Raw genomic sequence first — 228,750 nt, 5'->3', positions numbered from 1 at the left:
GAAGAGCTGGCCATCTTCGTGGACGAGGCCGATTACGTGGTCGGCAATGCCCGCATCATGGAGACCCTGCGCGATATCTACGATGCCACCGAACAACCCCTGATCCTGGTCGGGATGGAAGAGATTGCCCGCCGCATCAGCCAGCGCAAGCAACTGTTTAACCGCATCTCCCAGTGGATCGAATTCAAACCGGCCGATCTCGATGATGTGTCCCTGATTGCCAGTGAAATGCTGGAGGTGGACGTGGAGATCGACGATGCACTGCTGGATCTGATCCGCAAGCGTTCCAACGGCGTGGTGCGCACCATCGTCTCGGCCCTCGACAAGATTGAAAAAATGGCGATGGCCTCTGATGCCCGGATTATCCGGCTGGAGGACGTTGACGCCAGCGAGCTGCTCCATGACGTGCGTCGCAGCCGCTAGCCGTCAGGCTACAGCCAATAAAAACAAAGCACGGGAGGGATTCCAGTGGTTGATACAAAAGCAACGCTAATGACGTTGCAAGCCTGGGAATGGATGTGCCAGCAAGAGACTTTTCTGATCAAGGACGTGATCGCCGTGACGGGAATGTCGGAGGCACATATCTACAAGGTCGTGCGTGACTGGTTGGCCGCTGGCCACCTCATTAAACACCCGGACGGCGTGGTATCCCGCCCGGCCTCTTTCAAAGTGGTTAGCGCTCAATACATGCCACCGATTGGCAAAAGCAGTGGCCAGAAGCGGCCCAAATGCAGGAACAAGCGCAAAACCAATCAACAGAAAATGTGGAACACCATGAAGATCAGCCGCTTCTTCACCCTGACAGACCTGATGCTGACGGCAGAGACGGGTCAGAAACAAGCCTGGTTTTACACCGATAGGTTGGTAAAAGCCGGTTACGTCAAGGTGCTGTTCAAAGTTGACAGTTTGCTGCCTGTACCCGCCAGACACGGCCTGACAGGACGCTATCAGCTGGTCAGGGATACAGGCCGTTATGCCCCGCTGTGTCGTGACCATGGTTGCTGGGATCAAAACCAGCAGCAGTTATACCCGTTCCAACGGGAGGAGGAGACACATGGAAACGTGGCTTGAGGTGTTGCAGGCCGAAGTGGCAGCCAGTTCGCTGGCCCAGGTGGCCGAGAAGCTCGGGCTCTCTCGCACCACCATCAGCCAGGTCTGCAACGAAAAGTATCCCGGCGATATGGCAAGGGTACAGACCCTGGTGGAGGGGGCCCTGATGGGCAACAAGGTGAGGTGCCCCATCCTGGGGGATATTCCGGCTCACCAGTGCCTTGCCCATCAACGTCGTGGCCCCAGTGAGGTGGGTAGCAGCCCGATGGATATCAAGCTCTGGAAGGCATGCCGCAGCGGTTGCCCCCATAGCCAGCTGACCGAGGCGCAGCAGCTTCGCCGCCCGATGCGGTTATCAGTAGAGCAGGGCAAAGGGTCGCAGAAAACGGCTCGCTATGACGCCGAGGCCACCCTCTCCAGATTGCGCCGACAGGCCAAAAGCGATGGCGACAATGCCAGCAGCAGCCTGCGCATCCTAAGTGAGCTGCTGGCCGAAGAGCTGAAAATCATGGCCATCAAATACAACCGGCTGCTCGACAAGCAAGAAGGCAAATAAGGGTTGGCAGGGCTCTTTCGCGGTGGGCCCGGTGACGAGATCACAAGGAGAATGGGATGAAAAAGTATCTGCACAGCAATTTGCAAAAGACCGCCGAGCAACTCAGCCACTGGCTGACGGCCAAGGGATATGACGTTCGCACCAGTCGGGTTTGCCATACCCCGCTGCTGGCGGTTACCGGGCCACTGCCCAAAGAGATGCAGGCGCGCGCCGTGTTGAGCCGTGAATGTCTGGCGGGCGTGGTGCGTGAAGTTGCCCTGGTGCGCTTTGGCGGGTGCCTGCTGCACTGGCGCCAAAAATCCTGAAACCGGCAAGGGGGATGAGATGAGCAAGATCCAGCTTGAGATAGAAGACGAGGCGCTGGCGCGGGTGGTACTGCGCCAGTTACCCAAGTTTCTCGAATTCTGCAGCGCGACCCACCAAGAGGAGCTGGCGAGCGCGACAACAGAGCAGTACAGCGCCGTGATGTGCCCTCCGGTGCCTGGCAGCAACAAGATCCATTAAGGAGAAGCCCATGCAAGAAGCACAAACCAGCAGTACCACCCCGATGCGCCAGAACGCTCAGGGGCACTGGGTACCGGAAAACCTGATCGCTCCGGCAGACAAGCTGCGCGATGAAGTGGTGATGGGCATCATTGCGGCAGCCCGCGAGCAGCGTTCGCAGCTGGCCGCCTTCAAGATTGGCGCCATGCAGCAGATCAACGACTTTGTTGACCTGTCATCCGAGCAGTACGGCGTGGCGTGGGGCGGCACCAAGGGCAACGTGACCCTGCTCAGTTTCGACGGCCGTTACAAGCTGATCCGGGCGGTGGGGGAGCACCGCAAATTTGATGAACGGATCCAGGCCGCCAAAGCGCTGATTGACCAGTGTATCGAACGCTGGAGCGATGGCGCCAGCAGCGAGATCCGCGCTCTGGTAGACCATGCCTTTCGGGTATCCAAGAGCGGTCATATCGACGTGAATCAGGTGCTCTCCCTGCGCCAGCTCAATATCGATGACCCGGATTGGCTGCAGGCCATGCAAGCCGCTGTCGATGCCATCCAGGTGACCGGCACCAGCCAATATCTGCGGCTCTACGAGCGTGACGCTCACGGGCGTTACATCCAGATGAGCCTGGATCTGGCCAAGGTATAGGGAGGAGGCGTGATGGAAATCAACGTGGAAAAAGCGGAAGAGCAATTGCTGCTCTGTGAGCAGATCACCGAAACCGAGGGCACCTGCTACCCCGATGATACCTATGAGGATGGTATCAAGGCCGCCTTGCTCTGGGCGCTGGGGCTGGGGCCTGCGCCCCTCAATGCCGAGGAGTATCAAGGGGTGACGCCACTGCAGTTCGAGTAATAGCCCGATGCGAAACAGGGCGGCACTGCCGCCCTGTCTATCCGGTGTGGTGGCCTGGTACTGATGAGCAACCAAACGATCTGGGCCCAGGTCTTCACCGTCTTGATACAAGGAGCACGGCGATGACCAAAACAGAGATGGATATTCGGCTTACCAAGATATTCAGCAGCGCAGCCATTGCACTGGTGGCTGCTGAAAAAAGGGCTGTGTGCAAACAGCTCAAGCAGTTTGATAAAGAGGCACGCGCCCGTGGTTTTCACGCGTTGGCCGGAGAAGCCTGCCAGATGCGCTGGCAACTGGTGGCAGAGCTGCAGCAGGCCAAATCGGTCAGAGATTGTGGCGGGGTACACGGAACCGGGGATCGCCATGGCCATCTATAGCCCCCTGCTGGCCCCCCATATTTTGGCTCGCCGCCTGCAAAGCGGTCGGGCCTGTATCACCGAACTGGGGTTGGAGCAGCGTTGCCCCCGTTGTGGCGAGTTCTGGCCATGGGATACCGAGTTTTTCGGTTTGGCGAGTGATGCCACACGGCTCTCCAGCTGGTGTCGGGGGTGCCTCAATGAGCACTACCAACAGCTGAGGGTGGCCGGGCAGCATCATGACAGCAAGGCAGAACGGGGAGGGGATAGGTGATGGACAAGCGCAGCAGATTGATCCGGCTGGTACAGGTGGGGCGCCGTTCGTTGGCGCTCGATGACGAGTGTTACCGCGACCTGCTGGCCAGCCACACCGGTAAGCGCAGCGCCGCCCTGTTGAGCGAACAGGAGCTGGAGCTGGTGCTGACTGCCTTCAAGGCGGCGGGCTTTATTCCCAAGCCTGCTCGCCATGCAGCCAACAGACGGCTGAGCCCTGCGGCCGGTAGCCACGTCAGGGTCAATGAAATTGCCAAGATCAGGGCCATCTGGTGCGAGATGGCCCGCCTTGGTATCGTCAGGGATGGTTCGGAAACCGCATTAAACCATTGGGTGCAACGGATGACTGCCCGTTTAAACGGCGGGGTAGGGGTGGCCGAGGTGGGCTGGCTGGATGCGCCTCTGGCCGTCAAAATGCTGGAGGCGCTGAAAAAGTGGTCACAGCGTTAACTGTGCGAGTGGTTACTTATTTGATCTGGGAACTTGCAAAGTGGGTAAAACAACTCTGGGTAATCTCATCCGTTCACATTGGGAACAGAGATATTCTCTCCAGTAAGGCCAGACATGATAGCTAGCGTTTTGCAAAGAAAACGCATCTATGCAGTCTTGCGATAGTGCAGTCTTGACTTGATATTCGGCAACAAAGTCAGCTTCGATGATTGCCTTGATTTGAGGCTCACTTTCTTCGTCATGTTCACCCTCTGCAACAGGTTGAATCCAGCGAGTGCCCATACGGATAAAGACTCGCAGCAGGTCTTGCCCTCCATCCAGCGTCAATAACTGGCTTTGTTCAACAATATGCATTTGCTGCACCTGCAATAAATCCATATCGCCGAAGTACTTTGGATCAAAATCATCAAGGCAAGCTGCATGTGAGGAATGCAAGTAGACGTCGTTGATAACAAGAGCATCAATGGCCTCTTGCAGTACCTTGTTGGCCTTAGCCATAACTAACCTCATGCTGGAAGCTACGTTTGGTCTTGATGACCGCTTGCTGACGTCCGGCGTTTGCCATATCGATAGCAACTATCTGCCATGGATCTTGCGCTTGATACACGACCCCTGCATCTCGTCTCAGTCGTTGTAGAACCAAGGGCATCTCATCAGCAAGTCTCAATAACTTGTCCATTGCTTCAGACTGGATGACATCATCCGCTTCATACTTGGAAAATGCGACAGGACCGCCACCAAATACACGAGCAGCGGTTTCTTGGGTCATTCCCCAGCTTTGCCGCAAGGCCCGTACTTGGGCTCCAGTGAGGAGACCCATCACCATTTTTCTAAACGCCAGTGTGTCCCGTTTGTTGTGCCGTAAGTCGGCAGCAGTTGCCTGCTCACTACCGCAAGCGTCACACACAGAGTAGTGGCTTGGGCGCATGGCAGTGTGACCCATGTATTCGACTTCGATATCTTCAATCTGATGATGCAGATGGCCCGATTCGCAAATCGGGCATACGGTTGCAGCCATCTTGAACCTCCTAGCGTGTAGGTACGTGGGCCGATACCAACAGTAGTATCTTGCCTGTTTTACCTATCGCGAACTTGATGTAGTACTCCACGCGCAAATCCCTGTACGCGTACTCATTCCACTCATCTCGGCCTAATTGGTATGCGTCACAAGCAGCCCAAGGGCCAGTTGGGCGTTGTACACACCATTGAGAATTGAGGTACCGCCCATGCTGCAGTGTGTCACGCAGCAACTGTTGAATATCAGCCTCGTCAAACGCCAATCCTTGCAAGTCACTCTTGCAATCTCTTGTCCATGGGATAGTGCTCCCGCTTGACAACACTGCCAGCACATCGGCTGGGTTATAAAGGGGACCTGCTAGACGACGCTCGGCATCAGATGCGCCCTCTGCGGGTGGTTGCCCTGTGTAGGCACTGACATTATTTACCATTATGGTAATTTTTTTCCACTTATTCTTTGATGAAAGGGTGTGCAGCTCACAAAACATACCCGTGCGAGGCTAGATGACAATACTATCATAATGGCTGGGGTGCAGTGGGTTCTACCCCGGATGTTTGAACTACATTCACCAGCATCTTGTCTAGTCACTCCACCGCGCCAGCAAGCGGGCTAGAAAACCGAGCAGCCCTGAATGGTGTTGGCTCGGTTCCAGTTCCGTTGCCAGCAGCTTGATACCTGCAATCAAGAGACCCAACCATAGGAATGCCATTCCAACGAACTCAGACCAATGTAGTTTGCGCGCAACAGCTTGGAAGGCCATGGTACGGATATCCAAACCGGTTGTGAGCTGAGGGATTTCTTGAATCTTGCTGATGATCCATGCCGGTAGTAGCCAGTAGAAAAGCCCATATCCGATGAGGCCCAGCATTAGAGCACCCCACCAGGAACTCATCAGCATAGTGCTGGCGGTGTCGGTGATAAGTGACTGGTTTCTCCGTCGATAGTACCGTCGGCTCATAGTTCAAAGACCTTTCCATGAATCTTGTTGGAGAGAGAGTAAAGGGACTCAGTATGCGCTAAAAAATGTGCGTATAAAATGGTCTGTGTTCTAATCGGCGCACCGCTTTTTCTATTGTGCCGGAGGAGTCATGGAACAGAATCAGGATCTCTTTGCCGATGATCACGCCTCACTGGGGCAGCTGGTCGATCGCCTCGACCAGATCCCGGCTTCCGAACTGACGGCCAAATGGCCCAAAGCCCTGAGCGAGCTGGTGGATGTGCTGGCCTGCGAACTGGCAAGAGGGGGGATGGGGCCCGAGCAGGCCAAGGCACAGGCCCGAAAGCTGGCGCTGGTACAGGCCCACTATATGGGGGGGCGTGCCTACTACATCCCCACCGGGGATCATCTCAAGGCCGCGCTGCGGGATAGGGCTATCTGGGATGAGTTCAACGGCCGCAATATCGACCAGCTTGCCCGCAAGCATGGACTGTCGGTACCCCAGACCTATGCGGTGGTGGCTGAGCAGCGGGAATTAGTAAGAACGCGTATTCAAGGTCGTTTAAATTTTGAATGAAAAAAGGGCGTCCAATGACGCCCTTTTTTATAAGTTGGTCCCGATCCTTTGCGGGACGAAGCCTCAGCCAAAGGGGGGACCGTTTTTTTCAGAATCCACAAGTTGCTAGCACTTGTTGATGTAAATTCGATAAGATTGCCGAAGTATAACAAAATTCAGGAACAAGGCAACAATGCGCTTAGACACAAGAATCGACAGGTCCGGTTTGGAACCTCAGCAGCTTTTCTTCATAGAGTGTTGGTCTAGTCTTTGTTGTTTGCAGAGTATTGACAGTGATCGTGTAACCTACAACAACGTGCTCAATGCTACAGAAGAATTGTTGGAGTTGTATGCCCATGGAGATAAGTTTCGTGCGGTAGAAAAACGATATCATATTATTCAAGAGCTTTTAGAAATCTTGCGAACAGATCCTTGTTTAGACAAGGATGTTTTTAAAAAAATAACAAAACAGATTCTATCTATTTGTGGCGATGATGATAAAAAACTAAATGTTCCAAATACAAGCCCAATAGAAAAGAGAAAGGCATTGATATGTAGCCTTTTGAATCAGTTATCTAGCTCGGTAAGAGCACATTATCGTGATATCTCTGTTGGAATACTAAGAGAAAATTTGCTATCAGGACCTGTTGATTCAGATGAGGTGTTTGGTAGAATATATAGTGTTACTAATTCTCTGATTAGTGTGTTGATAACTCTTGGAATGCCTACGACAGAATGTTTTTCTCTAGTTAAAAATTATTTGTTCAATAGGGTGAATTCATTTGATGAGTCGTTTGATTCCTTGGTTTCCAAAATAACACTCAAACCTTTCCTTGTTAAAATAAAATTAACTCTCGCTAATGAGCGGTTATATCTGTTGGTTGATGAGGCCGGCGGTGATATAAATTTTAAAAATTGTGTTTTCTCAACAATAAAGAATGGCATAAATAACTCAATTGAGGTTGAGATTGAAGTTGAAGCTATCTCATTCAGTGCAGCAAAGAAAAAAGCCGATGCAGATTTACATAAAGCGCTAGACGTTATTGCTTACATGATGGGAAGGGCTGATATCCAAATACACAAACAGTTTGTAGCAACAAACGTCATAGAAAACCGAAGTAAGACGTTACGTGATGTTGAAAAACCATTGATAAATGCACTAGATAGATTGAGCCGAAATGAATTCGAATTATATATGGAAACAATGTCACGCTTGCACGAGCAAGCAACCGAAAAAACAATAAGAAAGGTTAGTGCTGCGTTTCGATTTTTTAAGAATGGTTTATCTGAAGACACTGCAGAAAGCAGGTTTACCGCGTACTGGTCTGCTTTGGAGTCACTAACCTTAGATGTAACTGAACAACAGTTAAGCCATGATGCTCATGTAATCTTGGCTGTACTTCCATGCATTCGCCTTGACTATCCAGTCAAACAGCTATTTGCATTGCGAAGTGTCGCTAAAAAGTTGAAGTGGGAGAGTTTTTTAATTAATGACACATCCATTGATATTAGAAAATCGAATCTTGGAGACCTATACTTAGCATTAAAAAACGATGATGTTGTTAACGATGTTATGCAGCGTTTAAATAGCTATCCATATGCTAAATTCAGATTTGGAGCATTTTTGAAACTCTGTAAAACACCATATCCGCTCGCAGTGAAAATTCAAGAACATGAGAGAAAAGTCGAGCTACAGCTGCATAGACTCTATAGAACAAGAAACGCCATTGTTCACAATGCAGCAACGCCTGATCGATTGGATATGTTAATCGTAAACTTAGAGCATTATCTTCGTAGTACGCTAAATGCTATGGTTTATATGATGGATAGTGCACCTAGCATATCTTCTCCTGAAGAAGCATTTAATCGTTATCACTATCTTTCTGAATGTATTTTGGCCGAAATGGATCCATCTGTTTCAGAAAGGGATGCGAGCAAAGAGGGTAAGAGGAAATCTATTTTAAATGGGACTGTTAAATTAAGCGATTCACACTTGTTCGAGTGGTTAAGCTTACATTCGTGATATAAAAAGTAACTTACCATAAACCCCAGCCATAGAGGCTCCTCGGTACGCTGCTGATAACGCAGTTCACCGAGGGGCCTTTATGTTATCACTCGCACTTAAATGGCTGCTTCGTCCCGATGTGGAAGGGGGCGAAGTCAACCATCCCGCCGACCGTGGTGGTCATACCAAGTACGGCATCGCCGATGCTGCCGATGGCAAGAAGGACGGCATGGCCGACCTCGATCGGGATGGGGTACCCGATATCGCTATCGGTGATCTGACTCCGGCCCATACCGAGCCCTTTTACCGCCAGAACTACTGGGCTCCCGCCCGCTGTGACCTGATTGCGAGCTTAAGCCCGGCCCTTTCTATCGCCGTGTTTGATGCTGCGGTGCATCACGGGCCGAAACGCGCCATCCAACAGCTGCAGCAGGTCTTGGGGGTGATGGCAGATGGTCGCCTTGGCCCAGTGTCGATTGGTAGGCTCAAGCAGCAACTGGGCGCCAAGGGCGAGGGCCAGTTGTTGCTGGCTCTGATGATGCAGCGGGCCTGCTTCATGCACGGCATTGTGCGCAAAGACCCGAGCCAGTGGGCCAATGCCGATGGCTGGATCAACCGACTGCTGCGTCTGCAAAGCTACCTCCTTTCCGACGTGGTTGGTGAGGTGGTGGCATGAGCGTGCTGACCATCAAGCAACAGAAGGCGGCGGCCGCGATCCAGGCTGCGGGCTGCTTTGGCATCCCTGAGCTCAAGAACCCCCGTTATCTCGCTTGCTTCAAGGATGGGCGCAAAGCCCATCTCAAGGCAGCTCTGGCCAATCAGATCGCTGACCCGAAGGCGATCCCGCTCTATAGCCGCCACCAGACCCGTCAATCCCTCTTTGAGAAGGGGTGGCGCTCGGTGACCGAACTGGATCGCCTGCGGGCCCGTGCCCGTCATTGCCAACCTCCGTTATTTCAACCCAAAAAGAAGGAAGCCCATCATGCCTGATTCCCTGTTACCTCAAGCGAAGTCTGCCTTCAAAAGCCGCACCGTGATCGGTGGTGTGATTGCCGTGGGGGCCGGTATCGCTGGCCTGTTTGGTGTACCGGTCGATGCGGGTACCCAAGCCAGCTTGGCATCCACCCTGGTGGATCTGGCCAGTGCGGTGGGTGGCCTGCTCGCCATCTGGGGCCGCATCAAGGCGACCCATACCGTCCGTTAAAACACTGTTTGAGCCTGTCCCAGTAGGCGTGATTGGCGCAACCAGTTTGGTCTCGGACAGCGCGCAGAAACCGCAGCGTACATGCAGTACGTGAGGCTTTCGAGCACTGCCCAGGGCCAAAATGGCAAGTGAAATAGCCTAATGGGATGGGCTCCGGGAGAGGTCATGTGACAGACCATATAGACCGCGCCCAGCAGGCCGATGCCGATCGGACTGGGCGCATTATCGAAGCCCACCAGAACAGGGCAAGGCCACACGGCGATGGTATCTGCTGCGATTGTGACGAAGCCATCCCGATCTCCCGCCTTGTAGCCGAGCCTTGTGCCGAGCGCTGTATCGAGTGCCAGACCCTGTATGAGCGCAAGGAGGCGACCCGTGTGGGAATTCATCGTTAAGAACTGGGGGCCTCTTTATGCATTGGCCAGCTTGGTGGGTTTGGTGGTCATCATCTTGCTCTCCAAAACCTACGCCAAGCGCGAAGACCTCACGGCCCTGGTGCAGAGAGTCCAGCGGGTGGAGCAGGTACTGGCTGATCTGCCGAGCGAGCGTGAGCTGCACAAGCTGCAGTTGGAGATCAGCGAATTGCGGGGGGAGTTGCGGGAGGTGAAGCCGGAGCTGCGCCAAGCCCGTCGTCTTGCCGATTTGCTATTGGAAAATGAGCTCGCCGCCGTACAGAAGGAGAAGCCATGAGTATTCAAGCGATATTGGACGCCCAGCAGAGGCTGGTGATCCTGCGCTCCCTGCTGGATATCGGTGGTGCCGCCAACGAGTCAATCCTCAATGACTGCCTTGACCAGCTGGGTACCGGCCGGGTGACGCGGGATCGGGTGAAGACCCTGTTGGCCTGGCTGGAAGAGCAGGGGCTGGTGCGCATCGAGCGGCTGGCCACGGTGCAGGTGGCTCACCTGACCGGTCGGGGGCAGGACGCAGCAGAGGGCCGTGCAACGGTGCCCGGCGTCAAGAAACCCAGGGCGGAGGATTAAGCATGGCCGATAAACCGACCCGAGGTCGCGCCAGCAAGGTGTGGCTGCTGCCTGAGTCCATCCGCAACGTGCTCAACGAGATGCTGCGGGATAAGGGCAACAGTCAGGCCGCCATCCTGGATGAGATCAACGGCCTGATCGAGGAAGCTGGGCTGCCAGATGATCTCAAGCTTTCCCGCTCCGGGTTGAGCCGTCATGCCAGCCAGGTTGAACAGGTCGGCCAGCACCTGCGGGATTTGCGAGAAACCACGGCCGCCTTGACCTCCCAGCTTGGCGACAAGCCGATGGGGGAGACCACCAAACTCATTCTGGAGCTGGGCCGTTCCCAGTTGTTCAAGGCGATGCTGGCTCAGGTGCAGAACCCGGAGGAGGCGGTGGATATCGACATGCTGAAAAACGCCATGCTGGCAGCCCAGCGGCTCGAATCGACCGCGATGCAGAGTCATAAGCGGGAGAAGGAGATCCGCCAGGCATTTGCCGAAGAGATCGCCGCCAAGACCGAAGCCATCGTGACCCAGGCGGGCTTGAGCGGTGAGGCTGCTGCCGCCATTCGCCGTGAAATATTGGGGATTGCCTGATGACCACGATCGCCCAGCAGTTGGCCCAGACCCTGGGTACCGAATACAACCCCGACGAGGTGTTGCTGCCGTACCAGCGGATCTGGATTGCCGACGAGAGCCCGCTCAAGATCGCCGAGAAGAGCCGCCGTACCGGTATCACCTGGGCGGAGGCGGCTGATGCGGCCCTGACGGCCTCCAAGACCAAAACGGCCGGGGGTTGCCACCACTTTTATGTGGGCAGCAACAAGGAGATGGCCCGCGAGTTTATCGATGCGGTGGCGATGTGGGCCAAGGCGTACAACAAGGCGGCCGGTGAGATCCAGGAGGAGGTGTTCACCGACGACGAGGATAAAGCGATCCTCACCTTCGTGGTCTATTTCGCCTCTGGCTTCAAGGTGCAGGCGCTCTCCAGCAACCCCTCCAACCTGCGGGGGATGCAGGGCAATGTGACCATCGACGAGGCCGCATTCCACGACCGACTGGCCGAGGTGTTGAAGGCCGCCATGGCGCTGACCATGTGGGGCGCCAAGGTGCGCTTGATCAGTACCCATAACGGCGTCGATAACCTGTTTAACCAGCTGATAAACGACAGCCGAGCGGGCCGCAAAGCGTATTCCATCCATACCATCAGCCTGGACGATGCCTGCCGCCAGGGGCTCTATCGTCGGATCTGCCAGGTCAAGGGCGGCCTTTGGACACAGGAAGCCGAGGATGCCTGGAAGGCGGGGCTGCTCAAGGCCACTGCCACCGAAGAGGATGCCCTTGAGGAGTATTTCTGTGTACCCAAGCAGAGCAGTGGCGTCTATATCAAGCGCACCCTGATCGAGCGGGCGATGCAACCGGATATCCCCATTCTGCGCTTTACCGCCCCCAAAGACTTTGAGCTCTCGAGCGAGGAGACCCGCAAGGCGGTGGTGGATATCTGGTGCGAGGAGAACCTCAAGCCCTGTCTGGAAGCGCTCGATCGCAGTTGTCGCCATGTGCTGGGGGAAGATTTCGCCCGCAAAGGGGACTTGTCGGTGTTCGTACCGCTCTCCCTCGCCACTAATTTGCGAAAACAGGTGCCTTTTGTGGTGGAGCTGGTCAATGCCCCCTATGAGAGTCAGCGCCAGATCCTGTTCTACCTGCTGCAGGGGTTGCACCGTTTCACGGCGGCGGCCTTCGATGCCACCGGTAACGGCGGCTATCTGGCAGAGGCGGCCCGCTTGCGCTGGGGGGCCGGAATGATCGAGTGCGTGATGCTGAACGACCCCTGGTATCGGGAGTGGATGCCCAAGCTCAAGGCGGAGTTTGAGGATGGCAACCTGACCATCCCGCGCCATGCAGATGTGCAGGATGACTTGGGGAAAATCCAGGTCATCAACGGCATCCCCAAGATCGACAAGGGCAAGAACACCGGCCAAGGGGGCCAACAGCGCCACGGTGACTTTGCGGTGGCCTTGGCCATGGCGGTGCGGGCCAGCTGGATGGAGGGAGGCGCTATCGAGTTCACCCCACTGCCCAACAAGCGCGATGAAGCAAGGGGCGATAACCATCATTCGTTCGAGAGAGGGGCCTGGTAATGGGCAGGATCATCGATATCAACGGCAATCCCCTGCGGCTTGAAAAGGAGCCGCAGACCGAGAACTCGGCGGCGCTTGCCCAGTTGCGCCGTCACTACAGTGAACACCCCACGGTAGGGCTTACCCCGAGCAGGGCGGCGGCCGCATTGAAGGAGGCAGAACAGGGCAACCTGATCGCCCAGTGCGAGCTGGCCGAAGACATGGAAGAGAAAGATGCCCACCTGCAGAGTGAACTAGGCAAACGTCGCCGCGCTCTGCTGGGGGTGAGCTGGACAATCGAGCCGCCCCGCAACGCCACCCCGGCGGAGAAGCGCGACAGCGAGATGATCCGCGAGCTGATTGAGGACTTTACCTGGTTTGATGATGCCATCTTTGACGCCACCGACGGGATCCTCAAAGGGTTTTGTGCCCAGGAGTTCTGCGGCTGGGAGCTGGTGGAGGGATTACAGCTCCCCAGGGGCATCATCTGGCGCGATCCCGCCTGGTTTCAGACCCACCCTGATGATCGCAATCAGCTGCGGCTGCGGGATAACAGCCACGAAGGGGTTGCCCTCAACCCGTTTGGCTGGCTGCTGCACAAGGCCAAGTCAAAATCGGGTTATCTGGCCCGCACCGGCCTTGTCCGTACCCTGATCTGGCCGTTTCTGTTCAAGAACTACAGCGTGCGGGATCTCGCCGAGTTTCTGGAGATCTACGGCCTGCCGGTGCGGCTTGGCAAATACCCGGAAGGGGCGACCGAAAAAGAGAAGGCCACCCTGCTGCAGGCGGTGCTCTCCATCGGTCATAACGCCGGGGGCATTATCCCGCGCGGGATGGAGATTGAGTTCCAGAACGCCGCCAGCGGTCAGGCCGATCCCTTTGTGGTGATGATGGAGTGGTGCGAGCGCTCCATGAGCAAGGCCATTCTGGGGGGCACCTTGACCTCACAGGCCGATGGCAAGAGCTCGACCAATGCCCTGGGCAATGTCCATAACGAGGTGCGCCAGGAGGTACGGGATGCTGATCTCCGCCAGCTGGCCGCCACCCTGACCCGCGATCTGGTCTATCCCCTCTATGCCCTGAACGGCAAGAGCTATCAGGGCCCCCGCCGCAGCCCCCGGCTGGAGTTTGATGTGACCGAGCCGGAGGATATCTGCCGTTATGCCGACAGCCTGCCCAAGCTGGCCGCCTGCGGCATGCGCATCCCGCTCGACTGGGCTCACAAGAAGATGCAGATCCCGCAGGCTGAACCCGATGAGCCGCAACTGGTCGCCGCTACGTCGGTCAGCAAGCCGCCAGCTGATAAAGGGGAGGGGTGATGGCGGTGGCTGTTTTTAGCGACCGCTCTTCTTTAGCCCCCTCTCCCCTTGCGGGAGAGGGGTGGGGTGAGGGGGAGGTTGCAGGGGGAAAATAAAAATACCCAAGCGGCCAGATACTGACGGCTTGGGTATCGCGCCCACCCCTATCCCTGTTGGTATACAGCCATTTCGGCTACTGGGTGACCTGTTCGCCTAGCTCTGTATGAGCCGCCTGCATACCCCTTGTCGATTTGAATCGCGCCGTGAGAGCAAAGGGCTGTTCACAGGGCTTAACTCGCAAGAGTGCTCAAATCTGTGGCGGTATTGCCGCCTTTCAGAGCGTTAAGGTGCTCTGACACCTGTTTGGGTGTCCGGTGAGGCTACCACTGTGCCGGGTACTCCTCAATCCCTTCCACCTGGAAGCCGTGTTGCAGCAGGGCTTGGCGGATCAGAAAGGGGACAGTGTGAGCATCGCTAGGCCATGTGGACGCTATTTCAGCGCTGGCCTTATCAAGGTGGCCCACCAGTTGTTTGCAAGTTAGTGGGGGAGAAATGGATGAGAACCAAATCGAATCATCCTGATGGCTATCGAGTAACAGCCCATCGTTAAATTGAATGCGCGCTTGAAAAACTATTCGAAAGGTATCCTGCCCTTGGTGATGCACAATCAGGCGCTCTTCCGGGTTGATCTTGTGCTGTTTTCCGCTGCGGGCATCGCGCCGCAGGTTGTAGAAGATGTGCTGGAAAATCACCTTGCCCTCAACCCGATAAAATTTCTTCGTCTTGGTTTCATCATCGATAGACCAATAGAGGCGAAAGGATTGGCGGCGCAGCGTATGGCCATAGCGGGTCAGCAATTCGGTCAGTTGCCCCTCATTGGCCAGTTTCGTCCCTTTTGCCCACGCGCTGACAATAGATTGCTGGGTTCGGCAAAGTGCGGCGATCTCTTTTTGCGTAAGACCATCGTTGAGAGCAAGCCGGATAAGGGCCCGAGTCTGTTTAAAAGGGCGCTTGGCGCCGGTGGATTGCTCGTTCTGTGTCATAGGGATCCAGATAAGGGGGGACGAGCCCCCCGGTGCCTCTTGCTTACTTTTTGCCGCCGCTTTTCGGGGTCTGCGGATTCAATTGCCAGCCACGGTTCCCCTGATTACGGTCATAGGTAGGGTTGGTACCGTTCGAGCCTTTGTTGGGGTTGCTGATATCGGCATTGTGGTTTGATTGCTTGGTCATAACATTCTCCCTTGTGTGTGTGATGACGAGAGAAATGTTAGCTAATTCATAATCTTATACCATTGATGATTTAATGATAAAAGTTGATAAACCGTGATATTTGACCTGGCTGCCCAATTTTCACTGGGCGCAGGATACGAACACTGGCACAACAAGCAGCAGGGGGAATCAGATGGCAAATAACGAGAGTGTGCTCAATATGGTGGGGTTGGTGGAGGCGAGCGACTATCTGGCCAGCTTGCTGGCACGGCTCGCTGCACTGGAGCAGGGGAACGGTGTGGCTGCGGTCAGCGCTTTGCCAGAATTGCTGGCTGCCCAGCCCGATCCCCGCTCTCTTTACTTCGGCACCCCGCAGGAATACGGTGCTGCCCACCAGTTCGGCCGTGAGGAGACCCACCTGCCCGAGCGCCCCTATCTGGGGTTGTCAGAAGGGGATAAACAGAGCGTGTTGGAGACGCTGGAGGGGTATCTCATAACTGATTGAAAAGGATTGAGGTTTGGTAATACTCAATGCCATCATATCCAGACTTCGATTGAGGCTGGTGTACGATGAACGAGCAAATGATTACCGATAAAATTTCTATTCCACTTGGAGAGGGAAGAGGTGAAAAATTCTTCTCATCCATTGAGCAATACAATGAATTCATTAGAAATGAGCATGCATTCTGGAAATGGATTGGGGGACGGTTAGAGCATCCATTGAATTATTTGCAGGACTTTGTTAAAACAAAATGCATCAACGACTTGTTAATAAACATTGATGCTAATAACGCTAGCAATCATATTAGGATTCTTAGTGAGAGGCAGAAACGATGGCTTCCTATATATTCCTTTACTCCCGAAGGGCAGTTTATTAAACATCTTCATGATAGTTATGGGCAAGTGATAGGCATGTTTGCACTATTGCATATTACAGATTTGACTTATAATGAGCTATCTGTAGTTGCTCGGCAAAATAATCATTACGCAGACTTGATGAAGATTTACTCTACGCAAAATGCTATCGCCATTAATATGGTTCTTTTATTTAAGAACAAACAGCAAGGAACTACGGTCTATGTGGATTCCATTGAGGCGATGCATAAAGAATTTACATATACACTTTCCTGTGTTGAGGAAAAGCTCAGTCAGTCTGTAGATGAATACAATAATAAAATAAATTCAATAATTGATAAGCATGAGTCACTTTATAAAAAAACAAAAGAAAAGTTTAAGCGATGGAGCGAACGTTGCCTAGCTGGTATTAAGAAAACGCGGGTTTTTGCAGAAAATACATTCATCGAATCTAAAGAAGATATTAAGCAGGCTGCTACAGCTTACCATGAGCAAGTTGATCTCGATGCTTCGGTATGTTATTGGCTAACTAGAAAATCTACAAATCAACGAAATTCTTTTATATGGTTGATTTTTGGTGTAGGAGGTTCAATCGCATTAACTTTCATTTTATTGGTTGAATACTATGCAAAGGGTGGCATCGTTGGCATTTCGAAAAAAATTGCTGAGAGTGGTGATGAAGTCGGGGGCACGGCTCTTACGGTCACATCTATGGCGATAGATAGTGGAATGGAACATCTAGTATTCAACACGACAGGAGCTGCTCTTGTGGTAACCCTGATGGCAGTTATCATCAGAGTTGCACTACGCCAGTTTAACACTTATTCACATCTCAGCCTTGAGGCGGAAGAACGGGTCACTATGGTAAAAACTTACTTAGCCTTGTTGAATGAAGGCAAGCTCAAGTCCGATCAGGATCGCCATCTGGCATTGGAAGCTTTGTTCCGAACTTCTCAGACCGGGATGATTGCCGAAACCTCCTTTAACAGTCCCGTTGATATCATAGTGAAATCATTGGCCGACAAGGCCAAGGTATAGACATTTTTGGGTTCAGCCCCATCCAAGTGGGCGGGGCATACAGCTTGGCTGCTTGTAGGAGCGATTTAAACACCCTTAAACAGCAAGAGCGAGTCACATAGCTGGAATACGTTACTCATGGAGATGAAAGTCATCTATGTTCGGAAGTCCGTATTCTCTAGGGTTTTTGAATCCTCTTATTAAGGAGAAGTCGCAGCATGAACATGCAACTCGGGTGGTATAACAGATAATTTCGCTCTCATCTTCAAGGTCAAAGTCACAGTCTTTATAATGAACTAAAGTAAAAGCACCGCATACGGGGCAATCCGTAACATCACCAAAATCATCATTCGCATTGGTTCTAGCGAATGCCGCATATCTTTCCATTATGGTATGGTTATCACATTTGAAAATATAATCATCCTTAATGTTATTCATGTCTAAGGGGTTGTTATAAGCTGCGCGGCAGAACTCTTTTAGCATTGCTATCTTACCAACATCAATAGATTCAGAGTTAGACATTTCAAAGAGTTCCTCTAGAGGTTTCAATGAGCATGCTAACTGTGAATACTTCCATTTTGATTCATTTTGTGTGAATACTTTTTTATTTAGTATTTTCTTCAAAAGAGGCAATACGAACTTACAAATTAAAATATCAAAGGAATCGTAGTTGAGAATAAAAAGACCTCTGTGCCATATCCTATTTCTAAGACTGTTAAGCTCTCTTAGCGTATCGAAGTCTACTGGAGACAGCGCAAGCTCTTTTATTTCATCGATCTCGCCGCCTAACTTTATTACGCGGTTAATTGTTTCTCCGAACTCTATCGACAGGAGTTGGGTATCTTCTTTTGGTGTAACTTTCTGGCCTTTTAAGATCTTGAAAAGTAGAGTAGCTTGGTCATCTTGTATGCGATCACTTAGTAATGGATGTTCATTTCTCAAAAAACTTTTCAATACAAGTTCAAAGAAATGCTGAAAATGGATAATGGTTTCAGTATAAAGAATTTGATAGGTGTTTTTTGCTGAAATTTTAGAGTAGTCAACAATGGGGGTATTTATTAATGGTGCAAATTCATACTGAAGCTCTTTATATGTTGACGCGTAAGCTTTTAATGCGATCTTCAATGAGATATATGCTAGTTCAAGGTCTGAGTGATCGGTGTCGCACTTATAACCATTTTGAACAATTTTCTTAATCTGATTCATATAAATAGTCGTTATTAGTAATCTGAAGTGTTCTAACCTACCATAAACCCCATCCCCCTTCATGCCGCCGCACTATGGCGGCATGAACATATCCAAGACCCCATACTCAGCGCCTTTCGTGGCCATCCTCCAAGCCAACCCCGTCAGCGGGGAGCGGCTGGCGGTGCTCGATGCGCAGCTCACCCCCCAAGGCGATGGCTGGTACCAACTGCTACCGGTCGGCCCGTTCAAGGCCCGTGATGGTCGCCCGTTCGATGTGGCGAGTGGCCACTGGCAACTGGACGGGCAGATCGCTGCTGCCCTGATTGCCCGAGCCAAAGCCCTTGGGCAAGACATCCTGATCGATTACGACCACCAGACCCTCAAGACTGACCAGAACGGCCAGCCAGCCCCTGCGGCCGGTTGGTACAACAGTGACGAGATTGCATGGCGCGAAGGGCAGGGGCTCTTTATCAAGCCGCGCTGGACGGAGCGGGCTGCCGCCCTGGTGGCTGCCAAAGAGTACCGATTCCTGTCTGCCGTCTTTCCCTATGACGCCCAGGGCCGCCCGCTGGAACTGCGGATGACCGCCATTACCAATGATCCCGGTGTGGTAGGCATGCAGGCGCTTGCCGCTTTGAGTGCATTACCCGCTTCAAGCCATATGTCTACCCAACCCGGCCAGCTGGCCGCCCCATCCCATGTTGCACAACAGGAGAAATCCATGAACGAACACCTGATCGCGCTGCTCGGCAAACTCGGCATCCAGCCGGGTGCCGATGGCCAGTTTACCGCCGAGCAGGGGACTGCCGCTCTGGCTGCTCTGGATACCCTGCAGGCCAGCGCTGCGAGCGCGCCGGAGCTGGAGGCGGCACTCTCTGCCACCAAAGCGCAGCTGGCGGTAGATAGCGCATCGCTGGCTGCGCTCAAGGCGACCGTCGCCACAGGGCAGGGTGGCCAGATTGACCTGGCCAAGTATGTACCGGTGGAGACCTATAACGCCCTGGTGACGGAAGTCGCCACCTTGAGCGCCAAGGTTGAGACCACGGATGCCGCGACCTTGATCAAGGAAGCCCGTACCCAGGGCAAGGTGGTGGCCGCAGAAGAAGAGTATCTGACCGCCTATGCCGCTCAGAAGGGGGTGGCTGCTCTCAAGGCGTTGCTGGAGCCCCGTCCGGCGATTGCGGCACTGGCCGCCAGCCAGACCACCCAGGTGACCCTGCCCGATCGAGCGGAGAATGCAGTGCTCTCGGCGGACGACAAGTATGCCGCCGATCAACTCGGCATTTCCTATGAAGAGTTTGCCAAGGCAAAAGGCCGGTAGGTTCGCTTAGCCGCGCAGCGGCGTAATCGGACGAACGCGACCGTCAGACCAACCTGTTTAACCAGAGAAGGAACACCCGTATGGCCATTGTTACTCCCGCGCTGTTGCAGGCCCTCTTCACCGGCTTCAAGAAGAACTTTGAAGACGCCAAGAGTGAAGCGCCTGCCCAGTACACCAAGATCGCCACCGTGATCAAATCGACCACCAAGTCCAACACCTATGGCTGGTTGGGCAAGTTCCCCAGTCTGCGCAAGTGGGTCGGTGATCGGGTGATCGAGTCGATGAAGGCGCACGGTTACCAGATCGTCAACGAAGACTTCGAGGCCACCGTGGCGGTCGATCGCAACGATATCGAAGATGACGAGCTGGGTATCTATGCCCCCCTGTTTCAAGAGATGGGTCTGGCGGCAGGGATCCACCCCGACGAGCTCTGCTTTGGTCTGCTGGGCGCTGGCTTCACCACGCCTTGCTATGACGGTCAGTATTTCTTCGACACCGATCACCCTGTCTATCCCAAGGCAGATGGCACCGGTACCCCTGTTTTGAGCGCCAACGTGGTGGTGGATGCCGGTTATCAGGGGGAGCCCTGGTTCCTGCTCGATACCAGCCGTGCCCTCAAGCCTGTCATCTTCCAGGATCGCAAGTCGCCGCAGCTGATTGCCATGACCAAGGTCGATGACGAGGCGGTATTCACCCGCAAGGAGTTCCGTTACGGGGTCGATTGCCGTGATGCCGCAGGCTTTGGTTTCTGGCAACTGGCCTTTGCCAACAAGCGGGCGCTGACCCCCGACAACCTGTGGGATTCCTTCTCCAAAATGCGGGAGTTTCAAGCCGATGGTGGCCGCAAGCTCGGGGTGAAGGCCACTCTGCTGGTAGTACCGCCCTCCCTTGAGAAGCTGGCGACTCAGATGCTGGAGCGAGAGCTGGCAAACAGCAGCAGCAACGAGCTGAAAGGCAAGTTGGAGCTGGTGGTGGCTGACTACCTCTAACCCTGCGTTGTGGCTGTTTAACCCTCGGTTTAAACAGCCTCTCTATCAGATTCGACGAGGAAAACATGAGATGGAGCAAGAGATGGAACTGGCTATTCGAGTGGGGATTACGTCAACAGTTCGTCAGGTCTATTTTCGCGCGGGCCTGCCGATTGCACCGGGCAAGTCTGAGATGGTTGTGTCGCCTGAGCAGTGCGCGACCCTGGAGAACGACCCGCGTCTGGTGGTCGTCAGGTTGGCTGAAGACGCCAGCCTTCAAGCAGGTGATGCACCATCGGCGCCTGGGGATCTGGACGCAACACTGGGCGTCCTGACCGGTTCGGGCCATCTGGCCGGTGTTGCCACCCAGAATAGTGATGCCACCCAGGCGGGCAAGGTCACGCCGCTGGCCGAGATGAAGGTCGATGAGCTGCGCGAGCTGGCGCTGCAGATGGGTATCCCGGAGGTGGCCAAGCTCAAGAAGGCCGAACTGGTGACAGCGATCGCCGCGACCGAAGTGCAATACCCGGTCAAGGATGAGCAGCCATCTGGCCAGAACGGAGAGCAGTGATATGTATGCCAGCGTCAATGACATGGTGATCCGCTTTGGCGAGGCCGAGTTGCTGCGCCTGGCCATGACGCCGACCGGTGAGCTGGACGAGGTGGCCTTGCGCCTCGCCCTGCAGGATGCAGGCGCCTTGATCGATGGCCATCTGGCGGGTCGCTATCCCTTGCCGCTGGCCCATATCCCGAGTGCCCTGGTACCTATCTGCGCCGATATTGCCCGTCACCGTCTCTATGGTGAACAGGCACCGGAGCAGATAGCCAAGCGCAACGAGGCAGCACTGGCCTTTCTGAAATCGGTTGGCAAGGGGGAGCTGGCGCTGGGGTTGGCATCCGATGGAGCCACCCTGGAGAGCCAGAACCTGGCCCAACTGCAGTCAGATGGGCGCGTCTTTGGTCGGAGTCAGGGGCGCGACAAGGGGGGCTTTCTATGAGCCAACCCGCCAACCCGTCTGGTGCTGAACTCGACTACCTGCAGGCGGGCGAACGGCTGCGTGAGCTGCTCGCCCCCCTCAAACCTGCGGGGCTCAAGGAGGTGTTTGTGGCCACCGATGTGGCGGCCATCGCCAATCTGGGCCAGCACACTCCGGCGGTGCATGTGGTCTATCAGGGCGAACGTGAGAGCGAAGGTACCCAGTCAGGCCGGGCCAGCAGCTTTGATCAGCTCTGGTTGTTGGTGCTGGTGCATCGTGCCAGCCCCAGGGAGGTCAGTGCCGGAGTGTGGCTTGCCCGCATCCTGCAGGCCGTCAGTGGGCGAGCATGTGGTGACAGCACCTTTCGCCGGGTTACCCCTCCGGTCAAACCCAGTTACAGCGGCGGTGCGGCTTATTTGCCGCTTGCCTTTACTACCCGAGTGAAATTCAAAGGAGAGCGATGATGAGCGAAACACTGCACCTTGAAGGGGATCTCTTTATCGAGACCTTTACCAACGGGGTCTCGGCCGGGGTGATTGGCCCCATCGATGTGGATAGCCTGGAAGTGAAACCCGACAGCCAGAAGATCTCCATTCCCAGCAAGCGCAAGGGCCAGTATGGTCAGGCGCGGGAGAACTACCACATTCCCAAGCCTGCCATGGTCACCATCAAGACCACCGAGATCCCGCCCGTGCTGCTGGCCGCTGCCTTTATGGGTCTGGAGAGCCCCATCAATCAGGGGGCCGGGACGCTGACTGATCTGCAGGTCGTGCTGCCCGCCTGGCCGAAGTGGGCTCCGCTCGGCAAGAGCAATATTGCCGCAACCGGCTTGGCTATCAAGGAAGGAGCCACGGCGCTGGTGGTGGGTACCGATATCGAGGTCAACTATGCGCTCGGGCTGGTGCGGGCGGTGAAAGGTAGCTCGGTAGCCGATGGCGGCAGCTTGACGGTCAGCGGTACCTATAATGCTGTGACCGGTACCCGCATCGCGGGCAACATCCAGCCGGAGATCAAGGCACGGCTGCTGCTCGATGGCCGCAGTATCGTCAGCGGTGAGGCTATCAAACTGACGGTACCCCGTGCCAGCTTGTCGCCCAAGAAGGCAGTGGACTTTATGAGCGACAAGCCCATCGAGATCGAGCTGGAGGGGGAGCTGCTGGCCGTGGATGGCGAGACCGCCCCCTTCTATGTAGATCGGCCAGTGACGGTGTAATGATCGGTGAGGCGGGGAATGAAAAACGGCGGGGAGACCCGCCGTTTTCTGCTTCAGTGAATATTCGGTGTCAGAGTTTTACTTAAATCAAGGCTTTCATTTATTTTTTGGCACCTAATTTTCCAAGAACCAAGGCGACAACGATAGCCTTACCTGCTTCCAGAGCATACTTACCAGCTGTGGCAGAGATGTCATTAATTTTATTAGTGCAGCTAGGACAGAGTTCATGATCATAAACGGATGTGCCTTTGGCATAGTCGTGGCACCCAGGGATACGACAAAGATAAATTGTTTCTTTGCAAGAAGGGCACTCACATCTATCTCGCCGCACTGTGTTTGCTTCAAGCACAACAGCGGAGACGTTTTTCTCGCAGAATGGACATTTCCCTTTTTGTTTGGCGTTCATCTTTCTTCCTTATGACTGAACTGTTTTAACATCGCCTAGGTAAGCCCGTAGGTTCGATTAGCGAAGCGTAACCGAACGTTTGAGGTCTTCCTGTGAGATATCTCAGTAATTCACCATAAATCCGCGCATTTCCCTACCCCCTTACCATGGGGCATATCCGAATTTTTCGGGAATGCCCCATGCCCACCTCAACCCCCCCCTCAAACTTGCCCTAGAGCCTGCGGCCAAAATCACTGGCCGGGAAGACCTGGCCGCCTTGGCGGGTGAGGTTTCGCGAATGTCCGATTACGCCTGCCGGCTAATCAAACCTACGAGCTACTGGCCGTGGATGGCGAGACCGCCCCTTCTATGTGGATCGGCCAGTGACGGTGTGATGATAGGGGGCAGGGGAATGAAAACGGCGGGGAGACCCGCCGTAAATTCATACTCACTATTTCATAGGCGTTGTTTCCCAAATCAATGCAGCTTGAATGGAACTAACTGAGGGGTCGGTGATCTGATCCCCACCATCCCCTTCAAGTCTGCATCATGGGCACGTCGCTTCACCCCATCACTAACTGGCCTCAATACAACAAGTCTTTGATTAACCGTGGTTCACTCACTTTCTGGGTTGATGCCGAGTCCATGAGCAACTGGTTTCACCACGACCATCATGGGCGGCGGGGCCGCAGCCAGCTTTACACTGACCAGACCATTGCAACCTTCCTGATGCTCAAGGGGATTTTCAACCTCACTCTGCGAGCAACACAGGGACTACTCGACTCCCTGTTCGAGTTGATGAACGTACCGCTGTGTGCGCCGGACTATAGCTGTGTCAGCAAGCGAGCACGCACGGTGACAGTGGCTTATCGACAGCCACCAAAGGGAGGCATTACCGACCTGGTTATCGATTCAACCGGGCTGAAGGTGTTTGGCGAAGGCGAGTGGAAGGTCAGAAAACACGGCGCCGAGAAGCGGCGAGTGTGGCGCAAGTTGCATCTGGCGGTAGACCCGGTGGCCCACGATATCGTGGCGGCGGAAGTGTCGTTGGAAAATGTCCATGACGCCGAGGTGTTGCCGACCTTGCTCAACCCTCTGCGGCGCAAGCTGGGACGTGTTTATGCGGATGGCGCCTACGACAGCAAAGCCAGCCATCAGCTTATCTCGCGCAAAGGGGCGACAGCCAGTATCCCGCCTCGCAAGAATGCAGGGCTCTGGAAAAAGGGGCACCCAAGAAATGAGGCCGTGCTGGTGATGCGCAAAGAAGGGTTGGCGCACTGGAAGAAGATATCGGGGTATCACCGTCGCTCACTGGCCGAGACGGCGATGTATCGGTTCAAGCAGTTGCTGGCGGGAAAAATCAGTCTGCGTAACTACAACGGCCAAGTGGGAGAAGTCATGGCGTATGTCAGCGCCATAAATAAACTGAATACCCTTGGCCTACCTGTCAGAAAGCCCCGAGTGTAGCGGTCACCTGGGGCTGGCGAAGTCATGACTTGCTGGCTGATTTGGGAAACAATGCCCTGGAATGCCCTTTATGAGGAGGTGAAGGATGATACCGAACTGGTGATTGCCCACCATGACCCGATCATCAGTGTGCGCGACAACGGCGCGGGCAAGCTGCTGGATGCGGCAGGGGTAGAACGGGGCACCGTCAACTACACCACCGGCAAGATCACCATCAAGCCGGATGGCCAGGGCGGCATTCCGAAAACCCGTTATGAGTGGCGCACCATCGGCACCTATGGCGATGGCCACGGCAACACCATTGCCCGCCAGCGCTGGACGTTGGTGGAGATCTACTACGTGCAGGCGGCTTACCTGTTCCCGGTGGATGACAGCGGTTGGGTCGAGGTGGAGTACCGCAGCAACAATGCAAGCCAAGCGGGCCAGGACACAGTGACAGCCACCCCGCTGGTGCTGGATATCACCCCGCGCAACGGCGAGGCGATCCTGGCCAACTCGGTGCGCTTTGCTCTGGGTGGGTCTGTCTATGTGGACAGGCAAGGGATCCTCTATCGCAACATCGACCCTGCCACCGGGGCCGGTGAGCAGGCCGGGACGCTGGATTACGCCACCGGCAAGGCCACCGTCACGGTCTGGAACCCTGGTGCGGCGCCCGTACCTGCCCTGAGTTCGCTGGTCACCTGCCTGGTGGCCCAGACGGTGGACGAGGTGACATTCAGGACGCCGGGGGCTCCCATTGCGCCATCCAGCCTCTACCTGAGTGGCAACACCGCAGACGGGCGCCGGTTTGAGGTGACCGCCAACGGCGATGGCACCATCACCAGCCAGGATGTAACCGGCAAGGTGGACTATCAGACTGGGGTGGTCTCGGTGCGCTTTGGCCGCCTGGTGACGGCAGCGGGCAACGAGAGTAAACCCTGGTTTGACCCGGATTGGGTGGTCGATGGCAAGATCTGGCGCCCCTTGTCGGTGGTGGCTGACACCATCCGGTTTAATGCGGTGGTCTATAGCTATCTGCCGCTCGATGCGGATCTGATCAAGCTGGATCCGGTGCGCCTGCCATCCGATGGCCGGGTGCCCTTCATTCGCAAGGGGTACATCGTGGTGGTGCATTCCACCAAGCGCAGCGCCTTCCCTATGGGGGTGCAGGCCGGGCAGCAGCTCAACACCGGGCGCGAACGGCTGGCCTATTGCCGGGTGGAGGACAAGAACGGCAAGGAGCTGGCGCCGCAGCTCTACAGCGTCAACATGAACAGCGGGATGGTGACCTTGGCCAGCCCACTGAACCTGACTGGCTATGTGGAGCCGCTGGCCGTGGTTCATCGGGTTGAGGATATGAGCCTGGCCACCGATGTGGAGATATCTGGCCGCATCACCCTGGCACGCCCCCTCAGTCACAACTATGAGGCGGCGGATACCCTGGTCTCCAGCGCCCTCATTATCGGTGACCTGTGGGCTCGCTATGGGGCGCTGTTCGACCAACGCACCTGGACAAATAACTGGTCTGATTTTTTGATTGGCGACCCCTGCACGGCGGAATACAACGACACGGATTTCCCGATCGTGGTGACCAACCGGGCTACCCTGCAAGACCATCTCTGTCCATTATTGCCTCCGTGATATATCTGTCGTCCCTGTATCCGGCCCCTGAGCCCCGGGCCTAACGGCGACAGCTATAGTATGAAAAAGAGCTGACTGACACTGTTTAACCAATGCCAGTGAGGGAAACCGGATGAGCACAAGTGAGCAATCTGATCCTGTGGGGCAGGTAAAATCGCGCTATGACCCGGCATTGCCTACCGGTTATGACTGGCGCAGACACCGCCGTTTTATCCTCAGTGGCGGTGGTTACAAGGCAGAATGCAGCCGTCACAACTGGTTTTTGGAGTTGCTCAACCCAGTGCCCTATGTGGTGGTGCGCGACATAGCCATCGGCGGCATCGGCATTCTTGGGGCCATACGGTTGAAAGAGGGGGATGAGCTGGTGATTGCCATTCCCTCTGGCGAGAAGCTGCGCGGTCTGGTCGTGAGATCCCAGCCAGACCCGCTCTTTCCCAAACTCTATCGCACCGGTATTCGTCTGCATCGATATCCGACGGCCGAGCTGTTTGCCCGCTGGCAAAGTTACATTCAGCCGCAAGATAAAGCTGATTTCGACCATGAGTGTCAAGTCTTGAAACAGGTACGTGGCGCGTGAGCCAAATGCCATTTCAGTGGCTGTTTTCCCCACCTTCAGCATGATTTGTCGATGGATTCCGCAGATCAGCAGGCTTGGCTGTTCCGAGTGGTTTATCTTGCTGCATGTGTTTTCATCTTTATGTTTTTATTGAATTTTATCTGTGCCTCTGAAGTCACGGAGGATACGGATCATTTTCCCTTTTCGTGATCCCCCCCGAAGTAGTTCCCCCTGATATCCCTTAGTATCTGGCCAGCATGACTCCCTTTAGGGGGAGGATAACAAGAACAAAAAGGAATGATGGATGAGATCCGTGAGCAACCAGTGTCTGTTGATGCAGATCCAGCCGACCATCTTGCGCTTTGCCAAGATGCTGGCGAGTGTGCTGCAGCTTGAGGTCGAAATTGTGGATGCCGATATGGTTCGGGTAGCTGGCACCGGGCCCTATGGCAAGTTCTTCGGACGTCAGCTGGAGGGGGATTCCCGCCTGCTGCGCTATGTGATTGATAATCAGCGGGAGAAGATCGTTACCCACACCAGCGATGATCCCGTGTGTGACGGTTGTACCTGCAAGGAGAGCTGCCGTGAGCGCGCCTTCCTCGGGGTGCCCATCATGGTGGACGAGCGCTGCATCGGGGTGATCAGTCTGGTGGCCTTCAGCGACGAGCAGCAGGCGCGCCTCAACAACAATCTTCAGGATGTGTGCGACTATGTGCGCCACATCTCCACCATCTTTGTGGCCAAGTTGCTCGATTCGCGCGGGTTGTCGGACGGGGTCAACAAGGTGTTCCTCAATCTGATGACCAACATGGATCAGGGCTGCCTGCTGCTCGATGACAAGAGTCAACTGCTCTACGCCAACGAGGCGGCGCTCCATCATCTGGGTTGCCAGCAGGAACAGCTGCAGGGGCGCGAAGTGGGGATCCGCCCGCTCACTTTCTCCCAACAGGGGCTGAGTGGTCATCTTCAGCACATCATCACCTTTGAGGGGCGTCAGGAGCTGATCATCGGTCAATTGCACCATGTGCAGGGCCAGCAGCTCTTTCTGATGGCGTTTCACCAGTCCCACACCGGTCAGGTGCAGGAGCCGGATCCGGATGTGCGGATCGATCAGCTCATCGGCGAGAGCAAGCCGATGCGCACCCTCAAGCGGCTACTGCACCGCATCGCCCAGAGTCCCTCCAGCGTGCTGATTTGTGGCGAGAGCGGCACCGGTAAAGAGGTGGTGGCCCGTGCCGTCCATCGCCTGAGTCCGCGGCAGGATAAGCCGTTCATCGCCATCAACTGTGCCGCCATTCCCGAACAACTGCTGGAGAGCGAGCTGTTCGGCTATGTGAAGGGCTCCTTTACCGGAGCTTCCAGCGGTGGCAAGCAGGGCCTTATTCAGGCGGCCCATCAGGGCACCCTGTTCCTTGACGAGATTGGTGACATGCCGCTCACCATGCAGGCCAAGCTGCTGCGGGTGCTGGAGCTGCGGGAGGTGACCCCCATCGGGGCCAGCCGACCGGTGCCGGTGGATATTCGCATCATCGCCGCCACTCACCAGCATCTCGATCAATACATCGCCGAGGGGAAGTTTCGTGAAGATCTCTACTATCGCATCAACGTCATCCCCCTCAACCTGCCGCCGCTGCGGGAGCGGGAAGGGGACGTGGAGCTGCTGACCCACTACTTCCTCAACCTGCACACCAGCCGCATTGGCATCGTCTATCCCGGTCTGGCACCCGAGGTGATGGCGCTGCTCAAGGGGTATCGCTGGCCGGGCAACGTGCGCGAGCTCAGCAACCTTATCGAATATCTGGTCAACGTCAGCCAGGCGGGCGAGGTGATTGACGCCAGCCTGCTGCCCCCCAACATCATCCGCAATCAGGAGCCCCATCGCGTCACCGCCCAGTCGATCCCGGTGACCAACCTGGATGCGGCGCTCAATGTGCCTGCCACAGCTCCGCTTGCCGCCATGCCGGAGAAACTGCCTGAACCCGTACCGGGTGAGAGCGGCCTTGAGAGCATGGAGAAACAGATGATTGAAGAGACCCTGCAGCGGCTCGGCAACAAGAAACTGGCCGCACAGGCGCTGGGGATTGGGATTGCTACCCTCTATCGCAAGATAAAGAAGTACGAGATTGCCGTGCAGAGCTGAGGTGCTGGCGGCATCGATCTGGCCCGTGTCGTTTATCGGATGGCACGGGTTTTTTTATGGGAACAAGGCTCTGCGCCATTGACAAACTGTGCTGAACGGATTGGCGGGGCAGGGGAGTAGCTGGACAGAATGCAAAAAGCCCGCTCGATGAGCGGGCTTTTTTAATCTGGTGCGTCCTAGTGGATTCGAACCACCGACCCCCACCATGTCAAGGTGATGCTCTAACCAGCTGAGCTAAGGACGCAGGGGGCGCAATGCGACTTTTATTTCTTTATGCAGAAGTGGTGGGTTTAATTGGATTCGAACCAACGACCCCTACCATGTCAAGGTAGTGCTCTAACCAACTGAGCTATAAACCCACATCTGGAATATCTGCAAAGTATTGAAACTGAATGGTGCGTCCTAGTGGATTCGAACCACCGACCCCCACCATGTCAAGGTGATGCTCTAACCAGCTGAGCTAAGGACGCATAATCAGTGTTCTGTAATGGTGCGTCCTAGTGGATTCGAACCACCGACCCCCACCATGTCAAGGTGGTGCTCTAACCAGCTGAGCTAAGGACGCATCACAGAAAGTGGTGGGTTTAATTGGATTCGAACCAACGACCCCTACCATGTCAAGGTAGTGCTCTAACCAACTGAGCTATAAACCCACTTTCTTTTACTTCACTACGCCAGCGCTGCTGACGTGGTCGGCATACTACCCATGCCCCCTAAGGCTGTCAACAGGCCATATGCACAAAGGAGACTGTTTGCCCAGTTCTTGCGCAGCCTGTTGATTTTGCAGGCGAGTTGTCGCTTGCCAAGCCCTGTTACTGGGCTCGCGACAGGGTAGTGCAGGCTTCCGGAGTGGCAAAACGGCCGTAGATGTAGCGCAATCTCGCCCCCAGCATCAGGGCCGCGCTGGTGAGGCCGACGATAAAACCGATCCAGAAACCCTGCGGCCCCATCCGCGGCACCAGCCAGTCGGTGAGCCCCAGGATCATGCCTGTGGGCAGCCCCAGTCCCCAGTAGGCGACGATGGTGACGTAGAATATCGCCTGGGTATCCTTGTAACCGCGCAGTGCGGCGGCCGCGACCACTTGCACCGAGTCGGAGATTTGATAGATGGCGGCGAAGAACAGCAAGATGGCCGCCAAGACGATCACCTGCTGATCATCGGTATAGATGGAGGCAATCTGCTCGCGCAGCAGTACCGTCATGGCGGCAGTGGCAGCGGCGATGGCCATCCCCAGCATCAAGCCGGTGCGAGCCGCCACCCGGGCGTGATGGGGCTGCCCTTCACCGATGCTGTGGCCAACCCGGATGGTGACACCCACCCCGATGGAGAGGGGCAGCATAAAGACCAGACTGGAGAAGTTCAGTGCAATCTGGTGACTCGCCACCGTCTCGGCACCGAAGGGGGCCAGCATCAGGGCCACCACGGTAAACAGGGTCACCTCGCAGAAGATCGCCATGGCGATGGGGAAGCCCAAGCGGAACAAGCGCCAGATCCGGCTACCGTTGGGGCGAGCCAGCTGGGAGAAGAGCCGGATCTCGGTGAAGTGACGGGAGAGCTTCACATAGAGGATCATCGCCAGCAGCATGGCCCACAGCACGATGGCAGTAGCCACGCCACAACCCACCCCGCCCAGTTTCGGCATGCCGAAGTGGCCGTGAATGAAGATGTAGTTGGCGGGAATATTGACCGCCAGCCCGACAAAGCCGATCACCATGGTGGGCATAGTGTGGGAGAGCCCCTCACTGAAGTTGCGCAGCACTTGGAACATCACGAAGGCGGGCAGGCCCCACAGGATAGCGTGCAGATAACCAGTGGTCTTGGCCGCCATCACCGGCTCCACATCCATGAACTGCAACGCCAGCGGGCTGTAATAAAGCGCAATCATCGCCAGCGGGGTGACGATCAGTGCCAGCCAGAAACCCTGATGAACGGCCGGGCGAATTGCCTCCCGTTTACGGGCGCCATTGAGTTGGGAGACGATGGGGGTGAGCGCCATGATGATCCCCTGCACCAGCAGGATCACCGGTAGCCAGAAGCTGGACGCCACCGACACGGCAGCCAGATCGACCGCACTCACCTGACCCGCCATCACGGTATCGACGAAGTTCATGGCGACCTGGGCCACCTGGGCGACCAGAATGGGGCTGGCTAGACGGACGAGCTGCTTCGCCTCGGACCAATAACGTTGCACTGACACCTCCGAGTGGATCAGATAAGAGTAAAAAAGAGCGGAAATCGGGAAGAGCCTTTGCACTTTCGGACGAAAGTGCAAAGGGTGGGGGAGGCATTCTAGCCTGAAATTCAGCCAGGACGAAATAGTTGCCGCCCCGGCAGCGGGATCAGGCGTCTTCGTGATCGCTGATCAGCAGGTTGGCTGCCGCATAGGCGGCCTGTTCACGCAGTTCGGCGGGCACCCGCTCATCGGCGGCGACCGCGTTGAGGGCGCGGATAGTGGCGGCGATGGCCTTCGGCACATAGCCCTGCTCGCCGGAGCCAATCTGGTTATAGGCGATACGGATCGCTTCACAACATTGATATACCTGCATTTCTTTTTCCTTGTTTACCCGGATGTGAACGGCGTCACTATAGCGATCGGACGCAAGCTTGTCAGCCTGTACCCTTGTCTCACCCTCTGCCCGAGGTTAACCTGCCCTTTTTGCCGTAGCAGGAGACGAGAGATGTTCACTGGCATAGTGCAGGGGACCGCCGAACTGGTGGCCATCGAGGAGCAACCCAACTTCCGTACCCATGTTATCCGCATGCCAAGCTTGGCGTGGGGGGAAGAGCTGGCCCTCGGCGCCTCGGTCGCTCACAACGGTTGCTGCTTGACCGTCACCCGGGTTGAGGGGGATCTGGTCAGCTTCGATCTGATGCAGGAGACTCTGCGTCTCACCAACCTCGGCCTGCTAAAGGTGGGGGACAAGGTCAATGTGGAGCGGGCTGCCCGCTTTGGTGACGAGATCGGCGGTCATGCCATGTCTGGCCATATCATCGGCATGGCAGAGGTTACCTCGGTGATCGACACCCCCAACAACCGTCAGGTGTGGTATCGCCTCGCCCCCGAGCTGATGAAATATGTGCTGACCAAGGGGTATATCGGTATCGACGGCATCAGCCTGACCATCGGCGAGGTGCGCGAGAGTGAGTTTTGCGTTCACCTGATCCCCGAGACGCTGGCTCGCACCAACCTCGGCTGGGTGCGCGCTGGCTGGCTGACCAACATCGAGATCGATCCCCAGACCCAGGCCATCGTCGATACCGTTGAGCGGGTGCTGGCGGCACGCGGGGGTCACTGAAAGGAAACGGCTCGGTGTTAATCGCCTCATAAGCAAGGGCCTGCAGTGTGCAGGCCCTTGTTATTTATATGGTGAAAATATCCACTCAACTTTTTATGACTCGCAGTCACAACATCTGCTCAGCTCTTTGCGACTTGAAGGCACAGCAGCTGCTCGGCTTTTTGTGACTCGTAATCAAAACAGTTGCTCGTCATCCGCATCCACAAACAGCTGCAAACAGTCGCGGGCTTCGTCGCGGTGAAGCCGCAGGTGGATCGGATTGCAACAGGCCATGCAATCTTCGTAAAACTCCTGATCACCCTGGCTGGCATCCAGCTCGACCCGGGTATGGTGGCCACAGTGAGGGCAGACGATGCGCTTGCTGGTGTACTCGATCATGATAACCTCCTCGGGCCCTGGGGCCGCCTATCTATCCTGATTCTAGTTGGGCTGCTGGGGGTTAACCGCGAGCAAACGCACGTTTATGACAGAGATCAAGCCTGAGGGATGGCAAGGTGCAACCGGTTGGAGTGGTCGTGTGCGAGAGGAACAATCTGGTTGAGAATGACAGGTGAAAAGAGGGAAATTGCCAACGGTTGTTTGGCAATCACAGGGGGCTGGAGCCCCCTGCGGATATGAGAACGCGAGCGCAACAAGGCGCCGATAGGCGCTACTTGACCCAGCTGGCCAACATGTCGGCATTGAGCTCGGCCAGCGAGCCGAGCTGGTAGTTGGCGATGGCCAAGCGTGGGTCACCCACTAAAGCGGGATCCGGCACGATCAACGCGGTCATGGAGGCCGCCTTGGCCGCCAGCAGACCGGTAAAGCTGTCTTCGATGGCCAGACAGTGTACCGGTTCCACTCCCAGCTTTTCGGCGGCGTGGATGTAGACATCCGGGTGCGGTTTGCCGAAACGCTCTACTTCAGCGGAGTGAACCGCCATAAAGCGATCGCGAATGCCAAGTTTGCCGAGCACCGCTTCTACCATCGCAAAGGGTGATGAGGTAGCCAGACCCACTTTCAGCCCGCGGGCCTCGATAAGGTCGAGCGCTTCCAGCACACCTGCTTTGGCCTGACCTTCGGAGAGGATCAGGGCGTTGACCCGATCCAGAATGCGCTGTACTACCTCTTCCTGAGTTGGGCCGCTCCACGGGCGCAGGCGATACCAGTGGGCAACCAGCTGATCGATGCGCACGCCTATGGTCGATTCACAATCCTCGACGGTGTGGGGGTGACCCAGTTCGGAGAAAACGGCGATCTGGGCCCGTTGCCAAAAGGGTTCCGAGTCGATCAGAACACCATCCATATCGAAGATCACGGCAGCTAACATCTTGTACTCCTGACAAATTTGAAGAGGGGATTATAAGCCTGACGGGGAAATGCAAAAGGGGCATTGCCATGCCCCTTGCGCCCGATCACATCGGCAAACGTTTGTTTTGCTGTGGCAAAAAAGCCCTTAGAACAGTACTTCGACCTTGGCGGCCACGGCTTTGGCTTTTTCCACCGCATCCTGGCAATCCGCTGCGCGGGCCAGCGCCACGCCAAGACGGCGGCGACCGGCGATCTCCGGCTTGCCAAACAGCCGCAGCTGGGCGCCCGGCACCAGCGCCAATGCCTCACCAATCCCCTGATAGCGGATATTCTGGCTGTGCCCTTCGTGCAGTACCACGGCGGAGGCGCTCGGCCCGTACTGGGTGATGGTGCCGACCGGCAGCCCCAGAATGGCGCGCACATGCAGGGCGAACTCGGAGAGATCCTGAGAGATCAGGGTCACCATGCCGGTATCGTGGGGACGCGGCGAGACTTCGCTGAACCACACTTCATCGCCTTTTATAAAGAGCTCGACTCCGAACAGGCCGTAACCACCGAGGGCCTCGACCACCTTGGCCGCTACCTCTTTGGATCGGGCCAGCGCCAGCTCGCTCATCACCTGTGGCTGCCAGGATTCGCGGTAGTCGCCATCTTCCTGCCGGTGGCCGATAGGGTCGCAGAAGTGAATGCCATCAACGGCGCGTACTGTGAGCAGGGTGATCTCGTACTCGAAGGGAACGAAGCCCTCGACGATCACCTTGCCACGACCGGCGCGGCCACCCTCCTGGGCGTAGGTCCAGCTCTCATCCAGCTTGGCGAGATCGCGCAGTACGCTCTGTCCCTTGCCGGATGAGCTCATCACCGGCTTCACCACGCAGGGCAGGCCGATGGTCTCGACGGCGGCGACAAACTCCTCCTTGCTCTGGGCAAAGCGGTAGGGGGAGGTGGGCAGGCCCAGGGTCTCGGCGGCGAGGCGGCGGATCCCTTCCCGGTTCATGGTGAGCTGGGTAGCGCGGGCGTTGGGCACTACCTTGACCCCTTCTTGCTCAAGGGCTGCAAGGGTATCGGTGGCAATCGCTTCAATCTCGGGGATGATGAGGTCGGGTTTAACCTCGGCAACCAGGGCACGCAGGGCGTTGCCATCGAGCATGTCCAGCACGTGGGCAGCGTGGGCCACCTGCATGGCGGGGGCATTGGGGTAGCGGTCGGCGGCGATCACTTCGATCCCGAACCGTTGCAACTCGATGGCGACCTCCTTGCCAAGTTCGCCGGAGCCCAGCAGCAGGGCACGGGTGGCGCCGGGGCGGGTTGCGGTTCCAAACATACGATCTCTCCTGATGTCGATGGTCATTGTTGATGATCGCTATTACACAAATAGCGGACAAAAAAAGAGGCACGCATGGCGTACCTCAGGAAACGGGTTTGTGAGCGCGCTGCTCCAGATGGGTCAGCAAGGTAATGGCGCCAATGATGATGGCGGCGCCAAGCCACAGACGGCCGGGGGGCGCCCAGCCAAATACCAGCCAGCCTGCCAGCACGTTCATCGGCAGCTTGGCAAAATCGAAAGGCTGCACGAAGGAGGCCTCCGCCACGCTGTAGGCGCGAGCGATGGACATCTGGGCCAGTGCCGTCAACACGCCGGAGGCGGCTACCAGCAGCCATTGGCTCTCGCTTGGCCACTGCCACTCCGGCAGGGCCAGCATGACGTTGAACGGGGTACTGAAGATAAACAGATACACCACTATGGTGTGGGATGATTCGTTGGCTGCCTGATAGCGCACCATCAGGGAGTAGCCGGCCCAGAACAGCGCCGCCGCCACCGGCAGTAGGGAGGCCCAGTTGAATTCGTCAGTCCAGGGGGCGAGGATCAGCATGGCGCCGGCAAAGCCCGCCAGGGTGGCCAGAATGCGGGTGCGGCTCACCTGTTCCTTGAGCAGCAGGGCGGAGCCTAGGGTGGCAAACAGCGGCGAGGTCATCAGCAGGGCGATCCCCTGCCAGATGGGGACGGGGTACGCCAGTGCCCAGAGCCAGAGCTGGATGCCGACTACCGCCAGCAATACCCGCAACAGGTGCAGCCGGAACTGATTGGTCATCAAGGATTGGCGCAGGCCGTGACGCACCAGCCAGGGCAATAGGCAGATCAGGGCGATCAGGTATTGATGGAAGGCGACCTGGGTAGAGGTAAGGCCGAGTTTGAAGCTGACATACTGGCTCAGGCTGTTGACGGCGGCGAAGCAGAGTCCTGCCACCATCATCCAGACTGCACCGGCCAAAGGAGAATGCCTGCGCGAGGGTATCATGGGATCCGGGTCGCTGGAAAAAAGTGCGGCGGATCATAACGGCAATCGTTTGTTCTGCCAAGGGTTGAAGCGCGGCCGCAGGGTTGGCTGGCGAGGAAGTGGCCTTGCATCAAAAAATTTGAACAAGTTGAGCATCTATTTTCGCTATCAGCAAATAAGCACAATGTTTAGAGTGACCTCCATCGACAGCAACGCTGTTCAACCGACAACCAAATGGAGTTTCACCATGGCCAATATCCTCGTACTCAAATCCAGCATCCTGGGTCAATATTCCCAATCCAACGCCCTGATCGACGGCTTCCTGGCTGACCATCAGGATGATGTCGTCACCGTGCGTGATCTGGCAGCCCTCAACCTACCGGTGCTGGATGGCGAGCTGGCCTCCGGCCTGCGCGGTGGTGACAACCTCAATGAACGTCAACTGGCGGTGATCGCCCAGTCCGACGAGCTGATCGCCGAACTCAAAGCGAGCGACTTGGTGGTGATTGCGGCCCCCATGTACAACTTCAACATCCCGACCCAGCTGAAAAACTGGATCGATCTGGTGGCTCGTGCTGGCGTCACCTTCCGCTATACCGAGACCGGTCCGGTCGGTATGGTTGAAAATACCCGTGCGTTGGTGATCAGCCCCCGTGGCGGCATGCACGTTGGCAGTGCCACCGATCTGGTCACTCCCTACATGCGTACCGTGCTCGGTTTCATCGGTATCAAAGAGGTGGATTTCATCTACGCAGAGGGGATGGGTATGGGCCCGGATGCCCAGAGCAAGGGGATGGAAGCGGCCAAAGCGCAGCTTGAGGCTCTGGCTATCTAAGGGCTCTCTCTATAAGGGCTCTCTATCCCGTCAGGGATTATCTCTTCAAGGGGTTGCCCCGCCAGATACAAGAACGCAGCCATCAGGCTGCGTTTGTTTTTGGGCTAGATATGATTGCGACAGACGTTGCTGCTACAGAGAGTATCGCGGCAAGCGGTCGGTATAGACGCTCTGGCGGAGTCACTACTCCATCATAAAGCGGCGACAACCACGCACCAGCAGCAATGCCACCGTGACCAGCAGGCCAAGCAAGAGGGTGGTTAGCCACTGTTCGGTACTTTGCGGCATGTGGGGTGTGAAGAGGCTGATCATCAACAGGGTACAGAGCGTGATCAACAGGCTCTGTCGGGTCATCAATATCATGGGGTCATCCTTGGTTTGCTCACCTGAAACGATTTTAATGCCCTCTTGTGACAGGGTGATGTATCCGTGCATCACCCTGTTGGGGCTCTTCAGACCATATCAGGTTTTTACCGCAGAGCCAGCGCCATCACTGGCGCTGTGATCCCGATCCCGCTAGCTCTCTTTATCTGAACTGTTTCTGCGCTGGCTGGTAGTGAAAATCGCCACCGGCGAGCCGCGCTTCCAGTGCCGCCTGATCGATATCCTGCGCTTTGCAGAGATCATCCAGATCGTCATAGCGATCACGCAGCTGCATATTGACGACGCTCAGCAGCATGTTGATGTCCATGGTGGCGAACTTTTTCAAATCCATGATTATTTCTCCCGATCCAGTGATTGCAGTTGCTCGATGGCGGCGCTGACGCTGTGCAGATGCTGGCGGATCGCCTCGCGGGATTCGCTAGGCAAATAGTCTGTCAGGGTATGTTGCCAGCTGCCCGCTTCACTCTTGAGCTGCAGGAAGAGGGCGAGCCCGGCATTGGTGAGGGAGACCAGGCTGATGCGTTTATCCTGCTCGCTGCTCTCGGTAAAGATGATCCCTTTTTCAACCAGACGGCGGATCTCGCGGGAGATGCGCACCTTGTCCATGCCGCTCGCCTCGACCAGCTCTTTCTGGCTGATGGGGTAGTTGGGGCCGAGCACCATCATCAGGCGCCATTGCGGCACGGTCAGCTGGTAACGCTGTTCATAAAACTGTTCGAAGGTATCCCGTAGCATCTCGGCGGCATGTACCAACTGATAGGGCGGGTAGTGAGCGAGTAACGCTATGATTTTTGACATATTACACCCTGCTGTGACGGCTGCATCAGATGCAGTTTCTTTTGATACTTTGACATTGATGATACGAAACTCAAGCTGATTTGTCTGACCCGGTTGCGATGAAATGTGCGGTGGCGCACGCCCTCAAGGAAAAACCGGGTCTGACCGACGGGATTTTAAGCCAACGCTGTTCAGCCTTTACGCAACCAGATGAGGGCGTTCTGCTTGAGCCAGGCCTCACGAGTGTGGATAGCGTAGAGCGCGGCCTCGTCGCGGCTGCCCGCTTGCCAGCTTTGTGGCTCCTGTTTGGGCAGCTTGCGCTGACCCAGCAGGCAGGCCGGAATGTGCGGGTTGGCCTCGATGGCGACCAGCAGATGGGGCTTGGCTGCCTCGGCACCCTCGGTGGCAAAGACCATCAGCGCCTTGTTATAGAGCAACCAGCTGGAGGCTTCATCGAAGCGCACCAGCAGGGCGGCCAACGCCTGCCAATCCCCTTGCAGTGCATAGAGGGTGGAGAGGTTGTAGCGGCAACCCAGCTCATCGGCCACGCAGATTGTCAGCAGCGCCAGATACTCCGCTTTGGCCTCGCCCAGTTTGCCAAGGCGCAGCAGGCAGTCGGCGCGGCCGGCTCTGGCGGCCAGCAGAGGACGCAGCTCGGGGGCACTCCAGCCGTGGCCGGCGATTTGCTGCCAGAAGGCTTCATCAAAGAGCGGAGTGGCATCGGCGATGATCTTCTCGAACCAGCCGAGGCGGGCCTGATGATCGCGGCAGCTGTCGGCCAGCTCGAACCAGGTCTGCCACTGTTGGGCCTGCTCGCCATTGAGGGCCACATCAGCGCTGGGGGCGGCCTGATACTGGTCGAGGTTGAGCAACTGGTTGAGGGCGGTTTTCATATTCTGGCGCTGTCGTTTGCAGAACTCGACAAAGGGGAGTTCGCTGGCGGCGGCGCTATAGAGCATCTGGGCCATCTGCTTGTCGCGAAACAGGCTCAGCTCGGCGGCCAGACTGAAGCGGTACTGGGTGGTCGGGTCGTTCAAATCCTTCGGCTTGGGCCAGGTGGCAAAACCCATGCTGAAGCCATAACACCATTGACCGAGGGGGTGGCTCTGTTCGAACACCTGCTCGGGGTTATCGCTGGGCAGGCGGCACTGGCTGGGCAGGGCCAGCTGAGCGTCGTCGGCTTGGGATTCCAGCTCGGCGATCAGGTGGTTGAGGGCTTCTGCGCTTTTTTCATCCAACTCGGCATCCTGTTCCAGCAGACCAGCCAGCGGGCGTTGCCAGTCAGGGCTTTCCGGCCCCACCAGACGAGCACAGAGAAAACCGTGCAGGGCCGGGTAGGTCATGTCCTGATCGCTGTGGCTCTGGATCCATTGATTAAGATGGCGGGTACGAGTGGATGGGTTCATCGACAGTTCCTCTGGATTTGAACAGCCGCGAAGTCTACCTAAAAGTGGGGTTATTTGCAGCAAATGGCCGCCTGTTTGGCGATTTAATCACCATTGGCGGATAAGATAGGGGCGAAAGGGCGGCTCGTGGTGGCTTGGGGACTAGGCCGGATCACCGCTCTTGAGGTAACATGCGCGCCCATAGGGGCCATGTTCAGTTGGCCCATCCGGGTAATGAAAAAAGAGAGCACCATGATACAGATTGGCAAGATGAACACCCTCACCGTTGTTGAACTCGAAGATCGTGGCGCCTGGCTTGCGGCCGATGAGTACGGTGAACTGCTGCTGCCCAAGCGTCAACTGCCGGAAGGGGTGAAAGAGGGGGATAGCGTGCAGGTCTTCCTCTATCTGGATGCCGATTGCGAGCCGGTGATCACCACCGACAAGCCATTTGCCATGGTGGACGAATTTGCCGGTCTGAAAGTGGTCAATGCCAACAAGATTGGTGCTTTCCTCGACTGGGGCATGAAAAAGGATCTGTTTGTGCCCAGCCGCGAGCAGAACAAGCCGATGCAGGTGGGCCACGTTTATCTGGTACGTCTGCAACTGGATAACGAAGGGCGCATGGTCGGCACCAGCCGCATCGAGCGTTTCCTGACCCCGGCCGGCAGCAACTTCAAGGTCGGTGACGAAGTGACCGCGCTGCCGGGGGAGCACTCGCCCCTTGGCATCAAGGTGATCGTCAACGGTCAGTATCCCGGCATGCTGTTCAAGAACGAGGTGTTTGGCCGGGTGATGACCGGTCGGCCGCAAACCGCCTGGGTCAAGCAGGTGCGCGAAGATGGCAAGCTCGATCTGACCCTGCAAAAGCCGGGTCTTTCGCGGGTTGATGATGCCGGTGAGCGCATTCTGAGCCGGATGAAAAAGCAGGGCGGCAGTCTGGCGGTGGGTGACAAGAGCGAACCCGAGCTCATCTACAAGCTGTTCAGCATGAGCAAGGGCACTTTCAAGAAGGCAATCGGCGGCCTCTACAAGCAGGGCAAGATTGTCATCGAAGATAACGCCATCACTCTGGTGGCCACAGAGACCGACTCGGCAGTGGATAGCGAATAAGATGCCGAGTCCCTGTGTTGGCCTCTGCAAGGCGAAAGATGGGCTTTGCCTTGGTTGTGGCCGTACCTTGACCGAGATCGGCCACTGGTCGGCGATGGATAGCAAGGCCCAGCTGGCGGTGATGGCCGAGCTGGATGGCTCGAAAAGTACCCACCACTGCCCGGGTTGTGGCGAACCGGCCTATTGTGCCGTCTCTGCCGGTCAGACCATCGCCCAGTGCTGGTGCAGCCAGTTGCCGGTATTGCCGATGCAGGAGGCCAGCGCTTGCTGGTGCCGCCGCTGTCTGGCCAAGGCCATCGCGGCGCAGGATTAGCAGAGAACAGCAATAAGAGTGCACAGAAACAAGAAAGGCGCCGATGGCGCCTTTTTTATGCCTGCTGCTGGCGATGCCAGCGCACATGCACTTGATCTTCGGTCAGCAGACGGGGCAGCAGAAAGGTGGCGAAGATCACCTCAAACTCATCCTGATGATCCAGCAAACCGACCCACACTTCGACCCAGCGCTCCATATCGACCGGCTCACCAAGCTCGGTCGACCAGTCGGCATTGGGCAGAGTCGCCTCCACGGCGCCACGCTGCTCAAACTCCAGGGTGATGTCGACTATTTGTTCGGGGGCCAGCATATCGGCGGCCTGCTCAAGAAACTGATCATAGGCCCATTCGACCAGCTGATCCGGGGTACGCTGTTCCATGAAATCACTCCAGATACATCGAGGTTCGCTACTGTAACAATTATTGGCTGTGGCGGCCAGACCAGTGCGCCGGGCGTGGCAGGCCTGTCCAAGTTGCCGTTGGGGGAGTATGGTTAAGGCGCGGATCATCTGGCAGGGAGTAAGGGGATGAAGCAGCGGGGACGGCGGCAACAGATCAAGCGACGGCGCGAGGCCTGGTGGTGGCACTATCTGCCGCTTCACCGCGAGATGGTGGGCGGCCATCTGGGCCCACCGGAGAAACCCGATGAGCCCTGAGGATCAGTCGGCCTGATGCACCCGATTAAGGGTGATCTGACCCAGTTGCCCCATCTGGCGGCGGATCCAGGCAGAGCGCTTCTGCACATAGGGTGAAGGGGGCTTGACCCGATAGCGCCACGGATTGGGCAAGGCGGCGGCCAGCAGGGATGACTCGTAGCGGGTCAAGCGGCTGGCCGGTTTGCCAAAGTAGGTGCGGGCGGCGGCTTCGGCGCCATAGATGCCGGGGCCGAACTCCACGATATTGAGATAGACCTCGAGAATGCGGGCCTTGTCCCAACCCAGCTCCATCAGCAGGGTAAACCAGGCCTCCAGCCCCTTGCGCAGGAAGCTGCGATCACTCCACATAAAGAGGTTCTTGGCGGTCTGCTGGCTGAGGGTGCTGGCGCCGCGTACCCGTTCGCTGTGCTGGTTGTGCTTGAGTGCGGCGTTGATCGCATCCATGTCAAAGCCGTTGTGATCGGCAAAGCGCTGATCCTCGGCAGCGATCACCGCCAGTTGCAGCTCCTTGGAGATGGATTCCAGATCTACCCATTGATGGCGTACCTGGGTGATCTTGGCGGGCGGAAAGAGGGCCCGCTCGATACGCCAGCTCCACATCGGCGGATCGATAAAACGCAACAAGGCGACCGAGCCGACCGAGCAGAGCAGCCCGGCCAGCGCGATCTTGCCTGCCCACCTCAACACCCGGCGCCCAAGGGATGCAGATGGGCGCACGGGGGCCACGGCGTCAGGGCCAGACTCCCACTGATAGTGGCTGGGATCATCGGGATCCGGAATTATTGGGGCAGCCATTCGATGTGGCAGAACTTCTCGTCAACACGGCGGGAGAGCAGCATGCGGGCAAACAGGTGCTCATACTCTTGTTCTTCATTGCCAAGGCCAACCCAGATCTCGGCATAGTCGGTGTCGCTCACGGCAAAACCCACGTCCGCTTCCCAGTCATCGGCCGGGTCGGTTTCGGCCAGCAGGCCGCGGTCGTTGAACTCCTGATTGAAACGGGCGATCTCCTGCTCCGGCAGGTTGTCAGAGGCCAGCTCCATAAAGAGTTCAAGGGCGGTATCGAGCAGTTCCTCGACGCTGTGCATTTCGTCATTCATAGACATAAGCGGTCTGTTCCAGAAAAGAGAAAAAGGTGCCGGCGCAGATCACAACCTGCGGGGCGGCGCTATTCTAGCGGTCGGCAGACCCCTTGGCGAGATGAGGCGAGCCGCTGTGACCTGTTTTTGTGCCAATAAAAAACCGGATCCAGTGACAGGATCCGGTCTTCATTGGGGGAAGGGGTCACGCATAGGGCGTCAGCTCATCCCTTCTTGTCATCGGCGAAGGTGATGTTGAGCTCCAGTACCGACAGCTCATCACTCTTCTGATCCAGTTGGACGGTTATCTTCTCCGGATCAATGTTGACGTATTTGCGGATCACATCGAGGATATCCTGCTTGAGCTGGGGCAGGTAATCCGGCCCCCCTCTGGATGAACGCTCGTGAGCAACAATGATCTGCAACCGCTCTTTGGCCAGTTGTGCGGTGTTCTGTTTCTTGTTGGAACGAAAATAATCCAATAATGACATGTTTAACTCCCGAACAGTCGGCTAAAGAAGCCCTTCTTCTCTTCTTCCAGAAAACGAAATTCCTTGGCATCGCCCAGCAGGCGGGACACTGCATCTTCGTAGGCCTGACCGGCATCGGACTCCTTGTCCAGAATGACCGGTTCGCCGGAGTTGGAGGCGCGCAGCACCGCCTGGGACTCCGGGATCACCCCGAGCAGCGGGATGGCCAGGATCTCCTGCACATCCTGCACGCTCAGCATGTCGCCGCGGTTGACGCGGGTCGGGCAGTAGCGGGTCAGCAGCAGGTGCTCCTTGATGGGGTCTTCGCCACGCTCGGCGCGACGGGACTTGGAGGCCAGGATGCCAAGGATGCGGTCGGAGTCACGCACGGAAGAGACTTCCGGGTTGGTGGTGACGATCGCTTCATCGGCAAAATAGAGTGCCATCAGTGCGCCCGCCTCGATCCCCGCCGGGGAGTCGCAGACGATGTAATCGAACTTCATCTCCGCCAGTTGATCCAGGATCTTCTCGACCCCCTCACGGGTGAGGGCATCTTTGTCCCGGGTCTGGGAGGCGGGCAGGATAAACAGATTTTCCGAGCGTTTGTCCTTGATCAGCGCCTGATTGAGGTTTGCTTCCCCATTGATGACGTTGACGAAGTCATACACCACGCGCCGCTCGCAGCCCATGATGAGATCCAGGTTTCTCAGACCGATGTCAAAGTCAATGACCACTGTCTTGTGACCACGCTGGGCTAAGCCGGTGCTCAGGGCCGCACTGGTTGTGGTCTTGCCAACGCCACCTTTACCCGATGTAACGACTATGATTCGCGCCATTCTCGCTTCCTTGTAACTCTATTTGATACGGTCTATTCGGAGTTGTTCGTTGTCCAGCCGGACGTGTACCGGTTGCTGGATCAGGCCTGCCGGCAATGCATCGCTCAGCTGGAATGTGCCCGCGATGGAGAGCAGCTCGGCCTGTAATTGCTGGCAATAGATCCGGGCCTGGGTATTGCCCCGGGCACCGGCAATGGCTCTGCCACGCAGGGTGCCATAAATATGAATGCTGTCGTCGGCGAGCACTTCGGCTCCCGGACTGACGGACCCCAGCACCACCAGCGAGGTGCCGGCGGCGTAAATCTGCTGGCCGGAACGAACCGGTCCCACATGTACCTTGCTCGGGATCAAGGGGGCGGGTTCGGGCTCGGGAACCACCTCAGGGGCGGCTGGCGCGGGGGCAGGCTCGGGTTCCGGTTCACTCTTGCGACTCTTGCCCGAGGCCATCACGGCCAGTCCCACCGCCTTGGCGGCTGTCTTCATCTCTTCACTGCGCGCCCCCGTGATGCCGACCAGCACAAACTCTTCGGACTCCACCAGCTCCTTGAGCTGTTCGAAATCGGGAATATGTTCCAGACGGGAAACATTGATCACCAGCGGCGCACAATTAAAAAAGTAGGGTGCCTGGGCCACTTTTTCGGCCAACAACTGACGTATCCGCTCAGGCTCGCCATCGCTGATATGCAACACAGAAATAGTGAAGGTGGTCCCTTTCAATTCGTTATCGCGCTCAACCATGAATCTTCCCCGAGGCAGAGATGCTAATCCGTTATTGTTATTCAATTCCTGATGTTATAGTTTGCCCCCATCAGAGGCAATAAACTCGTCGGATTATATCAATTTCCATGTTGTGTGCAGTCTATAAAAGTCGCAAAAAAGCCGAGACCTACCTTTTTGTTGAAAAAAGAGAGGATTTCTCCCGCGTTCCCGAGCCACTGCTGAGCGCATTCGGGCGTCCCGAGCTGGTGCTGATGACCAAGCTGGATCCGGCCAAGCCCTTGGGGCTGGCTGATGTCGGCAAGGTGATGGCCGCGCTGACCAACCAGGGGTTCTACCTGCAGGTGCCACCGCCTCCCGAAAATTTGCTGGAGCAGCACAAGGCCAGCCTGAAAAAACCATCCTGAATATCCAGCCCCGTTGTGCGTTCTGCCAAGCGGGGCTAATTCTTTGTGACTCTGCATGACGCATTCCGGCTCCGGAGAGGTAGCTTGCGATAATCCCGTGACAGGATCTGGCCAAATTAAACCCTCCCTTTGGTGATATTCACTTTTCGCTGTTTAAATAGAAAGTCAATCTGCTCCCAACACCATATCCTCAACCTTTGCTGGCGCTCACAAAAATAGCGAGTGGCGCGTACTCATATCCTCCATTTCAACGGCTATTGGCTCATTCATCGATTATTTTCAGCCTCTTCCTTGGGCGCTTTTTTGGCCTCCACTGCGTGATGATTTGTCCATCAAAGGGCGCGTAAAGAGGGCGATGATAACTGTGCTAAAACCAGTTTGCGCGATGCGCTGTGGCCAAAATGATGAGCTAACCCCCTGTTTGTGTACTTGATTGTTTGCCCTGAGCACGAAAGTGCCACATAGGAGGCAATCAATGTGGCGGCGTGATAATCCGCAGGGTGAGCGGTAACCGCGTCTTGCCAAACAAGGGTATGACCAAAGGGGGGATATTGAGCTGAGGGGGCATCTCGATATCGATTAGTTGTGGAATCATGACCGGGGCAAGATAGCAGGTACAGGTTTCATGTAGGGGCGTAATGTCCCTCTCAATGCATTGAGAAGAGTTAATCAAGGTATGTAATTAGAGAGGTATGCAGACAATGCAATCCGCATTGCGGTGGCGTAGCAGGGTATATCAGCGACGCCCTACAGTGAAATGGTCGGTATGCCGGTATAAGTGCCTGGCATCCCATTCGGGCAATAAAAAAGGCGGGATATCCCGCCTTTGTTCAGATGAGGGTCGTAACCCTTATTTATTCGCAGGCAACCTGCATCACCTTGATGGCCAGACCGCCACGGGAGGTTTCACGGTACTTGGAGTCCATGTCCTTGCCGGTGATGTACATGGTCTCGATCACCTTGTCCAAGGAGACGCGCGGCTTGGAGGTACGACGCAGGGCCATACGGGAGGCGTTGACCGCTTTCATGGCTGCGATGGCGTTACGCTCGATGCAAGGCACCTGTACCTGACCGGCAACCGGATCACAGGTCAGACCCAGGTTGTGCTCCATGCCGATTTCGGCAGCTTCGCAAACGTGCTCCGGGCTACCGCCCATCAGCTCGGTCAGACCGGCAGCGGCCATGGAGCAGGAGACACCCACTTCACCCTGGCAGCCCACTTCGGCGCCGGAGATGGAGGCGTTCATCTTGTAGAGGATGCCGACGGCACCGGCAGCCAGGTAGAAACGGGTGTACTCGTCGCGGCCAACCGGCTGGATGAACTTGTCGTAGTAAGCCAGTACGGCCGGGATGATACCGGCAGCGCCGTTGGTCGGGGCGGTGACCACTCGGCCACCGGCAGCATTTTCTTCACTCACGGCCAGAGCGAACATGTTGACCCAGTCAACGATGTTCATCGGGTCGCTCGAGAGGTTCTCGTTGGTGTTGAGCTGACGGTAGAGCGGTGCGGCACGACGGGGTACGCGCAGCGGGCCGGAGAGAACGCCTTCGGTACGGCAGCCGCGCTCGATACCTTCGCGCATGGTGTTCCAGATCTTGCCGAACTTCTTGTAGATCTCTTCTGGAGTGTTGAAGCACTTCTCGTTTTCCATCATCAGGGCAGAGATGGAGAGACCGGTCTGGCTGCAATGGGCAACCAGCTCGGCGGCGCTCTTGAACGGATAGCGTACGGACATGTCGCCGCTGTCAGCCTTGCCGAAGTTCTCTTCGTCAACGATAAAGCCACCACCGATGGAGTAGTAGGTCTTGCTGTAAACCACTTCATCTTCGATCAGAGCAGTCAGCTTCATGCCGTTTTCGTGCAGCGGCAGGGCTTCGTCGTGGAATACCATGGCGTCACGCGGGAAGCTGACGGTGTGGCAGTGCAGGCCGATCGGCAGGCGCTCGGTCTGCTCAACACGGGAGATAAACTCGGGGATGGCATCGATATCGACATTTTCCGGCAGGTTGCCAGCCAGGCCCATGATGATGGCAGTGTCGGTATGGTGGCCTTTGCCAGTCCAAGAGAGGGAGCCGTAAACATCGACATTGATCCGGGTTACATCGCGGATCTTGCCGCCCGCGCGCAGCTCGTCAACAAACTGTTTGGCCGCTTTCATCGGGCCAACAGTGTGGGAAGAAGAGGGGCCTACACCGATTTTGAAGATATCAAAAACGCTGATCATGTCACTATTACCTCAGGGTAGAAGGGGGCGGCATGCCCACTCACAGAAATTTGGGAGATCCATGGAACGCGCTTGTCAGCGCAGGTCACAGAACCAGATAACCGTAGTGTAACGGCTCCAGACCTAAAAAAAGTTGAAATAGATCTATTTTTGTTGAATCTGAGGCGCGAGTATAAAATTTATTTTTGTGCTTATCCATTTTGTTAAGCGTTTGCCCATAAAAATACCCGGCGATGCCGGGCATTTCGGAACCAAATGGAGTCATTTGCCGTTTTTTAACATTCGGTAATGTTAACGGCGAGGCCACCACGGGCCGTCTCCTTGTATTTGGTCTTCATGTCGTTGCCGGTCTCCCACATGGTCTTGATCACCTTGTCGAGCGACACCTTGTGCTCGCCGGTGCCGCGCAGGGCGAGGCGGGCGGCATTGATCGCTTTCACTGCGCCCATAGCGTTGCGCTCAATGCAGGGCACCTGTACCAGCCCGCCAATGGGATCGCAGGTGAGGCCGAGATTGTGCTCCATGCCTATTTCGGCGGCGTTCTCCACCATGGCCGGACTGCCCCCCAGGAGTTCGGTCAGCGCGCCGGCCGCCATGGAGCAGGCCACGCCCACTTCACCCTGACAGCCCACTTCTGCTCCCGAGAGGGAGGCATTCTTCTTATATAAGATGCCGATCGCTGCCGCAGTGAGGAAGTAGCGGATCAGCGTCTCGTCATCCACCTTGTGAACGAAGCGATCGTAGTAGTGCAGCACGGCGGGGATGATGCCCGCAGCGCCATTGGTGGGGGCGGTGACCACCCGGCCACCGGCGGCGTTCTCTTCGTTGACCGCCAGCGCAAAGAGATCGACCCACTCCATCACCATCAGCGGATCCTTGTTGAAGTTGGTCTCGCAACTGAGCTGGCGGAACAGCCCCGGGGCGCGGCGCCGAACCTTGAGGCCGCCCGGCAGCACCCCTTCGCTCTTGCAGCCACGATCCACGCAGCCTTGCATCGCCTGCCAGATCTTGCGCAGCCCCGCTTTTATCTGCTCATCGCTGCGAAATACCCGCTCATTGGCGAGGATCAGCCCCGAGATGGAGAGGCCGCTCTCCTGACAGTGGGCCAGCAGCTGGGCGCCGCTGTCGAACGGGTAGGGGACTGGGTGTTCGGCATCGGACTTGGCGGCCTCTTCTTTGGCGGTGGCAAAATGGCTCTCTTCAATGATGAAGCCGCCCCCGATGGAGTAGTAGGTCTGGCTGAAGCGCAGGTTTTCCTCTTTATCAAAGGCCCGCAGAGTCATGCCGTTGGTGTGGGCCGGCAGGGTCTTGCGGCGGTTGAAGATGATGGCACCGGTGCGGGGAAAATGGCTTGGTTGCTCGCCTGCCAGCGGCAGGCTCTGTTCCTTTTCCACTCGAGCCAGAATGGCAGGAATCGCATCGATATCGACCGACTCCGGTTCAAAGCCCGATAACCCCAGAATGATTGCCTTGCCGGTACCGTGCCCTTTGCCGGTCTGGCCCAGCGAGCCGTAACACTCCACTTCGACCCGCGTGACCTGTGGTAGATGGCCTTGCAGCTTGAGCTGCTGGACGAAGGCGTAAGAGGCACGCATGGGGCCGACGGTATGGGAAGAGGAGGGGCCAATTCCGATGGAAAACAGGTCAAACACGCTGATCATAACATCAATCCGGTGATGGTTTATGTCTGTTTATTCTAGGATTTTTGCCGTGGATGGAAAGCGGGGATGTGCGGTGCTGTGACATGGACACAGATAATAGGGCTGGGGGGAACCAAGAAGGTTGAAGGGGCTGATCCCCTTCAACCGGCCTGATCAGTCGAGAAATTCGCACAGATAGGCAGTGGGAGTTTTCACTTCCAGTTTGAAGGAAGAGTGACCGGCCACCAGGAAGGATTCACCCTGGCTGTAGGTGTGCCACTCATCTTCATCAGCCAGCTGGATGGTGAGGGCGCCCTTGATCACTGTCATCCGTTCGGGGGCGGCGGTGTTGAACAGGTAGTCACCGGCGTTCATCACCCCGACGGTTGATTTCTCGCCTTTTTGTTCGAAACCGATGGATTTTACATTTCCGTCGAAATACTCGTTAACTTTCAGCATCTTTACATCCCTGTGTGTACGTTTGTGCAGCCAAACTAGCACAATCTTTTGCCAGTTGTCATGGGGGATGAGGTAAAAATCGCCGAGACCGCTTTGAATCTTCACTTTTTCGCAAACTTATTAATAGCCAAGGTTAATGATTTGCTGATTTAAAACAGCAATTAAATGTGAGATAACACGCGCAAACAGGGGAATGGGCAGCCGCTCATTCCCCTGTTTGGTTAATTGCACTGGGAAAAGTGTGAATTTTGCTACATAAAGGAACATATTGTGTTAACTAAAGGACTCATTAAAAACATCGGCTTCCAGGTTGTGGTCGCCATGGTACTGGGCGCAGTGGTCGGCGCGTTCATGGGTGAACAAGCCACCGTGTTTGCACCGCTCGGTACCCTGTTTATCCAGCTGATCAAGATGCTGGTGATCCCGCTGGTGGCGGTTGCCATCCTCTCCGGCGCCGCCAATCTGGGCGCCAGCCCGGCGGCGGGCAAGATCGGTGCGGCTACGCTGGCTTTCTTCCTTGTGACCTCCGCGTTGGCCGTGTTGCTGGCACTGGTAATGGGGCAGATCTTCAAACCGGGTGTCGGGGTCGATTTCGCTTCCGTTGCCTCTATGTTTGGCGGTGACTATGCCGATAAAGGGGCGTTGCCGGATGCAGTCGCCACCTTGCTTGGCATGATCCCCACCAACGTCTTCAACTCCCTCAACGAAGCAAACATCCTGCAGATCCTGGTGTTCTGCATGTTCCTCGGCATTGCGCTGGCCAAACAGCCGCACGAGCGGGCCAAGCCACTGGTCGATGGGCTCAATACCCTGGTGGATGCCTTCGTCTGGATGATCAACAAGGTGATGATCATCGCGCCGCTCGGGGTGTTCGGTCTGATGGCGGAAGCCATCGGTACCTATGGCTTCGATGTGCTGACCCTGGTGCTCAAGCTGTTCGTGGTCTATGTGGCTGCCATCCTTATCTTCGGCTTTGTGGTCTATCCGCTGCTGGTGATGATGTTCTCCAATACGCCGGTAATGAAGTACCTCTCTGCCATGAAGAAGCCGCAGATCGTGGCCTTCTCCACCGCCTCTTCCATGGCGACCCTGCCGGTCAATATGGAGACCTGCGAGCATGATCTGAAAGTGACCAACGCGACCGCTTCCTTCGTGTTGCCGCTGGGGGCCACCATCAACATGAGCGGCAACGCCATCTATTACGGCCTGGTCGCCATCTTCTTCGCGCAGGTTTACAACATCGATTTGAGCGTTGGTGCCTGGGCGGCCATCATTGTGACCTCCACTCTGGGGGCGATCGGCCAGGCCGGTGTGCCGGGCCCAAGCTTCCTGGTGGTTGCCGTGCTGCTGGCGGCCGGGATCCCCATCGAAGGGTTGCCGCTGCTGTTCGCGCTGGATCGACTGTTCGATATGATCCGCACCTCCCTCAATATCACCGGCGATGCGGCCTGTGCTGTCATTGTTGACCGCTTCAGCCCGGAATATGACCCACAGCGTTGGAACAAGGCATAACTGCTTTGAACTGGGCTGAGATATAACAGCCTTAAGCTGACACTGCGTAACGCGAGCCCCTGCCATGATGGCGGGGGCTTTTTTATATCTGCCGGACAAGTATCAGAGCAAAGGTGTGCAAGAGATTGCTGACGGATTTAGCTGTGTTGAATGGAGAGTACAGGAGGGGAAAACATCAGTTGTGGGCATGGGCCGTATGGCGTCAACCGGCCTGTTGTAGATGCCGGGGGAGGGGATTGTCAAACGGCGGGTAACAAAAAGGGGAGCCTTGCTCCCCTCGGATATGATCTGCTGCTGGTTCTACTCCATCAGGCCATATGGTTAAACCATCCTGGTTACACCCTTGTGGCGAAAGAAACAGCGTCAACGTGATGAAATCATATCTATGTTGACCATCTCGGCATTATTACTGAAAAGCGCCAGTTGGTGGCGATTAAACAGACATGGCAAAGAGGGTCGGTCCGGATTGATGCCTCTCTATCCGGCTCAGAATTGTGACAGTGAGGGCAGAGAGACAGCAACCAGGGTGAAAAACACCGTGAAAACGGCAGTAACGACAAACTCTTTCATTTTTCTCTCCCTAAGTTGTTGGTTGATGTAGTCAAGATACCATAACAAGGGGGTAAAACAAGGTGCAAGTTGATAAAATGACTGCTTTGTATGTGTGGTTGGTTGAGATGGCTATTTTTGTCATATTGAGCTGATTTTATCACCTGCTATGGCATGTTAGGCATTCAAGATTCTGTTTTTATGGTTATTTCATTTAAATTCAATTGGTTGGTGAGCTGTTGGCTGATCTGGCAAAGGGCTTTGTATGGAGCTCAAGTGGCGTTTTGTAAGTTTTCACCCTCGTAATAGTGTCATTGAGGCCATAAAAAGTGCGCAAGGCAATGATTTGACGATTCCTGACGTAGATAGCCCATCCAAAAGAAGTCTATGGAGAGAGTCTGGTTGCCAACCCTTGTCACACCATCACTTTATCAGTCCGGAGTCTCCGCATTTTTACAGCAATATACTGGGTTCATAGGGAGGAGAGCGGTGCATCGGGGGGATACAGAGTAGCAGCTGGCTGTTTTATCACCGCCAATTTTCCCGCCGGCCTCGGAATAGACATGGCCGCAGCAAGAGTGAGGTGCGTAATCGGCCAGAGGCGCACTCTCTGGCTGAGCTCAGCTGGGCTAGGTGCGAGTAGCGATTTGCGTAGCCGGTGCATCTGCGTGAGTCATGTGATTGCAATACGAGAGCTGCGCCGGAGCATGGTTGGGGAAGATATCTGAGTCCCTTCTACAAGATTGAGATATAAAAAGCGGCGTATGACGAGGAGGCTGAACAAGCTCGTTTCAGGGTCGACAGAGCACAGGTCAACGCAATCCGGTTCGCAGTGATAAAACATCCACGGCAATATCGGAACGGTATCTTTGGCTGATATCGGTTGGTGCGAGGAGGTGGACGTTAACGATCAGTCAGATGGCGCAAGGGGTGGGAATCAGGCAACCCATAAGGTGAGGGTCACACAGCGTGCCGATGCCCCCGTTTTTGCAAGATATAAAAAACCCTCCGATGGAGGGTTTTTGTCATCAACAGCCGGTTAAAAGCCGTTTGGCTTAGAACAGGGTGGTGGAGAGGTTGTACAGCTCCTGATCGAACGGACGCTTCATGTTCTCGATGCAGTCGATGATGTCGTGGTGTACCAGCTCGTTGCGCTGGATACCGACGCAGCGACCACCATGACCAGCCAGCAGCTGCTCAACGGCATAAGCACCCATACGGCTGGACATGATGCGGTCACGGGCAGTCGGGGCACCGCCACGCTGGATATGGCCCAGGATGGTGGCGCGGGTTTCACGACCGGTCAGGGCTTCGATGTCCTTGGCCAGCGCGTTCACGTCGGTCACATGTTCACAGATGGTGATGATGGCGTGCTTCTTGCCTTTGGCTTCGCCTTCCTTGATCTGCTTGAGCAGCTTCTCTTTGTCGAAGGCTACTTCCGGCACGATCACATACTCGGCACCACCGGCAACGGCGGCGGACATGGCCAGATCGCCACAGTGGCGGCCCATGATCTCGACCACGGAGATGCGGTGGTGGGAGCTGCAGGTGTCGCGCAGACGGTCGATGGCGTCAACCACCACGTTCAGGGCGGTATCAAAACCGATGGTGAAGTCGGTACCGGCGATGTCGTTGTCGATGGTGCCCGGCAGGCCGATGCAGGGGAAACCCTCTTCGGTCAGCTTCTTGGCACCCATGTAGGAGCCGTCACCACCGATGACGACCAGCGCATCGATACCGTGCTTTTTCAGGTTTTCGATTGCTTCGGCGCGCACTGCGGGGTCTTTGAAGGCAGGGAAACGGGCGGAGCCGAGGAAAGTACCACCACGGTTCACCACGTCGGAAACGCTGTGACGCTCCAGCTTGACGATGCGATCCTGGTGCAGACCGAGGTAGCCATCATAAATACCGTAAACTTCCAGGCCATGATGCAAACCGGCGCGAACCACGGCGCGAATGGCTGCGTTCATACCCGGTGCGTCGCCACCACTGGTCAAAACACCAATACGTTTGATTTGTTTGGTCATGAGTGCCTCTGGATCTGAGTTGTCAAATACGAATGTTTAAATAGACAAGCCACTTTTACTATATCGGCTTTCATATGGGATGCGGGGGCCACCATAGGAAAAGCGATACAAGAGAGGGGACGAGCCCCTCTCTTTGCCGTAATCAGCGATTACTTGGCAGCGCCAGCGATGATCTGGGAGAAGTCGTCCACTTTCAGGGACGCACCACCGACCAGGCCACCGTCGATGTCCGGCTGACCGAACAGGTCGGCTGCAGTGGCGCCAGTGACGGAACCGCCGTACAGGATCTGTACTTTGGCAGCAACGGCGGCATCAAAACCGGCCAGGTACTGACGGATGTGAGCGTGAACGGACTGAGCGATCTCCGGAGTGGCAGTCTTGCCAGTACCGATGGCCCATACCGGCTCGTAAGCGATAACGGCGTTGTTGAAGGAGGCGATGCCGCAACGGTCGATAACGGCTTTCAGCTGGGTCTCAACCACGTTCTTGGTCACGCCGGCTTCGAACTGCTCCAGAGTTTCACCGATGCACAGAACCGGGATCAGGCCGCCTTTCTGGATCGCTTCGTACTTGGCAGCAACCACGTCGTCAGTCTCTGCGTGCAGGGTACGACGCTCGCTGTGGCCGACCAGAGAGTAGGTGCAACCAAAGGCTTTCAGCATGGAGGGGGCGTTTTCGCCGGTGAAGGCGCCAGACTCGTGAACGTCAGCGTTCTGGGCACCGTAGGCAATCTTGCTGCCAGCGGTCAGTTGCTCAACCAGACCCAAAAAGATAACCGGCGGGCAGACGGCGACTTGTACAGAAGGATGAGCGGCAGCAGCCGGGGTCAGTCCTTTGATCAGAGCTTCTACAGAAGCTTTGGTGCCGTTCAGTTTCCAGTTACCCATTACCAGGTGCTGTCTCATCTTCTTAATCTCCTAGGCATTTGATTGCGCGACATTATATGAATTGAACCGAGCCCAAGATAGCTGACCCGGCGGCAAATGACGTAATTTTTTTTCGCTTTCCTGATCCAAATCAGGAATGAAACGCTTGATCGCTCATTCGTTAACCTGCCCCCGCAAGCGAGCCCACCATACCCCAATCCATTCGTGGATGGCAGCTTCGGAATACATCAAATAACGCCCTTTGGGTAAATAACTGTAGAGCGGCTGGGGTACCTGGCTCTGCTTGGCGGTGTAATCGGTGGGGGCCGGCACGGCCTTGAGTCCCTGACCCTGATAGAGGGCCATGGCACGTGGCAAATGAGTGGCCGAACTGACCAGCGCCACCTCTTTTCCCTTGAGGTGGCGGCTGATACTGACAGCTTCATCATGAGTGTCTTTGTTGTTTTCAAACAACGTCATCCGCGAGCGGGGAATGCCAAGGCTCTCGGCCATCCGGGCATTGACCTCGGCATTGGAGAGGGGATCCCCCGACACATAGCCGGAGAACACCAGCTCTGCGTCGGGATAGGCCTCGGCAAGGCGAACCCCTTCGAGAGTCCGTGCCAGCGAGATATTATTCTGCCAACTGCGCATCGGCACCGCCGGGTCGCTGACATGGCCATTGCCGAGCACCACGATGGCCTCGATGTTGGGATGCTGGCTCACCTCGAACGGCGGGTAGGTCTGCTCCAGCCCGCGGGCCAGTTCATAGCTCATCGGCCGCATCCCCATCAGGGCCACAATGAGCAGCGAGAGAGTGGCCAGCAGCTTGCCGGTTTTCTGAAAACGGGTGAACCAGAGCAGCAGCAGGGCGACCAGCAGCAGGGAGAGGGAGAAGGGGAGCGGCATCAACAGCTGACCCAGCCACTTTTTGAGCACAAACACGACAGACACTTCCTTGAGTTTTCAGCAAATTCGGGATGTGACAGAATACCTCTCTTTTTTGGGATGGCCACAACCCTGTGGCGCTAATGTTGAGTTTCTCCTTGAAGCACGATCAGAGTTTTGACGGGCGCGCCGACAAGTTCGCCCGCAACATTTACGACTCCACCAAGGGGCGCATCCGCACCACCATTGTCTGGAGCGACATCGAAGCCTGCCTGGCCCGCCTTGGCAACCGTCCGCTGCGCATCCTCGATGCGGGGGGCGGTTTTGGCTATTTCGCCCAGAAGCTGGCGGCCATGGGCCATCAGGTGGAGCTATGCGATCTGTCAGCAGAAATGCTGGAACTGGCCCGCAGCCAGATCGCCGAGAAGGGGCTGGAAGACAAAATCCGTCTCATCCATTGCCCCATTCAGGATCTGAAGCAACACGTGACCGGCACCTTTGATCTGGTGCTCTGCCATGCGGTGCTGGAGTGGCTCGCCGAGCCGCGCCAGACCTTGCTGGGTCTGTTCCCTTTCGTCAATGCCGGGGGCATACTGTCGCTGCTTTTCTACAACCGTCATGGTTTGCTGTTCCAGAGCCTGGTGGTGGGCAATTTTGACTATGTGCGCCTTGGTCTTCGCAAGAAGCGCCAGACTGCGCTTACGCCCACCAATCCCCAATTGCCGGAGCAGGTCTATGACTGGATTGGTCGCGGGGGGCTGCGCATCATCGGCAAGACCGGAGTGCGGGTGATCCACGACTATATGCGTCACAAGCAGGATCAGGTGGAGAAGTTCGACGATCTGCTGGCCATGGAGCAGCAATATTGCCGTCAGGAGCCTTTTGTCGCCCTCGGTCGCTATATCCATGTGATGGCCCAGAAGCCGGCCAGCTGATTGCTCGCAGTTCACGTCGATGTGAACCATGTTTTCGATGCTACCGGATGTAGCCGCGCGCACGATTTTGCGCCCAATACAACAACGAGATGACAACATCATGATGAGTACATCCCGTACCCTGCCAGAGCGTTCTTTGCCGGAGCTAGTAGGGTGGGTCAGGCAGGAGGGGTTGGCGTTGAGCCTGCCGACCGACCGGCTGGCCTTTCTGATTGCAATCAAGACCCTGTCCGAAGATGAGTCGGACCTGTCGGAAGCGGCGCTGCACGACGCCTTTGGCTATGTCAGCAGCGCCTTCGGCCAGATGGACGAGACCCTTACCGGTCGCGCCAACAACGCCATCAACGATCTTATTCGCCAGCAGCTGCTGTCGCGCTTCAACACTGACATGGTGGCGGGGGAGAGTCTCTACCGCCTGTCGCGCCTGGGTGTGAGCATCGTCGACTTCTTTATGGATCAGCGTCAGGTTGACTCCATCAAGCTCTCCATTCTGCTCGAACACCTGGCTGCCGAGCTCGACACCGCCCGCAAGGCGGCGCTTGAAACCAACACCCGCGAGCAGTGGGATGCCGAGGTGCTGCCGCGCCTCACCTTCTCGCTGGAAGAGACGCTGGGGCGCATCGATCTCACCCAGCGCGCCATGGATGAGCAGCAGAATCAGGTCAAGAGCGAGATTGCGGCCCTGTTGACCCAGAACTGGGTCGATGCCATTCACAGCTGCGAAAAGCTGTTGCACGAGACCGGCCAGACCCTGCGCGAGCTGCAGGATACCCTGGATGCTGCCGGCCACCGCCTGCAGGCGGGGCTGCTCAACATTCAGGAAGCGGCGCAGGGGCGTGACGATCTGTTCCACGTCGAGGAGCTAACTCACGCCTTGCAAGGTCGTCTTGACGTCATCACCAGCTGGGGTCAGCAGTGCATCGAGCTCTGGTCCCGCTACGACAGACATGTCCACAAATTTATCCGCAACGCCATCGATATGGACAAGAACCGCGCCTTCAGCCAACGGCTGCGCGAGTCTATCCGAAACTTCGAGCAGCACAACTGGCAGCTGCGGGTGGCCGAAGAGCCCCGTCTGCTGGAGCTGCGCGACGAAACCATCGCCATCCACGACGAGGAGGTGACCGGTGAGGTGCCCCTCGAGATGGAGTACGTCGAGATGGTGGATATCAACCAGGAGCTGGCCGAACGTATCGAGCGCTATCTGGCCCGCTACCCCGAGCAGGGCCAGCAGCTGGACTTGGCCGATGTGCTGCGGGAATACCTGCTGGATTACCCGGCTCATGCCCACTTCGATGTGGCGCGTCTTCTGATCGACCAGGCCGTGCGCCTGGGCCATGCCAGCGGTGAGCGCGAACTGCATCGCCAACCCGCATGGAAACCCATTAACCAAGCTGGATCCAAGGTTCAGGCCTATGTCATTGATCAATACTGAGTTTCCCTTGCCGCTGCGGCTCGCAGAGGCGATTGCCAACCCCTTGTTTCCGCGCATCGACACCGCCTTGCGCTCCGGTCGCCACATCAGTGCCGACGAGTTCGAGCAGCATTCGGCGCTGGTCGAATATCACAGCGAGCTGGAGATCTTCTACGGCCGCTATCAGGTGGAGCTGATCAAGGCGCCGGAAGGCTTCTTCTACCTGCGTCCGCGCCCGAGCTCCGACATCGGCACCACTGTGCTCTCCGAGCTCGATATGCTGGTGGGCAAGGTGCTCTGCTACCTCTACCTGAGCCCGGATCGTCTGGCTTCGGAAGGGGTATTCGCCATGGCCGAGCTGCAGGAAGAGGTGTTGAGCCTCGCCGACGAGAAGCAGCTGCTGCGGATGGTCAACAGCCGCTCCGGCGGTACCGATCTCGACAAGAAGAAGTTGCTCGAAAAGATCCGCACCTCCATGCGCCGTCTGCGCCGCCTTGGCATGATCACCGCTCTTGGCAACGGGGATAAATTCCGGGTCAACGAATCGGTGTTCCGTTTCGCCGCTGACGTGCGCTCCGATGAAGATCCGCGCGCCGTTCAGCTGCGGATGATCCAGGAGGGTGAAGCCATCTTCCACGACGACGAAATGCCGAGCAGCGACTCGCTCTTTGATGACATCGAGGCGGATCTCGATGAAGAACAACTGGATCTGGAGGTATAACCGGTGCGAGGCAAGTTCAAATCCCTGACCATGGTCAACTGGAACGGCTTCTTTGCCCGGACCTTCGATCTCGACCAGCTGGTTACCACCCTTTCCGGCGGCAACGGCGCGGGCAAGTCCACCACCATGGCGGCCTTTATCGCGGCGCTCATCCCCGACCAGTCACTGCTGCATTTCCGCAACACCACGGAAGCGGGATCGAGCAGCGCCTCCCGTGACAAGGGGCTCTACGGCAAACTGCAGCGCGGCCACTGCTATTCCCTGCTGGAAGTGATGAACAGCCGCGAACAGCGGATCTGGGTCGGCGTGCACCTCGAGCAGGTGGCCAACCGTGACAACAAGGTCAACATTACCCCGTTTGCGCTGGTGGATGTGCCGGAGAATCTGGCACCGACCGATCTGCTGCTGGAGAAGCTCGATGGCGGCAAGGGTCGGGTACGCGCCTTTACCGATCTGAAAGGGGCAGCCGCCGAGCTGGGGGCGCTGAAAGTCGCCAAATTCAATACGGTGACCGACTATCACAACTTCATGTTCGAGTTCGGCATCACCCCGAAGAAGCTGCGTGATCAAAAAGATCGCGGCAAGTTCTATCGCCTGATCGAAGCCTCCCTCTACGGCGGCATCTCCTCGTCCATCAGCCGTTCTTTGCGTGAATACCTGCTGCCGGAGAACTCCGGGGTGCGCAAGGCGTTTGCAGACATGGAGGCGGCCATCTATGAAAACCGCCGCACGCTGGAGGCCATCAAGGAGACGCAAGGTCAGCGGGATCTGTTCAAGAACCTGATCACCGAAACCACCCACTATGTGGCGGCTGACTATGTGCGCAACGCCGCCGAGAAGAGCCGCCTCTCCGAGTTGGCCCTCAAAGCGCGCCAGGAGCTGGCCGACAAGCGCCGCATTCTGGCCGAAGAGAAGCAGCGCGCCATCTATCTGGCCGACGAGGTGGAGCAGCTCACCAACCGCGAGAAACTGCTGACCGACGAGCTGGAGTCTGCCTCCGAGCATCTGGCCAAGGTGATGGCGGCCGTCAGTTTGCAGAAGAAGATCGAGATGTACCGTGCCGATCTGGCGGATCTCTCTGACAAATTCGAACAGCAGCAGGCGGTAGTGGAGGAGATCCACGGCCAACTGCTGGAGGTGGAAGAGCGCAAGGAGCTGGCACAGGCCGAGGTAGACAGTCTCAAGACCCAGCTGGCCGACTACCAGCAGGCGCTCGATATCCAGCAGACCCGCGCCATCCAGTACCGTCAGGCGGTGCAGGCTCTCGATGCTGCCCGCGAGCAGTGCGAGCTGCCGGGGCTGACCGCCGAACAGGCGAGCGACACTCTGCACCAGTTCCGCGCCGCCGAGCAGAGCCTCACCAGCCGGGTGCTGGGGGCCGAACAGCAATTGGCGCTGGCCAAGGCGGCGGTGGCCGAGCACGAAGCGGCGCTGGCGCTGTTGCTCAGCATCGCTCCGGAAACAGTACGCGAGGCCGCCTGGCCTACCGCCCAAGCGCTGCTCAAGCGTCACATCGAAGACAAGGCTCGCATCGCCCAGGGGCAGGGGCTGCGCGCCGCGCTGGCTCGCCTAGAGAAAGAGAGCGAAAGCCAGAAGAGTCTCTTCAAGCTGCGTGACGAGCTGCAGCAGGCCTCCGGCCAGCTGATTGCCAGCAGCGATGAGCTGGAGATCTTCCTCGAAGCCCAGCGCACCCGTCAGGAGGAACTCTCCGAGCAGCAGGCGGAGGTGAACCAGCGCCGCGCCAGCCTCGAGCATCAGGGCACCCAGCTGGGCCGTGACATTGCGGAGCTCACCAAGCTGGCGCCGCGCTGGCTGAAATCCTTTGAAAAACTCGAGCAACTGCGCGAGCAGAGCGGTTTGCCGCTCGCCACCGCCGAAGAGCTTTCGGCCGGTATGCAGACAGTGCTCGACAAGGAGCGCGAGTTCGAGCAGGAGAGCAATCGCATCGCGGCCCAGAAACAGGCGCTGGAGCTGCAAATTCGCAACCTGCAGCTGGGGGCTGGCGAGGCGGATCCCCGCCTTGCCCGCATCGCCGAGCAAGTGGGGGGCGTACTGCTCTCCGATGTCTACGACGACATCTCCATCGATGATGCCCCTTACTACTCCGCGCTCTACGGCCCTGCTCGCAGCGCCCTGGTGGTGCTCGACCTCGAAGGTGCCATCGAGCGGCTGAAAAAGCTGGAAGATTGCCCGGAAGATATCTACCTGATTCAAGGCAACCCAGACTCCTTTGACGAGGATCTGGTGGAAGCGGACGAGCTGGGGGACGCCGTGCTGGTGCGCACCAGCAAGCGTCAGGTGCGCTTCTCCCGCTATCCCGAGCTGCCGCTGTTTGGTCGCGCGGCGCGGGAAAAACGGATCGAGCAGCTCGACCTTGAACGCGAAGGGCTGATCGAGGGTTACGCCAAGGCTGCGTTTGAGCAGCAGAAGTACCACCGTCTCTACGGTCACTTCCGCGACTTTATCGGTCAGCATCTGGATATCGCTTTCCGCCCCGACCCCGAAGCCGAAGTGCAGGCCAAGCAGGCAGAACTGCGCGCGCTGCAAGGGGCCATCGGTGAGTGCGACAAGCAGCTGAGTGATGCCAAAGCGGCCGCCGCCCAGCTGACCCGCCATATCCAGCTGGTGCAGGGGATGCTGCCCTTTGCCCACCTGTTTGCCGAGACAGACCTGGCGGCCCGTCTCGAGGCGGCTCACGCCGATGTGGAAGCGCTGAAACAGGCCGAAGCCTTTATCGCCAAACACGGCAAGTCGCTGGAGAAGCTGGAAACCATGGTGCAGGTGCTGCGTCAGGATCCGCAGGATCTGGCCGCGCTGCAGGCTGCCTATGATGAGGTAAGCGACCTGCTGGCCGAGCAGAAGCGCCGTTGCTACGCCCTCGATCAGCTGGTGGCCCGTCTGCCTCACTTTGCCTATCAGGATGCGCAAGACCTGCTGGGCAAGGCGTCCGAGATGAGCGAGCGACTCAAAGAGAAGCTGAAAGCAGCCGAGCTGGCAGCCCGCACTGCCGGCGAGCAGCACAAGCAGATTGCCCTGCGCCACACCGAGGCGTTGCAGCTGCGTACCGCCCTCAACTCCAGCGTCGAGGCCAAGCGCCAGACCCTGACCGAGTTCGAGCAGGAGCTGGCGGCCATGGGCCTGACCCTCTCCGACGATATGGAAGAGAAGGCGCGCGCGCACAAGAAAGAGATCGAAGAGCTGCTGATCCGCACCCGTTCCCGTCGCACCAGCGCCGAGGCCCAGTTGCAGGTCACCAAGCGCGAGATCGAATCCCTTGGCGGTCGTCTCAAGCTGGAAGGCAAGGATTACTACAGCGCCCGTAAATCTCTGGTGGGCCACAAGGCGAGCTGGTCGCGGGTGGTGCGGCTGGCGCGGGAGACCGACGTCGAGAAGCGCCTCAACAAGCGCGAGCTGGCGTACCTCGACAGCGACGAGCTGCGCTCCATGTCGGACAAGGCCCTCGGCGCCCTGCGGGTGGCGGTGGCCCACGATGAGGCCCTGCGCGATGCGCTGCGACTGTCGGAGGGCAACCGCAGCACCGAGCAGAAGGTCGCTTTCTATGTGCAGGTCTACCGTTACCTCAAAGATCGCATCCGCAACGACATCATCCGCTCCGATGATCCGGTCGAAGCGATCGAGGAGATGGAGATCGAGCTGGCCCGTCTGGCTGATGAGCTCAAGCAGCGGGAAACCCATCTGTCGCTCTCCTCCCACGAGGTGGCGGCCAAGATCACCAACATTATCCGCCGCGAGCAGAACCGTATCCGGGTGCTCAACCAGGGCTTGCAGAACATCGCCTTCGGTCTGGTGCGCGGGGTGCGCCTCAACGTCAATATCCGCGAGGCCCACACCCGTCTGCTGACGGCGCTGGCCGATCAAACCGCCATGCACAACGATCTGTTCGCCGACAAGGAGCTCAGCTTCTCCGAGGCGATGGCCAAGCTGTTCCAGCGCCTGAACCCGCAGATCGAGCAGGGGGATCGCAGCTATCAGGTGATGGGCGACGTGCTGCTCGACTATCGCAACTATCTGGAGCTGGAGATCGAGGTGCAGCGCGGGGCCGATGGCTGGCTGCGTGCCGAGAGCGGCGCGCTCTCCACCGGTGAGGCGATCGGTACCGGTCAGGCCATCCTCTTGATGGTGCTGATCAGCTGGGAGGAGGAGTCCCGCCGTCTGCGCGGCAAGGATATCGCCCCGTGCCGCTTGCTGTTCCTCGACGAAGCGGCCCGTCTGGATGGCAAATCCATCGCCACCCTGTTCGAGCTGTGCGAGCGGCAGGATATGCAGCTGCTTATCGCGGCGCCCGAGAACATCAGCCCCGAGAAGGGCACCACCTACAAGCTCATCCGCAAGGTGCAGGGCAAGCACGAGCACGTGCATGTGGTGGGCCTGCGTGGCTTCGGCTTTGCCGACGACAAGCTGATTGCCTGAGAAGTCTCTGGCCCATCCCGTCACGGGATGACCGGTAACTAGTTGAAAGGGAGGCATTTGCCTCCCTTTTTACATGGAAGATATGGCAAAGTAGCGGCACCGTCGCTGCTGCCTGACAACAAGGCGAGTAACATGGTGAGTGCCTTGGAGCTATGGCAAGGTGAGAGCTCCCGCTTGCAAGTGTGTCGCCAGCGTCACCGGCCGCATCGAAGAAGAAAAATTGCGCATAGCGAAAAGAAGAAGAGAGGAGAGGGGAAAGGTGCAATATATCCAGAAAGGGCTGCTGTTATCTCTTTGCCTGCTGCTGGCCGCCTGTAGCAGCCGTTATGACGAGAGCCACGGCGGCAGCTGGCGCGGCTATAGCGAGACCGGTTACGCCAGCTATTATGCCGACCGTTATCACGGCAAAAAGACCGCCAGCGGCGAGATCTATCGCAACAACCTCAATAGCGCCGCCCATATGGAATTGCCCTTTGGCGTCATGGTGCGGGTTACCAACCTCGCCAACGGCAAGAGCGTAGTGGTCAAGGTCAATGACCGTGGTGCCTTTAAAAGCGGGCGTATTATCGATCTCTCCAAATCGGCTTTTAGCACCATCGGCAATATTCGCGACGGGATTATCAAAGTAAAAATAGAGGTGCTCTAGCAGTCCACTTGTTCAGTGGCGTGAACAGAGTGTCCGTTCTGTATGGCTATATCCTGCAAGTCTGCCCTCTTACACTGCTCCGTATCCAAGAGGTACACCCACTCGAAATACTTGAATGATTGATCTGATAACGGAGCAGATGAAGATGAATGAAGAGAAACTGGTGTCCATCGCAGTGCTTAAAGCTAGAGCCGGTATGAGGGAGCAGCTGCGCCGGGAGTTGATCAAGCTTATTGAGCCTACTCGGCACGAACCGGGTAACTTGGACTATGTGCTGTTTGAATTGCGAGATGAGCCAGGCACCTTTTACATGCGTGAGGCATTCGTCAGCCAAGCCGCGTTGGATAGCCATTGTCAGACTGACTATTTTCAGGCCTTTGCCTCGCAGGCTGAGTCTCTGCTTGCAGAGCCACTGCAGCTTATTTTCCTGGATGAGGTCAGCTACTCTTAATCCATTCGGGCCAGGGGGCCCGATTTTTTATTCATATCTCAAGTGCGAGATAAGATGCGTTTCAAGCAAGTTATCACGCCAGTCTTTTGCCAGCCTGCATCTACTAATCCTCTGATTTTTAATTACTCTCTCCTGTTTATATCCAAGATGTTTTCATCTTCCTGTTAACGGATGAGATATCCAAATGAGAATTTAATTTGGGCTCAAGTTCAGTGGTAGTGGTATAACCTGCTATCGCAGGAAGGCATACCAAACGATAGTGCTGACCATCAGCGCGTCGATATGAGGTGGGCAGGGAGGACGAGAATGGGTATTGAGCTTGTAGATGTACCGCAAAGTGAATTTGAGCAGGTCTTTACTGCCGTGAAACAGGGGATTTTTCCCTATGTTGAGTCGCTCTTTGGCTGGGATGACCAATTTCAACGCGAACGGCTAGCCAGCTCCTATCTGCCGCAATGGTTTTCGTGGATCCTGCATGGGGGAGAACGCATTGGTCTGTTATGTAGCAAGCCATATGAGGATGCCCAGCATGTTCATCTGCTGATTATTTTCCCTCAGTATCAAGGGCGGCAGCTTGGCGCTGCCGTGATGGAACGGCTTCATCAAGAGGCTGAGCGTGAGGGGAAATGCCGGGTCACCTTGTCCAGCTTCACAGACAACCATGGGGCGATACGGTTTTATGAGCGCCTTGGTTACAACGTGGTCGAAGAGGATCAAGAGTTTGTCTCCATGTCTCGGCCGTTGGGCTGTGACCTCGGATTGAAAAAAGTGGTTAATGGAGAGTTGTGATGGCAATTTTGAATATTTTGACGGCTCCCGACCCCAAATTGAGGCTCAAGGCCGAGCGGGTTGAGGATATCGCTGCCGTACAGGGGCTGATTGATGACATGCTGGAGACCCTGTATGCGACGGAAAACGGGATTGGTTTGGCCGCGACTCAAGTCGGGCGTAAAGAGGCGATCGTTATTATCGACTTGTCCGAGAGCAGGGATCAGCCGCTGGTTTTGATTAATCCACAACTGATAAGCGGTACTGAAAAGGTGCTTGGACAAGAGGGCTGTCTCTCCGTGCTGGATTACTACGCGGATGTCGAGCGTTACAGCTCGGTGGTGGTATCTGCACTGGATCGAAAAGGCAATCCGATCACCATCGAGAGCAGCGATTTTTTGGCCATTGTCATGCAGCATGAAATTGATCATCTGGATGGCAACTTGTTCATTGATTACCTGTCACCGCTCAAGCGGCAGATGGCACTCAAACGAGTTAAAAAATCTCTCAAGTCCGCCAGCTAATGTTTGCAGATAGTGGCTGGCCGTTTTAGTTATGTGGAGAGCAGGCAGAATGAAAGTGGCAAGATGGAATGTCAGGGCGCTGTTTGGCCGCAATAGCAAAGGAGGGCAGGGGCGTTATGGCTTATGTGCTGCGTTGCTGCTGGGAACATTGTGTGTCGCACTTCCCGTATCAGCCGATGAGGAGCAGTTGCCGGCCGAATATCGCCCATTTGTGCAGCAGTTGGTCGATGCGGCTGAAGCCCGGGATCATCAGGCCCTTGCCAATCAAATGAAATACCCCTTCAAGCAGGAGTATCCCATTCCCGCCATCAAAACCCCGGCGGAGATGATGAACCGATTTGGCGAGGTATTTGATGACGCCATATTAAAAAGCATCGCGACCTCCCGGGTCGGGCAGGATTGGCAGACCGTGGGCTGGCGCGGCATCATGTTGGGCAGTGGTGAGGTCTGGATGGATTTCGATGGCAAGGTGATCGGTATCAATCATCAGACTGCCCAGGCCGCCAAATTGAAAGCCGAACTTATCGCCAGGCAGAAGAGCGATCTGCATCCCAGTGTGCGGGAGTACAAGAACCCCGCGCTGATGTGGCAGACCGAGAAATTTACCATCCGCATCGATGAGTTGGACGATGGCCACTATCGCTACGCCTCCTGGGCCAAGGGCAAGACGCTCGCCGACAAGCAGGATCTGGTGCTGAAAAATGGCACAGTCAGGGTGGAGGGGTCGGGGGGCAATCATACCTACCTCTTCACGAGCGGCCCCTATCGCTACGAGTGCGTCGTCACCATACTGGGTGAGCGAGGTGTGCCATCGGGTGAGCTGGTGGTCTATAAAGACGACGTCGAGATAGTGCATCAACCGGTGATCAAGGTGCTGTGACAGCAAATCCACATAAAGAGAGATCAAAGAGCGGCCAGGTGCCGCTCTTTTGCTTTCGAAAATAGAGAGATGAGCTGCGCTAGGTTTGTGGCACCCTGACCCCTTTATCGAGATAGAGGCTGCTGTAGTGGGCACGGTGGGTGACAAACATCACCTGATGGCGGCTGCCGTCGGAGAGGATAATAAAATCCCCCGCCTGAGCGGGGCTCTGCAAGGTGATCTCCTGCTCGGGGGAAGTCAGGCGATCGACATCTTCCTTGAAGGTGAGGGTGTAAGAGTACATATGGCGCTCCACTGCTGGCTCATATCAAACACTCCGTTGAAGGTAGTTGCTGGCATGGGCGCGCGCGGCGCCCGATTGGCGCTGTTAGACCAAATATCAGCGATGAGAACGCGTATGGCTTCAGTCGGGTTGTTCTGCTGAGGTGCGCTTGAGGCGTTTACATCAAGGCCATTGGTTTCACAACGATGGTAAAGGGGCGAAAGGGGGATGAAAAAACCGCCTATTGGCGGTTTTTCTTATGCGATGGGCTCTACTTCAGGGCCTTCTTCAGCTTCTTGATCTTGCCTTCATGCTTGGCAATTTTCTCAAGACGAGCGGCGATCTTCTTCTTGATCTCTTTCTTGCTTGCTTTGGCCATCGGTGGCGCTCCTTTGCAGTGGGGACACATCAGGTGTCAGTGTGGGTCTTCCCTTTGACGTCCCAGAGTGCCACAGGGCTCCTTTGTGAACCAGCACTCTGTTGCTTTAATAGCCAGCTCGCTATAACTGCAAGGGGCTGAGCCAGCGCAGCAGTTGCTGGCCAACCTGCGGGCTGGAGAGCAGTGCCATATGGCTGGTGCGATAGACAATCAGGGTATGGGCAGGAAGAAAAGCCAGCTGATGGCGCGCTTTGTTGTGCTGACCGAGGGCGCTGCGTAGCGGCACCAGTCCATCGCCAATCAGCCGGTCGGCCAGCAGGCTGCGCTTGGTGGCAGTGGTCGCGGCAATGGCATAGCAGTTGACGCTGCAGGGCAAGGGGAGTGGGACGCGGGGATCGCGCAAGGGCACTGCGGGGTTGGGTGGGGCGAGCGTCTCGATCACCTTGCCGTGGCGCAGATCCTTGATGCCTGCACTGCGTAGCCGCGCCAGCCTGATGAAGGGCTCGCTGTAGGCGGTAGTGGGCAGCAACTGCTCCAGCCAGTGACCGGCATGTTCGAGCGGCGCGCCGTGGTGTGGTGTGCCGAGAAAGATCAGGTTGACAAGGCGTACAGGCCAGGTGAGCCCGGCCACGCCGGCATGGTGGCAGGCGCTGCGGGCAACCAGTCCCCCCATGCTATAGCCCATTATCGTTATCTCTTTGAGCTCTCCCGGCCAGTGGGCGAGCAGTTGCTCCAACAACATGGCAAGTTGCTGCCCGTTTTGTGCGATGGGCAGGCCCGAGTTGTAGCGCAAATAAAGAGGCTGATAGCCAAGCGCGTTGGCAAGTTGCTCCCCGTGATTGACCGGCTTGCCTTGGTGCTCGGTCTGCCACTGCAGATCGTTCATGCAGAGGCCATGGATCATCAGCAGCACCCGTCCCTCGCGGGGTAGATCCTCCGGCATTGCTTGCCAATCGAGGGGCTTGCCCTGATAGCGCAGGGTCATGGGGGTGGCGAGAGCATTGTGGTGCTCGACCAGCTTGTCCCCCAACACGCCGTTGAGCGTGGCGATCAGGGCCGCGCGTTTCGGGGTTTCGGGGATCTGGTGGGGCGGCGGTGTGGCTGGCAGGCGGCTGAGCAGATGGTTGATGCCGCTGCTTAGGTTGTTGGCGGTGCCATGTACCCCCTTGTAGACCAGCCCGGTGATCCCGGCTGTTTTTCCCTCATCCCGTCCCTTGAGCCCCATACCGCTCAGTACCGCCTGATGTACCGCTTCGGTGATCTCTACCGCGGCGGGCAGCGCCAGAGTCAGCAGTTGCGCCAGCTCGCGGATATCCGAAAGATGCCAGGAAGAGGATGGCGAGGGGTCTGTGGCGTCGGTCATGGCAAGCCCTTGTGAAAGCGGGTATCGCGTTGTCGTGCCGCGAAGAGCGCAGCGTATCTCTATATCAAACCAGCTTGCGCCCTTTGTGGCGGGTTTACCAGTAACGGGCCATGCATGGCGGGGCTGATAAGAACCGCTTGCGAAGCCGGTCACGGTAATGACAGGGAAAATCACCTCTACTTCGTCATATGAAGCCACATGGAGAGGTGAGGATGTCGCTGTTTGATGAGGTGCGGGTACAGGATTTGTGTGCACGGTTGTTCGATAGCCAGAACGGAAAGGGCTGCTCCCTTGAGAGTCGGCATGGCCGCGAGTTGAAGGATCTGTTGCAGGCAGTAGCCGGGATCACGCTGGTTGGCCGAGGTGCTCATTATGTGTTGACCGACGCGGGGCGGACTTATCTGACCGAACAACTGGCTCGGGCAGCGCCCCCCGAACCGGACAAGGGGGAGCAGCTGCAACGTCTGGGAGTGAGTTTGCCTGCACGGCTCAATCAGGCCTGCTTTTATGCCCTCTGGCATGGGGACAGCAAGCATCCGCGGTCAGCATCTCTTGCAGCGCCACAGCTTGCGGACTTGACGCTCACGCAGGATGAGGTGATCCGCATCCGCACCCTCGAACCGCTCTCACTGGTCGATCAGCACGGTCAGCAGCACGATATGACGGCTATGATGGCGCTGCTGGGGGAATTGGCGTTGCCGGAGCGGACTCTGGGCACGCTGGCTGCCATCGGCTGGCAAGGGGAGCGGGTCATTACGGTGGAGAACAAAGGGGCCTTTGTCGATTACCCGCTGCAACCCGGGCAACTGCTGCTCTTTGCCCCCGGTCGCAATACCACCCTGGCCAAACAGCTAATCCCGCTGCTGCCTGCGGGCGTGCAGTGGGCACATTTTGGCGATCTCGATCAACGGGGTATCGATATTGCCGTCGAGTTGGCACGTGAGCTAACTCGACGGGTCATGCTCTGGCTTCCCTGTGAGCTGCAACCTTATCTGGATCACTATGCCCGTCCGGTGCGCACCTTTGCGACGGACAGTGGCAAGGTGCCCTGGCGTGTGACGACGCAGGCTGATCAGGTTGATGGTCATGGCACGCCGGCAGGTGTTCCCTAGCTCGATAAACTGATCACAGACGGGACTTGGCTGGAGCAGGAGGTTTTGATTCTGGCCCCTCACTGGCGGAGCTGGTCATTGGAAGAGATGGGCAATCAGGGGTGAAACGGGGAGCCCGCGCTCCCCGTCATTTCGTGGTCAGCTGCTTACTTGGCGTTGATGGGCCCCTTGGTGCCGGCATCATTATCGACCCAGCCATCTTCACCCTTGATGCGGCGATCCCCCTGAATGGTGTATATGACCATGCCATCCTTGAACACCAGCGCGCCATCAGATTTCTTGGCATTGACCTTCTTGTCGTTGACCCACACCTGATCCTTGCCATCGATGCGGATATTGGCCACGGTGGCGCCGGTTTGGGGGAAGGTGGCGATCCAGTTGCCCGCATAGGGACTGGCGCTGGTTGCTGCGGTCGGAGCATTGCCAACACCGGCTGCGGCGTTCTCAGCCTTGGTTTTGTTGATATCGCAACCATTAAGCTCGCTCACCTGAGTGCAGCCCGAGCGCTCCAGCTTCTGCTCATAGCTCAGATTCAGACCGCCCTCCGCGGCCGGGGCGGCCGTGCCAAATCCCGCCTTGGCATTTTCCGCTTTGGTTTTGTGAATGTCACAGCCCTGCGCCTCGGTGACCTGGGTGCAGCCGGATCGCTCCAGTTGCTCGGCATATTTGGCACTGATGGCGTGGGCTGGGGCGATACCGAGCAGGGTCAGGGTGATGAGCAGAGCAGCATTCCTGGACATAGATAATCCCTCAAAGATGTAAGTCATGCAGGTTCATCCGCGCAGTTGCGGCAGTGAACGTCGGCCTCTCCTGAGCATCCGAGACAGATGCGCAGCTGGCGTATTCACGTTAGCACCTTGGGTCAACCGCGCCCAGCGATGTGGCTGGAAGATATGGTGAGAGGTGATTCGGGCGGGGAGCGCAGGGGAGGCGAGATAGCAGCAGTGTCAACGCTGGAGAGATCATTCCAAGAGAAAAGGTGTTGCGGGCATTATCATAATGATAACTACAGCCCCGACGATATCATTTCAGCCCCTGAAACTGACCTTTGATGATAATTCTCACCGATGCCGAGATATCGCCTCTGATTATTATCACCCGGCTATTTTATGGCTTGGCTGATCCGCTCACCTTTTTATTGAATAAACCGCTTAAATAGCCGCTGATTTTGTGGGTGGCATCACACACTTTTGCCATTTATTAATATCTGCCTGCATTTTATTGGTTTGGCACGGTTATTGATTGCCTCATATCGACGCTAACCGACGCGCTCACCCACAACCGGGATGCTGGTGACATCGTGAGTGAAAGGGGAGCTATCCATATCTCATCCAATGATTGGGGCGAACGATGAAAGCAGTTAACGAATTAATCAAAGAGATCAGAGCACTCAAATCCAACCTGCATGAAAAAGATTTTCTGCTGACCTGGGAGCAAACGCCTCAGGAACTGGAGCTGGTATTGAAACTGGCCGAATCCCTCAAGACCCTGCGCGCCGAAAATATCTGCACCAAACTGTTTAACAGCGGGCTCGGTATCTCGGTTTTCCGCGATAACTCCACCCGAACCCGCTTCTCTTACGCCTCTGCGCTGAACCTGCTCGGTCTGGCCCAGCAGGATCTGGATGAGGGCAAATCCCAGATCGCCCATGGCGAAACCGTCCGTGAAACCGCCAACATGATCTCGTTTTGCGCCGATGCCATCGGGATCCGTGACGACATGTTCCTCGGTGCCGGCAACGCCTATATGCGCGAAGTGGGCGCCGCACTGGATGAAGGGTTCGAGAAGGGAGTGCTGCCCCAGCGTCCGGCGCTGGTCAACCTGCAATGCGACATTGATCACCCGACCCAGTCGATGGCTGATCTCGCCTGGTTGCAGGAGCACTTCGGTAGCCTGGAAAACCTCAAGGGCAAGAAGATTGCGATGACCTGGGCTTACTCCCCCAGCTACGGCAAGCCGCTCTCCGTGCCCCAGGGCATCATCGGTCTGATGACCCGTTTCGGTATGGACGTGACCCTGGCCCACCCGGAGGGGTATGACCTGATCCCGGACGTGATCGAAGTAGCCAAAGAGAATGCCAAGGCATCTGGCGGCAGCTTCCGTCAGGTCACCTCCATGGAAGAGGCGTTCAAGGATGCGGATATCGTCTATCCCAAGTCCTGGGCCCCCTACAAGGTGATGGAGCAGCGCACCGAGTTGCTGCGTGCCAATGACCACGCCGGCCTCAAAGAGCTGGAGAAACACTGCCTTGAGCAGAACGCCAAGCACAAGGATTGGCACTGCACCGAGGAGATGATGAAGCTCACCAAGGGGGGCGAAGCGCTCTATATGCACTGCCTGCCGGCCGATATTTCCGGTGTCTCCTGCAAAGAGGGCGAAGTAACCGAAGGGGTATTCGAGAAATACCGTATCGCCACTTACAAAGAGGCGAGCTGGAAGCCCTATATTATCGCCGCCATGATCATGGCCCGTAAATTCTCCGCCCCGGCAGAAACCCTGGAAAATCTGATTAAAGAGGCACAAAAGCGGGTGAAATAAATAATGGCAGGGCAGGGTGAATATTCATCCTGCCCACACTGTCGAACCCATTATTTCGAGTTTTCTCCCCGTGGTATCTGAATAACGGATCTCCCGGCGAGGCAGCTCTTTATCAGGTAACGCCTAGTGAGGTAAGCATGTCCCAATTTTCGCTGAAGATGGATATTGCCGATAACCGCTTTTTTACCGCTGAGCCATCTCCGCTGTTTTCTCGCGCCGAAGCAAAAAAGGCTCGCGCTTTTCATAAAAAACTGGCCGGTTATGAACCGACCCCATTGTGCGACCTGAAAGATCTGGCCGCCTATATCGGGGTGAAAAATATATTGGTCAAGGACGAGTCAAAGCGCTTTGGCCTCAACGCCTTCAAGATGCTGGGTGGCGTTTATGCCATCGCCAACCTGCTCTGTGAAAAGTACGGGGTGGCCATCGAGGATTTCTCCTTCGATCTCATCAAACGCACCATCAAGGAGCCGATGACCTTCGCCACCACCACAGATGGCAACCACGGTCGTGGCGTCGCCTGGGCCGCCAAGCAGGTGGCCCAGCATGCGGTGGTCTACATGCCCAAGGGCTCGGCCCAGGAGCGGGTGGATCACATCCTCAATCTCGGTGCCGAGTGCATCGTCACCGACATGAACTACGACGATACCGTGCGCCTGACCATGAAGATGGCCGAAGAGCGCGGCTGGCACATAGTGCAGGACACCGCCTGGGAGGGTTACACCAAGATCCCGACCTGGATCATGCAGGGTTACTCCACCTTGGCCGACGAAGCGGTCGAGCAGATGCAGGATATGGGCATCAAGCAGCCGACCCACGTGCTGCTGCAGGCAGGGGTCGGGGCGCTGGCGGGCGGGGTGCTCGGTTATCTGGTGGACTGCTTCGGGGCGAAAAACCTGCACAGTATCGTGGTCGAGCCGGATCAGGCCGACTGCATCTATCGATCCGGCGTGGCGGGGGAGATGGTCAACGTGGGGGGCGACATGCGCACCATCATGGCCGGTCTTGCCTGCGGTGAACCCAATCCGCTCGGTTGGCCGTTGCTCAGAAGCTGCACCACCCAGTTTATCTCCTGCCACGACAAGGTGTCGGCGCTGGGCATGCGAGTGCTCGGCAACCCCCTTGGCAATGACCCCCGAATCATCTCCGGTGAGTCCGGCTCGGTCGGTACCGGCGTGTTGGCGGCGGTGCGTCACCACCCGGATCGCGCGGCGCTGATGGAACGTCTGGGGCTAAGTCGCGACTCCGTGGTGCTGATCATCAACACCGAAGGGGACACCGATGTGACCCACTACCGGGAAGTGGTGTGGGAAGGCAAACATCCTGCCTGCGAGTAACTCCGGCTGTGAGTAATCCCTGCGAGAGCAGAGACACGAATTGAAGCATTGATCGCGCCTCGCCAACGGGGCGCGGTAACGGGCACAGGGCGCTGCCGACGAACAGGCCGCGCACTCTCAGTTGTTATGGAGAATCACAATGAGCAAGCAAATTCCGTTTGAAATGGTGTTGGAGAAGGCCTACCAGTACAAGGCCGAAATGAGTCAGTTCCTGCGCGACATGATCGCCATCCCGAGCGAGAGCTGCGATGAAGAGCGCGTGGTGCTGCGCATCAAACAGGAGATGGAGAAGGTTGGTTTTGACAAGGTCGAGATCGATCCCATGGGCAACGTGCTGGGCTATATCGGCCATGGCCCTCACCTGATCGCCATGGATGCCCACATCGATACCGTGGGCGTCGGTAATCGCGCCAACTGGACCTTCGACCCCTATGAGGGGATGGAAGATCACGAGATCATCGGTGGCCGTGGCGCCTCCGATCAGGAAGGGGGCATGGCCTCCATGGTCTACGCGGGCAAGATCATCAAGGATCTGGGGTTGGAAGATCAGTACACCCTGCTGGTGACCGGTACCGTGCAGGAGGAGGACTGCGACGGTCTCTGCTGGCAGTACATCATCGAGCAGAGCAAGATCCGCCCCGAGTTCGTGGTCAGTACCGAGCCGACCGATTGCCAGATCTACCGTGGTCAGCGTGGCCGCATGGAGATCCGTGTGGAAGTGCAGGGGGTGAGCTGCCACGGCTCTGCGCCGGAGCGCGGTGACAACGCCATCTTCAAGATGGGCCCGATCCTCGGCGAATTGCAGGCGCTGAGCCACAACCTCGGTCATGACGACTTCCTCGGCAAGGGCACCCTGACCGTCTCCGAGATCTTCTTCACCTCTCCGAGCCGCTGCGCCGTGGCGGATAGCTGCGCCGTCTCCATCGACCGCCGTCTCACCTGGGGCGAGACCTGGCAAGGGGCGCTGGACGAGATCCGCGCTCTGCCAGCGGTAAAAGCCGCCGGTGCCGAGGTCTCCATGTACCAGTATGACCGTCCGGCCTATACCGGTCTGGTCTACCCGACCGAGTGCTACTTCCCGACCTGGAAGGTGGAAGAGGATCACATCACCGTCAAAACCCTCTCCAAGGCTTATCGCGAGCTGTTCAACAAGGAGCCGGTGGTGGACAAGTGGACTTTCTCGACCAACGGGGTCTCCATCATGGGTCGCCACGGTATTCCGGTTATCGGTTTTGGCCCGGGTAAAGAGCCGGAAGCCCACGCGCCGAACGAGAAGACCTGGAAAGAGCATCTGGTCAAGTGCGCCGCCATGTACGCCGTGATCCCCATGCTCTATCTGGCCGAGCTGGACAAGTAAGGGGGCTGCCGGGCGGTGACTCTCATCACCGCCCGGCTGTTGCAAGTGCCCCGTCTCGATTGAGGCGGGGCTTTGCTGTTTGAAGTGATGTTCGAGGTGGTGGGAATGAAACGGCTGATCAAAAACGGTGTGCTGGTCGATGCACAGGGGGAATATCGTCAGAATCTGCTGATCGATAACGGGGTGATCCGCGCCCGTGCCGCCGATATCCAGCCCGATGGCGAAACCGAGGTGATCGATGCCAGCGGCTGCTATGTAATGCCGGGTGGTATCGATGTCCACACCCACTTCAACATCGATGTCGGGATTGCCCGCAGTTGCGATGACTTTTTCAGCGGTACCCGTGCCGCCGCCTGTGGTGGCACCACCACCATCATCGACCACATGGGATTTGGCCCGGCAGGGTGCAATCTGCATCACCAGCTGGCCCGCTATCACGACTACGCAGCCGATCAGGCGGTGGTCGATTACAGCTTTCACGGCGTTGTCCAGCATGTGGATGACGCCATCCTCCACGAGATGGCCGCCATGGTGCAGGAGGAGGGGATCAGCAGCTTCAAGCTCTATCTCACCTACCAGTACAAGTTGGGTGATCACGACGTGCTGCGCGCCCTGGCCCGTCTCAAGGAGGTGGGGGCGCTTGCCACCGTCCATCCCGAGAACGATGCCGCCATCGCGGCGCGCCGGGCGGCCCTGCTGGCCGCCGGTCACCATGAACCCTGGTATCACCCGCAAAGCCGCCCACTGGAGTGCGAGGCGGAGGCCATCTCCCGGATGATCAATCTGGCGGGGCTCGCGGGCAATGCCCCGCTCTATATCGTCCACCTCTCCAACGGACTGGGGCTGGAGTATCTGAAATTGGCGCGCCGTCAGGGCCAGCCAGTCTGGGTGGAGACCTGCCCGCAATATCTGCTTTTGGATGATTCCTGCTACTACCGGGAGAACGGAGTCGACTATCTGCTCAGCCCGCCGCTGCGCTCGCGCCGCGAGCAGGACAAGCTGTGGGTCGGTATCGCTGCGGGCGACATCGACACGGTGGCGACCGATCACTGCAACTTCTCCCACGCCCAGCGCATGACCCTCTCGGGCGGCGATTTCAGCCGCTGTCCCAACGGCTTGCCCGGGGTCGAAAACCGGATGCTGCTGCTGTTTGCCCACGGGGTGTTGGGTGGGCGCATCTCGCCATCGCGCTTCGTGGCCCTCACCAGCGCCAATTCGGCCAAGTTGTTTGGCCTCTGGCCGCGCAAGGGCAACCTGCAAGCGGGGTCTGATGCCGATCTGGTGCTGATGGATCCCCGTGGCGAGACCCTGATCCGTCACGCCGCCCTGCATGACAACGGTGACTACAGCCCCTACGAGGGGATGCGCTGCCCCGGTCAGATCAGGATGACCCTGAGCCGTGGCGAGATAGTCGCCCGCGATGGCGAGTTTACCGGACAACGGGGGCATGGCCAGTTTTTGGCCAGAGCGCCCTTTGATCCGCTGCTGGGAGCCACGGCCCAAGAACAACCATCAGCACAGCGATAGACAGAACAACCGAGCCGGTATGACGCCGGCCCACCCTTATCATCGGAGAGCACAAGATGAAACAGCGTATCGTACTGGCCCTGGGGGGCAACGCTTTGGGCAACAACCTGCCCGAGCAGATGAAGGCGGTGCAGAGCACGGCGCACACTATCGCCGACCTGATCGCCCAGGGGCACGAGGTGGTGGTCACCCACGGCAACGGGCCGCAGGTGGGGATGATCCAGCAGGCGTTCGAAGTGGCGGCCCGCCACGAGCCAAAATCCCCCCATCTGCCCATGTCGGTCTGCGTGGCCCTGAGTCAGGGTTATATCGGTTATGACTTGCAAAATGCCCTGCGCGAAGCCCTGCTGGAGCGCGGTATCCACAAGCCGGTCGCCACTCTGGTGACCCAGGTGGAGGTGGATAAAAACGATCCCGCCTTCCTCGACCCGAGCAAGCCCATCGGCGGCTTCTTCAGCAAGGAGGAGGCCGAGACATTGATGGCCAAGGGCGAGCGGCTCAAAGAGGACGCCGGTCGTGGCTATCGCCGGGTGGTGGCCTCTCCCAAACCTATTGACATCATAGAGAAGGAGACCGTTTCCGCCATGCTGGCCGCCGGTCAGGTGGTGATCACCGTCGGTGGCGGCGGCATTCCGGTGCTGCGTGAGGGCAATCACCTGCGCGGTGCCAGCGCGGTGATCGACAAGGATTGGGCCAGTGCCAAGCTGGCGGAGCTCATCGATGCCGACATGCTGATCATCCTTACCGCGGTAGAGAAGGTCGCCATCAACTTCGGCAAGCCCGATGTGCAGTGGCTCGATACCCTGAGCGTGGCCGATGCCAACAGCTTTATCGCCCAGGGGCAGTTTGCCAAGGGCTCCATGTTGCCCAAGGTGGAGGCGGCGCTCTCGTTTGCCACATCCTTGCCGGGACGAAAATCCCTCATCACCCTGCTGGAGAAGGCCGCCGAGGGGATCGCTGGCAAGACCGGGACCGTGATCAGCCTGTAATCATGCGTACTGATCCACAGGGGCATCCGGCCCCCTGATAGAGTGTGGAGCCTTGGCACCACACTCAGTTTTATTGGGATAGCGGTGACGGATCATCACTGTCGATCGTGTTCTGCAGGCCAGATGAACCGCTCTGTGGGAGTGGCAATGGGGCTAGTTGGAGTGGCAGCCGGTTTTTGTGGATGGCAGAAACCTGTAGAGGCCGATACCGGCGAGCAAACCAATCATCGCCAGCAGCAGCCAGATGACTGTGGCGGGGCGGCTGCCCGCATCCCCCAACATAAAACCGATGAGCAGGTTGCCAAAGAGCGCCATGCAGCCGCCAGCGCTGGCATAGAAGCCGTAGTAGCTGCCGAGCTGCTCGGGAGGGGCGTATCGGGGCAGTTGGGCGGCAAAGAGCGGGAAGCAGAGAATGGAGCCTAAGGAAAGCAGGGCTACCTGCGTCAACACGCCTGCCGTCGGCCAAGGTGCCAGCAGCGGTAGAGCCAGGTAGCTCAAGCCCATCATCCCGATACCCAACCCCATGGCGAGCGGCACTCCCAGGTGCCTCTCTACCAGACGGGAGGCTGGCAGCTGGAGCAGGACGCCGATCACCGCCGAGAGGGTAAAGACGCCGCCGAGCAGGTGGGTGGCGTCCGGCAGACTCTGGATATGGGCGGGCAGGGCGAGATAGAGTTGGTGGAACAGGATCTGGTAGCTGCCCGCCAGCAGGGTAAACACGATAAAAGGGCGCTGGCGCACTATCTCTCTCCATTGGCGCAAAATGGCGCCACGCGGACTCTGGTGGCTCACCGGGCGTTTGGGCAGCACCCGGTATTGCAGCACGCCGAGCAGGGCGAACAGACTCGCCGCCAACAAGCCGGTCAGGGTATAGCTCTGCTGGGTCAGTGTCAGTCCGACCAGGGGCCCGAGCAGCATGCCCGCCTCGCTGGCGAGATTGTGCAGGGCAAAGGCGCGCTGACGCTGGCTCGGGTTGTGGCATTCGCTGGCAAGATACGCCTGGGCGCAAGGGGTGAACAGCGCCCCCGCAAAGCCGGTGAGGGCGGCGGCCAGCAGCAGGATGGGCAGGGACTCGGCCCAGCCGAGCAACACGAAGCCTATGGAGCGCACCAGGCAGCCCCAAACGATGGCGGGGTGATAGCCGATGCGATCCCCAAGGGTGCCTCCCAAGAGAAAGAGCCCCTGCTGGCTGAAGACCCGCATCCCCATGACCAGGCCACAGGCCCAACCGGCGAGACCCAGCCCGCTACCCATGTGCTGGGCGAGGAAGGGCATCATCATGTAGAAGCCTAGGTTGAAGGCCAGCCCGTTGGTGATAAGCAGGCGGGCTGCCGGGCTCATGCCCTGCCAGTCCCGCCAGTAGGAGGCGCTGTTCATCTTCGCCACCCACTAGCATGTCGGGAGGGGGCCGCCGGGGTTGTGCTGCGCTCTGTCATGACGCCTTTCGCACGGTTCTGAGGAAGGGGATGCCGCGCTGATCGTGGCTTATCTCCACCGGCACATGGTAGAGGCGCTCGATGAGGGCCGCGTCGAGCACCCGGGCGGGGGGGCCGAAGGCCTGCAGATCGCCGCCTGCCAGCACGATCAGCTGATCGGCAAACTGGGCAGCGAGGTTGAGATCGTGCAACACCACCAGGGTGATCCACTGCTGCTCGCGGGTCTGCCGACACAGGTGCTCCATCAGTTGCATCTGGTGGTGCAGATCCAGGGCGCTGACCGGTTCGTCCAGCATCATGATGCGGGGATCGCGCAGCAGCACCTGGGCAAACAGCACCATCTGCCGCTGGCCGCCGCTTAAGGAGTAGAGGGGACGATCCGCCAGATGGGCGATGCCGAGCGCCTGCAGGGCGCGGCCCGCCGCCAGAATGTCCTCGTCAGCCAGACGCATGGAGAGGCTGTCGAGGCGACCGAGTACCACCACTTCGATGACGCTCAAGTCCAGCTCCAGCTGGATGTTCTGGGGCATGTAGCCAAACTGCTGGCGCCACTTGGCCTGCGTCATCTGGCGGACACTCTGGCCCCCCAGGTGGATATCGCCGCCATCCGGGGTCAGTTCACCAAAGAGGGTGCGCATCAAGGAGGTCTTGCCGGTCCCGTTCGGGCCGATGATCACGTGGACCTGACCCGGATGCAGGGTGAGGTTGAGCTCTCGCAGCAGGGTTTGCTGGCCGAGGGAGAGGGTGAGTCGGGATATTTCAAGCACGTTTACGCCCCCTGCCGAGGATCAACCAGATGAAGAAGGGCACGCCAATCAAAGCGGTGACGATGCCGATGGGAAAGAGGGCCCCCGGAATGATGGACTTGGAGAGCACCGAGGCCGCCGAGAGCATGCAGGCGCCGCACAGGGCCGAGAGCGGGATAAGAAAGCGCTGATCCTCCCCCACCAACATGCGAGCGATATGGGGCGCCACCAGGCCAACGAAGCCGATGACACCGACGAAACTGGTAGCGGTGGCGGTGAGCAGGGCGACCAGGATCAGGGTCTTCATGCGCAACCTGTCCACGTTGACCCCGAGGCTGCGGGCGCGGGCCTCCCCGAGGCGAAGGCTGGTGAGGGCCCAGGCATCCCGGTAGATGAGCAGGGTGCAGATCAGGGTGACGGCGGCGGTGATGATCAGGGAGTCCCAGGTGGTGCGCATCAGGCTGCCAAACAGCCAGAACAGGATCTGCTGGTTGAGCTCGGGGGAGGAGAGAAACTGCAGCAGGGAGAGCAGGGATTGGAACAGGAACAGCAGGGCGATGCCCGCCAGGATCAGGGTCTGGCTGCTGACATGGCGCATCATGGCCAGGCCAAATAAAAGGCTCGCGGCAAACATGCAGAGGATGAAGGCGCCAGCCGGAATGGCAATCAGAGGAGGGAGCCCAAGACCGCCGGTATAGAGCGCCAGTGCGGCACCGAGCCCCGCTGCGGCAGCGAGCCCCAGGGTGTAGGGGCTGGCCAGCGGATTGTCCAGCAGGGTCTGCATCTGGACGCCGCCAAGACCCAGCGCAGCACCGACTACCAGCGCCATCAGGGCGATGGGCAGGCGCATGTCATGGACTATGGTGCGGGTCATGGGATCGGCCTGGGCGGGGGTGAGCAGGGCATCGACCACTTCGCCCAGTGGCAGCAGAGAGGGGCCGGTGGCGATGTCGAGCACCAGGGTAATGCACAGCACCAGGGTGAGCAGCAGGAGCCAGTGCCCGCGACGGCGCTCCCGTTGCCGCTGGCGGGCGAGGGTCTGCTGCAGGGCAGCCAAATCATTCATGATGACAATCCTGAAACGGGCGCCATGAGAGGCGCCCACAAGGGTGAAAGAGGGATGAAGAGGGCTCTGCTTAGACTGGCAGAGCCCGAACGACCAGATTCAGTTTGCCTTACCCGGCTTGATACCCAGCATAAAGGTGCCCTGGGGACGGATGGGCAGATAGCGCTGGTAAAAGCCCTGATAGGTGGCCAAGGGATCGAGATCCCGGAACAGATCCGGGTAGAGGGCCTTGGCCATGAACTCGATGAGAGCTGCATCCATGATGCTGCGGGTGGCACCGTGATAGACCGCATAGAGGCGCTCCTGCTGCACTGCGGGCAACTCGCTCCAGCCCGGGCGGGCGGCAAAGCCTTGCAGACGCTGGCGCACCGTCTCGGCTGACACATCCTGGCCAACCTGCATCGCCTCTGCGCTGCTCACGCTCTCGTAGCCCGCCATCAGGATGACCTCGGGTTTGCTCGCCAGCAGTTGCTCAGGATGGATGGGGCCCCAGCGCTCGACGAAGGGAGCCGCGACGTTGTCACCCCCAGCCAGCATGGCCATCGCGCCCCACATGTCCTTGCCATAGGTGTAGCTGTATTCTGCAGGTCCCTTGTCGCCCAGCTCGATATAGACCCGAGGGGGCTGGCGCTTCGCGTTGGCAACGCGGGAGGTGATGATGTCAATCTTGGCCTTGTATTCGTCGGCCATCTGTTGGGCACGAGCTTCCTGACCTGTCACCTTGCCCAGCAGCAAGGTGCTCGCAATGTGGCGCTCCAGGGTCTGGGCGTTGTAGTCGATGACCACCACCGGGATCCCAGCCTGTTCGAAGCGTGGCAGATCCGGGCCGAGGGCCTCATATTGCCACTTCGCCAGGATCAGCAAATCGGGCTTGACCGCCAGGGTCTTCTCGATGGAGAAGCTCTGATCCTGCACATTGCCAAGGTCAGGCACCTTGGCCAGTTGCGGCAGGCTAGCCACATAGAGCGACCAGATGGCGGGGCGGGACTTGACGAACCAGCCACGGGACATGCCCACCAGCCGATCGGCGCCGCCTTCACCGGCCACGGCCAGATAATCCTCGGGATAGAAACCGAGCACGATACGGCTGGCCGGAAGGCTGAGGGAGACCTTGCGGCCCATCACATCTTCTACTTCAACCAGGGGATTTGCCTGCGCCATCCAGCTCATCAGGGCGAGCTGACCGAGCAGCAGCAACTTTGCCAGGGGGTGACGAAACATCTTGTGAAAACCTTGAACGGATTTTGGGGTGAGAAGTATTAGCATTTGCGTTTAATGATGGCAATCGATTTTACCAGGGGTCAGATAAGGGACGTATATAGCGTGTTGGTCGTTCGAGGCCCACCTTGGCAAGGTTCTTCGCCAACGCCCCTCTTCAGGGGGCGTGCACGTTTGGGCTGTCGGCCCCCACAAGAGTAAGATGGCACTTTTCGGGGCTGGTTAGCCCGCCCTGCAGGCGCACAGGCGCCAAAAAGGCAGAGTAATGAGCACAAAGATCAATATGGCGGCGCTGGTGGGATTGATCCTGCTCACCGCTATCTGGAGTTACAGCTGGATCGTGATGAAGCAGGTGATGCTCTACGCGGGGGCCTTCGAGTTCACCGCCCTGCGCTGCCTGTGCGGATCTCTGGTTTTGCTGCTGGTGCTGGCCCTGCGCGGCCGCCGTTTTCTTAAACCCACCCCGTTTCGCTATACCTTGGCCATCGCCCTGTTCCAGACCTGCGGCATGGTGGGGCTGGCCCAGTGGGCCCTGATCAGCGGCGGGGCGGGCAAGGTGGCCATTTTGAGTTACACCATGCCGTTCTGGGTGGTGATCTTCGCGGCGCTCTTTCTCGGCGAGCGGATGCGCAAGCTGCACTATCTGGCGGTCGGAGTGGCGGCCTGCGGGCTGCTGCTGGTGATCCAGCCCTGGTTGCTGCATCTTGAATCCCTCAAGAGTGCCCTCTTGGCGATCCTCTCCGGCATCTGCTGGGGGATCAGCGCCATCATCGCCAAGCGGATGTATGCCCGCCATCCCGGGGTGGATCTGATGTCCCTCACCACCTGGCAGATGATCTACGCAACCGTAGTGATGGCGCTGGTGGCGGCGCTGGTGCCGGAGCGCCCCATCGACTGGCAGCCCTACGTGATGGGCGCGCTGGCCTATAGCGCCATCTTCGCCACCGCCATCGCCTGGAGTCTCTGGCTGTTTGTGCTGAAAAAGCTGCCGGCGGGTATTGCCAGCCTCAGCACCCTGGCGGTGCCGGTAACCGGCGTGCTGCTCTCCTGGTGGCTGCTTGGGGAAAATCCGGGGCCGGTGGAGGGGAGCGGCATCGCCCTTATCGTGCTGGCATTGTTGGTGATCAGTCGCAAGGGCAAGCGCTCAGTGGTATCGGTGGCGGGGGAGACCCGCATCAAGCACGGCTGAGCCGATTGCCAGCGAAGAGATAAAAGGGCCCGCCATCATGGCGAGCCCTTCTGGTTTTAAGAACACTCTCTTATCTGCGCTTGGCCAAATGCATCATGGCTTCCAGCACGGCGCCGCCGATGGCGCGTGCCTTGTCAGAGACGGTGGTGGCATCGGCGCGCTCGCCACGCGGGTCGATATCGCCAATCTTGAAGCCGACGGTCACCTCGATGCCATCGCTGAGCAGCCCCCGCACCATGCCAGAGAGCGGCGCGATAATGGGGGCATCCCCTACATGGGCAATCACATCCCCCTCCTGCACCAGATCACCGAGCTTGATAATGCTCTTCATCACTCCGGCGACGGGCGCGCGCACCACCCGGCGGGCGGAGTGCCCCTCGATCACTCCGGGAATGCCTGTGTTAGGCTGGGCGGGGCCCTGATAGATGACCCGGCCCAGATGGTGGCCGCGGTTGGTCTCAATCACCGCATCGCAGTCGCGCCCCGCCTCAAACCCCGGGCCAAGGGCCACCGTGATGGGTGCCATCTCCTTGTGGGTGCCGAGGTTCTGCTTGGCGAGGATGGCATCCACCAGATAGCGGGGCTTGAGCTCGGCGAGGGTGGCGCAGTCGGGGTCAACCAGCAGCGGAATGATGCCCCGATCCAGCTGCTCGAACGCTTGCTCAACGCTCTCGACCCGCTTGGCGCACACACCCTCGACACTGGTTTCACCATCGAACATCCCTTGCGCGAAGGCGACGGTGCGGCGGATCACCGTGGGTTTGTCGAGATCCAGCATCACCACCTTGAAGCCGGCATTGTGCAGGCGCAGCGCCACGCCGGTAGCGATATCGCCGGAGCCGCGCATCACCACCAGTTGATCCCGCTTGAGGCGCACGTCATCCTGCATCAGCCCACCCGATTTGCCGTTTTTCACCTGCAGCAGCTCGGCGAGAATGCTGATGGCGATCTCCTCGGGGGTTTCGGCACCTATGTTGTAACCGATAGGGGCGTGCAGCCGCTGCAACTGCTCCTGACTCACCCCTTGCTGGCGCAGGGCCTGGGTGAAGGTCTGTACCTTGCGTTTGCTGGCGAGCAGCCCCAGATAGGCGAGGGGACGGTTTATCAGCCGCTCCAGCGCCTCCTTGTCCTGATGGTTGGTGGCGATGATAACGAAGTTGGCAGGTTCGATGGCCAGTGCCTCGATCACCGCGCTGATGGTGTCGGCCTGTTTGAGATGGGTGCCGGCGGGGAAGTGATCGGGGTTGAGGCTCCCTTCAAAGCAGTCGCCGACATGGATATCAAAACCGAGCGGTGCCGCAGCATGGGCCAGCGCCCGGTTGACGTGACCGGCGCCGATCAATACCAGACGGGGGCGCAGGCCGTAGACATCGATATAGACCGACATGGCGCCACCACAGTCCGACCCGACCGCATGTTCGCCGTTGCGGGCCATCCGGCCGTGAAAGATGCGCGGCTTGCGCTCGGCAATGGCCGCCACGGCCTCTTCGATCACCAGCCGCTCGATCATGCCGCCGCCGATGGTGCCGAGGATCTGGCCATCGGCCATCACCAGCATCTGGGCCTGATGGCGGGGGGTGGAGCCCCGGCTCTCGATGATCTGGGCCATGGCAAACGGCGTGTTCTCCTGTTCCAGTCGGGCTGCGTGTGCAAACAGATTCATAAGGTACCTCTTCTTATCCTTAAACCATCATGGGCGAGGCGCTGTGCCTCATCCTGAGCGAAGTAACCGAGTGCGAGGCGAATGGGTTGTGGTTCGCGAACCGCCCCCTGCCAGATGGCGTGGATCTCGGGGTGGCGGGTATGCAGCTTTATCAATTCATCGAGCCACGACGCCTCATTTTGATAATCCCCATTGATAAACCAGATCCGGCGCGCCCTGGCCGGGGTGCCCTTGAACAGCCCCTCGGGGTGGGAGAGCAGTTTGTGAAACAGCGCCCAGTCGAGGGGGTCACCGGCCTCTATCCCGCACAGGGCCTGGAATTCGGCCCAGCGGTGGATCTGCTGCGGGTCGGCCTTGGCCCCCACCATGGCGCCGCCCGTCAGGGCGATCACCCAATCACTGTGCTGAGGAATGCAAGGTTCGTGCAAAGCGGGCACTTTCAATAACTTGTGATGGGCGCCATCCGCCTCGACCAGGATAAGATCGAAGCGCTGCTGCCCCTTGATGAGATCAATCTGCTGAGGTGTGGGGCCCGCCACCTTTCCGGTGCGCTCGTCGAGATGGCTGAACAGGGCAACCAGCGCCGGGCCATCCGGTAGCACCTGACAGCGGGTAAGTTGACGAACGGGATCCGTCTCGATAATCAATTCCCGATAGTGTGACGGGGCAGGCAGAAACATCCGGGTGGTGGTGGTAATTAGCACCCTTTTACCCTGTTGATAAAAATATTCCGCCAGCCAGAACAGGGTGCTGGTTTTGCCACCGGCCCCGCAGAGGCTAATTAAGGTAGTATGGCTATCAATATTTTTGGTGAGCGAGTTTAATAGCGGATCTATATCTGGAAATTCGACAGCAACAACGTGTGGGTGCGACATAATGACGACCAAAATAAATATCGAAGGGAGTGGGAAACAACGTTGCCAGGAACAAGAGCAGTGTGACTGTATAATAACGGCGGCGGGTTTATCTTCCCGAATGGGGACCTGGAAAATGATGCTACCTTATTGCCAGGGGACAATGCTTGATGCAAGTCTCAAAAATGCCCTGGCTTTTTGTCAGCGGGTTATTCTGGTGGTGGGCCATCGTGGCGAGGAGCTTCAAGCCCGCTACGGATCACGGCCGGATATTGTTGTCGTCCACAACCCCGACTATCGGCAGGGGCTGGGCAGCTCCATCCGCTGCGCCCTGGCGGCCAGCGATGCTGACTACCTCTTTATCAGCCACGGGGATCTCCCCTGTATCCCGCGCGATGTCTATCAACAGCTCTGGCAGGCACGGGGTTGTGAGGCTCTCTTTCCCACCTGGCAGGGGGAGGCGGGCCATCCGGTGTTGCTGCCAAAATCCCTTGCCCGCGAGCTCGCTGCTGCCCCGGTGCAGTCGTCGATACGGCGCTGGTTGCAAGGGCATCCGCACCGTATGGTGCCGGTCGACAGCGCCGCCATCCTGTTTGATGTGGATACCCCGGAGCGCTATCAGGCGCTGCTGGGTGGCATTCTTGAAAATGAGAGCGAGCCCACGAAATAACCCAGTTTAAAAAGATAACGGGGAGATAAATGGCGTATCAAAGTGATATTTCTCGCACTTAATCTGATAGGGCGAGTTCTTTTTGAACTGCTCATTAAGTAAATTCCAGAGTGATTGATAACTACTCGCAATACCCATAATGGTGGCATCGTGAATTCTCTCCATTAATTGGAGCTGCCTCACGCTTTCACCCTAAAAAATAGTTTTGTAGCTCGTTTTGCAACTGTAGTGGCCTGATTGTTGCTCCTCTCCTTGCCAAGGGGGAACACCCGTGCGGGATACCCCATTTATTCATGCTGCCAATGGGCAGAACAGCTGCAAGGAGATAGCCATGGGCGATATTATGCGACCCGTTCCGTTCAAGAATCTGCTGACCCGTATTTTTGCGGAATATAAAGAGAGTCAGAGCATTTTCGGTATTCCCGCTGCGCAATTCTATCGCAAACAGGACGAGCGCAAGATCAAGGTGTTCGGTGAAACCTGCGAGACCCCCATTGGCCCGGCAGCCGGCCCCCATACCCAGTTGGCCCAGAACATCGTTACCTCTTGGCTGACCGGCGGGCGCTTTATCGAGCTCAAGACGGTGCAGATCCTGGACCGTCTCGAACTGGAAAAGCCCTGTATCGATGCCGAGGATGAGTGCTTCAACACCGAGTGGTCCACCGAGTTCACTCTGCCCAAGGCATTTGACGAGTATCTTAAAGCCTGGTTTGCCCTCTACCTGCTGGAGGAGGTGTTTGACCCGCGTCTTGAAGGGGAGGCCAAGTCTTTCATTTTCAACATGAGCGTGGGTTACAACCTCGATGGCATCAAACAGCCACCGATGCAGCAGTTCATCCACAGCCTGATGGATGCAAGCCAAAGTCCGAAATTTGCCGAGTACCAGCAGGTGGTACGTGACATCGTGGCCGACGAGCAGTTTATCGCCGAGCTGGGACTGGGGGCGCGGCGCGATCGCCTGCAACAGCTGGTGGAGCGCATCCCGGCCGAGCTGGTGCACGGCGTCACCCTCTCCACCATGCACGGCTGCCCGCCGAACGAAATTGAAGCCATCTGCCGCTACATGCTGGAAGAGAAGGGGCTCAACACCTTCGTCAAACTGAACCCGACCCTGCTGGGCTACCCGCGGGTGCGCGAGATCCTCGACACCTGTGGCTTTGATTACATTGGTCTGAGCGAAGAGTCGTTCGATCACGACCTCAAGCTGGATCAGGCCAAAGGGATGCTGGTTCGCCTGATGGCGCTGGGGGCCGAGAAGGGGCTCACCTTCGGGGTGAAACTCACCAACACCCTGGGCACCATTAACCGCAAAGGGGCGCTGCCGGGGGATGAGATGTACATGTCCGGCCGCGCGCTGTTCCCGCTCTCCATCAACGTGGCGGCCGTGCTGTCCCGCGCCTTCGATGGCAAGCTGCCCATCTCCTACTCCGGTGGTGCCAGCAAGTTCAACATCGCCGAGATCTTCGAGACCGGTATTCGTCCCATCACCATGGCTACCGACCTGCTCAAGCCGGGCGGCTACCTGCGCCAGATCGAGTGCCTCAAAGAGATCGACGCTTCTGACAGCTGGGGCATGGCTCAGGTGGATGTGGCGAAGCTGGAGGCGCTTGCCGCCAAGGCCCTCACCATGGATTACACCCAGAAGGAGTGGAAGTCCGACGATCGCATCGAAGTGGGTGGCGGCCTGCCGCTGACCGACTGCTACGTAGCGCCCTGCGTCACCGCCTGCGCCGTGCATCAGGATATCCCCGAGTACATTCGTCTGATGGGCGAGGGAGAGTATGTGGCGGCCCTTGAGCTGATTTATCAGCGCAACGCCTTGCCCGCGATCACCGGCCATATCTGCGATCACCAGTGCCAGTACAACTGCACCCGCCTCGACTACGACAGCGCGCTCAATATCCGCGAGTTGAAAAAAGTGGCGCTGGAGCGCGGCTGGGAAGGGTACAAGGCGCGCTGGCACAAACCGGCAGGCAGCGGTGACAAGCACCCGGTTGCGGTAATAGGTGCAGGCCCGGCCGGTCTCTCCGCCGGTTACTTCCTGGCCCGTGCCGGCCACCCGGTCACCGTGTTCGAGCGCGAAGCGGATGCCGGTGGCGTGGTCAAGCACATCATCCCCGAGTTCCGCATTCCGGCCGAACTTATCCAGCATGACATCGACTTTGTCGCCGCCCACGGGGTCAAGTTCGAGTTTGGCTGCGATCCGGCGCTCACCGTCGACAAGCTGCATGCCCAGGGCTTTAGCTATGTTTTCGTTGGCATCGGTGCCGACAAGAATGGCGGCATGCGCCTCGAAGGGGGACATGATCGGGTCTACAAGTCCTTCAACTTCCTGCGCAGCTTTAATCAGGGCAAACCGCTGCCACTGGGCCGCCATGTGGCGGTGATCGGCGCCGGTAACACCGCCATGGACTGTGCCCGCGCCGCCCTCAAGGTACCTGGTGTCAGCGATGTCACCGTGATCTACCGCCGCAGCGAGAAAGAGATGCCCGCCTATCGCGAGGAGTATCTGGAAGCAGTGGAGGATGGGGTGCGTTTCTGCTTCCTCACCAATCCGGATCGCTTTGACAAAGATGGCAAGCTCACCGTGCGGATGATGGCGCTGGGGGATCCTGACGAGCAGGGCCGCCGCCGTCCGGTGCCCACCGAGCAGACCGAAGTGATGCAGATGGATGCCCTGATCACCGCCATCGGCGAGCAGCCTGACTGCGAAGTATTGAAAGCGATGGGCATTCCTCTTGGCAGTGATGGCTGGCCCGAGGTGGATAGCCAGACTGGCGAAACCAGCCGTCGCAACGTCTTCCTGATCGGTGACGTGCAGAGCGGCCCGTCCTCCATCGTCGGTGCCATCGGTGGTGCCCGCCGCGCCGCGGATCTGGTGCTCTCTCGCGAGCATATCGCCAGCCAGCAGAGTGAAGTGACCATCCAGCCGTCGGGCAAGGATGAGATCTACCGCCGCAAGGGGAGCATCGCCGTCACCCTGGTCGACAAGAGCGAGCGGGAGGCCTTCGTGGCGCAAGAGGCGCACCGCTGCCTCGAGTGCAACTACCTCTGCAGCAAGTGCGTGGATGTCTGCCCCAACCGGGCCAACGTCGCCATCGCGGTGCCGGGCTTCAAAGATCAGTTCCAGACCTTGCACCTGGATGCCTACTGCAACGAGTGCGGCAACTGCGCCCAGTTCTGCCCGTGGCAGGGCAAGCCCTATCAGGACAAGGTCACCATCTTCAGCCTGCCCGAGGACTTCGACAACAGCCGCAACCCCGGTTTCTATCTGGCGGATGGGGGTGAGCTGCGGGTGCGTCAGGGTGGCGAGACCTATCGCCTGACCATAGACGCCCAGAGCCGGATCAAGGATGCGCCTGCGGCCCTTGGCGATATGTGCCGGATCATCAGCCATGTCCATGATCATCACCACTACCTGCTGGGGGCCGTCGAGGCCTGAGCGAACCACGAATAAGCGAAGGAGCAAACCATGTTTATTCTGAAGAACGTCACCGCCGTCCAGCTGGAGCCGACCCGGGTACTGGAAGGGGTGGATATCGCCATCGAAGGCACCCTTATCAAAGCGGTAGGGCCCAATCTGCGGGCCCTCTACCCGGAGGCCAACTATCGGGAGATGGGGGGCAAGTTGGTGATGCCGGGCATCGTCTGTGCCCATAACCACTTCTACTCCGGCCTGTCGCGGGGGATCATGGCCAATATTGCCCCCTGCCCAGACTTTATCTCCACCCTGAAAAACCTCTGGTGGCGGCTCGATCGGGCCCTCGATGAAGAGTCCCTCTACTACAGCGGCCTCATCTGCTCGCTGGAAGCGATCAAGAGCGGCTGCAGCGCGGTGATTGACCACCACGCTTCGCCCAACTTCATCAAGGGTTCCCTGAATGTATTGCGCAAAGGGTTTGTGGAGGCGGGTCTGCGCGGCATGACCTGCTTCGAGACCACGGATCGCAACGGCGGTCTCGCCGAGCTGCAGGCCGGGGTGGAGGAGAACATCCTGTTTGCACAGGCCATTGATGCCGCCAAGGCCAAAGGGAACGAACCCTATCTGGTGGAGGCCCATATCGGCGCCCACGCCCCCTTTACGGTACCGAACGAAGGGCTGGCCATGCTGCGCGAAGCGGTACAGGTCACCGGTCGCGGGCTGCATATCCATGTGGCGGAAGACCGCTACGACATGGCTCACGGTCACCACCACTATGGCAAGGAGCCCATCGCCCGGCTGGACGAGTTTGGCCTTATCGACAGCAAGACCCTGATCGCCCACGGCATCTACCTGAGCCCGGCTGACATTGAGCTGCTCAACAGCCGCGATGCCTTCCTGGTGCACAACGCCCGCTCCAACATGAACAACCATGTGGGCTACAACATGCACCTGCCGGAGTATCGCAATCTGGCGCTTGGCACCGATGGTATCGGCTCCGACATGCTCGAAGAGCTCAAGTTCGCCTACTTCAAGCACAAGGATGCCGGCGGCGCCCTGTGGCCCGACAGCTTTGCCCGCTTCCTGTGGAATGGCAACACCTTGCTGGAGCGTAACTTCGGCGCCAAATTTGGCCGCCTGGAGCCCGGCTACAAGGCCGACCTCACCATTTGCGACTACGACGCACCGACCCCGCTGGCGCCGCGCAACCTCGGGGGCCATCTCGCCTTTGGTATGGGCTCGAACAGCGTCAACAGCGTGATGGTGGAGGGGCGCATGGTCTATCAGGATCGCGAGTTCGCCTTTGACGCCGCGCCCATTTACGAGCAGGCCAGCAAGGTGGCGAGCCGCCTGTGGCAACGGATGGATCAGCTGGCCTAAGGCCATCTTCCACAGTTTTGGACCGGATTGCCCGCCCTGTGGATCTCCCCGGCGGCGGGCAGCAAGAGTAAGGACGACACATGATTGAGCAATTCTTCCGACCCGAGCAACTGGGTCAGGCTTTGGAACTCAAGGCCAGCTTCGGCAACGACGCTGTCTACATGGGGGGCGGCAGCAAGCTTAACGCCGCTCCGACTCGCACCGACAAGAAGGTCGCTATCTCGCTGGACAAGCTGGGACTGAACCAGATTGAGCAGCAGCACGGCCAGCTCCATATCGGCGCCACCGTCACCTTGCAGACCCTGAAAGATGATCCCCGTACCCCGGCCGCCCTGTGCGACGCGCTGGGGTTTGTCTACTCCCGCCATCTGCGCAATCAGGCCACCCTCGGCGGTGAAATTGCTTGCCAGCAGCAGGACTCCCCCTTGCTGCCGGTGTTGCTGGTGCTCGAAGCCGTGGTGGTGCTGGAGAACAACCTGTTGCAACCCATCGACGCCTATCTGGCGGGGCAGCGCAAGGAGCTGGTGCTGGGGGTGGTGTTGCCGGAGCCCGCGCTGCGCTGCGCCGCTCGCCGCATCAGCCGTAACGCCGACGGTCTGGCGGTGATGACCGCCGCCGTGGCCCTCGATGCCCTTGGTGAGATGCGGGTCGCCGTTGCTGGCGTTACGCCGCAACCGATGCGCTTGCGTGATCTGGAGCGCCGCGATCTGCACGATGCCGCGCTGGAGGCCGCCGTGAGCGAGCTGATTGCGCCCCGTGAAGATCTGGCGGGCAGCATAAGTTACAAGCGGTATATCACCGGCGTGGTAGTGGCGGATCTGCTGGTGGATTGCCAGCAGCAGGAGGTGCAAGCATGATGGAACTCAACTTTACCCTGAACGGTGCCCTGCGCACCGTCATCTGCAAGGCCGGTGACAATGCCCAGCGGGTGCTGTTCAACCAGTGCCGGATGCACTCGGTGCGCAACAGCGACGACGGTTTTGGCTTTGCTGGCTCCGACGCCATTCTCTTCAACGGCAAGGTGATCAACGCCTCCCTGCTGATCGCCGCACAACTGGATGGAGCAGAGGTGCGCACCGCCGAGTCGCTGGGCAGCTGGAACCAGCTCAGTCTGGTACAGCAGGCGATGGTAGATGTGGGCGTGGTGCAGTCCGGCTACAACGATCCGGCTGCGGCGCTCATCGTCACCGACCTGCTTGATCGCCATCCCGAGCCTACCCGTGATCAAATCGACGATGCCCTCTCGGGCCTGTTTCACCGCGATGGCGGTTATCAGCAGTTCTATCAGGCCATCGAGCTCGCTTGCTCACGGATGAAGGATCCCGATTACCTGTGCCAGATCGCCCCCGAGTTTCGCGACGATCTGCGCCATATCGGCAAGAGCTGCCCAAAAGTGGACGCCGCCAAGATGGTGCAGGCCAAGCCCTGCTACGTGGAGGATCGGGTTACTGAAGATGCGCTGATCATCAAGATGCTGCGCAGTCCCCATCCCCATGCGGTGATCACCAAACTCGATGTGAGCCGCGCCGAGGTGCTGCCGGGCGTCGTGCATGTCATCACCCACCTCAACTGCCCGGATGTGTTTTACACCCCGGGTGGTCAGAGTGCTCCCGAGCCGTCACCGCTGGATCGCCGCATGTTCAGCCGCAAGGTGCGCCATGTCGGTGATCGTGTTGCCGCCGTGGTGGCCGAGAGTGAAGCTGTCGCTCAGGCGGCCCTCAAACTCATCGAGGTCGAGTATCAGGTGCTGCCAGCGGTCATGAATATCGATGAGGCGATGGCCCCCAATGCACCGTTGGTGCACGACGAGCCCATCGTCTACATGGCTGGTGCGCCTGCGGATCTCGAGCAGCAGAACGCCTGCTCGGTGCGCCGCGGCGACGAGCACATGATCATCAACTTCCCCATCGGCTCCCGCCCGCACGAGAACCTGGCCGCCAGCGTCCATGGCCAGATTGGTGACGTGGCCAAAGGGTTTGCCGAGGCGGACGAGATAGTCGAGCGCACCTACGAATCGACCCAGGCCCAGCAGTGCCCGACCGAGCCGCACATCTGCTTCACCTACATGGATGGGGATCGTCTGGTTATTCACGCATCCACCCAGGTGCCGTGGCACGTGCGCCGTCAGGTGGCGCGCATCGTCGGTCTCAAGCAACATCAGGTGCATGTGATCAAGGAGCGGGTAGGGGGCGGCTTTGGCTCCAAGCAGGATATCCTGCTGGAAGAGGTGTGCGCCTGGGCGACCAAGGTTACCGGCCGTCCCGTTACCTTCCGCTACACCCGTGAAGAGGAGTTCATCAGCAACACCTCTCGCCACGTGGCCAAGGTGAAGGTGAAAGTGGGGGCCAAGAAAGATGGCACCATCACCGCCATCGACATGGATTTTCGCGCCAACACCGGTCCTTATGGCAACCACTCATTGACGGTGCCGAGCAACGGCCCGGCGCTCTCCCTGCCGCTCTATCCGTGCGACAACGTGCGCTTTACCGTCAACACCTATTACAGCAACATCTGCCCGACCGGCGCCTATCAGGGCTACGGCGCGCCCAAGGGCAACTTTGCCCTGACCATGGCCATTGCCGAACTTGCCGAGAAACTGGGCATCGATCAGCTCGACATGGTGGAGCACAACCGGGTGCATGAAGGGGATATCCTCAAGGTGCTGGGTGCCATCGGCGAGGGCAAGATGCCGACTTCGGTGCCCCATGCGGCCAGCTGTGCCCTCGAGCCCATCCTCAAACAGGGCCGCGAACTTATCGCGTGGGATAGCCCCAAACCCGCCGACGGGGATTGGCGCATCGGCCGTGGCGTCGCCATCATCATGCAAAAATCGGGGATCCCGGATATCGATCAGGCCAACTGCATGGTCAAGCTGGAATCGGACGGCACCTTTATCGTCCACTCCGGTGGCGCCGATATCGGCACCGGCCTCGATACCGTGGTCGCCAAGCTGACCGCCGAGGTGCTCGGTTGCCCGCTCAGCGATGTGCATGTGATCTCCGGCGACACCGACCACGCGCTATTCGACAAGGGGGCCTACGCCTCGTCCGGTACCTGCTTCTCTGGCAATGCGGCCAAGATGGCGGCCGAGAACCTCAAGGCGAAGATCCTGTTCCACGGCGCCGCCATGCTGGCCGAGCCGGTCGAAGACGTAGAGCTGGTTCACCCGGGCATAGTACGCGGCAAGCTGGGGGAGGTGAGTCTCGCCAAGCTGGCCCACAAGGCGGAGACAGGCACCGGCTTCGGCATTCTGGTGGGCACCGCCAGCTACATCACCTCTGAGCTCGCCTTCCCGTATGGCGCCAACTTCGCCGAGGTGGCGGTCAACGTCAGAACCGGCGAGATCCGCCTCGACAAGTTCTACGCCCTGCTCGACTGCGGTACTCCCATCAACCCGGAGCTGGCCCTCGGCCAGATCTACGGGGCGACCATGCGGGCCATCGGCCACACCATGACCGAGGAGATCTGCTATGACAGCAAGGGCATTCCGCTCACCCGGGATCTGAAGAGCTATGGCGCGCCCAAGATTGGCGACATTCCGCGCGATTTTCGGGCCTTCCTGGTACCGAGTGATGACAAGGTCGGCCCTTACGGCGCCAAGTCCATCTCGGAGATCGGGGTGAACGGCGCGGCGCCTGCCATCGCCACCGCCATCCACGACGCCTGCGGTGTCTGGCTGCGCAAGTGGCACTTCACGCCGGAGCAGATCCTGCGCGAACTGGGCAAGCTGGAGCAAAAAGTGTCGGCATAACAAAAGAAAAGGTGAGGGGCGGGCGCCAGCTCGCCCCCAGCGCCTGACGGCGGAATGAGTACTCCGCCTACATTCTGTGTGATGGGACAAACACGATGTCTAAAACAACACGCAAGCACTCGGATCTCATTTACGAGCTGGAAGACAAACCCCCGTTTTATCAAACCCTGATGGGCGCAGTGACCCATCTGCTGGCTATTTTTGTTCCCATGGTGACCCCGGCGCTGATCGTCGGCGGCGCCCTGGGCCTCTCCACCGAGACCACCGCCTATCTGGTTTCCATGGCGATGATCGCCTCCGGCATCGGCACCTGGTTGCAGGTGAACCGTTATGGCCCCATCGGTTCGGGGCTGCTCTCCATCCAGTCGGTCAACTTCTCCTTCGTGACCGTGATGATCGCCCTCGGCGGCGCCATGAAAAAAGATGGCATCCACGAGGAGCTGATCGTCTCGACCCTGCTCGGGGTCTCTTTTGTCGGCGCCTTTCTGGTGATGGGCTCCTCCTTTGTGCTGCCCTACCTCAAGCGGGTGATCACTCCGACCGTGAGCGGGGTAGTGGTGCTGATGATTGGTCTGAGCCTTATTAAGGTGGGGATCATCGACTTTGGCGGCGGCTTCTCCGCCATGAGCAGCGGCACTTTCGGCAAATACGAGCACATCGGGCTGGGGCTTTTGGTGCTCTGCGTCATCGTCGCTTTCAACTGCAGCCGAAGCCCGTTGCTACGGATGAGCGGAATCGCCATCGGCCTGATGGTGGGCTATGCGGTGGCCCTGATGCTCGGTATGGTGGATTTCTCCGCCCTTGAAAACCTGCCGCTTATTACGGTGCCTATCCCGTTCAAGTACGGTTTCTCCTTCGATTTTCACGCCTTTATGTTGGCGGGCACCATCTATCTGTTGAGCGTGCTGGAGGCGGTGGGGGACATCACCGCCACCGCCATGGTCTCCCACCGGGATATTCAGGGCCCCGAGTTTCAAAAACGGCTCTCCGGCGGCGTACTGGCGGACGGGTTGGTCTCGGTCATTGCCTCGGCCCTCGGTTCCCTGCCGCTCACCACCTTTGCCCAGAACAACGGCGTCATCCAGATGACCGGGGTGGCCTCACGCCATGTGGGCAAGTTTATTGCCGTCATTCTGGTGCTGCTGGGGCTCTTCCCGGTGGTGGGGCGCTTCTTCACTACTATCCCGTCACCTGTGATGGGGGGCGCCATGGTCATCATGTTCTCCATGATCGCCATCGCCGGTGGTCGCATCATCATCAGCCACGGTTTCGATCGGCGGGAGACCCTGATTGTCGCCACCTCGCTGGGCCTTGGGCTCGGGGTTTCCTACGACCCGAACGTCTTCAAGGTGCTGCCGGCGGGTATCTACATGCTGGTGGAGAACCCCATCTGCGCCGGCGGCATCACCGCCATCATCATGAATCTGGTGCTGCCGCAAAGCCGCAAGCGCAAGGCAGCCGTCAGGGATGCCGAGGCGGTGGAGGTGATCCAGTTGAGCGACAAGCCGGATGTGATCTTTACCGCCCGCAGTGCGGGCCAGCCATCGGCCAGCAAGGGTGAGGGGTCACCAGTGCCCGGGCAGGCGGTGGCACCACAAGTGGAACGGATCTGACGGTTAAACTGGCAAAAAACGTCAACAGAACAAGAAAAACAGGGAAACGGTTATGAAAAATGACAACTCTGTCAAAGCGGTACGCGGCAGCTTCTTCGATATCACCCGGGTGGTGGATCAGCCCGAGGAGATTGAGTCCAACGCGCGCCTTATCGAGGATGGCCTGCTGATCATTCGCAACGGCTGCATCGACTGGTTTGGTGAGTGGGAGGAGGGCAAGGATCGCATTCCGACCGAAGTGCGGGTGCGGGATTACCGCGGCAAGATGATAGTGCCGGGCTTTGTCGATACCCACATTCACTATCCCCAGAGCGAGATGGTGGGGGCCTATGGCGAGCAGCTGCTGGAGTGGCTCAACCGCCACACCTTCCCGGCCGAGCGGCGCTACAACGATCTCGAATATGCCCGCGAGATGTCCACCTTCTTTATCAAGCAGCTGCTGCGCAACGGCACCACCACGGCGCTGGTGTTCGGCACCGTTCACCCCGAGTCGGTAGACGCCCTGTTCGAGGCGGCGAGCCGCATAAATATGCGGATGATCGCGGGCAAAGTGATGATGGATCGCAATGCGTCCGATTATCTGCTCGATACCGCCGAGAGCAGTTATGTGCAGAGCAAGCAGCTTATCGAGCGTTGGCACGGCAATGGTCGCCTGCTCTATGCCATCACACCACGATTTGCACCCACCTCGACACCCGAGCAGCTGGCGATGGCGCGGCGACTGCGCGAAGAGTTTCCCACCACCTATCTGCACACCCATCTGTGCGAGAACAAGGACGAGATCGCCTGGGTCAAATCCCTCTTCCCGGCGCACAAGGGCTATCTCGATGTCTATCACCAGCATGGGCTCACCGGCCACAACTGCGTGTTTGCCCACTGCGTCCATCTGGAAGAGCAGGAGTGGGATTGCCTGAAGGAGACCGGCTCCACCATCGCGTTTTGCCCCACCTCGAATCTTTATCTCGGCAGCGGCCTGTTCAAGCTGCACAAGGCGTGGCGCAAGCAGGTGAAGGTGGGGATGGGCACCGACATCGGCGCGGGCACCACCTTCAATATGCTGCAGACCCTCAACGAGGCCTACAAGGTGATGCAACTGCAGGGCGAACGGCTCTCGGCCTATCAGGCTTTCTATCTGGCGACCCTGGGCGGCGCCCATTCGCTGGGGCTCGACGAGAAGATCGGCAGCTTTGCGGTGGGCAAGGAGGCGGACTTCGTGGTGCTCGACCCGGTCGCTACCCCGCTGCAGCAGCTGCGTTATGACAACTCCACCACCCTGCGGGACAAGCTCTTTGTGCTGTTGACCCTGGGGGATGACAGATCCATCTACCGCACCTATGTGGATGGCCAACTGGTGCATGAACGGGGGTAGGGCTTGTAGTGGGCTGCCGCGGCGCAGCCCCAACGAATACGGCGGCTGGCGTGCCCCACAGGGGCGCCAGTCTTGCCGCACCACAGGGGATCTCCCCGCATAGAACGTGAAATGGCCCGGTTTTTTTGACCAGCAAGGCAAACGTTTGAGTCAAGGCTGCCTGCCCTGGTCTGTCTGTCGCATCTTCTGCCACCATCGCCTGTTTCTCATCAGACTGGCGCTCGGCAGACCCGCAGATCCTGTCGCCATTTCGTCATGGAACATTCAGGCGCGTGTGAAGGAGTTGGGTATGACCCAAGCAAACAGCAGGACAAACAGCGTGGAACAGCTGGCCAATGATGACGCCAGCCAGAGCGCAGCAAAGCAACAGCCGCTCACGGCTCTTGATCGCTACTTTATGATCAGCGAGCGGGGCAGCAACGTCAGACAGGAGGTGCTGGCGGGCCTCACCACCTTCCTTGCCATGGTCTACTCGGTGATAGTGGTGCCGAGCATGCTCGGCAAGGCGGGCTTTCCCCCCGGCGCCGTGTTTGTCGCCACCTGTCTGGTGGCGGGGTTCGGTTCGCTCTTGATGGGGCTCTGGGCCAAGTTGCCGATGGCCATCGGTTGCGCTATTTCCCTCACGGCGTTTACTGCATTCAGTCTGGTGCTGGGGCAGCAGATCCCCATTCCGGTGGCGTTGGGGGCCGTCTTCCTGATGGGGGGGCTGTTTACCGCCATCTCGGTGACCGGGGTGCGTAGCTGGATCCTCGACAACCTGCCGATGGGAATTGCCCACGGTACCGGCATCGGGATTGGTCTCTTCTTGCTGCTTATCGCCGCCAACGGGGTGGGGCTGGTGATCAAGAACCCGCTTGAGGGGCTGCCGGTGGCGCTGGGGGCTTTTACCTCGATGCCGGTCATCATGTCTCTGATCGGTCTTGCGGTGATCTTCGGGCTGGAGAAGCTGAGAGTACCGGGGGGGATCCTGCTGGTGATTATCGCCATCTCCATCTTCGGCCTGATTTTCGATCCGGCGGTGAAGTATCAGGGATTGTTCGCCCTGCCGAGCCTCTCGGACGATCAGGGCAAGTCCCTCATCTTCAGCCTGGATATCATGGGGGCCCTCTCGCCGCTGGTGTTGCCCAGCGTGCTGGCGCTGGTGATGACGGCGGTATTCGATGCCACCGGTACCATCCGCGCCGTGGCGGGGCAGGCCAACCTGCTCGATAAGGATGGTCACATCATCAACAGCGGCAAGGCGCTCAGTGCCGACTCGGTCAGCAGCATCTTCTCCAGTCTGGTGGGGGCGGCGCCAGCTGCCGTCTATATCGAATCGGCCGCGGGCACGGCGGCGGGGGGCAAAACCGGCCTGACCGCTACCGTGGTTGGCGGCCTGTTCCTGCTGATGCTGTTCCTCTCGCCGCTCTCCTATCTGGTGCCGGCCTATGCCACTGCACCGGCCCTGATGTATGTGGGGCTCTTGATGCTGAGCAACGTCACCAAGCTCGATTTCGATGACTTTGTCGGGGCCATGTCCGGGCTGGTGTGCGCCGTCTTTATCGTGCTCACCTGCAACATTGTCACTGGCATCATGCTCGGCTTCAGCTCGCTGGTGATCGGCCGCATCTGCTCGAAGGAGTGGCACAAGCTCAACGTCGGCACCGTGGTCATCGCCCTGGCGCTGGTGCTCTTTTATGCTGGGGGGTGGGCTATTTAGGGATAACCCGCCCGTTTGGGGTCGCTCTGGCGGCCCCATTTTTATATCTGCGGCGCTCTGACCGTCAACGCTGGTTACCATGCCTTAGCCGCTAGTGCCATCGCGATACCATTTTGATAAATCCCCCTACCAGATTGATAGGCTCTAGCCCTTGTTGTCCTCGCTCTGCCGCTTTTTTCACCGCTGATGTGCCCCGTTTGCTCAGGGGCTGCCCCTGGCTTGTCGCTGCGAGCCAACAAAAGCGGGCTAGATGGGATCCCCTTCACACTTCTCCCCATTCTCCTGACGATGGCGGGAAACAGGCGCATATCTTGCTGTTTTTTATGCCGGTTCCAGATTTTTCCATTCGAAAAAGGACTTGCATATGTCCATAGGATTACCGCTCAAGCGGGTGGATGCCGAGGCCAAGGTGACCGGCAGCGCCCGCTATACCGATGACAACATCATGCTCGGTATGCGCCACGCCAAGTACGTGCGAAGCAATATCGCCCATGGCAAGGTGCTTGCCATCGATGCGACCGAGGCACTGGCCCTGCACGGGGTCGAAGCCGTGTTTACCCATGAGGATGTGCCCACCACCTGCTTTCGCACTGCCGGTCACGCCTGGTCCCTCGATGAGGCGAAACGGGACGTGAAAGACCGCCGTCTGCTCACCGACCATGTACGCCACTTCGGCGATGGGGTCGCCATAGTCGTAGCCCGTGATCCGCTCACTGCCGAGAAGGCTGCCGCCCTGGTCAAGGTGACTTACGAGCCGCTGCCGGTGATGACGGATGCCGAAAGCGCGCTGGCCGACGATGCCTATCCCATTCATCCGAGTGGTAATCTGCTGCGGCAAAGTCAGCTTCGCGCCAATGACCCGGAGCAGGCCATCGCGGCGGCCGATCTGCAGTTTCAGGGGCACTACCGGACGCCGGTGGTGCAGCACTGCCATCTGGAGACGGTGACCTGCTACGCCTACATGGATCAACCGGACCACATCATCGTCGTCAGCAGTACCCAGATCCCCCAGATAGTGCGCAGCCGCGTGGCCAAATCCCTCGGTCTGCCCTGGTCCAGCGTGCGGGTGATCAAGCCCTATATGGGCGGCGGTTTTGGCAACAAGCAGGATGTGCTGGAAGAGCCGATGGCGGCGTTTTTGAGCTACAAGCTCGGCGGCGTGCCGGTCAAGGTGACTCAGAGCCGGGAGGAGTGCTTTTTTGCCTCCCGCACCCGCCACGGCTTTGCCATCGATGGCAAGATGGGCCTCAACCGCGACGGAACCCTCAAGGGCTATCAGCTCGACGTGCTCTCCAACACCGGCGGCTATGCCTCCCACGGCCACTCCATCGCCAGCGCCGGGGGCAACAAGATCAGCTACCTCTATCCGCGCAGCGCCTTCGGTTATGACGCCAAAACCTTCTACAGCAACCTGCCCACCGCCGGTGCCATGCGCGGTTACGGCGCACCGCAGGTGATTTTTGCCCTTGAGTGCATGCTGGATGACGCCTGTGCCGAACTGGGGCTGGATCCACTCGATGTGCGTATCGCCAACGTGGCGCGGGAAGGAGATGTCAATCAGGTCAACCAGAAGACCATCTACAGCGCCGGGTTGCCGGACTGCCTGCTGCGTGGCCGCGAGATGTTCGAGTGGGATCGACTCAAGGCCGAGTGTCTGGGGCAGGATCCGGCGAGCCGGGTGCGGCGCGGCATCGGGGTGGCGTGCTTTAGCTACGGCTCCAATACCTATCCGGTGGGGGTCGAAATTGCCGGCGCCCGCATGCTGCTCAATCAGGATGGCACCGTCAATCTGCAGATCGGCGCCACCGAGATAGGGCAGGGGTCGGACACCGTCTTTGCCCAGATGGCGGCCCAGACGTTGGGCATTCCGTTTGAGCAGATCCGGGTCATCTCGACTCAGGATACCGACATTACTGCCTATGATCCTGGCTCGTTCGCCTCGCGTCAGAGCTATGTGGCGGCCCCCGCCATCCATCAGGCGGCGCTGCAGTTGCGGGCCCGCATTTTGTCGCTGGCGGCCCAACTCTGCCATCAGGATGTAGGATCGCTGACCCTGATCGACGGCTACGTGGTGCTGGCCGGTGCGCCGGAGAAGGTGTTGATCAGCGTCGCCGAGGTGTCGGTCAACGCCTACTACCACCTCACTATCGGCGGCCAGATCACCTCCGAGGTCTCCCACAAGACCACCACCAATCCGCCGAGCTTTGGTTGCACCTTTGTCGATCTCAGCGTCGATATCGATCTCTGCAAGGTGACCATCAATCGCATCATCAACCTGCACGATGCGGGCAAGATCCTCAATCCGCAGCTGGCGGAGGGGCAGGTGCACGGCGGCATGGGGATGGGGATCGGCTGGTCCCTGTTCGAGGAGATGATCATCGACGCCAAGAGCGGCGTGGTGCGTAACCCCAACCTGCTCGACTACAAGTTCCCCACCATGCTGGATTTGCCGGAGCTTGAATGCGACTTCGTGCAGACCTACGAGCCCCAGTCGGTCTATGGCCACAAATCCCTGGGGGAACCGCCCATCATCTCGCCGGGCCCCGCCATCCGTAACGCCATCCGCATGGCGACCGGTGTCGCCATCAACGAGCTGCCCATCACCCCCAAAACCCTGTTCCGGGAGTTTGTCGCGGCGGGTTTGATTGGCGAGGGATCAGGGGAGGAGCAACACCATGTTTGATATTGCCCGTTACTACAAGGCGCACAACGTGGCTGAGGCGGTCGCCCTGCGTCAGGCCGACCCCGAGGCGCGCCTCTTGGCCGGTGGCACCGATGTGATGATCCAGCTGCATCACCTCAACGCCGCCTATCGCCATATCGTCGATATTCACGACTTGCCCGAACTCAAAGGGGTGAGCGAGCTGGCTGACGGTTCTATCCGCATCGGCTCCGGCACCACTTTTACCGAGCTCATCGAGAACGAACTGGTGCAGCGCCGCCTGCCGATGCTGGCCGAGGCGGCCGCTACCATCGCCGGCCCGCAGATCCGCAACGTCGCCACCTATGGCGGCAACATCTGTAACGGCGCCACCAGTGCCGACTCGGCGGCGCCTACCGTCGCGCTGGAAGCCGAACTGGAAATCGCCGGCCCCAATGGTACCCGCCGCATCCCCATCGCCGGCTTTCACACCGGCCCGGGCAAGGTGGCGCTGCAACCGGCGGAGATCCTGGTAGCATTTCACTTTGCGCCGGATTCTCACCCCCATGTGGGCTCCCACTACTTCAAATACGCCATGCGCGATGCCATGGATATCGCCACCATCGGCTGCGCCGCCTACTGTCAGATTGAGGATGGCCACTTCAAGGGGCTGCGGCTGGCCTACGGGGTGGCGGCCCCGACCCCGATCCGAACGCCGCACGCGGAAGCTGCGGCCGAAGGGCAACCCCTGAATCGCGCCACACTGGCCGCCATTGCCGAGGCGGTGGTGGCCGATGTGGCGCCGCGCTCCTCCTGGCGGGCGGAGAAGGAGTTTCGCCTGCACCTTATCAAAACCCTGGCGCAGCGGGTGGTCGCCTGCGCAGTCGAACGTGCCGGAGGGAAGATCCTATGATGCAACCGCAAAGCTGTCCCGCCGTAGAGATCCAGTGCGAGATCAACGGCAAGCCTTACTCCTATGCAGTGCCGCCCACCATGTCGCTGCTCCACTTCCTGCGCGGGCAGGGGCTGATCAGTGTGAAAGAGGGGTGCAGTGTGGGTGAGTGCGGCGCCTGTACCGTGCGGGTGAATGGCACTGCCATCGACAGCTGCCTCTATCTGGCGGTCTGGGCCGATGGCAAATCCATTCGCACCGTGGAGGGGGAGCGCAAAGGCAATGCGCTTTCCGACGTGCAGCAGGCCTTTATCGACGAGGGGGCGGTGCAGTGCGGTTTTTGCACGCCTGGTCTTGTGATGGCGAGCGCCGCCCTGCTCGACAAGACCGAGCGCCGTCCGCTGACCGATGCGGAGATCCGCCGCGGGCTGTCGGGCAACCTCTGCCGCTGTACCGGTTATCAGAACGTGGTACGGGCGGTGAAGAAGTGTTGCAAAGGGTGATAGTTCGGGTGCCGTGAGTGGTGCGTGCTGTTGTTTGAAAAAGGAAACAAGCCGCCCAAAAACACAGGCCCGCCTCGAGAGAGGCGGGCCTGCTGCTGAGTGGGGCCAGGAGACATCACACTTTTGGCTGGTCGATCACCAATTTGCCATCCTTGACCGGAATGGTTGCACCGGGGGCTTGCTTCATGCGGATCACCCCCTCCTGACCGGAGAGGCGATAGGTCACGTCATAACCAATAGTGTTGACGCTCGTATCCTGCACGGTCTTGCAGCGCTGCTCGGTGGTGGTGTAGGTATCGCCCGCCTGCATATTGCCCTGCACCTGATTGCCGGCATAACCCCCTGCGACCGCCCCGGCAGCGGTGGCCACCTTCTTGCCACTGCCGCCACCAAACTGGTGGCCGACCACGCCACCCAGCGCCGCGCCCACCACGGTGCCGAGGATCTTGTGTTCATCCTGTACCGGCTTGCGGTGGGTCACGGTGACGTTGCGACACTCCTGTCGGGGAGTCTTGATGGTCTCGGTGATCGGCTTGCTGGCGATCACCTCGGCAAAGGTGGGCTGGGGTGTAAAGAGGGAGCCGCTAGCCGCCGCCGAGAGTGCCAGGGCCGAGGCGATACCAATACCGATACCTGCCATCATGGATCTGTTCATCTTGTTCTTCTCCTGCATACCCATACGGGCTGTTCCAATCTGGCGCCATCTTGTCACAACCGGTTGGCCGGACAAGGCGAGGGGGATAGGCCTGCGACAGGTGTTGGCAAGGTCAAAAAATAGCCACCATGAAAAACTGTCTGGCTTTGGCGACAACGGACTAAAAGTGACCGGTTTCCGGCGCATGGCCAGCTTTGCCAGCGTGATAAGGAGCAATTCGAGTCGCAATTTGCAAGGCGGGAGGTGAGCAGAATGCCAGAGTGGCAAGGCGTTGGCGGTGGCAGGTCAAGGGCGAGGTCTTGAACAAGGACTCTGTTCGTTGAGATGGCCACGCAAGTAATTGATAAATGGCTCCAGCCCCATCGGATGTTGGCCGATAAGAGATCACGGCAAGCATTTTGCTTTGATTGGGTGAAGCAAAGGGTGAACGGGTCGGCAGACAACTGCGTAAGATCTCATATGAAGATGTTCACCCGAGATAACCGGATCAACGAGGGGGAGATATGTCAATGTTACCCAGCTGGATCACCCCAGCCATCCAGGCCAACATCATCACGGTGCAGCAGGCCGAACGTCTGCTCTCATCCCTCTACCGACCCCTTGCTGAACAGGGGGAGGAGCTACCGGCCGATATCGCCGACATCAGCCTCAAGCTCTACTGCTTCCGCCAGCAGGGGCGGGTGCGCCACTAAGGCTGACAAAAGAACACCCCGCGCCAGGCACGGGGTTTTGTCACTCATGTATCACAGGCCCATCAGGCCAACATCACTTGCACCACCAGCATCAGGGCGCCAAATCCCAGCACAAAACCCACCATGGGCAGCACGAACTTGACCCACTTGTTGAACTGGATGCCGAGCATCTGCAAAGTGACCAGCACCAGTCCGGTGGGGGCCAGAAACAACATGGCGTATTGCCCCCAGTTGTAGGCCGACACCACGATATAGCGGGGGATCATCACAGTATCTGCCAGCGGTGCCATGATGGGCATGGAGAGCACTGCGAGCCCCGAGGAGGAGGGCACCACCAGCCCCAACAGGGTGAACACCAGCATCTGCGCCACCGCGAACACGGCGCCATGCATGCCGGAGACCAGATCGGAGGCGTAGGCCAGAATGGTGTCCGAGATCATCCCCTGATCCAGCACCAGATTGACCCCCCGCGCCAGTCCGATGATGAGCGAAACGGCCACCAGCTCCGACGCCCCCTGAGTAAAGGCCTCGACCGCCTCTTTCTCTTTCAGGCCCGAGATAAAAATGATGATGATGGCGATGGTCAGGAAGGAGGCCGCCATCTGCGGAAACCACCAACCGGCCATGGAGACGCCCCACACCATCAGCGGGAAGGCGAGGATAAACAGAGTCAGAATGATCTTGCGGCGCAGGGTGAAGGGCACCCCTTCGTCCATAGAGCCCTCTTTGAGAAAACGGGCGCGAAAACTCTCTCTGTCCTCATAGGTGTAGGAGAAGGCAGGGTTGGCCTTGATCTTCTTGCAGTACCAGTAGAGATAACCGATCACCACCAGGGTGCCCACCAGACAGCCAATGGCGCGAAAGATCAGCCCCTCGGTAAAGGGAATGCCGGCGGCATTGGAGGCGATCACCACCGAGAAGGGATTGATGGTGGAGAAGGTGGTTCCCATGGAGGCGGCGAGGAAGATGGCCCCTACGCAGACGATGGAGTCATAGCCGAGCTCCAGAAAGATGGGCACCAGTATGGGGTAGAAGGCGACCGCCTCTTCCTCCAGTCCGCAGGTGGTGCCTCCCAGCGCCATCACGAAGCAGACCAGCGCCACAAACAGGAACTCGTTGCCCCGGGTCTTGTGTGAGAGGGCGACCAGCCCCGCACTGAAGGCACCTGTCTTGTTGATGACGCCGATCAGCCCCCCGAGCACCAGAATAAAGACGATGATATCCGCCCCCTCTATGGTGCCCTTGACCATGCTGACCGCCACGTCACCGAGCCCCTTGGGTGCTTGCTCCAATCGGGCATAGGTGCCGGGAATGGCAATGGGCTTGCGGATGGTGCCGTTGGTAAATTGCTCCACCGCAATATTGATATTAAGTTTTGCCAAGGCATCCTGGGTTGCGGGAAGTCGGCTTATTTCCCCCTGTGGGCTATTGACCATCAGGCTTTCACTGGCTGGATTATAAGAGAGCTTGGCATAGGCGCCCGCCGGAATTATCCAGGTCAGTGCAATGGCCAGTAACATAATAAGAAACAGAATGGTAAATGCAGTAGGGAATTGTCTGCGTGGTGTGGTATTCGGCACGGCACACATAAAATGCTCCTTGATAAAGCAGGTTTGGGCTCGGCGGAATATCGGGTCGATAGGGTTTCTGCGTCATACATCCAAGGTACGCAAAATCACTGTAGATTGCGTAGTGATTGGCGAGAAATCTGGCCTGATATTGAACATCCGGTGGATTGTTTCACGTTGTAACCGTAACCCGCGCGCGGCTTGATGAACATGGTGCCATGCTCGCTTTATGGGATGGCTCACAAAATTTATTTGTCATGGATTTAATGACTGGGGTGAAATAAATGGCGTTATGCAATAACTATTTCAGCTTTAATTTAACGTGCTTTGCCTTAAATAAATGGCATGAAAATAGTGCGTGCCGAGATGAATGAAATGACACATAAAGCAGCTTTGACGGAATAATATTCCACTATCGTCATTTTTCGTTTTTCGCCAAAAACAGCCTGTGAAAAAAATGGCACGCTTTCCCGTAATGAAATGTTTTTTTGCAACGAAAACAGGTGCCCCTGTTGGCAGCAGGCTGCCCCTGTCTAAGACGTTTTGCTAATACCTGCCGCTGCAGGCTCGCTGTTAGGCTGTCATCCCCATAAGAGACCAGTGACGTGCAGGATGCCCATGTCGCTTGCTGATCTCTGAATCATCCCGAAACTGCCCGTTTTGTGCCACCTGTGAGGAAGGAATCCGATGACAGTGCAGAACATCTATGAGCGCGACCTTGCCAAAACTGCCGCCAATTTTGAAGCCCTGACCCCCATCAGCTTTCTGGGGCGGGCGGAGCGGGTCTATCCCGACTATCCGGCGCTGATCCACGGCCCGCTGCGCCAGAGCTGGGGTGAGACCGCCCGCCGTTGCCGCCAGCTTGCCTCGGCTTTGCGGCTTCGCAGCATCGGGGAGGGGGATACCGTCTCCATCGTTGCGCCCAATATCCCGGCGATGTTTGAAGCTCACTTCGGGGTGCCCATGAGCGGCGCCGTGCTCAACACGATCAATACCCGGCTCGATGCAGAGTCGATGGCCTTTATCTTCCAGCATGCCCAGAGCAAGGTGGTGCTGGTGGACAGGGAGTTTGGCCCTGTGGTGCGCAAGGCACTGGATCTGCTGGAGCGCCAACCGCTGGTCATCGCCATCGACGATCCCCTTTACCGGGAAGGGGCGCTTGTCAGTGAACTGACCTATGAGGCCTTTATTGCCACTGGTAACGGCGATGAGCCCGGCTGGCTGCCCCAAGATGAGTGGCAGGCCATCTCCCTTAACTACACCTCCGGCACTACCGGCAACCCCAAGGGGGTGGTCTATCACCATCGCGGCGCCCACCTCAACGCCATCAACAACGTACTCTCCTGGGAGCTGCCCAAACATCCCGTCTACCTCTGGACATTGCCGATGTTTCACTGCAACGGCTGGTGTTTCCCCTGGACGCTGGCGGCCACCGCCGGGGTGAGCGTCTGCCTGCGGCATGTGCAGCCGGCCGCCATTTATGAGGCGCTGCACGAGCACAAGGTGAGCCATTTTTGCGCGGCGCCCATCGTGCTCAATATGCTCAACAATGCCGATCCGGCGCTCAAGCAGGGGCTGGATCACCCCATTAAAGTGATGACCGCTGGCGCTGCGCCCCCCGCCACCGTGATCGCCGGTATGGAAGCGATGGGGATCGCCGTGACCCACGTCTATGGCCTCACCGAAACCTATGGCCCCTGCGTGTTGTGCGAGCCGCAAAGAAGCTGGCAAGGTCAGGATGCCACGGCGCTCTCCCGCCTCAAGGCACGCCAGGGCGTTGCGTCGCCTCTGCAGGGGGAGATGCGGGTCATCAATCCGGTCACTGGCGAGCCGGTAGCCAAAGATGGCAAAACCATGGGGGAGATAGTGCTGCGCGGTAATGTGGTGATGAAAGGCTATCTGAAAAATCCGGCGGCCAGCGCCGAGGCGATGACGGAGGGGTGGTTTCGCAGTGGCGATCTGGCGGTATGGCACCCGGATGGTTATGTGGAGATCAAGGACAGATCCAAGGACATCATCATCTCCGGCGGGGAGAACATTTCCAGTCTGGAGGTGGAAGATGTGCTCTATCGCCATCCGGATGTGGACGAAGCGGCGGTGATCGCCATGCCCGATGAGAAGTGGGGGGAGGTGCCCTGCGCCTTCGTGAAATTGAAAGAGGGGCGAGTGACTACCCAGGCGGAGTTGATCGCCTTTTGCCGGGAGCAGATGGCCCACTTCAAGGCCCCCAAACGCATCATCTTCACCCCGCTGCCGAAGACCTCGACCGGCAAGGTGCAAAAATTCGTGCTGCGCAAACAGTTGGGGTAGCCGCCTGTTCGTAAGGAGCCAGCACAGCCATTCATAGGAGGGAGATACAAGAGGTCTGGAGGGCTGCTGGCCCTCCCGTTGTGTGGCTAGGGAGCCTTGCAGGCGACGCAGTTGCGGCCGCTCTGTTTGGCCTGATAGAGCATCTGATCGGCGCGGGCGTAGAGGCTCTCCATCAGCTCCCCTTCGCCATTTTCCACCAGTCCGGCGCTGATGGTGATAACCAGCTTCTCCCCATCGGGCAGGGGCAGTGGGCTTTGCATCACCTGCAGGCGCAGCCGCTCGGCCAGGGATGCGGCGGCCGAGAGGGTGGTATTGGGCAGTAAAATGGCGAATTCGTCGCCGCCGATACGAGCCAGCACATCTTCGCTGCGCAGCACCGATTGCATCACCCTGCCCAGATGCACCAGCGCGCTATCCCCCGAGGGGTGACCGAAGCGATCGTTGATGCACTTGAACTGATCCACATCCAGCACCATCAGCACCGAGGTGAGGTGGTGGCGCATGTCCAGACTGAGGTTCTTTTCGCACAGTTCGAAGAAGAAACGGCGGTTGTAGAGACCGGTGAGGCCATCGCGCACCGACTGCTGGTGCAGCTGCTCCTTGAGCTGGTGCAGTTCGGTAATGTCGGAGGAGATACCGATCAGGGTGGGGGTGCCATCCCCCAGCAGAAAGGGCACCTTGACCGACCAGTAGTAGTGCTGATTGCCTTCGGGATCGGTCAGCATCTCTTCCCCGGCTTGCAGCTCACCGGTTTCGAATACCCGGTTGTCCAGTCGCCACAGCTGGCAGGCGCTGGCAGCTGGGATCACCTCGTCATCGCACCGGTTGATGATCTGCTCGGCAGGAAGGCCCAGCAGATCGGCGACCTTTTGGTTGACGTAGAGAAAGCGGTGCAGGCTGTCCTTCATATAGATATGGGCATCCACGTTGGCGAGGATGATCTCCAGCAGCTGATGCTGCTCCGCCATGCGGGCCTCAATCAGCTTGTGTTCGGTGATATCGGTGGAGATGCCGCACAGGCCGATCAGGTTGCCATCCTTGTCATGGATGGGCTTTTTAACGGTCCAGTAGCAGCGCTTTTCCCCAGTGGATTTGAGGTAGTTGATCTCCTCCTGGGCGATGGCGAGTTGCTGCTCCAGTACCAACCGGTCGTTGCGTTGAATGGTGTCGGAGAATTCGAGATCAAAAAAGGCCCGATCATCCTGCCCCTGCAACTCGGCGAGGGTGCAGCCAAAGAGATCCAGCACCGCCTGATTGGCATAGGTATAACGGCCCGCCAGATCCTTGGTAAACATGTAGGCGTCCGTCTCGTTGAAGATGGCTTTGAGGTGATCCAGCTCATGCTGTAACTGGATAGAGAAGGGTTCATCCTTCATGGGGCTAGCCATCCTTGGGTCGCTACGATGGGTCGGTTGAACAAGACGCGCAACAGAGATCAACAGCTTTAAATAAAGCACCGAACAGGTCAGGTTTCGCGTTTATTTCCGCAAGTTCTGCGCCATGTCACACGGTTGTCATCGTTGGCGAGCTCAAAGGCAATCAACCGAGTCTGTGGCTGTACAGATCACCGTGTTCCTCCCTTTATCGGCCCGGCATTATTGGTTAGCAGCAGAGAAATTAATCAGCAATCAAATACGCCAGCCCGAGCGGCAGAAAGGGCAACAAACAGGTCTTTAATCAAACTATTTTCACTGTGCTCCTGATATCATCCTCAGCAACGCAATATGGAGAGGTACGAGATGGCAGTGGCACCGTTTAATTGGGATGACGTAGTTCAGTGGGACGGGCCGGGGGCCATTGCGGGTAGCGAAGAGATCTTGAGTGCCGACCGGCTGGATCGCGCCCGCTATGCCGAATTTCTGACCAACTACCTCGCCGCCGAAGGCAAGCAACGCAACTATGTGCTTAACCTCAATGCCGAATGGGGGGCAGGGAAAACCTGGTTTATCAAGCGCTGGTATATGGAGCTGAAAGCGCACTATCCCACCGTCTATATCGATGCCTGGCAGCAGGACTTTTCCGATGATCCCTTATTGACGGTGATTTCATCGATTATCGATCAATTGAGAGATGCAACAGGAAATAAGGTAGCAATACCTGATAGCATCAAGTCCAAACTATTGGGTTTACTCAAAGTGGGCGGGAAATTGGCGCTCAATTCAGCCATTAAAAAAGCTGGATGGGAAGATAGTGACTTTTCTGTGGAAGGCGAAGATGCAGATAAGCTGGTTGATACGCTTTGTAGCAATCACAAAGAGCGTTATGAATCTATTCAGTATCTTAAACAAGAGATCCGGCAATGGGTTGAGGGAGCTGTTGGTTTAAGTGAAGGAGAACTGGATTATCCCGCATTTATTTTGATAGATGAGCTTGATCGTTGTCGTCCTTCTTATGCCGTAGAAATGCTGGAGACTATCAAGCATATCTTTGATATTAAGGGCGTGGTGTTTGTGTTGGCAACGGATACTGAGCAGTTGCAGCATGCTATAAAGGTCATTTATGGCGATGGTTTTGATGCAGAAAGCTATCTTGGACGATTTTTTCATAGACGCTTTACGTTAAGCACTATATCTCGGCGAGAGTTTATTCAACAGGCGTTATCATATAAAAAGCAGCAGTTCGATAACGTTAATGTATGGCCTGAGGTCACTGATAGCGAAGTGTTGGTAAATATATTGACAGCTGTCTGTGATCATTTTTCATTGAACTTAAGAAAAACAGAGCAAGTGCTTGATAGAACTATCGCTTCCATCGTTAATTACCAAGGTTGCACATTAAATCTGATTTTTCTTGTTTACATGTTCTCTCTATGCGAGAAAAATAATGAAGATTATCGCGCTGTAGTGGATGGCAAAATGCCTAAGACAGATAACCATCCTACTTTGAAAGGTTTTAATAGTCTGACAAGTGAGTATGAAGAACAACATTTTCAATGTTTTATAAAAGCAGGGAGTGCAATAGGAAGTTATATTAAGGATGCCGATGGTGAACGATATGCAAATCCATTTAAAGATAATGAATATATGGTTTCCTTGAGAAACATTTTAGTCATGTCTTATGAGGGGCTATTGAAGCCGACTTTAGATGATGAATATTCATCTCGTTTTATCTCGTTAACAATAGATTGTGTTAGGCGTATGCGGAATTTGACTGTAGAAGAAAATACTATTTTGGCAGAAAAGGAACTGTCACTATTGGAGCGACGCTTAACAACGTATAAAAATTTAGTTGAGCTAGCCGTGCATCTTGACTAAATAAAGCCGGGATAACCCGGCTTTACTATCAACTTATTTATTATGCCGCTTATAAAGCCGCTGAACGACATCCTGTAATCCCAGCCCTTCGTTTTGCAGCAGCACGGTCAGGTGGTAGAGCAGATCGGCGGATTCGTTGATGAGCTCCTCCCGATCCTTGGCCATGGCGGCCAGCGCCACTTCAACACCTTCCTCACCAACCTTCTGGGCGATGCGCTTGGTGCCCTTGCCATAGAGGCTGGCGGTGTAGCTGGTGGCCGGATCGGCCCCTTTGCGGGCGGCCAGCACCTGCTCCAGCTCAGCCAGAAAACCGAGTGGTGGCAGCGGGTGGCCGTTAAAGCAGGAGGTAGTGCCCTTGTGGCAGGTGGGGCCGACGGGGTTGGCGGCAATCAGCAGGGAGTCCTGATCGCAGTCGGTGCTGATGGCCACGAGTTGGAGCACATTGCCCGAGCTTTCACCCTTGGTCCAGAGTCGCTGTTTGCTGCGGCTAAAGAAGGTGACCTGACCGGTAGTCTGGGTCTTCTCCAACGCCTCGCGGGTCATAAAGCCCTGCATCAGCACCTCGCCGCTGGCGGCATGCTGTACGATGGCGGGGATCATGCCATCACACTTTTCCCAGTCGAGCCGCTCCACGAGCGGGATCTGGTTTGCAATCTCTTGATTATTCACGGATGGCGACTCCTTCGGTTTTCAGCCAGCGTTTCAATTCGGGAATGGGGATAAGGCCCTTGTGGAACACAGAGGCGGCCAGCGCCCCGTCCACATCGGCGAGGGTAAAGGCATCGCGAAAGTGCGCCATGGCACCGGCGCCGCCGGAGGCAATCAGCGGCACCTTGCAGACGCTGCGCACCAGCTTGAGCTGGTCGAGATCATAACCCTGACGCATGCCGTCCTGATTCATCACGTTCAGCACGATTTCGCCCGCGCCGCGCTTTTGCACCTCCTGCACCCAATCGAGGGTGTGCCAGGCGGTGGTGCGGGTGCGGCTCTCGTCACCGGTAAACTGTTTGACCTGATAGTGGCCCGTTTCGGCGTCGAAGTAGGAATCAATACCCACCACCACGCACTGCACGCCAAAGCGCTCGGCCAGTCGGCTGATCAGAGTCGGATCGGCCAGCGCCGGAGAGTTGATGGAGACCTTGTCGGCGCCAAATTCGAGGATCTGGCGGGCATCTTCGACGCTCTTGATGCCACCGGCGACGCAGAAGGGGATATCGATCACCTCCGCTACCCGGCTCACCCAGCTCTTGTCCACTACCCGGGCATCGCTGGAGGCGGTGATGTCATAGAACACCAGCTCGTCAGCGCCCTCTTCGGCGTAGCGACGGGCCAGCTCGACAATGCCGCCCATCACCTCATGGTTGCGAAATTGCACCCCTTTGACTACCACGCCATCTTTCACGTCGAGGCAGGGGATAATGCGTCTTGCCAGCATCAGTTGCCTCCTGTGGTAACGGCCGCGGGCGCTTGCCAGCAGGCGATGGCGTCACCCACCGAGAACTTGCCCTCCAGCAGGGCGCGGCCAAGGATGATCCCCTTGACGCCGGAGCCCTTGAGCGCCTCGATATCCGCGATGCCGCCAATGCCGCCGGAGGCTTGAAAGGCGACGCTCGGGTAGCGGGCGCAGAGATCCCGATAGAGCTCGACGTTGGTGCCAGCCAGGGTGCCGTCACGGCTGATGTCGGTGCAGAGCACATGCTTGAGCCCGGCGGGGAGGAAGCGCTCGATCAGTGCCTCGATGGTCACACCGCTGTTCTCCTGCCAGCCCGCCACTGCGATATGGCGATTGCCCTGCTCATCGATATTGACGTCCAGCGCCAGCACGATCTGCTCGGGGCCATATTTCTCCATCCAGCTGGCCACCAGATCCGGGGATTTGACGGCGGTGGAGCCAATCACCACCCGGCTGGCGCCGGCGGCCAGCAGATCCGCCACATCCTGTTCGGTGCGCACGCCGCCACCGACCTGCACCGGTGCTTCGGTGGCCGACAGCAGTTGGGTCAGCAGGGGCAGCTGGCGCGCCTTGGCATCCTTGGCACCGTCCAGATCCACCAGATGGAGCTGCACCGCCCCCTGGGAGACATATTCATCGAAGCGGGCCTGCGGGCTGCTGCTGTATTCGGTCTTCTGCTCGTAGTCCCCTTGATAGAGGCGAACCACCTGACCGTTGATAAGGTCAATTGCGGGAATGATCATGCTAGTCACAGCTCCAGAAAATTTTGCAGCAAACGGGCACCGGCTGCGCCTGAGCGCTCCGGGTGGAATTGGGCGCCAAAGAAGTTGTCACGGGCCACAATCGCGGTAAACGGCTTGCCGTAGTCACAGGTCGCCAGCGTCGCTTCGGTCACCTCCAGCGCATAGGAGTGCACGAAGTAGAAGTAGCTGCCGCTCGGGATCCCCTTGAGCAGAGGATGGCTCTCATCATGCTCAATCTGATTCCAGCCCATATGGGGCAGGCGCATGCTTGACTGGTGTAAGGTGCCCACCTCCATCAGCCGGATCTTGCCCGGCACTATGCCAAGGCAGTCGATAAGCCGCTCTGACGAGTCATCCGTACCCATGCTCTCTTCGGAGGCCTCTGCCAGCATCTGCATGCCGAGGCAAAAGCCCAGCAGCGGCTGCTTGGCGGCGCGAATAAGGGGCACCAGCCCCCGTTCATTGAGGTTTTTCATGGCGGCTACCGCGGTGCCGACGCCGGGCATGATCAGTTTGTCCGCCTGCTCGATATCGGCGGCCTGGCTGGAGACCAGCGGCTGCACGCCGAGGCGCTCGAACGCCATTCTGACCGAGGCCAGATTGGCGCAGCCAGTATCGATAATGACCAGCTTCTGCTTGCTCACATCCATCACAGCACTCCCTTGCTGGAGGGAAGCTCGCTCCCTTCCACCCGGATGGCCTGACGCAGGGCGCGGCCAAAGCCTTTGAATAGAGCCTCCACCTGATGGTGGGTATTGCCGCTGCCCACTTTCATCTGCAATGTGATGGCCATGGCATCCGACAGCGAGCGGAAGAAGTGGGGCACCATCTCGGTGGCCATCTCGCCCACCTTGTCGCGGCCAAAGCCACTCGGGCAGTCAAACACAAAGTAGGGGCGACCGCTGAGATCCAGCGCTGTGCTCACCTCCTGCTCGGTCAGCGGGCGCGCATCGATCACTGCCTGCACCTCGTCCATCGCCAGCACAAAGCCGAAGCGGCCGATGCCGCGCTTGTTGCCAAGGGCTTGACGCAGCGCCTGACCCAGCGCCAGCCCAACGTCTTCCACCGTGTGGTGATCGTCGATATGCAGATCGCCGCTGACGTTCAGCTTGAGCTGGAAACCGGCGTGGGTGGCAATTTGATCCAGCATGTGATCAAAGAAGCCGATGCCGGTGGCGATCTGGTTGCCGCCGCTCTTGTCTAAATCCACTGCCGCCTGGATGCGGGTCTCTTTAGTGTAACGTTCTACTTCGGCAACTCGTCCTTTGGAGAGCAGCTGATCACGGATGGCGAGCCAGTCGTGATCCTGCGGGTGGTAGCGAATACCGCCAATGCCCATATTCTCGGCCAGCTGCAGATCGGTCTGGCGATCGCCAATCACGAAGGAGTTGGCAAAGTCGATGCGACCGGAGGCGAGATAATCCTTCACCAGCCCAAGGTGGGGCTTGCGACAGCTGCAGCCATCGGTGGGGAAGTGCGGGCAGATCAGCACCTGCTCCCACTTCACCCCTTGGGATTCAAACAGGTGCATCATCAGGTCGTGGGGCGGCTGGAAGTTCTCCAGCGGCAGGCTGGCGGTGCCCAGCCCATCCTGATTGGTCACCATCACCAGCACGTAGCCGGCGGCCTGCAACTCGCGCAGCACCGGAATGACCATGGGCTCGAAGCGCAGCTTGGCGAGGCTATCCACCTGCTTGTCGGTCACCGGCTCTTCAATCAGGGTGCCGTCGCGGTCGATAAACAAAAACGGGGTCTTCATCGCTACATCCTTGTCTTACAAAGTGGGAGAGGGCAGATCACGCAGTACCGCCAGCACGGCATCCATCTCGCCCTGATAGCCGATGGTGACGCGAATGCTGTTGTCCAGACCCGGCTTGCTGGAGAAATCCCGCAGTATGATGCCGGCGGCCTTCATGGCGGCAAAGACGGTGGCGCCATCCACAAAGCGCACCAGCACGAAGTTGCCCTTGTCTTCGAATACCTCTTTTACGCAGGAAAGTTCGCCGAGCGCGGCCTTGAAGGCGGCTTTTTGCTTGTTGAGCTCCACCACTCGCTCCTGCATCAGCTCCAGTCCCATGGGGGAGAGGGCCTGCGCTGCGATCTGTGCGATGGGCTCGGGGATGGGATAGGGGGCGATCACCTTGGCCAGCATGGCGATCACCTCTGGGCTTGCCAGCGTAAAGCCGCAGCGGATCCCTGCCAGTGCAAAGGCCTTGGAGAGGGTGCGGGTCACCACCAGATTGGGGAAGCGGGCCAGCAGGTCCACCACGGACGCCTCTGGGCAGAACTCGATATAGGCCTCGTCCACCACCACGATGGCGCGATCCCGCGCTTTTTCCAGCAAAGCGATAAGGCCGTCGCGCCCCACCAGATCCCCGGTGGGGTTGTTGGGGGAGCAGAGAAACACCAGCTTCACATCGCCAAGGCGATCGGCGATAGCGGGCCAGTCGGGCTGGCGGCTGGCGGTCAGCGGCTGCTCGACGATGCCAACGCCACAGGTTTCGGCGCTGATGGCGTACATGCCGTAGGTAGGCGGGCAGATCAGGATCTGATCTTCACCCGCTTCGCAGAAGGTGCGGATCAGCAGCTCGATGGCCTCGTCGGCGCCGCGACTGACCAGCACCTGCTCGGGGTTGACCCCGGCGTAGGCGGCATAGCTGTTCACCACCTCGGCGGGCTGGCACTCGGGGTAGCGGTTGAGGCGGCTCCCCTCGATGGTGAAGGGATAGGCCTGTGGCGCCTCGTTGGCGTTGAGCCAGACGTGGCCCTTGCCGCCGATACGGCGGGCGGATTGATAAGGGGTTAGGGCCCGCACCACGCGGCGCGCCAGATTGGCAATGCTCATGACAAATCCTTCTGCTGTGCTGTTGGTTGGGGCGCGGCGGCCAGGGCGTTCAATCTCAGCGTCACGGCGTTCTTGTGACCATCGAGCCCTTCGGCCTGAGCGATGCGTTCGACAATGGGGCCAAGGCCGCGAATACCCTCGACGCTCAGCTCCTGCACCGTGTAGCGGCGCTGATAGTCAGCAAGGCCCAGGCTCGAGCAGGTACGGGCATAGCCGTAGGTGGGCAGAGTGTGGTTGGTGCCGCTGGCGTAATCACCGACCGACTCGGGAGTCCATGCCCCCAGGAAGATGGAACCGGCGTTCTCGAGTTTATCCAGCAGGTCGCGGGGGGCCTGGGTCTGCACAATCAGGTGCTCCGGCGCGTAGGCGTTGGAGATGGCGCACGCCTCGGCCAGATCGTCACAGAGGATCACCAGACTGCTGCCGAGCGCCTGGGCGGCGATATCGCGGCGGCTCAGCTTGGTCAGCTGGCTTTTAATTTCCCCTGCGATGGCATCGGCCAACAACGGCGAGGTGGTCACCAGCACAACTTGGCTGTCGGGGCCGTGCTCGGCCTGGGAGAGCAGATCCGCTGCCACGAAGGCGGGGTTGGCGCTCTCGTCGGCAATCACCAGCACCTCGGAGGGGCCGGCTGGCATATCGATGGCAGCGCCGCGCCAGTCGCGGGATACCTGCCCCTTGGCTTCGGTCACATAGGCGTTGCCCGGGCCGAAGATCTTGTCCACCTTGGGAATGCTCTCGGTGCCGTAAGCCATCGCCGCGATGGCCTGCGCGCCGCCGATGGCAAACACCTTCTCGACGCCGCAGGCGCGGGCAGCAAACAGAATTTCGTCGCTGGCGGGGGACGGGGTGCAGAGCACCACTTCACGGCAACCGGCGATAGCCGCCGGAATGGCCAGCATCATCACGGTGGAGGGGAGCGGTGCGCTGCCCCCCGGCACATAGAGGCCGACCCGGCTGATGGGCTGGGTGCGCAGCTCGCACACCACACCTGGTTGGGTTTCCACTCTTACCACCGGCTGTACTTGTGCGGCATGGAAGGTTCGAATGTTTGCAATGGCCGCTTCGATGGCATTTTTGATGTCGTCATCCAGCAGCGCGCAGGCGGCTTCAATCTCGGCCTCGCTAACGCGCAGCTGTTCACGGGGGGCGCGCTCGAAGCGCTGGCTCAGCTCGCGCAGGGCCTCATCGCCACGGCTGCGCACAGCGGCGATGATATCTCGCACCACGGCGCCGATATCCGCCTCGTCACTCAAGGCCGGTCGGGTCAGCACGTCGGCCTGCTGGGCGGGGGAGAGGGTTTTCCAGATCAGGGTCTGCATGATATCCCTTCCTTATTCCATCATTTTTTCGATGGGCAGCACCAGAATGGAGCTGGCACCCAGAGCCTTGAGCTGCTCCATGGTCTCCCAGAACAGGGTCTCGCTGGAGACGACGTGCAGCGCCACCTGATTGGTGTCACCGGCCAGTTGCATGATGGTGGGGCGCTCGGCACCCGGTAGCAGATCGGTGATGGCATCGAGCTTGTCTTTGGGGGCGTGCAGCATGATGTACTTGCTCTCGCGGGCCTGCTGCATCCCCTGAATGCGGGGCAGCAGTTTGTCGATGAGCTTCTGCTTGGCATCGGACAAGGGGTTGGGGGCCTGTACCAGTACCGCCTTGGAGCGGTAGATCACCTCCACCTCTTTCAGACCGTTAGCCTCCAGGGTCGCGCCGGTGGAGACCAGATCGCAGATGGCATCGGCCAGACCCGCGCGGGGGGCCACTTCCACCGAGCCGCCCAGCATCACGCTCTTGAAGCCGAGCCCCTTTTCGTCAAAGAAGCGCTTGAGCAGCCCGGGGTAGGAGGTGGCGATGCGCTTGCCGGCCAGGCTCGCTGGCCCTGTGTAGGTCACATCTTCCGGCACCGCCAGCGAGAGGCGGCAGCCACCGAAGTCGAGCTGCTTGAGGGTTTTGACCTCGAATGGCAGGCCCTGTGAGGCGCGAATAAGCTGCACCTCTTCCAGCACGTTTTCGCCGATGATGCCAAGGTCGACCACCCCTTCCATCACCAGACCTGGGATGTCGTCATCACGCACCCGCAGGATATCGATGGGCATGTTCTCGACATGGGCGATAAGGCGCTGCTCGCGCAGGTTTATTTTCAGGCCACAGCTCTTGAACAGGGCTTGGGAGTCCTGGCTCAGACGACCGGACTTTTGCATGGCGATACGTAGACGTTGTGTTTCCATTGCTCGATTTCCTTCTAGTCAAAAACGAAAAAACCCTCGGAAGTGGGTGCTTCCGAGGGTTTATGAATCTTGCGGTCCTTTTGGAAGTCACCAGTTAAGTGTCCTCCAGCAGTCAACCTCCTGAAAGACTAGTCGGGATGATGATGGTGGTGATGAGTCTTCAGGGTGGTGAACTTCATGTAATCAATCCTTTACAAAATAAGATGTCGTAATTGACGCCTGATTTAAACTACCTGCCTTGACAGAAAATGCAACCCGAAATTGTGATTTGATCGATTAAAGTGGCGAAAACGGTTTTCTGGTCGATAACTAGACAATAACCCCTGCAGGAGTCGCCATCATGCCCAGCCAGGACCTGTTGTTCCCCATTTTGCCCCGGGCGCCTGCCGCGCCCGGCAGCGAAGAGATCAAGCGGGAAGTGAACCAGATCAGCAAGAAGCATCAGCTGCGCAAGACCAGCACTGACAACAGTGACTCCCAGCAGCGCCAGCAGGCGTATAGCACGCCCGCCAAGCGTGATCAGCCCAAGGCGGAGGGGGGTGATCACAAGCCGGATCCCGAGCATCAGATCGATCTGTTCGTCTAGGCAGATTATCTGTCCCGCTTTTGCCGCGCTTTTGGCATAATGGCCGCTTTTGCTGCGGGACGCCCTTTTGACCATCCAGACCCTGTTCAAGCCAGATGGCCCTCTGGCCAGCCATATCGACGGTTTCAAAGCCCGCGCTCCCCAACTGGAGATGGCCGAAGCGGTCGCGCGCGCCATCAAGAGTGGTGGCCGTCTGCTGGTTGAGGCAGGAACCGGTACCGGCAAGACCTACGCCTATCTGGTGCCTGCGCTGGAATCCGGCAAGCGGGTTGTGATCAGCACCGGCTCCAAGAACCTGCAGGAGCAGCTCTTCTATCGGGATCTCCCGACCATTACCGGCGCGCTCTCCTACACCCCGCCGGTGGCCCTGCTCAAGGGTCGCAGCAACTATCTCTGCATCGAGCGGATGAACCGGCTCTTGAGCGAATCCCATCTGCAAAAGCCTGAAATCCTGAACGATCTGGTGAAGGTCAAATCCTGGTCCACTGCTACCGATAACGGCGATGTGGGAGATATTCCGGGATTGCAGGAGAACGCCGAGATCCTCGCCCACGTCACCAGCACCAACGACAATTGTCTCGGTCGCGACTGCCCCTATTACGACGACTGCCATCTGGTGGTGGCTCGACGCCGCGCCATGGATGCCCAGGTGGTGGTGATCAACCATCACCTCTTCTTCGCCGATATGGCGGTGAAAGACACGGGATTTGGTGAGTTGGTGCCGGAGGCGCAAGTCTATGTGTTTGATGAAGCCCATCAGTTGCCGGAGATCGCTACCAACTACTTCGGCAAGTCGGTAGGCAGCCGAACAATTCAGGATCTGGCGCAGGATATCCAGCTGGCCTATCGGGCAGAGGCGCACGACATGGCCCAGCTCGGCAAGGCGGCGGACCGGCTCGCTATCGCCAGTCAGGATTTGCGTCTTGCCTTCGGAGTGGATGGCGGTCGCGGCAATACCCGCGACATGCTGCGCCAGCCGCTTTGGGGGCAGGCTTTGGCTCGTCTCAACGACGCCATCGGGCTTTGCTACGAAGTGCTCAAACTGGCTCTCGGCCGGGGTGAGCAGCTGGATCACGCCTTCGAGCGCATCAGTGAACTGCGCACCCGTCTTGGCGAGGTGCTGGCGGTTAACCAGACCGGTTTCTCCTACTGGTACGATTGCTCACGGCTTCATTTCACCCTCAATCTGACGCCGCTGTCGGTGGCCGAGCGATTCAGTGCCGAGGTGCAAAGACCGGAAGTGGCCTGGGTCTTCACCTCCGCCACCCTGACGGTGGATATGCGTTTTGATCACTTCAAGGCCGAGCTGGGGCTGGCGGATAGCGCCGAGCTTATTCTCGACAGCCCGTTCGACTATGGCGAGCAGGCGCGTCTCTGTGTGCCCCGTTATCTACCGGAGCCCAACGCCTTTGGCCGTGGAGAGCAGCTGGCCAATCTGATGATCCCCCTCATCAACAAGACGCCAGGGGGCTGTTTCTTCCTCTGCACCAGCCATCAGGTGATGCGTCAGGTAGCCGAGGTGCTGCGCCGGGAGATTGGCCGCACCGTCTTGCTGCAGGGGGAGGACAACAAGCAGCGGTTGCTCAAGGAGTTTGTCGAGAATGGCCGCGCCGTATTGGTGGCTACCAGCAGCTTCTGGGAGGGGATCGACGTGCGAGGGGCGGCGTTGTCGTGTGTTATCATCGACAAGCTGCCGTTTGCCAGCCCCGATGATCCGCTGCTCAAGGCGCGGGTGGATGATTGCAAGCTCAAGGGGGGTGATCCCTTCGCCGAGCTGCAGTTGCCCAAGGCGGTGATTGCCCTCAAGCAGGGGGTGGGGCGGCTTATTCGTGATCGCAGTGATCACGGGGTACTGGTGATCTGTGATCCACGCATGGTCAACAAGCCTTATGGCGCCACCTTTATCAAGAGTCTGCCCGCCATCCCTCGCACCCGGGAGTTGGGAACGTTGGGGAGTTTTTTCGATCGCACTGAACGCGGTGAATAAGTGTGCCGCCAGCTAACAGATTTGAACAACGGGTGAGCATATCTCGCTTGCCTGTTATGTAATTGACTGATTTTATAGAGATTGGAAAGCATGAACGAGTTGAAGATCCTGGCCGTTGATACCGCCACCGAAGCCTGCTCCGCCGCCTTGCTGGTGGGTGACAAGCTGTTCTCCCGCTGGGAGGAGGCGCCACGGGATCACACCCGAAAAATCCTGCCCATGGTTCAGGCTGTGTTAGAGGATGCCGGGATAAGTTTGAGTGACCTTGATGCCATCGCGTTTGGTCGCGGCCCGGGCTCCTTTACCGGCGTGCGGATCGGCATCAGTGTGGCGCAAGGTCTGGCGTTTGGTGCGGGTGTGCCTCTGATTGGCATCTCGACCCTGGCTGCCATGGCGCAAGGAGCCTATCGACTGGATGGCGCCCAGCAGGTGCTGACCGCCATCGATGCGCGGATGAACGAGGTCTATTTCGGCCGCTATGAGCTGATTGATGGCCGCATGCAGCTGGTGGGTGACGAGGTGGTGAGCGATCCCGTGGCGTTGGTTGACGCCGGTGGCAAGCTGGCGGGCCCTGTGACCTGCGTCGGCACCGGTTTTGAAACCTATGGCGAGACCCTGAGTGGTCTGGCCGATGAGCTGGCGGAGAGTCAGGTGCGTTTCCCGGCGGCAGAAGACATGTTGCCGCTGGCCCGCGCCGCCTGGCTGGCGGGGGAGGCGGTACCGGTTGAACAGGCGACGCCGGTCTATTTGCGTGACAAGGTGACCTGGAAAAAACTGCCGGGTCGCGAATAAGGGCAGGAGCGCTGACGTCATGTCGCTCTTGCCGCTCATCAGCTGCAACACAAGCGGATGGCCCGACGGGCCACGCTGGCAACAGGAGAGTGACATGATGCGTAATAGCAGAAGCGACATGATGAAACGCGGGATGGTGGTCGGGGCGCTGGCTCTGCTGCTCGGGGCCTGCAGCTCGGTCCCCAAAGAGCTGGCCTATGAGCCAGAAAACCAACTGGTGGCCTATCAGCCCGCCCTTGGCGGAATGGAGGGCAAACCGGCCCGCTGGAGCGGCGTTATCTCGGCGGTGCACAACAAGGCGGAGCAGAGCGTCATTGAAGTGGTCTACTTGCCGCTCAAGTCCAACGGTGTGCCGGAGCAGACCGAGGAGAGCCCGGGCCGTTTTCTGGCCATCATGAAGGGTTTTGTCGATCCGACCCTCTACGCCAAGGGGCGCAGCCTGACGGTGCTGGGCACCATAGGCAAACCGGTTGATAGCCAGATTGGCGAGCACAAGTACCGCTTTTCTGTGCTCAATGTGACGGGCAGCAAGCTGTGGCCGCCAGTCAAAGAGGTGGAGGTACGCTATATGGACCCCTACTTCTATGACCCCTTCTATGATCCCTTCTGGCCGAGACGGCCGCTGCGTCGCTAAGGCTTGCCATGATCAAGAGCATCAAAAGCACTCTGCACGAACGTCTGCTCACCTTGGCAGATGGTCGGCAGGTGGCCCTGCTTGAGAATCAACTCGCGGATCAGGCTCAGCAGGGCAAACCCCTGCTGATTGCGCTGCACGGCTGGCTCGACAACAGTGCCAGCTTCTTGCCGCTGGCGCCGCATCTGGGAGATTTTCACCTCATCTGTGTCGATCTGCCGGGGCACGGTCACTCCGATCACAAGACCACCCCTTATGTTTTTGTCGACTGGCTGGACGATCTCTACCAGATCGTGCAGGCGGCGGGCTGGTCACGCTTCACTCTGCTCGGTCACTCCCTCGGGGCGTTGATCGCCTCGACCTATGCCGGGGTGTTTCCCGAACAGGTGGAACGGCTGATCATGCTGGAGGGGCTGGGCCCGCTCAGTCAGCCCGATGAGGAGGTACCTGCCCAGCTGCGACGTGCGATTTTAAACCGCAGTCGCACCCGGGAGCGCAGTGCCAACGGCTTTGCCTCCATCGATGAAGCCGTGGCTGCTCGTTGCAAAGTGGCGGATATCACGCCGCAGTCGGCGCGTCTTATCTGTGAGCGGCAGCTTGAGATGAGGGCAGGGCGCTGGCACTGGCGCAGCGACCCCCGCTTGCGGGATCTTTCGCCCCTTAGAATGAGCGAAGGGCAGGCTCGTGCATTGATGGCGGCTATCCGTTGTCCTGTGCTGTTGATTCAGGGGGAGCAGGGCTTTGCTGCGCTTGAAGCCCAATGGCAGGCCCGTCAGGATGCCTTCCAGCAGATCGAGCGGGTCATATTGGGTGGAAACCACCATTTTCATATGGAAAATTCGGTTGATACGGCCGTTTGTATCGTAAAGTTTTGTCAAGTTCGGTAGAATCGCCAGCTTTCAATAATTCCAGGTTTGTTTTCTCCCTCACATTTTTCTGTTGTTAATTTGCTGTTAATTGATGTTGCGCTGTGTAAATATGGGCGGCATTAGAGCATCAGCTTAAAACAACCGATTAAAATGGATGTGAACCGGGACGGAGGCAACACAGTGAGCGCACAGGTGCTAGTTATGCAGGAGAAGTTTGTGGAAAAAGTCTGGCTGAAACGTTATCCGGAAGGGGTCCCCGCCGAGATCAATCCAGACCAATACAGCTCCCTGGTCGAGATGTTCGAATCCTCGGTGACCCAGTTTGCCGATCAGCCCGCCTTCGTCAACATGGGCCAAACCATCACCTACCGCCGACTGGAAGAGCAGTCCCGCGCCTTTGCTGCCTATCTGCAAAACGAGCTGAAGCTGGAGAAAGGGGATCGGGTTGCGGTGATGATGCCTAACCTGCTGCAATACCCCATCGCCGTGTTCGGCATCCTGCGCGCCGGCATGATCGTGGTCAACGTCAACCCGCTCTATACCCCGCGCGAGCTGGAGCATCAGCTCAAAGATTCCGGTGCCAAAGCCATCGTCATCGTCTCCAACTTTGCCCATACCCTGGAAAAGGTGGTCTACGACACCCCGATCAAGCACGTCATCCTGACCCGGATGGGGGACAATCTGGGGCTGGCCAAGGGCACCCTGGTCAACTTCGTGGTCAAGTACGTCAAGAAGCTGGTGCCGAAATACAATCTGCCCCACGCCACTACCATGCGTCAGTCCCTCTCCAAAGGGCGTTTTCTGCAGTACATCAAGCCGGAGATCACCAACGACGATCTCGCCTTCCTGCAGTACACCGGTGGGACCACCGGCCTCTCCAAAGGGGCCATGCTGACTCATCGCAACATGATTGCCAACGTCGAACAGTGCCTCGGCGTCTACGGCCCCATGCTGGAGCGTGGCAAGGAGTTCGTGGTCACTGCGCTGCCGCTCTACCACGTTTTTGCCCTGACCGTGAACTGCCTGCTGTTTATGCGTATCGGCGGTTACAACCTGCTGATCAGCAACCCGCGCGACATCCCGGGGTTTGTCAAAGAGATCAAGAAGTACCCGTTTACCTGCATTACCGGCGTGAACACCCTGTTCAATGCGCTGGTCAACAATGAAGAGTTTCAGGGGATCGCCTTTGACAAGCTCAAGCTGACCATCGGTGGTGGCATGGCGGTGCAGCGCGCGGTCGCGGAGAAGTGGAAGACGCTGACCGATACCCCGCTGCTGGAAGGCTATGGCCTAACCGAGTGCTCACCACTGGTGAGCGTCTGCCCCTACGATCTGACCGACTACAACGGTTCCATCGGTCTGCCGGTCTGCTCTACCGAGATCCGTCTGGTGGATGACAACGGTCAGGTGATCCACGCTCTCGGCACCCCCGGCGAAATGCAGGTGCGCGGCCCGCAGGTGATGGTGGGCTACTGGCAGCGCCCCGAGGCGACAGCCGAAGTGATGCAGGATGGCTGGCTCTGTACCGGTGATATCGCGGTGTGCGACGAGCAGGGCTTCTTCAAGATCGTTGACCGCAAGAAGGACATGATCCTGGTCTCCGGTTTCAACGTCTATCCGAACGAGATCGAAGATGTCGTTGCCCTGCACCCGAAAGTGCTGGAAGTGGCCGCCGTTGGCGTGCCGCACAAGGTCTCCGGCGAGTTGGTGAAGATCTTTGTGGTCAAGAAAGATGCAAAATTGCAGGAGGACGAGATTATTGCCCACTGTCGCAAACATCTGACTGCCTATAAGGTGCCGAAACTGGTAGAATTTCGTGACGAACTTCCCAAGACCAATGTGGGCAAGATCCTGCGCCGCGTACTGCGCGACGAGGAGATTGCCAAGCAATAACCGGACTGCGGCTGCAGAATCTTCTGCAAACCAGCACCGTCGTTATGCAAAACCGTGGGTCATCCCACGGTTTTTTCTTTTTGGCCCTGATCAACCGCGCAGGCACAGATGCACTATCAACTTATCACTCAGCAAGACGAACTTGAGCAGTATCTCGCTTCTCTGGCCGACGTTCCCCTGGCTATCGATACTGAATTCGTTCGCACCCGTACCTACTACCCCCAGCTTGGCCTGTTCCAGATCTATGACGGCGAGCATCTGGCGCTGCTGGATCCGCTGACGCTGGATCTCTCCGCCCTCTGGCAACGACTGGGCAGGGAAGGGCAGATCGCCATCCTGCACGCCTCTGGCGAAGATCTGGAGCTTATCCAGCATCAGGCGGGCCACCTGCCCAACCAGATGCACGATACCCAGCTGGCTACCGCCTTTCTCGGTTACGGGGTCTCGGTCGGCTTTGGTGCGCTGGTGAATGAATTCCTCGGGGTCGAGCTGGAAAAAGATCAGGCGCGCACCGACTGGCTGGCCCGCCCGCTTACACCGCGTCAGCTCGAATACGCGGCAGCGGATGTCTTCTACCTGATGCCGCTCTACGAGAAGGTGATGGCCAAACTGCGGGAAAGCGGCAAGTTTGCCTGGTTCGAGCAGGAGTGCCAAAACCACTCCGCCCGCAAGACCCAGGGTAGCGATCCACGTCAAGCCTATCTCGAAATCGTCAACGCCTGGCAACTGGGTCGCCGCGAGCTCGCCATTCTGCGCGAGCTGGCCGCCTGGCGCCAGCAAGAGGCGGTGCGCCGGGATCTGGCCCTCAATTTTGTGGTGAAAGAGCTGCACCTGTTCAAGGTGGCGGAGCGTCGTCCTGCCTCCCTGCGGGATCTCAACGAGCTCGGCCTCTCGCCCATCGAGATCAAGATCCACGGCAAGCGGATGCTCGATATCGTCGCCAAGGCGCAGCAGAGCGATCCTGACAGCTGGCCCGAGCCCATTCGTCGGCTGGTGGACTTCCCCCAGTACAAGGCCGAGCTCAAGCGCATCAAGGCCATGGTGGAAGAGAAGGCCAAGGCGAGCAATATTCCGCCCGAGCTGATTGCCAGCAAGAAGATCATTCACCAGTACTTCACCTGGAGCTGGCGGATGAACGACGAAGAGCGGGCCCGCAGCGACAAACCGATGCTGCTGCAAGGGTGGCGTCATGAGCTGGTCGGTCACCTGCTGGCACAATAAGCCACCAGACGGTTGCACCTATAAATCAATCCTCACCCCCGGGTGGGGATTTTTATTGGGCGAAAGAGACAAATGGGCATGCTGAAATGTGGAACGCAGGTGGGACATGGCTGGTCGGATGGCAGGAATCGAGAATGAAAAAGAGAGCAGAGAAGGAAAGGCAGCGGCTAACACCGCTGCTTTTTTTGATCACCAGATAGGCTGGGTCAGGTAGGGGTTGCTCACCTTCTCGCGACCGAAGGTGGAGCTGGGGCCGTGGCCCGGGATAAAGACGATCTCGTCACCCAGCGGCAGCAGGGTGTCGGTGATCGACTTGATCAGCGTGCCGTGATCGCCACGGGGGAAGTCGGTGCGGCCGATGCTGCCGGCAAACAACACGTCGCCAACCCAGGCGAGTTTTTCGGCCTGACTCAGCAGCACGATATGACCCGGGGTGTGGCCGGGGCAGAAGTAGACCTCCAGCTCGCACTGGCCAAGCTGCACCTTGTCACCCTGCTCCAGCCAGCGATCCGGCGTGAAGGCGGGGGTATGGGCGAAGCCGAACATCTGGCTCTGCTGGGGCAGCATGTCGAGCCAGAAGGCGTCCTCCTTGTGGGGGCCGGTAATGGCGACGCCGGTCTTTTCCCGCAGAGCGGCGGCGGCACCCACATGATCCAGATGACCGTGGGTCAGCAGGATGTGAGTCAGGGTCAGGCCGCGCTTGGCGATGGCGGCCAGCAGTTTTTCCGCTTCGCCGCCCGGATCGATCAGGGCCGCCTGATGGGTCTCGTCACACCAGATGAGGGAGCAGTTCTGGGCGAACTGGGTGACCGGGATCACCTCGAATTTCAACATAGAGTTCCTCTCTTGGGATGGGTCAGCCGCGCAGCGAGCTGGCATGCTGCTCGGCGAAATAGTCGAGACAGGCCTGTTTGTCACCGCGGAATACGATGCGCTCCTGCTTGTTGCCAAGCTGGTAGAGATACATGGGGTCGTAGTAGCGGGTCAGCAGCAACGTGATCCAGGCCAGATGCTGCGCGGTATCGCCGCTCTTTTCCTGCTCGGTGAGAGCGGTCTGCATCAGGGCATCCAGCTCACGATGGGCCTGATCGCCGAGGCGGCGCTTGAGACGGGCCAACGCATCGGTGAGGTAGGCGGCAAACAGCGGCCACCCGGCTTCCTGGCCATACATGGCTTGATAGCGCAGCCAGAGATCGTGCACGTAATCTTCGCGGATCTGCTCGGCCCGATCGATTTGCGGAACATCTACCACCACCAGCGGTGCCTGACTCATGGCCTCATGGAGGGAGAGGGGCAGGCAGCAGCGGCCGATCAGGCGACTCTCATCTTCGACCACGAAGGCATGCTCGCCCTGATGGCGGCGCTTGAGCAGTTCGATGGCCATGTTGTTTTCAAAGTTGATGTTGCTGGGCTGGCCGCCGGGCAGCTGACCAAACGACGAGCCCCTGTGATGGGCGTGTCCTTCCAGATCGAGCGCCTGGGCCACATGGTCCAGCATATGGGTCTTGCCGGAGCCGGTCATGCCGGTCAGCACAGTCCAGCGGCACTCTGCAGAGGCCTTGTCCTGGGTGTCGATCAGGAAGCGGCGCAGCTCCTTGTAGCCACCGGCGACGCGGGGGCGAGTCACCCCGGCATCAGCCAGCCACTGTTGTACGGTTTGCGAGCGTAGGCCGCCGCGAAAGCAGTAGAGCAGGGCATCGGGCTGCTGGCGCAACTGCGCCAGCCAGCCTTCGAGTCGTTCGGCACGCACTGCTCCCCCCACCAGCTTGTGTCCAAGCTCAATGGCGGCGGCCTGACCCTGCTTCTTGAAGCAGGTCCCCACCTGGGCGCGCTCATCGTCTGTCATCAAGGGCAGGTTGGTCGAGCAAGGGAAGGCCCCCTCCTTGAACTCGATGGGGGCGCGCACATCAATCAACGGCACATCGCCTAAAAAAATCTGGGCGTAGTCCGTGGCCAGTGGCAATTCACTCATTGGACAATCTCGATAAAGCGGGAGCCCTCAAGGGGCTTGATCTGACCGATGGGCGAGAGTTCTAGGCCAGCTTCTTGCGCGATGGCGAGCAGCTCGGCTTCGCTCTCTTTACCCACGGCGACCAGCAGGCCGCCGCTGGTTTGCGGGTCGCACATGATGTTGCGGGTGCGATCGTCCATGGCATCCAGCTTGTGGCCGTAGGAGTCGTGGTTGCGCAGGGTACCGCCCGGAACGCAGCCCTCACTCAGGTAGTAATCCACCTCATCCAGCAGCGGCAGCGCCTTGAAGTCGAGGCGGGCACTGACATTGGATCCTTCACACATCTCCAGCAGATGGCCAGCCAGACCAAAACCGGTGACGTCGGTCATGGCGTGCACACCCGGCAGCTCGGCAAAGCGCTGGCCAATCTTGTTGAGGGTGCACATGGCGTTGGGGGCCAGCTGCTCGTGTTCAGGTTTGAGCTTGCCCTTCTTCTGGGCGGTGGTGAGGATACCGATACCAAGGGGCTTGGTCAGATAGAGGGTGTCACCCACCTTGGCGGTATCGTTCTGCTTGATGGCGTCAAGGGGCACGATACCGGTCACCGCGAGGCCGAAGATGGGCTCGGGGGCATCGATACTGTGGCCACCGGCCAGCGAAATCCCCGCTTCATGGCACACCTGACGGCCGCCGTCGATCACCTGCTGGGCCACTTCGGCGGGCAGGGTATTGATGGGCCAGCCGAGGATGGCGATGGCGACGATGGGCTTGCCGCCCATGGCATAGATATCGCTGATGGCGTTAGTGGCGGCGATGCGGCCAAAGGTGAAGGGGTCATCGACGATGGGCATGAAGAAGTCGGTGGTGGAGACAATGCCCTGACCGTTGCCGATATCGACCACGGCCGCGTCATCTTTGCTGCTGTTGCCAACGATCAGGGTCGGGTCGTTGAAGCCCGGGATCTGGCTCTTGAGGATGGTGTCGAGTACCTTGGGAGAGATTTTGCAGCCGCAGCCAGCGCCGTGGCTGTATTGGGTCAGACGAATGGAAGACATACTTACCCCTTTTATTTGCAAACAGAGCAGAGGCTCTGTGGAGCCGTCTTGGTCAATGGGCGGCCTTGTAGAGAGAATGACAAGAAGCCGCAAATATGGGTGGCCTCGGTGCCAACAGGGGCAGCGATGACTGGCAGTTATGAAAGACCGCCAGGCCGGACGGGGAAGAAAAGGGCGACAAGGTGCGCCAGCGCAGCCCCGCCAAGGGCCACAGGACGGGGCATTATGCCACATTTGCCCCTTGGGGTTCGAACAGGAATTCACATAAACAGCAGGGAATTGCCCGCACTTGCCTGTCATCGGTCTGGATCCGGCGCTGGCTGATTGATTGCAGTACAGATGCAGCAAAAAGAACGCCAAAGAGACCAAAAGCATGCAACCGCCGATCTACAACAGGAGAGCTTAGTGACCACCACATTTTTGGTTAACCACCCCATCACCACGACGCAGTTTGCGGCGTTGTTGGCGCAGACCTCGTTGGGGGCGAGACGGCCGCTGGAGCATCCTGCTACCCTGCAGGGCATGCTGGATCACGCCAATTTGTTGATCACCGCCTGGCAGGGCGAGACCCTGGTCGGTGTGGCCCGCTCGGTGACCGATTTTCATTTTTGTTGTTACCTCTCGGATCTGGCGGTAGCCGAGTCAGTGCAAGGGCAGGGGATTGGCAAAGCCCTTATTCGCGAGACGTTTTTGCAATTGCAGCCGGGCTGCAAGCTGATCCTGCTGGCCGCGCCGCAGGCGGTGGCGTACTACCCCAAGCTTGGATTTAGCCAGCACCCGAGTGCCTGGGTGATGAGCAATCTGGATGAACTGGTACTGGATGAGTTGGCATAAAACCGTCAACTCATCCAGACAGGGCGAGATTAGCTTATCCGGCTTGCTCCAGCGCCGGTTGCCGTGACTTGCCCCAGCGGCGCAGGCGCCGTTGCAGTGGCCGCTCCAGCAGGTTGTAGCTCAGCGACGAGAGCCCGATCAGCACCGCCAGCATCAGCAAGGTGGCCACCACCCCCAGCAGCGGGTTGGTCTGGCCATACCACCACTCGGTGAGCCCCGGCGCCAGATAGTGGATGAGCTCGCAGCCAGTGAGCAGTACCAGCGCATGGAGCAGGTAGATGGAGTAGGAGAGATCCCCCAGCCAGTTGGTGAAGGGGTTATCCAGAAGGTGCAGCAGCGGGCTTTGACGCTCCCCTTGGGCGGCACAAATCCAGATCAGCAGCACGTAGGAGCTGATCAGCAGCAGTGTCAGTGGTGGCGTCATGGTGAACTGCATCAGCGCGAAGGGCAGCACAAAGGCGACCGCAGCGGCAGATCATGCTTCATCATGGGCGAGCCTTTCGCGGCCTTCACCCTCGGCAGCAGCCAGAGGCCGAGCACAAATTCACTCACCCCGCGTCCCACTGCAAGCGCGCCGCTGGTGACATCCAGGGTGCCGCGACTGTGCACGATAAAGGCCAGCACCGTCAGCGCCAGTAGGGGGGCGAGATGGCTCCAGCGACTGCGGGTCACCGCCAGCGGGATCAGCAGCGGGAACAGCAGGTAGCTTATCCACTCTACGCTCAGGGACCAGGCGGCGAAGTTCCAGGTCAACCCGTGATCGGTTACCACCTGCAGCAGCAGTAAGGCGCTGGGCAGCGCTTCGGCTGGCGTGAAGGGGGAACCGAAAGGCGGCATCCCTTCCCACTCCCACATCTTGAACAAGGGGCCGGCATAGAAGCCTACTCCGTGCTGCGCCTTGTAAAGTTCCCAGCCGACCAGCAACAGCAGGGTTACCAGGTAGAGGGGGTAGACGCGGGTCAGCCGCAGCCAGAGAAAGCGGCCATAGCCCACGGTGCGGGGCGTGCGGGTGAAGGCCTCGCCATAGACATGGGCCAGCACCACGCCGCTCAAAATAAAGAACAGGTCGACCCAGAGGTAGCCATTCTCGATGAGTTGGGTGTGGCTTGCGATCGACTCCATCCACTGGGGAAAGAGCAACAAGCGGGCATGGAACAGCACCACCATCAGGGCAGCGATGCCCCGCAGCGGCGTTAACAGCGGCAATGATTGATTCATAACGGGATCCCTTGTGATGTTCAGCTTGGCCTGACATCGATTTTTGTTGTTGTACCGTCCATCAATCCTGATAGGACGGTTGCCCCGGCTTGGCTGCCGCAGGCGGGATCACACTACGGAAAAGAGAGTCATACGGATGTGATTTAAATCATAAATGTGCAGTTATTGTGCAAAGTAATTTAAACAGAGAAGAAGTGGGGCGCTGGCAGCAAAAGAGGAGGAGAAGGAACGCGAATAAAGCAGAGAGGGTGGTCATCGGGGCGAGCGTCAGGCTCAGGTTTATACGGCGCGATGCAAAACAATCAGGCCCGCAAGGGGCCTGATTGATCACGAGGGAAGATGACGACCGTTCAGCGGGCGCGTACCACCAGTCCCTTGAGGTAGAAGCCTTCCGGATAGGCGGTACCGATGGGGTGATCGGAAGCCTGGGAGAGCAGCTCCAGGATCTGGGCATCGCGACCGGCATCGAGCGCCGCATCGGCAACGATCTTCTGGAACAGGCTCTGCTCCATCAGGCCGGAGCAGGAGTAGGTCAGCAGCACGCCACCCGGTGCCAGCAGCTGGAACGCCAGCATGTTGATGTCTTTGTAGCCGCGGCAGGCACCCAGCAGCTGTGCCTTGCTCTCGGCGAACTTGGGTGGATCCAGCACGATGACGTCGAACTTCTCGCCCTTCTCGCGATATTCACGCAGCAGCTTGAACACGTCGTGACGGACAAACTGGGTGTTGCTGGTATCCAGCCCGTTCAGCTCGGCGTTCTGGCGGGCGATATCCAGCGCATTCTGGGAGAGATCGACGTTGACCACTTCCTTGGCGCCGCCCTTGAGGGCATAAACGCCAAACCCGCCGGTGTAGCAGAAGCAGTTGAGCACCCGCTTGCCTTCGGTGTACTTGGCAGCAGCCTGACGGTTATCCCGCTGATCCAGATAGAAACCGGTTTTGTGGCCGTTACGAATATCCACCAGGATCTTGACGCCACCGTTCTCTTCGATGACCACCGGCTCGTTCGGGGTCTCGCCATAGATGACGCCGGTGCGCTCTTTCAGCCCTTCCTTCTTGCGTACCGCCACGTCGGAGCGCTCATAGATGCTGCACTCGGGGTAGAGGGTACGCAGTGCTTGCGTTATCAGCTCGCGCTGGAACTCGGCACCGGCAGAGAGGATCTGGCACACCAGAAAATCGGCATAACGGTCGATGGTCAGACCCGGCAGGCCGTCGGATTCGGCGGCGCAGAGGCGATAGCCGGTGAGGCCCTGGCGCTTGATCAGCGGATCGCGAGACTCCTGCGCATATTTGAGGCGACGGATAAAGAAGTCGAGATCGACGGTCTCATCCTTGTCGAAGGTCCAGACCCGGGCACGGATCTGGGAGCTGCCTGACCAGGCGCCACGGGCGAGCCACTTGCCATCGTTGGCATAGATCTCGACGGTATCGCCGTCAATGGGGTTGCCCTGAACCCGCTCAATCCCCTTGGAGAAGATCCAGGGGTGGCGACGCAGCAGGGATTTTTCGCGGCCTTTGACGAGATAGATGGAAGCGCTCATGGATGTTTGCCGATGGTAGAAAGAAAAGGGGCCACATTCTATGTGCAATAGTGCGGCTAAGCCAGCCTTTGCTGGTATATGGCAGAGTGACGAATTGTACAACTGGACAACGCCCGAGTGTTGCATATGCAAGATTTGCAGAATCTCAATGTTGGCGTTTCACGCTGTTTATCTTATATGCCACAGTTGGTTGTGCTTGTTTTTTGTTCAGCGCTGGTCGCTATGTGTGCGCAATGTAGTCAATAAAGCGTTTTAACCTTACTTTATAGTGATTTTCGCTAAAGAGTCATTTGATGATGTCGATAGTGGGGGAGACCATTTTGAATCTTTCCTGTATCGAGCTGTCCATGTCCCTCTCCATCGCTACCAATATTTCTGCCCTCAATGCTTCTCGCCATCTTGGTCAATCATCCAACATGCTTGATTCGGTATATCGACGACTCTCATCCGGCTTGCGCATCAACAGTGCCGCTGATGATGCTGCAGGCTTGCAGATCAGTAATCGCCTCACCAGTGAAGTGAACGGGACCAACACCGCTATTCGCAACGCCAATGATGGGATCTCGGTGATCAACGTCGCCGATGGGGCGCTTGATGAGTCGGTGAACCTGATGCAGCGGATGCGCACCCTGGCACTGCAGTCGGGAAGCGGTGCCAATACGGCAGAGGATCGCGTAGCCCTGAATGCTGAGTTCAAGCAACTGCAGTTGGAGATGGACCGGATTGCCACAGGTACCCGGTTTGCCGGACAGGACCTGCTGGCGGGGAGTTACGAAGGTATCTTCTTGGTCGGTGCCTATGCAGGACAGAATACCGTCATTACCGATCTCAATGCCCAGACCAAAAATCTGGGGGAGATGGAGTGGCGAGCGCGCAGTCCGGCAGGAAGCAAGCCTAGGGCGTATGACATTGCTGATCTCAAGCTTTCATCTCAGCCTATCACCCTTAATGGCGTCACTTTTGACAAGGACTATTCAACCCTGGAAGCGTTCGTGGCAGATATTAATGGCACCACCTTTCCCAATAATCAGGGGCCGGTACAAGCGCAACAACTGCCATTTTCAGTCGCCTCCGCGGTTGATTTATCCGCATTACCCTCCTATATCGATGTGGCGGGTCACTCTGTGGATTTGACCACAGGCATTGATATGACTGGATGGGATCCGGTCAATCCGACAGCAAAAAATAGTGCCATCATGGCAACCGTGGTTCAACGCATCAACAGTACTGCGCAATCGGCAGGTCTAGGTTTTTATGTGAGTGCCTCCAACAACAGCAATCCCGCCAGCAATGCGTTGACCATGCATAGCGCTCAGGGCAACAGCCTTGCGCTGGCCAATGGCACAACCCCCCCTCCGCAGCCAGCACCACCGGCGCCTCCGGTGATCAGTAGTTCCTCTCTGAGCTCTCTGTTACCCGATGTTACATCGACGACGTATATCGGTCAGATGGAGCTGCGCTCATCAGGCGACAAGTATTCCAATATTGATATGCAGGGATCCAGCTTGCATGCGCTTGGTTTTTATCAAGAGGACAAGAAGAAATACACCGTTGATAACATTGATGTCCTGAGTTACGACAACGCCAGCAGGGCCATCAAAACCCTGGATGTGGGTATGAAACAGCTGGGTGTTCAGCGTTCTCGGCTCGGGGCCCAAGCCAACGCGCTGGATTCACGGGTACGCAATCTGGCCAATGCCAATGAGAACCTCAGCGCTGCCCGTTCAAGGATCCGGGACGCCGACATGGCGGTAGAATCGGCGCGTTTGGTCAGCACTCAAATCTTGCAGCAGGCGAGCTCTTCGATTTTGAGTCAGGCAAACAGTCGCCCCAATGCGGCCCTGAGTTTGCTGCAATCCTGAGCGGGGCTGCCAGCCAGCATAGCAATTGGTCGCTATCATTCATGGTCACTATCCATACAGACAAAGAGGCCACCCAATGGGTGGCCTCTTTTCTTATTGCTTCTTGTTGCCGGATGCTATTCGGCAGCGTCAGAGAGTGATCCCCTTGAGTGCCAGGGTCAGCTCGCTGGCGGTGGCTTTCAGCCCCTGCGTACCGGCTACCGAGGCGCTGGCGGATTCTTCCACCTGCGCCGCTTCATGGCGCACTTGATCGAGATTGTGGGTGATCTCGGCGGCGACCGAGCTCTGCTCTTCGCTGGAGGTGGCGATCTGGGTGCTCATCTCCAGTACCGCATCGCTGTGGTTGCTCAGCTTCTCGATATCAAGCCCCACCTCGCTGATGAGCTGCTGGCTGCTGGCGGCGCGCCCCACGGTTTTCTCCATGATCTCATTCAGCGCGCCGGTACCGGTCTGCAGCTCTTCGATCATCTGCTGGATCTCCACCGTCGCCTGCTGGGTACGGCTGGCGAGGGTACGCACCTCATCAGCTACCACCGCAAAGCCGCGACCCTGCTCACCGGCCCGTGCCGCTTCGATGGCGGCGTTGAGGGCCAACAAGTTGGTCTGCTGGGAGATGGCGTTGATGACGTTGACCACCTCGTTGATCCGGTTGGCGTTGTGGGTGAGCCGCTCGACCGCGCCGGAGGCGTTGCCAATCTCGTCGGCCAGGGTGCGGATCGCCTCTATGGTGCGGGCTACCCGGTTGGCGCCATTTGCCGCCTCTTCGCTCGATTGGCGGGTCTGCTGCAGGGTATCGTTGGCATTGCGCGCTACTTCGCGGATTGCCGCCGACATCTGTTCCATGGCGGTGGCCAGTGAATCCATGTGCTGGCGCTGGGAACGCGCCATGGTCTCGCCTTCGCGGGCATGGTCACGAAACTCGTCGGCGGCCATGGTCAGCGCTTCGGCAGACTCCTCCACCAGTTTGACGATCTGGTGCTGGCGGTCGGTAAAGCGGTCGATGCTGCCCGCCAGGGTTGAGAACTCATCCCGCACCGGGATGAAGTTGAGTCGGAAGGTGAGATCCCCATCCGCCACGGTTTGCAACGCCTTGTTGGTGGAGTAGAGCGCACCGGAGACAAAGGTCATCATGTAGTGGATCACCAGCGCCATCAGGGCGGCCAGCGCGCCGATGAGGAGCAGGGTCGAGCCCTGACCCTCCCACATGGAGAGGTTGCCGGTGTCGAGATCACCGGTGACGTAGCCTGCCTGACCCGCTGGCGCGGTAAAGAGGTAGTGATCTCCTTGCTGCTGCAACCCGCTGCTGCCATGCCGGGTCAGACGCAGATCAGCAGGCAACACCAGAATGGGTTGCTGGCTGACCAGCTGCGCCGTGGTCTCGACCCGTTGCTGCAACTGCGCTACCCGCAGGGAGATCTCCTGCTGATGGCTGGCCGCCAGCATGTACCAGCTGAGGAAGGCGATGATGAAGAGAGGTAACCAGAACGCGATATGGAATTTTTCACTGATGGTGAGGTGAATGAGATAGCGGTCAACCCACCGGAATTTAACTTCTTTCATAATGGAGCTGCATCCTGCAGAGATAGAGTGTCGGGCACATTATCGTCTCGGGAAATTTTTTCTTAAGCGGAAGGTGTGAGAAATGGGAGAGCAATCGTTTGTCATTCGGGTGTGGGGGCAGGTGCAGGGGGTGGGATTTCGCTATTTCACCCGTGAGCGGGCGCTGCAACTGGGTTTGCGGGGCCATGCCTACAACCTGGAGGATGGCTCGGTGGAGATCCTCATCAGTGGCCCCGCGCAGGGGGTGCAGATGATGTTGGGGTGGCTGGAACATGGCCCGCGCACCGCCAGAGTGACCCGGATGGAGTATGAAGAGGCGCTGCCGCCCACCGGTCAGGGCTTTCACACCAACTGAAAGGGCGGAGATGAGATGGACGCTGACAAGGAAGGTCTGTTGCTGACTCAGGCAACAAGCTGGGTCGCCCGTTATCAGGAGGCGGCGCGAGCGGTGCGCGAAGAGGCCAGCGAACCGGCCGTGCATGGCTACCGTATCGCGGCGCGCCGCTTGCTGGCGCTGCTCGCCCTGTGGCGACCACTCGCCTATCATCCCGAGCTGGAGCGGCGTCTGCTGCGCTCGGTCGGGTGGCTTTCGGCGCTGCGGGATGCTCAGGTCTACGCCGAGCGTTTTGGCAAGCCGCCTGCCAGCACGGGCAATACCCACAAATCGGCCTGTCGTGTACCCCTGTTGTCGCGGCGACTGGCCCGCTGGCTTGCAGCGGTGGCGCAGGTGCCGGATGCGCGGGCATTGGCATCGCTCTATCAGCAGCATCTGGCCCTGCGCCTTGATGAGGCACAGAGCGCTCTCGATGAACCTATTCCCTGCGTTGGGAAATCTGCCAGCTCCCGTCAGCAACAGTTGCGCCGCTGGCATCGGCTGCGCCTCGAGATCAAGCAGGCCCGTTATGGCGTGGAACTGTTGCTGGATCTGGGGAGTGGAGATCCCGGCTGGTTGAGCACCCTGACTCACTGGCAGGAGCGACTCGGCCAGTTGCAGGATTGGCGGCAATGGCGGCGGAGGTTGCGAGCAGAGCAGGGGAATACCCGCAAGCAGACGAAACTGCGGCAGCAGTTGAAGGGGAAGATCACCACCCGATTGCGTCAACTGGACTGCCAGCAGGCGGAGCTGGTGGCGCTCAAACTGGCGATGCAGGCAGGCCACAACATGAATGACATGCCAAGTCGGGTGATCAGCTATTCAGAACAAAATGTATCGCCCGCCAAGTCAAGCGGTGGATAGCCCCAAGGCCGCAATCTGGGAAAGTCATCCGCGACCAGCATCTACAAAAACTATCCAGGCCAAACAGGTGAGATAAAAAAAAAGAGAGGCCGTTTGGCCTCTCTTTTCTATCTGGCTGTGGTCGCAGTCAGCGATGTGCTTACTTGACGCGCATGCCAGGCTGGGCGCCTTCTTGCGGCTCCAGGATCCAGAGATCCTTGCCGCCCGGGCCTGCGGCCAGCACCATGCCTTCGGACATGCCGAAACGCATCTTGCGCGGCGCCAGGTTGGCCACCATCACGGTCAGCTTGCCTTCCAGATCTTCCGGGTTGTAGGCGGACTTGATACCGGCAAACACCTGACGGGTTTCGCCGCCGATATCCAGTTGCAGCTTGAGCAGCTTCTCGGCTTCCGGTACCGCTTCGGCCTTCTTGATCAGTGCGACGCGCAGGTCAATCTTGGCAAAATCGTCATAGGTGATGGTTTCGCTGATGGGGTCATCAGCCAGGGGGCCGGTCACTTTCGGTGCCTGCTCCTTGGCCAAGTCTTCCTTGGATGCCTCGATCATGGCTTCAATCTTCGCCGGCTCGATGCGGGAGAAGAGGGCCTTGAACGGCGCAACGGTGTGATCAACCAGCGGCATCTCGATGCCATCCCAGCTGAGGGTTTCGGCCAGGAAGGCTTCGGCACGTTCGGCCAGCAGAGGCATGACGGGCTTGAGGTAGGCCATCAGCACGCGGAACAGGTTGATGCCGACAGAGCAGACCGCCTGCAGCTCGGCATCTGCGCCTTCCTGCTTGGCGATAACCCAGGGAGCCTTGTCGTCCACGTAGCGGTTGGCCTTGTCGGCCAACGCCATGATTTCACGGATGGCGCGGCTGAACTCGCGGCTCTCATAGGCTTCCGCAATAGCGGTACGGGCGTTGGCGAATTCGGCGTAGAGTTCGGGCTCGGCGCAAGTGGCAGCCAGCTTGCCGCCAAAACGCTTGGCAATAAAGCCGGCATTGCGGGAGGCGAGGTTAACCAGCTTGTTGACCACGTCGGCGTTGACGCGCTGCACGAAATCTTCGAGGTTCAGGTCCAGATCGTCGATGCGGCTGTTGAGCTTGGCGGCGTAGTAGTAACGCAGGCACTCCGGATCCAGGTGGTTCAGGTAGGTGGATGCCTTGATAAAGGTGCCCTTGGACTTGGACATCTTGGCGCCGTTGACGGTCACATACCCGTGCACGTTGACCTTGGTCGGCTTGCGGAAGTTGGCACCTTCCAGCATGGACGGCCAGAACAGGCAGTGGAAGTAGGCAATATCTTTACCGATGAAGTGGTAGAGCTCGGCGTCGGAGTCCGCTTTCCAGTAGCTGTCAAAGTCGATGTCACCTCGCTTGTTGCACAGGTTCTTGAAAGAGGCCATGTAACCGATGGGGGCATCCAGCCAGACGTAGAAATACTTGCCCGGGGCACCGGGGATTTCGAACCCGAAGTAGGGGGCGTCACGGGTGATGTCCCACTGCTGCAAGCCGCTTTCGAACCACTCCTGCATCTTGTTGGCCATCTCTTCCTGAATGGCGCCGGAGCCGCGCACCCACTCAGAGAGCCATTTTTCAAACTGCGGCAGGTCGAAGAAGAAGTGCTCGGAGTCCTTCATTACCGGAGTCGCGCCGGAGACGGCAGATTTCGGATCGATCAGCTCGGTCGGGCTGTAGGTGGCGCCGCAGCTGTCGCAGTTGTCGCCATACTGCTCCGGAGACTTGCACTTGGGGCAGGTACCCTTGACGAAACGGTCCGGCAGGAACATGGATTTTTCCGGATCGAACAGCTGGGAGATGGTGCGGCTCTTGATAAAGCCACCATTTTTCAGGCGGCCGTAGATCAGCTCCGCCAGCTCGCGGTTTTCGTCGCTGTGGGTGGAGTGATAGTTGTCAAAGCTGATGTTGAACCCGGCGAAGTCGGCCTGGTGCTCCTTGGAGACAGCGGCAATCATCTCTTCCGGGGTGATCCCCATCTGCTGTGCCTTGAGCATGATCGGGGTGCCGTGGGCATCATCGGCACAGATGAAGTGCACCTGATGGCCGCGCATTCGCTGATAACGAACCCAGATATCGGCCTGGATATGTTCCAGCATGTGGCCAAGATGGATGGAGCCATTGGCATAGGGGAGGGCGCAGGTTACCAGCATTTTACGAGGATCAGTTGCCATATTACGTTCTTGATGTGCTTGTTGGGATGATAGAGTGCCGTGCATGTTACCCGAATTGGGGGTAGCCTGCCTAGGGTTGTGGCTATGCCAACCTTGGCAGCACCTGCCGTTATGATGGCAGGCAAGCCACTGATTTGTGTGCGGTAACCGTTCACCTCAAGATAATGACAAGATAATGAGGAGTTAATGGTGATTGATTCAGTAAAACAGATCCTCGCCGAATTTAAGCCAGCAGGCTGGCACAAGGATCTGGTGGATGCCGGATTCGTTCGTGAGATCATCAATCAGGGTCAGGGGCTTACTATCCGGCTGGTCTTGCCGTTTGCCGGTCTCTCGCTGCTCGATCAGCTCAAAGAGAACTACGATGCCAGGCTGCGTAGTGCCACCGGCGCTGCCCGTATCGACTGGGCATTGGAGATTGACGTCGCCAGCATGCCGCGGGCGCAGGGCCTCAATGCCGTGCAGGGCATTCGCAACATCATCGTGGTTGCTTCCGGCAAGGGCGGGGTAGGCAAGTCCACCACCGCAGTCAATCTGGCGCTGGCCCTGCAAAAAGAGGGGGCGCGGGTCGCTATTCTCGATGCCGATATCTATGGCCCTTCCATTCCCACCATGATGGGCACCCTCAAGGAGCGCCCGGTCAGCCATGACGGCAAGCTGATGGAGCCGGTGATGGCCTGCGGCCTCAAGAGCAACAGCATCGGCTATCTGGTCTCCGAGCAGGATGCCACCATCTGGCGTGGCCCGATGGCGAGCAAGGCGCTGGCGCAGATCCTCCATGAGACCCGCTGGGGCGAGGTGGATTATCTGGTGGTAGACATGCCGCCGGGCACTGGCGATATCCAGCTCACTATGGCTCAGCAGGTGCCTACCTCGGCGGCAGTGATCGTCACCACCCCGCAGGATGTGGCGCTGGCCGATGCCCGCAAGGGGATCGCCATGTTCAACAAGGTCAATGTGCCAGTGCTCGGTATTATCGAGAACATGAGCTACCACGTCTGCAGCGCCTGTGGTCATCATGAGCCGCTGTTTGGTACCGGTGGCGGCCAGAAGATGGCAGAGCAGTATCAAGTGGCACTGCTTGGTCAATTACCGCTGCACATCGATATCCGCCAACACATGGATGATGGCTGTCCGACGGTGTTCGGCGCACCGGAAGGAAGCCTGGCTCAGGCCTATTTGAAGCTGGCGCGCAGGGTAGGGGCTGAACTCTTTTTCAGCGCAAAACCGATTGCGACCCCCCTCTATGCCATGGCGCTGGATGAATAATCGGCGGTCGGTCACTTGAAAGGGAATTGAGGGTGGGCATGACCCACCCTTTTTTATATAATGGATCGGTTTAAACCATCCCCACTGCTCTTCTCTTTTAGGTATTTGTCATGTCTGATACTCAACATTCGTGTGTGATCATCGGTATTGCGGGCGCATCTGCGTCTGGCAAAAGTCTTATAGCCCAGACCATTTATGAAGAGCTGGTGGCCGAACTGGGCGCAGGTCAGATTGGTGTGATCACCGAAGATTGCTACTACCGTGATCAGACCCACCTGACCATGGAAGAGCGGGTCAAGACCAACTATGACCACCCCAACGCGCTGGATCACGACCTGCTGGTACAGCACCTGAGCCAGCTGGTCAAAGGTGACGCGGTTGCCATTCCCCAGTACTCCTACACCGAACACACCCGGATGAGCGAAGTGACCCCGTTTGCCCCGCGCCGGGTGATCATTCTGGAAGGGATCCTGCTGCTGACCGACAGCCGTCTGCGGGATCTGATGGATGCCTCCATCTTCATGGATACCCCGCTCGACATCTGCCTGCTGCGCCGTCTGGTGCGTGATGTGCAGGAGCGTGGCCGTACCATGGACTCCGTGCTCAAGCAGTATCAGAAGACGGTGCGTCCGATGTTCCTGCAGTTTATCGAGCCGTCCAAACAGTATGCCGATGTGATCGTGCCCCGTGGTGGCAAGAACCGCATCGCCATCGACATGCTCAAGGCGCGTATTCGCCACATGTTGATTGGTTAAGATGAAACAAGCCGGGTGATGCCCGGCTTTTTTAAAAGCACAATTTGTCAGGAGAGTCGCCCAATGCGTCTGTGTGATACCGATATTGAACGCCATCTGGATGAAGGCAAGATCGTCATTGAGCCACGGCCCGGGGTAGAGCGGATCAGTGGTGTCAGTGTCGATGTGCTGCTGGGTAACGAGTTTCGGGTGTTTCGCGATCATACCGCGCCCTATATCGACCTGAGCGGCCCGAGCAGCGAGATGGCTGATGCCATCGATCGGGTGATGAGTGACGAGATCCACATCCCCGATGGCGAAGCCTTCTACCTTCACCCGGGTCAGCTGGCGCTGGCGGTGACCTACGAATCCGTTACTCTGCCTGCCGATATCGTCGGCTGGCTGGATGGCCGCTCTTCACTGGCGCGGCTGGGTTTGATGGTGCACGTGACGGCGCACCGGATCGATCCGGGTTGGTCCGGTCGCATCGTGCTGGAGTTCTACAACGGCGGCAAATTGCCGCTGGCGCTGCGTCCGAAGATGAAGATCGGCGCCTTGAACTTCGAGATGCTCTCCGGCGTCGCGGCCCGTCCCTACAACAAGCGGGAAAATGCCAAGTACAAGAGCCAGCAGGGCGCCGTTGCCAGCCGCATCAATCAGGATTGATAACTGGCAACACGGCAACGATTCAAGGGAGCACAAGGTGCTCCCTTTTTGCATCTGGAATCAAACGGATATGGGGTTGATGGTGCTGGTCGGATGAGATTGGCGGGGCAGGGACGTTTTATCACCACTTTCGCCCGTTTTTCTGTCATAAAAACGTCATAAAAATGAAATTATTGGCTTAATTGTCAGCTATTTTTGCCCTTTCCCGCAATCATTAGCGGCTTTAATTAATCGATGGCAAGCCGCATGAGGACTGGCTCTAGGATATTTTTTCCCAAAAAGCTCTTTTTTTTTATGGCTGAAATATTTCAATGGTGGCTATGGTGTTGGCCGCCATCTGGCATAATCCGCCGCAACTCATAAACAGGCTTTTTTTTATGTTTGAAATGTTTAGTGGTTTGGGTTTGTGGTGGTCAATCGGTTTGGTATTGGCCGTTTTTTTTGTGCTTGCCTATGAATTTATCAACGGCTTTCACGATACCGCCAACGCGGTAGCAACGGTTATCTATACCAAGGCGATGCCAGCTCACCTAGCGGTCGTTGCATCGGGGATCTTCAACTTTTTTGGCGTCATGTTCGGCGGTCTGGGTGTGGCCTATGCCATTGTCCATCTGCTGCCCATCGACCTGCTGCTTGGGATGGACTCCACCCAAGGGTTGATCATGGTCTTCTCCTTGCTGTTTTCCGCCATCGTGTGGAACCTGGGCACCTGGTTCTTCGGGATCCCGGCCTCCAGTTCACATACCTTGATCGGTTCCATTCTGGGGGTAGGCGGCGCCTATGCCTGGATCACCCATAAACCGGTGACAGAAGGGATCAACGTGGGCAAAGCGATCGACATCATGCTTTCCCTCATCATCTCTCCCACCATCGGCTTCATCATCGCGGCGCTGCTGCTGCTGGCGATGAAGCGCATCTGGACCAGCAACAAGATCCACAAAACGCCGGAAGAGCGCCAGCTGGTGGATGGCAAGAAACACCCGCCGTTCTGGGCGCGTCTGACCCTGGTGGCCTCGGCCATGGGCGTCAGCTTCGTGCACGGCTCCAACGATGGCCAGAAGGGTATCGGTCTGGTGATGCTGGTGCTGATCTGTATGGCGCCAGCCTATTTCGCACTGGACATGAACAGCCGCGCCTATGATCTGGACCGGACCCAGGATGCCAACCAGCGCATCATGGAGATCTACCAGCGCAACCAGTCCGCCCTCTCTGGCGTCATCAACTTCTCTGCACCGGCAACGGCTCAGGAAGAGCTGATGACTCACTGCTCCGCCGATGGCGTGCTGCAGGCGATGGCCACCCTGGATGCCCGTCTGGGTGCCGTGCGTACTTATGATCAGATGAGCCTGACTGACCGCCGCGAAGTGCGTCGTCTGCTGCTCTGTATCGATGACACCGCCCGCAAGGCTGCCAAGCTGCCGCTGCCAGCCAAGGAGCTGACCGATCTGGCCAAATGGCGCAAGGACCTGACCGCGACCGCTGAATATGCACCGACCTGGGTGATCGTTTCCATCGCGCTGGCGCTTGGTTGCGGCACCATGGTGGGCTGGCGTCGTATCGTCCATACCGTGGGCGAGAAGATCGGCACCACCGGCATGACCTATAGCCAGGGTATTGCGGCCCAGATCACGGCAGCAACCTCAATCGGGGTCGCCAGTCTGACTGGTATGCCGGTCTCCACCACCCATATTCTCTCTTCTGCGGTGGCGGGGACCATGATTGCCAACAAATCCGGCCTGCAGAGCCAGACCATCAAGACCATCCTGATGGCCTGGGTGCTGACCCTGCCGCTGACCATGCTGCTCTCCGGCGGCCTGTTCATCGTCAGCCACCATCTGTTTGGTGGATAACATCGCTATTTTTTCTAAGGGCCTGCGGGCCCTTTTTTCATATCTGCGATTGGTTTTAATATGCCAACAAACAAAGTATTGTATTGAAATTATCAATAGGTGTGATACTGCACATTAACGCTTTGAATGAACTTTCTCAGAGATATCCAAAGCGCAAACACAGGAGAAAGCAGGGCGTTTTCCTGTAGCAACACTCCCTTCAAAATCCCGTTCACCCGCTCCGCCAACGCATTCTGGTAACAGTCATACCCATCCGTCATCGAGCATTTCCCCCCGTACTGCTCATGTAATCACTGATACAGCCCCGAGCAATACTGCACGCCGCGGTCTGAGTGATGGATTAGCTCCCCGCTGCCACACCGCTGCTTCAGTGCTTTCTTGAACGCCACCGACTCTGCGTGCATTCCTTCGTGCACGTGATGGCCCACTATCTTGCGTGAGTAGGCATCCGTCACCAGGCTCAGGTACAGCGGCCCGCTCCTGGCTGGCAGATAGGTGATATCTGCGACCCAGACCTGCTCCGTGGCCACCGGTGTGACCTGCTCTGGCCCCGCCTTGAGCAAGTTGGGATGACGGTAGAAACGGTGAAAACTGTGGGGGGTCTTGTGATACGCCCGTCTGGGCTGCACCTGCAGGCGGTGCTCGGCCAATATCCGAAACAGCCTGTCCCGCCCTACCTTGAGCCCGCCATCATCCTGACCCTGCAGCAGATAATGCAGCTTGCGAGTGCCCACCCGAGGGTGTCGCAGTCGAACCTGACGCACAAAGCGCACCACCTGCAGCCCTTGTGCATGGCGTAAGTCTGCAACCCGATTGCGCTTGTAGTAAGCCTGCCGGCTTATCCCTAGAAACAGGCAAGCCCTGACAATGGTCAGCCTCTCGACTTGCCGCTGCGAGAGGACTTGCCGGGTCGCTTTTTTACGATGGAGACGCCGTAGTCATTCTTCAGCACATCGACGACGGCCTCAAAGAACTGGGCTTTCTGGCTCATCAGCGCCAGCTGTTGCTCGAGTTCCTTAATGCGCTGTTCGGGCGTCTGGTTGTCGGGGTCAGGCATGGTGATGCTCCTGCCGGCACGTACAGAAGCCCCCTGGCTCCAATCTTGCCGACCATGTTTACGCAACCATACCAGAACGGTGGAACGGCCCTGAATGCCATAACGCACCTGAGCCTGTTTGTAGGTGAGCTCGCCTTTTTCAATCTGCTCGACCAGTGCCAGTTTAAAAGTCAGCGAGTAATCGCGCTGTGTTCGTTTCACACCTTGTCCCATCGGGTTCTCCATTTATTGGGAGGAAAGGTGTAAACCATATTCAGGACGGGACACGAGAAATAAAAAAGCCACACCGGTTGGTGTGGCTTTTGTTTAGGGGGTCAACCCGGGTTGCTTAGGGGCGACCGGCCGGGCAGGTGGCCACGTTGACGGCGGCAGTGCTGCCACCATGACGACCTGATGTGCTCACCTCGTTGCGTACCAGCGGCGGGTAGTTAACCGGCTCACGAGCAGGCAGGGCAGGGGCTTCGGCAGGGGTTGCCATCGGGGCGGATGCTTTACGGGCACGAGCCAGCAGGCCGGCACCGTGAGCTACCTGTTTGGTCACGACTGGAGTCTCTTCCACTGCAACGGCAGCGACAGCGACAGCGACAGGAGCCGGGGCTTCGACAACCGCAACTGGCATTTCGACTGCAGCCGGTACAGCTTCCACGACAGGAGTGCTGACAGCAGGGGCTTCTTCAACAACCTGATCAGTTTCAACGACTTCAGTTGCAGCCATGTCGACAGCCGGCGCGGCGACAACGGCAACTTCCGGCTCCGCTACAACCATGACTTCTGTGACAGCAGCAACAACCGGGCTAGCGCTCACATCGGATTGAGTTGCTTCAACCTGGGCAGCAGCCTGTTCGGCAGCTTCTTCTGCAACGGCTTCGACAACCACATGCTCGGTCAGTGCGGCAGAGGCTTGCAGGGCAGCTGCGACGGCTTCAGCGCTCGGGATGGTAACAACGGGCACTACCGGCTCTTCAACCTGCGCTTTGGCAATATCTGCCTGGGCTGCGGTGGTCAGAGTGGTGGTATCTTGCTGTTCTTCGTCACGCTGGCTGCGGGCATCTTCGTTGATGCGCTTGCGGCGCTGTCCTTCGATACGCTGGCTGCGCGGAGTGCGGCGTGAACGGCGTTGGCCTTCACTCTGCTCTTCCTGCTCGTTACCCACGGTGGCATCGATCACGTCAGCTTGCGCTGGTACTTCGTCAACCGGCAGGGCAGGGGTGTCAGCAGCGGCGACATCGACGCGGATCTGCTTGCGCAGTTGGCGACGTTCGCGGCGCTCGGCCACTTTCTGCTCTTTCTCCTGACGTGGCTGGACGGCAGTTGCATCAACGGCGTCTACCGCTTCAACAACGACTTCGGCGCGCGGCTCACGGGGAGCACGAGGTTCACGGGCCGGACGTGGTGCACGTTCCTGGCGCGGTTCGCGAGGCTCGCGTTCCTGACGGGGTTCACGTTCCATGCGCTGTTCGCTGCGCAATTCGCCACGAGCTTCACGCTCCTGACGAGGCTCGCGCTCTTTGCGCGGACGGCGATTGCGGTTTTCACCACCTTCGCGGTTGCCACCTTCACGCTTCTCGCCAGCTTCCGCATTGTTGCGGTTGCCACGATTGTCATCACGACGAGGACGCTGACCACGGCCACGGCCTTCTTCGCGCTGGTGACGTTGACCTTCATCCTTGCGTGCTTCACGAGCTGCTGGTTTCTCAGCGGGCGCTTTCACGTCGGCAGGGGCGGCATCGCTGCTGAACATGCCGGTAATGCCTTTGAGCAGCTTGCTGAAGAAGCCGGCTTCTGCAGGAGCCGCAGCAACGGGAGCCGCCGGCTGTTGCGGTGCAACAGGAGCCGGTTGTGCCGGTTGGGCAAAGCCTTGCAGCAGCGGTTGCTCACGCTCGATCACCTGAGCTTGCTTCGGTTGGTAGACCGGCTTGGCAATCTCGGTTTTCAGCTCGTAGCTGGCCGCTTCCGGGATCTCGTTCTGACGAATGCGAGTCACTTCGTAGTGCGGGGTTTCCAGATGCTGGTTCGGAATGATGTAAACACGCACATCATTGCGCTGTTCCAGACTGGCGATGGCGGCACGCTTCTCGTTGAGCAGATAGGCTGCAACATCCACCGGCACTTGGCCGTGAACCTGCTCGGTGTTGTCCTTCATGGCCTCTTCTTCGATGAGACGCAGGATGGACAGGGCGAGAGATTCATTGTCACGGATCACGCCCTGACCCTGGCAACGGGGGCAGATATGGCTGCTGGACTCGTTGAGGGAGGGGCGCAGACGCTGACGAGACATCTCCAGCAGACCGAAACGGGAGATCCGACCCAGCTGGATGCGGGCACGATCCTGATGCACCGCTTCACGCAGACGGTTTTCCACTTCGCGCTGATGGCGAACCGGGGTCATGTCGATGAAGTCGATTACGATCAGGCCACCCAGGTCGCGCAGACGCAATTGACGGGCAATTTCGTCGGCCGCTTCCAGGTTGGTTTGCAGCGCAGTCTCTTCGATATCGCCGCCCTTGGTGGCGCGGGAGGAGTTGATATCGATGGAGGTCAGTGCTTCGGTCGGATCGATAACGATGCTGCCGCCGGAGGGGAGGCGCACTTCACGCTGGAAGGCTGATTCAATCTGGCTCTCAATCTGGAAGTGGTTGAACAGGGCAACTTCACCCTTGTACAGCTTCACACGGTTGAGGAAATCGGGACGTACCAGCTCGATATGGGCCTTGGCGCGTTCGAAAATCACCGGATTGTCGATCAGGATCTCGCCCACATCGCGACGCAGATAGTCACGGATGGCACGCACGATGACGTTGCTTTCCTGGTGGATCAGCACCGGCGCAGCGCGCTCCTGAGAGGCCTTGTGGATGGAGTCCCAGTGGTTGAGCAGAACGTTCAGATCCCACTCCAGCTCTTCTGGCGACTTGCCCACACCTGCGGTACGTACGATCAGGCCCATGCCTTCCGGCACGGTCAAACCACTCAGGGCTTCTTTCAGTTCAGTCCGCTCATCACCCTCGATGCGGCGGGAGATACCACCGGCACGGGGGTTGTTGGGCATCAGTACCAGGTAGCTACCTGCCAGGCTGATAAAGGTGGTGAGGGCTGCACCCTTGGTGCCACGCTCTTCCTTGTCGATCTGGACGATAACTTCCTGACCTTCGCGGACCACTTCTTTGATGTTGGGACGACCCTGATAGGAGTAACCGGAGGGGAAGTAATTGCGGGCGATCTCCTTCAACGGCAGGAAACCGTGGCGCTCGGCGCCGTAGTCGACAAAAGCAGCTTCAAGGCTGGGTTCTACGCGGGTGATCTTACCCTTGTAAATGTTCGCTTTCTTCTGCTCGTGTCCCGGACTTTCAATATCCAAATCGTAGAGCTGTTGTCCGTCAACCAGCGCTACGCGCAACTCCTCTTCTTGAGTTGCGTTGATAAGCATTCTTTTCATTGAGTTCTCATTATTGTGTCATTTTGATTTCCTCCATCTGGGTCCTGCCAGCGCCGGCCTCGGGTCTTCAGCATACTGGGGCAACCTCCCGGTTGGGGTATGCATGAGGCGCAAACTAAGGGCGTTCTGGTCATCACTTCTCGAGAAGTGAATGAATAAGGATGCCGAAATGGAGACAAATAAACGGTAATGTTTGTGTTCTCCATGCGTTGTACCTCGCACCCGGGAACCGTCATGTTCTTGTATATACGGTGTTTCGGGATTGGGTGGCATACTTTTTGGCCACTTAGTACAAGGCTTGAACACAATGACAAAACCTTGTTTATTATCCCATTTAAACCTCTTTTATAGCAAGGCGCCATTTTTCAACAAACCATGCAGCCAAGGGGCGCTGGCAGTGGTAAAATCCGCGCCATGACACAGATACAACAACAAGTGCAGCTGCTCACCATCGAAGCTGAGCATGACGGGCAGCGCATCGACAATTTTCTCAAGACTCAGCTAAAGGGCGTCCCCAAGAGCCTGATCTATCGCATCCTTCGCAAAGGTGAAGTGCGAGTAAACAAAAAGCGCATCAAACCGGAGTACAAACTCTGCGCAGGTGATGAGGTACGGGTGCCCCCCGTGCGCGTCGCTGAAAAAAATGAGCTGCCATCCGCCAACCTGAGTGTTATCCAGCGTCTGGAGAGCCAGATCCTGTTTGAAGACGATGCCATGATCGTGCTGAACAAGCCCTCCGGCATGGCAGTACACGGTGGCAGCGGCCTGAGCTTTGGCGTGATTGAAGGGCTGCGAGCCCTGCGGCCGGAAGCCCGTTTCCTCGAATTGGTTCATCGACTGGATCGCGACACCTCTGGTGTATTGCTGGTTGCCAAGAAACGCAGCGCCCTGCGCAGCCTGCATGAGCAGTTGCGCGTCAAGACCATGCGCAAGCAGTATCTGGCGCTGGTTCGCGGCAAATGGCAGGCTCACGTCAAGGTGGTTAATGCGCCGCTGCGCAAAAACGATCTGCAATCCGGTGAACGGGTGGTGCGGGTCAGTGCCGATGGTAAGCCCTCCGAAACTAGGTTCCGTATCGTGCGTCAATTTGCCGAAGCGACCCTGGTCGAGTGCAGCCCCATTACTGGCCGTACCCACCAGATCCGCGTGCATACCCTGCATGCCGGTCATCCGATCGCCTGTGACGATAAGTACGGTGAAGCGGCGTTTGACGAGAAAATGCGCAGCCAAGGGCTGAAACGGCTCTTTTTGCATGCCTGGAAGCTCAGCTTCACCCATCCGGCCGATGGTCGCGAGATGCAGGTAGAAGCACCGCTGGCACCTGAACTCGACAACTTCCTCAACGGCTTGCCACGCTGATGCAGGATATCCGGCTCGCCATTTTCGATTGGGACGGTACCCTGATGGATTCGGTGGGCCGGATTGTGGCCTGTGTGCAAGGGGCCGCTAGAGATTGTGAGCTGGCGGTACCTGCACCAGCCCAGATCCGGCAGATCATCGGATTGAGCCTTGATGTTGCCATGTCCCGTCTGTTCCCCTTATGCAGTGGCAGTGGCGCCACCAGCGGTGAGCGCCAGATTGCCGCGCTCATCGATCGCTATCGTCATCACTATCTGCACGATGCCACCCCCAGCCCGTTGTTTTCCGGGGCAGGGGAGTTGCTGCATGACTGGCAGTCACGAGGGCTGCAACTGGCCGTCGCTACCGGCAAATCGCGCCGTGGGCTGGATCGGGTATTGGATGAGACCGGACTGCGCCCGTTGTTTGTAACCAGTCGCGGGGCCGATGAGGCTCGCTCCAAGCCTGATCCGCTGATGCTTGAGCAGATCCTGGACGAGTTGGAGCTTTTACCCCGGCAGGCGGTAATGATCGGCGACTCTGTTCACGATATGGCGATGGCCGAGGCAATTGCCATGCCGCGCATTGGCGTTACCTGGGGTGTGGATAGTAGTGATGCTCTCAGTCGTCACGGACCTGTAGCGGTGGTGGACTCCATGACGGCTCTTCACGCGCTGTTGTAGACACCTTTCTTTTAAGAGACATCAATCTGATTGATAACAGAAGCCCGGTCTATTGACCGGGCTTTTTATATGCTCGATCTAGCTTATCTATTCGTCCGCAATCAGGGCAGGGCAATACCGTGGCGCTCCAGCAGCTCGATCAGGCCGATCAGTGGCAGACCGATCAATGCGTTAGGGTCGCGCCCCTCCAGCCCCTTGAACAGCACGATCCCCATTCCTTCACATTTGAAGCTGCCCGCACAATCGAGGGGCAATTCTGCCTCTACATAGCGGCGAATGGCGGCTTCATCGAGGTTGCGAAAATGGACGGTGAAAGACTCCACCAGTTGATGAGCCTCACCGGTTGCGGCATTCACCACGCACAGGCCGGTGTAGAAGGTGACGCTGCGACCTTGAGCCGCCATCAGCTGGGCGATGGCATTGTCGATGGTGCCAGGTTTGCCGAGGATGTGATTATCGCAGACACACACCTGATCAGATCCGATGATCAAACCGTGATCACGTTGCCCGGCGATGGCATCAGCCTTGGCACGAGCCAGTCTGGCCACCAGCGTCTCGGCGGATTCGCCAGCCAGTGGTCGCTCATCCACATCGGGGGCGGCACATTCAAAAGGGAGACCGAGCTTCTCCAGCAGGGCTTTGCGATAGCGAGAAGTTGAGGCGAGGATCAGATTCTGTGGCATAATCGAGTTACCGATGAAAGCAGGTACCGGCATTCTAGGGACTTGTGACGTTAAAATCATCGGCGGTAAGGACTTTTTCCTTTGACTATCAGTTGTTGGACCTATATTATTCGCGCCCTATGCAAAAGGTGAAGTTGCCCGTTAAGGTTGATCCAGTCCGTAGTGCCTTGAAGCTGCTCGATTACATCGGGATAGTGGAAAAGTCGCAGATGCCCAGGCTGGAGGAATCAACCGCTGGCTTGCAGAGTGATATCGATGTATCACTGCACTTTGGCAAAGATGTCCAGAAGTTGACCGTTATGAAAGGCACTGCCCATGCCAAGGTTGACCTGGTTTGCCAACGTTGCGGGGAGACATTCGAACACCTCTGTGAAGCTGAATTTATCTACACTCCGCTGTTCGAAAGAACAAACGAGGAAGAACTGCCGGAAGCTTATGAGCCCATTGAGTTGGACGAAAACGGCGAGATAGATCTTCATCAAATCCTGGAGGATGAACTCATCCTCTCGTTGCCTCAAGTTGCAATGCATTCTCTGGATGCATGCCCGAGAGGAAACATGGAGATGACCTGGGGTGAAATCGAACCTGCTGATGAGCGGCCGAATCCCTTTGCAGTTCTTGAAGAGCTTAAACGTAAGTGAATTTAGGAGTTAGCCTACAATGGCCGTACAACAGAACCGTAAAACCCGTGCCAAGCGTGGCATGCGTCGTTCCCACGATGCGCTGACCACCGCTGCCCTGACTGTTGATCAGACCAGTGGCGAAATTCATCGTCGTCACCACGTGACTGCCGATGGTTTCTACCGCGGTAAAAAGGTAATCGCTTAAGGATTGCCTTTGTCTACGCAAACTGTCGCGCTAGACATCATGGGGGGAGATATTGGCCCCTCGGAAACAGTGCCTGCCGCCGTGCAGGCACTGTCTCTTTTACCCCAGCTAAAACTGATCCTGGTCGGCGACCAGCACCAGACCTCCTCTCTGCTGCAGCAACATGGCTTGCTGAATCATCCCCGAGTTCGTTTCGTACATGCATCCCAGGTGGTTGGCATGGGCGATAAACCGATCGTGGCGCTGCGTACTCTGAAAGACTCCTCCATGCGGGTGGTACTCAATCTGGTGAAAGCCGGTGAGGCCGATGCTTGCGTCAGTGCCGGTAATACCGGTGCGTTGATGGCGATGGCCAAGTGCGTGCTCAAATCCCTGCCCGGGGTCGATCGGCCGGCACTTATCAAGGCGCTGCCGACATTGAGTGGCAAACGCACCGTGATGCTGGATCTAGGCGCCAACGTCAGTTGCGATGCGGATACCTTGCTGCAGTTTGCGGTGATGGGCTCCGTCGTGGCCGAAAAGGTAGAAGGCATTGCATCCCCCCGTGTTGCCTTGCTCAACATCGGCGAGGAGGAGATCAAGGGCAACGATCTGGTGCGCCACAGCGCCGAATTGTTGCGTCAGTGCCAAGCGCTCAATTATGTCGGGTTCGTCGAAGGGGATCGCATCTTCAGCGGCGACAGCGATGTGATCGTCTGCGACGGTTTTGTCGGCAATGTTGCCCTCAAGACGGCAGAAGGGGTGGTGCGGATGATGGCCCAGCTGGCCGGATATCCCCGCAAGAAACGCACTTTTCTTGGCCGGATCGCCGGATTTATGTTCAAACGGCGTTTTTCTTACCTGAACCCCGACCAGTATAACGGAGCAAGTCTGTTAGGATTGCGCGGCATTGTGGTAAAAAGTCATGGGCGGGCCGAACGGCGCGCTCTGTGTAATGCGATCCTGCTGGCCGCACAAGAGGCCAAACATCAACTTCCACTGCAAATAGCAGATCGCCTTGAAGCTGTCTTCTCTGACAGGGATCTATAAGAACTCTATGCATAGCAAAATTCTGGGTACTGGCAGCTACCTGCCGAGTTCAGTGCGTACCAACGCCGATCTCGAGCAGATGGTTGAGACCAGTGATGAGTGGATCGTGGAACGTACCGGTATCCGTGAGCGCCGTATTGCCGGGGCTGACGAAACCGTTGCCACCCTCTCTTACCAGGCCGCTCTGCGCGCCCTGGATGCAGCCGGTTTGACCGCTGCCGATCTCGATATGATAGTGCTGGCCACCACCAGTGCTGATAATGCCTTCCCGGCTGCCGCCTGCGAGCTGCAGGGGCTGCTCGGCGTACCGGGCATTCCTGCCTTTGACGTGGCAGCGGCCTGTGCCGGTTTCACCTACGCACTCTCCATTGCCGATCAGTTCGTCAAATCCGGCGCCGCCCGCCATGTGCTGGTCGTCGGGGCCGATGTGCTCTCCCGCATGTGCGATCCGCAAGATCGCGGCACCATCATCCTGTTTGGTGATGGGGCAGGGGCTGTGATTGTCGGTGCCAGCGAGACGCCGGGCATCCTCTCTACCCATCTCCATGCCGATGGCCGTTATGGCGAGCTGCTCAAGCTGCCTCATCCTCGTCGCGGCATGCCGGGTGCCGAGCTCGAAGCCTACATGTACATGAAGGGCAACGATGTCTTCAAGGTCGCGGTCACCCGTCTGAGCGAGATCGTCACCGAAACGTTGGCCGCTGCTGGCATCGAGCCGAGCGAGCTGGATTGGCTGGTGCCTCATCAGGCCAACTTCCGCATCATCAGCGCCACCGCCAAGAAGCTCGGTATGAGCCTCGATAAAGTGGTGCTGACCCTCGACAAGCACGGCAATACCTCTGCCGCTTCTGTTCCGGTTGCCTTCGACGAAGGGGTGCGGGATGGCCGGATCAAACCGGGTCAGCTGGTACTGCTGGAGGCCTTCGGCGGCGGTTTTGCCTGGGGCTCGGCGCTGGTTCGCCTCTGATCTTCGACGGGATGGTGCGCCCATCATCCCGTCACCGATTTCATTTTTGTCTTATCTAAAAGGAATCAATGATGACCCAATTTGCCATTGCCTTCCCGGGACAAGGTTCCCAGTCCGTTGGCATGCTGGCCGAGCTGGCCGAACAACATGCCGTGATCAAGGAGACCTTCGCCGAGGCGAGTCAGGTGCTGGGTTATGACCTGTTTGCCCTGGTGATGGATGGTCCGGTTGAAGATCTGAACAAAACCTGGCGCACCCAGCCTGCACTGCTGACTGCCTCTGTCGCCCTGTGGCGCCTGTGGCAACAGCTGGGTGGGGCAACTCCTGCCATGATGGCGGGTCACAGCCTGGGTGAGTACTCCGCGCTGGTTTGCAGCGGCGCACTCGATTTTGCCGATGCGGTCAAACTGGTCGAGCTGCGTGGTCTGGCCATGCAGGAAGCGGTACCGGAAGGCACCGGCGCCATGGCGGCCATCATCGGTCTGGATAACGAATCCATCGCCGCCAACTGCGAAAAAGCGGCACAAGGGCAGGTCGTCTCTCCGGTCAACTTCAACTCCCCGGGCCAGGTGGTTATCGCCGGTCACAAAGAGGCCGTTGAGCGAGCCAACGTGCTGATGAAAGAGTCGGGCGCCAAGCGTGCGCTGCCGCTGCCGGTCTCCGTGCCGTCTCACTGCGCACTGATGAAACCTGCCGCAGAAAAACTGGCAGCTGCGCTGGACGGGATCGAGATCAAGGTTCCAGCCATCGCGGTCATCAATAATGTCGACGTATCCTGTGAACAGGATCCGGCCGCCATCAAGCAAGCGCTGGTACGTCAGCTGTTCAGCCCGGTTCGTTGGACCGAGACTGTCGAGCGGATGGCCAACGAGGGGGTTACCCTCGAGATCGAGATGGGACCGGGCAAAGTGTTGACCGGGCTCGCCAAGCGCATCGACAAGCGCGTGGAAGGTATTCACGCCAACGATGCCGCCTCTTTCGAGCAGGCGCTGGCCCAGATCAAGTAAACAGGAGCAAGTGATGAGCTTTACCGATAAGGTTGTGTTGGTGACCGGTGCCAGTCGTGGCATCGGCCGTGCGATTGCCGAAACATTCGTGGCCCGTGGCGCGAAAGTGGTCGGTACGGCGACCAGCGAGAGCGGTGCCGAGGCGATCAGCGCCTATCTGGGTGAGAATGGTTGCGGCATGGCACTGAACGTGACCAGCCAGGAATCCATCGAAGCCGTCTTCGCCGCTATCAAGGCGCGCTTTGGCGACATCGACATCCTGATCAACAACGCGGGGATCACCCGTGACAACCTGTTGATGCGGATGAAAGATGACGAGTGGAACGAGATCATCGATACCAATCTGACCTCGCTTTATCGTCTGAGCAAACCTGTGTTGCGTGCCATGATGAAGAAACGTCACGGTCGCATCATCAGCATTGGCTCCGTGGTGGGAACCATGGGCAATGCCGGTCAGGTCAACTATGCTGCCGCCAAGGCCGGTCTGGTTGGTTTTACCAAATCGTTGGCGCGGGAAGTGGCATCCCGTGGTATCACAGTGAACGCGGTTGCTCCCGGTTTCATCGAAACCGACATGACCCGTGCCCTGAATGACGATCAACGTGCCGGCATCATGAGTCAGGTGCCTGCCGCCCGTTTGGGTGATCCAAAAGAAATTGCCGCAGCTGTGGTATTCTTGGCTTCTGATGAAGCAGCCTATATCACCGGCGAAACCCTGCATGTTAATGGCGGGATGTACATGGTGTAATCAATTTGTCGTAAGATCTGTTCAAATTTGCGATAGTACGCCGAAGTTTGGCACATTTCGTGGTTTGACCAGCGGCAAGCTACTTGCAAACTCACGTCAATTGAATAAACTACCCCAACCAGACGCAAATAGCGTATTTTTAAAGGAAAATTCAGGTCATGAGCAACATCGAAGAACGCGTAAAGAAAATCATCATCGAACAACTGGGTGTTAAAGAGGAAGACGTTAAGAACGCTGCCTCCTTCGTCGACGACCTGGGCGCTGACTCTTTGGATACCGTTGAACTGGTAATGGCGCTGGAAGAAGAATTCGATACCGAAATTCCTGATGAAGAAGCCGAGAAGATCACCACTGTTCAAGCGGCTATCGACTACATCACCGCTAATCAGGAATAAGTTCCTGTTCTGAAAGAAGCGGCCCAAGGGCCGCTTCTTTTGTATTTGTTCCTTTTCAAAAAACCTCTCGGAGACTACCTCAGTGTCAAAACGCAGAGTCGTGGTGACCGGCTTGGGGATGCTTTCCCCGGTGGGTAACACTGCCGAATCCAGCTGGCAAGCACTGCTCAACGGGCAGAGCGGTATTTCCCTTATCGAACACTTTGATGCCAGCGAGTTTGCAACCCGCTTCGCAGGTCTGGTCAAGGATTTCGATCCCGAGCAGTACGGTATCAACCGTAAAGACGCTCGCAAGATGGATCTCTTCATTCAATACGGCATCGCGGCCGGTATGCAGGCGCTGGATGATTCCGGCCTGACCATTAATGAAGAGAATGCCGAACGTGTCGGCGTGGCGATTGGCTCCGGTATCGGCGGTCTGGGTCTGATTGAACAGAACCACGAAAGCCTAGTTAACGGCGGCCCGCGCAAGATCAGTCCCTTCTTCGTTCCGTCCACCATCATCAATATGGTGTCCGGTCATCTCTCCATCATGAAAGGTCTGCAAGGGCCGAACATCGCCGTGACTACCGCCTGTACCACTGGTACCCATGCCATCGGTATGGCTGGCCGGATGATTGCTTACGGTGATGCCGACGTGATGGTCGCTGGCGGTGCCGAGAAAGCCTCCACCGCGATGGGGATGGGTGGTTTTGCTGCCGCCAAGGCACTCTCCAACCGCAACGACGAGCCGCAAAAAGCGAGCCGTCCGTGGGATAAAGATCGCGACGGTTTCGTGCTGGGTGACGGTGCCGGTGTACTGGTACTGGAAGAGTACGAACACGCCAAGGCCCGTGGCGCCAAGATCTACGCCGAGCTGGTCGGTTTTGGCATGAGCGGTGACGCGTACCATATGACTGCGCCTCCTGCAGATGGCAACGGTGGCGCTCGTGCCATGAAAAATGCAATCAAGGATGCCGGCATTGCCCCCGAGCAGATTGGTTACATCAACGCGCACGGTACCTCCACCCCGCTGGGTGATGTGGCTGAACTGCGTGGCATGAAGTCGGTGTTTGGTGAGCACGCCAAATCCCTGATGGTCAGCTCCACCAAGTCCATGACCGGTCACCTGTTGGGCGCCGCCGGCGCCATCGAGGCGATCATCACTGTGTTGGCCCTGCGTGATCAGGTGGCTCCGCCCACTATCAACCTGGACAACCCGGATGATGAGTGCGATCTGGATCTGGTACCCCATGTGGCCAAGTCAGGCAGCTTCGAGTACGCCCTTTCCAACTCGTTTGGTTTTGGCGGCACCAATGGCTCACTGATCTTCAAACGCGTATAATTTGCCGCAGGGCAAAGACACAGGCCCGATACTGCCGGTATCGGGCCTTTTTTATCGGAGGGATCCCTTTGCTTATCAATGGCATGAAGCTTGATACCATCTCGGCCCATGATCGGGGGCTGGCTTATGGTGACGGTCATTTCACCACCATGGCGGTGAGAGAAGGACAGGTATTGCTGTGGCCAGCGCATCTGGCTCGACTGCAACAGACCAATAGCCGGCTGGGATTAGTTGAACCGGACTGGGATCTCTTGACCCGGGAGGTTGAAGAGATGGTGGCCGAGCAGCCACAATGCGTGGCCAAGGTGATCCTGACCCGCGGCGAGGGGGGGCGGGGCTATGATGGCAGCGGATGTCAGCACACAACCCGGATTGTCACTCTGGCGCCATTTCCCACTCACTATGGCCAGTGGCAACAGGAGGGGATCGAGATGGTGGTGTGCCGCCAGCGGATCGGTGATGCCCCTATGCTGGCCGGGCTTAAAACCTTGAATCGTCTGGAGCAGGTATTGCTGAAAAGCGAACTTGTCAGCCGAAATGCAGTCGAAGGGATAGTGCTTAACAGTCGCGGTTTTCTGATTGAAGGGGTCAGTGCCAATCTGTTTTGGCGTCGGGGCAAGACGGTGTTTACGCCCGATCTCGCCCGCGGTGGTGTCGATGGCATCATGCGCCGCCAGGTGATGGCGATGTTGAAACAGATGAGTATTGAGTTGCGTGTGGTAGAGGCTCCGCTGGAGTCACTATGGCAGGCGGAAGAGGTGTGGCTCACCAATACCCTGATGGGGGTCGTGCCGGTCAATGGCATCGAGGATATCCATTATCCCCCAGCGGTATTGAGTCGCCGTTTACAGGAGCGTTTGGTCATTGAAGTTTAATCGGCTTTACACCCTGCTCGCGGGGGCGGCACTGACGGTAGCCGCTGCCGGGGGCTATGTACATTACAAATGGCAACAGGTAGAGACGCTCACCAACAAGGGGCCGACACGGCTCTTTACGGTGGAGAAGGGCGCCCATGCGGCGCGCCTGATCGCCGAACTGGGGGAGGGGGAAACCAGCCCCTGGGCGGTGCGGCTCTGGCTGCGCAGCCATCCCGAACTGGTGGCCATCAAATCGGGCACCTATGAAATCAAGGAAGGGGCCCCTCTCAAGGAGACCCTCTCTCTGTTCGCATCGGGCAAGGAGTTTCACTTCAGCCTCACCTTCGTCGAAGGTTCCCGTTTCGAGGATTGGCAGAAGCAACTCTCCAGCGCCCCATACCTTGAGCGATTGACTGTTGAGCAATCCGAAGCCGACTTGGCGCAGGAGCTCGGCATCGAGAATGGCAAGCTGGAGGGTTGGTTCCTGCCGGAAACCTACGCCTATACCACCCATGCCAGCGATCTCTCGATCCTGCGTCGCGCCCATCAGGATATGGAGACTTTCCTGCAGCAGAGCTGGGAGAAACGTCAGGCCAACCTGCCTTACAAGACCCCCTATGAGGCGTTGATCATGGCCTCCATCATCGAGAAAGAGACCGGCCAGCCGGACGAGCGGGCGCAGATCGCCTCCGTATTCGTCAACCGTCTGCGTCTGGGCATGAAGTTGCAGACTGATCCCACCGTCATTTACGGGGTGAAGGATCGCTACGACGGCAACATTCGCCGCAGTGATCTGACCGACAAGAATCCCTACAACACTTATGTGATCGACGGTCTGCCGCCCACGCCCATCGCCATGCCGGGCAAGGCCTCCATCGAAGCTGCGCTTAACCCCAAGTCGACCGACTATCTCTACTTTGTCGCCAAGGGGGGCGGTGCCCACTATTTCTCCAAGACCCTCGATGAACACAATCGGGCGGTTCGCGAATACATATTGAAGAAACCCTAATGTCTAAATTTATTGTGATCGAAGGATTGGAAGGGGCAGGGAAGAGCTCGGCCGTGCGTTATGTGACCGACTATCTGCAGCGCCACGGCATCAACCGGATCGAGTGCACCCGCGAGCCGGGTGGTACGCCACTGGCCGAGCGGATGCGAGCCATCGTCAAAGAGGTGCACGACGAGCGCCTCACCATCGAGGCGGAATTGCTGCTGATGTATGCCTCCCGGGTACAACTGGTGGAGACCCGCATCAAACCCGCACTGGCCGATGGTGTCTGGGTGGTGGGAGATCGCCACGATCTCTCCTCCCAGGCCTATCAGGGTGGTGGCCGTGGTATCGATGCCCAGCTTATCGGAGCCATCAAGCAGGCGGTGCTTGGCAACTTCAAGCCGGATCTCACCCTCTATCTCGATATCGATCCCGCCCTTGGCTTGCAGCGCGCCCGCCATCGCGGCGAGCTGGATCGCATCGAACTGGAGCAACTGAGCTTCTTCGAGCGTACCCGAACTCGTTATCTCGAACTGGCCGCCAAGGATGATTCCATTGTGGTGATCGATGCGGCGCAAACGCCGGAACAGGTCAAAGCTGCCATCGAGTGTGCATTGGATCACTATCTGTCGAACGAGCCGCTATGTATCCCTGGCTGATCCCCGACTGGCATGCCCTGAGCCAGACGGCCCAGTCCGGTCGTCTCGGCCACGCCTGGTTGTTGCTCGGCGATCCCGGTCTTGGCAAGGAGCAACTGGCCGAGCGGCTGGCGCGTTTACACCTTTGCCAGCAACCAGATGGCGGAGAGCCGTGCGGCCACTGCCACTCTTGCCAGCTGTTTGACAAGGGCAACCACCCGGATCTCGGCACCATCACCCGCGACAGCAAGACCATCGGGGTCGAGGCCATTCGCGAGATCTGCACCCGGCTGCAGGGCTCTGCCCAGCTCGGCCGTGGCAAGGTGGTGATCATTCCTGATGCGGAGCGGATGACCGAATCGGCGGCAAATGCCCTGCTGAAAACCCTGGAAGAGCCGGCCGGCGACAGCTTGCTGTTGCTGATCGCTTCCCAGGTTTCCCGGTTGCTTCCCACTATTCTTAGTCGCTGTCACAAACATGTCTGTCAGTTGCCTGCAGAAGGGGAGACAGTACGCTGGTTGGCCGAGCAGGGTCATCAGGCCACTCTGGCTCAGGTGCGGATCTGTCAGGGGGCCCCGCTGCGGGTACTCGACTATATCGAGCAGCAACAGGACGGGACTCGCCGCGAACTGCTGGAGCAGTTTGTCGCCCTGAGTCAAAGTCCGGTCAAGGCAACGGCTTTGTGTAGCCAGCTTGGTCAGGAGACGCAGGTCAGGTTGCACTGGTTGCAGCTCTTCTTGTGCGATGCCCTGAAAACCCAGGCAGGATGTGGTCACCATCAGCTGGCGATGCCGGACTTGGCAATCTTGAGCCAGCGGTTGGCGGAGCAGCACTCCAGCGAAAAACTGCTGGAGGCAGAACAAGATCTGGTAGCCCTGAAAGCGGCATGCCAGCCGGGCCAGCTCTCCAATCCCACCATCCATCTGATGAACTGGCTCAGTCGCTGGTTATAAGTACCGACAAGCAGAAAGGTTTTATATGTTACTCGTTGATTCCCACTGTCATCTCGATCGCCTCAGCTATGGCAACAAGCAGATCAGCATGGCTGATGTACTGGCCAAGGCCGCGAAACTGGACGTGGGATATTTTCTCTGTGTCAGTGTGACTCAGGCACAGTTCCCGACCATGCTCGAGGCGATCGCCCCCTATCCCCAGGTATTTGCCTCTTGCGGGGTACACCCGCTCAATCAGGAACCCGGTGTCGATGCCGAGTTGCTGCTCAAGCAAGCTGCCGATCCACGTGTGGTGGCCATCGGTGAGACCGGGCTCGACTACTTCTACTCCCCCGAGAACAAAGAGGTGCAGCAAGCTTCTTTCCGCGAACATATCCGGGTTGCCCGCGCGCTGAACAAACCGTTGATCATTCACACTCGTGATGCTCAACAAGATACTTTGCAGATCATGCGTGAAGAGGGAGCGGATCAGGTTGGCGGTGTGCTGCACTGTTTCACCGAGTCTATCGAGATGGCGCAAGCTGCGATGGCGATGGGGTTCTATATATCCATCTCCGGGATCGCCACCTTCAAAAATGCGTCTGCACTGCAAGAGGTGGTCAAGGCTCTGCCCCTGGACAGATTGCTGGTCGAAACTGACTCGCCCTATCTTGCCCCCGTGCCGCATCGGGGGAGGGAGAACGAACCCGCCTTTGTGCGAGACGTTGCGCAGTTTATTGCCGATCTGCGTCATATTCCGCTTAATGAATTGGCAGAAGCCACCAGCCGAAATTTCTTTGAACTATTCAAACTGGCGAAAAAATAACACATAAGCCCCGTTGCTCGGGGCTTTTATATTTCAAATACCAAGCTGATTACCCACCTGAAAATCAACCTAGCACAACGTTATCTCTCACCTACCTAGTCAATTCAACTCGTTCATCCATACAAAACTGGGTGAATGATATTCCGATGTTTCGTTTTTTCACCGTGGTCGAAGGGTATTAAACATCAGGCTATAAGTATCGATAATATTCATTATCAATACTTGATGTATGGGGAGGATCCTGTAAGATCCTATCAAACTTCATATGAATCATAGAGTTCCGTGGCATATCCATCCTTGTCCAATCCATCTCATCAGTCACTGCAGACTGTTTTTGATGCACAGCTAAATAGTCGGGCACGCCGCTTTTTGCGCAGTGCAAAAGCGGATTCCACACTAAATGCCTATCAGGCGGATACCCGTATTTTTGTCTTCTGGTGTCAATTGCACGGGCTGGATCCACTGCAAACCACCCATCACGACATCATGAATTTTCTCGCTGATCAGGCTGACGGCGTATTGGCCGACTGGATATGGCTGGATAAAGAGGAGGGGAAGGGAGAGCTGCGTAATGGCGAGCCTCGAAAACCGGCAACCCTGGTGAGACGGCTTGCCGGGATCCGTTATGCCTTCAAGCAGAAAGGCATTCATCCCATGCCCACCGAACATCCCGAAATCAAGGAGATGATGCGCGGCATTGTCAGGTTGGGGGATAACCGTAAACACAAAACCGGCGCCCTGACGCTGCAACCATTGACCCAGGTGCTGGATGGCATCGACACCGGTGATCTGGCTGGTTTGCGTGATCACACCCTGCTGCTCTTGATGTTCAGTGGCGCCTTGCGCCGCTCGGAAGCAGCCCGAATTGAAGTGAGCGATCTCGATTTTGTGGGGCAGGGGATCCGCCTTCGCCTCAAACCGAGCAAGCATCAGCTGCATGAAACCGAGATAGCCTTGATTCCGGGCAAACACTATTGCCCCGTGTCGGCACTGCAAAAATGGCTACACAAAAGCCGGATCAGCGAGGGGCCGCTGTTTCGACGCATGAATCGTTGGGGGCAACTGATGGCCGAACCACTCGGCCCCCAGGGCATCAATCTGATGATCAAGCGCCGAACAGGTCAAACCATCGACGATCTCTACGTCAGTGGCCATAGCCTGCGTCGCGGGTTCATTACCTCGGCGGTGACTGCCGGCAAGCCGATGAACAAGATCATAGAAGTGACGCGCCACAAGGATATGCGGACCCTGCAGGAGTACTTCGATGACGCCCATAAGTTCTCCGATCATGCGCTCGATGGTTTGCTTTGATATGACTGCGTTACTGCATATTTTATGTTAAATGATATCTTGTTGATCTAATGATATATTTGTCGCGCAGCCAGTAGCCCAAAGGGGAAGGGCATCTTCCAATGGATAATGGCATGTGATGAGAGATAACAAACTCGGAAACGTAATATCGCAAGGACATATGAGCCAAGAAATGACAGTGCGTGAAGAGCAAGAGGCGGGGCCCCAAAACAATGCCGAGCGGCAGCGCCAACATGTAAAACGCAAGCAGGAGACCCATACCCGGCTGCAATGCTGGATCAGCAATCGCCACGCCGAACGATTGGCCGCACTGGGTCTTCATCTCGAAGACAGTCAGGCATCACTCATCGAGCAGGCGATCGATCTGCTCTACCAACATGAGCTGGGTAGAGAACCTCCGTTTGAAAACAGAGTCGCCACACAGGTCGAAGAGACTGTTGAATAGACACAAAAGTGAAGTAACAGCGATACGTGAAGAGATAAAAAAAGCCAGGTACGAATTCCTTGTACCTGGCATAGGGGAATTGGCTCCTTGCAGAGCCGTGCGCTAACTGGTGTTCGGATTGCCTTAAGCTTAGACAAGGCTCAAGGCTTTTCAAGATCCGAAGAAAAGTTCAACCAGAGTGTGGGTATTTCAGACTCGTTCAAGTGCTGATGAACCGAGCGGCCCACTACGCATTGAACAGATTGTTGTCACGCACCAGCTCGCGGGGGAGGGCATTCTTAACCCGACTCCCCACCCATTTCCCCATGCCCAGGGTATGCCCCTGATAGCGGACGATCACCTCGCCAGTGCCAGCATCCTGTTCTGGCCAGACATCCCGCCCCATCATGAATTCCCGCGCATTGGCGCTATCCAGCTCAACCACGCCCTTGCTCGCTTTATCGCCATAGGCCAGTGCCCACTCATGAGTGAGGCGATAACCTTTCTTGAAGGTTTCGGCCAACTTGATGCCGATGCGGTCGAAACGCAGCTTGCCCTGCACCTGATCAAACCGCTGGGGGAAGAGCCAGATCTCGTCATTGCGGCCAAACAGCTGACCCTGCGGTGCTACCCCAAAGTTGGCTTCAATTTCGCGCAATATGAGTTCCGCCTCTTTGGCAGGAAGCGCCGCAAAAGGGAATTTACCCAGCTTGCCCGGCTTGAACATGGTGTTGGGCACCGAGTGATGCTTGCGTAATCTGGCGACGAAAAAGCCCTCACTGTCGAAGATCTGGGGCCAAACGTGCAGGTATCCTTCGGATGTACAGGCCTGCTCTGCATGGGGGAACAGGTCTGCCAACGAGTCAAAACTCAAGGCATCGCCAAACTTGTCCAGCAGGGATTGGCAGACCGCTTGGTTCTCCTGCTCACTCAAGGTACAGGTGGAGTAGACCAGCACACCACCCGGTTTCAAGGCATGGAAGGCACTCTCCAGCAGCCCCTGCTGCACCGCCGCGATCTCGTCGATGCTCTCGATACTCCAGTTGCGCAGCGCATCTTCATCCTTGCGCACCGTACCTTCACCGGAGCAGGGGGCATCGAGCAGGATGGCATCGAATGTCTCCGGCAACCACTGGCCAAATACCTTGGCATCAAAATGGGTCATCCCCACATTGGTCACGCCGCAGCGCTGGATATTGGCGCTAAGCACTTTCAACCGGCTGCTGGAAAACTCGTTGGCAACCAGCATTCCCTGATTGTTCATCAGAGCCGCGATCTGGGTGGTCTTGGAGCCGGGGGCCGCCGCCGCATCCAGCAACATGCCATCCGCTTTGATCTTGTCGCTGGCAAAGAGTGCCGTCACCGGCAGCATGGAGCTCGCTTCCTGAATGTAGAAGAGCCCGCTCAAGTGCTCGGCGGTGTTGCCAAGTGGGACAGTTTCATCGCTGCGGGTCAGCCAGAAGCCGGTATCACACCAGGGCACAGGGTCGAGCTGCCAACCCAGTGGCTCCATCAGGGCGACGAAATCCGAGACGGCGATCTTCAAGGTATTGACCCGAATGCTGCGGCGCAGCGGACGTCGACAACTGGCCACAAAGTCATCCATCGAGAGATGGGCCGGCATGATGGCCGCAATGTGGCGTAAAAAGTAATCGGGAAGGAAGGTGTTGTCGTGCACTGTGCCGTCTCGTTGACCGAAAAAGAGGGGCGATATCCTACCACAAGGCTAAGAATATTCTGAATCTGAACCCTATCAACAGACACCGGAATATAAAAAAGCCCGGCACTGTGCCGGGCTTGGATGAGATACAAAGGGAAGAGATCAGGGCTGGATACGCGGACTCCACTCCAGCCACTCTTTCTCGGCCTTGCCGTAGAGCGGATAGCTGTGTCCCGCCTTGACGGTTGGACCCATCTCTCTCTCCGGCGTATTGAAAGCAATGCCGCCAGCCAGCAGGCTCTGCACCGTCTCGACCTCGATAGTGCCACCGGTCAGGCCAATGTCCGCCTTGACCCCGGAGACATTCCAGAAGCGGGAGTTGGCACGCACCAGATGGGCATACTCCTGATCCACGTTAACGTCGATCACCACCTCGCTACCATCCCGAGCCAGCGCCACCCTGGTGACACTGCCCACCACCATCTTGCGAAACAGCAGCGGACTGCCGACGCTCAGGCCATTGACGGAGGGGCTCTTGAGGGTCAGGGCCAGACCCACCGGGCCGACCTGACTCAAGGGGAAGCGATCTTTGCCAGCGCCTTTACCGGGTTGTGCTTCTACAAACGCCCCCTTGATCAGGGTATCGAGGTGAGCGACACCGCCCAGCCCCAGCTTGGCCTGCACCAGAGTAAAGCGGGCGCCGGACTGCAGGAAACGCTCGGCATAGTGGCCATCGAGTTCAGCCTTGAAGATCACCTGACCCAGTGACGGCTCCAGCTCGATCTCTTCAATTTTGCCGATATCGACACCGCGATAGCGGATCGGGCTGCCAATCCCGAGCCCCGGATTGCTCTCTGCCACCAGTGACAGCTGGCGCACCTTGGCCTTGGCTTGCTCCCTGGAATCGAACAGTTGATGACTGCTGCGGCCATTGGCCAACCGATCGAACTCGATGGCACCGCGCAGCAAGGTACCGAGGTTGCCCACCTTGACCTGCACCCCATCGACCCGCACCTTGGTGTCGATGGCCGGTTTTTTCCAGAACTGGGGTTGCTGGGCGAGGAGGGGAGCATAGACCCCATCAATCTCGAGTTCGATCTCGACCCCCTCTTTGGCGGCGCGCAGCTGTTTGACCTTGCCCGCTTCCAACCCCAGATAGAGCACAGGTGAGCCAATGCCAATGCCATCGGCCTGATCTGCCTTGAGCAACCAGCGCTGGGGCTTGGCATCACGGGTGCCGAGCAGTGCCAGCTCCTGACTCGGGTAGAGACGGTTAATCCGCTCGCCACTGCTGGCTTGTACCAGCTTGATCCCGCCCCCCAACCAGGCACTGGCCGGACTGGTTTCTACTTTGATGCCGCTCAGATCGGCATCGATCTGCAGCGGGGCGGCGCGATAGAAGCGGGCACGATTGAGCAGGTGACCATAGTTCGGCGCCATCACCAGCTCGACGCTGGCATTACCGCGTGCATCCAGGGTGAGCTGGCTGATACGGCCCACCTGCAATCCCTTGTACCAGACAGGGGCATCCTGATTGAGCCCCGCCAGATCGTCAGCCTGCAGCGTCACCTTGGTGCCGCTCTGGGGGGCGCGATCGGTCAGTGTCATCTTCTGTACCGGTTTGCCCGCCACATAGTCGAGGCGAATGGCCGGGCCGGAGAGCAGGCGAGCTGCATGCTGCACGCCGGTCGCGGAGAGGGAGACGCTCTCCCATACCAGTTGACTCTTGTCGGTAATGCGATAAGCCTGCTCCGGGTTGATCAGCGCGGTGACCACCCGGCCTTTATCGGTAAGGCGAATGGGGTCGATACGACCGATCTCGATCCCCTCATAGAGGATGGGCATCCCCTCCTTGACCGGGAGATCGCCAGCCGCAATGTCGATACGCTCGCCACGCGCCGCTTCCGCCAGCCCTTTATAGAGGACGAAAGTCTGTCCCTTCTCAGGCTCCGGTGAATCTTTGGGTGAGTCAAAGGCAATGCCGCCGCTCAGGATGGAGGTGAGGCTGCCAGCTTCCACGCTCACCCCGGCCAGACTGAAGGAGCCCTTGATGCCGCTGATATTCCAGAAGCGGGTATCGGCTTTGACCAGATGTTCGAAACGTGGCTCGATCACCAGATCCAGAATGACGTTCTGGTTGTCCTGACCCAGACGGGTATTGATGACGCTGCCCACCTCGATACCGCGGAAATAGAGCTTGGCGCCAATCCCAACCGAACCCAGCGAATCGGCGGTCAGGTGCAGCATGCGCCCCTGAGCCTGATAGCCGGGAGGAGGGCCCTCCAGTGCATCGAAGGTCTCCTCCAGCGGATTGCTTTCACGCCCCGGTTGCAGGTTGATGTAGTTGCCGGAGACCAGGGTATCGAGGCCGGAGATCTCGGTGAGCGACGCCTTGGGGCTCACCAGCCAGAAGTCGGATCCCTTGCGAATAAGCGGTCTGGCACGGCTGTCAATCTTGGCCATCACCGCAATCTTGCGGCCATCTTCAGCCAGCTCCAGCTCTTGCACCACGCCGATGGCCACCCCCTGATAACGAACCTGGGTTTTACCCGGCAAGATGCCGTTGCCCTGGGCGAAGTTGATCTGGATAAGCTGGCCACGGCTCAATACCTGCTGATAGAGAAAACCACCTGCCAGCAGCAGGGCTATCAGGGGTAACAGCCAGACCGGCGATAACCAGCGACGCTTTTCGATGACGGGTTCAGCCCCGATCATAGTGACTCCTTATTGGCTGGATTAAACAGCACATCAGACAAAAACAGAGAAATCATCAACGGGCCGCCTTGTCCCACAGTAAACGGGTATCGAGCATGCGGGCCGACATCATGGTCAGCACCACCACACCGGCAAAGGCGGTGGCCCCCGGGCCTGCGCGGACACTCAGCAGCACACCCCGATCGACCAGCGCCACCATCAGCGAAATCACGAACAAGTCCAGCATCGACCAGCGACCGATAAAATCGATCACCCGATACATCACCAGTTGGCGCTTGCGCCGTACCGGCTTGGCTCGCTGCAACTGCCAGCAGATCCAGCCCAACCCCATTATCTTTCCCACCGGCACCAGTATGCTGGCGGTGAGGACTATGGTGGCAATCCCGCTCATTTTGCTGCGATAGAGCATCATGATACCGCTGAAGATGGTATCCGACTGCAATAGTCCCTTGTTGTAGAAGTGGGTGATGGGCAGCAGGTTGGCGGGGAGCAGCATAAAGGTGGCGAGTGCCAGCAAGCCCCACGACCAGGCGAGGGAGCGGGGAATGCGCACCTGTAATTTGCTGCTGCAACGGGGGCAGACTGCCCCGGCTTGATAACGCACCAGCAGACCGCAGGTATGGCAGCGGCAGAGCCCCATCTCACGGGCGCTGGTCATGTTCCGGCTCCTTTAACGGGATCCGCGCCCAGTAGGGGGCGGGGTCAAACAGGATCAGCAGGGTCATGTTTAGCAGCATCAGAATACCGAGGCTGAGCAAGCCGCCACCGAGGCGCACATCGGCGATGTCGATCAGTTTGAACAGGGCAACCAGCAAGCTGACGATATAGACCTCCAGCATGGCCCAGTGGCGAAACACCTCGACCAGCTTCAAGGTGACGGGAAGAATGTGCCAACGTTTGGCCAGACCCGAAGCCAGCACAAAGATCCCCGCCAATAACCCCACCGGTGCCAGTACGGCGCACCAGAGCACCAGGCTGGCTACCCACCATTCACCTTCGCCAAACAGTACCAGGATACCGCGCAGCAGGTCGGCGTCGGTGTTGACCCCAGCCAGCCGCAGATAGATCAACGGCTCAAAAAACGCGGAGGGCAGCAGCAGAAATCCGGTGATGGTCAGGGCCATCAACTGGGAGGGACGAAAGGCATAACGGCCATAGAGATGTTGATGACATCGCGGGCAGTGGGCATGGCGACGCAGCGGCAGCGCTTTGCGCTGGATCAGCAAGTCGCACGCCGGACAGACAATCACGGAACCGGGCTCCATCATACAATTCAACCTGTTGAAGGAATTGGTGAAATTTACCCTAAAACCGGTTTCCTGTCTTGCCTGCGGCCGGAATGTTACGAAAGTATAATTGACGTTAACGTAAACGTGATATTAGATAGCCAGACTAGACAGGTGAAAGGAGTCATGATGTCCAGTTTGCCCCCCTCGGCAGGCCTGCGCTTTCGCACCGCCCTTGCCAATGAACATCCCCTGCAGATCGTCGGCACCATCAATGCCTATATGGCGCTGATGGCCGAACGCAGCGGTTTTCAAGCTCTTTATCTCTCCGGCGCCGGAGTGGCCAATGCCTCCTATGGCTTGCCGGATCTCGGCATGACCTCACTCAACGACGTGCTGATCGATGCTGAGCGGATCACTGCTGCTACCCGTGTGCCGCTACTGGTCGATATCGATACCGGCTGGGGCGGGGCATTCAATATCGCCCGCACCATCCGCGCGTTCGAGCGGGCCGGGGTTGCCGCCGTCCATATGGAAGATCAGATTGCCCAAAAGCGCTGCGGCCACCGTCCCAACAAGGCGGTGGTGTCGCTTGAGGAGATGTGCGATCGCATCAAGGCAGCAGTGGATGCCCGCGAGAATAGCGAGTTCGTCATCATGGCCCGCACCGATGCGTTGGCGGTGGAGGGGATGGAGTCGGCTCTTGAACGCACTGCCGCCTATGTGGCCGCCGGTGCCGACATGATCTTCGCCGAGGCGGTGACCGAGCTTGCCCAGTACGACCAGTTCAAGCAGGCGGCCAAAGTGCCGATCCTCGCCAACATGACCGAGTTCGGCAAAACCGCGCTGTTTGACAAAGAGCAACTGGCCGCCCACGGGGTCGATATGGTGCTCTACCCGTTAAGCGCCAACCGCGCAGCCAATCAGGCTGCCCTCAACGTCTATCACCATATTCGCCAGGATGGTCATCAAAGGGCCGTCGTGGAGACCATGCAGACCCGGGAGTCGCTCTACGACTTCCTCGGATATCACCACTACGAGCAGACACTGGATCGTCTGTTTACAGCCAAGGAATAGGAGGCAGGTTATGGGACAGCAAAAACCGTTGGGCGGGGCCGGTCTGCGCGGCCAAAGCGCAGGGGAGACCAGTATCTGTACCGTGGGCAAGAGTGGCACCGGTCTTACCTATCGCGGTTACGACATCAAGGAGCTGGCCGACAGCGCCCAGTTCGAGGAGGTCGCCTATCTGCTGCTCAAGGGGGAATTGCCCGGTGAGCAGCAGCTTGACGCCTACAAGCGCGAACTGCGTCGCCTGCGCACCTTGCCCCTGCCGCTGCTGGAAGTGCTGGAGCGGATTCCCGCCGATGCCCATCCCATGGATGTGCTGCGCACCGGCTGCTCCATGCTTGGCGATCTGGAGCCGGAAGATGGTTTCGAACATGAGCATGAAGTGGCGGATCGGCTGCTGGCCGCCTTCCCGGGCATTCTGATCTACTGGTACAAGTTCAGCCATGAAGGGGTACGCATCGCCCTCGATACCGACGAGGAGTGTATCGGTGGCCATTTCCTCGCGCTGCTGCACCAGAAGGCGCCGAGCGAGCTGGAGCGCCGGGTGATGCATGTCTCCCTTATCCTCTACGCCGAGCATGAGTTCAACGCCTCCACCTTTGCGGCGCGGGTCTGCGCCTCGACGCTCTCTGATATGTTCTCCTGTATCACTGCCGCCATCGGTACCCTGCGCGGCCCGCTCCACGGCGGAGCCAACGAGGCAGCCATGGCGATGATCGAACACTGGCAGGATGAAACGCAGGCGAGGCGCGAACTGCTGGCCAAGTTGGCGGCCAAGGATAAGGTCATGGGCTTTGGCCACGCCATCTACCGCACTTCTGATCCGCGCAACGTCATCATCAAGGAGTGGTCGGCCAAGCTTGCCGAGGCGGTGGGTGATGATCGCCTCTATCGCGTCTCCTGCGAGGCGGAGAAGGTGATGTGGGAAGAAAAAGAGCTCTTTCCCAACGCCGACTTCTTCCATGCCAGCGCTTATCACTACATGGGGATCCCGACCAAGCTGTTCACGCCTATCTTCGTCTGCTCGCGGGTCACCGGCTGGTGCGCCCACGTGATGGAGCAGCGCGAGCACAACCGGATCATCCGCCCGAGCGCCGATTATGTCGGCCCGGCCCCCCGTCACTTTGTCTCTCTACAACAACGATAAGGAAATCACGATGTCCGCCAACGTCGACGTCAACCACAGACCCGAGCCCGATCAGGTGCTGGTCGATATTGCCGATTATGTCTGCAACCACCCCATTACCAGCGAGGCGGCTCTCGACACCGCCCGCTACTGCCTGATGGACACCCTTGGCTGTGGCCTGCTGGCCCTGCGCTTCCCCGAGTGCACCAAGCACCTTGGCCCCATCGTAGCTGGCACCCTAGTCCCCCATGGTGCCCGGGTGCCCGGTACCCAGCTCTGCCTCGATCCGGTCAAGGCGGCCTGGGATATCGGCGCCATCATCCGCTGGCTCGATTACAACGACACCTGGCTGGCCGCCGAGTGGGGTCACCCCTCCGACAATCTGGGGGGCATTCTGGCCACCGCCGACTGGCTCTCCCGTACTCGCGTGGCCGAGGGCAAGGCGCCGCTCACCATGGCCGATGTGCTGGTGGCCATGGTCAAAGCCCACGAAATTCAGGGGGTGCTGGCGCTGGAGAACTCCTTCAACCGGGTCGGTCTCGATCACGTGGTGCTGGTCAAGGTCGCCAGCACCGCCGTGGTGACTCACATGCTGGGTGGCACCCGTGATCAGGTGATTGATGCGGTCTCCCAGGCCTGGGTCGATGGTCAGAGCCTGCGTACCTACCGCCATGCCCCCAATGCGGGTTCCCGCAAGAGCTGGGCGGCGGGGGATGCCACCTCTCGCGCAGTGCGCCTCGCCCTTATCACCATGAGCGGCGAGATGGGCTATCCCGGCGTGCTGAGCGCCCCCAAGTGGGGCTTCTACGATGTGCTGTTCAAGGGCAATCAGTTCGCCCTGCATCAGGGGTACGGCAGCTATGTGATGGAAAACGTGCTGTTCAAGATCTCCTATCCCGCCGAGTTCCATGCCCAGACCGCGGTAGAGTGCGCCATGAAGCTGCATGGGCAGGTGAAGGGGCGGCTCGACGAGATAGACCGTATCGAGCTCACCACCCATGAGTCGGCCATTCGCATCATCAGCAAGGTCGGCGCCCTCAACAACCCGGCCGATCGGGATCACTGCCTGCAATACATGGTGGCGGTGCCGCTCATCTTCGGGCGCCTTATCGCCGAGGATTACGAGGACGATGTCGCCGCCGATCCCCGCATCGACACGCTACGCGGCAAGATGGTGGTGCAGGAGGACAAGCGTTACAGCCGCGAATATCTGGAGGCGGACAAGCGATCCATTGCCAACGCCATCCAGATCTTCTTCAAGGACGGCACTCACACCGCCAAGATGGAGGTAGAGTATCCGGTCGGCCATCGCCGTCGCCGGGAGGAGGGGATCCCGCTGCTGGTGGAGAAATTCCAGCACAATCTGGCCACCCGTTTCCCGGCCAAACGGGTCAACGACATTCTGGCCCTTTGTCAGGATGGGCCGCGCCTTGCCGCCACCCCGGTACACGCCTTTATGGATCTGTTGGTGATCTGACCGGTCTTGTATTGGCCAACATATCGGCAAACAGTGATAAACGAAAAGCGGGCTCATCGGCCCGCTTTGTTATTCTGGCGGCTTATCCCTCGATAAGCCTTACCCCAGCGCACTGCTGTCGCAGTTAAAGAGCGCCGTCATGATGGCCGTCTCGCGACTGGCGATGGTCTCGAGAAACTCGTTGGCACGCCCCATCTGATGACACACCTGATAACCACGCTCGACAAAGGAGAAGAGCTCGCCAAGCCCCGCCAGATGGGCGGGCCCTGAAACCAGCTTGAGGGTTGCCCCCACCAGCGGCTTTCTCGCCAGCCTGTCCAGCGTCATGCCAAGCTCGCTCACCAACGCAATCTGATGTTCCCGGCGCACCTGCTCGCCAACGGCACGATAGGCGATGGTGTAATGATCCGGTGTGATGGGATCAATGCCATCAATGCGCCGCAGCGCCACCACCATCAGGTAGTCCAGCTCTTCGGAGAGGGCATCGAGCTCGATCGCTTGGGCCAGCACCTTGAGGCCGGACTCCGGCAACAGCCGCTCGGCGGTCGGCATCACCCGCATCACGTCCGCATCGCGGCGGGCACAATCCCCCGGGCCATAGAGATCGGTCAGGAAAAACTCGGCGGCAGGGCCGTAGCGGTCACTCTCCAGCAGGTCACGATGGGTCCGCCCCAACCGGTCGGCCTGCCACTGGCGTAGCCGATCCCGATCCTGCTGATCTTCCGGGTGGGCACGCATCTGCTCGCGCAAGGCTGCAACCCGCTTGAGCTGGCGGTAGAGCCGACCCAGGGTGCTATCGTCGTCGTGGGCATGTTCTTGATGCGTCATCTACAGCTCTCTGGCCTTGGGCCCATTGATGGGGATTCGGTGATACGAAGATACAAGTGAATGAAAAACAAGCAGCTTTTGCTGACCGTTCCGTGACAAGTGTAGCGCGCACGGGGGAGGGAATAAATGCCATGCCCCGCTGATGGCCTGCATCCCTCTCGACTCTGTTAAGTGAGTCCCATTTATGTGAACCATCCTTTCATTTGTTGTGAACATGTGTTTAATATCAATAACTAACTTATGACCCAGAGTAACGACCATGTTCTTCAACTCGCTCGCTGGCAGCAGCGCACTCTCTACCATCCAGATCAGCCGTCAGCATCCGCTGGGACTGGCCGCCGCCCGGCTCGCGGCCGAAGCCATCGCTGCGGACATGAGCGAGAGCTATCAACTCGATTGCGAATGGGCAGATGAAGAAGAGACCGAGCTACACTTTCGCGGCTCAGGGGTACATGGCACTCTCACCCTGGACGATGAGAACCTGGAACTGGAAGTGCATCTTGGTTTGATGCTGTTGCCGGTACGCAGCGTACTGGAGCAAGAGATCCTCGATTATGTCGACAATCGCTTACCTTGCCCCAAACGTGTTTGAAACTTTTCGTTGCACTGGCTTTAAATAAACCAGCTGTAAACGATGGTTGTTTGAAATAAGTTGGCAAGCCATAAGGTTTGTCAGATTTATTCTCCGGTGAGGTCTTGATTCTATTTTATAAGTAATCTTTCATCTTTATTTCATATTTCGAGTCGGCACTCATTAATGTCATTCTGATTGCATCAAGCCTTCATCCGGATATGAGGGCAGAAGCAATTTGCCGCCTCGATAAATTCATTTTGTAGGGAAACAACCATGCCACTGAGTGAATTTATCTCCTGCGTCGATACCGCCTGGTTACGCATGGACAGACCCAACAACCTGATGCAGATCATCGGTGTCCTGATGTTTGAAGGAGAGCTTGATGAAACGCGTCTGCGGGCCGGATTGCGCCATACCATTTCGGTGCAACCCCGTTTCCACCAGCGGGCCGTGCTGGAGGGGGGCTCCTACTACTGGCGTCATGATCCCGATTTCGATCTCGATCAGCACCTCAAGCGAGTGATCCTGCCGGGTGAAGCGGGCAAGCTGGAGCTGGAGAAGCTGGTGGCCGATCTCGCCTCGACGCCGCTCAACCACCAGCGCCCCCTGTGGGATATGCACCTCACCGACACTTCGCTGGGTGGGCAAGCGCTGGTGGTGCGCATTCACCACGCCATGGGCGATGGCTTCTCGCTGGTGCGAGCCATGCTGACCATGATGGATAACACACCGGAAGGGGCGCCGCGACCACCGTCACCGGAGCCACTGGATGACAGCGATGACGAGGATGAGGAGGATTGCCACCAGGGCAGCCGTCTGGTGCGGGCCGGTCTCAAACTGACCGGTAGCCTCTGGTCCAAATATGTCGAAGTGGTCACCCATCCCACCAAGGCGGTGGATTACCTCAAGACTGGGCGCGATCTGGCGAGCGAGCTGTGCAATATCGCCACCCTCGGTGATGACTCCCCCTGCCGCCTGCGGGGTAAGACCACCAGCACCAAGCGGGTGGCCTGGTCGGAGCAAATTGATCTGCCGGATATCAAGGCAGTGGGCAAGGTACTGGGCTGCTCGGTCAACGATCTGCTGATCGCCGCCACCGCAGGGGCGTTTCGCCACTACCTGCAGGAGAAGGGGGATGATGCCAACAAGGTCAAGATCCGCGCCCTGGTGCCAGTCAATATGCGTGCACCGGACGATGAGGGGGCACTTGGCAACCGCTTCGGGCTGGTGGCCCTGGACTTGCCACTGGATGTTGAACACCCGTTGCAGCGGCTCTATACCGTACGTGACCGAATGCAGGCGCTGCGCACCTCGCTACAACCCGTGGTGGTGCTCAACCTGTTACATGCCCTTGGCATGGCCCCCAATGCGGTGCAGCAGCAGGCCGTCGAGCTGCTCACGGCCAAGGCCAGCGCGGTAATCACCAATGTGCCCGGCCCGCAGCAGACCCTTTATCTGGCTGGAGCAAAATTGCGTCAGCCGCTGTTCTGGGTGCCGCAATCGGGGGATATCGGCGTCGGCGTCTCCATCCTCTCTTACGATCACAAGGTGCAGCTGGGCCTTATCACCGACAAGAAGCTGGTACCTGACCCGGATCAGGTTGTCGACCGCTTCGCCGTGGAGTTTGAACAACTGTTACTGCTGGTGTTGCTGGAGCCTGAGCTGCTGTTCGACCCGAACGGCCTTGATGCGCTGCTGGGTTGATCCGATACGTAAAAATCCCAATAAAAAGAGGCCAACCCGCGGGTTGGCCTCTTGTTTTGCTACCTCTTAGTGGCAGGAGTGGCGGTTAATCCTCCAGCTCTTCCCGCGCCGCCTCCACATCGAGACGCTCCATGGCATCCATGGGTTCGCACTCGGCCGCTTCGGCATAGAGGGCTTCGGCGGCTTTCAGGCGGCTCTTGCCGTGCAGCATCACCTGTGCGTTGGCGTACTCCATGCGGGCGATAGCCGAGTCGGGGATCAGCGCCAGCGCTTCCTTGAAGTGACGCTCGGACTCCTCCTTCTTGGCGCCATAGGTGAGGCCGCCGATCATGGCCCCCAGCTTGTCGACGATCTCCGCATGCCAGGCGCCAAAGGCGATATGGGCCTCGGCGTGATCGGGCGCCAGCTCCAGAGTCTTCTCAAGGCTTGCCTTGATCTTTTCGCCAATACCTTGCGAGAGAGCCTTGGAGATGGAGATGACCTGACTGTATCGACCGAGTGCCAGCGCGTGGAAGTACCAGGCGTTGGCGTTCCTGGGCTGACGCTTTTGCAGCTTCTCGGCATGGCTGGCCGCCCGCTCGAAGGCGGCGCGCTTGGCATACTTGTCTTCCAGCAGATAGCTGGCGTGGATCACCAGCGCCTTGTTTGCCACATTGAGGCCTGCCTCACCGGCCGCTTCGCCAAGGGCGACGGCCTGGGCAAAATCCCCGGCATGATAGGCCCGCCAGGCATCCTGTACCTGCTCATCCTCGGGCCAGGGTTCGGCATCCCCCTGATGGAGACGATCCCAGTTGTCCGCCAGCTTCTGGCCAGCATACTCATAGGCCGCATCCGCGTAGGGGAAGGGGACAAATTCGAGTTGTGAAGTGGTCATGCTTGTTCTCCCTTTAGCATGTGAATCAAACCTTGTCGGTGTAGTGGTGGGCGAGGGCGCCCAGATGAGCGCGGGCATCGGCCCGCAAATAGGGTGCGACCAGCTGCATCACCTGAAAGACGCCGAGGGCGATATCGGCGTCCGCTTTGGGGTGCAGTGCCCGCTGATAAGAGATCCAGAATGTGCCCACCAACGCCACATTGGCCGCCAGCGTGCGCATCTGTTGCGCCGTGCCCTCCATCAGCCCGACCGTTTGCAGATGGTTGCAAATGGCGATGGCGGTCAGCTCCTTGCGGCGCAGCAGGGCGGAAAAGCGCTGCTCCACCTGATGATAACCACTCATCAGGGTCGCGATATCGTAGTAGAGGAAACGGTACTGCCAGATGGCTTCAAACATCAGGTGGAGAAAGAGCCAGATATCTTCTGGCTCATCGGACGGGGTGCTGACCGCCTCCAGCAGGCGATCCATCTGCTGTTCAAATTCGCAGAACAGGGCGTTGACGATCTCCTCCTTGTTGTGGAAGTGGTAGTAGAGATTGCCCTGGCTGATCTCCATCTCGGCCGCAATGGCCGAGGTGGTGACGCTGGGTTCCCCTTGTCGATTGAAGCAGGCGAGGGCAGTGGTCAGGATCCGCTCCCGGGTACGACGTTTGGGTTTGCGATCCATGCTACTCCTTTGGTGATGAACGGCGCACGCCGTGGCGATAGCGTTTGGCAAGCCAGTGCTGCAACTGCTCCAGCGACTTGTCGAGGGCTGCAACCGAGCCAATGCCGGGGGCCAGCAGGGTGCGATCTTCATCGGCCAGCGCGGCCAGATTGAGCTCGAGGCCATGCTTGGCCAGCACCGGCGCAAGCTCGTCACGACGCTGCCAGAGATCGCGGCGGGTATGCTGGTAAGCGTGCTCGCAGAGACGGCGGCGATCCCGGTAACTGAACACATTGGTGAAGAACATCTCGCCATCGGCAGAAGAGGGCTCAAACAGCAGGGCATCGGCGTCAGGATATTGGTGTTTGTAGCGATCCATCCCCACATGCATGCGGGAGTGGATGATGGCGCGAAAAGTCTGGGCCAGCACCACCGGCAGACCGCTGTCCACCAGATTGGTCGGGGTGCCGGCGGCCATGTCCGCATCATAGGGCACCAGCGGATTGATGCAGAACACCAGATCCGCCCCCTCTTCCAGCGCTACCGAAGCGTGCAGGGTCTTGATCAGCGCCCCGTCCACATAGTAACGCCCGTTAATCAATGAAGGGGGGAAGAGACCGGGCAGGGCGGCCGACGCCTGTACCGCCGCCGAGATGGGCACGTCATCGAGCCCCGGGCTGCCGAAGGCGACCGGATGACCGGTGTCGAGTTCGGTAGCGACCACAAACAGTCGGCTGCGCAACTGGCGGAAATCGTTGCTGCGGCCGGGACGAGAGAAAAACTGGGTCAGGGTACGATCCACCCCGCGATTGTCGAACAGTCCGGTCGGAATGGCCTTGGAGAGTCCCTGCAGCGATTCAAACAGGCTGCGCTTCCAGGGCGCCGCCAGATAGTAGGTCAGGCTCTGCCACGCCAGTGGCGGGATCGAGGTCAGGCGGTCGGCATATTCACGAAAGGCGGGTCGCAGCAAGGTAGCCGGGTCAAACATCTCCCCCGAATCATCGCTGAGCAGGATCCGCACCAGCTTAGCCGGCGAGATGCCGTTGGCCAGCGCCGATGCCACCACGGCCCCCGAACTGACGCCGACATAGATATCGGCATGGTCAAGGCGCAGGCCGTTGATGCTGTCAGAGAGGGCAGCGCAGGCACCGATCTCGTAGATGCCGCCGAGCGGCCCGCCGCCAGCAAGGGCAATTGCGATGGTACTCATAGCGTCGCCTCTCTATCCATGACATTCACCATGACAAGACCGGCCCAGCGCAGGGCATGGGCCGGTATCAATCAACTTCCGTCACCGCGAGGGATCAGGGCAGGACGCTCTCTGCTTTAGCTTTCACCTCTTTCACCGCATCTTCAGCGGCGGAGAGGAGATCGGCGGCCTGCTCAACCACGGCCTCTTTAGCCTTGGCTACCGGCGCCTTCTTTACCGGAGGCTTGCGGGCAGCGGGCTTTTTGGCGGCAGCCGGTTTGGCTTCTGCGGCCGGGGCTTCCTCTTCCTGTGCATCCAGCAGTTGCTGGACCACGTCGGTCAGCTCGGCCATGCGCTTGGAGAGCTTGTCGATATCCTTGCGGGTCGGAATGCCGAGGCTGGCCACAGCGCGGGCCACGCGATCTTCAAACACCTGCTCCAGACGGCCCCAGGTATTGGCGGTCTTGTCGGTCACCGCGGCAATCTTCTCATCTGCGCTCTGACGGGTTTTGGCCTGCAATGCTTCCCCTTCCTGCACCAGGGCTTCAAAGATCTTGCCACCCTCTTCCTGCGCCTTGGCATAGGCACCCAGACCCGCCAACCAGATCTGCTGGGTGGACTCCTTGATGGTGGAGGTGAGTTGGTTGTCGGTCACTGACCCTGCCAGCGCTTTCAATTTCTTAGCCATGATCTTCTCCTTGAATAACGACAGTTAAATGTAATGGCGACAACGAAACTGCAATCGGGTTGTGGCATTACTGATTTTTCAACTTCAGTCTAGGGAGAAAAAATAGAGGGTTCTACCTAATAACGGAACAGGCACACCACCGAAATTAGGGTTTGCTCACGAACCGACAATCAAATTGCGGATTCCCATATGAATCGTGATATATCTAACAACCTAGTAACACCCTAATCAGTAGCAGGATTCTCTTTATGAACTATTTCATTACTGGCGGTAGTGGTTTTATCGGGCGTAGATTGATCAAAAAGTTATTCCAACAGCATCCCGACTGTATCGTCTATTTTCTGATGCGCGCCTCTCATCAGGATAAATTGCCGGAGTTATTTGCATTCTGGAATGTGGATGAATCGCGCGCAGTCCCGGTTTTTGGCGACATGACGCAACCGCTGCTGGGGGTATCGGTCGAGATACAGGAGCAGTTGATCGGCAAGATCGACCACTTCTTCCATCTGGCGGCCATCTATGATCTGAACGCCAAGGCCGGGATCCAGCAGCAGGTCAACACCGAAGGGACCCGTCAAGCCGTTCAACTTGCCGAGCGGCTGGGGACGAGGCAGTTCCATCACTGCAGCTCCATCGCTGCAGCGGGCCTGTTCGACGGTCTGTTTCGCGAGGACATGTTCGATGAGGCCGAACACCTCGACATGCCTTACTTCCAGACCAAGCACGAAGCGGAAGGGATTGTGCGCAATGAGTGCACCATTCCGTGGCGAGTCTACCGCCCGGGGATCGTTGTCGGTGATTCCAATACCGGCGAGATGGACAAGATCGACGGCCCTTATTACTTCTTCAAGACCATTCAGAAGCTGCGTCGTCTGCTGCCGCCCTGGATGCCCGCCATCGGGGTTGAGGGCGGGCGCATCAATATCGTGCCGGTCAACTTTGTGGTCGATGCCATGGTGCATATCGCCCATCAAGAGGGAGAGGAGAACAAGACCTTCCACCTGACCGACCCCAACCCGATGCGGGTTGGCGACATGCTGAGCACCTTCTCCCGCGCCGCCCATGCGCCGGAGCCTGCGATCCGCATCAACGCCTCTCTCTTTAACTTCATTCCCCGCCACCTGACCGCCATGCTGATGACCATGGCACCAGTGCGCCGCATTCGCGATGCCGCCATCGCCGATCTGGGTCTGCCCAAGGATGTGTTCCGCCTTATCAGTTATCCCACCCGTTTCGACAGTCGCGAAACCCAGCGAGTACTGAAAGGGACCGGTATCGAAGTGCCACCACTGCACAGCTACGCCTGGCGGCTGTGGGATTACTGGGAACGCCATCTCGACCCGGAGCTCTTCATCGATCGCACCCTGCGTGGTCGGGTAGAGGGCAAGGTGGTGCTGGTGACCGGGGCAACCTCTGGTATCGGCCGTGCAACCGCGCGCAAGCTGGCGGGTGCGGGGGCCAACGTCGTTACCATCGCTCGCGACGAGCAGAAGATTGCCGAGACTAAAGCTGAGTTTGCCGAGCTGGGGCTGACCATCGAGATCTATCAGGGGGATCTCTCCAATCTGGCGCAGGCCGAGGAGATCACCGCTCGCATCGTGGCCGATCACGGCGGCGTCGATATTCTGGTCAACAATGCCGGCCGCTCCATCCGCCGCTCCATCGAAGACTCCTTCGATCGCTTCCACGATCTGGAGCGCACCATGCAGCTCAACTACTTTGGCGCACTCAAGGTGATCATGGGGGTGCTGCCCACCATGATTGAGAAGAAAAAAGGCCACATCATCAACATCTCCTCCATCGGGGTGTTGACCAATGCGCCGCGCTTCTCCGCCTATGTTGCCTCCAAATCGGCCCTCGATGCCTGGGTGCGTACCGCCGCCTCCGAGTTTGCCGACAAGGGGGTCAGCTTCTCCATCATCAATATGCCGCTGGTGAAAACGCCAATGGTCGCACCGACCAAGGTCTATGAGCAGGTGCCGATGATGACGCCGGAAGAGGCGGCCGATCTGGTGTGCGATACCATCATCAACAAGCATGTGCGACTGGCGACTCGCCTCGGGGTATTTGGCCAAGTGGTGCATGCCCTGGCTCCGCGCGTCGCCCAGGTGATCATGAACACCAGCTTCCGCACCTTTGCCGATCCCAAGGATGGCGATAAGTCCAAGGCGACCGCCGATCAGGTTGCCGTCTCGACCCTGATCAAGGGGATACACTTCTAACCGGATGATGGGATAAAGAGCTCAACAGGGGCCTGAGCAATCAGGCCCCTGTTTTATTTGGAATAACAGTTGAAGGACGAATAAGGAGGGTCAGACTCGGGACAGCAGATCAAGCAGCAGATCTGTCGTGCGACGGGAGTAGAGCAGAGAGAGATGGCCAATGGCAGGCAACTCAATATCTTCCATTCCCGCCAATCGTTGCCGCTCCTGCGGCATCACCACATTGTCGTGACTGGTGCGCACCGAGATGCCGGGCACGCAAAGCGGCACAGAGGCAAAACGCTGCAACCAGCCGGAACCGGGCTCCATCTCGCGGGCATTGGCCCCAAGCCCTAGGGCGGCAAGCTGGCTCCCCTGATGAGGCGTAGCAAGAGTGATCAGGCGCACGACCTTGTCACCACCATGGATAGCCAGATAGTCGCGGCAGACCAGCCCGCCCATACTGTGACCGACCAGCACCAGCTTGTCAGCCCCGGTCTGCGCCAGCACATCGTCAATCCGGGTGGCCAGCAGCGGCACCATCTCATCGATATGACCAAATGGAGGCATCAGGGTAATGGTGGCAACCACATGGCTTGCGGCTTCCAATCGGGCGCGCTGAGTGCGCCAGATCCCGCGACTGCAACCGTAACCATGCACCAGCAATACGGGGCGCTGGCATGGACGCAGCCGATCGGGTGCCATCAGCAAAGGCTCGAACGGTAACAACAAGGTGAAGGTGTAGAGGTAGGCCAACATCTCCTGCGCCATCATCTTCACCCTGCGCCAGGGGCCGATAGCCGGGGAGGGGTAGAAGCGGGTAAAGAGCCAGCTGCCGAGCACCACCAGACAGCGCAACCCAAGCAGGGCAAACACGACAAACAGCAGGGTCAGCAACCAAGAGAGTCCCACGACCACGTGGGCGATACTCCCGAGGAGCAGCACCTCTACCATCAGCAGGATAAACAGGTGTCGTACGATCGTCATAAGGCCATGATCCGACCAGTCAGGCGTGGAAGTCAAATGGCACTTTGAGACAGCTTGATCCAGCGCGGCTTTTGTCGCTAAACACCGGCGAACTCTTTTCCGGTGAGGTTATTTGCAATGCTGTATATCCATACATATACTTTATCCATCATCACCAAGAGGAGGCCATCATGGCTGTCGAGATCAAATATGTGGTTGTTCGTGGGGGAGTGGAAAAAATGACCTTTGCCAGCAAAAAAGAGGCCGATGCCTATGACAAGCTGCTGGATACGGCCGATGAGTTGATGACCCTGTTGGCTGGCGCCCCGATCGAGCTGGCACCAGAGCAGCAAGAGAGTCTGGCATTCTACTTGGCAGAACAGCGCGATGTGCTGCAAACCCTGCTGCGCGGCGGCAAGGTTCAGGCAGGCACGAAAGAGGAAGATGCCCCAGCAGCCAAGCGCAAGGAGAAGCCACTCAAGCAGGTGGCCTGATTGCACAGACCTTATTTCTCGGGATAAACAGCTCAACGCATTCACTTTATTTGCATTTAAAACCATTTTCACAGCTATTTACCCCGAGAATTTTTTAACCATGCTGCATATCCCATGCATAACTGAATAGCGTGCACCACTGAGCGACACCAGCTAGGTCTATGAGGAAATAATGAGCAAACGGTGGAGAGAACGTTATCCAGATCGCTCCCGGTGACATTAATCAGCAACAAGAGGCAGTACCAATCCCAATAGAAGCCGCATTCATCTATCACGAGCCCTTTTCTAGCAACTCGGCTCACAGGCTCATATCGACTCATCTCATCATCAACAAGCAACACCATGACTCAACAACCATTATCCTTGCCGCCGGCCATGCCGCTGTTTGACAGCCTTATCTATCTGGAAGCTGGCAATCCGCAGGTCAATCAGTACCTTGCCAACCTCAGCCTCAATGATGTGCCCGATGCCGGGCTGGTTTACGAATTGGCGGTCGATTGGCTGCTGGAGCAGCGCAACAGCGAAAACAACTACAAAACATATCGCAGCGAACTGACCACTTTTTTGCACTGGTGCTTTCGCGAGGCGGCCATCAGCCCGAAAGATCTCACTCGCCGCATCATGATCCGCTATCTCGACTATTGTCAGTCCCCTCCTGACGAGTTGATCGCCTACCGCAACGTGGCGCAGTTTATCCTCGACAAGGAGTGGGGAGAGCGGTTGCCTAATCCGCAATGGCGACCGTTTCTCGGCAAGCGGGAGCTGGGCCGCACCTTGCCCTACCGTCTTAGCGAGCAGGCGATGAAGACCAAGCTCGCCATCCTGTCGGCCTTCTTCCAGTTCCTGATCCAGGAGGAGTACATGGACAGGAATCCCGCTCTGCTACTGCAGCGGGTCAAACGGCCGCAACAGCAGGAGGCCGATGATCAGGTGCAGGCCTTCAGCGAATTGCAGTGGTCATACGTGATGCAGGCCGCCGATACCCTTGCCAACGACCATCCGGAGCAACACGAGCGCAGCCGTTTTCTCACCATTCTGATGTACGCCTGCTATCTGCGGATCTCTGAGGTTGCAGCCCGGCCGGGCTTTACCCCTGTGATGGGGCAGTTCAGGCGGGATCGCAAAACCGGCGTCTGGGGCTACTTTATTCCGCAAAGCAAAGGGGGTAAACGGCGTACCGTAGCGGTATCCCAAGCGCTGCTGGCGGCACTCGAACGCTACCGCAGCTTCCTCGGTCTCTCTCCCTTGCCGACACCGGATGAACAGACACCACTGTTCGTTCGCCATAAAGCGGCAGCCCACGGCCGCGAGCAGGGGGAGATCAACGCCAACCTCGGCATTCGCCAGCTACGGGATTTGATCATGGTGATCATCGGTAAAGGGGCAGAATTGGCAGAGCAGGATGGATTTGCCCAGGATGCAGCCGAAATGCGGCAACTCTCTCCCCATGCGATCCGCCATACCGGGATCACCCATGACATCAATCTGCACGGGCGGCCGCTCTCCCACGTACAAGCCGATGCAGGACATGACAGCATCGACACCACTTCGAAATACCTGCACACCAGCAACAGTGAACGACATGAAAGCGCCCAGCAAAAGCCGCTGGATCGACTGAACCAACAAGTGAGAGATAACACTCATAAAAGATAACGAGCCACGTGCATGACTTTGTATTGACTGCTCTTAGAACACAGAATGGCTTGTTTGGGGTGCTATAGAAGTTGGTGCGGCGATTGTGTACTTCTCTGGATGGCAATCCTGCCAAACCGATTGCCCCAGTCAGAGCGACCAGCCGAAGGCTATGGGGCGCGGGTGGTATCTGCTCGTCCTCCTGTCGTAGACAAGCCCATGCCAAGCTCTTACGCCTTGTCAATGCGTCTTTTCGGGCTGTTGCTGTTCAAGCCCCCCGGGTAGTAATACGAGAGGAATTCCCAGACAACCATGCTCACAACATCCACGGGGGAGGGGTGTTATCTCTTACGAAGTAGGTTTTTTGTCAGTAAGGGCTTGGTTTGCAAGCAATAGCCCCAATATCCGTATGGAACATTGTGCTCAAAGAGGGGATGCATATGGCAAAGAATATTCGTGGTAACAAGGATGGGAAGAACGGCGAAAACCAAACTTACACCATTCCAGGGCGGGGGACAGTTCCTCGTAAAAAGCTTATTGAAGAGGTACGCGAAGGAAAACATCCTGACTTTCATATTTATGAGCGCAATGGAGTCAAGTACGTGAGATCTGATCCAGATAGCACTGAGCAGAACAACGTTGATAAGGACTAGGATGGTGATGCCGATAAAGCTAGTTATCGGCATTTAAAGAGGTTCTCTATGGGTATCGATATCTCGATGATCTGGACTTTTGTCACAGGTTTGGTCTTAGGCGTTGTCAGTATGTTGATAAAACATCGACTGGAACGGCTCGCCAAGCATGCTGACAACCTCCTGAACGAGAGAAAAAGTGCTTTTGATGGCTTTTTGGTTGCTTATGCTGACATCGTTGCTGGCTGGTCAAATCAGAAAGCCAAATATCTGGCCTTGTGTGAAGCTAGAGTTCGCTTGGTTGGTAGTCGCAAAACCGTTGATAGTTTGGCGCTGTTGATGAAGTCCGAAGCAGGCAGTGCAACGCAAGATGATCTTTTAAATCAGCTCATTGAAAACATGCGCTCAGACCTTGGCCTTGCATAAGGCTGAGCCATATAAGCATCAAGGGGCCTCTGGCCCCTTTGTTCTACCTACAGGTATGACTGCGCATAATGTATATTATGTTAAATAAAGTGTCTTGTTTCCTGTCACCGCTTATTGAACTGTGTATAATGGCAACAATTGATCCTATCTTCGACCGGATGTCTTAAGTGGCTGAATTAACATCAGAACAATTAAAACCCGCTTTTGCGATTGAACAGTTCCCCAGGCTTTGTGAGCTTGAGCCCATCCCCTTTGCCGCTCTGCAACCCAGAGCAATCTCCGGTATCAAACGTCTGGCCAGTTTTGATGGTGATTGCCCGGTTATGCTGCTCAACGGTTTCCCCGGTGCAGATTATGAAGATGTGTGCCGCACTCTGATTGCCGACTCCAATGGTAAGGATGGCGATCTGTTCGACCTCTGCTATACCGAGAATCTCAACAACCCGTTCAAACCTATCTGGCTGCGACTGCAACCCGGTACTGGCGTTGAGTTTTGCGAAATGGTTGGCGAGCTACTCAAGTTGCTTAGCCACCATCTCGATGCCGAGCGAATCGTAACCCGCATCATGCGCAAGCAAAACAACGATCCAAAGATCGATGACTTTCTCTCCGATCTGGCGGCCCATGTGGCATTGGGACTGGAGTTTCAGCATCCGGTGCTGATCAACCTGCTTATTCATCACGAAGAGCAGGAAGCACCGGTAATTTACGGTCGTGATCTCAACTGGGATACCCTGTTTGGTTCCATCAACTATCAGACAGAACAGGGTTCTGTCTACGCGAATCAGCACTTGCTGGAACCAGGTTTGCTACGTCAGGCCAATGGTGGCTACCTTATTCTTCAACTGGATGAGCTGCTCGACCAGCCTCATCTTTGGTTTAAGCTCAAAAATGCTATGCAAAAAGGCGAGCTGGACTGGAACGCCTATCAGGAAGGCAAGACACTAACCCCCTTCTTTGCACCTGAAGCGACCCCCATCAAGCTCAAGCTGATCCTGGTGGGTGACCGACTGGACGTGGCTGAGTTCCAGATGCTGGATCGTGACATGTCAGAGCGTATATTCCTGCGCGCCGACCTAGTATCCGAAGTAAACATAGAGGAAGACCTGCAGGAGTTTCTGCAGTATCTGGCCTGGTTACGTGAACGCTGGAACTTGCTGGATTTCACACCGGCAGCCCTTGTCGCACTCTGTCGCCATGCCAGCAGACTCTGTGATCACCAGGAGTGGCTCTCTCTCTCCGCGGTACAACTCTCCGCCATCATGCGGATGGCTGACAGTCTGGCACGGGAGCTGGAAGCGGAAGAGGTCACCGACGAGCACATTCGTGGTGCGCTGGAGGAGCAGGATTATCGCCTCAACTATCTGGTTGAGCAGTCCGATCAGGGGGTTATCGACGGCCAGATCCTGCTGCAGACTGATGGTGAAGAGATTGGCCAAATTAATGGTCTCTCCGTCATTCAGGTCTCCGGTCACCCATATGACTTTGGCGAACCGGTACGCCTGACCGCCACTGTTCACTTGGGTGATGGCGACGTGGCGGATATCGAGCGCAAGGCTGAACTGGCTGGCCATATTCATGCCAAGGCGATGATGATCATTCACGGCTACCTCTCCAACAAGTTCGGTGCCGAGAACCCCTCCCCTCTGTCGGCCAATCTGGTATTCGAGCAGTCTTACCACGAAATCGATGGTGACAGTGCCTCCCTGACCGGCCTGTGTGCCCTGCTCTCTGCCCTCGCCCGCCAGCCTATCTATCAGCACTTTGCCGTGACCGGCGCGGTCGATCAGTTTGGCAATGTGCAGGCCGTTGGTGGTGTAAACGAGAAGATTGAAGGCTTCTTCCGGGTATGCAAGATCCACGGACTTACCGGCAAACAAGGGATTATTCTGCCAGGCACCAATGTGCAGCAGTTAAACCTTTCTGATGAAGTGATCGCAGCGGTCGAAGCAGGCCAGTTCCACATCCATCCGGTGGACCATGTTGAAGAGGCCATCGAGCTACTGACCGGTTGTGTGGCCGGTGAGCCTGATATGCCTGACACCTTGTTTGGCCGTATTCAGGAGCGTCTGGATGAACTGAACGGCACCACAGCAAAAGCCGGGCTACTACGCTCGCTGCTGGAGCGCTGGTTGGGCCGTTAATGAAGTGATCGGAGTTGTTTAGCTAACAACTGTACGCTAGATTGACGCAGCTTTATTCATTTGAAGGAAACTCAGTGTGACCGTAGACAATCCAACCATGGAAGCCCGCCTTTCCCTGTGCGAACAGGGCAAGAACTCTTTTACCCGTGAGGAGCTGCTGGCTTGCAGCCGTGGCGAACTGTTTGGTGAGGGTAACAGTCAGCTGCCCGCCCCCAACATGCTGATGATGGATCGCATCGTCAAGATTAATGACCACGGCGGCGAGCACGGCAAGGGAGAGATCCTCGCAGAGCTCGACATTACCCCTGATCTCTGGTTCTTCGATTGTCACTTCCCCGGCGATCCCGTGATGCCTGGCTGTCTCGGTCTGGACGCCATGTGGCAGCTGGTTGGCTTCTTCCTAGGCTGGAAAGGCGGTCCTGGCAAGGGTCGTGCTCTGGGCGTGGGTGAAGTGAAATTCACCGGCCAGATCCTGCCGACCGCCAAGAAAGTGACCTACAAGATCACCTTCAAGCGGGTCATCAACCGCAAGCTGGTGATGGGAATTGCTGATGGTGTGGTCGAAGTCGACGGCCGTCCGATCTACAGCGCCACCGACCTGAAAGTGGGCCTCTTCAAAGATACCACCGCATTCTGATCTCTCTGATTGGTGGTAAAACAGCATTAACGCAAAGGGGCCACAACGGCCCCTTTCCTTTTGTAATGAGTGATGAAGTACCTGCTACTTCATGAAGAGGCCTGAGCCCCGCCCTTCCATGGCGTCACGCCAACCACCAAGCCAATGCCCACGGGCATCCAGGCATTGATACGGACACGCTTCTTTCTGTTTGCCGACCACGCCAGCCTGATAACCACGAGCACGAGCTCTTTCCAGACGGTCCCGCTTCTGTCTCTTCATCATCTACGACCCTCTTCGTGGAACAAAAAAAGCGACCAAATTCTCATCGGTCGCTTTCATCTTTACTCCTGCGAGCGCACTCGGTCAAACAAAAACTTCCACCCTAACCGGGCTATGTGACACAAGGCACTGAACTGGATTAAGTTTTAATTACAGGGAACTTACTCCTGATTTTTGAGTCCTTCCAGCTCTTCCCAACGAGCAAATGCCTCCTCCAGCGCCGTCTCGGCTGCACTCAATTCGGCCAGTTTGGGCTGGGTCTGCTCGCTTGGCAGGGAGAAGAAACCGGGCTGGTTGATCTCGCTTTGCAGCGCATCGAGTTCGGCTTCCAGCTGCTCAAGACGCGCCGGCAGACCATCCAGTTCAAGCTGTAGCTTGTAGGAGAGTTTTTTGCCTTTCTTCGGCGCTTCGCTCACTGTGGCTACCGGCTCGGGAGCCTTCACAGGCGTGCTCTTGGCCTGTTGCTGAGCACGCTGCTGCTCGCGGGTCGCAATCATGTCGGCATAGCCGCCCACGTAGTCGCTGATGCGGCCATCCCCCTCAAACAGCCAGCAACCGGTTACCGTATTGTCGATGAAGCGACGATCGTGACTGACCAGCAGCAGAGTGCCTGGATAGTCCGCCAGCAGCTCTTCCAGCAGCTCCAGAGTCTCGACGTCGAGGTCGTTGGTCGGTTCGTCGAGGATCAGCAGGTTGCTGGGTTTAAGGAACAGCTTGGCCAGCAGCAAACGGTTTTTCTCACCGCCAGAAAGCGCCTTGACCGGCGTTCTGGCCCTCTTGGGTTCAAACAGGAAGTCCTGCAGATAGCCGAGGATATGGCGGGAGCGACCGCGCACCATCACTTCCTGCTTGCCCTCCCCGACGTTGTCCACCACCGTCTGCTCGGGATCGAGCTGTTCGCGGTACTGATCGAAGTAGGCCACTTCCAGATTGGTACCCTGACGCACCGAACCACGAGTGGCATCTAGCTGACCCAGCAGCAGCTTGATCAGGGTCGACTTGCCGCAACCGTTGGGGCCGACCAGCGCAATCTTGTCCCCACGCAGCACCTGCAGATCCAGCCCCTCGAACAGGGTGCGATCACCAAAGTCGAGTCCCAACCCTTCAGCTTCAAATACCAGCTTGCCGGAGCGGCTCGCCTCGTCGAGTTGCAGCTTGGCTTTGCCCTGCAGTTCGCGACGCTGGGTACGCTCCATGCGCATCGCCTTGAGGGCGCGCACTCGCCCCTCGTTACGGGTACGGCGCGCCTTGATCCCCTGGCGTACCCACACCTCCTCCTGCGCCAGCTTGCGATCGAACTCAGCATTTTTCAGCTCTTCGACCCGCAGCCACTCCTCTTTGCCCTGCTGGTACTCGTCATAGTTGCCGGGCCAGGAGGTGATCACGCCGCGATCCAGATCGATGATCCGGGTCGCCAGCTTGTGGATGAACTCACGGTCGTGGGAGATGAAAACGATGGCGCCACGGAAATCCTTGAGGAACTCTTCCAGCCAGTTGATGGCCTCGATATCCAGGTGGTTGGTCGGCTCATCGAGCAGCAGCAGATCGGGATCGGATGCCAGTGCACGGGCCAGCGCTACCTTGCGCAGCCAGCCACCGGAGAGACTGTCGAGGGTCACGTCAGGATCAAGACCAAGCAGGGTCAGCACCTGATTGATGCGGGTCTCGTACTGCCAGCCATTCTGATAATCGAGCTGCTCCTGCAGCTGGCTCATCTTGCGAATGTTGGCATCGGACGGGTCACTCGCCAGCGCCATGGAGACGTGGTGATACTGCTTGAGCAGCTCACCGACTCCGGCCAGCCCTTCGGCGGCGTAATCAAACACGGTGAGCTCGCTCGAGGTGGGCGGATCCTGCTCAAGACGAGTCACTTTCAAGTCCTGCTGCAACACCAGACGGCCATCATCGAGGGGCAATTCACCGGCAATTACCTTCATCAGGGTGGACTTGCCCGCCCCGTTGCGGCCCACCAGACAGAGGCGCTCGCCTCGCTCTATGGTCAGCTCGGCCTTGTCGAGCAACGGAAAATCACTGAACGACAGACACGCGCCGTGCAATGTTAAAAGAGCCATGTTCGTTCCTTATCTCATATGAAAAAACGGGCAACAGACTGGGTCTGCTCCCGTTTCATCGTCAAATCACAAATCAACCCTGACGAGCGAGCCAGCCTTTGAGCTCCACCAGCGTGAAGGGCCAGCCCAGCTCGCGGCCAGCCTCGTCCCGCAGCACCGGAATACGCACCCGATAGGCCTCAAGCCAGCTGGCATCGTCCATGATGTCGCAGCGGCGGGTCACATCGCTTGCCCCCGCCTCCTCCACCAGCGCCCAAGCTTGCTCACACAGGTGGCAACCGTCGGTGTGAAACAGGGTCAGCATCAAGCCTCAGCCTCCGCATGGGTGATGATCCAGCAGTTGTGGATGTGCTGGTTGCGCTCGAAATCCTTGGGCCGGGTCTTGCCGGTGATGTTCTGCGCTTTGAGACCGATGGCCTCGAGACCGGCCAGATCCATCTTGAAGTGGCGCTTGTTGTTGGAGAACACCAAGGTGCCACCAGCAGCCAGCAAACGCTTCAGGTGCTGCATGAGCAGCAGGTGATCGCGCTGCACATCGAAGCTCTCATCCATCCGCTTGGAGTTGGAGAAGGTGGGCGGATCGATGAAGATGAGGTCGTACTGCTCGTCCGCTTCAGACAGCCACTTCAGGCAGTCAGCCTGCACGAACTTGTGCTGACGGCCCACCAGCGAGTTGAGGCGCATGTTGTCCTGTGCCCAGTTGAGGTAAGTGCGCGACATATCCACTGTGGTGGTCTCGCTGGCACCGCCAAGACCCGCGTGCACGGTGGCACTGCCGGTGTAGGCAAAGAGGTTCAGGAAGCGCTTGCCCTTGGCCATCTGACCCAGCATGCGGCGGGTCTGACGATGGTCGAGGAACAGACCGGTATCGAGGTAGTCGTAGAGGTTGACCCACAGACGGGCACCATACTCCTGCACTTCCATCCGGTGCTGCTCTTCGGATAGCTTCTGGTACTGCTGCTTGCCCTCCTGACGCTCGCGTACTTTCAGGATCACCTTCTCGCCGTCCATCCCGGTCACCTTGATGGCGGCTTGCACCATGTCGAGCAGACGCTGACGGGTCTTCTGGGCAGGAATATCCTTGGGCGCCGCGTACTCCTGCACCACCAGATAGTCCTGATAACGGTCGATGGCGGCGTTGTACTCAGGCAGGTCGGCGTCGTAGAGACGGTAGCAGTCGAGATTCTCTTTCTTGGCCCACTTCTCGAGCGCCTTCAGATTCTTGCGCAGACGGTTGGCAAAGTCCTGTGCCACCTCTTTTTGCGAGGCCACGGAGTCCAGTGCGATTTGATAATTGCGCAGCTGACACTCGAGAGCACCGTTGAACAGGCGATACTGCTTGTCGGCGCGCAGGCGCAGACAGCTCAGCAGCTCGGGCGATGCGGACAGAATGGAGACTTTCCAACCCTGGAAGCTACGACGCAGAGCATCGCCCAGCGCCTGGTGCACTTCCAGCAGCGCCGGAAATTCGCCAAGACGCTCGCCATAAGGTGGGTTGGAAATGAGCATACCGACCTGGCGGGCATCCCCTTGACCTTCTTCCCCTTCAACAGGGGCAGACATCGGCAGCGGGTTTTCCAGCTTGGTGACATCGGCTTGCTTGAAGGTGATGAGGTGCGCCACACCTGCCGCTTTGGCGTTATCACGGGCTTTGAGGAGCACGCGCTGGTCGGCATCACAACCAAACAGTTTTACTTCGCAACGCTGCATGCCGCGTTTGGCACGCACTTGTGCTTCCATCATCAGGCTCTGCCACAGCTCGCTATCATGCTGCAGCCAGCGATCGAAACCGAAGCGCTCGCGACGCAGCGCCGGCGCCATGTCGGCGGCGATAAAGGCCGCTTCGATCAGCAGCGTACCGGAACCGCACATCGGGTCCATCATGGGCTCACCGGCCCAGCCACTACGGGCAATCATGGCGCAGGCCAGGTTTTCTTTGAGCGGAGCTTCACCGGTGCCCTGACGATAGAAACGCTGATGCAACGCCGGGCCTGACAAGTCCAGCGTGATATTGGCCTTGCCTTTGCCCAGGTGCGCCATGATGCGAATATCCGGCGACTTCTTGTCCACGTCCGGACGCACGTGACCGCGCTTGGTGAAGCGGTCGACGATGGCATCCTTGATTTTCAGCGCGCCATATTGGGTATTGCGAATGGCAGGGTTGGTACCGGTAAAGTCCACCGCGATGGTAGAGGTACCGGAGAAGTGCTCTTCCCAGGGGATTGTGTGGGCGCCCAGATAGAGATCCAGATCATCGTTCATCTGGAATTCGGAGAGCACCAGCACGATACGGGAGGCAAAACGGCTCCACAGGCAGGCCTTGTAGCCAATCGCCAGTTCGCCTTTGAAATGGACGCCAGCCACGGTCTCACGGACCTGCTCTGCGCCAAGATTGGTCAGCTCGTCGGCCAACAGGTTTTCCAGCCCCTTGGGGCAGGTTGCAAAAAATTCTTTCATCACGCTCACGGGGAACCCATAAAAATAGTGCCGCATTATACCTCATCAGGCGGGTTGGAGCATGCAAAAGTCGGCGCAAACAGCAGGATGGAAACAGATTGATAGGTGGCGAAAAGGTAAAAGGCCCCATGACTACCCGATGGCGAGATCATGGGGCCAGACATCATTAACGAATCACTTCATACGAGCCTTGAAGCGGGGATTGCTTTTACAAATCGCGAACAATTTTCCCCGACGACGCACCAACTGACAATCGGGATGACGTGCCCGTACGGATTTGAGTGAACAGACGACCTGCATTCAGGACTCCTTCTTGCTTGAAAATGCGCCAAAGCGCTTGTTGAATCGGGCCACACTCCCCTCGCTCGATACCTGCTTCTGCTTGCCGGTATAGAACGAGTGCGACTGGCTGGAAACATCAAGCGACACATAGGGATACTCCTTCCCGTCTTGCCACGTATAGCGGCGATCGCTCTTGATGGTTGAGCCGACCAGGAAAAAGGCATCTGCTGCCGTGTCATGGAACAGCGCCAAACGATAATCAGGATGAATATGAGGCTTCATGGCAACTCCATTTTGTTACATTATAACAAAATGTAAGTGAGAATAGCTCTCGTTTCAAGAATAAAATGTCGTATGAAGAAAATCGCTTCAGTGAGTGATGTGTTGATGCTGAGGTGAAGGCACTACACAAGCAGAACGAAACAAGAATGAGACACCATGCTTGCAGCACGGAAGACCAAGATACTGCGTGGGTTAGAACACAAGGTGCAAGTGACTGTAACAAGCCTCAAGAGAGGCTGGATCACAACCATGAAGATCAATGAAAATGGGCAAGATGTTCGCGGATCAATGAAGTATCAGAAACGAGGCGCGATTGAGGTGACAACAGTAAAAACAGGCAGCGGTGTAATCACAGAGATAAAACGATTGATGAAAATATATCAACTAACCTGACGATATTGCTCGGTCACGGTAATACGCGGTTTCATCCGGTTATTCATCACCTTGATCACCCCGAAACGCGGCAAGGTTTTACTGGTGGTCAATACCAGATCGGCTGTGAGGTTCAAACAGACGCTAGCCTGATCCCCTGCCTCAATGACCATAAATTCGCCGTTGCCATGAGGTGTATTCATCAGGACCAGATCACCGTTTTGCGGGATCACTTGCGGATGTTGTTCACTAAAAAACCAGCTTTGCGGCATCAGAGGTTTATAAAAGCGACTGACCGCGATGGCATTAAGCACCAACTGAACCTGATGGGGAATACTCCACTCAAGTTCGGCTGCTTTATCCATCAACTGATAATAGAGGGCGGCATCATCGACACAAAAAGGTTGGGTCGTAAACGAGCTGGGCACCAATTGCCGCCCTTTATACTCGGTCGCAAATAACATGTTATCAGACAGGTCCAACATCAGACGGTCACTCTGGGCATCATAGTGCCATTGCCAGCTATCGGTCGGTTGGATAAACATGTTGGAGCCCTTACTTGATAATTACCAGTTGACTTTATTCCATATGCAGAAAATCAGCAACGTCAAATAAAGGGCTCCGCCATCTATTTCTTAAATATTGGTCACAATCTCTTTGACCAACCCCGGCCCTTTATAAATAAAGCCGCTATAAATTTGTACCAGACTGGCACCGGCGGCCAATTTTTCACGGGCGGCCATGGCACTATCAATACCACCCACCCCGATAATTGGCAGAGCACCATTGAGCACCTTGGCCAGATGACGGATCACCTCGGTACTCTTGTGCTGCAGCGGACGACCACTCAGGCCACCCGCTTCACCGGCGTGGGGCATGTCATAAATCATCTCGCGCTCGAGGGTGGTATTGGTGGCGATAACCCCATCAATACCATTCCGTACCAGCGAAGCGGCCACCTGATCTATTTCTTCAAGGCTTAAATCCGGGGCAATTTTAACCGCCAGCGGCACATACTTTTTATATTGGGCGGCCAGCTCTTGCTGACGCACCTTGAGGGCGGCCAGCAATTCATCCAGCGCCTCGCCATATTGCAGCGAACGCAAACCCGGGGTGTTGGGGGAAGAGATATTGACGGCAATATAACCGGCATGATCATAAACCTTGTCCATGCAGATCAGGTAATCATCCTTGCCCTGTTCGATGGGAGTGTCTTTGTTTTTACCGATATTAATGCCGATGACTCCCTGATATTTGGCCTCTTTCACCTTGGCCACCAGATGATCCACACCCTTGTTGTTGAATCCCATCCGGTTGATGATCCCCTCTGCCGGAATAACCCGGAACAGGCGCGGCTTGTCATTGCCGCTTTGGGGTCTGGGGGTGACGGTACCGACTTCGATAAAGCCAAATCCCATGGCGCCCAGCGCGTCAATGCACTCACCATCTTTATCCAGACCGGCCGCCAATCCCACCGGATTGGCAAAAGAAAGCCCCATGACAGTGACGGGGCGTTTCGGCAAATTCTGGCGGAAGAAACAATCGAGTGGCGTACCGAGAAGGCGGGGCAAATATTTCATGGAGAGATCGTGAGCCTGTTCCGGATTGAGTTTGAACAGGAAATGCCTGGCGATGGGGTACAACATCTTTGCTCCTTAAAGAAAGCCCCGGCAACTGGCCGGGGCTTTGGGTGTAATGTCGGTGTCATGCCTTAATCTGGCAATTAAAGTGCCCGACAATTCAACTGGAGCAGGTTCAACTCTCGCAAGGCCACCGAGAACTTGGCGAACTCGTGGGTACTGGTGGTCTTGAAGTCGGCCAACATGTGGGTCCAACGGGACAAGAGTTGCTCATGCTCCGAAATCCAGTCGGCCAGTATGGTAGCGCATTCTCCCTGATCTTTGCACCCTTCCAGTACCACAGAAGTGAGACTGCGTTGCTGCCAGTCCAGATCTTCGCGGAAGGAGGCTCGCGCCATCGCCTGCCAGTGGTTGCCGACCGGCTGATGGTTGATCTGGTCGAGGAACCAGTGCAGATCCAGTTTGGCCCCGAGGCGATAGTAGACATTGGCGGCACGCAGGATATCGGTCTTGTGCTCCGCGGCAATCTGCGCCAGATCCAGGCTGGAGAAGAGGCTGCTCATATGGGCGACCTGACGGGCAATGGCCTCCGGCACCTGTTTCTCCATCCACTTGGCAACAGCCTGACGATGCTCGGCGACTTCGCTCTCATCCATCACCTCGTAGAGGTGCTTCCCTAAGGTCTCGAACGCCGGACGGAAGAAGGCGATGTTCTCGCTGATGCTCCAGCTGCGATTGCGGGCGCGCAGGAACCAGCGGGTGGCTCGGCGCACAATGCGGCGGCTGTAGAACATCAGCTCGAGCTGAGTCTGGGCATCAACCAGGTTGTCGCACCCTTCGATATCACGCCACAGCTGGTTCATGCCAAACACTTCGCGGGCCATGGCAAAGCAGCAGGCCACTTCGGCGACCGAGGCACCGGTCTCGTCCTTCATCCGGCTGGCGAAGTTGAGCCCCATGTCATTGACCAACATGTTGGCCACACGGGTAGCGATGATCTCGCCGCGTAGCGGGTGATCGGCCAGCTGGGTACCAAACTGCTGCTGCACCTTGGCCGGGAAGCTGGTGACCAGCATGCTGGCGAGGAAGGGCTCGTCGGTCACTTCCGGGCAGTTGAGCTGCTCTTTCAGCACCATCTTGCCGTAAGCCACCAGCACTGCCAGTTCGGGGCGGGTCAGCCCCTGCCCTGCCGCCATCCGTTCAGAGAGCTCCTCATCGGATGGCAGGAACTCCAGCGCACGGTCGAGCTTGCCCTCCCGCTCCAGCCCCTGAATAAAGCGCTGCTGCTCTTTCAGTTGTTCAGAGCCGCGGAAGCTGGTGACCGAGATAGACTGGGACTGGCGATAGGCGTTGGTGATCACGATCTGCGCCACGTCGTCGGTCATCTCATACAGCATCTGGTTACGCTGCTTGAGGGTCAGATCACCTGCCGCCACCAATTGGTTCAGCAGGATCTTGATGTTCACCTCGTTATCAGAGCAATCCACCCCCCCCACATTGTCGGTAAAATCGGTATTGATGCGACCGCCCTGGCTGGCGTACTCCACCCGACCAAGCTGGGTAAAGCCGAGGTTGCCCCCCTCACCCACGATACGTGCCCGCAAATCGCGACCATTGACCCGCAATGCGTCATTGCTGCGATCGCCCACTTCCCCATCGCTCTCGCGAGCGCTCTTCACATAGGTGCCAATGCCGCCGTTCCACAGCAGATCGACATTGAGGCAGAGCAGCGCCTTGATCAGCTCGTTCGGCGCCATGCTGGCCTTGTTAGTGCCGAGTAGTGTCTGCATCTCGGGGCTCAGCTTGATGGACTTGGCAGAGCGCAGGAAGATGCCGCCCCCTTGTGATATCAGCTCGCGGTTGTAGTCATCCCAGCTGGAACCCGGCAAATCGAACAGGCGCTGGCGTTCGACAAAGCTCTTGGCCGCATCCGGAGTGGGGTCAACGAAGATGTGCATGTGGTTGAACGCACCCACCAGCCGGGTGTGCTCGGAGAGCAGCATGCCGTTGCCGAACACGTCGCCGGCCATGTCGCCGATCCCGACGCAGGTAAAATCTGTGGTCTGGCAGTTGACGCCGATCTCGCGGAAGTGGCGCTTGACCGACTCCCAGGCCCCGCGGGCGGTGATGCCCATCTTCTTGTGGTCGTAACCAACCGAGCCTCCGGAGGCGAACGCATCGCCAAGCCAGTGACCGTATTCGAGGCTTATTTCGTTGGCGATGTCGGAGAAGGTGGCAGTGCCCTTGTCGGCGGCAACCACCAAGTAGTAGTCATCCTCGTCGTGGCGCACCACGGATTTGGGCGGGATCACCTCGCCGCCGATGATGTTGTCGGTCACATCGAGCAGGCCGCGAATAAACAGGCGATAACAGGCCTTGCCCTCTTCCTGAATGACGGCGCGAGTTGCCCCCACCGGCATCTGCTTGCAGTAGAAGCCGCCCTTGGCACCCACCGGCACAATGACGGTGTTCTTGACCTGCTGGGCTTTCACCAGACCCAGCACTTCGGTGCGGAAGTCCTCTTTTCGATCGGACCAGCGCAGACCGCCACGAGCCACTTTACCCCAGCGCAAATGTAACCCTTCCACCCGCGGCGAGTAGACGAAGATCTCGAATTTCGGCAGCGGCAGCGGCATGTCGGTGATGCTGGAGGGCGCCAGTTTGAAGGAGATGTAGGGCTTGATGTTGCCCGCCTTGTCCAGCTGGTAGTAGTTGGTGCGCAGGGTAGCGTCGATCATCTCCACATAGCGGCGAATGATGCGATCGTCATCGAGGTTGGCCACCTGATCCAACTTGGCGGCAAGCTCCTCGTGCAGCTTGGCCTGTACCTTTGCGTCCTGCTTGCTGGCAGGATCTAGGCGCTGTTCGAACAGGGTAAACAGCAGTTGGGCGATATCGGGGTAGCGGGTCAGGGTCTCTTCGATATAGGACTGGCTGAAGGATACGCCAGTCTGGCGCATGTATTTGGCATAGGCTCGCAGCACCGACACCTGACGGCCAGTGAGACCCGCCCCCAATACCAGCCGGTTGAAGCCATCATCTTCCAGCTGCTTGTTCCAGATGGCAGCAAACGCCTGCTGGAAGCGCTGCTGGCTCTGGGCCAGATCAAAGGGCTGCTCGCCATGCAGCAGCATGGAGAAGTCGAGGATCCAGAACAGATCGCCCCCCGGAGTGCGAACCTGATACGGGGTCTCGCCGATCACCCGCAGTCCCATGTTCTCCAGCATCGGCAGCACATCGGAGAGGTGAATGGGTTCGGTGCGATGGAACAACTTGAGCCGTACCCGACGATCGTTCTCCTCCTCCTGCGCGCGGTAGAACAGCATGCCCAGCGGCTCGGCTTCGCTCAGGTTATCGAGCGCCATGATGTCGGCCACAGCAGAGCCCGGCAGCACATCTTCCTTGTAAGCACGGGGGAAGGCGGTGCTGAAACGGCGGCGCAGCTCGTTGCCACGGGCCTCGCCATAGTGGGAGAGCAGCACGGAGTCGAGTCGGTCATCCCAGCTGCGGGCCGCTTCAATCAGGTTGTTCTGTACTTCGTTCACATCCACATCCACGTTGTTGTTGTTGACCCGCACTATGTAGTGGGTCCGCGCCAGCACGCCCTCGGTGAAGTAGACGTTAAACTCCACCTCTTCGTTGCTGCCAAAATACTTCTGTAAAATTTGCTGGGTCTTGATCCGCAGCGCCGTGTTGTAGCGCTCCTTGGTGACATAGACCATGCAAGAGAAGAAGCGACCGTAGACATCACGACGCACGAACAGCCGCAACATGTCCCGCTCCTGCATCTCCAGCACCCCAAGACCGGTGGCCAACAGCTCCTCTTCACGAGCCTGGATCAGTTCGTCACGGGGATAGGTTTCCAATACGTTCAGCAGCGCCTTGTAGGCGTGGGAGCCCTTCTCGTGACCGGAGGCAGCCATGATGCGTTCGAGACGATGGCTGATGAGCGGGATCTGGGTCGCGCTGGTGTTGTAGATGGAAGAGGCGTAGAGACCGATGAAGCGATCTTCCCCGATCACCTTGCCATGCTCGTCAAAGCGCTTGATGCCGATGTAATCCACATAAGCCGGACGGTGCACCCGGGACTTGCTGTTGGATTTGGTGAGGATCAGCAGGTCAGAACTCAGAGCGGCATGACGGGCGCTGGCAGGCATGTTGCCAAGGCGCTGGCCCACCTCCTTGATGGAGTTCTTCATCAGCCCCAGACTGGAGCTCGCCTGCGGCAGGATCTCGTGATCCCCCTCCACCGCCTTGACGTCGTAACGGCGATACCCCATCAGGGTGAAGTTGTGGGCAGCCACCCATTTAAGGAAAGCAACGCAGGAGGCCACCTCCTCCTTGCTGACCGGGTGCTTGCGCTTGGGAAGTTCGTCGATGATCTCATTGAGCTTGGCCAGCATGGGCTGCCAGTCGCCGACTGCCAGCGCCACTTCACCGGCCACCGAGTTGAGCTCGGCAGCAAGCGCGGCCATCTGCTCCTCGCTGGTGAGGTGATCGATCTCGATAAGGAAGGCCGTTTCAACCGAGGTCTGCCCGTCGGTGTTGTCGAGCTCCAGAATGGCGTCAATCTTGCCATCCGCACCGCGAATGAGGTGCAGCGGTTGGTGCAGCATCATGTGGGCGGTGATATTGAGTCGCTTGAGCGCCATCCGGATGGAGTCGACCAGGAAGGGGGAGTCCTGCAGGATCACCTCGACGATGGTATGGGGCGATTGCCAGCCGTGACGGGTCAGCTCGGGATTGTAGACCCGGATGTAGGGATCGGTACCGCTGCGCTGATTGAGGGCATTCCACAGGCTCAGGGCCGCGCCGTAGAGATCGCTGTCATTGCGATCGTGCAGATCGGAGCTCGCCATGTTGCCGTAGAACTTGGCAACGAAGCGCTCGACCAGAGAGGCACTGTTTTTGGGCAACTTCTGATGGATCAGGCTGAGAACGTTTTCGAGCAGAACTGAGGTAGGGGCGTCTTTCAATGCCATTTTTATATTCCTTATCGGACGACATTAACCACCGACGCAGAGGCAACCACCCTGGTTACCCGCTGGTGCAGAGTTGTTGCGAAGTGTAATGGCTTGGCTAAGGGAAGGCGAGGAAAGGTGATAACGAGATGTTAAAAACAAGGTGCAGATCACGGCTTAAACTATAAGAAATTTTGTAAAAAACCAAAAATACAGAAATTCCCACTACCTTTGTGCCAGTTTACCGGATAGATAGTGACATAAAGCAGATAAACAGTCGGTAATCTGTTCGATTTTTGTTAATTTATGCGTTCGAGACTGATAAAGCGGTAATCGTCCTGGGTTTTCAGCCGAAAGTAGCCATGCACACCATTGATGGCGACAAAGGGGCGTATTTTTTCTATGCCAAGTTCCAGGGTCAATCCCTGTTCGCTGCGCACCACCAGCCGTCTGGCATGGCCCTGATACATCAGCATCACCTCATCGCTATTCAATGAGAGCCGAAAAGTAAACTGCTTCACGCTTGCTCCTGATCACACGACAAATCACGCAATAGAGGCAGGCGCGTTAACGCCCCTGCCCCGTCGACACTTACTGCTGCAGCGCCTTGCTGACCTTCTCGAACAGATCCCGAGCCAGCCCCTCAAGGTTGGCAAGGCGGGTCAGCTCGGCGCGGATCAGCGCCTTGCGCGCCTCATCCAGTCGCTTGAACTGGATAAGCGGCGTGATGAGGCGGGAGGCCACCTGCGGATTGACTTCGTTGAGCTCGATCAGCAGATCAGTCAGGAAGCGGTAACCGCTGCCATCCACCGCATGGAACTGCACCTGATTGCTCATGGCGAAGCTGCCGATCAGCGCCCGCAGCCGGTTCGGGTTGCGAATGCTGAAGGTAGGATGATTCATTGCCTGCTTCACTTCACTCAGCACATCGGCAGCCGGTTTGCTGCCAATCAGCCGCAGCCAGTTGTCCAGCACCAGTCCATCCTTGGCCCACTTGCCTTCAAAATCGGCCAGCAGCGCGGCGCGGCATGGCAACAGATAGCCATTGGCCACCTGCAACGCCGCCAGGGTGTCGGTCATGTTGTCGGCAGTTGCATACTGCTCGCGCACCAGCTCATCGGCATGCTCCGCATCCAGAGCCGCCAGATAGCCGAGCACGACCCCTTTGAGGGCCCGCTTGGCCATGTCGGCATGCACCACCTGATAACCGTTCAGACGCAGACTCTGATAGGTTGCCGCCAAGCGCACGCCAAAGGCCTCGGCAAGACGGGTGTGGATCGCGTCGCGCACCTGATGGATGGCATCGATATCGGCCACCTCGAACAGCTCGGCCAGGGTCGCCTCACCGGGCAGCGCCAGGATCTCCGCCTTGAGGGCCAAATCCAGTTCACTGTCGTCCAGAATGGCGACGAATGCGGACAGCAGGGTTTGGGAGAGCTCAACCCCCTGCCCGTGCTGGACCCGTGCCACCCCGTCGATGACCGCCTTGTTGATCAGCATCTGGGCCGCATCCCAGCGGGCAAACTCGTTGCGGGCAAAGCGCATCAGGAAGGCGAGCGCTTCGTCGCTGTAGTCATAGTGCAGCTTGACCGGCGCAGAGAAGTCCCGCAGCAGGGAGGGAACCGGTTTGACCGGCACTTGATCGAATTCGAAGGTCTGCTCCGCTTCCAGCACATCGAGCACGTTACCGATGGCCTTGCCCTGATACTGCAGCGCAATGACGGCACCCTGCTCGTCATATAGCTCGATATCGAGGGGGATATGCAGCGGCAGCTTCTGCGGTTGATCCTGGGTCGGCGGGGTGTTCTGGCTGACATGGAGGCGATAGATACCGCTGGCGGCATCATACTCGTCGGTCACGGTCAGCTCGGGGGTGCCGGACTGGCTGTACCAGCGGCGGAAACGACCGAGGTCGACACCGGACGCATCCTCCATCGCCTGCACGAAATCATCGCAAGTAGCGGCCGAGCCGTCGTGACGCTCGAAGTAGAGACGCATACCAGCCTGGAAGGCATCTTCCCCCAGCAGGGTGTGCATCATGCGGATCACTTCCGACCCCTTCTCGTAGACGGTGAGGGTGTAGAAGTTGTTCATCTCGATCACCACATCCGGGCGGATCGGGTGTGCCATGGGGCCGGCATCTTCCGCAAACTGCGGGCCGCGGACGGTACGCACGTTGTTGATGCGGTTGACGCCACGGGAGCCCAGGTCGGAGGAGAACTCCTGATCCCGGAACACTGTCAGCCCCTCTTTCAGACTGAGCTGGAACCAGTCACGACAGGTGACGCGGTTGCCGGTCCAGTTGTGGAAATATTCGTGACCGATCACCCGTTCGATACCGTGGTAGTCGCCATCGGTAGCGGTGGCCGGATTGGCCAGCACGAACTTGGAGTTGAAGATGTTGAGCCCCTTGTTCTCCATGGCGCCCATATTGAAGAAGTCCACCGCAACGATCATGTAGATGTCGAGATCATACTCGAGGCCAAAACGCTGTTCGTCCCAGCGCATGGAGTTGATGAGACTCTCCATGGCAAAACCGGCGCGATCGAGGTTGCCCTTGTCGACGAAGATCTCGAGGGACACCTTGCGGCCGCTTTTGGTGGTGTAGTGGCTGCGCTCCACATCGAAATCACCGGCCACCAGCGCAAACAGGTAGCTGGGTTTGGGAAACGGATCCTGCCACTGCACGAAATGCCGGCCGCCATCCAGATCACCGCTATCGACCTTGTTGCCGTTGGAGAGCAGGAAGGGGAACTGAGCTTTGTCGGCGGTAATGCGGGTGCTGTAACGCGCCAGAATGTCGGGGCGGTCCAGATAATAGGTAATGCGGCGAAAGCCCTCCGCTTCACACTGGGTGCAGTAGGCATCGCCAGACTTGTAAAGCCCTTCCAGCGCGGTGTTGGCAGCCGGATCCAGCAGGGTGACGATGGTCAGTACACATTCGGCAGGCAGGTTGAACAGGGTCAGACTGCTCTCGCCTTGCTCGTAGTGGTCACAGGGAATGCCATCGATGGCAACGCTCTTGAGAGTCAGCTGTTCACCATCGAGGATCAGCGGCGCATTGTGCTCACCGTTGCGACGAATGCGGGTGATGGCGGTGACCTGGGTCAGTGGTTCCTGCAGTTGGAAATCGAGGTCGATGGTGTCGATCCAGTAGAGCGGCGCCTGATAATCCTGGCGATATTTGGCCGTCATGGCCTGGGAGTGATCGGTCATTATTGTCTGCTTCCACGCTTGTTAAAGGCGAGAAAGAGGCTGTCACAACCAACTGGCGGGGTCAAACAATTTGCATTACGTCAGATACGCCAGACAAAAAGAAAGGGCGACCGCAGTCGCCCTTGTGCATTGGAGGTGCCTTGTCAGCTGCGTTTGCTGACCTTGGCCAGATCCGCAGTGATATTGGCCGCTTCGATGAGATACTCATCGGGCGCTTCAAAATCAGCGGGCAGTTCATCCAGACTCTTCACCGCCGGCTTGCCAATACGTGCCAGACGCTCGTTGGTACGTTTGAGCGCTTTCTCATCCTGTTTCGCCTGCTCTGCAACACGCTCCGCCTCGTTGAGGGAGACCGACTTTTTGTCTTTCTCCTCCTTGTAGTCGGCGATGTCCTGCATCACATAGGCAAACTCGGGATCCTTGGCGATCCGGGCATCGTGCGCCGCCTGCAACTTGGGCAGTACGCTGGCGAAGTTGCCGAGTTTCTCGTAGTTGGCGGAGGCAATCTTATCCCACGGCAACGCATTGAACTCACGGCTTTCGCCCGTCTCTTCCGGAGCAACCGGTGTCGGGAAGCTGATATCCGGCGCAACGCCCTTGTTCTGGGTGCTGCCACCGTCGATCCGGTAGAACTTGGCGATGGTGTACTGCACGTGACCCAGCGGCTGCTCGTAGAAGTCATAGACCTTGGCGAGACTGCGATGCTGCTGCACCGTCCCCTTGCCGAACGAGTTTTCACCCAGAATCAACGCGCGGCCATAATCCTGCATGGCGGCAGCGAAGATCTCGGAGGCCGAGGCACTGTATCGGTCGATCATCACCGACATGGGCCCGCCGTAGTAGACGTTGCCATCGTCATCGCCATTGACCGTGATACGGCCCATGTGATCACGAATTTGCACCACGGGACCGCTGGCAAAGAAGAGACCGCTCAGGGCGGAAGCTTCAGTCAGAGCGCCGCCGCCGTTACCGCGCAGATCGATGATCAAGCCATCGATCTTCTTCTTGTTCAGGCTGGAGAGCTCCTTGATCACGTCATCGTGCAGATTGACGTAGAAACTCGGGATCTCGATGACGCCAATCTTCTTGCCTTCGGCGTTAATCACCTTGGACTTGGCAGCCCGGTCTTCAAGGCGCACCTTGTCGCGGGTCAGCTCGATCTGCTCGGTCTTGGCGGTTGCACCCTTGCCGCGCTGGATCTCCAGCTTGACCTTGCTCCCCTTGGGCCCCTTGATGAGCTCAACCACGTCATCAAGACGCCAGCCGATCACATCGACAATCTTGCCATCTTCCTGCCCTACCCCGGTGATCTTGTCATCGGGTTTGAGGTGGTTGGATTTGGCTGCCGGGCCACCGGGCACCAGAGAACGGATGACGGTAAAGTCATCTTCCGCCTGCAACACGGCACCAATCCCCTCCAGCGAGAGGTTCATCTCGGTGTTGAAACGATCGGCACTGCGCGGTGAGAGGTAACTGGTGTGCGGTTCGATGGCGCGAGCGAAGGAGTTCATGAAGAGCTGGAAGACATCCTCGCTCTCGGTCTGGGACATCCGCTTGATGGCGTTGTTGTAACGCTTGCCAAGCAGCTCCTTGATCTCGGGCCACTCCTTGCCGCTGAGCTTGAGGCTCAGGGCATCGAACTTGACCCGCTGACGCCACAGCTCGTTGAGCTCTGCTTCATCTTTGGGCCAAGCCGCCCCTTCCCGATCAAACACATAGTTGTCGGTCTGGGTAAAATCGAAAGGAGTATCAAGCAGTTTGAGGGCGTATTCGAACCGCTCATAACGCCGCTGCTGACTCAGGTTGAACATCTCGTAGGCGGGAGCCAGACGGCCTCTTTCGAGGTCGGTGTCAAAACCGTTACGGTACTTTTCAAAACGGCTGATATCAGAGGCCAAAAACAGGTTGCGGCTGTAGTCCAGATTCTCCAGATATTTATCGAAAATCACGGAGGAAAAGGCATCGTCCAGCTTGAACTGTTTGTAGTGCGAGCGGGTAAACAAATTGGTAATTCGCTTGCTGGCCGTAGCATGTTGGCTCTCTTGAGCCAACACAGGCAAATCACTCTCCTTGAGCACCGGCTCGATGGCCTGTGCAAGCCCGGCAAGCGCCAGGCTACAGGCAACGAGGGAAAAACGAATTACGCCATGCTTCAACATTTGTCTCCTTAGAGAACCAAGTGCTCTGATTTGACCCGCACCATCATGCCGGTCTGCAGTTGGACCTGTACATCGTCCTTGGTTACTTCCTTGATGGTTGCCGGAACCGGGAATTTACCCATAACGACGCGCACATCCTGGCCCACTTTCAGCGTAGCGGCATCCACTTTAACCAGCGGAGCGTCAGCGACCGGTGCCTTGGTGGCAACTTTCGGCTTGGCAGCTACATCAGCTTTCTCGGTTTTGCGCACAGCAGGACGACGGGGCTTCTTGGCCTTCTCATCCTTCTCTTTGGTATTGGTACGACGGCTGGCGAATACGCGCTCTTTGCTCTCTTTCAGAGCTTGCTTGGCGTGCTCGATGTGCTCTTCGGTCAGCAGTTCGCCCGGGTTGCCATCCAGATCAACGCGAGCCTGGCCAGCTTTGAGACCGTGCAGGTAGCGCCAGCTGGAGGTGTATTGACGCAGTGCGGAACGCAGCATGGTCTTGGAGACTCTGGCATCGTCAGCAAGACGCTCGGCCAAATCCTGGAAGATGCCAATCTTGAGCGGCTTGGCCTCTCCTTCAGCAACGAAGCAGGCCGGGAATTTCTCGACCAGGTAGGCAACGATCTCTTTACTGTTCTTCAGCTTCTCAGTGTTTTCCATGTATAACCTTGGCTTTCATATAAACGCACGGGCACGTCCCGAGCACAACAAAGGCCCCATTATAGAGAGCTTGGGGCCTTTTGCGAACCATCTAGCAATGACTTAGAGCATGCTTTCCAAAATTTGCACCGTTTCTTCGAGGCCAATCCGGTCTTGCTGGTCGAAACGGTTAAAAATCGGACTGTCGATATCGAGTACCCCGATGATCTCGCCACCACGGCGCACCGGGATCACGATTTCCGAGTTGCTCGCGCCATCGCAAGCGATGTGACCGTCGAACTGGTGGACATCGTCAATGAGCTGGGTTCTCCCCTCTGCCACTGCCGTACCACACACCCCGCGGCCGACCGGGATCCGCACGCAGGCCGGTTTGCCCTGAAATGGCCCTAATACCAGGGTCTCGCCCTGCAACAGATAAAAACCGACCCAGTTGATCTCCGCCAGCTCCTGATTAAGCAGTGCGGAGAGGTTGGCCAGATTGGCAATAAGATCGGTTTCCCCCTCCAGCAGCGCCTTGGCCTGCTGGTTGAGGGTGCGATAAAACGGTTGTTTTTCAATCATGATTAAATGAACTTCACTCCCTGATGGTTTGGGGAAGGTAACGCCTGGCCGGGAAATTTCAAATATTTTTTCCACTCCCCACCTCTTGCGCCGTTATTCCCGGGCAACGGAAAGCGCCAATTGCTGGCGTTGACCATTACTCCACTCGATATTTAACAACCAGATCATGACGGGTGATGTACAACTCCCCACCTGGGTCACCCCCTGCCACTGTCCGTCTATCTCTTCAAAACTCACCGGAATGGTGCCCATAAACATATCTTTGCCTTCGAGTGTCGCTTTCACCGGTTTGATGGCCGGATCGCCGCCGGTAATAGCGATGGCAAAGTCATGCTCGGCGCGCAGCGGTAATTCCTTGATGGCAACCGTCAGCGGCTTGTCACCAATCAGCGTGCTGCAAGGGGTGTGGGAAAGATCACAAATCTGATCTTTTTTCTGGTCAGCAGAGACGCTGTTATCGGCCGAAAACCAGGTGCGATAGGCCATCAGCGCCAATAACAGCGCCAATACCAGTACGAGGTGCAAAACTTTACGTGCGGTAAGTCTCTCTTTCATCAAAAACAGCCCGATTAAGATGCAATTAAAATAGTTTTTTGTGATCTCGAACAAGGTAAAAAACTGCCATATCGAGACCGGACGGAGCCAAATATATCACTGTTTATACTGTTATTTTACCTGTCAGTTCAGTATCATTCCCATGCAGTTTTCATTTAGCCATCTTTTGCTTTTCCTTTCGTTAACAGATGTTAACAACTGGTCGGCGGTGGCTGATGAAGCCAGTCCGGTCCTCCGGATACAAAACCAAACAACAGCAGCATCGGAAGCGGAATATAACGATGAGCCATACAACTAACCATCCTGAGTACAACTACACCGTTGTTCGCCAGTTTACCGTCATGACGATTGTCTGGGGAATTGTCGGCATGTCGGTTGGCGTACTGATCGCAGCCCAGTTGATCTGGCCTGCCCTCAACTTCGAGACCCCGTGGCTGACTTACAGTCGTCTGCGGCCCCTCCATACCAACGCAGTGATCTTCGCCTTCGGCGTCAGTGCACTGATGGCCACCTCCTTCTACGTGGTTCAGCGCACCTGTCAAACCAGACTGTTTGGTGGCCCGCTGGCAACCTTCGTCTTCTGGGGCTGGCAAGCGATCATCCTCTCTGCCGCCATCTCTCTGCCGCTGGGTTACACCTCCGCCAAGGAGTATGCCGAGCTGGAGTGGCCGATTGATATCGCCATCACTGTGGTATGGGTCGCCTATGCCATCGTCTTCTTCGGCACCCTGATGAAGCGCACCACCTCCCACATCTATGTGGCGAACTGGTTCTTCGGCGCCTTCATCATCACCGTTGCGGTGCTGCACATTGTCAACAACATGGAAGTGCCGCTCTCCGGCATGAAGTCCTACTCCATGTACTCCGGCGCCATGGACGCCATGGTGCAGTGGTGGTATGGCCACAACGCGGTAGGCTTCCTGCTGACCGCCGGCTTCCTGGGGATGATGTACTACTTCGTGCCCAAGCAGGCCGGTCGTCCGGTTTACTCCTATCGCCTCTCCATCGTGCACTTCTGGGCGCTGATCTCCCTCTATATCTGGGCCGGTCCGCACCACCTGCACTACACCGCACTGCCTGACTGGGCTCAGTCGCTGGGCATGGTGATGTCCCTGATCCTGTTCGTACCCTCCTGGGGCGGCATGATCAACGGCATCATGACCCTCTCCGGTGCCTGGCACAAACTGCGTTATGACCCCATCCTGCGCTTCCTGATCGTCTCCCTCTCTTTCTACGGCATGTCGACCTTCGAAGGCCCGATGATGGCGATCAAAACCGTCAACGCCCTCTCCCACTACACCGACTGGACCGTTGGTCACGTTCACTCCGGTGCGCTGGGCTGGGTTGCCATGGTCTCCATCGGTGCGGTTTATCACCTGATCCCGAACCTGTTCGGCCAGGGCCGGATGTACAGCGTCAAGCTGATCAACGTTCACTTCTGGCTGGCGACCGTAGGCACCGTGCTCTACATCGTTGCCATGTGGATTTCCGGCGTGATGCAGGGCCTGATGTGGCGTGCAGTCAACGAAGACGGCACCCTGACCTACAGCTTCGTTGAAGCGCTGCAGGCATCCTATCCCTTCTATTTCGTGCGCTTCCTGGGTGGCTGCTTCTTCGTCACCGGCATGTTGCTGATGGCTTACAACGCCTATCGCACCATCACTGCGCCCAAAGGTTCTCTGGAACCTGTCGCCCAGCCAGCATGATTGAAGAGGTCAACCCATGAGCAACAATAACCGTCACGAAATATTTGAAAAAAGCGTTCCCATGCTGGTGGTCGGCATCATCTTCGCCATCAGTCTGGGGGGCCTGGTTGAAATCACTCCGCTGTTCTTCCAAAAGCAGACCACCGAGCCGGTGGAGGGCCTCAAGCCCTACACCGCTCTGCAGATGGAAGGACGCGACATCTTCATTCGCGAAGGCTGCACCAACTGCCACAGCCAGATGATCCGTCCGTTCCGTGCCGAAACCGAGCGTTACGGTCACTACTCGGTCGCCGGTGAGAGCGTCTGGGAGCACCCCTTCCTGTGGGGCTCCAAGCGTACTGGTCCGGATCTGGCCCGTGTTGGTGGCCGCTACTCCGACGAGTGGCACAAGGTTCACCTGATCAACCCGCGCGATGTGGTACCGGAATCCAACATGCCCGCCTACCCCTGGCTTGATACCAATGTGCTGACCGGTGAGATGACCGCCAAGAAGCTGGCGCTGTTCCGCGATCACTTCGGTGTGCCCTATACCGACGCCGATATTCAGGGTGCTGGCGAAGCCGTCAAGGGCAAAACTGAGCTGGATGCGCTGGTGGCCTATCTGCAATCACTGGGTCATGCCCTGAAATAAGGAGGCGAAAATGGACTACGGCACATTTCGCGGTCTGTATACCCTGCTGTTGATGGCCATCATGATTGGCATCATCGTCTGGGCCTACAGCAAACGCCGCAAGACCTCTTTCGACGAGGCTGCCAATCTGGTTTTTGCCGATGATGAGCAACCCGGTGCTGATAAAAAGAACGCAGGAGCGAAACAATAATGAGCACTCTGTTTAGCATTTTTGTGACTGTCATCAGTCTGGGAACCATCCTCGGCTGCTTCTTGCTGCTGATGTGGTGCCGCAAGGACAAGATGGGTGTTGAAGAAGGTAAATCGATGGGTCACTCCTTCGATGGCATCGAGGAGATCAACAACCCGCTGCCGAAGTGGTGGACTTACATGTTCCTCTTCTTCATCGTCACCGGTCTGGTCTATCTGATCGCCTTCCCGGGGCTTGGCAACTTCAAAGGCCTGCTGGGCTGGCAAAGTTCCAACCAGGACGTGCGCTCGCTGGCCGAGTCCAAGGCTGCAACCGAATCGGCCAAGGCCGAAGGTCGCGCAGTGGAGTATGACCGCGAGGTCGCCAAGGCTGACGAGATCTACGGCGCCAAGTTCCGTGAACTCACCTACGAAGCGGATGGCAAAACCTATCGTGCCATCACCGAGATCGCCAAGGATCCGGAAGCCCTGAAAGTGGGTCAGCGTCTGTTCCTGCAGAACTGCTCCCAGTGCCACGGCTCTGACGCCCGCGGTGGTCGCGGTTTCCCGAACCTGACCGACAGCGAATGGCAATGGGGCGGCCAGCCTGATCAAATCAAGACCACCATCATGGGCGGTCGTCAGGGGATCATGGCTGCCTGGGGTGAAATCCTCGGCAAAGATGGCGTTCAGGAAGTGGCCTCCTATGTGCTGAGCCTCTCCGGTCGCAAGGTCGACCTGGTGGAAGCGAAGAAAGGTGAAGCACGCTTTGCCATCTGCGCTGCCTGCCACGGGGCCGATGCCAAGGGCGGTATTGCCGTCGGTGCGCCAGACCTGACCAACAACACCTGGCTCTACGGTGGCTCCCGCGAAGTGGTAGTGCAAACCATCACCCACGGTCGTCACGGCGTGATGCCAGCCTGGAAAGACATTCTGGGTGAGGACAAGGTTCACCTGCTGGCCTCCTACGTTTACAGCCTGTCTCATCAACAGTCTGCCAAATAAGGTTCGCCCGTAACGTTGTAACATGTGATAAACACGTGATTACACAGCAAAAAGCCTCGACTCCTCGAGGCTTTTTGTTATCTTGTGTTGCGTAAAAACCATCTTCCACGTTAATCATTCGTTTCATGGCAGTAGCAATCATGACCCAACCTCTATCCAAACCGTGGTATCGCCAATTCTGGCCCTGGTTTATCATCGCCCTCCCCACTGCCGCCGTTGTCGGCAGTATCGCCACCGCCATCATCGCCAGCAAGGATGGGGTCAATCTGGTGGCCGAGGACTATTACAAACAAGGGAAAGAGATCAATCAGGACTTGAGCAAGTTTGACCGCTCCGAAGCGCTCAATATCCGCTTTGGGCTGGAGGTTGACGGCAACGAGCTGACCCTCAAACCCATCAGCGGTGACATTCCTGCCGGGCAAGCTCTCTATCTCTCATTGTTCCACCCGACCTTGGCCGGTCAGGACAGCGAACACATGATCACCGCCGATGCGAGCGGCACCTATCGCCTCCATTTTGACAAGCCGCTGGTCGGCAAGTGGCACATTCGGGTCGATGCCTTTGACCACGAGTGGCGATTGCAAGAGACCGTCCAGCTGCCCACCCTGGCCCCTGTCGAACTCGACCCGAAAGGACGCTAAGCCATGACCGGCTGTTCTCACTGTGGCGGGCCGGTGCTCGCCAGCGCCCCTGCTGCTTGCATTCTGCATTCAGGGGGGCATAACGCATGACCCCCTGCTTTCACTGTGGCGAGCCGGTACCCGCCAATAGTGGCTATGCCCTTGAGATAAAGGGGATTGTTCGCCCTATGTGCTGCCCCGGTTGTCAGGCGGTGGCAGAAACCATCATGGAGTGCGGCCTCGCCAGTTACTACGATCACCGCACCGCTCCCGGCACCAAGGGAGATCTGGTACCCGAAGAGCTGGCCGCCCTCACCCACTACGATCTGGCAGAAGTGCAACAGGATTTTGTCACCGACAGCGGTACCCTTCGCGAAATCCAGCTGACAGTTGAAGGGCTCACCTGCGCCGCCTGTGCCTGGCTTATCGAACGCCGCCTGATGACACTGACGGGCCTGCGCTACATCAATGTCAACACCACCACCCACCGGGCCCGCATCAAGTGGGATCCGGAGCTGCTCTCCCTAAGTGACATCCTCAAGGGATTTGCCCAGATCGGCTATCGTGCCTACCCGTTCCAGACCCATCAACAGGAGGCGCTCTACGCCAAAGAGGTGCGTAGCTATATGTTCCGGCTGGCACTGGCAGGGCTGGGCTCAATGCAGGTGATGATGTGCGCCGTGGCCCTCTACATGGATCTCTTCATCAGCGTTGAAGATGAGTTCATGGTCTACTTCAAGTGGATAAGCCTGTTACTTTCCACCCCCATCATGATCTACTCGGCCCAGCCCTTTTACGTGGGTGCCTGGCGCAGCCTGAAACAGGGTCACCTGTCGATGGATGTGTCGGTGTCGCTGGCACTGATCGGGGCTTTTATCGCCTCCATGTGGGCCACCGTGTTCAATACCGGTGAGGTCTATTACGACTCCATCACCATGTTCGTCTTCTTCCTGCTGCTGGGGCGCTTTCTCGAGTTGCGGGCCCGGCGCAAGGCGTCGGAATCGAGCTCCAACCTGGCCAGACTGGTGCCCATCATGGCGACCCGCATCGATGATGAAGGGGAACATGATGTAGCGGCCAAGACCTTGCAGGTCGGCGATCGGGTGCGGGTACTGGCCGGCGCCACCTTGCCGGCGGACGGCATCATTGTCGAAGGGCAAGCCAGCCTCAACGAATCCATGCTGACCGGTGAACAGCTGCCCCTGCTCAAACAGCGCGGAGATCAGGTCTATGCCGGCACCATCAACACGGATGCGCCGCTGCAGATCCGGGTCAGCCACCGTATCGAAGAGTCGCGGATCGCCCAGATCATGCGGCTGCAGGATCACGCTCTTGATGACAAACCAGCCATCGCCCAGATGGCGGATCAGCTGTCGCGCCACTTTATTCTGGTGCTGCTGATCATTGCCGCCGCGGTATGGACCTTCTGGCACTTCCATCAACCGGATCAGGCGTTCTGGGTCACCCTCGCCGTGCTGGTGGCCACCTGCCCCTGTGCCCTGTCGCTGGCCACCCCGACGGCGTTGACCTCGGCCACCGCCAATCTGACCCGCAACGGCATTCTGCTGCGCCGTGGTCATGTGCTGGACGTGCTGACCAAGGCCAACCGGATCGTGATGGACAAGACTGGCACCCTGACCACAGGTGAGATCAGTCTGACCGGCACCACCACCTTGGCAGAGATGGACGAGACGCAATGCCTCGCCATCGCCCGGGCCATGGAGGCGCAATCCGAGCACCCCATAGCTCGCGCCTTCCGGCTACCTGCCGACAGTATCAGTGTGCTGCTATCCGCCCGCGAGATCACACCGGTCATCGGTCACGGCATCACAGCGCTGGTGGATGGCGTACGCTACCGCATCGGCAGTGCCCGCTGGCTTGGGCTGGATCCGGCGCAAGAGCGCGGCCGCGGTCTGGCTATCTATCTGGCCGACGAGCAGCAGGTCTTGGCCCGCTTCAATCTGGAAGATACCCTGCGCCCCGATGCCAGGGCGCTGATCGCGGCATTCAAGGCAGCAGGTCTGCAAACTACCGTGCTGACTGGCGACAGCTCTTTGCAGGCAGACGAGATTGCCCGGGAACTGGGGGTGGATGAGCTGGTCAAGGGGGTCTCACCCGATGGCAAGCTGGCCTACCTCAAGGCCCGGGAAGCCCAAGGGGATATCAGCATCATGGTGGGCGATGGCATCAACGACGCCCCGGTACTGGCCGGCGCTCACGCCTCGTTTGCCATGGCTGGTGGCACCGATCTGGCGAAAAACAGCGCCGATGCCATCCTGCTGGCCGATGACCTGAGCCGACTGCTCGAGGCCAGAGTGCTGGCAATGCGTACCCGCAAGATCATCATCGAGAACTTCGCCTGGTCCATCGGTTACAACCTGCTGGTGTTGCCGCTGGCGGCCTGCGGCTGGCTGCCCCCCTATCTGGCGGCAGCGGGCATGTCGCTCAGTTCACTCATCGTGGTGACCAACTCCATGCGCCTCAACCGATGAGACCGGTGGCGGAAAATAGCTGAAAATGTGGCCTGCCTCCGATGCAGGCCACATTTCTCACTGATAGCGGCTGGCCCCCTGCCCGAACAGAGTTACCATAGGGGACGCTTGCCAAGGATGAACGCCAAGGTACCTCTCATGAATATAATTTTTGTCCTGATCCCCATCGCTATCCTGTTTGTGATCATCGCCGGGGTCGTCTTCTTCTGGGCCATTCGCTCCGAGCAGTTTGAAGATCTCGACCGGCAGGGTTCCAATATCCTGTTTGACGAAGAGCAACCTGCCCACAAACCCGTAAAGCCTGCTGACCATGACCCACAACCTTGATCTGGCCGGCGCCCTGCTGGTCGGACTGGCAGGCTCTGCCCACTGTATTGGCATGTGCGGTGGCGTCTCCGCCGCGCTCTCCATGGCGATCCCCGCCAACAAGCAGCATTTTTGGGGGCGACTCGCCTATCTGCTCAACTACAACCTCGGCCGGATCCTGAGCTATGTGATTGCAGGTGCACTGGTGGGCGGCCTGCTCGCCACCACCAGCGAGCTGGGCGCAGGCAAACACGCCATCGCCGGATTGCGCTTGGTGGCAGCGTTATTGATGATTGCGCTTGGCCTTTATCTGGCGGGCTGGTGGCAAGGGATCTTGCTGCTGGAGCGGCTCGGCGCCAGACTTTGGCCCCGTATCAAACCGCTGGCGGGCAAATTTATCCCCTTCACCTCACCTGTGCAGGCACTGCCCTTTGGCATGGTGTGGGGCTGGCTGCCCTGCGGGCTGGTCTACTCCATGCTGACCTGGAGCGCGGCGGCCGGTTCGGCCAGTGGCGGGGCGCTCATCATGCTCTTTTTTGGCCTCGGCACCCTGCCCACCTTGTTCGCGCTCGGGGGACTCGCCGATCGCCTGAGATACTGGCTCACCCTGCGCAGTTTGCGCCTTGGCGGTGCCCTGCTGCTCATTTTGTTCGGGGTGCATACCTTCTGGATTGGCATTGCTTCCTTTTGAAACCCTATCCAAAACGGATGAGTTGATGGTAAACTTGTTTGATATAAATCAATTATTCGTATGAGCCTATGATCCCGGAAAAGAAACCTGGCAGACGTATCCAGAGCGGTGGCTGTGCAATTCATTGCCAGGATTGCAGCATCAGTCAGCTCTGTATTCCCTTCACTCTGAACGACAACGAGCTTGATCAGCTGGACAGCATCATCGAGCGCAAGAAGCCGATCCAGAAGGGTGAAGAGCTGTTCAAGGCTGGCGATGAGTTCAAATCGCTCTATGCCATCCGTTCCGGGACCATCAAGTCTTACACCATCACCGAGCAAGGTGATGAGCAGATCACTGCGTTCCACTTGGCTGGCGATCTGGTCGGGTTTGATGCCATCAACAAGCAGGCCCACCCCTCCTTCGCCCAGGCGCTGGAAACGGCCATGGTGTGCGAGATCCCCTTTGAAGTGCTGGATGATCTCTCCGGCAAGATGCCCAAACTGCGCCAGCAGATCATGCGTCTGATGAGCAGCGAAATCATGGGCGATCAGGAGATGATCCTGCTGCTCTCCAAGAAGAATGCTGAAGAGCGCCTCGCCGCCTTCCTGCACAATCTGTCGGTACGCTTCTCCGAGCGCGGTTTCTCCGCCAAGGAGTTCCGTCTCTCCATGACCCGTGGTGACATTGGCAACTATCTGGGTCTAACTGTCGAGACCATCAGTCGTCTGCTCGGCCGCTTCCAAAAGTCCGGTCTCATCAGCGTCAAAGGCAAATACATTACCGTGCTGGATCAGGTCGCCCTTGGCATGATGGCCGGTGCAACTCGCCCGCCCTGCGGCTGATTTTTCCGCTTACCCTCCCGCTTTTCTCCTGCGTTCCCTGCCGGATCCTTTCCTCTGGAATGTGATCCGGTACGTTCCCCATACCCTCCTCCTGCGCTAAGCTGTAATGGCTAAGATTCTGCTGTCATTGGACTTTTCCAAGGAGGAGAAGATGGTCAAATATCAGAATATTCTGGTGGTTATCAATCCAGAAGAGGAGCGTCAAATCGCCCTCGAACGGGCAGTCAAAGTCGCCGAGCTGGACGAAAACGCCCATCTGACCCTGCTGCTCACCATCTATGACTTCTCGTATGAAATGACTGCCATGCTCTCGGTGGACGAGCGGCAAGAGATGCGCGACGGCGTCATTTCACAGCGACGTGAGTGGCTGGACGAGATCCTGACCCCCTATCGGGCACAGGGGATCGAATGCGAAGTGAAGGTGGTCTGGCACAATCGCCCCTTCGAGTGTGTCATTCAGGAAGTGCTGGAGCAGCGTCACGATCTGGTGGTCAAAGCCACACACCATCACAGCTTCCTGCAAACCTTTATCTTTACCCCCACCGACTGGCACCTGCTGCGCAAATGCCCCTGTCCGGTGTTGCTGGTCAAGAAGGGGCACTGGCAACGGGGCGGCAACATCATCGCTGCCATCAACTGCTCAAGCGACGATCCGGACCAGAAACTGCTCAACGAACGGATCACCCAGGAAGGAAGCGACATCGCCGAGCTGCTGGGCTCCAACCTCTATCTGGTCAACACCTACCCAGGCACTCCGGTCAACGTGGCCATCGAGCTGCCGGAGTTTGACCCCAACGCCTACAACGAAGCGATCCGCAAACATCACGAAAGCCTGCTGCTCAGCCATGCCGACAAGTTCGGGATTGGTCATCTCTGGACCCGGGTAGCAGAGGGGCTACCGGAAGAGGTGTTGCCGGATATGGCCGAAGAGCTCAAGGCGACCCTGATGATCATGGGCTGTGTCGGCCGTACCGGTCTTTCTGCTGCTCTGCTCGGCAATACTGCCGAACATGTGATTGACCGCCTCTCCTGCGACATCCTGATCCTCAAACCGGCGGACTACAGCTGCCCGGTCGACAGTCGTCGCAAACAATCATAAGGTGCCTGGCACCTTGCCCTCCCCCGGGACATGGCTATAATAACGCGCTTATTTGTGTCCCGGGTTTTACGAGCATGCTAGAAGAGCTGAACGCCAAAGAAAAATACAGTTTTAACAAACTGCAGAAGCGCCTGCGGCGCAACGTGGGTCAGGCCATTGCCGACTTCAACATGATTGAAGAGGGCGACAAGGTCATGGTCTGCCTCTCCGGCGGCAAGGACAGCTTCGGTATGCTCGACATACTGATGAGCCTCAAAGCCAGCGCCCCCATCCATTTCGATCTGGTTGCCGTCAACCTGGATCAGAAGCAGCCCGGTTTCCCCGAGCATGTGCTGCCCGAGTATCTGGATTCCCTCGGTATCGAGTACAAGATCGTCGAGGAAGATACCTATTCCATCGTCAAGGAGAAGGTACCGGAAGGCAAAACCACCTGCTCCCTCTGCTCACGGCTGCGCCGCGGTATTCTCTACCGCACCGCCCAGGAGCTGGGTTGCACCAAGATTGCCCTTGGCCACCACCGCGACGACATCCTCGAGACCCTGTTCCTCAACATGTTCTACGGTGGCAAGCTCAAGTCCATGCCGCCCAAGCTGGTGAGCGACGATGGCAAGAACGTGGTGATCCGCCCGCTGGCCTACTGCAAAGAGAAGGATCTGATCCGCTACGCCGACGTCAAAGCCTTCCCCATCATTCCGTGCAACCTGTGCGGCTCGCAGGAGAACCTGCAGCGTCAGGCCATCAAACAGATGATGCAGGATTGGGATCGCCGCTTCCCCGGTCGTATCGAAACCATGTTCACCGCCATTCAGGACGTGATCCCGAGCCACCTGCTCGACCACAAGCTGTTTGACTTCAAGAGCATCAACCGCGACTCCGGCATCATCGATGGCGGCGACAAGGCGTTTGATCCGCCCGAGATGCCAAAGGCGCCGCTGCTGGACATCGACGAGATGGACATGCTGGATGTGATTGAAGTGCGCTAAGCCGTGCTCACAGGGCAAACGCCACACAATAAAAAAGGAGCGATAATCGCTCCTTTTTTGCTTTCTTTATCTGCCTGTTACCAACGTGACAACACCATCGGTATCAGCCTTTGTGCAACCAGGGGGTCAGTCGCAGCACGTCACCCTGCAGGCGCAGTTGCCCGGTCGCGAACGCAGCCAGTTGCTTATTGCTCAGCAGCAGGTGGCCTTCCTGCCAGGGCAGTGCTTCCTGACGGGCACCATCAATCAGATAAGCTGTTCCGCTCTGCTGCACCAGGGTAATGCGTACCCCTTCCATCTTCGGCAGGAAGTGCTTGCCGACCATGCCCGCCATCTTGTCGAGCAGCGACTGCATCTGCTGCTGACGGGCCGCCAGCTCGGCCAGCGGCAGCTCGGGTCCGTTTGGCGCATCGGCCATCACCTGTACCGTCATATCGCATGTGGCGTGCTCTTCTTTCAGGCCGACGGTCACGATCCCCTTGTCGAGGTTGAGATCCTCATCAAAAGGCAGGCGCAATTCGCTATCGATTGTTACCTCGCCCGCAACCTCCTTGCTGTCGGTTGCAACCCGGGCAAAGGTGAGGCCACAGCGCTGACCATTTTGCGGATCGGTCAGATAAAACCCCAGTCTGGCGTGACCAAACTCCCCTTTGGCAAAGGTCTTCATCTGGCTGTAGAAGGTGCTGTATTGCAGATCCAGCACCGGCTCAGCCAGCGCCAGCCCTGGCAGCAAGAGCGTGGCCAGCAGACTCTGGCGCAAAACCTTGGTCACTCCATATCGATGGGTCATTCAACGTCCTTTTGCATCATGCATTGAAATGGTTGGGGCCTTCTGTCACCTCGTTAACCTCTACCCCCACCCCGCAGAGATCCCGATAGAGGATCCCCTTGCAGTTGAAATAGAGCGGTGCCACCCAGATAAGCCCCAACCCCATGGGGATCAGAGCCAGGAAGAAGAGCGCGGTCATCACGCCGTGGAACAGCACAATGCTGGGCCAGCCGCGCGCAAAGAGCTTGAGAGAGACCAGAATGGCCTGGGGCGGTGTCAGGCCACGCTCCAGCACCAGAGGTACGGTAAAGAGCAGCCCCATGCCGATCAGGGCCGAGGGAATGAAAGAGAGCACGGCGGGCAATCCCAGCAGATCGAATAGCGGGCCAAACAGGCTGGTGAGCAGACTGCCAAGCAGGCTCAACATGCCAAGACGCACAAAGTGGCGGAAGAAGTCGAACACCTGGTTGGCACGGGCACGCACCCCGACCGACTGTTGCAACCCCAGCATATCGAGGGAGCTGGTCATGGGGGCCATCACCACCGTCATCAGCAGGCTCAGCACCATGGCCACATTCATCTGGTTGTCATCCCCCAGATAGGGCAACAGCAGCACATTGCTAAGCAGGATCCAGATCGCCGTCACCCCGACAATCGCCAGCAGCAGGCCAAATCCGGTACGGCGGGTCTGTTGCCATCCCTCCTGGATGACCCCTTTCAGATCAAGGCGGTAGCCCTGGTTCAGAGACTGCTCAAGGGAGCCGCCAATACGCATTTTATTACTCAATTGACTATCCAATATCGAAAACGACCAAATCAGGTGGCACATTATAGCGATTTGGTCCGCTATTCGTAGCCGTTTTTCCTGCGCACTTGCGGCTAATTCGGGCCAAAAAGCCTTTAATTTCATGTGTCGGCTGCATAGAATGCGGCCCTCTTTCAACACGATGGCCACTGGCTGGGGTGAGACTGGCGGATGATGAACAATCCACAGGTAATTGTCGCGCTGAACAAGATCAGCAAAAAATACGATGGCAAGGTGATCCTGAGTGACCTTGACCTTGAAATCTATGACGGTGAATTTCTTACCCTGCTGGGCCCTTCCGGCTGTGGCAAGACCACCCTGCTGCGCCTGCTGGCCGGGCTCGAATCGGTCGATGGTGGCACCATCCATCTGGCCGGTGACGAGATCACCCATATCCCCGCCGAACACAGGCACATCAACACCGTGTTCCAGAGCTATGCGCTCTTCCCCCATATGACGGTGTTTGAAAACGTCGCCTTTGGCCTCGAGATGCAGAAAGTACCTGCCAGCGAGATCCGCCAGCGGGTCGAGGAGACCCTCGCCATGGTGCAGCTCACCGAGCTGGCCAACCGCCGCCCGGATCAACTCTCCGGCGGGCAGCAGCAACGGGTCGCCATTGCCCGCGCCGTGGTCAACAAGCCCCGCCTGCTGCTGCTCGACGAATCCCTCTCGGCGCTTGACTACAAGCTGCGCAAGGAGATGCAGAGCGAGCTCAAGGCGCTGCAGCGTCGCCTTGGTATCACCTTTGTCTTCGTCACCCATGATCAGGAAGAGGCGCTCACCATGTCTGATCGCATCCTGGTGATGGAGGGGGGCAAGATCATCCAGCGCGGCACCCCGCGCGATATCTACGAATCGCCAGCAAACCTGTTCGTGGCCCGCTTTATCGGCGAGATCAACGTGATGGATGGCAAGCTGATCAGCCAGCGCGAACCCGGTATCTGGCAGTCCGAGGTAGAGGGGCGCGAATGCCTGCTCCATACCGCCTTGCCGTTCCAGCCAGACGAGAAGGTACTGGTGCTGCTGCGCCCGGAAGATCTGCGCATTCTCGATCAGGATGACGATCAGAGTGGTGCGCTGCGGGGCAATATCCGCGAGCGCAACTACAAGGGGGCGACGCTGGATTCGGTGATTGAACTCGAAAGTGGCAAACAGCTGCTTATCTCCGAGTTCTTCGACGAGGATGACCCCGATTTTGACTACCGTCTGGGTCAGGAGGTGGCGATCCACTGGGTCGACAGCTGGGAGGTGGTGCTGCCCTATGAGCCTCACTAATCTGCGGGTAGCGCGCAGCTTTGCCCACAACGGCTTTCGCAACACGGCCATCGCGCTGATCCTGGGCTGGCTGACGCTGTTTGTCTTTCTGCCCAACCTGATGATCATCTGCGTCAGCTTCCTGACCCGTGACGAGTCCGAGCTTATCGCGCCGCTCTTTACCCTGAGCAACTATGGCCGCCTGCTGGACCCCCTCTATTTCGAGGTGCTGCTCCACTCCCTCTGGCTGGCGCTGCTCGCCACCACTATCTGCTTGCTGGTGGGCTACCCCTTTGCCTGGCTGCTGGCTCATCTGCCAGCGCGTATCCGCCCGCTGCTGCTGTTTCTGGTGGTGGTGCCGTTCTGGACCAACTCTCTGATCCGCACCTATGCGCTGAAAGTGCTGCTCGGCACCCGGGGACTGATCAATGGCTGGCTGCTGGATCTGGGGCTTATCGAGCGGCCGCTGCAGATGATGTATACCGAGGTGGCCGTCATCATCGGGCTGGTCTATGTACTGCTCCCCTTTATGGTGCTGCCGCTCTACTCCAGCATCGAGAAGCTGGATGGCCGTTTGCTGGAGGCAGCGCGGGATCTCGGCGCCAACGGCTGGCAGCGGCTGGTGCGGATCATTTTGCCCCTCACCCTGCCCGGCATCATCGCCGGTTGTCTGCTGGTGTTCCTGCCCGCCATGGGGATGTTCTACGTCTCCGACTTGCTGGGGGGCGCCAAGCACCTGCTGATCGGCAACCTGATCAAGACCCAGTTCCTCAACAGCCGTGACTGGCCCTTCGGCGCCGCCATCAGCGTGATGCTGACGGTGCTGATGGCACTGTTGGTCTACTGCTACTGGCGGGCGGGCAAACTGCTCAGCAAGAAGGGGGAGCTGGCATGATGCGCGCACTGAAGGCTCTGTTCCTGCTGCTGGTGTTTGGCTATCTCTATGTACCCATCGGAGTGCTGATCGCCAACTCCTTCAACCTGTCGAAATATGGCATCGACTGGCGCGGCTTTACCCTGGGCTGGTATGAGAAGCTGTTTGCCAGCGCCAGCCTGATGCAGGCGGCCCAGCACTCCCTGACCATCGCCGCCCTCACCGCCACCGCAGCCACCCTGATCGGCACCCTCACCGCCGTGGCGCTGTTTCGCTATCGCTTTCGCGGCAAGCAGTACGTGAGCGGCATGCTGTTCGTGGTGATGATGTCCCCCGATATCGTGATGGCCATCTCCCTGCTGACCCTGTTTGTAGTGACCGGCATTGCGCTCGGCTTCTGGTCGCTACTGATTGCCCACATCACCTTCTGCCTGCCGTTCGTGGTGATCACCGTCTACTCGCGGCTGTGTGGCTTCGATGTGCGGATGCTGGAAGCCGCGCGGGATCTGGGGGCTGGCGAGTGGATCATCCTGCGCCGCATCATACTGCCGCTGGCCCTGCCGGCGGTGATGGCGGGCTGGCTGCTCTCCTTTACCCTGTCGCTGGACGACGTGGTGGTGAGCTCCTTTGTGACCGGCCCGGCCTACGAGATCCTGCCGCTCAAGATCTACTCCATGGTCAAGGTGGGGGTCTCCCCCGAGGTCAACGCCCTGGCCACCCTGATGCTGGTCGCCTCCCTCGGGATGGTGCTGCTGGCGCAACTGTTACTGCGTAAACGGCAGGGTTGACCCTGCCCGTTTCGTCCCCGCCATCTTTGGCGAACTCTGTCACGGTGGGCCGCAAGGCCCCATAACCCCAAGGAGTTGTTGATGACAATCCAACACAAGGCCGGCGCCCTGCTGGCAGCCGCCCTCACCCTCACCACCCCGCTGCTGAGCCAGAGCGCTCACGCGGCCGACGACAAGGTGGTCTACTTCTACAACTGGTCGGAATATGTGCCGGACGGCCTGCTGGAGCAGTTCCAGCAAGAGACCGGCATCAAGGTGATCTACTCCACCTACGAATCCAACGAGACCCTCTACGCCAAGCTGAAAACCCATGGCGACGGCTATGACGTGGTGGTGCCCAGCACCTATTTCATCTCGAAAATGGCCAAAGAGGGGATGCTGCAGCCGCTGGATCGCGCCCAGTTGCCCAACTTCAAGCACCTCGACCCTACCCTGCTCAACCACGAGTACGACCCGGACAACCGCTACTCCATCCCCTATATCTGGGGCGCAACCGGCATCGGCACCAACACCGACATCATCGAGCAGCCGGTGACCAGCTGGAAGCAACTCTGGGCACCGGAGTGGAAAGAGAGCCTGCTGCTGATGGACGATGCCCGCGAGGTGTTCCATATCGCGCTGGTGCAGCTGGGCTACAGCCCCAACACCCAGGACAAGGCGCAAATCGCCGAAGCGTTCGAATACCTGAAAAAGCTGATGCCCAACGTCAAGGCGTTCAACTCCGACAACCCGGCCGACCCCTTTATCGCCGGTGAGGTCAATATCGGCATGCTGTGGAACGGCTCGGCCTACGGCGCCCAGCGCGAATATCCCTCCATACAGATGACCTACCCCGAAGAAGGCGCCGTGCTCTGGATGGACAACCTCGCCATCCCGGCCAAGGCCAAGCATGTGAAAGAGGCCCACGCCCTGATCAACTTCCTGATGCGCCCCGATGTGGCCGCCAAGGTGGCCGAGGCGATTGGCTACCCCACGCCGGTCAAGGATGCCATTCCCCTGCTCACCCCGGCGTTTCGCAATAACCCCATGGTCTTCCCGAGCGACGAGATCAAGCGCAAGGGCGAGTTCCAGTCCGATGTAGGGGATGCCTCCCGCCTCTACGAGCAGTACTTCCTGCAGCTTAAAGCCATGGTGGCCAAGGCCGGTTAAGTCGGCGGTTAATCGACCCTCTGACGGGCTTAATGGATAAAGGGGGCAATATTTGCCCCCTTCTCTTTTTAACCACCAGCGCAATTTTTAAGCACAACAGTCATAGACACTGAGAGGCACAGGCGCGCATCGATTAACAGCAAAATATATAGATAGTCATCTTTAAGCCAGACAGACCACAATTTTTGTAAGTGCTCCACTGCAGCCGGCTTCAGAGCAAATTTGTAGGGAAATATGAGGGGGGGGCGATGTATTTCTCCATTTAGAAGGGAGGAACTCATAGCGACCCCACTGTGGAGATATAGGCAAAACGGATGTGTTTATGGGGAATAACTGTGCAATTTTATCGAAACAGCTAACGTCCGATTACGATTTGCTAATCTAACTAACAGTCTTTATACCCCCTTTTCATAGGACAAATTATTATTTAGTGGATCGCCATATGCACTCTCTAAAACAGTATTTTGTTCAGCGCTTGACATTTTGTCCTCCATAACGAATTTAAAATTAACTATCGATGGTAGCGGTTTATTATGAACTTTATAGTTACGTCTATATGTGTTTACTTCTCTTTGATTCAGTCGCTTACAAACAACACCACCTTTTAATTTGTTAAGACCAACATCTGGTCGGCATGAAATATTTACACTCCCCAGTTTTAACTCACTCCAATTGCTGTATGCTGAAGATAAAAAATACCCTTGACGATTATGTTGATCTGAAGGGTTAGCTTTCAAATTAGCCTCCAACTCGGAACCTGCCTTCACTATAAAATAGCCAACAGAATCTAACACCCAATTACATCGGTCAGGCAATAAATAGTCTTTTGACACTTTTACACTGAATCTGTTTGATTGATATTTCTTAATGGGGTTATCTATTTGCCATCCCCTGAGTCTAGTATTTGCAGGTATAACACCGAACGCATAAAAAGTTTTGCTGCAAGTAGAGTCAGTTTTATTAGATGCAATGAAAGTACTATGAACAGCTAATTGATAGCCCTTATCAAAAGGAAACTCGCCCTGAATAGTAAACAATTCTGTTGGGGTGGGATTAATCTCTGGCTCAATATAGGGCTCTTTAAGCCACCAGTACCACCCTCCGCCTATCACGGCCAAAGCTACAAAACCCGATATCAGTTTGGTTTTATTTTTGATATTGCTTGAGTTTCCCTTTTCATCATCCATTGATCACCTCTTTATTTTCCTTAACCTACTTCCTACCTTTCCTTAAGACTCTCAATTTCGCTGAGTTTCACTCCCCTTCTCTTAGTAAACAACATGGCTACTGCATATATATTTCCAACTACCTACATGCTGTTTTATAACCGGATTAAAGCATGATAAAACATTACAGCCACCATGAAAGCCGTGGAAAGTTTGTAGAAGAACATGGTATCAAACACAAACGATTGCAGTCATCAAAAAGTTATCTAAAAAGGCCGTTTTCTGTTTGATGATCTAAATGAAGATCAGTCTTGTTAGATAGGATTCATTGTAACGACCCAAAAATTAGAATATCTGATGACGATCATATCGTGCAAGAGCGGGAGAACAACCAAGGACGCTATTGTGCCCCAGTCCTTTCAGTACCAACCGCCCATCCTCAGGTATCAACTATCCCATCAAGTTCAACACCATCTGATTTGCGCCCTTAGCCGAGGAATTTATGAAATGGGCAAACAAACCGATTAATTCTGCGCTTTTTCATCACCTCTAAGGGGTGTAGATTGGTTGAGGGGGCAAACGTTGCCCCCTCTCTTTTTTCATGACCCCTCGAGGTATCACGAAAACACATTTTTCGCCGATATCGCGGGTGGCCTGAGCCAATCAGGAGTATTCATGTCCGATCTGACCCTCTATTTCGCTCCCGGCACCTGTGCCATGGCCGTGCAGATTGCCCTGCTGGAAGCGAATGCCCCGTTCCAACCCCGTCTCGTCAACCTCGCCGCAGGGGAGCAGCGTGATCCTTCGTATCTTGCCATCAACCCCAAAGGGCGGGTGCCTGCCCTTGTCACCGAGCAGGGCATCCTGACCGAGACCCCGGCCCTGCTGCTCTATGTGGCGCAGCGCTTCCCCAATGCCAAGCTGGCGCCGCTGGACAACCCGTTCCTGCTGGCCCGCATGCAGGAGGTCAACAGTTTCCTCGCCTCCACAGTGCATGTCTCCCACGCCCACGGTCGCCGTGGCAGCCGCTGGGCCGATGACGAGCAGGCCATTGCCGCCATGCAGCAGAAAGTCGCCAGCAATATGCGCGATGGCTTTGCCCAGATTGAGCAGCACTATCTGGCCGGTCCCTGGGTACTGGGCGAGCAGTTCAGCGTGGCGGACATCTATCTGTTCGTGGTCGCGGGCTGGCTGAAAAGCGATGGGGTCGAGATCAGTGAATTCCCCAAGGTTGCCGACCATTATCAGCGCATGCTGAGCCGTCCGGCGGTCGCCAAGGCACTGGCCAACTAACCATAAAATCAATAGCTCGATAAATAACAAGGGTGTAAGGGCTCTGCTGACACCCTTCCTGCCTCCTCCCCTGCACTTCTTCTCCCGCCTTTGAGATCGTTTTCACATTTCCATGGTTTTGCCGTGGCCCTTCCTTAGTAAAAAGCCTATCTTTGCGCCATGACGCAACCGGTTGCGTAACCGGTTGCCTAACGGTTCACAGATTGACGGGCCAAGGCCTGATGAGGTGCTGTATGAAACGAGGCGTACTGCTCAATGCTCCCCTGAGTGCTCTGGTGGCACAGATGGGCCACACCGACGAGATCACCGTCTGCGATGCTGGCTTGCCCATTGCGGCAGGTCCGGAGCGGATCGATCTGGCGCTGATGGCGGGCACCCCCAGCCTTGAAACCGTGCTGACCGCCCTGCTCACCGATCTGGTGGTGGAGAAAGCGATCATGGCAAGCGAGATCAAGCAGATCAGCCCCGCCGCCCATCAGGCGCTGGTCGATCAGCTTGAGGCCCACGCAGCCGCCCAGGGCAAGCCCATCGCCATCGAATACTGCCTGCACGAGGAGTTCAAAACCCGCTCCCGCCAGAGCAAAGCCATCGTGCGCAGCGGCGAGGTGACTCCCTACGCCAACCTGATCCTCTGCGCCGGTGTGGCGTTCTGACATTCTTCAAAGAAGGCCTCTTCAAGGAAGCTGCAAATGAGCACAACCTCCCCCCTCTCACCCATTCTGGAGCTGACCGGGATCGTCAAGACCTTCCCCGGTGTGCGCGCCCTCGACGAAGCGGGTCTGCGGGTCTATCCGGGCCAGGTGATGGCCCTGCTCGGTGAAAATGGCGCCGGCAAATCCACCCTGATGAAGGTGCTGACCGGTATCTATCAGGCCGATGCGGGCAGCGTCAGTTACCGCGGTCAGTCGGTCCACTTCAAGGGCCCCCGCGACTCTCAGGATCAGGGGATCAGCATCATCCATCAGGAGCTGAACCTGCTGCCGGAGTTGTCGATTGCCGCCAACATCTTCCTCGGTCGCGAACCCCGTACCCGTTTTGGCAGCATCGACCACAAACAGCTGCGCGAGCGGGCAAGTGGCCTGCTGGCGCGACTTGGTGTCAAGCATGGGCCGGATACCCGACTCGGGGATCTCTCCATCGGCGAACAGCAGATGGTGGAGATCGCCAAGGCGCTGTCGTTCGATGCCAGCGTCATCATCATGGACGAGCCGACCGATGCGTTGACCGATACCGAGACCGAGCAGCTGTTCAAGGTTATCCGCGAGCTGCGCGAACAAGGTTGCGGCATCGTCTATATCTCTCACCGCCTCAAAGAGATCTTCGAGATCTGCGATCGGGTCACTGTGCTGCGCGATGGCAAGTGGATCGGCGAGAAGGCGGTGAGCGATCTGGATGAAGACAAGATCATCGAGATGATGGTGGGTCGCCGGCTGGAAGAGCAGTATCCGCGTCTTGAGCGCGAGCTCGGCCCCGTCAACCTGCAGGTGAAAGATCTGGCCGGTCCCGGCGTGCGTGGGGTGAGCTTCTCCCTGCGTCAGGGGGAAATTCTGGGCTTTAGCGGCCTGATGGGCTCCGGCCGCACCGAGCTGATGAAGCTTATCTACGGCGCCAGCCCCATCAGCACCGGTGAAGTGCAAGTTGACGGTCATACTCTGGTGCCCAAAAGCCCGGCAGATGGTCTGGCCGCAGGCATCGCCTATATCTCCGAAGATCGCAAGGGGGATGGGCTGGTGCTGGAACTCTCGGTGCGGGAGAACATGAGTCTGTGCGCCCTCGACGAGTTCATCAGCAACGGCAAGATTGACGGCAAGGCCGAACGGCAGGCGGTGAGCGACTATGTGCGCCTGTTCAACATCAAGACC

General features: G+C 57.9%; 217 protein-coding genes, 5 tRNA genes, 1 other RNA gene, 3 pseudogenes and 1 other annotated feature (2 of these 227 running past the window's edge). Of the genes and pseudogenes, 134 read left to right on the top strand and 92 right to left on the bottom strand.

Annotated features, from left to right (window positions below; genetic code table 11):
- From ACB042_RS05105 to ACB042_RS05055, 11 genes are all read left to right on the top strand, one after another.
- Positions 1-423, top strand: partial view of an AAA family ATPase gene (locus ACB042_RS05105; RefSeq protein WP_029300291.1) — the 3' portion only. The gene continues 300 nt to the left of window position 1, outside the view; only the last 423 of its 723 coding nucleotides appear in the window; its start codon lies beyond the left edge, outside the window; the stop codon is at positions 421-423.
- A 69-nt stretch (positions 424-492) separates the two neighbouring features.
- On the top strand, positions 493-1,071 hold the full coding sequence (locus ACB042_RS05100; protein WP_371177952.1) for a hypothetical protein: 579 nt from the start codon (positions 493-495) through the stop codon (positions 1,069-1,071).
- Positions 1,055-1,606 (top strand): transcriptional regulator, encoded by a 552-nt coding sequence (locus ACB042_RS05095; protein WP_041217404.1) that lies wholly within the window; start codon positions 1,055-1,057, stop codon positions 1,604-1,606. The genes ACB042_RS05100 and ACB042_RS05095 overlap by 17 nt, the downstream gene beginning before the upstream one ends.
- Positions 1,607-1,662: 56 nt before the next feature.
- Positions 1,663-1,911 (top strand): hypothetical protein, encoded by a 249-nt coding sequence (locus ACB042_RS05090; protein ID WP_371177951.1) that lies wholly within the window; start codon positions 1,663-1,665, stop codon positions 1,909-1,911.
- 19 nt (positions 1,912-1,930) lie between these two features.
- Entirely contained in the window at positions 1,931-2,110 is a 180-nt protein-coding gene (locus ACB042_RS05085) for a hypothetical protein (protein WP_005353400.1), read from the top strand.
- 10 nt (positions 2,111-2,120) lie between these two features.
- Positions 2,121-2,741: a DUF3164 family protein gene (locus ACB042_RS05080; RefSeq protein ID WP_371177950.1), complete on the top strand. Its 621-nt coding sequence runs from the start codon at positions 2,121-2,123 to the stop codon at positions 2,739-2,741.
- 12 nt (positions 2,742-2,753) lie between these two features.
- Entirely contained in the window at positions 2,754-2,948 is a 195-nt protein-coding gene (locus ACB042_RS05075) for a hypothetical protein (protein ID WP_005345945.1), read from the top strand.
- 7 nt (positions 2,949-2,955) lie between these two features.
- Positions 2,956-3,025, top strand: an RNA gene (locus tag ACB042_RS05070) — hammerhead ribozyme type II.
- Positions 3,026-3,070: 45 nt separating this feature from the next.
- Positions 3,071-3,328: a hypothetical protein gene (locus ACB042_RS05065; protein ID WP_371177949.1), complete on the top strand. Its 258-nt coding sequence runs from the start codon at positions 3,071-3,073 to the stop codon at positions 3,326-3,328.
- Entirely contained in the window at positions 3,315-3,581 is a 267-nt protein-coding gene (locus ACB042_RS05060) for a hypothetical protein (RefSeq protein WP_213343343.1), read from the top strand. The genes ACB042_RS05065 and ACB042_RS05060 overlap by 14 nt, the downstream gene beginning before the upstream one ends.
- Positions 3,581-4,030 carry a gp16 family protein gene (locus tag ACB042_RS05055; RefSeq protein WP_371177948.1) on the top strand — a complete coding sequence of 150 codons (450 nt, stop codon included), beginning with the start codon at positions 3,581-3,583 and terminating at the stop codon, positions 4,028-4,030. Before ACB042_RS05060 ends, ACB042_RS05055 begins: the two co-directional genes overlap by 1 nt.
- 12 nt (positions 4,031-4,042) lie before the next feature.
- Here ACB042_RS05055 and ACB042_RS05050 read toward each other — a convergent pair whose 3' ends face one another.
- The 3 genes from ACB042_RS05050 to ACB042_RS05040 form a co-directional block, all read right to left on the bottom strand.
- Positions 4,043-4,528 (bottom strand): preprotein translocase subunit SecB, encoded by a 486-nt coding sequence (locus ACB042_RS05050; RefSeq protein ID WP_069555368.1) that lies wholly within the window; start codon positions 4,526-4,528, stop codon positions 4,043-4,045.
- On the bottom strand, positions 4,521-5,048 hold the full coding sequence (locus ACB042_RS05045) for a type II toxin-antitoxin system MqsA family antitoxin (protein WP_040069956.1): 528 nt from the start codon (positions 5,046-5,048) through the stop codon (positions 4,521-4,523). Before ACB042_RS05045 ends, ACB042_RS05050 begins: the two co-directional genes overlap by 8 nt.
- 580 nt (positions 5,049-5,628) lie before the next feature.
- The gene (locus tag ACB042_RS05040; RefSeq protein WP_371177947.1) at positions 5,629-5,916 is read right to left on the bottom strand and encodes a hypothetical protein; all 288 of its coding nucleotides are present in this window, start codon (positions 5,914-5,916) and stop codon (positions 5,629-5,631) included.
- 220 nt (positions 5,917-6,136) lie between these two features.
- Here ACB042_RS05040 and ACB042_RS05035 point away from each other — a divergent pair, with 220 nt between their 5' ends.
- The 11 genes from ACB042_RS05035 (at position 6,137) to ACB042_RS04985 (ending at position 14,153) form a co-directional block, all read left to right on the top strand.
- The gene (locus ACB042_RS05035; RefSeq protein ID WP_371177946.1) at positions 6,137-6,562 is read left to right on the top strand and encodes a Mor transcription activator family protein; all 426 of its coding nucleotides are present in this window, start codon (positions 6,137-6,139) and stop codon (positions 6,560-6,562) included.
- Positions 6,563-6,818: 256 nt separating this feature from the next.
- Entirely contained in the window at positions 6,819-8,564 is a 1,746-nt protein-coding gene (locus ACB042_RS05030) for a hypothetical protein (protein WP_371177945.1), read from the top strand.
- 82 nt (positions 8,565-8,646) lie between these two features.
- Positions 8,647-9,222 (top strand): glycoside hydrolase family 108 protein, encoded by a 576-nt coding sequence (locus ACB042_RS05025; protein WP_371177944.1) that lies wholly within the window; start codon positions 8,647-8,649, stop codon positions 9,220-9,222.
- Entirely contained in the window at positions 9,219-9,536 is a 318-nt protein-coding gene (locus ACB042_RS05020) for a hypothetical protein (RefSeq protein WP_371177943.1), read from the top strand. The genes ACB042_RS05025 and ACB042_RS05020 overlap by 4 nt, the downstream gene beginning before the upstream one ends.
- Positions 9,529-9,750 (top strand): hypothetical protein, encoded by a 222-nt coding sequence (locus ACB042_RS05015; RefSeq protein ID WP_005353373.1) that lies wholly within the window; start codon positions 9,529-9,531, stop codon positions 9,748-9,750. Before ACB042_RS05020 ends, ACB042_RS05015 begins: the two co-directional genes overlap by 8 nt.
- Positions 9,751-9,917: 167 nt before the next feature.
- Positions 9,918-10,145 (top strand): TraR/DksA C4-type zinc finger protein, encoded by a 228-nt coding sequence (locus ACB042_RS05010; RefSeq protein WP_201915720.1) that lies wholly within the window; start codon positions 9,918-9,920, stop codon positions 10,143-10,145.
- Positions 10,126-10,440, top strand: a complete 315-nt coding sequence (locus ACB042_RS05005) for a DUF2730 family protein (RefSeq protein WP_016350122.1) — start codon at positions 10,126-10,128, stop codon at positions 10,438-10,440. Before ACB042_RS05010 ends, ACB042_RS05005 begins: the two co-directional genes overlap by 20 nt.
- Complete coding sequence (locus tag ACB042_RS05000) at positions 10,437-10,733, top strand: hypothetical protein (protein ID WP_058059547.1); 297 nt, start codon at positions 10,437-10,439, stop codon at positions 10,731-10,733. Before ACB042_RS05005 ends, ACB042_RS05000 begins: the two co-directional genes overlap by 4 nt.
- A 2-nt stretch (positions 10,734-10,735) precedes the next feature.
- The gene (locus tag ACB042_RS04995; protein ID WP_371177942.1) at positions 10,736-11,311 is read left to right on the top strand and encodes a DUF3486 family protein; all 576 of its coding nucleotides are present in this window, start codon (positions 10,736-10,738) and stop codon (positions 11,309-11,311) included.
- Complete coding sequence (locus ACB042_RS04990) at positions 11,311-12,855, top strand: terminase large subunit domain-containing protein (protein WP_371177941.1); 1,545 nt, start codon at positions 11,311-11,313, stop codon at positions 12,853-12,855. The genes ACB042_RS04995 and ACB042_RS04990 overlap by 1 nt, the downstream gene beginning before the upstream one ends.
- On the top strand, positions 12,855-14,153 hold the full coding sequence (locus ACB042_RS04985; RefSeq protein ID WP_371177940.1) for a DUF935 domain-containing protein: 1,299 nt from the start codon (positions 12,855-12,857) through the stop codon (positions 14,151-14,153). Before ACB042_RS04990 ends, ACB042_RS04985 begins: the two co-directional genes overlap by 1 nt.
- A 359-nt stretch (positions 14,154-14,512) precedes the next feature.
- Here ACB042_RS04985 and ACB042_RS04980 read toward each other — a convergent pair whose 3' ends face one another.
- Together ACB042_RS04980 and ACB042_RS04975 are read right to left on the bottom strand one after the other, a co-directional pair.
- Positions 14,513-15,175, bottom strand: a complete 663-nt coding sequence (locus ACB042_RS04980) for a hypothetical protein (protein ID WP_371177939.1) — start codon at positions 15,173-15,175, stop codon at positions 14,513-14,515.
- A 43-nt stretch (positions 15,176-15,218) separates the two neighbouring features.
- Positions 15,219-15,362, bottom strand: coding sequence for a hypothetical protein (locus ACB042_RS04975; protein WP_005345903.1), 144 nt, complete (start codon positions 15,360-15,362; stop codon positions 15,219-15,221).
- Between the two features lie 172 nt (positions 15,363-15,534).
- Here ACB042_RS04975 and ACB042_RS04970 point away from each other — a divergent pair, with 172 nt between their 5' ends.
- Positions 15,535-15,846 carry a phage virion morphogenesis protein gene (locus tag ACB042_RS04970; protein WP_371177938.1) on the top strand — a complete coding sequence of 104 codons (312 nt, stop codon included), beginning with the start codon at positions 15,535-15,537 and terminating at the stop codon, positions 15,844-15,846.
- Between the two features lie 65 nt (positions 15,847-15,911).
- Positions 15,912-17,234: a DUF6161 domain-containing protein gene (locus tag ACB042_RS04965; protein WP_371177937.1), complete on the top strand. Its 1,323-nt coding sequence runs from the start codon at positions 15,912-15,914 to the stop codon at positions 17,232-17,234.
- Positions 17,235-17,345: 111 nt separating this feature from the next.
- On the opposite strand, the gene ACB042_RS04960 is transcribed toward ACB042_RS04965, so the two are convergent.
- A complete protein-coding gene (locus ACB042_RS04960; protein ID WP_371177936.1) occupies positions 17,346-18,419 on the bottom strand; it encodes a hypothetical protein in 1,074 nt (357 codons plus the stop codon).
- A 61-nt stretch (positions 18,420-18,480) separates the two neighbouring features.
- Between ACB042_RS04960 and ACB042_RS04955 the strand changes: the two genes are divergently transcribed.
- From ACB042_RS04955 to ACB042_RS04930, 6 genes are all read left to right on the top strand, one after another.
- Positions 18,481-19,722 (top strand): phage protease, encoded by a 1,242-nt coding sequence (locus tag ACB042_RS04955; RefSeq protein ID WP_371177935.1) that lies wholly within the window; start codon positions 18,481-18,483, stop codon positions 19,720-19,722.
- 80 nt (positions 19,723-19,802) lie between these two features.
- Positions 19,803-20,711, top strand: a complete 909-nt coding sequence (locus ACB042_RS04950; RefSeq protein ID WP_040069229.1) for a Mu-like prophage major head subunit gpT family protein — start codon at positions 19,803-19,805, stop codon at positions 20,709-20,711.
- A 70-nt stretch (positions 20,712-20,781) separates the two neighbouring features.
- Complete coding sequence (locus ACB042_RS04945) at positions 20,782-21,261, top strand: Rho termination factor N-terminal domain-containing protein (RefSeq protein ID WP_371177934.1); 480 nt, start codon at positions 20,782-20,784, stop codon at positions 21,259-21,261.
- 1 nt (position 21,262) lies between these two features.
- Positions 21,263-21,688, top strand: a complete 426-nt coding sequence (locus ACB042_RS04940) for a gp436 family protein (RefSeq protein WP_371177933.1) — start codon at positions 21,263-21,265, stop codon at positions 21,686-21,688.
- Complete coding sequence (locus ACB042_RS04935) at positions 21,685-22,131, top strand: hypothetical protein (protein ID WP_371177932.1); 447 nt, start codon at positions 21,685-21,687, stop codon at positions 22,129-22,131. The genes ACB042_RS04940 and ACB042_RS04935 overlap by 4 nt, the downstream gene beginning before the upstream one ends.
- Positions 22,131-22,880, top strand: a complete 750-nt coding sequence (locus tag ACB042_RS04930) for a hypothetical protein (RefSeq protein WP_371177931.1) — start codon at positions 22,131-22,133, stop codon at positions 22,878-22,880. The genes ACB042_RS04935 and ACB042_RS04930 overlap by 1 nt, the downstream gene beginning before the upstream one ends.
- 100 nt (positions 22,881-22,980) lie before the next feature.
- Here ACB042_RS04930 and ACB042_RS04925 read toward each other — a convergent pair whose 3' ends face one another.
- Positions 22,981-23,286, bottom strand: coding sequence for a hypothetical protein (locus tag ACB042_RS04925; RefSeq protein WP_321150082.1), 306 nt, complete (start codon positions 23,284-23,286; stop codon positions 22,981-22,983).
- A gap of 528 nt (positions 23,287-23,814) precedes the next feature.
- On the opposite strand from ACB042_RS04925, the gene ACB042_RS04920 reads away from it, so the two are divergent.
- The 4 genes from ACB042_RS04920 (at position 23,815) to ACB042_RS04905 (ending at position 29,048) form a co-directional block, all read left to right on the top strand.
- Positions 23,815-24,732, top strand: a complete 918-nt coding sequence (locus tag ACB042_RS04920; protein WP_371177930.1) for an IS5 family transposase — start codon at positions 23,815-23,817, stop codon at positions 24,730-24,732.
- Positions 24,733-24,783: 51 nt separating this feature from the next.
- Entirely contained in the window at positions 24,784-26,352 is a 1,569-nt protein-coding gene (locus ACB042_RS04915; RefSeq protein ID WP_371177929.1) for a hypothetical protein, read from the top strand.
- A 112-nt stretch (positions 26,353-26,464) separates the two neighbouring features.
- Positions 26,465-26,929: a hypothetical protein gene (locus tag ACB042_RS04910; RefSeq protein WP_371177928.1), complete on the top strand. Its 465-nt coding sequence runs from the start codon at positions 26,465-26,467 to the stop codon at positions 26,927-26,929.
- Positions 26,930-27,212: 283 nt separating this feature from the next.
- On the top strand, positions 27,213-29,048 hold the full coding sequence (locus ACB042_RS04905) for a sigma 54-interacting transcriptional regulator (RefSeq protein ID WP_371177927.1): 1,836 nt from the start codon (positions 27,213-27,215) through the stop codon (positions 29,046-29,048).
- A 167-nt stretch (positions 29,049-29,215) separates the two neighbouring features.
- On the opposite strand, the gene ACB042_RS04900 is transcribed toward ACB042_RS04905, so the two are convergent.
- The 7 genes from ACB042_RS04900 to ACB042_RS04870 form a co-directional block, all read right to left on the bottom strand.
- Positions 29,216-29,292: transfer RNA gene (locus ACB042_RS04900), tRNA-Val, on the bottom strand.
- A gap of 38 nt (positions 29,293-29,330) precedes the next feature.
- Positions 29,331-29,407, bottom strand: a tRNA-Val gene (locus ACB042_RS04895).
- Between the two features lie 34 nt (positions 29,408-29,441).
- A tRNA-Val gene (locus tag ACB042_RS04890) sits at positions 29,442-29,518 on the bottom strand.
- An 18-nt stretch (positions 29,519-29,536) separates the two neighbouring features.
- Positions 29,537-29,613, bottom strand: a tRNA-Val gene (locus ACB042_RS04885).
- Positions 29,614-29,624: 11 nt separating this feature from the next.
- Positions 29,625-29,701, bottom strand: a tRNA-Val gene (locus ACB042_RS04880).
- Positions 29,702-29,860: 159 nt separating this feature from the next.
- Entirely contained in the window at positions 29,861-31,240 is a 1,380-nt protein-coding gene (locus tag ACB042_RS04875) for an MATE family efflux transporter (protein WP_005352337.1), read from the bottom strand.
- A 148-nt stretch (positions 31,241-31,388) separates the two neighbouring features.
- Positions 31,389-31,595: a YaeP family protein gene (locus ACB042_RS04870; protein WP_113739999.1), complete on the bottom strand. Its 207-nt coding sequence runs from the start codon at positions 31,593-31,595 to the stop codon at positions 31,389-31,391.
- Positions 31,596-31,727: 132 nt separating this feature from the next.
- Here ACB042_RS04870 and ACB042_RS04865 point away from each other — a divergent pair, with 132 nt between their 5' ends.
- A complete protein-coding gene (locus ACB042_RS04865) occupies positions 31,728-32,345 on the top strand; it encodes a riboflavin synthase subunit alpha (protein ID WP_371177926.1) in 618 nt (205 codons plus the stop codon).
- Between the two features lie 174 nt (positions 32,346-32,519).
- Here ACB042_RS04865 and ACB042_RS04860 read toward each other — a convergent pair whose 3' ends face one another.
- From ACB042_RS04860 to ACB042_RS04845, 4 genes are all read right to left on the bottom strand, one after another.
- Complete coding sequence (locus ACB042_RS04860) at positions 32,520-32,723, bottom strand: CPXCG motif-containing cysteine-rich protein (RefSeq protein ID WP_005336871.1); 204 nt, start codon at positions 32,721-32,723, stop codon at positions 32,520-32,522.
- A 271-nt stretch (positions 32,724-32,994) separates the two neighbouring features.
- Positions 32,995-33,654 (bottom strand): hexitol phosphatase HxpB, encoded by a 660-nt coding sequence (gene hxpB, locus ACB042_RS04855; protein ID WP_005360961.1) that lies wholly within the window; start codon positions 33,652-33,654, stop codon positions 32,995-32,997.
- A 126-nt stretch (positions 33,655-33,780) separates the two neighbouring features.
- Positions 33,781-34,959, bottom strand: a complete 1,179-nt coding sequence (gene purT / locus ACB042_RS04850) for a formate-dependent phosphoribosylglycinamide formyltransferase (RefSeq protein ID WP_371177925.1) — start codon at positions 34,957-34,959, stop codon at positions 33,781-33,783.
- Positions 34,960-35,044: 85 nt separating this feature from the next.
- Entirely contained in the window at positions 35,045-35,887 is an 843-nt protein-coding gene (locus tag ACB042_RS04845) for a DMT family transporter (protein ID WP_371178016.1), read from the bottom strand.
- 274 nt (positions 35,888-36,161) lie between these two features.
- On the opposite strand from ACB042_RS04845, the gene ACB042_RS04840 reads away from it, so the two are divergent.
- Complete coding sequence (locus ACB042_RS04840) at positions 36,162-36,749, top strand: FMN-dependent NADH-azoreductase (RefSeq protein ID WP_005336864.1); 588 nt, start codon at positions 36,162-36,164, stop codon at positions 36,747-36,749.
- Positions 36,750-36,932: 183 nt separating this feature from the next.
- Here ACB042_RS04840 and ACB042_RS04835 read toward each other — a convergent pair whose 3' ends face one another.
- The 4 genes from ACB042_RS04835 to ACB042_RS04820 all read right to left on the bottom strand — a co-directional run bounded on the left by ACB042_RS04835 (position 36,933) and on the right by ACB042_RS04820 (position 39,316).
- Entirely contained in the window at positions 36,933-37,112 is a 180-nt protein-coding gene (locus ACB042_RS04835) for a hypothetical protein (protein ID WP_019445847.1), read from the bottom strand.
- Between the two features lie 163 nt (positions 37,113-37,275).
- Positions 37,276-37,464 carry a DUF4250 domain-containing protein gene (locus ACB042_RS04830; RefSeq protein ID WP_371177924.1) on the bottom strand — a complete coding sequence of 63 codons (189 nt, stop codon included), beginning with the start codon at positions 37,462-37,464 and terminating at the stop codon, positions 37,276-37,278.
- A 2-nt stretch (positions 37,465-37,466) separates the two neighbouring features.
- Positions 37,467-37,931, bottom strand: coding sequence for a MarR family winged helix-turn-helix transcriptional regulator (locus ACB042_RS04825; protein ID WP_005336856.1), 465 nt, complete (start codon positions 37,929-37,931; stop codon positions 37,467-37,469).
- Between the two features lie 170 nt (positions 37,932-38,101).
- Complete coding sequence (locus ACB042_RS04820) at positions 38,102-39,316, bottom strand: UPF0149 family protein (RefSeq protein ID WP_019445849.1); 1,215 nt, start codon at positions 39,314-39,316, stop codon at positions 38,102-38,104.
- Positions 39,317-39,547: 231 nt separating this feature from the next.
- Between ACB042_RS04820 and ACB042_RS04815 the strand changes: the two genes are divergently transcribed.
- Together ACB042_RS04815 and ACB042_RS04810 are read left to right on the top strand one after the other, a co-directional pair.
- Positions 39,548-40,408, top strand: a complete 861-nt coding sequence (locus ACB042_RS04815; protein ID WP_371177923.1) for a S1 RNA-binding domain-containing protein — start codon at positions 39,548-39,550, stop codon at positions 40,406-40,408.
- A 1-nt stretch (position 40,409) separates the two neighbouring features.
- Entirely contained in the window at positions 40,410-40,721 is a 312-nt protein-coding gene (locus tag ACB042_RS04810) for a DUF1289 domain-containing protein (protein ID WP_236294547.1), read from the top strand.
- A 55-nt stretch (positions 40,722-40,776) separates the two neighbouring features.
- Here the strand turns inward: ACB042_RS04810 and ACB042_RS04805 are convergent, their stop codons facing one another.
- A complete protein-coding gene (locus tag ACB042_RS04805) occupies positions 40,777-41,100 on the bottom strand; it encodes an HI1450 family dsDNA-mimic protein (RefSeq protein ID WP_005336851.1) in 324 nt (107 codons plus the stop codon).
- Positions 41,101-41,247: 147 nt separating this feature from the next.
- Here ACB042_RS04805 and ACB042_RS04800 point away from each other — a divergent pair, with 147 nt between their 5' ends.
- A complete protein-coding gene (locus tag ACB042_RS04800; RefSeq protein WP_256689486.1) occupies positions 41,248-41,376 on the top strand; it encodes a hypothetical protein in 129 nt (42 codons plus the stop codon).
- Positions 41,377-41,379: 3 nt separating this feature from the next.
- On the opposite strand, the gene mtgA is transcribed toward ACB042_RS04800, so the two are convergent.
- The 5 genes from mtgA to minC all read right to left on the bottom strand — a co-directional run bounded on the left by mtgA (position 41,380) and on the right by minC (position 44,499).
- A complete protein-coding gene (gene mtgA, locus ACB042_RS04795; protein WP_371177922.1) occupies positions 41,380-42,171 on the bottom strand; it encodes a monofunctional biosynthetic peptidoglycan transglycosylase in 792 nt (263 codons plus the stop codon).
- Positions 42,156-42,482, bottom strand: coding sequence for an HI1450 family dsDNA-mimic protein (locus ACB042_RS04790; protein WP_005352317.1), 327 nt, complete (start codon positions 42,480-42,482; stop codon positions 42,156-42,158). The genes mtgA and ACB042_RS04790 overlap by 16 nt, the downstream gene beginning before the upstream one ends.
- Before the next feature lie 197 nt (positions 42,483-42,679).
- Entirely contained in the window at positions 42,680-42,946 is a 267-nt protein-coding gene (minE, locus tag ACB042_RS04785) for a cell division topological specificity factor MinE (RefSeq protein WP_005336848.1), read from the bottom strand.
- 2 nt (positions 42,947-42,948) lie between these two features.
- Positions 42,949-43,761 carry a septum site-determining protein MinD gene (gene minD / locus ACB042_RS04780; protein WP_005336847.1) on the bottom strand — a complete coding sequence of 271 codons (813 nt, stop codon included), beginning with the start codon at positions 43,759-43,761 and terminating at the stop codon, positions 42,949-42,951.
- An 18-nt stretch (positions 43,762-43,779) separates the two neighbouring features.
- Positions 43,780-44,499 (bottom strand): septum site-determining protein MinC, encoded by a 720-nt coding sequence (gene minC, locus ACB042_RS04775; protein ID WP_013723728.1) that lies wholly within the window; start codon positions 44,497-44,499, stop codon positions 43,780-43,782.
- A 107-nt stretch (positions 44,500-44,606) separates the two neighbouring features.
- On the opposite strand from minC, the gene ACB042_RS04770 reads away from it, so the two are divergent.
- Entirely contained in the window at positions 44,607-44,885 is a 279-nt protein-coding gene (locus ACB042_RS04770; RefSeq protein ID WP_005360946.1) for a YcgL domain-containing protein, read from the top strand.
- 854 nt (positions 44,886-45,739) lie between these two features.
- Here ACB042_RS04770 and ACB042_RS04765 read toward each other — a convergent pair.
- The 3 genes from ACB042_RS04765 to ACB042_RS04755 all read right to left on the bottom strand — a co-directional run bounded on the left by ACB042_RS04765 (position 45,740) and on the right by ACB042_RS04755 (position 49,209).
- Entirely contained in the window at positions 45,740-47,110 is a 1,371-nt protein-coding gene (locus ACB042_RS04765) for an L-serine ammonia-lyase (RefSeq protein WP_005336844.1), read from the bottom strand.
- A 275-nt stretch (positions 47,111-47,385) separates the two neighbouring features.
- Positions 47,386-48,771, bottom strand: a complete 1,386-nt coding sequence (locus ACB042_RS04760) for an L-serine ammonia-lyase (RefSeq protein ID WP_103252403.1) — start codon at positions 48,769-48,771, stop codon at positions 47,386-47,388.
- A 153-nt stretch (positions 48,772-48,924) separates the two neighbouring features.
- Complete coding sequence (locus ACB042_RS04755; RefSeq protein WP_005336842.1) at positions 48,925-49,209, bottom strand: pyrimidine/purine nucleoside phosphorylase; 285 nt, start codon at positions 49,207-49,209, stop codon at positions 48,925-48,927.
- A 270-nt stretch (positions 49,210-49,479) separates the two neighbouring features.
- On the opposite strand from ACB042_RS04755, the gene ACB042_RS04750 reads away from it, so the two are divergent.
- Positions 49,480-50,721: a dicarboxylate/amino acid:cation symporter gene (locus tag ACB042_RS04750; protein WP_371177920.1), complete on the top strand. Its 1,242-nt coding sequence runs from the start codon at positions 49,480-49,482 to the stop codon at positions 50,719-50,721.
- A gap of 1,604 nt (positions 50,722-52,325) precedes the next feature.
- Here ACB042_RS04750 and pfkA read toward each other — a convergent pair.
- The 3 genes from pfkA to elyC form a co-directional block, all read right to left on the bottom strand.
- On the bottom strand, positions 52,326-53,297 hold the full coding sequence (pfkA, locus tag ACB042_RS04745) for a 6-phosphofructokinase (protein ID WP_005336840.1): 972 nt from the start codon (positions 53,295-53,297) through the stop codon (positions 52,326-52,328).
- Positions 53,298-53,446: 149 nt separating this feature from the next.
- The gene (gene tpiA / locus ACB042_RS04740) at positions 53,447-54,202 is read right to left on the bottom strand and encodes a triose-phosphate isomerase (RefSeq protein ID WP_047440675.1); all 756 of its coding nucleotides are present in this window, start codon (positions 54,200-54,202) and stop codon (positions 53,447-53,449) included.
- A gap of 135 nt (positions 54,203-54,337) precedes the next feature.
- Positions 54,338-55,108, bottom strand: coding sequence for an envelope biogenesis factor ElyC (elyC, locus tag ACB042_RS04735; protein WP_371177919.1), 771 nt, complete (start codon positions 55,106-55,108; stop codon positions 54,338-54,340).
- A gap of 101 nt (positions 55,109-55,209) precedes the next feature.
- Here elyC and cmoM point away from each other — a divergent pair, with 101 nt between their 5' ends.
- From cmoM to ACB042_RS04690, 9 genes are all read left to right on the top strand, one after another.
- Positions 55,210-55,986, top strand: a complete 777-nt coding sequence (gene cmoM, locus ACB042_RS04730) for a tRNA uridine 5-oxyacetic acid(34) methyltransferase CmoM (RefSeq protein WP_031227571.1) — start codon at positions 55,210-55,212, stop codon at positions 55,984-55,986.
- 100 nt (positions 55,987-56,086) lie between these two features.
- Entirely contained in the window at positions 56,087-57,421 is a 1,335-nt protein-coding gene (gene mukF, locus ACB042_RS04725; protein ID WP_005345760.1) for a chromosome partition protein MukF, read from the top strand.
- The gene (gene mukE, locus ACB042_RS04720; RefSeq protein ID WP_005345759.1) at positions 57,402-58,121 is read left to right on the top strand and encodes a chromosome partition protein MukE; all 720 of its coding nucleotides are present in this window, start codon (positions 57,402-57,404) and stop codon (positions 58,119-58,121) included. The genes mukF and mukE overlap by 20 nt, the downstream gene beginning before the upstream one ends.
- Positions 58,122-58,124: 3 nt before the next feature.
- Positions 58,125-62,552: a chromosome partition protein MukB gene (gene mukB, locus ACB042_RS04715; protein ID WP_371177918.1), complete on the top strand. Its 4,428-nt coding sequence runs from the start codon at positions 58,125-58,127 to the stop codon at positions 62,550-62,552.
- A 259-nt stretch (positions 62,553-62,811) separates the two neighbouring features.
- Entirely contained in the window at positions 62,812-63,198 is a 387-nt protein-coding gene (locus tag ACB042_RS04710; RefSeq protein ID WP_166740643.1) for a septal ring lytic transglycosylase RlpA family protein, read from the top strand.
- 139 nt (positions 63,199-63,337) lie between these two features.
- Entirely contained in the window at positions 63,338-63,649 is a 312-nt protein-coding gene (locus ACB042_RS04705) for a putative quinol monooxygenase (protein WP_371177917.1), read from the top strand.
- A 306-nt stretch (positions 63,650-63,955) separates the two neighbouring features.
- A complete protein-coding gene (locus ACB042_RS04700) occupies positions 63,956-64,438 on the top strand; it encodes an N-acetyltransferase (RefSeq protein ID WP_100653677.1) in 483 nt (160 codons plus the stop codon).
- Positions 64,438-64,941 carry a peptide deformylase gene (gene def, locus ACB042_RS04695; protein ID WP_371177916.1) on the top strand — a complete coding sequence of 168 codons (504 nt, stop codon included), beginning with the start codon at positions 64,438-64,440 and terminating at the stop codon, positions 64,939-64,941. The genes ACB042_RS04700 and def overlap by 1 nt, the downstream gene beginning before the upstream one ends.
- 49 nt (positions 64,942-64,990) lie before the next feature.
- Positions 64,991-65,821: a hypothetical protein gene (locus ACB042_RS04690; protein WP_371177915.1), complete on the top strand. Its 831-nt coding sequence runs from the start codon at positions 64,991-64,993 to the stop codon at positions 65,819-65,821.
- A 79-nt stretch (positions 65,822-65,900) separates the two neighbouring features.
- Here ACB042_RS04690 and ACB042_RS04685 read toward each other — a convergent pair whose 3' ends face one another.
- Together ACB042_RS04685 and ACB042_RS04680 are read right to left on the bottom strand one after the other, a co-directional pair.
- Entirely contained in the window at positions 65,901-66,104 is a 204-nt protein-coding gene (locus ACB042_RS04685) for a hypothetical protein (RefSeq protein ID WP_371177914.1), read from the bottom strand.
- 479 nt (positions 66,105-66,583) lie between these two features.
- Positions 66,584-67,825 (bottom strand): esterase/lipase family protein, encoded by a 1,242-nt coding sequence (locus ACB042_RS04680; RefSeq protein WP_371177913.1) that lies wholly within the window; start codon positions 67,823-67,825, stop codon positions 66,584-66,586.
- Between the two features lie 212 nt (positions 67,826-68,037).
- Between ACB042_RS04680 and ACB042_RS04675 the strand changes: the two are divergent.
- Positions 68,038-69,042 (top strand): annotated as a pseudogene (locus ACB042_RS04675) (Wadjet anti-phage system protein JetD domain-containing protein).
- 41 nt (positions 69,043-69,083) lie between these two features.
- On the opposite strand, the gene ACB042_RS04670 reads toward ACB042_RS04675, so the two are convergent.
- Positions 69,084-69,677, bottom strand: coding sequence for a hypothetical protein (locus tag ACB042_RS04670; RefSeq protein ID WP_371177912.1), 594 nt, complete (start codon positions 69,675-69,677; stop codon positions 69,084-69,086).
- A gap of 610 nt (positions 69,678-70,287) precedes the next feature.
- On the opposite strand from ACB042_RS04670, the gene ygeW reads away from it, so the two are divergent.
- The 5 genes from ygeW (at position 70,288) to arcC (ending at position 76,685) form a co-directional block, all read left to right on the top strand.
- A complete protein-coding gene (gene ygeW, locus ACB042_RS04665; RefSeq protein WP_005345731.1) occupies positions 70,288-71,475 on the top strand; it encodes a knotted carbamoyltransferase YgeW in 1,188 nt (395 codons plus the stop codon).
- 137 nt (positions 71,476-71,612) lie between these two features.
- On the top strand, positions 71,613-72,812 hold the full coding sequence (gene dpaL / locus ACB042_RS04660; RefSeq protein WP_371177911.1) for a diaminopropionate ammonia-lyase: 1,200 nt from the start codon (positions 71,613-71,615) through the stop codon (positions 72,810-72,812).
- Between the two features lie 139 nt (positions 72,813-72,951).
- Positions 72,952-74,169 (top strand): YgeY family selenium metabolism-linked hydrolase, encoded by a 1,218-nt coding sequence (locus tag ACB042_RS04655; protein WP_371177910.1) that lies wholly within the window; start codon positions 72,952-72,954, stop codon positions 74,167-74,169.
- 105 nt (positions 74,170-74,274) lie between these two features.
- The gene (hydA, locus tag ACB042_RS04650) at positions 74,275-75,696 is read left to right on the top strand and encodes a dihydropyrimidinase (protein WP_371177909.1); all 1,422 of its coding nucleotides are present in this window, start codon (positions 74,275-74,277) and stop codon (positions 75,694-75,696) included.
- 56 nt (positions 75,697-75,752) lie between these two features.
- Complete coding sequence (gene arcC / locus ACB042_RS04645) at positions 75,753-76,685, top strand: carbamate kinase (protein ID WP_371177908.1); 933 nt, start codon at positions 75,753-75,755, stop codon at positions 76,683-76,685.
- Between the two features lie 153 nt (positions 76,686-76,838).
- Here arcC and ACB042_RS04640 read toward each other — a convergent pair whose 3' ends face one another.
- From ACB042_RS04640 to ACB042_RS04625, 4 genes are all read right to left on the bottom strand, one after another.
- Positions 76,839-78,062, bottom strand: a complete 1,224-nt coding sequence (locus ACB042_RS04640; protein WP_342402148.1) for an MFS transporter — start codon at positions 78,060-78,062, stop codon at positions 76,839-76,841.
- A 55-nt stretch (positions 78,063-78,117) separates the two neighbouring features.
- Positions 78,118-78,888 carry an ABC transporter ATP-binding protein gene (locus ACB042_RS04635; RefSeq protein WP_371177907.1) on the bottom strand — a complete coding sequence of 257 codons (771 nt, stop codon included), beginning with the start codon at positions 78,886-78,888 and terminating at the stop codon, positions 78,118-78,120.
- Entirely contained in the window at positions 78,881-79,933 is a 1,053-nt protein-coding gene (locus ACB042_RS04630; RefSeq protein ID WP_139494854.1) for an iron ABC transporter permease, read from the bottom strand. Before ACB042_RS04630 ends, ACB042_RS04635 begins: the two co-directional genes overlap by 8 nt.
- Positions 79,934-80,032: 99 nt before the next feature.
- Positions 80,033-81,154 (bottom strand): ABC transporter substrate-binding protein, encoded by a 1,122-nt coding sequence (locus ACB042_RS04625; protein ID WP_371177906.1) that lies wholly within the window; start codon positions 81,152-81,154, stop codon positions 80,033-80,035.
- Positions 81,155-81,416: 262 nt separating this feature from the next.
- Here ACB042_RS04625 and ACB042_RS04620 point away from each other — a divergent pair, with 262 nt between their 5' ends.
- The gene (locus ACB042_RS04620; RefSeq protein ID WP_371177905.1) at positions 81,417-82,340 is read left to right on the top strand and encodes a DMT family transporter; all 924 of its coding nucleotides are present in this window, start codon (positions 81,417-81,419) and stop codon (positions 82,338-82,340) included.
- Between the two features lie 70 nt (positions 82,341-82,410).
- Here the strand turns inward: ACB042_RS04620 and yqeB are convergent, their stop codons facing one another.
- Both yqeB and yqeC read right to left on the bottom strand, forming a co-directional pair.
- Positions 82,411-84,003 (bottom strand): selenium-dependent molybdenum cofactor biosynthesis protein YqeB, encoded by a 1,593-nt coding sequence (gene yqeB, locus ACB042_RS04615; protein ID WP_371177904.1) that lies wholly within the window; start codon positions 84,001-84,003, stop codon positions 82,411-82,413.
- Positions 84,000-84,878 carry a selenium cofactor biosynthesis protein YqeC gene (yqeC, locus tag ACB042_RS04610; protein ID WP_371177903.1) on the bottom strand — a complete coding sequence of 293 codons (879 nt, stop codon included), beginning with the start codon at positions 84,876-84,878 and terminating at the stop codon, positions 84,000-84,002. The genes yqeB and yqeC overlap by 4 nt, the downstream gene beginning before the upstream one ends.
- Before the next feature lies 1 nt (position 84,879).
- On the opposite strand from yqeC, the gene mocA reads away from it, so the two are divergent.
- The 11 genes from mocA to xdhC all read left to right on the top strand — a co-directional run bounded on the left by mocA (position 84,880) and on the right by xdhC (position 102,796).
- The gene (mocA, locus tag ACB042_RS04605; RefSeq protein ID WP_371177902.1) at positions 84,880-85,527 is read left to right on the top strand and encodes a molybdenum cofactor cytidylyltransferase; all 648 of its coding nucleotides are present in this window, start codon (positions 84,880-84,882) and stop codon (positions 85,525-85,527) included.
- Between the two features lie 331 nt (positions 85,528-85,858).
- Positions 85,859-88,969: a putative selenate reductase subunit YgfK gene (gene ygfK / locus ACB042_RS04600; RefSeq protein ID WP_371177901.1), complete on the top strand. Its 3,111-nt coding sequence runs from the start codon at positions 85,859-85,861 to the stop codon at positions 88,967-88,969.
- A 30-nt stretch (positions 88,970-88,999) separates the two neighbouring features.
- Positions 89,000-90,328, top strand: coding sequence for a putative aminohydrolase SsnA (ssnA, locus tag ACB042_RS04595; RefSeq protein WP_371177900.1), 1,329 nt, complete (start codon positions 89,000-89,002; stop codon positions 90,326-90,328).
- 80 nt (positions 90,329-90,408) lie between these two features.
- A complete protein-coding gene (gene ygfM / locus ACB042_RS04590; protein WP_371177899.1) occupies positions 90,409-91,185 on the top strand; it encodes a molybdopterin-dependent oxidoreductase FAD-binding subunit in 777 nt (258 codons plus the stop codon).
- Positions 91,182-94,079: a molybdopterin-dependent oxidoreductase Mo/Fe-S-binding subunit gene (locus ACB042_RS04585; RefSeq protein WP_371177898.1), complete on the top strand. Its 2,898-nt coding sequence runs from the start codon at positions 91,182-91,184 to the stop codon at positions 94,077-94,079. The genes ygfM and ACB042_RS04585 overlap by 4 nt, the downstream gene beginning before the upstream one ends.
- 95 nt (positions 94,080-94,174) lie before the next feature.
- Entirely contained in the window at positions 94,175-95,692 is a 1,518-nt protein-coding gene (locus ACB042_RS04580) for a nucleobase:cation symporter-2 family protein (RefSeq protein WP_139462454.1), read from the top strand.
- A gap of 52 nt (positions 95,693-95,744) precedes the next feature.
- Positions 95,745-97,061 carry a guanine deaminase gene (gene guaD / locus ACB042_RS04575; RefSeq protein WP_371177897.1) on the top strand — a complete coding sequence of 439 codons (1,317 nt, stop codon included), beginning with the start codon at positions 95,745-95,747 and terminating at the stop codon, positions 97,059-97,061.
- Positions 97,062-97,458: 397 nt separating this feature from the next.
- Complete coding sequence (locus ACB042_RS04570; protein WP_234918390.1) at positions 97,459-98,760, top strand: NCS2 family permease; 1,302 nt, start codon at positions 97,459-97,461, stop codon at positions 98,758-98,760.
- A 364-nt stretch (positions 98,761-99,124) separates the two neighbouring features.
- Positions 99,125-101,443 (top strand): xanthine dehydrogenase molybdenum-binding subunit XdhA, encoded by a 2,319-nt coding sequence (xdhA, locus tag ACB042_RS04565; protein WP_371177896.1) that lies wholly within the window; start codon positions 99,125-99,127, stop codon positions 101,441-101,443.
- Complete coding sequence (gene xdhB, locus ACB042_RS04560) at positions 101,436-102,314, top strand: xanthine dehydrogenase FAD-binding subunit XdhB (protein ID WP_371177895.1); 879 nt, start codon at positions 101,436-101,438, stop codon at positions 102,312-102,314. The genes xdhA and xdhB overlap by 8 nt, the downstream gene beginning before the upstream one ends.
- A complete protein-coding gene (gene xdhC, locus ACB042_RS04555; RefSeq protein ID WP_263717687.1) occupies positions 102,311-102,796 on the top strand; it encodes a xanthine dehydrogenase iron sulfur-binding subunit XdhC in 486 nt (161 codons plus the stop codon). Before xdhB ends, xdhC begins: the two co-directional genes overlap by 4 nt.
- Positions 102,797-102,911: 115 nt before the next feature.
- On the opposite strand, the gene ACB042_RS04550 is transcribed toward xdhC, so the two are convergent.
- Positions 102,912-103,451, bottom strand: coding sequence for a glycine zipper 2TM domain-containing protein (locus ACB042_RS04550; RefSeq protein ID WP_042080890.1), 540 nt, complete (start codon positions 103,449-103,451; stop codon positions 102,912-102,914).
- 503 nt (positions 103,452-103,954) lie between these two features.
- On the opposite strand from ACB042_RS04550, the gene ACB042_RS04545 reads away from it, so the two are divergent.
- On the top strand, positions 103,955-104,143 hold the full coding sequence (locus ACB042_RS04545; protein ID WP_005345660.1) for a hypothetical protein: 189 nt from the start codon (positions 103,955-103,957) through the stop codon (positions 104,141-104,143).
- A 62-nt stretch (positions 104,144-104,205) separates the two neighbouring features.
- Here the strand turns inward: ACB042_RS04545 and ACB042_RS04540 are convergent, their stop codons facing one another.
- Positions 104,206-105,732, bottom strand: coding sequence for a YfcC family protein (locus tag ACB042_RS04540; RefSeq protein WP_371177894.1), 1,527 nt, complete (start codon positions 105,730-105,732; stop codon positions 104,206-104,208).
- 666 nt (positions 105,733-106,398) lie between these two features.
- Here ACB042_RS04540 and ACB042_RS04535 point away from each other — a divergent pair.
- On the top strand, positions 106,399-108,021 hold the full coding sequence (locus ACB042_RS04535; protein ID WP_371177893.1) for an acyl-CoA synthetase: 1,623 nt from the start codon (positions 106,399-106,401) through the stop codon (positions 108,019-108,021).
- An 86-nt stretch (positions 108,022-108,107) separates the two neighbouring features.
- Here ACB042_RS04535 and ACB042_RS04530 read toward each other — a convergent pair whose 3' ends face one another.
- A complete protein-coding gene (locus ACB042_RS04530) occupies positions 108,108-109,397 on the bottom strand; it encodes a diguanylate cyclase (RefSeq protein ID WP_371177892.1) in 1,290 nt (429 codons plus the stop codon).
- Between the two features lie 363 nt (positions 109,398-109,760).
- Here ACB042_RS04530 and ACB042_RS04525 point away from each other — a divergent pair, with 363 nt between their 5' ends.
- The gene (locus tag ACB042_RS04525; RefSeq protein WP_371177891.1) at positions 109,761-111,275 is read left to right on the top strand and encodes a P-loop NTPase fold protein; all 1,515 of its coding nucleotides are present in this window, start codon (positions 109,761-109,763) and stop codon (positions 111,273-111,275) included.
- Positions 111,276-111,308: 33 nt separating this feature from the next.
- Here ACB042_RS04525 and hisIE read toward each other — a convergent pair whose 3' ends face one another.
- Genes hisIE through hisG form a run of 8 tightly spaced genes read right to left on the bottom strand, consistent with a single transcriptional unit; the run spans position 111,309 to position 118,547 of the window.
- Positions 111,309-111,944: a bifunctional phosphoribosyl-AMP cyclohydrolase/phosphoribosyl-ATP diphosphatase HisIE gene (gene hisIE, locus ACB042_RS04520; RefSeq protein WP_371177890.1), complete on the bottom strand. Its 636-nt coding sequence runs from the start codon at positions 111,942-111,944 to the stop codon at positions 111,309-111,311.
- Entirely contained in the window at positions 111,937-112,710 is a 774-nt protein-coding gene (gene hisF, locus ACB042_RS04515) for an imidazole glycerol phosphate synthase subunit HisF (RefSeq protein ID WP_019446757.1), read from the bottom strand. Before hisF ends, hisIE begins: the two co-directional genes overlap by 8 nt.
- Positions 112,710-113,471 carry a 1-(5-phosphoribosyl)-5-[(5-phosphoribosylamino)methylideneamino]imidazole-4-carboxamide isomerase gene (gene hisA, locus ACB042_RS04510; RefSeq protein ID WP_043850846.1) on the bottom strand — a complete coding sequence of 254 codons (762 nt, stop codon included), beginning with the start codon at positions 113,469-113,471 and terminating at the stop codon, positions 112,710-112,712. Before hisA ends, hisF begins: the two co-directional genes overlap by 1 nt.
- A gap of 5 nt (positions 113,472-113,476) precedes the next feature.
- A complete protein-coding gene (gene hisH, locus ACB042_RS04505; protein WP_371177889.1) occupies positions 113,477-114,121 on the bottom strand; it encodes an imidazole glycerol phosphate synthase subunit HisH in 645 nt (214 codons plus the stop codon).
- Positions 114,121-115,230 (bottom strand): bifunctional histidinol-phosphatase/imidazoleglycerol-phosphate dehydratase HisB, encoded by a 1,110-nt coding sequence (gene hisB, locus ACB042_RS04500; protein ID WP_371177888.1) that lies wholly within the window; start codon positions 115,228-115,230, stop codon positions 114,121-114,123. The genes hisH and hisB overlap by 1 nt, the downstream gene beginning before the upstream one ends.
- A 15-nt stretch (positions 115,231-115,245) precedes the next feature.
- Entirely contained in the window at positions 115,246-116,316 is a 1,071-nt protein-coding gene (hisC, locus tag ACB042_RS04495) for a histidinol-phosphate transaminase (protein WP_371177887.1), read from the bottom strand.
- A complete protein-coding gene (gene hisD / locus ACB042_RS04490; RefSeq protein WP_371177886.1) occupies positions 116,313-117,638 on the bottom strand; it encodes a histidinol dehydrogenase in 1,326 nt (441 codons plus the stop codon). Before hisD ends, hisC begins: the two co-directional genes overlap by 4 nt.
- Before the next feature lie 12 nt (positions 117,639-117,650).
- Positions 117,651-118,547, bottom strand: coding sequence for an ATP phosphoribosyltransferase (gene hisG, locus ACB042_RS04485; protein ID WP_127005645.1), 897 nt, complete (start codon positions 118,545-118,547; stop codon positions 117,651-117,653).
- 28 nt (positions 118,548-118,575) lie between these two features.
- Positions 118,576-118,700 (bottom strand) — a sequence feature (His leader region).
- A 187-nt stretch (positions 118,701-118,887) separates the two neighbouring features.
- Here hisG and ACB042_RS04480 point away from each other — a divergent pair.
- The 7 genes from ACB042_RS04480 to rnd all read left to right on the top strand — a co-directional run bounded on the left by ACB042_RS04480 (position 118,888) and on the right by rnd (position 126,529).
- On the top strand, positions 118,888-119,133 hold the full coding sequence (locus ACB042_RS04480; protein ID WP_371177885.1) for a hypothetical protein: 246 nt from the start codon (positions 118,888-118,890) through the stop codon (positions 119,131-119,133).
- 67 nt (positions 119,134-119,200) lie between these two features.
- Positions 119,201-121,120, top strand: a complete 1,920-nt coding sequence (locus ACB042_RS04475) for an ATP-dependent DNA helicase (protein WP_219594274.1) — start codon at positions 119,201-119,203, stop codon at positions 121,118-121,120.
- A gap of 90 nt (positions 121,121-121,210) precedes the next feature.
- Positions 121,211-121,912, top strand: a complete 702-nt coding sequence (gene tsaB, locus ACB042_RS04470) for a tRNA (adenosine(37)-N6)-threonylcarbamoyltransferase complex dimerization subunit type 1 TsaB (RefSeq protein ID WP_219594273.1) — start codon at positions 121,211-121,213, stop codon at positions 121,910-121,912.
- A gap of 118 nt (positions 121,913-122,030) precedes the next feature.
- Positions 122,031-122,546 (top strand): Slp family lipoprotein, encoded by a 516-nt coding sequence (locus ACB042_RS04465; RefSeq protein WP_323970237.1) that lies wholly within the window; start codon positions 122,031-122,033, stop codon positions 122,544-122,546.
- A gap of 8 nt (positions 122,547-122,554) precedes the next feature.
- Complete coding sequence (locus ACB042_RS04460) at positions 122,555-123,433, top strand: alpha/beta hydrolase (RefSeq protein ID WP_323970202.1); 879 nt, start codon at positions 122,555-122,557, stop codon at positions 123,431-123,433.
- Between the two features lie 198 nt (positions 123,434-123,631).
- On the top strand, positions 123,632-125,308 hold the full coding sequence (gene fadD, locus ACB042_RS04455) for a long-chain-fatty-acid--CoA ligase FadD (protein ID WP_371178015.1): 1,677 nt from the start codon (positions 123,632-123,634) through the stop codon (positions 125,306-125,308).
- A gap of 108 nt (positions 125,309-125,416) precedes the next feature.
- Complete coding sequence (rnd, locus tag ACB042_RS04450; protein WP_019446433.1) at positions 125,417-126,529, top strand: ribonuclease D; 1,113 nt, start codon at positions 125,417-125,419, stop codon at positions 126,527-126,529.
- Positions 126,530-126,718: 189 nt separating this feature from the next.
- On the opposite strand, the gene ACB042_RS04445 is transcribed toward rnd, so the two are convergent.
- Genes ACB042_RS04445 through selD form a run of 3 tightly spaced genes read right to left on the bottom strand, consistent with a single transcriptional unit; the run spans position 126,719 to position 129,535 of the window.
- Positions 126,719-127,363: an MBL fold metallo-hydrolase gene (locus tag ACB042_RS04445; protein WP_371177884.1), complete on the bottom strand. Its 645-nt coding sequence runs from the start codon at positions 127,361-127,363 to the stop codon at positions 126,719-126,721.
- A gap of 22 nt (positions 127,364-127,385) precedes the next feature.
- Positions 127,386-128,501, bottom strand: a complete 1,116-nt coding sequence (mnmH, locus tag ACB042_RS04440) for a tRNA 2-selenouridine(34) synthase MnmH (protein WP_371177883.1) — start codon at positions 128,499-128,501, stop codon at positions 127,386-127,388.
- On the bottom strand, positions 128,498-129,535 hold the full coding sequence (gene selD, locus ACB042_RS04435; protein WP_139408216.1) for a selenide, water dikinase SelD: 1,038 nt from the start codon (positions 129,533-129,535) through the stop codon (positions 128,498-128,500). Before selD ends, mnmH begins: the two co-directional genes overlap by 4 nt.
- Positions 129,536-129,940: 405 nt before the next feature.
- Between selD and ACB042_RS04430 the strand changes: the two genes are divergently transcribed.
- A complete protein-coding gene (locus ACB042_RS04430) occupies positions 129,941-130,369 on the top strand; it encodes a GNAT family N-acetyltransferase (RefSeq protein ID WP_371177882.1) in 429 nt (142 codons plus the stop codon).
- A 34-nt stretch (positions 130,370-130,403) separates the two neighbouring features.
- Here ACB042_RS04430 and ACB042_RS04425 read toward each other — a convergent pair.
- Both ACB042_RS04425 and ACB042_RS04420 read right to left on the bottom strand, forming a co-directional pair.
- A pseudogene (locus ACB042_RS04425) lies at positions 130,404-131,587 on the bottom strand (acyltransferase family protein).
- Positions 131,588-131,937: 350 nt separating this feature from the next.
- Positions 131,938-133,131, bottom strand: a complete 1,194-nt coding sequence (locus tag ACB042_RS04420) for a class I SAM-dependent methyltransferase (RefSeq protein WP_005336736.1) — start codon at positions 133,129-133,131, stop codon at positions 131,938-131,940.
- 293 nt (positions 133,132-133,424) lie between these two features.
- Between ACB042_RS04420 and ACB042_RS04415 the strand changes: the two genes are divergently transcribed.
- Entirely contained in the window at positions 133,425-134,993 is a 1,569-nt protein-coding gene (locus tag ACB042_RS04415) for a flagellin (RefSeq protein ID WP_371177881.1), read from the top strand.
- A 129-nt stretch (positions 134,994-135,122) separates the two neighbouring features.
- Here the strand turns inward: ACB042_RS04415 and ACB042_RS04410 are convergent, their stop codons facing one another.
- The gene (locus ACB042_RS04410) at positions 135,123-136,553 is read right to left on the bottom strand and encodes a methyl-accepting chemotaxis protein (RefSeq protein ID WP_371177880.1); all 1,431 of its coding nucleotides are present in this window, start codon (positions 136,551-136,553) and stop codon (positions 135,123-135,125) included.
- Positions 136,554-136,635: 82 nt separating this feature from the next.
- On the opposite strand from ACB042_RS04410, the gene ACB042_RS04405 reads away from it, so the two are divergent.
- The gene (locus tag ACB042_RS04405) at positions 136,636-136,908 is read left to right on the top strand and encodes an acylphosphatase (protein ID WP_005345583.1); all 273 of its coding nucleotides are present in this window, start codon (positions 136,636-136,638) and stop codon (positions 136,906-136,908) included.
- A gap of 15 nt (positions 136,909-136,923) precedes the next feature.
- Positions 136,924-137,790, top strand: a complete 867-nt coding sequence (locus ACB042_RS04400; RefSeq protein WP_144713288.1) for a CHAD domain-containing protein — start codon at positions 136,924-136,926, stop codon at positions 137,788-137,790.
- A 139-nt stretch (positions 137,791-137,929) separates the two neighbouring features.
- Here the strand turns inward: ACB042_RS04400 and metG are convergent, their stop codons facing one another.
- A complete protein-coding gene (metG, locus tag ACB042_RS04395; RefSeq protein ID WP_026034905.1) occupies positions 137,930-139,963 on the bottom strand; it encodes a methionine--tRNA ligase in 2,034 nt (677 codons plus the stop codon).
- Between the two features lie 186 nt (positions 139,964-140,149).
- On the opposite strand from metG, the gene apbC reads away from it, so the two are divergent.
- From apbC to ACB042_RS04375, 4 genes are all read left to right on the top strand, one after another.
- Positions 140,150-141,232: an iron-sulfur cluster carrier protein ApbC gene (gene apbC, locus ACB042_RS04390; protein ID WP_005345574.1), complete on the top strand. Its 1,083-nt coding sequence runs from the start codon at positions 140,150-140,152 to the stop codon at positions 141,230-141,232.
- Between the two features lie 110 nt (positions 141,233-141,342).
- The gene (udk, locus tag ACB042_RS04385; RefSeq protein WP_005345570.1) at positions 141,343-141,987 is read left to right on the top strand and encodes a uridine kinase; all 645 of its coding nucleotides are present in this window, start codon (positions 141,343-141,345) and stop codon (positions 141,985-141,987) included.
- Positions 141,988-142,050: 63 nt separating this feature from the next.
- Positions 142,051-142,632 carry a dCTP deaminase gene (dcd, locus tag ACB042_RS04380; protein ID WP_005336719.1) on the top strand — a complete coding sequence of 194 codons (582 nt, stop codon included), beginning with the start codon at positions 142,051-142,053 and terminating at the stop codon, positions 142,630-142,632.
- A 377-nt stretch (positions 142,633-143,009) separates the two neighbouring features.
- The gene (locus tag ACB042_RS04375) at positions 143,010-144,482 is read left to right on the top strand and encodes an inorganic phosphate transporter (RefSeq protein WP_040065480.1); all 1,473 of its coding nucleotides are present in this window, start codon (positions 143,010-143,012) and stop codon (positions 144,480-144,482) included.
- Between the two features lie 185 nt (positions 144,483-144,667).
- Here the strand turns inward: ACB042_RS04375 and ACB042_RS04370 are convergent.
- Positions 144,668-145,752: pseudogene (locus tag ACB042_RS04370) on the bottom strand (IS3 family transposase); the annotation flags it as partial.
- 115 nt (positions 145,753-145,867) lie between these two features.
- Entirely contained in the window at positions 145,868-148,972 is a 3,105-nt protein-coding gene (rne, locus tag ACB042_RS04365; RefSeq protein WP_320546118.1) for a ribonuclease E, read from the bottom strand.
- Between the two features lie 414 nt (positions 148,973-149,386).
- Between rne and rluC the strand changes: the two genes are divergently transcribed.
- Together rluC and ACB042_RS04355 are read left to right on the top strand one after the other, a co-directional pair.
- Positions 149,387-150,331 (top strand): 23S rRNA pseudouridine(955/2504/2580) synthase RluC, encoded by a 945-nt coding sequence (rluC, locus tag ACB042_RS04360; RefSeq protein WP_202004512.1) that lies wholly within the window; start codon positions 149,387-149,389, stop codon positions 150,329-150,331.
- Positions 150,331-150,993, top strand: coding sequence for an HAD family hydrolase (locus tag ACB042_RS04355; RefSeq protein WP_371177879.1), 663 nt, complete (start codon positions 150,331-150,333; stop codon positions 150,991-150,993). Before rluC ends, ACB042_RS04355 begins: the two co-directional genes overlap by 1 nt.
- A 101-nt stretch (positions 150,994-151,094) precedes the next feature.
- Here the strand turns inward: ACB042_RS04355 and ACB042_RS04350 are convergent, their stop codons facing one another.
- Positions 151,095-151,676, bottom strand: coding sequence for a nucleoside triphosphate pyrophosphatase (locus ACB042_RS04350; RefSeq protein ID WP_103252017.1), 582 nt, complete (start codon positions 151,674-151,676; stop codon positions 151,095-151,097).
- A gap of 119 nt (positions 151,677-151,795) precedes the next feature.
- Between ACB042_RS04350 and yceD the strand changes: the two genes are divergently transcribed.
- From yceD to ACB042_RS04275, 15 genes are all read left to right on the top strand, one after another.
- Complete coding sequence (yceD, locus tag ACB042_RS04345; RefSeq protein WP_013723766.1) at positions 151,796-152,317, top strand: 23S rRNA accumulation protein YceD; 522 nt, start codon at positions 151,796-151,798, stop codon at positions 152,315-152,317.
- A gap of 19 nt (positions 152,318-152,336) precedes the next feature.
- Positions 152,337-152,504, top strand: coding sequence for a 50S ribosomal protein L32 (gene rpmF / locus ACB042_RS04340; protein WP_005300935.1), 168 nt, complete (start codon positions 152,337-152,339; stop codon positions 152,502-152,504).
- A gap of 9 nt (positions 152,505-152,513) precedes the next feature.
- Positions 152,514-153,533 carry a phosphate acyltransferase PlsX gene (gene plsX / locus ACB042_RS04335; protein ID WP_100653778.1) on the top strand — a complete coding sequence of 340 codons (1,020 nt, stop codon included), beginning with the start codon at positions 152,514-152,516 and terminating at the stop codon, positions 153,531-153,533.
- Positions 153,534-153,540: 7 nt separating this feature from the next.
- Positions 153,541-154,500, top strand: a complete 960-nt coding sequence (locus tag ACB042_RS04330) for a beta-ketoacyl-ACP synthase III (protein WP_371177878.1) — start codon at positions 153,541-153,543, stop codon at positions 154,498-154,500.
- 71 nt (positions 154,501-154,571) lie between these two features.
- Entirely contained in the window at positions 154,572-155,507 is a 936-nt protein-coding gene (gene fabD, locus ACB042_RS04325) for an ACP S-malonyltransferase (protein ID WP_064337924.1), read from the top strand.
- Between the two features lie 13 nt (positions 155,508-155,520).
- Complete coding sequence (gene fabG, locus ACB042_RS04320) at positions 155,521-156,255, top strand: 3-oxoacyl-ACP reductase FabG (RefSeq protein ID WP_005333159.1); 735 nt, start codon at positions 155,521-155,523, stop codon at positions 156,253-156,255.
- A 158-nt stretch (positions 156,256-156,413) separates the two neighbouring features.
- Positions 156,414-156,650, top strand: coding sequence for an acyl carrier protein (acpP, locus tag ACB042_RS04315; RefSeq protein WP_005300909.1), 237 nt, complete (start codon positions 156,414-156,416; stop codon positions 156,648-156,650).
- A gap of 82 nt (positions 156,651-156,732) precedes the next feature.
- Entirely contained in the window at positions 156,733-157,974 is a 1,242-nt protein-coding gene (gene fabF, locus ACB042_RS04310) for a beta-ketoacyl-ACP synthase II (RefSeq protein ID WP_123173047.1), read from the top strand.
- Between the two features lie 68 nt (positions 157,975-158,042).
- Positions 158,043-158,849 (top strand): aminodeoxychorismate lyase, encoded by an 807-nt coding sequence (pabC, locus tag ACB042_RS04305; protein ID WP_371177877.1) that lies wholly within the window; start codon positions 158,043-158,045, stop codon positions 158,847-158,849.
- Positions 158,839-159,840 carry an endolytic transglycosylase MltG gene (gene mltG, locus ACB042_RS04300; protein ID WP_005333156.1) on the top strand — a complete coding sequence of 334 codons (1,002 nt, stop codon included), beginning with the start codon at positions 158,839-158,841 and terminating at the stop codon, positions 159,838-159,840. The genes pabC and mltG overlap by 11 nt, the downstream gene beginning before the upstream one ends.
- On the top strand, positions 159,840-160,481 hold the full coding sequence (tmk, locus tag ACB042_RS04295; RefSeq protein WP_144713191.1) for a dTMP kinase: 642 nt from the start codon (positions 159,840-159,842) through the stop codon (positions 160,479-160,481). Before mltG ends, tmk begins: the two co-directional genes overlap by 1 nt.
- Complete coding sequence (gene holB, locus ACB042_RS04290; RefSeq protein WP_371177876.1) at positions 160,466-161,413, top strand: DNA polymerase III subunit delta'; 948 nt, start codon at positions 160,466-160,468, stop codon at positions 161,411-161,413. The genes tmk and holB overlap by 16 nt, the downstream gene beginning before the upstream one ends.
- 25 nt (positions 161,414-161,438) lie before the next feature.
- The gene (locus ACB042_RS04285) at positions 161,439-162,218 is read left to right on the top strand and encodes a TatD family hydrolase (protein WP_371177875.1); all 780 of its coding nucleotides are present in this window, start codon (positions 161,439-161,441) and stop codon (positions 162,216-162,218) included.
- A 282-nt stretch (positions 162,219-162,500) separates the two neighbouring features.
- Positions 162,501-163,529, top strand: coding sequence for a site-specific integrase (locus ACB042_RS04280; protein ID WP_371177874.1), 1,029 nt, complete (start codon positions 162,501-162,503; stop codon positions 163,527-163,529).
- A 160-nt stretch (positions 163,530-163,689) separates the two neighbouring features.
- Positions 163,690-163,974 carry a RepB family protein gene (locus ACB042_RS04275; RefSeq protein ID WP_041235150.1) on the top strand — a complete coding sequence of 95 codons (285 nt, stop codon included), beginning with the start codon at positions 163,690-163,692 and terminating at the stop codon, positions 163,972-163,974.
- A 226-nt stretch (positions 163,975-164,200) separates the two neighbouring features.
- Here ACB042_RS04275 and rsmF read toward each other — a convergent pair whose 3' ends face one another.
- From rsmF to ACB042_RS04255, 4 genes are all read right to left on the bottom strand, one after another.
- Positions 164,201-165,631 carry a 16S rRNA (cytosine(1407)-C(5))-methyltransferase RsmF gene (rsmF, locus tag ACB042_RS04270; RefSeq protein ID WP_371177873.1) on the bottom strand — a complete coding sequence of 477 codons (1,431 nt, stop codon included), beginning with the start codon at positions 165,629-165,631 and terminating at the stop codon, positions 164,201-164,203.
- Between the two features lie 144 nt (positions 165,632-165,775).
- Positions 165,776-168,328 carry an MlaD family protein gene (locus ACB042_RS04265; protein ID WP_371177872.1) on the bottom strand — a complete coding sequence of 851 codons (2,553 nt, stop codon included), beginning with the start codon at positions 168,326-168,328 and terminating at the stop codon, positions 165,776-165,778.
- A gap of 55 nt (positions 168,329-168,383) precedes the next feature.
- Positions 168,384-168,986: a paraquat-inducible protein A gene (locus ACB042_RS04260; protein ID WP_279487189.1), complete on the bottom strand. Its 603-nt coding sequence runs from the start codon at positions 168,984-168,986 to the stop codon at positions 168,384-168,386.
- Complete coding sequence (locus ACB042_RS04255; RefSeq protein WP_005345516.1) at positions 168,970-169,596, bottom strand: paraquat-inducible protein A; 627 nt, start codon at positions 169,594-169,596, stop codon at positions 168,970-168,972. Before ACB042_RS04255 ends, ACB042_RS04260 begins: the two co-directional genes overlap by 17 nt.
- A 147-nt stretch (positions 169,597-169,743) precedes the next feature.
- On the opposite strand from ACB042_RS04255, the gene prpB reads away from it, so the two are divergent.
- Genes prpB through ACB042_RS04240 form a run of 3 tightly spaced genes read left to right on the top strand, consistent with a single transcriptional unit; the run spans position 169,744 to position 173,225 of the window.
- On the top strand, positions 169,744-170,631 hold the full coding sequence (gene prpB, locus ACB042_RS04250; protein WP_279487273.1) for a methylisocitrate lyase: 888 nt from the start codon (positions 169,744-169,746) through the stop codon (positions 170,629-170,631).
- Between the two features lie 10 nt (positions 170,632-170,641).
- Positions 170,642-171,769, top strand: coding sequence for a 2-methylcitrate synthase (gene prpC, locus ACB042_RS04245; RefSeq protein ID WP_279487190.1), 1,128 nt, complete (start codon positions 170,642-170,644; stop codon positions 171,767-171,769).
- Between the two features lie 10 nt (positions 171,770-171,779).
- Positions 171,780-173,225 (top strand): bifunctional 2-methylcitrate dehydratase/aconitate hydratase, encoded by a 1,446-nt coding sequence (locus ACB042_RS04240; protein WP_371177871.1) that lies wholly within the window; start codon positions 171,780-171,782, stop codon positions 173,223-173,225.
- A 99-nt stretch (positions 173,226-173,324) separates the two neighbouring features.
- On the opposite strand, the gene ACB042_RS04235 is transcribed toward ACB042_RS04240, so the two are convergent.
- The gene (locus ACB042_RS04235; protein WP_371177870.1) at positions 173,325-174,053 is read right to left on the bottom strand and encodes a hypothetical protein; all 729 of its coding nucleotides are present in this window, start codon (positions 174,051-174,053) and stop codon (positions 173,325-173,327) included.
- Positions 174,054-174,312: 259 nt separating this feature from the next.
- Here ACB042_RS04235 and ACB042_RS04230 point away from each other — a divergent pair, with 259 nt between their 5' ends.
- A complete protein-coding gene (locus tag ACB042_RS04230; protein ID WP_120414265.1) occupies positions 174,313-174,645 on the top strand; it encodes a polyhydroxyalkanoic acid system family protein in 333 nt (110 codons plus the stop codon).
- 255 nt (positions 174,646-174,900) lie between these two features.
- A complete protein-coding gene (locus ACB042_RS04225) occupies positions 174,901-176,331 on the top strand; it encodes a wax ester/triacylglycerol synthase family O-acyltransferase (RefSeq protein WP_247822803.1) in 1,431 nt (476 codons plus the stop codon).
- 85 nt (positions 176,332-176,416) lie between these two features.
- On the opposite strand, the gene ACB042_RS04220 is transcribed toward ACB042_RS04225, so the two are convergent.
- From ACB042_RS04220 to ACB042_RS04205, 4 genes are all read right to left on the bottom strand, one after another.
- Complete coding sequence (locus tag ACB042_RS04220; RefSeq protein WP_042083075.1) at positions 176,417-177,205, bottom strand: hypothetical protein; 789 nt, start codon at positions 177,203-177,205, stop codon at positions 176,417-176,419.
- A gap of 25 nt (positions 177,206-177,230) precedes the next feature.
- Positions 177,231-177,872: a TetR/AcrR family transcriptional regulator gene (locus tag ACB042_RS04215; RefSeq protein ID WP_042083077.1), complete on the bottom strand. Its 642-nt coding sequence runs from the start codon at positions 177,870-177,872 to the stop codon at positions 177,231-177,233.
- Between the two features lies 1 nt (position 177,873).
- Positions 177,874-179,061 (bottom strand): patatin-like phospholipase family protein, encoded by a 1,188-nt coding sequence (locus tag ACB042_RS04210; protein WP_120414267.1) that lies wholly within the window; start codon positions 179,059-179,061, stop codon positions 177,874-177,876.
- Positions 179,062-179,155: 94 nt separating this feature from the next.
- On the bottom strand, positions 179,156-179,728 hold the full coding sequence (locus ACB042_RS04205; RefSeq protein WP_005333118.1) for a phasin family protein: 573 nt from the start codon (positions 179,726-179,728) through the stop codon (positions 179,156-179,158).
- 248 nt (positions 179,729-179,976) lie between these two features.
- On the opposite strand from ACB042_RS04205, the gene ACB042_RS04200 reads away from it, so the two are divergent.
- A complete protein-coding gene (locus ACB042_RS04200) occupies positions 179,977-181,950 on the top strand; it encodes an SDR family oxidoreductase (protein ID WP_371177869.1) in 1,974 nt (657 codons plus the stop codon).
- A gap of 90 nt (positions 181,951-182,040) precedes the next feature.
- On the opposite strand, the gene ACB042_RS04195 is transcribed toward ACB042_RS04200, so the two are convergent.
- A complete protein-coding gene (locus tag ACB042_RS04195) occupies positions 182,041-182,916 on the bottom strand; it encodes an esterase/lipase family protein (RefSeq protein ID WP_371177868.1) in 876 nt (291 codons plus the stop codon).
- A gap of 170 nt (positions 182,917-183,086) precedes the next feature.
- Between ACB042_RS04195 and ACB042_RS04190 the strand changes: the two genes are divergently transcribed.
- The 6 genes from ACB042_RS04190 to fabA all read left to right on the top strand — a co-directional run bounded on the left by ACB042_RS04190 (position 183,087) and on the right by fabA (position 188,860).
- On the top strand, positions 183,087-183,389 hold the full coding sequence (locus ACB042_RS04190) for a YebG family protein (RefSeq protein WP_216962699.1): 303 nt from the start codon (positions 183,087-183,089) through the stop codon (positions 183,387-183,389).
- A 375-nt stretch (positions 183,390-183,764) separates the two neighbouring features.
- Positions 183,765-185,042, top strand: a complete 1,278-nt coding sequence (locus tag ACB042_RS04185) for a tyrosine-type recombinase/integrase (protein ID WP_371178014.1) — start codon at positions 183,765-183,767, stop codon at positions 185,040-185,042.
- Positions 185,043-185,461: 419 nt separating this feature from the next.
- Positions 185,462-185,674: a DUF3892 domain-containing protein gene (locus tag ACB042_RS04180; protein ID WP_323875448.1), complete on the top strand. Its 213-nt coding sequence runs from the start codon at positions 185,462-185,464 to the stop codon at positions 185,672-185,674.
- A gap of 48 nt (positions 185,675-185,722) precedes the next feature.
- Positions 185,723-186,079, top strand: coding sequence for a hypothetical protein (locus ACB042_RS04175; RefSeq protein ID WP_371177867.1), 357 nt, complete (start codon positions 185,723-185,725; stop codon positions 186,077-186,079).
- Between the two features lie 167 nt (positions 186,080-186,246).
- Positions 186,247-188,223, top strand: coding sequence for a Lon protease family protein (locus ACB042_RS04170; RefSeq protein ID WP_371177866.1), 1,977 nt, complete (start codon positions 186,247-186,249; stop codon positions 188,221-188,223).
- A 97-nt stretch (positions 188,224-188,320) separates the two neighbouring features.
- Positions 188,321-188,860, top strand: coding sequence for a 3-hydroxyacyl-[acyl-carrier-protein] dehydratase FabA (fabA, locus tag ACB042_RS04165; RefSeq protein ID WP_216954370.1), 540 nt, complete (start codon positions 188,321-188,323; stop codon positions 188,858-188,860).
- 84 nt (positions 188,861-188,944) lie between these two features.
- Here fabA and rmf read toward each other — a convergent pair whose 3' ends face one another.
- The 6 genes from rmf to ACB042_RS04135 all read right to left on the bottom strand — a co-directional run bounded on the left by rmf (position 188,945) and on the right by ACB042_RS04135 (position 194,214).
- Positions 188,945-189,124, bottom strand: a complete 180-nt coding sequence (gene rmf, locus ACB042_RS04160) for a ribosome modulation factor (RefSeq protein WP_005315693.1) — start codon at positions 189,122-189,124, stop codon at positions 188,945-188,947.
- A gap of 158 nt (positions 189,125-189,282) precedes the next feature.
- A complete protein-coding gene (locus ACB042_RS04155; protein WP_371177865.1) occupies positions 189,283-191,193 on the bottom strand; it encodes an ABC transporter ATP-binding protein in 1,911 nt (636 codons plus the stop codon).
- A 73-nt stretch (positions 191,194-191,266) separates the two neighbouring features.
- Positions 191,267-191,497 (bottom strand): glutaredoxin family protein, encoded by a 231-nt coding sequence (locus tag ACB042_RS04150; RefSeq protein ID WP_201951089.1) that lies wholly within the window; start codon positions 191,495-191,497, stop codon positions 191,267-191,269.
- Positions 191,497-193,686 carry a bifunctional 23S rRNA (guanine(2069)-N(7))-methyltransferase RlmK/23S rRNA (guanine(2445)-N(2))-methyltransferase RlmL gene (gene rlmKL, locus ACB042_RS04145; RefSeq protein ID WP_371177864.1) on the bottom strand — a complete coding sequence of 730 codons (2,190 nt, stop codon included), beginning with the start codon at positions 193,684-193,686 and terminating at the stop codon, positions 191,497-191,499. The genes ACB042_RS04150 and rlmKL overlap by 1 nt, the downstream gene beginning before the upstream one ends.
- A gap of 138 nt (positions 193,687-193,824) precedes the next feature.
- Complete coding sequence (gene ykgO, locus ACB042_RS04140) at positions 193,825-193,950, bottom strand: type B 50S ribosomal protein L36 (RefSeq protein ID WP_371177863.1); 126 nt, start codon at positions 193,948-193,950, stop codon at positions 193,825-193,827.
- Entirely contained in the window at positions 193,951-194,214 is a 264-nt protein-coding gene (locus tag ACB042_RS04135; RefSeq protein WP_371177862.1) for a type B 50S ribosomal protein L31, read from the bottom strand.
- Positions 194,215-194,463: 249 nt separating this feature from the next.
- Between ACB042_RS04135 and ACB042_RS04130 the strand changes: the two genes are divergently transcribed.
- Positions 194,464-194,607, top strand: a complete 144-nt coding sequence (locus ACB042_RS04130) for a hypothetical protein (protein WP_259583437.1) — start codon at positions 194,464-194,466, stop codon at positions 194,605-194,607.
- Here ACB042_RS04130 and ACB042_RS04125 read toward each other — a convergent pair.
- From ACB042_RS04125 to ACB042_RS04085, 9 genes are all read right to left on the bottom strand, one after another.
- Positions 194,595-195,131 (bottom strand): cell division protein ZapC, encoded by a 537-nt coding sequence (locus ACB042_RS04125; protein WP_005336600.1) that lies wholly within the window; start codon positions 195,129-195,131, stop codon positions 194,595-194,597. The genes ACB042_RS04130 and ACB042_RS04125 overlap by 13 nt on opposite strands.
- Positions 195,132-195,221: 90 nt before the next feature.
- Positions 195,222-196,232, bottom strand: coding sequence for a quinone-dependent dihydroorotate dehydrogenase (gene pyrD, locus ACB042_RS04120; protein ID WP_371177861.1), 1,011 nt, complete (start codon positions 196,230-196,232; stop codon positions 195,222-195,224).
- Between the two features lie 77 nt (positions 196,233-196,309).
- Positions 196,310-201,148: an NAD-glutamate dehydrogenase gene (locus ACB042_RS04115; RefSeq protein WP_371177860.1), complete on the bottom strand. Its 4,839-nt coding sequence runs from the start codon at positions 201,146-201,148 to the stop codon at positions 196,310-196,312.
- 278 nt (positions 201,149-201,426) lie between these two features.
- On the bottom strand, positions 201,427-201,648 hold the full coding sequence (locus ACB042_RS04110) for a DUF2835 family protein (protein WP_005351919.1): 222 nt from the start codon (positions 201,646-201,648) through the stop codon (positions 201,427-201,429).
- Positions 201,649-201,718: 70 nt separating this feature from the next.
- On the bottom strand, positions 201,719-204,343 hold the full coding sequence (gene pepN, locus ACB042_RS04105; RefSeq protein ID WP_335873235.1) for an aminopeptidase N: 2,625 nt from the start codon (positions 204,341-204,343) through the stop codon (positions 201,719-201,721).
- 143 nt (positions 204,344-204,486) lie between these two features.
- Positions 204,487-206,502 (bottom strand): carboxy terminal-processing peptidase, encoded by a 2,016-nt coding sequence (prc, locus tag ACB042_RS04100; RefSeq protein ID WP_371177859.1) that lies wholly within the window; start codon positions 206,500-206,502, stop codon positions 204,487-204,489.
- A gap of 8 nt (positions 206,503-206,510) precedes the next feature.
- Positions 206,511-207,149: an RNA chaperone ProQ gene (proQ, locus tag ACB042_RS04095; RefSeq protein ID WP_279504740.1), complete on the bottom strand. Its 639-nt coding sequence runs from the start codon at positions 207,147-207,149 to the stop codon at positions 206,511-206,513.
- Positions 207,150-207,251: 102 nt separating this feature from the next.
- Complete coding sequence (locus tag ACB042_RS04090; RefSeq protein WP_005360536.1) at positions 207,252-207,710, bottom strand: GAF domain-containing protein; 459 nt, start codon at positions 207,708-207,710, stop codon at positions 207,252-207,254.
- Between the two features lie 93 nt (positions 207,711-207,803).
- On the bottom strand, positions 207,804-208,265 hold the full coding sequence (locus ACB042_RS04085; RefSeq protein WP_236317541.1) for a hypothetical protein: 462 nt from the start codon (positions 208,263-208,265) through the stop codon (positions 207,804-207,806).
- Positions 208,266-208,546: 281 nt separating this feature from the next.
- On the opposite strand from ACB042_RS04085, the gene ccoN reads away from it, so the two are divergent.
- The 11 genes from ccoN to ttcA all read left to right on the top strand — a co-directional run bounded on the left by ccoN (position 208,547) and on the right by ttcA (position 218,790).
- Positions 208,547-209,971: a cytochrome-c oxidase, cbb3-type subunit I gene (gene ccoN, locus ACB042_RS04080; protein WP_005336616.1), complete on the top strand. Its 1,425-nt coding sequence runs from the start codon at positions 208,547-208,549 to the stop codon at positions 209,969-209,971.
- Between the two features lie 16 nt (positions 209,972-209,987).
- Entirely contained in the window at positions 209,988-210,602 is a 615-nt protein-coding gene (gene ccoO, locus ACB042_RS04075) for a cytochrome-c oxidase, cbb3-type subunit II (protein WP_005336618.1), read from the top strand.
- 10 nt (positions 210,603-210,612) lie between these two features.
- Positions 210,613-210,792: a CcoQ/FixQ family Cbb3-type cytochrome c oxidase assembly chaperone gene (locus ACB042_RS04070; RefSeq protein WP_005336620.1), complete on the top strand. Its 180-nt coding sequence runs from the start codon at positions 210,613-210,615 to the stop codon at positions 210,790-210,792.
- Complete coding sequence (ccoP, locus tag ACB042_RS04065) at positions 210,792-211,775, top strand: cytochrome-c oxidase, cbb3-type subunit III (protein WP_005351929.1); 984 nt, start codon at positions 210,792-210,794, stop codon at positions 211,773-211,775. The genes ACB042_RS04070 and ccoP overlap by 1 nt, the downstream gene beginning before the upstream one ends.
- A gap of 140 nt (positions 211,776-211,915) precedes the next feature.
- Complete coding sequence (locus ACB042_RS04060) at positions 211,916-212,416, top strand: FixH family protein (RefSeq protein ID WP_043820362.1); 501 nt, start codon at positions 211,916-211,918, stop codon at positions 212,414-212,416.
- Between the two features lie 86 nt (positions 212,417-212,502).
- Positions 212,503-214,887 (top strand): heavy metal translocating P-type ATPase, encoded by a 2,385-nt coding sequence (locus ACB042_RS04055; RefSeq protein WP_371177858.1) that lies wholly within the window; start codon positions 212,503-212,505, stop codon positions 214,885-214,887.
- A 138-nt stretch (positions 214,888-215,025) separates the two neighbouring features.
- Positions 215,026-215,214 carry a cbb3-type cytochrome oxidase assembly protein CcoS gene (ccoS, locus tag ACB042_RS04050; protein ID WP_005336630.1) on the top strand — a complete coding sequence of 63 codons (189 nt, stop codon included), beginning with the start codon at positions 215,026-215,028 and terminating at the stop codon, positions 215,212-215,214.
- Entirely contained in the window at positions 215,198-215,884 is a 687-nt protein-coding gene (locus ACB042_RS04045; RefSeq protein ID WP_042054997.1) for a sulfite exporter TauE/SafE family protein, read from the top strand. The genes ccoS and ACB042_RS04045 overlap by 17 nt, the downstream gene beginning before the upstream one ends.
- A gap of 68 nt (positions 215,885-215,952) precedes the next feature.
- Positions 215,953-216,708, top strand: coding sequence for an FNR family transcription factor (locus ACB042_RS04040; protein WP_005351934.1), 756 nt, complete (start codon positions 215,953-215,955; stop codon positions 216,706-216,708).
- Positions 216,709-216,859: 151 nt separating this feature from the next.
- Positions 216,860-217,807 (top strand): universal stress protein UspE, encoded by a 948-nt coding sequence (gene uspE / locus ACB042_RS04035; protein WP_371177857.1) that lies wholly within the window; start codon positions 216,860-216,862, stop codon positions 217,805-217,807.
- A gap of 74 nt (positions 217,808-217,881) precedes the next feature.
- Positions 217,882-218,790: a tRNA 2-thiocytidine(32) synthetase TtcA gene (gene ttcA, locus ACB042_RS04030; protein ID WP_005336634.1), complete on the top strand. Its 909-nt coding sequence runs from the start codon at positions 217,882-217,884 to the stop codon at positions 218,788-218,790.
- 103 nt (positions 218,791-218,893) lie between these two features.
- Here the strand turns inward: ttcA and ACB042_RS04025 are convergent, their stop codons facing one another.
- Both ACB042_RS04025 and ACB042_RS04020 read right to left on the bottom strand, forming a co-directional pair.
- Positions 218,894-219,580: a DUF2987 domain-containing protein gene (locus ACB042_RS04025; RefSeq protein WP_371177856.1), complete on the bottom strand. Its 687-nt coding sequence runs from the start codon at positions 219,578-219,580 to the stop codon at positions 218,894-218,896.
- A gap of 16 nt (positions 219,581-219,596) precedes the next feature.
- Positions 219,597-220,334, bottom strand: coding sequence for a hypothetical protein (locus tag ACB042_RS04020; protein ID WP_181363584.1), 738 nt, complete (start codon positions 220,332-220,334; stop codon positions 219,597-219,599).
- A gap of 201 nt (positions 220,335-220,535) precedes the next feature.
- Between ACB042_RS04020 and potA the strand changes: the two genes are divergently transcribed.
- The 4 genes from potA (at position 220,536) to ACB042_RS04000 (ending at position 224,429) form a co-directional block, all read left to right on the top strand.
- Complete coding sequence (potA, locus tag ACB042_RS04015) at positions 220,536-221,639, top strand: spermidine/putrescine ABC transporter ATP-binding protein PotA (RefSeq protein ID WP_371177855.1); 1,104 nt, start codon at positions 220,536-220,538, stop codon at positions 221,637-221,639.
- Entirely contained in the window at positions 221,626-222,513 is an 888-nt protein-coding gene (gene potB, locus ACB042_RS04010) for a spermidine/putrescine ABC transporter permease PotB (RefSeq protein ID WP_371177854.1), read from the top strand. The genes potA and potB overlap by 14 nt, the downstream gene beginning before the upstream one ends.
- Positions 222,510-223,280 (top strand): spermidine/putrescine ABC transporter permease PotC, encoded by a 771-nt coding sequence (gene potC / locus ACB042_RS04005; protein WP_005336644.1) that lies wholly within the window; start codon positions 222,510-222,512, stop codon positions 223,278-223,280. Before potB ends, potC begins: the two co-directional genes overlap by 4 nt.
- Positions 223,281-223,361: 81 nt before the next feature.
- Positions 223,362-224,429, top strand: coding sequence for an extracellular solute-binding protein (locus tag ACB042_RS04000; RefSeq protein ID WP_005345409.1), 1,068 nt, complete (start codon positions 223,362-223,364; stop codon positions 224,427-224,429).
- Between the two features lie 395 nt (positions 224,430-224,824).
- Here ACB042_RS04000 and ACB042_RS03995 read toward each other — a convergent pair whose 3' ends face one another.
- Positions 224,825-225,616 (bottom strand): hypothetical protein, encoded by a 792-nt coding sequence (locus ACB042_RS03995; RefSeq protein WP_371177853.1) that lies wholly within the window; start codon positions 225,614-225,616, stop codon positions 224,825-224,827.
- A 654-nt stretch (positions 225,617-226,270) separates the two neighbouring features.
- Between ACB042_RS03995 and ACB042_RS03990 the strand changes: the two genes are divergently transcribed.
- From ACB042_RS03990 to rbsA, 3 genes are all read left to right on the top strand, one after another.
- Positions 226,271-226,888, top strand: a complete 618-nt coding sequence (locus ACB042_RS03990) for a glutathione S-transferase family protein (protein ID WP_040065580.1) — start codon at positions 226,271-226,273, stop codon at positions 226,886-226,888.
- Positions 226,889-227,121: 233 nt separating this feature from the next.
- Positions 227,122-227,541 carry a D-ribose pyranase gene (rbsD, locus tag ACB042_RS03985; protein ID WP_042011449.1) on the top strand — a complete coding sequence of 140 codons (420 nt, stop codon included), beginning with the start codon at positions 227,122-227,124 and terminating at the stop codon, positions 227,539-227,541.
- 36 nt (positions 227,542-227,577) lie between these two features.
- Positions 227,578-228,750 carry the 5' portion of a ribose ABC transporter ATP-binding protein RbsA gene (gene rbsA, locus ACB042_RS03980; protein WP_371177852.1) on the top strand. Its footprint extends 357 nt past the window's final position, so only the first 1,173 of its 1,530 coding nucleotides appear in the window; the start codon lies at positions 227,578-227,580; the stop codon falls past the right edge of the window.

This window comes from Aeromonas sp. S13(2024) (genome assembly GCF_041402405.1).
Classification (GTDB): Bacteria; Pseudomonadota; Gammaproteobacteria; order Enterobacterales; family Aeromonadaceae; genus Aeromonas; species Aeromonas veronii.
This window is presented reverse-complemented; position numbering and strand designations above follow the sequence as displayed.

Coding starts and splice junctions, on each gene's coding strand:
- ACB042_RS05100 (WP_371177952.1), top strand. CDS start 493: ATGACGTTGCAAGCCTGGGAATGGATGTGCCAGCAAGAGACTTTTCTG.
- ACB042_RS05095 (WP_041217404.1), top strand. CDS start 1,055: ATGGAAACGTGGCTTGAGGTGTTGCAGGCCGAAGTGGCAGCCAGTTCG.
- ACB042_RS05090 (WP_371177951.1), top strand. CDS start 1,663: ATGAAAAAGTATCTGCACAGCAATTTGCAAAAGACCGCCGAGCAACTC.
- ACB042_RS05085 (WP_005353400.1), top strand. CDS start 1,931: ATGAGCAAGATCCAGCTTGAGATAGAAGACGAGGCGCTGGCGCGGGTG.
- ACB042_RS05080 (WP_371177950.1), top strand. CDS start 2,121: ATGCAAGAAGCACAAACCAGCAGTACCACCCCGATGCGCCAGAACGCT.
- ACB042_RS05075 (WP_005345945.1), top strand. CDS start 2,754: ATGGAAATCAACGTGGAAAAAGCGGAAGAGCAATTGCTGCTCTGTGAG.
- ACB042_RS05065 (WP_371177949.1), top strand. CDS start 3,071: ATGACCAAAACAGAGATGGATATTCGGCTTACCAAGATATTCAGCAGC.
- ACB042_RS05060 (WP_213343343.1), top strand. CDS start 3,315: ATGGCCATCTATAGCCCCCTGCTGGCCCCCCATATTTTGGCTCGCCGC.
- ACB042_RS05055 (WP_371177948.1), top strand. CDS start 3,581: ATGGACAAGCGCAGCAGATTGATCCGGCTGGTACAGGTGGGGCGCCGT.
- ACB042_RS05050 (WP_069555368.1), bottom strand. CDS start 4,528: ATGGCTAAGGCCAACAAGGTACTGCAAGAGGCCATTGATGCTCTTGTT.
- ACB042_RS05045 (WP_040069956.1), bottom strand. CDS start 5,048: ATGGCTGCAACCGTATGCCCGATTTGCGAATCGGGCCATCTGCATCAT.
- ACB042_RS05040 (WP_371177947.1), bottom strand. CDS start 5,916: ATGCTGGGCCTCATCGGATATGGGCTTTTCTACTGGCTACTACCGGCA.
- ACB042_RS05035 (WP_371177946.1), top strand. CDS start 6,137: ATGGAACAGAATCAGGATCTCTTTGCCGATGATCACGCCTCACTGGGG.
- ACB042_RS05025 (WP_371177944.1), top strand. CDS start 8,647: ATGTTATCACTCGCACTTAAATGGCTGCTTCGTCCCGATGTGGAAGGG.
- ACB042_RS05020 (WP_371177943.1), top strand. CDS start 9,219: ATGAGCGTGCTGACCATCAAGCAACAGAAGGCGGCGGCCGCGATCCAG.
- ACB042_RS05015 (WP_005353373.1), top strand. CDS start 9,529: ATGCCTGATTCCCTGTTACCTCAAGCGAAGTCTGCCTTCAAAAGCCGC.
- ACB042_RS05000 (WP_058059547.1), top strand. CDS start 10,437: ATGAGTATTCAAGCGATATTGGACGCCCAGCAGAGGCTGGTGATCCTG.
- ACB042_RS04995 (WP_371177942.1), top strand. CDS start 10,736: ATGGCCGATAAACCGACCCGAGGTCGCGCCAGCAAGGTGTGGCTGCTG.
- ACB042_RS04990 (WP_371177941.1), top strand. CDS start 11,311: ATGACCACGATCGCCCAGCAGTTGGCCCAGACCCTGGGTACCGAATAC.
- ACB042_RS04985 (WP_371177940.1), top strand. CDS start 12,855: ATGGGCAGGATCATCGATATCAACGGCAATCCCCTGCGGCTTGAAAAG.
- ACB042_RS04980 (WP_371177939.1), bottom strand. CDS start 15,175: ATGACACAGAACGAGCAATCCACCGGCGCCAAGCGCCCTTTTAAACAG.
- ACB042_RS04975 (WP_005345903.1), bottom strand. CDS start 15,362: ATGACCAAGCAATCAAACCACAATGCCGATATCAGCAACCCCAACAAA.
- ACB042_RS04970 (WP_371177938.1), top strand. CDS start 15,535: ATGGCAAATAACGAGAGTGTGCTCAATATGGTGGGGTTGGTGGAGGCG.
- ACB042_RS04965 (WP_371177937.1), top strand. CDS start 15,912: ATGAACGAGCAAATGATTACCGATAAAATTTCTATTCCACTTGGAGAG.
- ACB042_RS04960 (WP_371177936.1), bottom strand. CDS start 18,419: ATGAATCAGATTAAGAAAATTGTTCAAAATGGTTATAAGTGCGACACC.
- ACB042_RS04955 (WP_371177935.1), top strand. CDS start 18,481: ATGCCGCCGCACTATGGCGGCATGAACATATCCAAGACCCCATACTCA.
- ACB042_RS04950 (WP_040069229.1), top strand. CDS start 19,803: ATGGCCATTGTTACTCCCGCGCTGTTGCAGGCCCTCTTCACCGGCTTC.
- ACB042_RS04945 (WP_371177934.1), top strand. CDS start 20,782: ATGGAGCAAGAGATGGAACTGGCTATTCGAGTGGGGATTACGTCAACA.
- ACB042_RS04940 (WP_371177933.1), top strand. CDS start 21,263: ATGTATGCCAGCGTCAATGACATGGTGATCCGCTTTGGCGAGGCCGAG.
- ACB042_RS04935 (WP_371177932.1), top strand. CDS start 21,685: ATGAGCCAACCCGCCAACCCGTCTGGTGCTGAACTCGACTACCTGCAG.
- ACB042_RS04930 (WP_371177931.1), top strand. CDS start 22,131: ATGAGCGAAACACTGCACCTTGAAGGGGATCTCTTTATCGAGACCTTT.
- ACB042_RS04925 (WP_321150082.1), bottom strand. CDS start 23,286: ATGAACGCCAAACAAAAAGGGAAATGTCCATTCTGCGAGAAAAACGTC.
- ACB042_RS04920 (WP_371177930.1), top strand. CDS start 23,815: ATGGGCACGTCGCTTCACCCCATCACTAACTGGCCTCAATACAACAAG.
- ACB042_RS04915 (WP_371177929.1), top strand. CDS start 24,784: ATGCCCTGGAATGCCCTTTATGAGGAGGTGAAGGATGATACCGAACTG.
- ACB042_RS04910 (WP_371177928.1), top strand. CDS start 26,465: ATGAGCACAAGTGAGCAATCTGATCCTGTGGGGCAGGTAAAATCGCGC.
- ACB042_RS04905 (WP_371177927.1), top strand. CDS start 27,213: ATGAGATCCGTGAGCAACCAGTGTCTGTTGATGCAGATCCAGCCGACC.
- ACB042_RS04870 (WP_113739999.1), bottom strand. CDS start 31,595: ATGCAGGTATATCAATGTTGTGAAGCGATCCGTATCGCCTATAACCAG.
- ACB042_RS04865 (WP_371177926.1), top strand. CDS start 31,728: ATGTTCACTGGCATAGTGCAGGGGACCGCCGAACTGGTGGCCATCGAG.
- ACB042_RS04860 (WP_005336871.1), bottom strand. CDS start 32,723: ATGATCGAGTACACCAGCAAGCGCATCGTCTGCCCTCACTGTGGCCAC.
- hxpB (WP_005360961.1), bottom strand. CDS start 33,654: ATGTTAGCTGCCGTGATCTTCGATATGGATGGTGTTCTGATCGACTCG.
- purT (WP_371177925.1), bottom strand. CDS start 34,959: ATGTTTGGAACCGCAACCCGCCCCGGCGCCACCCGTGCCCTGCTGCTG.
- ACB042_RS04845 (WP_371178016.1), bottom strand. CDS start 35,887: ATGGTGGCAGGACTCTGCTTCGCCGCCGTCAACAGCCTGAGCCAGTAT.
- ACB042_RS04840 (WP_005336864.1), top strand. CDS start 36,162: ATGGCCAATATCCTCGTACTCAAATCCAGCATCCTGGGTCAATATTCC.
- ACB042_RS04835 (WP_019445847.1), bottom strand. CDS start 37,112: ATGATATTGATGACCCGACAGAGCCTGTTGATCACGCTCTGTACCCTG.
- ACB042_RS04830 (WP_371177924.1), bottom strand. CDS start 37,464: ATGGATTTGAAAAAGTTCGCCACCATGGACATCAACATGCTGCTGAGC.
- ACB042_RS04825 (WP_005336856.1), bottom strand. CDS start 37,931: ATGTCAAAAATCATAGCGTTACTCGCTCACTACCCGCCCTATCAGTTG.
- ACB042_RS04820 (WP_019445849.1), bottom strand. CDS start 39,316: ATGAACCCATCCACTCGTACCCGCCATCTTAATCAATGGATCCAGAGC.
- ACB042_RS04815 (WP_371177923.1), top strand. CDS start 39,548: ATGATACAGATTGGCAAGATGAACACCCTCACCGTTGTTGAACTCGAA.
- ACB042_RS04810 (WP_236294547.1), top strand. CDS start 40,410: ATGCCGAGTCCCTGTGTTGGCCTCTGCAAGGCGAAAGATGGGCTTTGC.
- ACB042_RS04805 (WP_005336851.1), bottom strand. CDS start 41,100: ATGGAACAGCGTACCCCGGATCAGCTGGTCGAATGGGCCTATGATCAG.
- ACB042_RS04800 (WP_256689486.1), top strand. CDS start 41,248: ATGAAGCAGCGGGGACGGCGGCAACAGATCAAGCGACGGCGCGAGGCC.
- mtgA (WP_371177922.1), bottom strand. CDS start 42,171: ATGGCTGCCCCAATAATTCCGGATCCCGATGATCCCAGCCACTATCAG.
- ACB042_RS04790 (WP_005352317.1), bottom strand. CDS start 42,482: ATGTCTATGAATGACGAAATGCACAGCGTCGAGGAACTGCTCGATACC.
- minE (WP_005336848.1), bottom strand. CDS start 42,946: ATGTCATTATTGGATTATTTTCGTTCCAACAAGAAACAGAACACCGCA.
- minD (WP_005336847.1), bottom strand. CDS start 43,761: ATGGCGCGAATCATAGTCGTTACATCGGGTAAAGGTGGCGTTGGCAAG.
- minC (WP_013723728.1), bottom strand. CDS start 44,499: ATGGTTGAGCGCGATAACGAATTGAAAGGGACCACCTTCACTATTTCT.
- ACB042_RS04770 (WP_005360946.1), top strand. CDS start 44,607: ATGTTGTGTGCAGTCTATAAAAGTCGCAAAAAAGCCGAGACCTACCTT.
- ACB042_RS04765 (WP_005336844.1), bottom strand. CDS start 47,110: ATGATCAGCGTTTTTGATATCTTCAAAATCGGTGTAGGCCCCTCTTCT.
- ACB042_RS04760 (WP_103252403.1), bottom strand. CDS start 48,771: ATGATCAGCGTGTTTGACCTGTTTTCCATCGGAATTGGCCCCTCCTCT.
- ACB042_RS04755 (WP_005336842.1), bottom strand. CDS start 49,209: ATGCTGAAAGTTAACGAGTATTTCGACGGAAATGTAAAATCCATCGGT.
- pfkA (WP_005336840.1), bottom strand. CDS start 53,297: ATGACCAAACAAATCAAACGTATTGGTGTTTTGACCAGTGGTGGCGAC.
- tpiA (WP_047440675.1), bottom strand. CDS start 54,202: ATGAGACAGCACCTGGTAATGGGTAACTGGAAACTGAACGGCACCAAA.
- mukF (WP_005345760.1), top strand. CDS start 56,087: ATGATGAGTACATCCCGTACCCTGCCAGAGCGTTCTTTGCCGGAGCTA.
- mukE (WP_005345759.1), top strand. CDS start 57,402: ATGTCATTGATCAATACTGAGTTTCCCTTGCCGCTGCGGCTCGCAGAG.
- ACB042_RS04705 (WP_371177917.1), top strand. CDS start 63,338: ATGAAGATGAATGAAGAGAAACTGGTGTCCATCGCAGTGCTTAAAGCT.
- ACB042_RS04700 (WP_100653677.1), top strand. CDS start 63,956: ATGGGTATTGAGCTTGTAGATGTACCGCAAAGTGAATTTGAGCAGGTC.
- def (WP_371177916.1), top strand. CDS start 64,438: ATGGCAATTTTGAATATTTTGACGGCTCCCGACCCCAAATTGAGGCTC.
- ACB042_RS04690 (WP_371177915.1), top strand. CDS start 64,991: ATGAAAGTGGCAAGATGGAATGTCAGGGCGCTGTTTGGCCGCAATAGC.
- ACB042_RS04685 (WP_371177914.1), bottom strand. CDS start 66,104: ATGTACTCTTACACCCTCACCTTCAAGGAAGATGTCGATCGCCTGACT.
- ACB042_RS04680 (WP_371177913.1), bottom strand. CDS start 67,825: ATGACCGACGCCACAGACCCCTCGCCATCCTCTTCCTGGCATCTTTCG.
- ACB042_RS04670 (WP_371177912.1), bottom strand. CDS start 69,677: ATGTCCAGGAATGCTGCTCTGCTCATCACCCTGACCCTGCTCGGTATC.
- ygeW (WP_005345731.1), top strand. CDS start 70,288: ATGAAAGCAGTTAACGAATTAATCAAAGAGATCAGAGCACTCAAATCC.
- dpaL (WP_371177911.1), top strand. CDS start 71,613: ATGTCCCAATTTTCGCTGAAGATGGATATTGCCGATAACCGCTTTTTT.
- ACB042_RS04655 (WP_371177910.1), top strand. CDS start 72,952: ATGAGCAAGCAAATTCCGTTTGAAATGGTGTTGGAGAAGGCCTACCAG.
- hydA (WP_371177909.1), top strand. CDS start 74,275: ATGAAACGGCTGATCAAAAACGGTGTGCTGGTCGATGCACAGGGGGAA.
- arcC (WP_371177908.1), top strand. CDS start 75,753: ATGAAACAGCGTATCGTACTGGCCCTGGGGGGCAACGCTTTGGGCAAC.
- ACB042_RS04640 (WP_342402148.1), bottom strand. CDS start 78,062: ATGAACAGCGCCTCCTACTGGCGGGACTGGCAGGGCATGAGCCCGGCA.
- ACB042_RS04630 (WP_139494854.1), bottom strand. CDS start 79,933: ATGAATGATTTGGCTGCCCTGCAGCAGACCCTCGCCCGCCAGCGGCAA.
- ACB042_RS04625 (WP_371177906.1), bottom strand. CDS start 81,154: ATGTTTCGTCACCCCCTGGCAAAGTTGCTGCTGCTCGGTCAGCTCGCC.
- ACB042_RS04620 (WP_371177905.1), top strand. CDS start 81,417: ATGAGCACAAAGATCAATATGGCGGCGCTGGTGGGATTGATCCTGCTC.
- yqeB (WP_371177904.1), bottom strand. CDS start 84,003: ATGAATCTGTTTGCACACGCAGCCCGACTGGAACAGGAGAACACGCCG.
- yqeC (WP_371177903.1), bottom strand. CDS start 84,878: ATGTCGCACCCACACGTTGTTGCTGTCGAATTTCCAGATATAGATCCG.
- mocA (WP_371177902.1), top strand. CDS start 84,880: ATGACGACCAAAATAAATATCGAAGGGAGTGGGAAACAACGTTGCCAG.
- ygfK (WP_371177901.1), top strand. CDS start 85,859: ATGGGCGATATTATGCGACCCGTTCCGTTCAAGAATCTGCTGACCCGT.
- ssnA (WP_371177900.1), top strand. CDS start 89,000: ATGTTTATTCTGAAGAACGTCACCGCCGTCCAGCTGGAGCCGACCCGG.
- ygfM (WP_371177899.1), top strand. CDS start 90,409: ATGATTGAGCAATTCTTCCGACCCGAGCAACTGGGTCAGGCTTTGGAA.
- ACB042_RS04585 (WP_371177898.1), top strand. CDS start 91,182: ATGATGGAACTCAACTTTACCCTGAACGGTGCCCTGCGCACCGTCATC.
- ACB042_RS04580 (WP_139462454.1), top strand. CDS start 94,175: ATGTCTAAAACAACACGCAAGCACTCGGATCTCATTTACGAGCTGGAA.
- guaD (WP_371177897.1), top strand. CDS start 95,745: ATGAAAAATGACAACTCTGTCAAAGCGGTACGCGGCAGCTTCTTCGAT.
- ACB042_RS04570 (WP_234918390.1), top strand. CDS start 97,459: ATGATCAGCGAGCGGGGCAGCAACGTCAGACAGGAGGTGCTGGCGGGC.
- xdhA (WP_371177896.1), top strand. CDS start 99,125: ATGTCCATAGGATTACCGCTCAAGCGGGTGGATGCCGAGGCCAAGGTG.
- xdhB (WP_371177895.1), top strand. CDS start 101,436: ATGTTTGATATTGCCCGTTACTACAAGGCGCACAACGTGGCTGAGGCG.
- xdhC (WP_263717687.1), top strand. CDS start 102,311: ATGATGCAACCGCAAAGCTGTCCCGCCGTAGAGATCCAGTGCGAGATC.
- ACB042_RS04550 (WP_042080890.1), bottom strand. CDS start 103,451: ATGAACAGATCCATGATGGCAGGTATCGGTATTGGTATCGCCTCGGCC.
- ACB042_RS04545 (WP_005345660.1), top strand. CDS start 103,955: ATGTCAATGTTACCCAGCTGGATCACCCCAGCCATCCAGGCCAACATC.
- ACB042_RS04540 (WP_371177894.1), bottom strand. CDS start 105,732: ATGTGTGCCGTGCCGAATACCACACCACGCAGACAATTCCCTACTGCA.
- ACB042_RS04535 (WP_371177893.1), top strand. CDS start 106,399: ATGACAGTGCAGAACATCTATGAGCGCGACCTTGCCAAAACTGCCGCC.
- ACB042_RS04530 (WP_371177892.1), bottom strand. CDS start 109,397: ATGAAGGATGAACCCTTCTCTATCCAGTTACAGCATGAGCTGGATCAC.
- ACB042_RS04525 (WP_371177891.1), top strand. CDS start 109,761: ATGGCAGTGGCACCGTTTAATTGGGATGACGTAGTTCAGTGGGACGGG.
- hisF (WP_019446757.1), bottom strand. CDS start 112,710: ATGCTGGCAAGACGCATTATCCCCTGCCTCGACGTGAAAGATGGCGTG.
- hisA (WP_043850846.1), bottom strand. CDS start 113,471: ATGATCATTCCCGCAATTGACCTTATCAACGGTCAGGTGGTTCGCCTC.
- hisH (WP_371177889.1), bottom strand. CDS start 114,121: ATGGATGTGAGCAAGCAGAAGCTGGTCATTATCGATACTGGCTGCGCC.
- hisB (WP_371177888.1), bottom strand. CDS start 115,230: ATGAAGACCCCGTTTTTGTTTATCGACCGCGACGGCACCCTGATTGAA.
- hisC (WP_371177887.1), bottom strand. CDS start 116,316: ATGAGCATTGCCAATCTGGCGCGCCGCGTGGTGCGGGCCCTAACCCCT.
- hisD (WP_371177886.1), bottom strand. CDS start 117,638: ATGCAGACCCTGATCTGGAAAACCCTCTCCCCCGCCCAGCAGGCCGAC.
- hisG (WP_127005645.1), bottom strand. CDS start 118,547: ATGGAAACACAACGTCTACGTATCGCCATGCAAAAGTCCGGTCGTCTG.
- ACB042_RS04480 (WP_371177885.1), top strand. CDS start 118,888: ATGCCCAGCCAGGACCTGTTGTTCCCCATTTTGCCCCGGGCGCCTGCC.
- tsaB (WP_219594273.1), top strand. CDS start 121,211: ATGAACGAGTTGAAGATCCTGGCCGTTGATACCGCCACCGAAGCCTGC.
- ACB042_RS04465 (WP_323970237.1), top strand. CDS start 122,031: ATGATGAAACGCGGGATGGTGGTCGGGGCGCTGGCTCTGCTGCTCGGG.
- ACB042_RS04460 (WP_323970202.1), top strand. CDS start 122,555: ATGATCAAGAGCATCAAAAGCACTCTGCACGAACGTCTGCTCACCTTG.
- rnd (WP_019446433.1), top strand. CDS start 125,417: ATGCACTATCAACTTATCACTCAGCAAGACGAACTTGAGCAGTATCTC.
- ACB042_RS04445 (WP_371177884.1), bottom strand. CDS start 127,363: ATGTTGAAATTCGAGGTGATCCCGGTCACCCAGTTCGCCCAGAACTGC.
- mnmH (WP_371177883.1), bottom strand. CDS start 128,501: ATGAGTGAATTGCCACTGGCCACGGACTACGCCCAGATTTTTTTAGGC.
- selD (WP_139408216.1), bottom strand. CDS start 129,535: ATGTCTTCCATTCGTCTGACCCAATACAGCCACGGCGCTGGCTGCGGC.
- ACB042_RS04420 (WP_005336736.1), bottom strand. CDS start 133,131: ATGAGCGCTTCCATCTATCTCGTCAAAGGCCGCGAAAAATCCCTGCTG.
- ACB042_RS04415 (WP_371177881.1), top strand. CDS start 133,425: ATGATGTCGATAGTGGGGGAGACCATTTTGAATCTTTCCTGTATCGAG.
- ACB042_RS04410 (WP_371177880.1), bottom strand. CDS start 136,553: ATGAAAGAAGTTAAATTCCGGTGGGTTGACCGCTATCTCATTCACCTC.
- ACB042_RS04405 (WP_005345583.1), top strand. CDS start 136,636: ATGGGAGAGCAATCGTTTGTCATTCGGGTGTGGGGGCAGGTGCAGGGG.
- ACB042_RS04400 (WP_144713288.1), top strand. CDS start 136,924: ATGGACGCTGACAAGGAAGGTCTGTTGCTGACTCAGGCAACAAGCTGG.
- metG (WP_026034905.1), bottom strand. CDS start 139,963: ATGGCAACTGATCCTCGTAAAATGCTGGTAACCTGCGCCCTCCCCTAT.
- apbC (WP_005345574.1), top strand. CDS start 140,150: ATGGTGATTGATTCAGTAAAACAGATCCTCGCCGAATTTAAGCCAGCA.
- udk (WP_005345570.1), top strand. CDS start 141,343: ATGTCTGATACTCAACATTCGTGTGTGATCATCGGTATTGCGGGCGCA.
- dcd (WP_005336719.1), top strand. CDS start 142,051: ATGCGTCTGTGTGATACCGATATTGAACGCCATCTGGATGAAGGCAAG.
- ACB042_RS04375 (WP_040065480.1), top strand. CDS start 143,010: ATGTTTGAAATGTTTAGTGGTTTGGGTTTGTGGTGGTCAATCGGTTTG.
- rne (WP_320546118.1), bottom strand. CDS start 148,972: ATGAAAAGAATGCTTATCAACGCAACTCAAGAAGAGGAGTTGCGCGTA.
- rluC (WP_202004512.1), top strand. CDS start 149,387: ATGACACAGATACAACAACAAGTGCAGCTGCTCACCATCGAAGCTGAG.
- ACB042_RS04355 (WP_371177879.1), top strand. CDS start 150,331: ATGCAGGATATCCGGCTCGCCATTTTCGATTGGGACGGTACCCTGATG.
- ACB042_RS04350 (WP_103252017.1), bottom strand. CDS start 151,676: ATGCCACAGAATCTGATCCTCGCCTCAACTTCTCGCTATCGCAAAGCC.
- yceD (WP_013723766.1), top strand. CDS start 151,796: ATGCAAAAGGTGAAGTTGCCCGTTAAGGTTGATCCAGTCCGTAGTGCC.
- rpmF (WP_005300935.1), top strand. CDS start 152,337: ATGGCCGTACAACAGAACCGTAAAACCCGTGCCAAGCGTGGCATGCGT.
- ACB042_RS04330 (WP_371177878.1), top strand. CDS start 153,541: ATGCATAGCAAAATTCTGGGTACTGGCAGCTACCTGCCGAGTTCAGTG.
- fabD (WP_064337924.1), top strand. CDS start 154,572: ATGACCCAATTTGCCATTGCCTTCCCGGGACAAGGTTCCCAGTCCGTT.
- fabG (WP_005333159.1), top strand. CDS start 155,521: ATGAGCTTTACCGATAAGGTTGTGTTGGTGACCGGTGCCAGTCGTGGC.
- acpP (WP_005300909.1), top strand. CDS start 156,414: ATGAGCAACATCGAAGAACGCGTAAAGAAAATCATCATCGAACAACTG.
- tmk (WP_144713191.1), top strand. CDS start 159,840: ATGTCTAAATTTATTGTGATCGAAGGATTGGAAGGGGCAGGGAAGAGC.
- holB (WP_371177876.1), top strand. CDS start 160,466: ATGTATCCCTGGCTGATCCCCGACTGGCATGCCCTGAGCCAGACGGCC.
- ACB042_RS04285 (WP_371177875.1), top strand. CDS start 161,439: ATGTTACTCGTTGATTCCCACTGTCATCTCGATCGCCTCAGCTATGGC.
- ACB042_RS04275 (WP_041235150.1), top strand. CDS start 163,690: ATGAGCCAAGAAATGACAGTGCGTGAAGAGCAAGAGGCGGGGCCCCAA.
- ACB042_RS04265 (WP_371177872.1), bottom strand. CDS start 168,328: ATGATCGGGGCTGAACCCGTCATCGAAAAGCGTCGCTGGTTATCGCCG.
- ACB042_RS04260 (WP_279487189.1), bottom strand. CDS start 168,986: ATGACCAGCGCCCGTGAGATGGGGCTCTGCCGCTGCCATACCTGCGGT.
- ACB042_RS04255 (WP_005345516.1), bottom strand. CDS start 169,596: ATGATGGAGCCCGGTTCCGTGATTGTCTGTCCGGCGTGCGACTTGCTG.
- prpB (WP_279487273.1), top strand. CDS start 169,744: ATGTCCAGTTTGCCCCCCTCGGCAGGCCTGCGCTTTCGCACCGCCCTT.
- prpC (WP_279487190.1), top strand. CDS start 170,642: ATGGGACAGCAAAAACCGTTGGGCGGGGCCGGTCTGCGCGGCCAAAGC.
- ACB042_RS04240 (WP_371177871.1), top strand. CDS start 171,780: ATGTCCGCCAACGTCGACGTCAACCACAGACCCGAGCCCGATCAGGTG.
- ACB042_RS04235 (WP_371177870.1), bottom strand. CDS start 174,053: ATGACGCATCAAGAACATGCCCACGACGACGATAGCACCCTGGGTCGG.
- ACB042_RS04230 (WP_120414265.1), top strand. CDS start 174,313: ATGTTCTTCAACTCGCTCGCTGGCAGCAGCGCACTCTCTACCATCCAG.
- ACB042_RS04225 (WP_247822803.1), top strand. CDS start 174,901: ATGCCACTGAGTGAATTTATCTCCTGCGTCGATACCGCCTGGTTACGC.
- ACB042_RS04220 (WP_042083075.1), bottom strand. CDS start 177,205: ATGACCACTTCACAACTCGAATTTGTCCCCTTCCCCTACGCGGATGCG.
- ACB042_RS04215 (WP_042083077.1), bottom strand. CDS start 177,872: ATGGATCGCAAACCCAAACGTCGTACCCGGGAGCGGATCCTGACCACT.
- ACB042_RS04210 (WP_120414267.1), bottom strand. CDS start 179,061: ATGAGTACCATCGCAATTGCCCTTGCTGGCGGCGGGCCGCTCGGCGGC.
- ACB042_RS04205 (WP_005333118.1), bottom strand. CDS start 179,728: ATGGCTAAGAAATTGAAAGCGCTGGCAGGGTCAGTGACCGACAACCAA.
- ACB042_RS04200 (WP_371177869.1), top strand. CDS start 179,977: ATGAACTATTTCATTACTGGCGGTAGTGGTTTTATCGGGCGTAGATTG.
- ACB042_RS04195 (WP_371177868.1), bottom strand. CDS start 182,916: ATGACGATCGTACGACACCTGTTTATCCTGCTGATGGTAGAGGTGCTG.
- ACB042_RS04190 (WP_216962699.1), top strand. CDS start 183,087: ATGGCTGTCGAGATCAAATATGTGGTTGTTCGTGGGGGAGTGGAAAAA.
- ACB042_RS04185 (WP_371178014.1), top strand. CDS start 183,765: ATGCCGCTGTTTGACAGCCTTATCTATCTGGAAGCTGGCAATCCGCAG.
- ACB042_RS04180 (WP_323875448.1), top strand. CDS start 185,462: ATGGCAAAGAATATTCGTGGTAACAAGGATGGGAAGAACGGCGAAAAC.
- ACB042_RS04175 (WP_371177867.1), top strand. CDS start 185,723: ATGGGTATCGATATCTCGATGATCTGGACTTTTGTCACAGGTTTGGTC.
- fabA (WP_216954370.1), top strand. CDS start 188,321: ATGGAAGCCCGCCTTTCCCTGTGCGAACAGGGCAAGAACTCTTTTACC.
- rmf (WP_005315693.1), bottom strand. CDS start 189,124: ATGATGAAGAGACAGAAGCGGGACCGTCTGGAAAGAGCTCGTGCTCGT.
- ACB042_RS04155 (WP_371177865.1), bottom strand. CDS start 191,193: ATGGCTCTTTTAACATTGCACGGCGCGTGTCTGTCGTTCAGTGATTTT.
- ACB042_RS04150 (WP_201951089.1), bottom strand. CDS start 191,497: ATGCTGACCCTGTTTCACACCGACGGTTGCCACCTGTGTGAGCAAGCT.
- rlmKL (WP_371177864.1), bottom strand. CDS start 193,686: ATGCGGCACTATTTTTATGGGTTCCCCGTGAGCGTGATGAAAGAATTT.
- ykgO (WP_371177863.1), bottom strand. CDS start 193,950: ATGCAGGTCGTCTGTTCACTCAAATCCGTACGGGCACGTCATCCCGAT.
- ACB042_RS04135 (WP_371177862.1), bottom strand. CDS start 194,214: ATGAAGCCTCATATTCATCCTGATTATCGTTTGGCGCTGTTCCATGAC.
- ACB042_RS04130 (WP_259583437.1), top strand. CDS start 194,464: ATGAAGATCAATGAAAATGGGCAAGATGTTCGCGGATCAATGAAGTAT.
- ACB042_RS04125 (WP_005336600.1), bottom strand. CDS start 195,131: ATGTTTATCCAACCGACCGATAGCTGGCAATGGCACTATGATGCCCAG.
- pyrD (WP_371177861.1), bottom strand. CDS start 196,232: ATGTTGTACCCCATCGCCAGGCATTTCCTGTTCAAACTCAATCCGGAA.
- ACB042_RS04115 (WP_371177860.1), bottom strand. CDS start 201,148: ATGGCATTGAAAGACGCCCCTACCTCAGTTCTGCTCGAAAACGTTCTC.
- pepN (WP_335873235.1), bottom strand. CDS start 204,343: ATGACCGATCACTCCCAGGCCATGACGGCCAAATATCGCCAGGATTAT.
- prc (WP_371177859.1), bottom strand. CDS start 206,502: ATGTTGAAGCATGGCGTAATTCGTTTTTCCCTCGTTGCCTGTAGCCTG.
- proQ (WP_279504740.1), bottom strand. CDS start 207,149: ATGGAAAACACTGAGAAGCTGAAGAACAGTAAAGAGATCGTTGCCTAC.
- ACB042_RS04090 (WP_005360536.1), bottom strand. CDS start 207,710: ATGATTGAAAAACAACCGTTTTATCGCACCCTCAACCAGCAGGCCAAG.
- ACB042_RS04085 (WP_236317541.1), bottom strand. CDS start 208,265: ATGAAAGAGAGACTTACCGCACGTAAAGTTTTGCACCTCGTACTGGTA.
- ccoN (WP_005336616.1), top strand. CDS start 208,547: ATGAGCCATACAACTAACCATCCTGAGTACAACTACACCGTTGTTCGC.
- ccoO (WP_005336618.1), top strand. CDS start 209,988: ATGAGCAACAATAACCGTCACGAAATATTTGAAAAAAGCGTTCCCATG.
- ACB042_RS04070 (WP_005336620.1), top strand. CDS start 210,613: ATGGACTACGGCACATTTCGCGGTCTGTATACCCTGCTGTTGATGGCC.
- ccoP (WP_005351929.1), top strand. CDS start 210,792: ATGAGCACTCTGTTTAGCATTTTTGTGACTGTCATCAGTCTGGGAACC.
- ACB042_RS04060 (WP_043820362.1), top strand. CDS start 211,916: ATGACCCAACCTCTATCCAAACCGTGGTATCGCCAATTCTGGCCCTGG.
- ACB042_RS04055 (WP_371177858.1), top strand. CDS start 212,503: ATGACCCCCTGCTTTCACTGTGGCGAGCCGGTACCCGCCAATAGTGGC.
- ccoS (WP_005336630.1), top strand. CDS start 215,026: ATGAATATAATTTTTGTCCTGATCCCCATCGCTATCCTGTTTGTGATC.
- ACB042_RS04045 (WP_042054997.1), top strand. CDS start 215,198: ATGACCCACAACCTTGATCTGGCCGGCGCCCTGCTGGTCGGACTGGCA.
- ACB042_RS04040 (WP_005351934.1), top strand. CDS start 215,953: ATGATCCCGGAAAAGAAACCTGGCAGACGTATCCAGAGCGGTGGCTGT.
- uspE (WP_371177857.1), top strand. CDS start 216,860: ATGGTCAAATATCAGAATATTCTGGTGGTTATCAATCCAGAAGAGGAG.
- ttcA (WP_005336634.1), top strand. CDS start 217,882: ATGCTAGAAGAGCTGAACGCCAAAGAAAAATACAGTTTTAACAAACTG.
- ACB042_RS04025 (WP_371177856.1), bottom strand. CDS start 219,580: ATGACCCATCGATATGGAGTGACCAAGGTTTTGCGCCAGAGTCTGCTG.
- ACB042_RS04020 (WP_181363584.1), bottom strand. CDS start 220,334: ATGCGTATTGGCGGCTCCCTTGAGCAGTCTCTGAACCAGGGCTACCGC.
- potA (WP_371177855.1), top strand. CDS start 220,536: ATGATGAACAATCCACAGGTAATTGTCGCGCTGAACAAGATCAGCAAA.
- potB (WP_371177854.1), top strand. CDS start 221,626: ATGAGCCTCACTAATCTGCGGGTAGCGCGCAGCTTTGCCCACAACGGC.
- potC (WP_005336644.1), top strand. CDS start 222,510: ATGATGCGCGCACTGAAGGCTCTGTTCCTGCTGCTGGTGTTTGGCTAT.
- ACB042_RS04000 (WP_005345409.1), top strand. CDS start 223,362: ATGACAATCCAACACAAGGCCGGCGCCCTGCTGGCAGCCGCCCTCACC.
- ACB042_RS03995 (WP_371177853.1), bottom strand. CDS start 225,616: ATGGATGATGAAAAGGGAAACTCAAGCAATATCAAAAATAAAACCAAA.
- ACB042_RS03990 (WP_040065580.1), top strand. CDS start 226,271: ATGTCCGATCTGACCCTCTATTTCGCTCCCGGCACCTGTGCCATGGCC.
- rbsD (WP_042011449.1), top strand. CDS start 227,122: ATGAAACGAGGCGTACTGCTCAATGCTCCCCTGAGTGCTCTGGTGGCA.